We start from the raw sequence: 223,951 nt of genomic DNA, 5'->3' as shown, positions 1-223,951 counted from the left end.
AGCTGCGCCCGGCACTGGTGCACCTGCGCGGCACCATCGACGTGCGCGCCGAGGCGCTGGACGGTGTGGTCAAGACCGGCCGCACCCACCTGATGGATGCCATGCCGCTGCGCCTGAGCCAGGAGCTCGGCGGCTGGTCGAGCCAGGTCGGCCAGGCCATCGAGCGCTTCGACGACGCCATGGGGCGGCTGTGCCGGCTGGCCCAGGGTGGCACCGCGGTAGGCACCGGCATCAACGCCCATCCCGAGTTCGCCAGCCGGATGGCCCAGGAGCTCGGCCGGCAGACCGGGCTGTCGCTTGCGCCCAACGACAGCTTCTTCGCCAGCCTCGGCAGCCAGGACGCCGCGGTGGAGCTCTCCGGCCAGCTCAAGGCGCTGGCCTGCACGATCATGAAGATCGCCAACGATCTGCGCTGGATGAACTCCGGGCCGCTGGCGGGACTCGGCGAGATCGAGCTCGAGGCGCTGCAGCCGGGCAGCTCGATCATGCCGGGCAAGGTCAATCCGGTGATTCCCGAGGCCGCCGCCCAGGCCGCCGCCCAGGTGATCGGTCACGACGCGGCGGTGACGGTGGCGGGGCAGAGCGGCAACTTCCAGCTCAACGTCATGCTGCCGCTGGTGGCGGACAACCTGCTGGGTTCGATCACCCTGATGCGCAATGCCGCCTGGCTGCTGGCCGACCGCGCCATCGCCACCTTCAAGGTGCGCGAGGATCACCTCAGTGAGCCGCTGTCGCGCAATCCGATCCTGGTGACCGCGCTGAACTCGGTGATCGGCTATGACGCCGCGGCGGCCATCGCCAAGAAGGCCTACCAGGCAGGGCGGCCGATCATCGACGTGGCGGACGAGGAGACCGATCTCGGTCGCGAGGAGCTCGAGCGGCTGCTGGATCCGGCGGCGCTGACCCGGGGCGGTATCCCCGAGTAGGGGGATCGGCAGGTCCGGGGCGGGTCAGTCGTTCTGTTCTCGCTCCCGGGCCTCCTCGACGGTCTCCACCGCGTCACGATGCTCTTCCCTGGTCGCCGTCGGGTTGTCGTGTTCGTCGGTGCGGGTGGGGCGATAGCACAGCGTGGTCAGGATCGGGAAGTGGTCCGAGCCGAAGCGCGGCAGGCGCTGCATGCGCCCGAGGGTGAAATGCTCGCTGGCGAAGACGTGATCCAGCGGCCAGCGCAGCAGTGCGTGCTGGGCATGGAAGGTGCTGAACATGCCGCGGCCGCGGCGCGGGTCGAGCATGCCGCTGACCCGGCAGAACAGCCGGGTGCTGCGCGACCAGGCCACGTCGTTGAGATCGCCCGCCACCACGGTGGGCACCGTGTCCTGGTGGATGCCCTTGGCCACCAGCATCAGCTCGCCGTCCCGCCACAGCGATTCCTCGCTCTCGCTGGGCGCCGGCGGACGAGGATGCAGGGCGTGGAAGCGGATACGATCGCCGCTCTCGAGCTCGATGCCGCAGTGGATCGAGGGGATGTCGTCCTGGATCAGCCACTTGACCTTCGGATCGACCAGCGGCCGGCGGGAATAGAGATGCATGCCGTAGAGGTTGTCCAGCGGCACGCGCACCGCATGCGGCCAGTCGTCGCCGAGCCCCTCGTCGAGGCGCTCACCCCACCAGGCGTCGGACTCGAGGGTCAGGATCAGGTCGGGGGCCTGCTCGCGGATGATCGCCAGCAGGGCGTCGCTGTCGCGGTTGGGGGTCAGCACGTTGGCCACCAGCAGCGTCAGGCAGCGGTCCGGCCGGTCGTGACGGGCGCGCTTGACCTGCACCGGCCACAGCGGCGTCCAGGGCAGGATGTGGCGCAGCTGAAGGGCGAGCACGAGGAGGCCGGTGGCGGCGATCCAGGGCGCCATGGCCGTATCGGCCAGCGGCGAGGCCAGCGCGCAGGCGCCGCCGGCGAGGCCGATCTGCAGGCGAGGAAACTCGCAGGCCCGCAGCCACCACCAGTGCCCGGGCACCCGGGCAATCAGGCTGGCCAGCAGCATCAGGGCGGCGATCCCGCCGAGCAGCCATCCGAGTATCTCGCCGAGCATCTGCCCCTCCCTCGCGTCGATCCATGAAGAGCGTCGTCCGTCACCCCGTCGTTCGAGGGTAAGCGCTAAGACGGTCGATCGCGAGAGTGGCAAGACCTTTGTGCAGGCTGCGCGAAGTCGACTTGTCAGGCGCTGGCGCGAGAGGCGCTGTCATGTGTCGCATCCACCGTCGTGTCGGCGGATGCGGGCGCGGCCTCGTCGTCCGTCGCGCCGGCGAAGTAGTCCGCCAGCCGCTCCTCGGCCCGGTCGCCGAACAGGATCTCGCAGGCCTCGCGCAGGCCCGGCGAGGCGCGCAGCGGCGCCTCGCCCACCACCAGCGAGATCTTGGAGCGCCGGCGCAGGAAGTCCTCGAGACGGGTGACCATCTCGCGCTGTCGCGCCTGCTCCAGCTCGCCGCGCAGATACTCGGTGCCTTCGATCAAGAGCTCGCCCTGGCGCGGGTCCTGCCGGATGCGCTCCAGCAGTTCGAAGGCGTGCCGGCCGTAACGGCGCCACAGCCGGGTCGTCAGCGGCTCGCTGGAGCTGACCGGCGTCAAGTCATCGAGCCCCATCCGCTCGGCCTGGCGCAGGAAGTCGCGCTTGACGTCGTCGCCCGGCTCGCCGTACCAGCGGGCGTCAGGATGGCTCGGCGCGATGCCGAGCCGTTCGACCTCGGTGACGATCTCCTCGCCGACGTTGAGGCAGTCGGTCAGCTTGCCGCCGAAGATGCTGATGTGGCGATGCTTCTCGTCGGTGTCGATGGCGTGCTTGCGCGACAGCTGCAGGAAGTCGCGCCCCTCGCCGCCGCTGGCCTTGACCGCCAGCGGGCGCACGCCGCAGCGGGTCGAGATGACATCGTCGCGGGTCAGCGGCGTCGCCAGGCTCAGGCGCTTGTTGATGTTGTCGAGCACGAAGGCCACGTCGTCGTCGGTGACCGAGACCTCGGGCGAGTCGACCGGCGTGTCGGTGGTGCCGATGCAGGTGCGCGGCCCCATGGGAATGGCGAAGAACAGCCGGCCGTCGTCGGCGAAGAACGCCAGCACGCGGTGGTGATCGGTGAGCCGCGGCACGATCAGGTGGATGCCCTTGGAATAGGCGTGGCGATGCTCGGTGGCCTGGCCGGTAAGGGCGTTGTGGGCGTCGACCCAAGGGCCGGCGGCGTTGATCAGCACCTGGGAACGAACCTCGAAGCTCTCGCCGCCGATCTCGTCGCGCACCCGGGTCAGCCAGCCGTCGCCGCTGCGCCGGGCGCCTTCCGAGGCCACGTAGTTGGCCGCGCAGCCGCCGTGGTCGAGGGCGCTGCGCACGAAGTTGAAGACGAAGCGGGCGTCGTTGTCGTGCAGGTAGGCGTCGGAGTATTCGAGCCCGCCCACGGCCTCGCTGACGTCGACGATGGGCTCGCGGCGGCGGATGCTGGACGGGCGCAGGTAGTGGGGAATGCGCGTCGCGCCGTTGCCCATCAGCCAGTACAGCCAGGCACCCGCCCACAGGGTGTGTGGGCGGTGACGGAAGCCGCGGCCCACGGTGGTCAGGAAGCGAATCTCCTGCACCGTGGAGGGGAAGCTCTCGATCAGGTGGTTGCGGCTCTTGCACAGCTTGCGTACCAGGCCGAAGTCGTGGCTTTCCAGATACTTGATGCCGCCCCAGGCCAGGTTCGAGGAGTGCTGGCTGGTGGCGCCGGCGAAGTCGCCGCGGTCGATCAGCGCCACCCTGACGCCCTTGCCGGCCAGCGCTGCCGCCGCGGAGGCGCCGTTGATGCCGCCGCCGATGATCAGGACATCGAAGGTCTCATCGGCCAGGCGCCGGATGTTGCTGTCTCGCAGTTGCATGAGAGAGGCTCCGTCGGGAAAGGACTTGCGGGCGCTCGCGGCGAGCGCCCGGTCGGATTCATTCGGCGTCTTCGCGTTCCCAGTCCATGGTGCGACGCACGGCCTTCTTCCAGCCCTTGTAGCGCCGCTCGCGGTCCTCGGTGGTCATCTGGGGGGTGAAGATGCGATCGAGCTCGCCCTTGTCGGCGACCTCGGGCTGGGTCCACAGGCCGACGGCGATGCCGGCCAGATAGGCGGCGCCCAGGGCGGTGGTCTCGGTGACGCAGGGGCGGGCGACGTCGACGCCGAGCATGTCCGACTGGAACTGCATCATCACGTTGTTGGCCACGGCGCCGCCGTCGACCCGCAGCGACTTCAGGGTGATGCCGGAGTCGGTCTGCATGGCGTCGATGATGTCGCGGGTCTGGTAGGCCAGGGCGTCCAGGGTGGCGCGGGTGATGTGCTCCTTGCTGGAGCCGCGGGTCAGCCCGAAGATCGCGCCGCGGGCGTACATGTCCCAGTAGGGCGCACCGAGGCCGGCGAAGGCCGGGACCACATAGACGCCGCCCGAGTCCGACACCTTGCCGGCGTAGTACTCGGAATCCTCGGCGGAGTCGATCAGCTTGAGCTCGTCGCGCAGCCACTGCACCGCGGCGCCGGCGATGAAGATCGAGCCCTCCAGGGCGTAGGTGACCTTGCCGTCGAGGCCCCAGGCGATGGTGGTGAGCAGGCCCGAGCGCGAAGGCACCGGGGTCTCGCCGGTATTCATCAGCAGGAAGCAGCCGGTGCCGTAGGTGTTCTTGACCATGCCGGTCTCGAAGCAGGCCTGGCCGAACAGCGCCGCCTGCTGGTCGCCGGCGATCCCGGCGATGGGAATGCGGGCGCCGCCGAACATCTCGCCGTCGGTGGTGCCGTAGACTTCGCTGGAGGAGCAGACCTCGGGCAGCATGGCGCGAGGAATGTTCAGCGCATCCAGCAGCCGGTCGTCCCAGTCGAGGGCATGGATGTCGAACAGCATGGTGCGCGAGGCGTTGGTGACGTCGGTGATGTGGCGCTCGCCGCGGGTCAGGTTCCACACCAGCCAGCTGTCCATGGTGCCGAACAGCAGTTCGCCGCGTTCGGCGCGCGCCTGGGCGCCCTCGACCTGATCGAGGATCCAGCGGATCTTGGTGCCCGAGAAGTAGGCGTCGACCACCAGGCCGGTGGCCTCGCGGATATGGCTTTCCAGCCCGCGCGCCTTGAGCTCGTCGCACAGCGGCGCGGTGCGTCGGTCCTGCCACACGATGGCCGGATGGATCGGCTTGCCGGTCTGGCGATCCCAGATCACGGTGGTCTCGCGCTGGTTGGTGATGCCGATCGCCGCGACCTCGGCGGGCTTGATGCCGTAGGTCTCGAGCGCCTCGCGGGCGACGCCCATCTGGCTGCCCCAGATCTCCATGGCGTCGTGCTCGACCCGGCCGGGTTCGGGGAAGGACTGGGTGAATTCCTTCTGGGTGCTGCCGACGATGCGGGCTTCCTCGTCGAAGAGAATGGCGCGGCAGCTGGTGGTGCCCTGGTCGAAGGACATGATGTAGCGAGCGGTCATGAGCGAGATTCCTTGGCGTCGATGGTCTTATTGTCGGTCGGTATCGAGAGGCGTGCCGATGCCGTGTGGGGATCAGCCGTGGTGGCGCGAGGCGGCGCGGCGGCCGGCGAGGGCGCCGGCGACCAGGTACAGCAGCACGGCCGCAAGCGCCACGGCCAGCACCGTCAGGCTGCCTTCGACCACCACGTGCTGATAGAAGAGCCCGCCGCCGACGCCGCCGATGATCGGGCCGAGCACCGGAATCCAGGCATAGCGCCAGTTGGCGCCGGTCTTGCCGGGAATCGGCAGCAGGGCGTAGGCCAGCCGGGGACCGAAGTCGCGGGCGGGGTTGATGGCATAGCCGGTGGTGCCGCCCAGCGACAGGCCGATGGCCAGCACCAGCAGGCCGACGATCAGCGGATTCAGGCCTTCGGTGAAGTCGTTGGCGCCGATGGCCAGCACGCCGAGGGACAGCACGAAGGTGCCGATGATCTCGCTGAGCAGGTTGGCCGGGGCGTTGGCGATGGCGGGGTCGGTACAGAACACTGCGCGCTTGGCGTCGGCATCCTCGGTGGCGCGCCAGTGCGGGGCATAGTGCAGCCATACCACCACCGCGCCCAGGAAGGCGCCGATGAACTGGCCAAGCAGGTAGATCGGTACCTGGCGCCAAGGGAATTCACCGATCGTCGCCAGGGCGAGGGTGATGGCCGGGTTGATGTGGGCGCCGCTGAATCGGCCCACGGCATAGATGGCCATGGCCACGCCGAGCCCCCAGCCGAAGGTGATCACGAGCCAGCCGCTGGCCTCTGCCTTGGAGCCCTTGAGGACGACGCCGGCGACGACGCCGCCGCCGAAGATGATCAATAGCATGGTGCCGAGCAGTTCACCGAGAAAGGGGGTCATGAGCGGGTCTCCATTGGCGGCTTGTCGTTGTGATCGGCTCATCGAGTGAAATGTTCGAATTCGCCATTTGGCGTTCTTATAAGTTCGATAGCGAAAATTATGCTAGAGGAGGCGGCAGGCGTCGGCAAGACGATACGGGGACTTGATAGATACGACTTTGGTGGGGTGTGATGTTCAGGGGGTGCGCAGAAGGCGCCGCTGGATGGGGCTGGAATGACGCGCCGCGGGTGCGATGTCGAGGCGCGTGTGAGGCGGTCAGGCGATGGTCGTCGCTGTCAGGAAGTGGTGAGACAGCGGGAAGTCATGAGTGAAATCGAACATTTCGGTGCCGGGCGGATCATCGATACTCGGCGCGTCTCAGGCGATATGCAGTGCGACCTCGTGCTCGCGCAGCAGCGCGCCGATGGTCGCCGGCGGCTCGCGGTCGGTGAACAGGGCGTCGAGCTGGGCGATGTTGCCCTGACGGACCACCGGGTTGCGATGGAACTTGGAGTGGTCGGCGGCCAGGAAGACCTGGCGCGAGTTCTGGATGATGGCCTGGGCCACGCGCACTTCCTGATAGTCGAACTCCAGCAGCGAGCCGTCCTCGTCGATGCCGCTGATGCCGATCAGCCCGATGTCGACCTTGAACTGATGGATGAAGTCGATGGTGGCCTCGCCGATGATGCCGCCGTCCCGGGCGCGCACCTGGCCGCCGGCGACGATGACGTTGAAGTCCTCCTTGTGGTGCAGGGTGGCGGCCACGTTCAGGTTGTTGGTGATCACCTCGAGCCCCTGATGCTCAAGCAGCGCCTCGGCCACCAGTTCGTTGCTGGTGCCGATGTTGATGAACAGCGAGGCATGGTGGGGCACCTGGCGTGCCACGGCCTGGGCGATGCGGCGCTTGGCGTCGAGGTTGAGCGTCTTGCGCGTGTCGTAGGAGGCGTTGACCGTGCTCGATTCGATGCCGGCGCCGCCGTGGACCCGGCGCACCCGGCCCTCGCTGGCCAGGGCGTTGAGGTCGCGGCGGATCGTCTGGGGCGTGACCGCGAAGTGTTCGGTCAGCTGCTCGATGCTCACGTAGCCCTGGCGGCGGATCAGTTCGACGATGGCGTCTTGTCGTTGTGGTTGCTGCATGGCGTGGTTTCCCTGGCTCCGAACGCGTCGTCGGTTCGCCATGATCGTAAAGGAACATCCGGGCGCTTGGCGAGATCCGCTGCGGTGTCGAGCGTGGCGTCAGGCGGGTGCGGAACAGGGCGGATACGGATGGCGGAAATCGGCGCCGAATCGGCGAATCATTCGGCGAACTCAAGGGCTTGCATTTTTCCGCGGGGTCCGTAGAATACGCATCCGTTGTCACGGCACAGAACGTCGCAGACGGTGATAGTAGGACCATAGCTCAGTTGGTTAGAGCGCCACGTTGACATCGTGGAGGTCGGCGGTTCAAATCCGCCTGGTCCTACCAGCGCACACGACATCGACAGCAGGACCATAGCTCAGTTGGTTAGAGCGCCACGTTGACATCGTGGAGGTCGGCGGTTCAAATCCGCCTGGTCCTACCATCGCGCCGCGACATCGACAGCAGGACCATAGCTCAGTTGGTTAGAGCGCCACGTTGACATCGTGGAGGTCGGCGGTTCAAATCCGCCTGGTCCTACCAGATTCCAGAAAAACGCCCCGAGGCTCACGCTGCGGGGCGTTTTTCGTTGCGCCTGTGTCTGGGCGGCGCGGGACGATGCGCTCCGCCCGGCGGCTTTCGTGGCTGCCAGGCGCCAGGCGGAGCGAGGCCTCAGGCGAGGTCGCTGCGCTCGATGAAGACCTTTACCAGGGCCTCGAGGCCGGCCTGATCGTCGGCGCTGAAGCGGCCGCGCGACGGGCTGTCCAGGTCGAGCACGCCCCACAGGCGGTCGTTCACCACGATCGGGATCACCAGCTCGGCCTGGGAGGCGGCGTCGCAGGCGATATGGTCGGGAATGGCGTGGACGTCGTCGACGCGCTGGGTCTCGCGCGTGCGTGCCGCGGCGCCGCACACGCCCTTGCTGAACGGGATCGGGTGGCAGGCGGGCTGGCCCTGGAAGGGCCCGAGCGACAGCACCTCGGGCTGGCGCTGCAGATAGAAGCCTGCCCAGTTCAGCTCGGGTACCTGCTGCATGATGAAGGCGCAGGCTTGGGCGCTGTTGGTCAGCCAGTCGCGGGTGTCGAGCAGGGCGTCGAGCTGGCGGGCGAGCAGGGCGTAGTCGGTCATGGTGTCTCCTTCAACGCGCGGGGCCGGCTCAGTGGCCGGCCCCTTCGATAGCGCGATTCGCGATCGTTCGACGCGGATTACTCGGCGTTCTCGGACTCGGCGTCGTCGGTGGTCCAGCCGGGGACGGCGGCCCCTTTGAACAGCTCCTCGGCCTTGGCGACGACCTCGTCGCTCTGGTAGGCGTCGACCAGCTGCTGGATCTCCTCGCGGTCCTCGTCGCCGGCGCGCACGGCGATCAGGTTGACGTAGGGAGAGTCCGGGCCTTCCTTGATCAGGGCGTCGTCCAGGCCCAGGCCGGCCGGCTGGGCGAAGGTGTTGTTGATGAAGGCCATGTCGACGTCGGGCAGCACGCGGGGCAGCTGGGCGGCCTCGATCTCGCGGAAGTCGAAGTCGTGCGGGTTCTCGACCACGTTCAGCGGGGTGGCCTCGAGGTTCTCCGGATCGTCCAGGGTGATCAGGCCCTGCTTGTGCATCAGGATCAGCGAGCGACCCTCGTTGGTCGGGTCGTTGGGCAGGGCGATGGTGGCTCCGTCCGGCAGCGCGTCGATGCTGTCGTACTTCTCGGAGTAGGCGCCGATCGGGTAGACGAAGGTGCGGCCGGCGATGGCGAAGTCGTAGCCGCGGTCGTTGATCATCGACTGCATGTACGGTTCGTGCTGATAGGCGTTGGCGTCCAGGCTGCCGTCGGCCAGTGCGGCGTTGGGCGTGACGTAGTCGGTGAACTCGACGATTTCGACGTCCAGGCCGTAGCGCTTCTCGGCGAGGTCGGCCGCCACCTGCATGACGTCGGTCTCGGGGCCGGCCACGGTGCCGACCTTGATGCTGTGCTCGTCGGCGTTGGCCTGGCCGATCGCCAGGGCCAGGGCGGAGGCGGCGAGGCCGCGGGTCAGGATGCTGCGCATGTCGATGTCTCCCTGTCGAAGCTGACGTGAGGTTTGCCCACGACTATAAAGGTATAAAAACGAGATGTGTAATGTGATTTGGTTATCAGCCTGATGTGAACTCAACGGGGTGGCGCTGATTGACGTTACGAGCGAAGGCAGGCTGGCCGCCGCCGGAGCGCAGCTCCCGGAGTGTAGCCCGCTACATGAGGAGCGACCGGGCCGGCGCACCGGTACCGCCGGCGGCCAGGATGTCGAGCGCAGTAGTCAAGCGGCGTCAGTCATCACTTGTGGTCGCTCTTGCGCACCAGGTAGTCCCCCAGGCTCTGGAAGCCCTGCACCAGCACCACCAGGATCACGACGGTGATCAGCATGATGGTGGGGTTGAAGCGATTGTAGCCGTAGCGAATGCCCAGATCGCCCAGGCCGCCGCCACCCACTGCGCCGGCCATGGCGGAGTAGCTGACCAGGGTGACGATGGTCACGGTCAGGGCAGTGAAGATACCGCCGCGGGCCTCGGGCAGCAGCACCTTGGTGATGATCTGCCACGGCGTGGCGCCCATGGACTGGGCGGCTTCCACTAGCCCCGGCGGGATCTCGTTCAGCGCGCCTTCCACCAGCCGCGCCACGAACGGGATGGCGGCGATGGTCAGCGGTACCACGGCGGCATTGGTGCCGATGGAGGAGCCGACCAGGGCACGGGTGAAGGGGATGATCGCGACCATCAGGATGATGAAGGGCACCGAGCGGCCCACGTTGGTGATCATGCCGAGCACGCCGTTGAGCGCCGGCTGGGCGAGAATCTGCCGCGGGCGGGTGACGTTGAGCAGCACGCCCAGCGGAATGCCCACCAGCGCCGAGATCAGCCCGGAAATCGCCACCATATAGAGCGTGTCGAGGGTGGCCTCGAGGATCAGTTCAATCATCGCGCTGGACATGGCCGAGCACCTCCACCTTCAGGTCATGGGTTTCCAGGTAGTCGATGGCGCGGCGCGTGTCGTTCGCGTCGCCCATCAGTTCGGCGATCATCAGCCCCAGGGTGCGATCCTGGATCGACTCCACCTTGGCCTCGAGGATGCTGACGTCGACGCCGCACTCCCGGGCCAGTCGCGAGATCAGCGGCGTGGAGACGGCATCGCCGGAGAAGGCCAGGCGTACCACCGGGTGCGTCTTGTCGCCGGGCGTGTCTTCCAGGCGCTCGATCAGGCTGCGCGGCGGCTCGAGCTCGAGGAAGTCGTTGAGGAAGTCTCGGCCCAGCTGGGTGCCGGGGGCGGTGAAGAAGTCGCCGACCTCGGCCTCCTCGACCAGCTCGCCGCCGGAGATCAGGCTGACGCGATGGCAGATCGTCTTGACCACCTCCATCTCGTGGGTGATCAGCAGGATGGTCAGGCCGAGCTTGTGGTTGATGTCCTGCAGCAGCTCCAGGATGGCGCCGGTGGTATGGGGGTCGAGTGCCGAGGTGGCCTCGTCGCACAGCAGCACCCGCGGGCGGCTGGCCAGCGCCCGGGCGATGGCCACGCGCTGTTTCTGGCCGCCGGAGAGCTGCGCCGGGTAGTGGCTGGCCTTGTCGGACAGGCCGACCAGTTCCAGCAGCGGGGTGACGCGATCAAGGATCTCGGCCTTCCTGACGCCCATCAGCTCCAGCGGTAAGGCGACGTTGTCGAACACGCTGCGCGAGGTCAGCAGGTTGAAGTGCTGGAAGATCATGCCGATGCGATGGCGCGCCTGGTTGAGCGCGTCGCGGGACAGGCCGGTGAGCTCCTGGCCGTCCACGGTGACGGTGCCCGTGGTCGGGCGCTCGAGCAGGTTCACGCAGCGGATCAGGGTCGACTTGCCGGCGCCGGACAGGCCGATCACGCCGTGGATCTGGCCCTGGGGCACATGCAGGTCGACGGGCTTGAGCGCTTCAACGCCGCCGCGCTTGCCCTTGGTGAAGTAGGTCTTGGATACGTTCTGGAGTCGAATCATCTGGGCCACCGGGGTGGCGCCGGGGAGAGGGGCGGGCGAACAGCGCAAGGGCGGCCAAAAAAAAGGCCACCCTGACGGGTGGCCATCAACGCTGGACACACCCTTTTAGCTGCACTTCACACCGCACGGCTCGAGAGCCATGCGGCGTCGGCGCCCGCAATCCGGGTCCAAATCGGCGCCGTCAAAATGTGCGCGCATCTTAGGTATCGAACGGGCGTATGTCAAACCATTTGGTCCAAGCGAGCGTTCGTTTGCCCAAGGAATGGTGAAAATCACCAGCAAAGCGCTTGAGACAGGCGGAAAATCTGGCAGGAAAGGGCCTGGAGAGCCTTGGTCGGCAGGGGAGAAGGGCGCCGGACCGCCATGGACGGGCGCCTCCCCCTTTCCCTACACTGAGCCCCTTTCGCCCGTTCGGGCGGCACGACACGAGAGGAAGATCAGCACATGTTCACAGGCATCGTGCAGGGCATGGCCGAGGTGGTGGCCATCGAGGAAGCGGAGGCCTTCCGCACCCATGTAGTGCGCCTGCCGGGGGCGCTGGGCGAGGGGCTCGAGATCGGCGCCTCGGTGGCGCACAACGGGGTCTGCCTGACCGTCACCGGGATCGACGGCGAGCGCGTCAGCTTCGATCTGATGCGCGAGACCCTGCGCGTGACCAACCTGGGCGAGCTGGCCGTGGGCGACCGGGTCAACGTCGAGCGCGCGGCGCGCTTTGGCGACGAGATCGGCGGCCATGCCATGTCCGGCCACGTGATCGCCACCGCCGAGCTGGTGTCCCTCGACGATGCGCCCAACAACCGGCGGCTGTGGTTCGAGCTGCCCGAGCGCCTGGGCCGCTTCGTGTTCGACAAGGGTTATATCGGGGTCGACGGTGCCAGTCTGACCATCGGCGAGGCGCGGCCGGCGACGGCCGAGCACGGTCCGCGCTTCTGCGTCGACCTGATTCCCGAGACCCTGGCCCGTACCGTACTCGCCGACCGGGTGCCGGGCGATCGCGTCAACATCGAGATCGACCCCCAGACCCAGGCCATCGTCGAGACGGTGGAGAGGGTGATGGCGTCCCGCGACGCCTGAGGCGTTCAGTGTGCGTTGGCCAGTCCGCTGGCCAGCGCACCGGCCATCCCTTATATATCAGGAGGTCATGCCGCAGCGTCGGTAGCGGATGGCGCCTCGATTCCCGGGACGCCATCCGCTACCATGTGCGGCTTTTCTCGCACCCAGCAGGACGCCAAAGCGCCGCACAGGACGACTTCTCCATGCAGAAAAGCCTGATCGAACGTCACTTCAAGCTCGCCGAACACGGCACGAACGTGAAGACCGAGATCATCGCCGGGATCACCACCTTCCTGACGATGGCCTACATCATCTTCGTCAACCCTAGCATCCTCTCCGAGTCCGGCATGGACTACGGCGCGGTGTTCGTCGCCACCTGCGTGGCCTCCGCGGTGGGCTGTCTCATCATGGGCCTTTGGGCCAACTATCCCATCGCCATGGCACCCGGCATGGGCCTGAACGCCTTCTTCACCTACGGCGTGGTGATGGGCATGGGCTATGCCTGGGAGACGGCGCTGGGGGCGGTGTTCCTGTCCGGCTTCACCTTCTTCCTGCTCAGCGTGTTCCGCATTCGCGAGTGGATCATCAACTCGATTCCCATGTCGCTGCGCCTCGGCATCGCCGCCGGCATCGGCCTGTTCCTGGCCATGATCGCGCTGAAGAACGCCGGCATCGTGGTCGCCAACCCGGCCACCTACGTGGCGCTGGGCGATCTGTCCGAGCCGTCGGCGCTCTATGCGCTGCTCGGCTTCTTCGTGATCACCGCGCTGTCGCATCTGCGCGTCACCGGCGCTGTGATGATCGGCATCCTCGGCATCACCGTGCTGTCGATGCTGCTGGGCCACAACGAGTTTGGCGGGGTCGTCTCCATGCCGCCCTCCATCGCACCGACGCTGATGAAGCTCGACGTGGTCGGTGCCTTCGACGTGGCCATGATCAGCGTGGTGTTCGCCTTCCTGTTCGTCGACCTGTTCGACACTTCCGGCACCCTGATCGGCGTCGCCCACCGTGGCGGGCTGCTCGACGAGGACGGCAAGCTGCCGCGCATCGGCCGCGCCATGATGGCCGACAGCGGCGCCTCCATGGCCGGGGCGGCGCTCGGCACCTCGACCACCACCAGCTACATCGAGTCCACCGCCGGCATCATCTCCGGCGGGCGTACCGGCCTCACCGCCGTGGTGGTCGGCGTGCTGTTCCTGGTCAGCCTGTTCTTCTCGCCGCTGGCTGGCTCCATCCCGGCCTACGCCACCGCCGGCGCGCTGCTCTACGTGGCGGTGCTGATGGCCGGCAGCCTGGCGCATGCCAACTGGGATGACGCCACCGAGGCGGCGCCGGTGCTGATCGCGGCGCTGGCCATGCCGTTGACCTTTTCCATCGCCGAGGGCATTGCCCTGGGCTTCGTCAGCTATGCCGCCATCAAGGCCCTGTCCGGTCGCTTCCGAGACCTGAACCCGGCCGTGGTGGTGCTGGCGCTGGTCTTCAGCGCCAAGCTGCTGTTCCTCGATTGACACCGAACGACGAGAATCGCGATGAGCATCTACGGCGACTACATCAAGTCCGTCATCCGCACCGTCCCCGACTGGCCTCAGCCCGGGGTCAACTTTCGTGACATCACGCCGCTGCTGCAGAACAGCTCGGCCTTCCGCAAGCTGATCGACAGCTTCGTGCACCGCTACCAGGACCTGGAGCTCGACGCGATTGCCGCCATCGACGCCCGTGGCTTCATCGTCGGCGCGCCGCTGGCCTACGAGCTGGGCTGCAGCTTCGTGCCGGTGCGCAAGAAGGGCAAGCTGCCGTTCAAGACCATCAGCGAGACCTACACGCTGGAATACGGCGAGGCCGAGGTCGAGCTGCACAGCGACGCCTTCCGCGAGGGCGACCGCATCCTGGTGGTCGACGACCTGATCGCCACCGGCGGCACCATGCTGGCCGCGGCCAAGCTGATCACCCGTAGCGGCGGCCACGTGGTCGAGACCGCCACCATCGTCGACCTGCCGGATCTGGGCGGCGCCGATCGTATCCGCGAGGCCGGCTTCAACGTCTTCGCGGTCTGCTCCTTCACCGAGGACGAGTGACGCCATCATGAGTCATCGCTATCACCAGCACTTCACCGTGTCCTGGGACCAGCTCCACCGTGACGTGCGCGAGCTCTGCCAGCGTCTGGTCGAGCGCGACTTCCGGGGCATCGTCGCCATCACCCGCGGCGGGCTGATTCCGGCGGCGCTGATCGCCCGCGAGCTCAACGTGCGGCTGATCGACACCGTCTGCATCAAGAGCTACGAGGGCCAGGATCAGGGCCAGCTCGAGGTGATGAAGGGCGTCGACCACGACGGCGACGGCTGGCTGCTGGTGGATGACCTGGTCGATACCGGCAAGACCGCGCGCAAGGTGCGCGAGCTGCTGCCCCGTGCGCACTTCGTCACCGTCTATGCCAAGCCGGAAGGGCGCCCGCTGGTCGACCAGTACCTCACCGAGGTGGCCCAGGACTGCTGGATCCAGTTCCCCTGGGACATGGGCGTGACCTACGTCGAACCCCTGGCCGACCGGATCAAGCGCTGACCATGAACTGCCCGCTACCCGACAGCTGGCAGCGCTGGCTCGGCGACGAGTTCGCCGCGCCCTACATGCAGGTGCTGCGCGACTTCCTGGCGGCCGAGAAGGCCGCCCGCAAGGTCATCTACCCGCACTCTTCGGACTGGTTCCGGGCCTTCGAACTGACCCCGCTGGACCGGGTCAAGGTGGTGATCCTCGGCCAGGACCCGTACCACGGGCCGGGTCAGGCCCACGGCCTGTGCTTCTCGGTGCGCCCCGGCGTGCGCATTCCGCCGTCGCTGGTCAACGTCTACAAGGAACTGGCCGCCGACGTCGGCTTCATGCCCGTCGATCACGGCAATCTGGAACACTGGGCACGCCAGGGGGTGCTGCTGCTCAACACCTCGCTGACGGTGGAGCAGGGCAACGCCGGCTCCCACCGCGGCAAGGGCTGGGAGACCTTCACCGACCGCGCCATCGCCACGGTCAGCGAACACGCCGGGCCCACGGTCTTCCTGCTGTGGGGCAGCCACGCACGTCAGAAGAAGGCGCTGATCGACACCACGCGCCATCTGGTGCTGGAGTCGCCGCATCCGTCGCCGCTGTCGGCGCACCGCGGCTTCTTCGGCAACCATCACTTCTCGCGGGCCAACGCCTTCCTGGCCGAGCACGGCCGCGAGCCGATCGACTGGCAGCTGCCGGCCACGCCGGCGTGAGCCGGGCCGTTTCCGGGCGCAGCATCGTCCGGAAGCGGCCTTGGCCGGCGATGTCATCGCCCTGCATCCTGCCTTTCGCCCGACGATCCTGTCCGCCAGGGCTCGTTTCAACGGTCGCCTTAACCTCGAGGCGGCTTGCGGGTAGAATGGCGCGCGATTTTGCGCACGCCCGGCGTGCGACTAAGCTTTATTTGCCGACGAATCCCCTGCCCCGAGAGGTCCGCCCATGAGTGTCCACGCCATCCAGCATCCCCTGGTCCAGCACAAGCTGGGACTGATGCGCGAGGCCGGTATCAGCACCAAGAGTTTTCGTGAACTGGCCGGCGAGGTGGCCAAGCTGCTGACCTACGAGGCGACTCAGGATCTCGAACTGGAGACCCAGGAGATCGATGGCTGGAGCGGCAACAAGATTCCGGTCCAGCAGCTCAAGGGCAAGAAGACCACCATCGTGCCGATCCTGCGCGCCGGCCTCGGCATGCTCGACGGCGTCACCGACCTGATTCCCAGCGCGCGGATCAGCGTGGTCGGCCTCTACCGCGACGAGGAGACCCTCGAGCCGGTGCCGTACTTCTCCAAGTTCGCCGGCGAGCTGGACGAGCGCATGGCCATCGTCATCGACCCGATGCTGGCCACCGGCGGCACCATGGTCGCGACGCTGGACATGCTGCGCGAGCGCGGCTGCCAGCACATGAAGGTGATCGTGCTGGTCGCCTCGCCCGAGGGCATCAAGCGCGTTCAGGATTCCTATCCGGACATCGAGATCTACACCGCCGCCGTGGACGAGCGCCTCGACGAGCACGGCTATATCGTCCCGGGGCTCGGGGATGCCGGCGACAAGATCTTCGGCACCCGCTGATTGTTGGCCGGCACCTGGCTGCGCTCGACCATACGGCGTTAAGAAGCGACTCAAGATGCTCATTTACTTCAGTAAACTCCGCTCTTTCCTCGCTTCTTGCCTTGTCTGGTCGTCGCTCGCCGTGGTGCCCGCTCAACAATAGACTCTTTGCTTCAACGCCCCTGATCAGGGGCGTTTTTCTGCCTGGCTCTTACGGAGAGACTTCGGATGACGGAAAGACCCGCCTCCTCGACTGCCCCGACGGTCGGATCACCCCTGCGCACGCTGATCGTCGGCGCCCAGATGCTGTTCGTGGCCTTCGGCTCGCTGGTGCTGGTGCCGCTGCTGACCGGCCTCGACCCCAACGTGGCGCTGTTCACCGCCGGCCTCGGCACCCTGGTGTTCCACGCCGTGACCCGCAACAGCGTACCGGTGTTCCTGGCCTCGTCGTTCGCCTTCATCGCGCCGATCCAGGGGTCGGTGGCGAGCTTCGGCGTGTCCGCGACCCTCGGCGGACTGCTGGCCGCGGGCCTGGTTTATGTAGTGATCTCCCAGATCGTGCGCCTCAAGGGCACCGTCTGGCTGCACTACCTGCTGCCGCCGGTGGTGGTGGGGCCGGTGATCATGGTGATCGGCCTGGCCCTGGCGCCGGTGGCGGTGGACATGGCCACCGGCGGCACCAGCGACGCCATCGGCTACGGCCGGGCCATGGTGCTGTCCATGGCCAGCCTGCTGGTGACCCTGGTGCTGGCGGTGTTCGGCCGTGGCCTGATCCGGCTGATCCCGATTCTCGGCGGCATCGCCACCGGCTATGCGCTGGCCGCGCTGATGGGCGTGGTCGACTACACCCCGGTGAAGGAGGCGGCCTGGCTGGCGCTGCCCGAGTTCGTGACGCCGAGCTTCCACTGGGCGGCGGTGCTGTTCATGATTCCGGTGGCCATCGCCCCGGCGGTCGAGCACATCGGCGACATGATCGCCATCGGCTCGGTGACGCGCCGCAACTACCTGGAAAAGCCCGGCCTGCACCGCACCCTGCTGGGCGACGGCCTGGCCACCAGCGTGGCGGCGCTGTTCGGCGGGCCGCCCAATACCACCTATTCCGAGGTCACCGGCGCCGTGACCCTGACCCGTGCCTTCAACCCGCGGATCATGGTGGTCACCGCGGTGATCGCCGTGCTGCTGTCGTTTCTCGGCAAGCTCGGCGCCGTGCTGCAGACCATCCCGGGCCCGGTGATGGGCGGCATCATGACGCTGCTGTTCGGTTCCATCGCGGTGGTCGGCATGAACACCCTGGTGCGCGCCGGCAAGCCGCTGACCGCACCGCGCAACCTGGTGGTGGTGTCGCTGATCCTGGTGTTCGGCATCGGCGGCATGCAGCTGGGCGGCGGCCAGTTCACCCTGCAGGGCGTGGGCCTCGCCGCGCTGGTGGGCATCCTGCTCAACGCCATCCTGCCGCGGGCCGAAGAAGACGAGTAACGGCCTGGCTGCCGGCGCTGTCGCGGCGCCGGTGGCCAGACTGTCTCCCCTTATCCTCCCTTCGTCTGGCTTGGCAGGGGCACTCCTAAGGTCTACATTTTTAAAAAATGTAGACATTCATCGGAGCGCCCCATGAGCCAGATCACTCCCATGACCTGGGATGACCCCTTCCGCCTCATCGATCAGCTGGACGGCGACGAGCGTCTGGTCCAGCAGACCGCCCACGACTACTGCCAGGAGCAGCTGCTGCCCCGGGTGCGCGAGGCCAACCGCCTGGAGCGCTTCGATCGCGAGATCATGACCGAGATGGGCGAGCTCGGCCTGCTCGGGGCGACCATCGACGGCTACGGCTGCGCCGGGATGAACTATGTCAGCTACGGGCTGATCGCCCGAGAGGTCGAGCGGGTCGATTCCGGCTATCGCAGCGCCATGAGCGTGCAGTCGAGCCTGGTCATGTACCCGATTCACGCCTTCGGCAGCGAGGCCCAGAAGGATCGCTACCTGCCGAAGCTCGCCAGCGGCGAGTGGGTCGGCGCCTTCGGCCTCACCGAGCCGGATCACGGCTCCGATCCCGGCGCCATGTCGACCCGTGCCCGGCGCACCGACGGCGGCTGGCGGCTCAACGGCACCAAGACCTGGATCACCAACGCGCCGATCGCCGACGTCTTCGTGGTCTGGGCCCGGGACGAGGAGGGCACGATCCGCGGCTTCGTGCTGGAGAAGGACATGGCGGGACTCTCGGCGCCGAAGATCGAGGGCAAGTTCAGCCTGCGTGCTTCGACCACCGGCCAGATCGTGATGCAGGACGTGGAGGTCTCCGACGACGCCCGGCTGCCCGGCGTCACCGGCCTCAAGGGGCCCTTCTCGTGCTTCAACCGTGCCCGCTTCGGCATCGCCTGGGGCAGCATGGGGGCCGCGGAGGCCTGCTGGCATGCGGCCCGTCAGTACACCCTCGACCGCCAGCAGTTCGGCCGCCCGCTGGCCGCCAATCAGCTGATCCAGAAGAAGCTCGCCGACATGCAGACCGAGATCGCACTGGGCCTGCAGGCGGCGCTCAGAGTGGGGCGGATGATCGACGACGGCCAGCTGGTGCCCGAGACCATCTCGCTGATCAAGCGCAACAACTGCGGCAAGGCGCTGGACATCGCCCGCCAGGCCCGTGACATGCACGGCGGTAACGGCATCAGCGACGAATACCCCGTGATCCGCCACGTCATGAACCTCGAGGCGGTCAACACCTACGAGGGCACCCACGATATCCATGCGCTGATACTGGGTCGAGCGCAGACCGGCATTCAGGCCTTCACCGGCTAGCACAGGCCCCCTCGATGGCTTGACGCCGGAACAGCTCCAAGATGAGGGAGATCTCAATGAGCGGACCGCTGGACGGCGTGGTGGTGCTGGATCTGTCCCGGGTGCTGGCCGGGCCCTGGGCGGGGCAGCTGCTGGCCGACCTGGGCGCCCGAGTGATCAAGATCGAGCATCCCGTGCGCGGCGACGACACGCGCGGCTGGGGGCCGCCCTGGCTGGAGGACGAGGCGAGCGGCGAAGGGGACAGTGGAGAAGGTAGCGAAGAAGGTGGCAAAGAGGGCGTCGAGCGTCTGGCCGCCTATTACCTCTGCGCCAATCGCGGCAAGCAGTCGGTGGCCGTGGATATCGCCACCGAGGCGGGCCAGGCCCTGGTGCGTCGGCTCGCCGCCGGGGCCGACGTGCTGCTGGAGAACTTCAAGGTCGGCGGCCTGGCTCGCTACGGGCTCGATCACCAGAGCCTCAAGGCGGTGAATCCGCAGCTGGTCGGCTGCTCGATCACCGGCTTCGGCCAGGATGGCCCCTACGCTCATCGCGCCGGCTACGACTTCATGATCCAGGCCCTGGGCGGGCTGATGAGTCTGACCGGCGAGCCCGACGGCATGCCGATGAAGACCGGGGTGGCGATTACCGATGTGATGACCGGGCTCTACGCCGCCGTCGGCGTGCTGGCGGCGCTCTATGAGCGGCAGCAGGGCAGCGGGCCATCATCCGCCAAGGGGCGTCATATCGACGTGGCGCTGCTCGACGTCCAGCTGGCGACGCTGGCCAACCAGGCGCTCAATGCCCGGGTGACCGGCCAGAATCCCGCGCGCCACGGCAATGCCCATCCGAACATCGTGCCCTATCAGGCCTTCGCCTGCGCCGACGGCTACCTGGTGCTGACGGTGGGCAACGATGCTCAGTTCGCGCGCCTGGCCGAGCTGCTCGGGCATCCGGACTGGGCCGACGATCCCGCCTTTGCCACCAATGCCGCTCGGGTTGCACACCGCGAGTCGCTGGTGCCGCGGATCGCCGAGGCGTTCCTGACCCGGGGGCGCGACGCCTGGCTGGCCGATCTGGAAGGCCTCGGCATTCCCGCCGGGCCGATCAATACCCTGACCGAGGCCTTCGACGATCCCCAGGTGCGCCACCGCGGCCTGTGCCGTACCCTGACGCGCTCCGATGGATCGCCGGTGCCACAGATGGCCAATCCGCTGCGCTTCGACGGCGAGAGCGCCACCGCCGACGGCGCGCCGCCGGGCCTGGGCCAGGACAGCGATGCCGTGCTGGGCGAGCTGGGGCTGTCGGCGGACGATATCTCCCGGCTGCGGCGGCTGAATATCGTGCGCTGAGGCCCTGTGGTTCCTGAGGCTCAGTGTGCGCTGAGGCCCAGTGTTCTCCGAGATCAGGTCAGCGCGGCGAGAAGCGCCGGTTGATGCCGGTCTCGGCGATCATCCGGGTCGAGATCTCCTCCACCGAGAAGCGCGTGGTGTCGATATAGGGGATATGCATGCGGCGGTACAGCGCCTCGGCCTCGGCCACCTCCTGCACGCACTGGTCCATGGAGCTGTAGCGGCTGTTGGGGCGGCGCTCGTGACGGATCGCCGCCAGCCGGCGCGGGTCGATGGTCAGCCCGAACAGCTTGTGGCGGTGCTTGGCCAGCACCCCCGGCAGCTTGAGGCTGCCGTTGTCGTCCTGGTCGTCCTCTGTCAGTGGATAGTTGGCGGCGCGGATGCCGAACTGCAGCGCCAGGTACAGCGAGGTCGGCGTCTTGCCGCAGCGCGATACCCCGACCAGGATGATGTCGGCCTTGTCGTATTGGTGGGTGCGGGCGCCGTCGTCGTTGTCCAGGGCGAAGTGCACCGAGTGAATACGGTCCATGTAGACGTCGTCGCTGCCGATGGCATGGGTACGGCCGACGCTGTAGGAGGAGTGGGTGGCCAGCTCCTGCTCCAGCGGCTCGAGGAAGGTCGAGAAGATATCGACCTGGAAGCCCGGCGCGTTGCGGATCACGGCGCGAACGTCCTCGTCGACGATGGTGTCGATGATGATCGGCGTGTTGCCGTCCTTGACCGCGGTGGCCTCGATGATCTCGACCAGGCGTCTGGCCTTGTCGACGCTGTCGATATAGGGCTTGGTCAGCATGCGCATCTCGACGTTCTCGAACTGGGCCAGCAGGCTGCGACCCAGGCTCTCGGCGGTGATACCGGTGCCGTCGGAAATGAAGAAGGCGGTGCGTGTCATGGGGTTCGCTCGGACGGGAAAGGATGGCGTCATTGTCGAGTCTCGCGCGAGGCCAGACAAGCGCGACTACAGGAAACGCCAGGATCGGCGAATTGTTGTAAAAAACCTTCAGTGACTTAGCTGTTAGACCAATGGCGAATATGGCGGGCCGTTGATAGAGTCGTTCGCATCCACTCATGACGGTGCGTCATGCACTTTCCGGTGTCGGTTTCCAATCCTATAGGGGGTTTCGTGGACGATTACATTCAGTGGTTCGAGAAGCTGGGAATGAACGACGTCGAGCGCGTCGGCGGCAAGAACGCCTCGCTCGGCGAGATGATCTCCAACCTGGCCGAGGCCGGTGTCACCGTGCCCGGCGGCTTCGCCACCACCGCCCACGCCTACCGCGAGTTCCTGTCCCACGAGGGCCTCAACGAGCGCATCAACCAGGCGCTGTCCACCCTCGACGTGGATGACGTCGCCGAACTGGCCCGCGTCGGCGCCGAGATTCGCCAGTGGGTGATCGACACCCCGCTGCCGCCGGCCTTCGAAGCCGCCCTGCGCGAGAGCTACGAGCAGCTGGCCGCCAAGCACCCGAACCTCAAGGTCGCGGTACGCAGCTCTGCCACCGCCGAGGACCTGCCGGACGCCTCCTTCGCCGGCCAGCAGGAGACCTTCCTCAACATCGAAGGCTTCGACAACATCAAGCGCGCCGTGCACGAGGTGTTCGCCTCGCTGTTCAACGACCGCGCCATCTCCTACCGCGTGCATCGCGGCTACGCCCACGAGAACGTGGCGCTGTCCGCCGGCATCCAGAAGATGGTGCGCTCCGAGACCGGCGCCTCCGGCGTGATGTTCACCCTCGACACCGAGTCCGGCTACCGCGATGCGGTCTTCGTCACCGCCTCCTGGGGCCTGGGTGAGACCGTGGTGCAGGGCGCGGTGAACCCCGACGAGTTCTACGTCCACAAGCCGACCCTGGCCGCCGATCGTCCGGCCGTGCTGCGTCGCAACCTGGGCTCCAAGCTGATCAAGATGGTCTACACCGAGGACGCCAGCGCCGGCAAGTCGGTCGAGACCGTGGACGTGCCGCTGGCCGACCGTGCGCGCTTCTGCGTCGACGACGAGCAGGTCATGGCCCTGGCCCGTCAGGCAGTGATCATCGAGCAGCACTACGGCCGCCCGATGGACATCGAGTGGGCGATGGACGGCGACGACGGCAAGCTCTACATCGTCCAGGCGCGTCCCGAGACCGTGGTCTCCCAGCAGGAGGGCGGCAAGCTGGAGCGCTTCCAGCTCAAGGAAAAGGGCCGCACCCTGGTGACCGGCCGGGCCATCGGCCAGCGCATCGGCAGCGGCGCGGTCAAGGTCGTCGAGACCCCCGAGGACATGGACAAGATCCATGCCGGCGACGTGCTGGTCACCGACATGACCGATCCCGACTGGGAGCCGGTGATGAAGCGGGCCTCGGCCATCGTCACCAACCGCGGTGGCCGCACCTGCCACGCGGCGATCATCGCCCGTGAGCTGGGCATCCCGGCCGTGGTCGGCTGCGGTGACGCCACCGAGGCGCTGGAAGACGGCCGCGAGGTCACCGTGTCCTGCGCCGAGGGCGACACCGGCCACGTCTACGACGGCAAGCTGGCCTACGACTGCAACGTCACCAGTGTCGACGCCATGCCCGAGCTGCCGTTCAAGATCATGATGAACGTCGGCAACCCGGACCGCGCCTTCAGCTTCGCCAGCCTGCCCAACGCCGGCGTCGGCCTGGCGCGCCTGGAGTTCATCATCAACCGCATGATCGGCGTGCATCCCAAGGCGCTGCTCGACTACGCGACCCTGTCGCCGGACCTGCAGCAGACCATCGACGTGCGCACCGCCGGTTACGACGACCCGGTCAGCTTCTACGTCGACAAGCTGGTCGAAGGCGTCTCCACCCTGGCGGCGTCCTTCTACCCGCAGCGGGTCATCGTGCGCCTGTCGGACTTCAAGTCCAACGAGTACGAGAACCTGATCGGCGGCAAGCTCTACGAGCCGGGCGAAGAGAACCCGATGCTGGGCTTCCGCGGCGCCTCGCGCTACCTCTCCGAGGACTTCCAGGCTTGCTTCGAGCTGGAGTGCCGGGCGATCAAGCGCGTGCGCGAGGAAATGGGCCTCGACAACGTCGAGATCATGGTGCCCTTCGTGCGCACCACCGAGGAAGCGAGTGGCGTCATCGATCTGCTGGCCGCCAACGGCCTCAAGCGTGGCGACAACGGGCTCAAGGTCATCATGATGTGCGAGCTGCCGGCCAACGCCCTGCTGGCCGACGAGTTCCTCGAGTACTTCGACGGCTTCTCCATCGGCTCCAACGACCTGACCCAGCTGACCCTGGGCCTCGACCGCGACTCCGGCATCGTCGCCGGGCTGTTCGAGGAGCGTAACCCGGCGGTCAAGAAGCTGCTGTCCATGGCCATTCAGGCCTGCAAGGCCCAGGGCAAGTACGTCGGCATCTGCGGCCAGGGCCCGTCCGACCATCCGGATCTGGCCAAGTGGCTGATGGAGCAGGGCATCGACTCCGTGTCCCTGAACCCGGACGCGGTACTGGAGACCTGGTTCATGCTGGCCGGCGAAACGCTGGGCTGATCGCCCCGCGATCGCGACCCCGAACGACACGACACCCGGGCCTCGGCTCGGGTGTCGTCGTTTCTGCACGCCCTTTGCACGCTTGGCGGCGCGAGAGTGGCTAGACTGTGGACATCACTCAGGCAAAAGGAGGATGCCCGTCATGCCCTCACAGAGACGTCGATTCCATCGCCTGGCGCCGGCTGGCGCCCTGATCCTCGGCCTCGTGGCGCTGCCGGCGCTGGCCAATCCCGGAAATGGCGGTGGGCCGCCGGAGCATGCCAAGGGCGGGCAGGGGCAGTCCGAACGGCTGCGCCAGGACGCCAACGGCCATGATGGCCGCGAGCGCACGGAGCGCCATGAAGATCGTTACGAGAATCGTCATGAAGAGCGCCGCTACGATGACCGGGACCGCGACTATCGCCACCATGACGATCTGGATCTCGAGGAGGCGCTGATCCGCGACATCTTCGGTCGTCACCGCGACGTCTATGCCCACGAGGACCACGAGGCGATTCCGCCCGGCGTGCGCCAGAACCTGGCCCGAGGAAAGCCCATGCCTCCTGGCATCGGCAAGCGCCTGGACGACGGCATCCGTCGTGATCTGCCGCACTACGACGGCTACGAGTGGCGTCGCGTCGGTGCCGATGCGGTGCTGGTCGATATCACCAACGACATCATCTACGACGTGATTCACGACGTGCTCTACTGATGTGCATCAGGTGGTCGCCGCGGGGATCCGCCATACTGAGTCCGACGATGAGGGAGGCGGACCATGGTGGAGCCCCTGACGGTGGAGGCGGTGTTTCGGCGCTGCCCGAGTGAACACTTCGATTTCACCCTGACCAGCGAACTGGCCCCGTTGGACATGATCGAGGGCCAGGCGCGGGCGCGCGATGCCCTGGCGCTGGGCACGGCGATTCGCCACGATGGCTTCAACCTGTACGTGCTCGGATCGCCCGGCCGCGGCCAGAGAGACTCGGTCAGCCGCTTCCTCGAACGGCGGGCGGCCTCGGCTCCGACGCCGCCTGACCTCTGTTACCGCTACAACTTCGACGACCCCAGCGTGCCGCTGCTGCTGAGCCTGCCACCCGGGCTGGGGCGGCAGCTCCGCGGTGATATCGAGCGGCTGATAGAGGAACTCGCCGGCGCCATTCCGGCGATGTTCGAGAGCGACGAGTACCAGAATCGGCTCCATGAGCTCAAGCAGGCCATGGGCGAGCGTCAGCGCGATGCCGTGGAAGCGGTTCGCCGCGAGGCCCGCGACAACGATATCCTGCTGCTATCGACGCCCAGCGGCTTTACCTTCGCGCCGGCCGACGCCGACGGCGAGATGCTTTCGCCCGATGCCTATCAGCAGCTCGATCAGGCCGAGCGCGAGCGCATCGAGCGCAGCGTGGAAATTCTCCAGGACAAGCTGGCCCAGACGATCCGTCGGATGCCCCGGCTGGCCAATACCCTGCGCGAGCAGATCGCCGCGCTCAACGAGGAGCTGCTGCAGGCCGCCATCGAGGCGCCGTTGGAGGAGCTCGACACCCGCTACGCCGAGCATGAGGCCGTGCTGGCGCATCTGACGGCGATCCGCGAGGCGCTGCTGTTCCACGTCGAGAGCTTCCGTGAGGACGAACCCGAGATTCCCCCCGAGGCCGTGTTCAGCCGCTTCCGGCTCAACCTGCTGGTGGACAACGCCGACGCCAGCGGCGCGCCGGTGGTGCACCTCGACATGCCCAGCCACCAGCACCTGGTTGGCCGGATCGAGCATCAGGTCCAGAACGGCACCCTGCTGACCGATTTCACGCTGATTCGTCCCGGTGCCCTGCATCATGCCAACGGCGGTTATCTGGTGCTCGACGTGCGCGGCCTGCTGACGCAGCCCGGGGCCTGGGAAACCCTCAAGCGGGTGCTGTCGACCGGGCGCATCCGCACCGAATCCCTGGAGCAGGCCTACGGGCTGATCAGCACCCTGACCCTGGAGCCCGAGGCGGTGCCGCTGGACGTCAAGGTGGTGCTGCTCGGCGATCGATCGCTCTACTACCTGCTGTGCGAGCACGATCCCGATTTCCTGGAGCTGTTCAAGGTCCAGGCCGACATGGACGACGAGGTCGTCCGCGAGTCGGAAGGCCTGGTCGACTATGCCCGCATGCTGGTGATGCTGGCGACCGAGGCCGGCCTGAGGCCGCTGACCGCCGAGGGGGTGGCGGCGGTGATCGAGCGGGCCACCCGGCTGGCCGGCGACCAGCGTCGGCTTACCGTGCGCCATCGTGACCTGCACGATCTGCTAGTGGAGGCCGACCACTGGGCCGGTAGCGACGGCCAGGCGGCGATCGGCCGGGAGGCCGTGGAGCGCAGTGTGGCCGAGCAGCGCCGTCGCGCCGACCGCATTCGCGAACTCAGCCTCGAACAGATTCTGCGCGGCACCCTGATGATCGCCACCGACGGCCGACGGATCGGCCAGATCAACGGGCTGACGGTGATGCGCCTGACCGATCACGGCTTCGGCCAGCCGATCCGCATCACGGCCACCGCGCGGCCGGGCCACGGTCAGGTGATCGACATCGAGCGCGAGGCCAGGATGGGCGGGCCGATTCACGCCAAGGCGGTGATGATCCTGTCGCGCTGGCTGGCCAATCGCTATGCCGCCGATGCGCCGCTGTCGCTGTCGGCCAGCCTGGCCTTCGAGCAGTCCTACGGCGGCGTCGAGGGCGACAGTGCCTCGGTGGCCGAGGCCTGTGCGCTGGTGTCCGCCATCGCCCGCGTGCCCCTGGACCAGCGCTTCGCCGTGACCGGCTCGATCAACCAGCATGGCGAGGTGCAGGCGGTGGGCGGCGTCAACGAGAAGATCGAGGGCTTCTTCGCCGTGTGCCGGGCGCGGGGCGAGATCGAGGGGAGGGCGGTGATCCTGCCCGCCGCCAACGTCGAGCACCTGATGCTCGACGCCGAGGTGCGCGAGGCGATCGCCGCCGTTCATTTTCGACTCTACGCCATTCGCCGACTGGAGGAGGCGCTGACGCTGTTGACCGCCGGCGAGGCCGGGCTCGACCTGGAGGCTCGGGTCGCCGAGCGGCTGGCGGACTTCCGTCGGGCGGTACGTCATCGTGATGGCGATGGCGATGAAGCTGCCGGGGCCGATCGCAACGGTGGGGAAACTGGCGATGAGTGAGCCCGACGCGGCCGGCCGGGCCCGGGAGCCGGGGACCCTGGCGAGGGTGCTGGCGCTGCATGAGGCCTCTGGCCAGGGCCAGGCGCTGATTGCCGCTGCGGCGCACCTCGCCGAACGGCAGGGGCGCGAGCTGGTGGTGCTGGTCGTCGAGAATCAGGACCTGCTGCACAGCGCGGCCTTTCCCTTTGCCTGCGAGGTCGGGGGCTACTCCGGCCGGGTGCGCCGGCTCAGCCTCGCCGGGCTAGAGGCCGGACTGGCCCGTCAGGGCGAGCGGGTCCGCCGGGCCCTGGCCAGCGCGATGGCCGGGCGGCAGCTGCCTCATTCGCTGGAGGTGCGGCGCGGCCGGATGCTCGAGGAGGCGCTGGCGCTGGCCGTGCCCGGCGATCTGCTGGTGCTGGATCGGGCCGGCGCAGGGGGGGAGTCGAGCGCACGATTCGGCGCCGCCGGTCTCGCGCTGATGCTGTCGGCGCCCTGCCCGGTGCTGATCTGGCGCGAGGCGGCCGCGGGGCCGCTGCTGGTGGTGTCCGGAGGTGGAGAGATGCCGTCTGTGCCTGCGACGCTGCTGTCGCTGTTCGGCGAGGCGCGGCCGCTGGTGGCCGAGAGTGCGGCCTCGCTGTCGCGGCGCCTGGCGGCCTGTCGCGGTGGTGCGCTGATGATGCGCCGAGAGATGCTGCGGTCGCTGCTGGCAGAGGACGCGGAGTGGCTATCGAGGCCGGCGATTCCGGTGATCGTGGTGCCTTGATGTTCCTTGAATGCCCACAGAGGGCGCGGCTTTTGGCATCATGGGCGGTTGATTGTCTCGAGGAGCCGCCCGATGGCGTATTTTCTGGTAATGGGCGGGCTGGCCCTGGCCGTGTGTTTCACCTTCGGATGGGCCGTCTGGCGGATGCTGCGCTGGGTCTTCGCGCGTCTGGGGCGCCGCGCGCCGTCGACTGGAAAGAAGACGGCCTCCCGGGCCTCGAAGGGCCGGAAGACGTCCCCGAGGGCGCCGGCCAAGGGCGCGGCCCGAGCGGCATCCAAGGAAAAGGCGCCGTCGCCTCGCGCCAACGCAGCCGCCGAGAAAGGCGCGGCGCGGCGCGACAAGGCGGAGCCGTCGCCACCCTGGCGGCTGACCGTGGCGCTGGCATCGCTGCGTGGCGCCTGGCCGCTGGCCGTGCTGCTCGGCGCGTTGTACGGCGGCGGCCGACTGGTCGCTCACGGCATGGTGGCCCGGCCCCAGCACGCCCCCGACGCCTTCCGCCAGCTGGTCGAGGCCGTGGGCTGGGGCGCGGCGGGATTGCTGGGCGTAGCCGTACTGGGATGGCTGGCGACCTGGCGCTGCCGGCGCCAGTGAGCCATGCCAGTGAACCCCGCCGAGAGGCGCCATGCTGTGCAGAAAAAAGCCCGGGACCGTGTCCCGGGCTTTTTTCGCATCGAGGCGCCTTGAGGCAGGTCGCGCTTCAGGCGATCAATCCAGGGCCAGCTTCTCGTCGGCGATGAGGATGCCGTTGTTGTCGGCGTAGAGCCACTGGCCCGGTTCGATGGTCGCGCCGCCGACGCTGACCGGCACGTCGCGCTGGCCCTCGCCGTGCTTCTCGCTCCTGCGCGGATGGGCGGCCAGGGCCTGGATGCCGAGCTCGGTCTCGGCCAGCTCGTCGACGTCGCGCACGCAGCCGTACATCAGGATGCCGGCCCAGCCGTTGCCGGCGGCCTGCTCGGCGAGCCGGTCGCCGAGCATGGCGCAGCGGGTCGAGCCGCCGGCGTCGACCACCAGCACGGCGCCGTCGCCGGGCTCGTTGACGGCCTGGCGCACGAGCGAGTTGTCCTCGAAGCACTTGACGGTGCGCACCGGCCCGAAGAAGGCCTCATGGCCGCCGAAGTTGACGAACATGGGCTCCAGCACGGCCACTTCGGGATAGGCGTCGCAGAGATCGGGGGTGACGATGGCAGGCATGACGGGGTGTCTCCTCGGTCGATGAACCTCGATGATGCCACAGCCAGTCGATGAGGAAAGTCCCCCTGGGGGGAGGGGCAGAACGGACGGGGCAACAAAAAAAGCGCCCCGCACGGGGCGGGGCGCTTCGGTCGTCGACGGCCCGCCGGACGGCGGGCCTGCGATGTTGCGAGCATCGGTGACGATGGCGGTGATCAGGCTTCCTGGCTCACCGGGATCACGTTCGAGGCGGCCTTCTGGAACTCCTCGATCTCGTGGAAGTTCATGTAACGATAGATCTCGCCGGCCATGGCGTCGAACTCGCTCATGTAGCGGCGATATTCGCTGACGCTCGGCAGGCGACCCTCCACCGCGGCCACGGCGGCCAGCTCGGCGGACGCCAGGAAGACGTCGGCGCCGTCGCCCAGGCGGTTGGGGAAGTTGCGCGTGGAGGTAGAGACCACGGTGCTCTTGGCGGCGACGCGGGCCTGGTTACCCATGCACAGCGAGCAGCCCGGCATTTCCATGCGTGCGCCGGCACGGCCGTAGATCCCGTAGTAGCCTTCCTCGGTCAGCTGGTGCTGGTCCATCTTGGTCGGCGGTGCCAGCCACAGCTTGGTCTTCAGGCTGCCCGCGGGCTGCTTCTCGAGCAGCTTGCCGGCGGCGCGGAAGTGGCCGATGTTGGTCATGCACGAGCCGATGAACACCTCGTCGATGGACTGGCCGGCCACGTCGGAGAGCAGGCGGGCGTCGTCCGGGTCGTTCGGGGCGCACAGCACCGGCTGGTCGAGCTGGTCGAGGTCGATCTCGATCACCTCGGCGTACTCGGCGTCCTTGTCGGCGCGCATCAGGCTCGGGTTCTCGAGCCACTCTTCCATGCCCTTGATGCGGCGCTCGAGGGTACGGGCATCGCCGTAGCCGTTGGCGATCATCCACTTGAGCAGGGTGATGTTGGACTTCAGGTACTCGCTGACGCTGTCCTCGGAGAGGGTGATGGTGCAGCCGGCGGCGGAGCGCTCGGCGGAGGCGTCGGAGAGTTCGAAGGCCTGCTCGACGGTGAGGTCCTCGAGGCCCTCGATTTCCAGCACGCGGCCGGAGAAGGCGTTCTTCTTGCCTGACTTCTCGACGGTCAGCAGCCCCTGCTGGATGGCGTAGTAGGGGATGGCGTGAACCAGGTCACGCAGGGTGACGCCGGGCTGACGCTTGCCCTTGAAGCGCACCAGCACGGATTCCGGCATGTCCAGCGGCATCACGCCGGTGGCGGCGGCGAAGGCCACCAGGCCGGAGCCCGCCGGGAAAGAGATGCCCATCGGGAAGCGGGTATGAGAGTCGCCGCCGGTGCCCACGGTGTCGGGCAGCAGCATGCGGTTCAGCCAGCTGTGGATGATGCCGTCGCCCGGACGCAGTGAGACGCCGCCGCGGTTCATGATGAAGTCGGGCAGGGTGTGGTGGGTTTCCACGTCGACCGGCTTCGGATAGGCGCTGGTGTGGCAGAAGGACTGCATCACCAGGTCGGCCTGGAAGCCCAGGCAGGCCAGGTCCTTGAGCTCGTCGCGGGTCATCGGACCGGTGGTGTCCTGGGAGCCCACGGTGGTCATCTTCGGCTCGCAGTACATGCCCGGGCGCACGCCCTCCATGCCGCAGGCCTTGCCGACCATCTTCTGGGCCAGGGTGAAGCCCTTGCCGGTGTCGGCCGGCTGCTCGGACAGGCGGAAGACGTCGGACGGGGCCAGGCCCAGGGACTCACGCGCCTTGGCGGTCAGGCCGCGGCCGATGATCAACGGGATGCGGCCGCCGGCGCGGGCCTCGTCGAGCAGCAGCTGGGTCTTGAGCTCGAAGGTGGTCAGCACCTCGTCGGTGCCGTGCTTGCAGACCTTGCCTTCATACGGGTAGACGTCGATGACGTCGCCCATCTCGAGCTTCTCGACGTCCATCTCGATCGGCAGGGCGCCGGAATCTTCCATGGTGTTGAAGAAGATCGGGGCGATCTTGCCGCCGAAGCAGAAGCCGCCGGCGCGCTTGTTCGGCACGTTGGGGATGTCGTCGCCGAAGAACCACAGCACGGAGTTGGTGGCGGACTTGCGCGAGGAGCCGGTGCCGACCACGTCGCCGACGTATACGACCTGGTGACCCTTGGCCTTCACTTCCTCGATCTGCTTGAGCGGACCGGTGACGCCCGGCTCTTCCGGCGCGATGCCGTCGCGCGGGTTCTTGAGCATGGCGTTGGCATGCAGCGGGATGTCCGGGCGCGACCAGGCATCCGGGGCCGGGGAGAGGTCGTCGGTGTTGGTCTCGCCGGGCACCTTGAACACGGTCAGGGTGATCTTGTCGGCCAGTGCCGGCTTGGACAGGAACCACTCGGCCTCGGCCCACGACTGGATCACGTCCTTGGCCACGGCGTTGCCGGCCTTGGCGCGCTCTTCCACGTCGTGGAAGGCGTCGAACATCAGCAGGGTGTGCTTGAGCTGCTCGCCCACTTCCTTGGCCAGCGCGTCGTCGTCCAGCAGCTCGACCAGCGAGGCGATGTTGTAGCCGCCCTGCATGGTGCCCAGCAGCTTGACGGCATGAACGCGGTCGATCAGCGGCGACTCGGCTTCACCCTTAGCGATGGCGGTCAGGAAGCCGGCCTTGACGTAGGCGGCCTCGTCGACGCCCGGCGGCACGCGATTGGTCAGCAGGTCGAGGACGGCCTCTTCCTCGCCGGCGGGCGGATTCTTCAGCAGCTCGACCAGGGCAGCCGTCTGCTCGGCGTTCAGCGGCTTCGGCGGAACGCCCGCCTGGGCGCGCTCCTCGACATGTTGGCGATAGGCTTCAAGCACGTGGTGGCCCTCATTGGTTAGTAGTGGCCGAGCGTCCTGCGGTGGCGATGACGCCACGGCCAGTCGCTCGGCACGTCGGAATCAGCACGGTCAACGGTGGCGGTATTCTAGGAGAAACTGTCGACAATGTTAAGAATGCCGGCCATGACGGGGGTCGAACTTTGGTCTCTGGCCGCGTGCGAGCGCCTCCGGGGTGCCTGTCTGCGGGCATCGCGTTACCATGGTGCGACTTTCATCAACGGAGAGGAGCGGCCGATGGCGGGGCGAATCGCCTCCCCCTGTGTGGGCCTGTGTTCGACGACGGTGGGCGATCGCGTCTGCCGCGGCTGTCAACGCATCGACGACGAGATCCGCGACTGGCCGGCGCTGTCCGGCGAGGCGCGGGAAGGGCGGATGGCCGAGCTGGATGCGCTGCGCGTCGAGGTCGCCGGCCGCCACCTGAGCGTGGTGGATGCCGCGGCCCTCGAGGCCCAGCTGGTGCGCCATCGGATTCGCTTTCGCCACGACCAGCCGCCGCTGTCCCGGGCGGTGGAGCTGTTGCGCGTCGGCCGCGACCGCATCCGCGACCTGTCGCGCTACGGCCTGGCGCCGGTCGAGCCGCTCGACGCCGCGACCCTGCACGCTCGCCTCGCCGCCGACCTGCTGGCCGCCGCCGAAGCGCGCCGCCAGGTCCGGGCCTCGCTCTCCTGAAGAGTCTCTGATTTCCCGGACGCTGATGTCACAGCCCCCGATTTCCCTGCTCATGAACCGCCGGACCCATCGATGACCGCCATTGCCGACGCCCCCGCGCCCGTTGACCTGCTGCCCGAAGGGCTGCTTGCGTTTCTCCACTGTCCGACGCCCGGTGCCTGGGTCGACTGGGCGCTCGACAACCCCGAGCTGCTGCTGATCGACCACGCCCAGTGCGAGAAGAAGGCCGCCTCCACGGCGATGAGCCTGCTCTACCGCTACGTGGACCGGCCGCTGCTGCTGACCAAGATGTGCCAGCTGGCCCGCGAGGAGCTGCTGCACTTCGAGCAGGTGGTCACACTGATGGAGCAGCGCGGCATCGTCTATCGCCACCTGTCGGCCTCGCGCTACGCCGAGGGGCTGCGTCGCCATGTGCGGGCTGAAGAACCGCAGCGGCTGGTCGATATCCTGATCGTGGGCGCCCTGATCGAGGCGCGCAGCTGCGAGCGCTTCGCCCGTTTGATCCCGCATCTTGACGATGAGCTTGCAAAGTTCTATCGCAGTCTGGTTAAGTCGGAAGGGCGTCACTATGAGGATTACCTGATGCTGGCACGCCGGGCCGCCCCGGATGCCATTGAAGATCGCATCGCCTTCCTCGCCGCGCGAGAAGCCGAGCTGATCACCATGCCGGACACGGCATTTCGTTTTCACAGCGGCGTTCCCGCCTGAGTTCGGGGCGCCGCCCAGCAGGGCCTAACAATCATGCGGGATGCTTCCGACGCCGTGACCCGTGAAGAACAAGATCGCCTGGCGTTATTCGGTCATTTTTCGCTGACCCTGGGCGACGATGCGCTGACCCATTTCAGCTACGACAAGGTCAAGGCGCTGCTGGTCTACCTGCTGCTCCACGAACAGCCGGTCAACCGCGCGACCCTCGCCGAACTGCTGTGGCCCGATCAGGGCCTCTCCTCCGGACGCACCAACCTGCGCCACGCCCTGCACTGTCTGCGCCAGTCGCTGGGCGCCCAGGCCGAGGAGGTGCTGTCGGTGTCCCGTCAGACCATCGCCTTCGAGCTGCCCGAGGCGTGGCAGTTCGATCTTCACGAGCTGCAGTCGATGCTCGAGGCGCCCGCCGAGGTGGCGACCCTGGAAGACATCCTGGAGTGCTACCAGGGCGATCTGGTCGAGGAGCTGCAGCTCGCCGCCTGCGCCGAGTTCCAGCGCTGGCTGGTGCAGGTGCGCAACGAGTGGCGCCAGCGCGTAATCCGCTACGCCGAATCGGTGCTCGAGCAGTCGGAGCCACTGCCCGACGCGCTGCTGGAGACCCTGGTCAGCCGCTTTTCCGGCTATGGGCCCTTCCACGAGCGGCTGGTGCGTCAGCTCGCCGAGCAGGGCCAGCTGGCCGCCGCCCATGAGCAGTACAATGCCTATCTGCAGCTGTTGGCGCTGACCGGCCAGCAGCCGGACCCGGCCTTCCTGCAGCTGGCGCGCTACTGGTCGGATGGCGCCGGTGACGATGCCGGCGGCCACGGCGGCGGCTTCTCGCGCAGCCTGGCCGCCGACAGCGCGCCGCTGCGCGACGACGAGATCGAGTTGCGTCAGCTGTCGGTGATGGCGATTCGCCTCAACCTGAATGCCGACCTCTCTTCCCGCGGCGAGACCCGGGCCTGCCTGTCCCTGCAGAGCGAGCTGATGCGCTGGCTCGAGCAGCAGTGTCATCACCTGGGCGGCTTCTGGCTGCCCGGCGCCGCCGGGGGCATCGGTCTGGCCTGCTTCGGCACCCATGGCCCGGCGCACCAGCTCGCCGAGCTGGTGGCGCTCTACGAGCACTGTCAGCGGGCGCTGCCCGACGAGCGCGCCCGCCACTGGAGCGGCGAGGGCGAGGCCCCTGGCATCTCGCTGGCCGCCGGGCTCAACAGCGGCCAGGTGGTGTATCTGCCGGAACGCCACCTGGTCGACCCGCTGGGCGAAGTCACCCAGGGGGCGCTGGAGCTGATGGGCGCCGCCCAGGGCAGCGAACTGGTGATCTCCCAGGAGGCCAGCCAGCACATGCCGCCGGCGCTGGACCTGCAGCCACGGCTCTCGTCGCGGCTGGTGGCCAGCGACGGCCGCGTGTGGCTGCGGGCGCTTGTCCTTGGCGCGAATGAAGGCGGCCGAGGAGCGCTGCCGCCGAGCCTGATCGGTCGCGAAGGAGCGCTGCGCACGCTGCGCGACGCCCTGGCCCGGGCCGGCATCGGCCTGCGCCAGAGCGTGCTGGTGCGTGGCCCCTCCGGGCTCGGCAAGTCGGCGCTGCTGGTCGGCTTCCGCCAGCTCGAACAGACCCGCGAGGCGTCGGTCTGCTGGCAGCCCACCACGCGGCTGTCGATCCAGGAGCCCTACGGGGTGGCCCGCCAGCTGCTGCACTGGCACATCGGCGATGATGTCGATGCCGAACAGCTGGCCTCGCTGACGCCGGAGAATCTCGACGACGAGCAGCGGCTACTGCTCGAAGAGGCGCTGGGCGTCTGTGAGCCCCGCGAAGTCGCCATGCTGACCCAGAACGGCGACGTGGTGGAGCTGGTGGTCGGCGTGCTGCAGCGGCTGATCGAGCGGCTCACCGACACCCGCACCCTGGTGCTGATGATCGACGACCTGCAGTGGCTCGACGAGCCTTCCTTCAAGGTGCTGGCCGGCCTGCAGGCGCGTCTGCCGATCAACTGCCCCTTCCTGATGGTGGCCAGCCACCACGGTCGCGAGGCGCTGCCGACACGGCTCGACTGGGATCAGCAGATCACCCTCGGGCGGCTCGACCCCATGCAGTCGTCGCGGCTGCTCACCCAGCTGGCGCGGCGCTATCGGCTGCAGCTCAGTCCGCGCCTGCGCAGCCAGATCGTCGAGCGCTGCGACGGCGTGCCGCTGTATCTTCAGGAGATCTGCCGCCGCGTCGACATGGATCGGCGCGAAGGGCGCCGCATCGACCTCGACGAGCTGCCGCAGGGCCTGCTCGGGCTGCTGGCCAGCCGCATCGACCAGCTCGACGGCGACCGCGACGTCGCCCACGTGGCGGCGGTGCTGGGACGGCGCTTCCGACTCGATTTCCTCGCCGAGTGCAGCGACCGCGAGATGCCGCGGCTGACCTCGGCGCTGGAGCACATGGTACGGTTGGAGATCGTCGAGCCGGTCGACGAGGCCGAGGAGGGGCGCGAGTACCAGTTCACTCACCAGCTGCTGCAGGAGGCGGCCTATCTGTCCTGCCCGCGGGACGTGCGCGTGGCCCTGCACCGTCAGGTCGTGGCACTGATCGAAGAGCGCTTTCCGGTGTGGATCAGCCGCCATCCCGGCGACTTCGCCACCCACCTGCGACGCAGCGGCCACTATGCTCGCGGTGCCCGCTACTTCGAGCTGGCGGCCCGCGAGGCGCTCAAGGTCAGTGCCAACCGCACCGCGCTGCGCATGGCCGACTTCGGCCTGGCCAGCCTGCGCCACGTGGAAGGGCAGCAGGAGCGCGAGGTCAGCCTGCACACCGTGCGCGGCCAGGCGGCATTCGCCCTTGAGGGACATGGCTCGCCCACCGCCCACGAGAGCTTCGTCCGGGCCCGCGAGCTGCTGACCTGCAGCGACGAGGCGCCGGAGGACAGCGAAGACCTGGAGCAGGCGTTCCTGGTCAAGTGGGGCCTGTGGGTCGGCTGCAGCCAGCGCAACGCCCACGCCGACGCTTTCCTGCTGGCCTCGCGGCTGGCGGATCTGGCCTCGCGGCTCGATGACCCGCGCTACCAGCGCCTGGCCGACTTCGCCCGCGCCAGCTGCGAGTACTGGGCGGGCCGCATCCAGCAGGCCCACGAGCATCTCGAGGAGATCGACCCGCTCAACTCGCCGATGATGATCGAGTGGCTGCCGTTCTCCGATCATCCCCAGGTGGCGGCGACCTGCTTCCAGAGCTGGGCGCTGTGCCTGCGCGGCGACTACCATCGCGCCCAGCAGCAGGTCGAATCGGCGATCCGCCTCGCCGAGCGCATCAATCATCCGGGCAGCCTGGCCATGGCGCTGATGTATGCCGCTGCCCTCTATCGCCAGATCGGCCACGAGCATCTAGCGGCCCAGCGCGCCGAGCGCGCCTACGAGATCACCGGCACGCCGGACCTGCAGCTGTGGCAGGTCTCGGCGCGCGAGGTGCTCGGCTGGCAGCGGGCGCTGTCCGGCGACCGCGAAGGGCTCAAGCGCATCGAGGCGGCGCAGGAGGAGTTCGTCGAGGTCACCGGGCGTGACCCCTACCAGCGGCCCTCGCTGTGGTGGGTGGACGCCTGCACCTCGCTGGGCGAGCTGGCCCGGGCCGAGGACTACCTCGACCAGTGCCTGCTGATCGCCCGCGAGCGCGCCACGCTGTTCGTCGCCGAGCTGGCCGTGCATCTGGCCAAGGTGCGTCACCGCCTGGGGCATCCCGCCGAGGAGGTGCGCGCGCTGATCGAGCAGGCGCTGGAGCAGGCCCGCGGTGACGGCAACCTGCACCAGCAGCTCAGCGCCCTGGAAGCCTGGCTGACGCTGGTCGACCCGGCGGACGAGGACGCGCGCATGGCGTTCCGTGACCTGCTGGGCGAGGTCAGTCACAGCGATGCCCCGGTGCTGGTGCGCTGGCGGACCCTGCTCGACAAACGGCTGCCGCATACCGCCGACCTGGAAGACTGACGACGCGGCCACTCTCGGCGCCATGGAAACGGGAAAACGCCCGGCGAGGCTCGTCTCACGAGCCTCGCCGGGCGTTTCTGTCTCCAAGGTCTTCTAGGCGCGTCCCTCGAGACCATGTTCGAAGGCGCATCCCGACAGGCTCAGGTCGCGACTTCCAGCGCGGCGATCCGCGCCAGCGCCTGATCGCGGTGCTCGCCGCACAGCTCGCGGTCGAAGTCGAAGCGCGCGCAGACCGCCGGCCGTTCGGGCCGACCGAACAGTCGGCACAGGTTGTCGTCGTCGAGCTGGGCGCAGCGCACTCCGGCGGGTTTGCCGTCCGGCATGCCGGGAATCGGCGAGCTGATCGAGGGCGCGATGCAGCAGGCGCCGCAGCCGGGGCGGCAATCGTCGCCGTCCTGGTCTGCGCTCATGGTCGGGTTCGAGCTCACGCCTCGGCCTCCGCCAGCGCCCCCTTGTCGATGCCCTCGAAGGCCTGGACGCGGGTGGCGCGGCCGGTCTCGCGGGCGATCTCTCCGGCCAGCCAGGCGGCGATCTGCTCCACCGTGGTCGGGGTCGGCATCGGGATGCAGCGCTCCCGCGGCAGGGTCAGGGCGAAGCGGCCCTGTTCGGCCGTGTAGCGGGTGGTCAGCCGGCCGTTGAAGGTGGTGTCGAGGCCCTCGACCACGTCGGCCTCGTCCACCAGGTAGCGATCGGCGAGGCGCTCGGCCCACTCGGCCTCCAGCGCCGGGCGGCGCTCGCCGTCCTGCCACACGTGCAGCCGCGAGCGATGGCCGTGGGCGATGCGCTGGCAGTTGCCGGCGTGGCGCTTGAGGCCATGGCTGTAGGTGTAGGCGGCGCCGTCGATGGCCTCGTCGGTCAACGTCAGGCGGATCGCCTCGACCCGGGCCGGCGGCTGACGGCTGAGCGAGGCGGACAGGTGCTCGGCCAGGCGCTCGGCGGTGATGGCCGGCCAGGGCAGCAGGGCGAAGGCCTGGCGCGGGCCGCGCACCTCGAACGGGTAGGGCGACTCGGCGCGCACGCACAGGCCCTCGGCGCAGTCGTGGACGTTGACGCCCGGCGCCTCGGTGGGCACCAGCAGGGTGTGATCGGGGCCCTGGTCGATGTGCGACTTGATCCACGGCTTGACCTCGCCGAAGTCGAACAGCATGCCGTCCTCGCCGAGCTCGCCGTCGAGCTCGGCGTCGACCCGCCAGCTGGCGCCGATCAGCCCGCGCTCCGGGCACCACAGCGAGGCGTCGAGATGGGTGAGGCGGTTGACGAACAGCGTCATCAGTCGATCCCCGTGATCTTGTGGGTCTGCAGCGACAGCCGCCACTGGGGATGGCTCAGGCAGTAGGCCACGGTGTCGGCGGTGACGTCTCCGCCGCCGACCGCCGCGGTATCCATCGGCTGCAGGAAGAAGTGATGGAAGTCCAGAGCGGTGAAGCGCTCGGGCGGCGCGTCGCTCTGCGGATAGACCAGCTTGAGCTCGTCGCCGGAGGTTTGGGTCAGCACGGTCTCGCCCTTGGGACTGACGCACAGCCAGTCGATGCCCGGCGGCGCCGGCAGGGTGCCGTTGGTCTCCACGGCGACGTCGAAGCCGCGCTCGTGCATGGCCTCGATCAGCGCCTCGTCGAGCTGCAGCAGCGGCTCGCCGCCGGTGAAGATCACCTGGGGCGTTGCGGTGCCCGGGGCGTCCGGCCATAGCGCGATCAGGTGATCGGCCAGGGCCTCGGCCTCATTGAAGCGGCCGCCGTGCTGGCCGTCGGTGCCGCGGATGTCGGTGTCGCAGAAGCGGCAGGCCGCGGCGGCGCGATCGGCCTCGCGCCCCGACCACAGATTGCAGCCGCTGAAGCGGCAGAACACGCTGGCGCGACCGGCCTGGCCGCCTTCGCCCTGCAGCGAGTAGAAGGCTTCCTTGACGCTATACATCATCGGTTCCTTCGGCGTCGACATCGGGCCGCCGTGAAGAGGCGTCGGCCTCGTCGCCTGTGGTGTCATAGGCGATGGGATCGACGGCGCCGTTGGCGGCGAAGGCGGCGAGTCGCTCGCGGCAGCTGCCACAGCGGCCGCAGGCCAGGGCCTCGCCGCGGTAGCAGGTCCAGGTCTTGCCGTAGTCGAGCCCCATGGCCAGGCCCTCGGCGAGGATCTCGTCCTTGCCGGCGCGCAGGTAGGGCGCATGCAGGGTCACCGGCTCGAAGTTGGCGATGCCGGCCACGGCGTTCATGGCCTCGACGAACTCGGGGCGGCAGTCCGGATAGAGCACGTGATCGCCGCCGTGGGCGCCGTAGTCGACCCGGTCGGCGCCGATGTTGACCGCCTTGGCGATGGCCAGCGACAGCAGCACCATGTTGCGGTTGGGCACCACGGTGGCCTTGAGATTGGCCTCGGCGTAGTCGGCGTCGGGCAGTGCCTGGCTTGAGTCGGTGAGCGCCGAGGCGTCGATCAGGCCATGGATGGTGGTGATGTCGACCACTTGGTGGGGTACGCCGAGCTCGCGGCAGACCTCGCGGGCGACCTCGAGCTCGCGGGCATGGCGCTGGCCGTAGTCGAAGGACAGGGCGTGGACCTCGCGGCCCTCGCGCAGGGCGCGATGCAGCACGGTATAGGAGTCCATGCCACCGGAGTAGATCACCACGGTGGCCGGATGTGAGGAATCGGACATGGGAAAACCTTTGGTCGGAGAATTTTCTTTACCGGGGTCCGGTCCGGCGGACGGGGAGTGTACTTGACCAAGGAGACAGGTGCCAGGCCGTCGCCTCTTCCAGGATCGCGTACTGGACATCCCCCTGGGGCGTCGGTGAAGCTGGCAGGCCACTCCCGAGGCCCTCAGCACAAGGAAACGGCATGGCCACCATCGAACACCGCGCCATTCTCGAGGCGCCGCCCGAGCGCGTCTTCGCCCTGCTCGAGCGGGTCGAGGACTTCGTCGACTATTCGGACCTGATCGAGCGCATCGAGCCGCTGGGCGAGGGGCGCTACCGCTGGCACGTTCACGCGGTGCGCATGGACTGGACCTTCGAGGTGGAGATCACCGAGCGTCGCGCCCCGGAGGCGCTGGCCTGGGAGTCGCGCAGCGGCGTCAGGAACCGCGGTCGCTATCGGCTGACGCCGGTGCCCGAGGGCACCGAGGTGGCGCTGACGCTGGAATACGAGATCCAGAGCCGGCTGGTGGAGAAGGCCGTCAAGCGTGCGGTGACGCCGCTGGTCAATCGGGTCAGCCAGCAGATCCTGGATCGCGTCGCGGCCAGGCTATAGCGTGACCCGGCAACGAGAACGCCGCCCGAATGGGCGGCGTTCTCGTTGGGTGGCGTTGCTTTGTTCCAGGTGCTGCCTGGTCAGTCCTTGCGCAGCGAGGCATTCAGATGGTCGACGACTTCGGCCCAGTCGGCGTCGGCCTCGATGGCCTCGCGCAGGAACTCCGCCTGGCCCTCGTTCCAGCAGGGCGCATCGGGCAGTTCCACATTCTCCGGAATCGGCGAGTTACGCTCGATGAAGCGCTGGATGGCGGCCGGCTCCGAGGCCAGTCCGAGCTGTTCGAAGAGTTCGCTGAAGGGATGATCCGGATGTTCCATGTCGGGCTACCTGTGAGGCGGACGTGTGTCTCCACTCTAGCCGCTCGCGCCTCGCCCTGACCATGGGGCGGTCGCGGCGTCTTCAACGCTGGGCCGTCCGATCCCGGCGCGCGTCCTTCAGGGGGCGGCGCGCTCGCCGACCAGCGGCGTCAGGAAGCGCCGACGGCGCTCCTCCTCCGGCAGCGGCTGAGCGAGCAGATGCACCAGCTTGGCCACGGCGGCCTCCGGCGTCATGTCGTCGCCGGACAGCACGCCGGCTTCGGACAATGCCTGCCCGGCGGCGTAGTGGCCGATGGCCACCGCGCCGTGGGGGCACTGGCTGATGGCGGCGATCAGCTTGCCCTCGCCGACGGCCTGGGCCAGCACGCCCGCCAGGCGCGGATCGTCCGGGATGTTGCCGCCGCCCCAGACCTCCAGCAGCGCGCCCTTGACCCGATCGTCCAGCAGCCAGGCCTCCAGCTGCCAGGCGGCGAGCCCCGGCCACAGCACGATACGCGGCACCGCGCCGGCGGCCAGCGGGGCATAGTCGGGCAGCTCGAAGCGCGGGGCGCCGCGCTGGGTGCGCTCCAGGCCGCGGCCCGGGTAGAGCACCGCATCGTCGTCGACCCATTCGCCGAGCGGCGGATGATTGGGCGACACGAAGGCATCGGCGTCCTGGGTCTGCCACTTGCGGCTGCATACGCCGCGCAGCAGGCGGCCGGCGAAGCAGATCGCCACTTCCTGCAGCCGTGGCTCGGCGGCGAAGCGCAGCGCCGCCTCGATGTTGGCCAGCGCATCGCTGTCGGAGGCCTCCAGCGGCTGCATGGCGCCGGTAACCACCACCGGGCGATCCAGGCCTTGCAGCTGGTAGGCCAGGCTGGAGGCGGTCCAGGCCAGGGTGTCGGTGCCGTGGATCACCACGATGCCGGCGTGGTCGGCGTAGTGATCGGCGATCAGGCCGGCCAGGCGCTGCCAGTCGCCGGGAGTGGCGGCGCTGGAGTCGATGGGTGTCGGCGTGGCGATGAGCCGGAACTCGGCCAGCCCGGCCTGGCGGCTCGGCGGCAGGGTGGCCAGGGCGGCGCGCAGGCGGGCCTCGATGTCGTGGCCGGGGACCAGCCCATCGGGGCTTTCCACCATGCCGAAGGTACCGCCGGTGTAGATGACCAGCAGGGAAGAAGCGGATGACGTCATGGAAGCTCCAGGCTGAGGTTGGGGCTCATGATAGAGCGCCTGCGTCGCCAGGCAAGAGGCGTATGGCGTCGGCGCCGGATTCAGCGGACTCTGGATCAGTGCACTGATTCAGCGAACGACGAGCCGGCCCGCGTCATCGCTGGCCAGGCGGCGATTGCGCCCGGCCAGCAGGGCGAAGCCGGCGGCGGCGGCGGCCACGGCCATCAGCGCCGCGGTGATGCCGGCGAGGCCCAGGTCGAGCTCCAGCATCACGCCGACGCCCAGCGGACCCAGCGACGCCAGGGCATAGCCTACGCCCTGGACCATGCCCGAGAGCTTGCCGGCCAGGCGGGCATCGGCGGTGCGCAGCACGATCAGCGACAGCGCCAGGCTGAAGCCGCCGCCCTGACCGAAGCCGAGCATGGTGACCCCGGCCCAGCGCCACTCGGCGGGGCCCTGGAGCAGCACCCAGAAGCCGGCGGCGATCAGGCTCAGTACCAGCACCAGGGCAGGACGCTGATCGCGACCCAGGCGCGCCACCCAGGGGGCGGACAGCGCCGCGCCGAGCTGCAGCATCACCGAGGCGCCGGTCATCCAGCCGGCCTCGGCCTCGTCGTAGCCGCGTTCCACCAGCAGGGTTGGCAGCCAGCCGAAGACGATATAGGCCAGCGAGGACTGGCAGCCCATGTAGAGGGTCACCTGCCAGGCCAGCGGCTGGCGCAGCAGTGCGCCGGAATCGCCGCGGGCGGGCGCGGTCGTCGGCGGGGGCCTATGGGACGGCATCAGCGTCTGCCAGGCGATCAGGCTGACGACCGCCAGCGCGGCCCAGCTGATCAGCGAATAGGTCCAGCCGCCCAGCGCTTCCGTCAGCGGGATGCTGAGACCGGCGCCCAGCGCGCCGCCCAGGCACAGTGCCATGGTGTAGACGCCGGTCATCAGGTCGGCGCTGTCGGGCAGCTCGCGCTTGACCAGGGCGGGCAGCAGGGTGCCGGCAATGCCGATGCCGGCACCTACCAGCAGCGTGCCGGCGAACAGCCATGCCGGCTGAGCCAGCCCGCGCAGCCCGAGGCCCACGGCCAGCACCAGCAGCGCCAGCGACAGGGTGCGCTCGGTGCCCAGCCGGCGCGACAGCCAGGGCGCCGAGGGCGCGAACAGGCCCAGGCACAGCACGGGCAGGGTGGTCAGGGCACCGATGGCCAGCATCGGCAGGCCGGTGTCGGCCTCGATGCGCGGCAGCAGCGGGGCCAGCGACGACAGCGCCGGGCGCAGATTGAGGCCGACCAGTACCATCAGGGCGATGAACGCCCAGGGCGCCGGTGAGGCCCGGTGGTGTGCACGGTGATCAGTCGTCGTCATGCTGGTCTTCCGTCTGTCGGCGGCGTCGCCAGCGCTCGGCGAATTCGGCTTCGCCCTCGAGCTCGTCGGCGGCGCCGAACTGCAGCGAGTTCGACGCGGCCAGGCCTTCGCTGGCGGCGCGCCGGCGAATGCCGCTGACGTCCTCGCTGCTGACCAGGTCGAAGTCGCCATGGGCCATGGCGCGGGCCACCAGGAGGCCTTCGTAGGTCCAGCAGCGCTGGGGGACCTTGGCGACGCGCCAGGTCTGGTCCTGCCAGTGGGCGAGACCATCGGCGTCGAGATGGAAGGCGTCATCCGGCAGCAGGGCGGCGAACAGCCGGGCATTGAGCACCAGGCCGTTATCGATCATTTCCACCGCACCGCGGTATTCGCCGCGCCTCAGCGCGGTGATTACCTCGTCTCGCGCCCGCTTGCCGTCGGGCGAGATCCTGCCCTCGCCGCACAGGTGGAGTAGGTCGGCGTCGACCTGCTTGATCACCCAGACGCGGATCGGGGGCTTGCCAAACAGTCTCTTCCACATGGCTCAGCTCATATGTTGACGCAGATCGCCTCGCACGCTGTCGATCAGGGTGATGAAGTGGCTGTCGCCGCGGGCATCGATGCGGTCGACGCGCGCCACGCTGGCCAGGCCGCGGTCGACCAGCAGCTGATCGAAGATCTCCAGCGTCATGGCTTCGGCGGTCGCCTCGGACGGCGACAGGGCGCCGTCGGTCAGGGTGAAGCTCGGCAGCAGGGAGGCGCGCACCCGGGTGGCCCCGCCCTCGGCGAGCACCCGGCGCACGAACAGCCAGCCCTCGCAGGCCAGCCGCTCGCCGGAGGCGAGCTCGCGCTGGAACAAGGTGCGGTAGCAGGCACCCTGGGTGGCGGCCTTGTCGGCCATGCTGCGATAGGCCTCGGTGGTGCGCTGGGCGGAGACGCCGGCGGATTCCAGCTGCTGCCAGGCCGCGCGGTGCTCGCGGTCGAGTTGGGCCTGGCGCTGGAAGCGCTGCCAGCGGCGGTAGTCGTGGATCAGCTCTTGCGGGTCCATGGGCATCCTTGCAGGCGTCGTGTCAGCCGATGAAGCGAATACATTCGCATTGTCGGATATTAATTGCCAGTGCGCTGGCGGTTCTGGCCGCCGCTGCGACGACGGCGGCGACGTCCCGGCGCCTGGCCGTCACCGGTGTTGCCGCCCTGGCTGCGGTTGCCACCATTGCCGTTGCCGCCGCGACCGCCTGCGTTGCCGCGGCCGTTCCCACCGCGCCCGCGGTTGCGACCGTTCTCGATCGGCTCGGGCTTGGCGTTGGGGTCGGGCTCGAAGCCGGGCTCGATGTGCTTGGTCAGATCGCGCTTCATCAGCTTTTCGATGTTGCCGAGCAGACCATGCTCGTCGACGCACACCAGCGACACCGCCTGACCGTCGTGGCCGGCGCGGCCGGTGCGGCCGATGCGGTGCACGTAGTCCTCGGCGACGTTGGGCAGCTCGAAGTTGACCACGTGGGGCAGCTCGTCGATGTCCAGGCCGCGGGCGGCGATGTCGGTGGCCACCAGTACCTGCAGGTCGCCGGACTTGAAGGCGGTCAGGGCGCGGGTACGGGCCGACTGGCTCTTGTTGCCGTGGATCGCCATGGCCGAGATGTCGCGCTTGTCGAGATGCTCGGCCAGGCGGTTGGCGCCGTGCTTGGTGCGGGTGAAGACCAGTACCTGGAACCACTGACGGCTGCTGATCAGATGGGTCAGCAGCTCGCGCTTGCGCTCGCGGTCGACCCGGTAGACGGCCTGGTCGACGGTCTCGGCGGGGGTGTTGCGGCGCGCCACTTCGATCAGCGTCGGCTCGTCGAGCAGCTTGTTGGCCAGCGCCTGGATCTCCTGGGAGAAGGTCGCCGAGAACAGCAGGTTCTGGCGGCCCTCGGGCAGCAGCTTCAGCACCTTCTTGATGTCGTGGATGAAGCCCATGTCGAGCATGCGATCGGCTTCGTCCAGCACCAGGATCTCGACGCCGGACAGGTCGACGTGGCCCTGCTGCTGCAGGTCGAGCAGGCGGCCGGGGGTGGCCACCAGGATGTCGAGGCCGGGTCGGATGGCGTCCACCTGGGGCTGCTGGCCGACGCCGCCGAAGATCACGTGGGAGGTCAGCGGCAAATGCTTGCCATAGTCGCGCACGCTGTCGCCGACCTGGGCGGCCAGCTCGCGGGTCGGGGTCAGGACCAGGGCGCGCACGCCGCGCCTGGCCGGGCGGCGGCCGTCCTTGAGGCGTTGCAGCATGGGCAGGGTGAAGCCGGCGGTCTTGCCGGTGCCGGTCTGGGCGCTGCCCAGCAGGTCGCCGCCGCCGAGGACGGCGGGGATGGCCTGGCTCTGGATGGGGGTCGGGGTGGTATAGCCCTGGGCGTCGATAGCGCGCAGCAGCTCGGGGCACAGGCCAAGATCGGAAAAGGTCATGCAGTCTCCGCGGCAACGTCACGCCGGCCTGCCGCAACGGCGGCCGGGCCAGGCGAGACGTGGGAATGAGGTGAGTCGCGGCGGCGGATGCGGCCGCGAGAGGCGCGTATTATGCCATAGCGCCGGAAAAGGCGCAGCCGAGGCGTGGCTGCGTCACGGTGTCACGCGACGCTGCTGGCGTGCGACCGCCGCCGCGATTCGCTCGGCCACGCCGTCCCAGCTGCGGCCGAGCGCCCGCACCAGGGCCGGGTAGCCGTCTTCGGCCAGGGGCGTGGCGACGCGAAAGCCGGCGGCATCGAGCAGGACCTGGTCGGCGTCCAGCAGCTGCCAGCGCCCGGCGGCCACCGCCCGGCCGTCGGGCTGGCCCTGGAAGCGCTCCACATTGACGCGCAGCTGCAGCGGTTCGTCTGCCCCGCCGGCTTCACCGTCGAGCAGCACCCGGGTGTCAGGCAGCGCGGCGGCCAGCCGCTCGCGCAGGCCGCGCTCGAGCTGTCGGCCCAGCGGCTCGGCCCAGCGATGGCCGCTGGCCTCGCGCAGGGTGATGTCGTCGAGCTGCACGACGATGCCCTGGGTGTCCAGCAGCGGCGCGAGGCGCAGCGGGCGCAGCACCAGGGAGTGCTCGGCGGCCGCCTCGCTGCCGGCCGACGCGTCGACGTCGGGCAGGGCATAGCGGGTCGCCGGTGCGCCGTCCAGGGCGCAGCCGGTCAGCCACAGCAGGGCCGCCAGGGGCAGCAGGGCGCGCGATACGATCATGGCGAACTCCTGTCGGTCGGGGCGCGGGGCGTGGGATCGTCGGTGCCGAGGCTGTCGAACAGCAGCGCGCCGGGGTTGTCGCCGAGGCGGCGTGCGGTCGGCTGAAGGTCGCGCAGCAGGCGCTCGAGCTGATCCAGGGTCTCGGTGAGGTTGCGGTAGGCCGGCGCACTGGGCGACACGCCGTCCAGGGTCTCGCGCAGCGCCGTCAGGGTACTGTTGAGCTCGCCCGGCAGGGCACGGGTCTCGGGATCGTCGAGCAGTTCCTGGACGCCGGCGGTGAGCTGGCGCACCTGGTTCAGGGTGGCCTCCGAGGTGGCCAGATTGGTCTGTAGACCGTCGAGGATCGGTTCGAGCTCCAGGTCGTTGAGCTTGTCGAGCAGCGCGGTGATCTGGCCCTGGATCTGCGCCAGACCGCCGGAGGCGGTGGGGAAGACGGGGCGTTCGGCGAAGGTCTCGGGCCGATAGTCGTCGCTGCGCTCCGGGTCCAGGCTGAGGTCGACGAACAGCGCGCCGGTCAGCAGGTTGCCGCTCTTCAGCGAGGCGCGCAGGCCGCGCTGGAACAGCCGCTGGAAGCGCTGGTGCCACTCGTCCAGGTCCAGGGTGTCGCTGTCGATGCCGAGCCGCTGGGGCTCGATGCGGATCAGCACCGGGATCGCCAGCCGCGCGTCGCGCTCGGGCTGGGGCGAGGTGAAGTTCCACGGCACGCTGGCCACGGTGCCGACCCGCACGCCGCGGAACTCCACCGGGGCGCCGCGGGACAGGCCGCGCACGGTGTCCTCGATCAGCAGCACGTACTCGAGGTAGCGGTCGAAGGTGCCTTCGCGGGCGCTATCCTCGTCGGCGTAGAGGGTGAAGGTACTGTCGGGCTCGGCCTTCAGGCCGCGGGGCAGATCCTCGGGCACGCCGAAGGTGACGCCGCCGCTGACCATGGCTTCCAGCGAGTCGAGCTTGACGCGCACGCCCTCGGAGTCGAGCCGCAGGTCGACGCCGCTGGAGGACCAGAAGCGGGTGTTGTCGGTCACCAGGCGGTGATAGGGGCTCTCGATGAAGATGCGGTGGTGCATGCGGCGGGTCTCGACGTCGAAGTCGGCTTCCTCGACACGGCCCACGGTGAAGCCGTGGTAGGTGACCGGGTCGCCCACGCTCAGGCGGTTGCCGACCTCGCTGAGCAGGTTGATGCGCAGGCCCTCGGCGCCGGGCGGGGCCACCGGCGGCTGTTCGGTGACCGTGAAGCGGCTGGCCTCCTCGTCGCTCTCCCCGGGCTCGAGCTGCAGGTAGGCGCCGGACAGCACCGTGTTGAGCCCGCTGATGCCCTCGCGGCCGATACGCGGCTTGACCACCCAGAAGGTGCTGTCCTCGACCAGCATCGGTTCGGCCTCGGGCTTCATGCGCGCGGTCAGCACGACCTTCGAGAGATCCTCGGACAGGTCCACCGATTCCACCTGGCCGATCTCGACGTTGCGGGTCTTGATCAGGGTGCTGCCGGCCTCGATGCCGTCGGCGCTCTCCATGGTCAGGGTGATCGTCGGCCCGCGGCTCAGATAGCTGTCATAGACCAGCCAGGCGCCGATCAGCAGTGCCACGATGGGCACGATCCAGATCGGCGACAGCGGTGCCTGGCGAGTGGCCCGGGCGCGGTGCTCGTCGTCGGGCGTGGCGTCAGGGGGCGTGTCGTTCATGCGGGGCTTCCTCGTCCGCGGTGAAAGATGGACCGTCCCAGATCAGGCGGGGGTCGAAGGTCATGGCGGCCAGCATGGTGAGCACCACCACGCTGCCGAAGGCCACGGCCGCGGGGCCGGGCTCGACCGCCATCAGATTGCCGGCGCGGATCAGCGCCACCAGGATGGCGACCACGAAGATGTCGACCATCGACCAGCGGCCGATGAACTCGGTGATGCGGTACAACCGGGTACGCACCGGGGCCCTGAGGGCGTGGGCCCTGGGCGCCACCAGGCACAGCCAGGTCATGGCCAGCAGCTTGCCGATCGGCACGATCACGCTGGCCACCAGGATCACCAGCGCCACCGGCCAGGAGCCCATCTCGATCAGCTCGACGATGCCGCCGACGATGGTGTTGGGGCTGGCCCGGCCCAGGCTGACGGTGGTCATGATCGGATAGACGTTGGCCGGCACGTAGAGCACCGCCGCCGCGGCGAGCAGCGCCCAGGTGCGCTGCAGGCTGTGCGGGCGGCGGGCGAGGAGCGGTTCGCCGCAGCGCTGGCAGCGGCCATGGCCGTGCTCGTCGAGGCGTCCCACCAGGCCGCAGGTGTGGCAGCCGGTGAGCCCCTGGGGGGCGGCGGGGCGGCCGGTCTGGCTGCCCTCGGGGGCCGGCGGCTCGCCTTCCAGGGCGAACCACAGCCAGTCCCGATCCACCGACTGCGTGGTGGCCAGCAGCAGTACGGCGAAGGCGCCGAAGGCCCAGAAGGCCGGGCCGAGCTCGATCTGAGCCAGGCCGGCGATCTTGATCAGGCTGACCAGGGTGCCGATCAGGAAAACGTCGGCCATCATCCAGGGCTGAAGATGGGCCAGAGCGCGGGCCGCGCTGCGGCTGGCCGGCAGCGGCCGTCCGCCGAGCAGGCCAAGCTGCAGCCACACCACGGCCAGCAGATAGAGGGCCGGCAGCACCAGAATGGTCAGTAGCACGACGATGGCCACCAGTGGCGCGTGGTGGCCGATCAGGTCGGTGGCGGTCTGGGTCAGATCGATGCGGTTGCCGACGCCGCGCACGCTGAAGGCCAGGAAGGGGAAGGCCGTGGCGATCGCGAGGCTCGCCAGCGCCGAGATCGCCAGCGCCAGGCTGCGCTGGGCCGGATAGCGATGGCGGCTCACCTCGGCGTGGCCGCAGCGCGGACACACGGCCTGTTCGCCGGAATGCAGCGGCGGCAGGGCCATCAGCCAGTCGCACTCGTGACAGGCGCGCAGGCGCCTACGATTGGCGCGAGCCTCCGGCGGGGTGCGGTCGACGTAGGGTGCCGGCGGGGGCTGGGGGAGATGGCGAAGGGCCGGCCTTGGCACGGCGATGACGTCCTCCTGACGATCCATGGCTCTGTCGGCAGTGTGTCACGTTGACGCGGGGGGCACCATAGTCAACCATGCGCGTCTCATTCGTTCCGATGGAGACACCATGATGCTTCCCGCCCTGGCGGTGGTGGCAGGCCTGATCCTGCTGGTCTGGAGCGCCGAGCGCTTCGTTGACGGCGCGGCGGCGACGTCCGCGCGACTCGGTCTATCGCCGCTGTTGATCGGCATGCTGGTGATCGGTTTCGGCACCTCGGCGCCGGAAATGGTGGTTTCGGCCATCGCCGCCGGCCAGGGCAACCCCGGGCTGGCGCTGGGCAACGCCTACGGCTCGAACATTGCCAATATCGGTCTGATCCTGGGGTTGGTGGCCCTGATCTCGCCGCTGGGCGTGCACTCCGGGGTGATCCGCCGAGAGCTGCCGGTGCTCGGCGGGGCGACGCTGCTGTCGGCGGTGCTGCTGCTGGGCGGCGTGGTGCGCCTGGAGGGCGTGCTGCTGTTGCTGGTGCTGGCGGGTTTCATGGCCTATAGCGTCATCCAGGGGCTGCGTGACGGCGCCGATCCACTGTCGTCCGATACCGAGACCGACCTGGCGGCGCATCCGATGACCATGAAGGCCGCCCTGACCTGGACCGTGGTCGGCCTGGTGCTGCTCGTGGCCAGCTCCCGGCTGCTGGTATGGGGCGCGGTGGATATCGCCCAGAGCCTCGGGGTCAGCGATCTGGTGATCGGCCTCACCGTGGTGGCGGTGGGCACCTCGCTGCCCGAGCTGGCCTCCTCGATCAGCGCCCTGCGGCGCGGCGAGCACGACCTGGTGCTGGGCAACGTGGTGGGTTCCAACCTGTTCAACACCCTGGGCGTGGTGGGCCTGGCCGCGGTGATCGCGCCGATCGACGCGGGCCGCGAGGTGCTGCTGCGCGACTGGAGCCTGATGGCCGCCATGACGGTGCTGATGGTGGTCTTCGCGCTGGGCTGGCGAGGGCGTCAGGGCCGCATCAATCGCCTCGAGGGCGGCGTGCTGCTGGCCATGTACGCGGCCTATATCGGCTTCATGGTGCACCTGGTGGCGGAGAGCCGCATGGCATGATGCACTGCGACATCGCGACACATATGAGTGACATCTCGGCGGGTTAAGATGGCTTCGTTGCCTGTTCCCGTGGTCAGGATTTCGACTAGTCTGGGGCAGGCAAGGGGGATGAATGCGGCAGGGCGCTCGCGCCCGACGAACAAGAGCACGCAGAGTGCCCTCGCATCACGTTCATCGATCCGCAGGAACGAGGTATCACCCATGGAACTGGATCCTCTGCTGCTCTCGCGGCTGCAGTTTGCCTTCGTGGTTTCCTTCCATGCCATCTTTCCGGTCTTCACGATCGGGCTGGCATCCTATCTCGCCGTGCTCAACGGCCTCTTCTACCGCACCGCCAACCCCGCCTGGGAGCGCCTGGCGATCTTCTGGACCCGCGTCTTCGCCGTGGTATTCGGCATGGGCGTGGTCTCGGGCATCGTCATGTCGTTCCAGTTCGGCACCAACTGGAGCAACTTCTCGCTGGCGGCCTCCAATATCCTCGGGCCGCTGCTGAGCTACGAGGTGGTCACCGCCTTCTTCCTCGAGGCCGGCTTCCTCGGCGTGCTGCTGTTCGGGCGCGGCAAGGTGCCCCAGGGCGTGCATCTTTTCGCCTCGATCATGGTGGCGCTGGGCACCTTCATCTCGGCCTTCTGGATTCTGGTCGCCAACAGCTGGATGCAGACGCCGGCCGGGTTCGAGCTGGTCGACGGGCGCTTCCATATCACCGACTGGAGCGAGGCGATCTTCACCGCCTCCTTCCCGTATCGCTTCCTGCATTTCGTGTTGGCCTCCTTCCTGACCGGAGGTTTCGTGGTAGCCGGCGTCAGCGCCTGGTACCTGCTGCAGGGGCGTGATCCACAGGCCAACCGCAAGGCGTTCTCCATGTGCCTGTGGTTGCTGCTGGTGCTGGCGCCGGCCCAGGCGCTGGTGGGCGACGAGCATGGCCTCAACACCCTGGAGCATCAGCCGACCAAGGTGGCGGCCATGGAAGGCAACTGGGAAAGCCAGTCGCGCACGCCGCTGCTGCTGTTCGCCTGGCCCGACCAGCAGGCCCAGGAGAATGTCGTCGAACTCGGCCTGCCCGGCGTGGCCAGCCTGATCCTGACCCATGACATCGACGGCGTGGTGCCGGGCATCAGCGAGGTGCCGCCCGAAGAGCAGCCGCCGGTGTGGCTGGTGTTCTGGTCGTTCCGCGTCATGGTGGCCATGGGCCTGGCGATGATCGCGGCGGTGCTGATCGGCGCCTGGCTGCGCGCGCGCGGCCGGCTCTATGAGCATCGCGGCTATCTGCAGTTCATGCGCGTCATGACCATCACCCCGTTCCTGGCGGTGCTGGCCGGCTGGTTCGTCACCGAGATCGGCCGCGCGCCCTGGCTGGTGTACGGCATCATGACCCAGGCCGAGGCGGTGACCCCGTCGCTGACCGGGGGCATGGCGCTGTTCACCCTGATCGGCTATGCGCTGGTCTATGCCGTGGTCTTCTATGCCGGCACCCTGTACCTGACCCGGGTCGTGCGCCAGGGCATGCTGCCCGAGCCGCCCCATGACGACACCGTGGAGCGCCCCAAGCGGCCGCTGTCCGCCGCCCATGTGTCGTTCGAAGACGCCGCCAACCAGCCGGGAAGGAGCTGAACCATGGAAATGTTCGATCTGACGCTGATCTGGGCCGGCATCATCGGCTTCGGCGTGATCATGTACGTGCTGATGGATGGCTTCGATCTGGGCGTGGGCATCCTCTTTCCCTTCGCCCCCGACGAGGACAGCCGTGATGTGATGATGAACTCGGTGGCGCCGATCTGGGACGGTAACGAGACCTGGCTGGTGCTCGGCGGGGCAGGGCTGCTGGCGGCCTTCCCGGTGGTCTATTCGGTGTTCCTGCCGGCGCTCTACATCGGCGTCTTCCTGATGCTGGCGGGGCTGATCTTCCGCGGCATCGCCTTCGAGTTCCGTTTCAAGTCGCATCGCAACCGCCGCTGGTGGAACCGCGCCTTCTTCGGCGGCTCCACCGTGGCGGCCTTCGCCCAGGGTGCGGTGGTCGGCGCCTATATCCAGGGCTTCCCGGTCGAGAACTTCGTCTACGTCGGCGGCGCCTTCGACTGGCTGACGCCCTTCAGCGTGCTCACCGGCCTCGGCCTGGTGGCCGGCTATGCGCTGCTCGGCGCCACCTGGCTGATCATGAAGAGCGAGGGCCACATCCAGGAATGGGCCTATCGGCTGGCGCCGCGTCTGCTGATCGCGGTGCTGGCGGTGTTCGCCATCATCAGCCTGTGGACGCCCTTCGTCGATCAGGCGGTGCGCGAGCGCTGGTTCGGGCATCTGCACCTGCTGTGGGTGTTCCCGGCGCTGGCGCTGCTGTGCGCCTACTGGATGTGGCGCTCGGTGAAGGAACGCCGTGAGGGCCAGCCGTTCGTCGCCACCCTGGGGGTGTTCGTCTTCACCTACCTGGGGCTGGTGGTCAGCAAGTGGCCGGTGATCGTGCCGCCGAACTACACCCTGTGGGACGTGGCCTCGGCGCCGGAATCGCAGCTGTTCCTGCTGCTCGGCATGCTGTTCGTGATTCCGATCGTGCTGACCTACACCGCCTGGAGCTACTGGGTGTTCCGTGGCAAGGTCCGCGTGGGCGAGGGGTATCACTGAGACGATGACGCAGGCATCGACATCGCGCGCCTGGCTCGCCGGCCTGGCGCGCGCCGAACGAGGGCGGCTGGGCCTGGCCGTGGGCTGCGGCCTGGTCGCCGGCATCGCCACCGTGGCGCAGCTGGTGCTGCTGGCCTGGCTGGTGGCATCGCTTCTGGTGGAGGGCCGTGAGCCCTCCACGCTGTTTCCGGCCTTCGTCGCCCTGGCGGGGCTGATGGGGCTGCGGGCCCTGGCCCAGTGGGGCCAGGAGACGCTGGGGCTGGCTGCCAGCCTGCGGCTGCGCCGCCGGGCCCGGAGCGAGCTGCTCGATCATCTGGAACGGCTCGGGCCGGTGGGCCTCACCGGCCATCACAGCGCCAGTCTGGCCCAGCGGGCAGTGGACCAGGTGGAAGCGCTGGACGGCTACGTGGCCCGCTTCCTGCCCCAGCGCTATCTCGCCGTGCTGCTGCCGCTGGTGATCCTGTCGGTGGTGGCCTGGCTCGACTGGCTGGCGGCCCTCTTCCTGCTGCTGGCGGCGCCGCTGATCCCGCTGTTCATGGCGCTGGTGGGCATGGGCGCCGAGCGGCTCAACGAGGAGCAGTTCGATGCGGTGGCGCGGCTGTCGCGCCACTTCATCGACCGGGTCCGCGGCATCACCACCCTGCAGCTGTTCGGCCGCACCGCCGCGGCCACCGAGGAGGTGCGCGCCGCCGCCGACGACTACCGGCGCCGAACCCTGCGCCCGCTGCGCCTGGCCTTTCTGTCCTCGGCGGTGCTGGAGTTCTTCGCCGCCGTGTCGATCGCCGTGGTGGCGATCTACGTCGGCTTCGGCCTGCTCGGCTACATCAGCTACGGGCCGGCCGACCAGCTGACGCTGTTCTCGGGGCTGCTGGCGCTGCTGCTGGCGCCGGAGTTCTTCCAGCCGCTGAGAAGCCTGGCCCAGCACTACCATGATCGAGCCTCGGCGCTGGGAGCGGCCGAAGGCATGGTGGCGTTGCTCGACGAGGCGCCGCGCCGCAGCGGCCTGACGCCGGCCGCGCCCCATGCCTCCCGCGCGCTGGTCGAGCTGGAGGCGGTCACGGTGTCGCATCCCGAGCGCGGCCGGGTGCTGGGCCCGCTGGACCTGACGCTGGCGCCGGGCGAGGTGCTGGCGATCAGCGGGCCCTCCGGGGCCGGCAAGTCGACCCTGCTGCAGCTGCTGGCCGGCTTCCTCGATCCCGACGGCGGCCATCGTCGTCAGCGCGCGCAGCTCGAGGTGGCCTGGATGGACCAGCGCCCGTTGCTGATCCACGGCAGCCTGGCCGACAACCTTCGCCTCGCGGCGCCCGTCGCCGATGACGCCGCGCTGCACCGGGCGCTCGTCGCCGCGGGCCTGGGCGAACTGGTGGCCGGGCTGCCCGACGGGCTCGACACCCGACTCGGCGAGCGCGGGGTCGGGCTCTCCGGCGGCCAGGCCCAGCGCCTGGCGCTGGCCCGAGTGTTTCTCTCCGAGGCGCGGCTGGTGCTGCTCGACGAGCCTTCCGACAGCCTCGACGCCGAGAGCGAAGCGGTGGTGATCGAGGCGCTGATGGCGCTGGCCGCCGAGGGCCGCAGCCTGGTCATCGCCAGCCACCGGGCCGCCCCGCTGGCCTGCGCCGACCGCCACTTGACGCTGCGCGACGGCCGCCCCGAGGAGGTGCCCCATGACTGAGCGACGCGGCACGATCGCGACCCTCGCGCCCTGGCTGCGGCTGCTCGGGCGTCGCCGCGGCCGGCTGCTGGCCGGCGGCGCGCTGATGGCGCTGGCGCTGGCCTCGGCGATCGGGCTGCTGGCGCTGTCCGGTTGGTTCATCACCGCCACCGGGCTGGCCGGCATCGCCCTGGCCGCCGGAGGCGCCATGACGCTGGACGTCTACGTGCCGGGCGGCGGCATCCGCGGCTTCGCCGTGACCCGCACCGCGGCGCGCTACGTCGAGCGGCTCTACAACCACGACACGGTGCTGCGCCTGCTGGCCGATCTGCGCGGGCGGATGTTTGCGGTGCTGGCCGGGCTCGACGGCGAGACGCTGTCGCGGCGCCGGGCCAGCGACTGGCTGAACAGGCTGACCGCCGACATCGACACCCTGGACAGCTTGTTCCTGCGCCTGCTGGCGCCGGCGGCGGTGGCGCTGCTGGCGATCCTCGCCCTGGCCGGCTTCCTGGCGATCTGGTCGCCGGCGGCGGGTCTTGCCGTCGCGGGGCTGCTCGGCGCCGCCTGGGGCTGGCTGACGCTGGGGCAGGCGCGGTTGGGGCTGGCCGCCAGTCGGCGTCGGGTCGACGAGCTGGAACGCTTGCGCGGGCGTGTGATCGAGCAGCTCCAGGGGCTCGCCGAACTCGAGACCTACGGCACCCTGGCCGGCCAGCGGCGGCGCCTCGAGGCCATCGAGGATCGGCTCTACGCCGATCAGCGCCGTCTGGGACGGTTCTCGGCCCTGGGCACGGCGGTGGCGGGACTGGCCGTCGGGCTCGGCTGGCTATCGGCGCTGTGGCTGGCGGCGCTGGCCTGGCAGGCCGGGGCGCTGTCCGGCCCGCTGATGGTGATGATGCCGCTGGCGGTGATGGCGATGAGCGAGGCGCTGACCGCGCTGCCCATGGCCTTCACCCCGTTCGGCGCGACCCTGGCCGCCGCCGAGCGGCTCAATGCGCTGAAGGACGCCCGCCGGGACGACGTCGCGCGCGCCGAGGCGTCGCTGCGCCCCGGTGCGCTGGCACTCGCCCTGGAGGACGTCGCGCTGCGCTATCCCGGCGCCCTGACGCCGGTGTTCGACGGCTTCTCGCTGACGCTTTCTCCTGGCGAGCGGTTGGCCGTGCACGGGGTCTCGGGCAGCGGCAAGTCGAGCCTGGCGGCGCTGGTCACCGCCCAGCGGGCGCCCGACGCGGGCCGCGTGCGGCTGAACGGCGCGCCGGTCGGCGAGATCGCCCCCGAGGCCCTGGCCGAGCGGGTCGCCTGCCTGACCCAGCACACCGAGCTGTTCGACGACAGCCTGGCGGCGAATCTTCTGCTGGCGGCGCCCGAGACCGATGACGCGCGGCTGTGGGCCGTGCTCGAGGCGGTAGAACTGGCCGACTGGGCGGAATCCCTGCCGCGCGGGCTCGACACGCGGGTGGGCGAGAGTGGTCGGCGGCTCTCCGGCGGACAGGCAAGGCGCGTGGCACTGGCGAGGCTGCTGCTGCGCGACCCCGGCCTGGTGATCCTCGACGAGCCCTTCGCCGGCCTCGATCCGGCGCTGGCCGCGCGCATTGCCGCGCGCCTCGATGGCTGGCTCGCCGGGCGCAGCGTGCTCTATCTGGTGCACGAGCGGGCCGAGCAGACGGCGCTGCCCGGCGTCGACCGCTGGCAGGCCTTGGCCCTGGTCGGCGACAAGGGCTTTGCGCCGTCGCGCGGAATCTTTCACCATAGTGCAAAGCATTGATATGAGGTGATTCATGCGGGATTTCCTGAAGGCCCTGCCCAAGGCCGAGCTGCATCTGCACATCGAGGGCACCCTGGAACCCGAACTGATGATGGCGCTCGCCGAGCGCAACGGCGTGACGCTGCCCTACGCCTCGGTGGAGGAGGTGCGTGCCGCCTACGATTTCGCCGACCTGCAGTCCTTCCTGGACCTCTACTTCCAGGGCATGAGCGTGCTGCTCACCGCCCGGGACTTCGAGGACCTGGCCATGGACTACTTCCGGCGCGCCGCCGCCGAGGGCGTGGTGCACGTGGAGATGCACGTCGACCCCCAGGCGCATCTGTCGCGGGGCGTCACGCTGGACGCGGTGATGGAAGGGCTCGAGCGCGCCCGCCGTCGCGCCGAGGACGAGCTGGACCTGTCCACGGCGATGATCCTGGCCTTCCTGCGCGACCGGCCCGCCGAGGAGGCCGAGGCGTTGCTGGAGCAGGCCGCGCCCTATCTCGACCGGGTCGACGCCGTGGGCCTCGACAGTGCCGAGGTCGGCCATCCGCCGAGCAAGTTCACTCAGGCGTTCCACCGCGCCGTCGAGCTCGGCCTGGCGCGGGTCGCCCACGCCGGCGAGGAGGGGCCACCGGCCTATATTCATGAGGCGCTGGACCTGCTCGACGTCTGCCGCATCGATCACGGCGTGCGCTGCCTGGAAGACGAGGCGCTGGTCGCGCGGCTACGCGACGAGGCCATGGTGCTGACCGTGTGCCCGCTGTCCAACCTGCGGCTCAAGGTGGTCGAGCGCATGGAGGCGCATCCGTTGCCGGCGATGCTCGAGGCCGGGCTCAACCTGACGCTGAACTCCGACGATCCGGCCTACTTCGGCGGCGGCATGCTGGAGAACTTCCTCGCCTGCCAGCGCGCCTTCGGCTGGTCCCGCGCGACCTTCAGCCGGCTCGCCGGCAACGCCATCGAGGCGGCCTTCATGAGCGAGGAGCGCCGCTCGGAACTTCGCGCCAGGCTCGCGGCCTGCGGCTGATCGCGGCGGCATTCCATGAGACAAGGGCGGCTCCTCGGAGCCGCCCTTTTTTCGTACCTGCCTGGTACCTGATACGTGCCTGGAGGCGCGATCAGGCGTCTCGCTGATGCACCCGCCGGCCGTTGGCCCAGGTGGCGTACACGGTGCGGTCGTCGCCGAGCATCATCAGCGCGAACAGCGTCTCGGCGAGCGTGCGGCAGCGTGCGGTGCGACGGGCCAGCAGCGGCGTGGCCTGGGGGTCGAGCACCACGAGGTCGGCTTCACCGCCCTCGCGCAGGCGGCCGATGCGCTCGTCCAGGTGCAAGGCCCGGGCGTTGCCCAGCGTCAGCCGGTAGAAGCCCTGCCAGGCGGTGAGCGGCTGGCCGCGCAGCTGGCCGACCTGATAGGCGGCCTTGAGGGTGGCGAGCCCCGAGAGATCGGTGCCGGCGCCCACGTCGCTGGCGAGCGTGGTGGCGAGCCCCGCCTCGCGGCAGGCCAGGCGATCGAACAGCCCGCTGCCGAGGAACAGGTTGGAGGTCGGGCAGAAGGCGACGTTGGCGCCGGCCTCGGCCAGCCGGCGGCGCATCGGCTGGTCGAGATGGATGCCGTGGGCGAAGGTGCTGCGCGGACCCACCAGCCCGTAGCGCTCGTAGACGCCCAGGTAGTCCCGGCATTCGGGAAACAGTTCGGCGACCCAGGCGATCTCGCCCTCGTTCTCCGACAGATGGGTCTGCAGGTGCAGGTCCGGGGCGTTGCGCAGCACCGCCCCGGTGGCCTCGAGCTGCTCGCGGCTCGAGGTGGGGGCGAAGCGCGGGGTCAGGCTGTAGCCGAGGCGGTCCCGACCGTGCCAGTCGCCGATCAGCCGCTCGCTGTCGGCCAGCCCGCCGAGGGGATCGTCGACCAGCGCCTCGGGGGCGTGTCGATCCATCAGCACCTTGCCGGCCAGCATGCGCAGGCCGCGGGCCTGGGCGGCGGTGAAGAAGGCGTCCACCGAGCCGGGATGCGAGGTGCAGAACACCTGGGCGGTGGTGGTGCCGGCGCGCAGGGTCTCGTCGAGGAAGGCCTCGGCCACCGCTTCGGCGTGGGCGCGCTCGGCGAAGCGACATTCCTCGGGGAAGGTGTAGTCGTTGAGCCAGTCGAGCAGCTGGCGGCCGTAGGAGGCCATGATATCGAGCTGGGCGTAGTGCACGTGGCTGTCGATGAAGCCCGGCATCATCAGCTTGTCGCCGTAGTCCACGGTCTCGATGTCCGCCGGCAGATGCTGGGCCAGCTCGGCGTGGTCGGCCACGGCGTGGATGTGGCCGTCGACCAGCCAGACGGCGCCGTCTTCCAGATGGCGCACGCTGCCCGCGGCCGGGGCGTCGTCTTCGCCCGGATCGGCGTCGAAGCTCAGCAGCGGGCCGCGCAGCAGGCGCATGTGGGGTTGGGGGTCGGTCATCAATCTCTCCGCTGAACGCCGCTTGGCCGGCGCTTGGAAAAGTCGGATTCTGTTGGGTTCTGGCGAATGTTCTGGCGCTTATCGGTGGATCTTAGCGATCCGAGGGAAACGCCTGGCGCAGCGTCTCCGGGGCGACGCCGCGTCGGTCGTCGCGTGCGGTGTCGGGCTTGAGCGTCAGCAGCTCGGCCGCCACCGCCAGGGCGATCTCGCAGGGCCGCTTGCCGTGGGCGCCGGGCACGCCGATCGGGCAGCGCACCGTCGCCAGCGCGGCCTCGTCGTGGCCGGCATCGCGCAGCCGGGTCTTGAAGCTCGCCCACTTGCTGTCGGAGCCGATCATGCCGATCGAGGCGCAGTCGCCGCGTCGGAGCAGGGCATCGACCAGGGCGCGATCCTCGGCGTGGTCATGGGTCATCACCAGCGCGTGGCAGCCGGCGGGCAGCGCGGCCACCGCGCCTTCTACGTCCACTCCCTCAACGTTCGCGCCCTCGTCGCGGCTCGCCAGGCGAATATGGAGCAGGCGGTCGCGGTCGGCAACGTCATCCGGGAAGGCATGCTCGCGGCTGTCAAACCACCATACGCGCCAGGGCAGCGGGGCCAGCGCCTGGACCAGCGCCCGGCCGACGTGGCCGGCGCCGAACAAAGCGATTTCCATCTCGGCGCCGGCGAACGGCTCGATCAGCACGTGCACGTAGCCGCCGCAGCACTGGCCGGAGCGCCCGCCCAGCGGGAAGGCCTCCAGCCGGGTATCGGTGCGGCCGCTGGCCAGCGCCTCGCGGGCGGCCTCGATCACCTGCTGCTCGAAGTGGCCGCCGCCCAGGGTATCGTGAACGTCGTCGGCGGTGATCACCATCTTGGCGCCGGGCTCCCGCGGGGTGGAGCCGGCCACGCCCACCACGCTGGCCAGGGCGTGGGGGCGCGCCTCGCGCTGCAGGCGGGCGAGCGCCGCGTACCAGGGCTCAGGCGGGTGCATGGTCGGGCCTCTCGTCACGATCGGCATCCAGGTCGGCATCGGCGGTGGTGCGGGCCTTTCGCAGGGCCTCGGCGGCCATCAGCACCCGCTCCGGGGTGGCGGGCGTGTCCAGCGCCGGGCTGACGCGGTAGTCGGCGAGGCTCGCCAGGGCGTCGCGCAGCGCCGACCACACCGAGATGCCGAGCATGAAGGGCGGCTCGCCCACGGCCTTGGAGCGGTAGATGCTGGCCTGGGAGTTGGGATGACCCTGCATCAGCTCGACGTTGAACGTCTCGGGCAGGTCGCCGAAGGCCGGGATCTTGTAGGTGGCCGGGCCGTCTGAGACCAGTCGGCCGGTCTCGTTCCAGACCAGCTCCTCGCTGGTCAGCCAGCCCATGCCCTGGATGAAGCCGCCCTCGATCTGGCCGATGTCGATGGCCGGGTTCAGCGAGTCGCCCACGTCGTGGAGGATATCGGCGCGGCTGAGGCGGTACTCGCCGGAGAGCGTGTCGACCTCGACCTCGGCCACGGCGGCCCCAAAGGCGTAGTAGTAGAAGGGCCGGCCGCGGCCGGTGGCGCGGTCGTAGTGGATCAGCGGCGTGGCGTAGAAGCCCTTCTCGGACAGCGAGACGCGGCCGATATAGGCGGCCTGGACCAGCTCGCCCCAGGGGATGCGCGTCTCGGCCTCGCCGAGCCCGGCCACCAGCTGGCCGTCCTCCAGGCGCATGGTCTCGCGGTCGAGCCCGCCGGCGTCCTGCTCGAAGTGGCCGGCGGCGAAGTCGAACAGCCGCTCGCGCAGCTTGCTTGCCGCGTCGCGGGCCGCCTGGCCGTTCAGGTCGGCGCCGCTGGAGGCGGCGGTGGGCGAGGTATTGGGCACCTTGTCGGTACGGGTGGCGCTGATGCGCACGCGTTCCAGGTCGAGCCCCAGCTCCCGGGCCACCACCTGGCACACCTTGGTGTGCAGGCCCTGGCCCATCTCGGTGCCGCCGTGGTTGATCAGCACGCTGCCGTCGGTGTAGACGTGCAGCAGCGCGCCGGCCTGGTTGAGATGCTGGGCGGTGAAGGAGATGCCGAACTTCACCGGCGTCAGCGCCAGGCCGCGCTTGATGATCGGGCTTGCCGCGTTGAAGTCGGTGATCTCCCGGCGCCGGGCCCAGTAGTCGCTGCTCTGTTCGAGCTGGTCGATCAGGTCGTGGAGCAGGGTGAGCTGCTCGACGCGCTGGCCGTAGTGGGTGATATCGCGGGTGACGTCCAGCGGTGTGCCGTCCTCGCCCTTGGCCCGATACAGGTTGCGCTTGCGCACGGTCAGCGGGTCCTCGCCGAGATGGCGGGCGATGTCGTCCATGGCGCGCTCGATGATCATCATGCCCTGGGGGCCGCCGAAGCCGCGGAAGGCGGTGTTGGACGCCTTGTGGGTGCGGGCGCGCTGGCCGGTCACCCGGGCCTCGCCCAGCGAGTAGGCGTTGTCGGCGTGGAACATGGCGCGGTCGACGATGGCCTCGGACAGATCCGGCGAGTAGCCGCAGTCGCCGATCACGGTGATGTCGCCGCCAGCGAGCACGCCGCGCTCGTCGAAGCCGAGGCGATAGCGGTTGTGGAAGGGGTGGCGCTTGCCGGTGGCGCGCAGGTCCTCGGCGCGGGGCAGGCGCAGCTTGGCCGGGCGGTTGGTGCGTCGGGCGATCAGCGCGGCGATGCAGGCCCAGGGCGAGGCCTGGGTCTCCTTGCCGCCGAAGCCGCCGCCCATGCGGCGCATCTCCATGGTCACCGCGTGGAAGGGCACGCCGAGCACCTCGGCGACCAGCTTCTGGCTCTCGCTGGGATGCTGGTTGGAGGTGTAGACCATCACGCCCTCGTCCTCGGAGGGCACCACCAGGCAGGCCTGGCCCTCGAGGTAGAAGTGCTCCTGGCCGCCGACGAACTGCTTGCCTTCCAGCACGTGGGGCGCCCGCTCGAGGGCCGTCTGCCAGTCGCCGCGCTCGTGCACGTGGGTGGGGCGCACGAACTCCTCGCGCTCGGCGGCGGCCACCGGGTCCAGCGACGCCGGCTGCTCGTCGATCTCGACGATCGCCTCCCGGACCGCCAGTCGGGCCTCGCGGTGGCTCTCCGCCGCCACCGCGAACAGGCTCTGGCCGAGGTAGCTGATCTCGTCATCGGCGAAGATCGGGTCGCCCGGGAACACCGGGCCGATGTCGGTATGGCCGGGCACGTCGGCCAGGGTGATCACGTCCACCACGCCCGGCGCTTGGCGTACCTTTTCCAGGTCGAGCCGAGTCAGCCGGCCGTGGGCGACCGGCGAGAAGCCCACCGCCACGTGAAGGGTGTTGGCCGGCGTGGCGATATCGTCGATATAGGGCGCGCGGCCGGTCACGTGCTTGACGGCGCTCTCGTGGGCGCGGGCATGGCCGGACGCCTCCCGGGAGGCGCTGGCCGGGGACGTCTCTGAAGCACGAGCGTCTTCGGGCGAGGTAGTGCGAGTGGCTTCGGGCGAGGTTGAGAGCCTAGTGAGCGTACGCATCGAGAGTCACCTTGGTCGCGGAATCATTGTTGTCGTTGGCGGCCTGCTCGGCGGCGATCATCAGCCGCAGCCGCTCGAGCAGGTTGCCGGCGGCCAGGCGCCGGTACTCGGCGCTGCCGCGCACGTCGGACATCGGCGCGAGCTCCTCGCCGAGCGCGACGCGGGCGGCGGCGAAGGCGTCGGCCTCCGGGGCGCGGCCCTCCAGCGCCGCCTCGGCGGCGGGAGCGCGGCGGGGGACGGCCGCCATGCCGCCGAAGGCCAGGCGCACGTCGCGCATCACGCCGTCTTCCAGGCGCCAGGCGAAGGCGGCGAGCACCGCGGAAATGTCGTCCTCACGTCGTTTCGACAGCTTCCAGACCTTGAGATTCTGCGCCGCGCTCGGATGCGGCAGGAAGACGGCGGCGATGAACTCGTCCTCGGCCAGCGCCGTCTTGCGGTAGTCGAGGAAGAAGTCGGACAGCGGCAGCTCCCGCGGGCCGCGGGGGCCGTCGAGACGCAGCCGGGCATCCAGGGCCAGCAGCACCGGGGGGGTGTCGCCGATCGGCGAGGCGTTGGCGATGTTGCCGCCGAGCGTGGCGCGGTTGCGGATCTGCGAGGAGGCGAAGCGGTGCATCAGGTGTGCGAAGGCCGGGTAGGGCGCATCCAGCAGCGGCGTCAACCGGGCCAGGGTGACCGAGGCGCCGATCCACCAGCCGCTATCCACTTCCTCGATGGCATTCAATTCGGCGACCTGGCGCACGTCGATCAGATCATCCAGCGCCTTGAGCTGCTGGGTAGCCTCGAGCCACAGGTCGGTGCCGCCGGCCACCAGGCGGGCGTCGGGGCGCTCGGCCTTGAGGGAGCGCAGGGCGGCTAAGTCCTGGGGCCTGACGTAGTGGCTGACGTCGTGGCCCTCGGCGGCGGGCTCGCCGTCGCGGGGCTGGCGCAGCCAGGCGACGTTGCCGGCAAGCCCGGCGTCCACGGCCCAGGCCGGATTGGCCGCGGGATAGTCGCCCATGGTCAGGGCGGCATCGCGGATCGGCCGGTAGCCGGTGCAGCGGCACAGGTTGCCGCCCAGGGCCTCTTCCAGACGCGCCTGGGTGAGCGGGGCGGGGCGCCGTTGCTGCTCCTCGTAGAGGGTGAACAGCGACATCACGATGCCCGGGGTGCAGAAGCCGCACTGGCTGCCATGGCAGTCGACCATCGCCGCCTGGGCGGGGTGCAGCCGCTCGTCGGCGGCCAGCCCCTCGACGGTGACCAGGTGGCAGCCGTCGAGCTGGTGGGCCGGGGTTAGGCAGGCGTTGGCGTTGTGGTAGACCAGTTCGCCGTCGCCGCCGGGCTCGCCGATCGCCACGGTGCAGGCGCCGCAGTCGCCGGAGGCGCAGCCTTCCTTGGTGCCGGTCTGGCCGAGCCGGTCGCGCAGCAGCTCGAGGGTGCTGGTGTCCGCGCTCACGTCGCGACAGCGTTGGCGCCTGCCGTTGAGGTAGAAGTCGATCATGGGTGTCGGCTCCGATTGTGGTTGTAGTGGCCGGGAAGCATGGGATGACTTGATTCTTGACCATATGGTCAGCTTTGGCAAGTGGTCCGGCGCTTCTCTGTATCTTTTTATACGCCGATCACGCATTGGCGGTGATGCCGAATTGCCTTGGTGCCGGGCTCTGAGGCACTCTTTGGCCCCAGGATCGGTACCGACAGCGAGGGCCCATGGCCAAGGCAGATAACGGCAGTGAACCGGAAGGCGGCGCCATTCGCCGGCGCAACGAGCAGGCGATCCTGGAAGCGGCGGAGCGGGTCTTCGCTCGACACGGCTATCGCGGGGCCAGCGTGCAGGAGATCGCCGAGCAGGCGGGGCTGCCCAAGTCCAACGTCCTCTATTACATGGGCAGCAAGCGCAAGCTCTACGTGCGCCTGCTGGAGCGGGTGATGGAGCGCTGGAATGCCATGCTCGACGACATCTCGGCGGATGACGATCCGGCCGAGGTGCTGTCGGCCTTCATTCGCTCGAAGATGTGGATGTCGCGCCGGCACCCCGAAGGCTCGCGGCTGTTCGCCAGCGAGATCATCGGCGGTGCGCCCTTCCTGCAGGAGTACCTGAGCGGCGAGCTACGCAACTGGGTGCACAGCCGCGCGACGGTGTTTCGCCAGTGGGCCGAGCGGGGCCTGATGGACCCGGTCGACCCGGTGTGGCTGATCTTCCTGATCTGGTCCTCGACTCAGCACTACGCCGATTTCGAGGCTCAGGTGCGGGGCATCACCGGCCGCAAGGCGCTCTCCGACGAGGATATCGAGCGCATCACCGAGTTTCTCACTCGCGTGGTGATCAAGGGCTGCGGGGTGAAGCACCCCGCCGACCTCGCGGCCGGCGAGGCGTCGCTCACTGAGCGGTGACCAGCAGCACCACCGACAGCGACGCGGAGATCCACATCGCCGGCTTGATCTCTTCCAGTCGCCCGGTGGCGACCTTGATCAGCACGAAGCTCATGAAGCCGAAGGCGATGCCGAGGGTGATCGAGTAGGTCAGCGGCATCAGGATGATCGCCAGGAAGGCGGGGAAGGCCTGGTCGAGGCGCTGCCAGTCGATCTTTGCCACCGGAACCATCATGAACAGGCCGACCAGCACCAGCGCCGGGGCGGTGGCGATGCCGGGCACCAGCGACAGCAGCGGCGAGAGAAACAGGAAGGGCAGGAACAGCAGCGCGATCACCACCGCCACCAGGCCGGTGCGGCCGCCCTGGGCGACGCCGGCGCCGGACTCGATGAAGGTCTGGGCGGCGCTGGTGCCGAGCGGGGCGGCGATCATCGAGGCGAAGGCGTCCACCGTCATCGAGCGCTTGAGATTGCGCGGGTTGCCGTCCTTGTCCTTGAGGTCGGCGGATTCCGACAGCGCCATGAAGCACGACAGCGAGTCGAAGAAGTTGGTGAACAGCATCACGAAGATGAACGGCAGGTAGGCCACCTTGAGCGCGCCGAGGATGTCGACCTGCATCACGGCGCTGAAGTCCGGCCAGGCGGCCAGGCCGTTCCAGGCCACCATCACCTCGTCGCCCCACAGCCGGCCCATGGGCGCGGCCATCAGCGTGGTCAGGGCGATGCCCATGATCAGCGCGCCGTTGAAGCGCAGGATCACGAACACCGCCGTGGCCACCAGGCCGAGGAAGAAAGTGGCGAGATGGGCGTCCATGGTGCCGAGCGACACCAGGGTGGCATCGCTGCCGACGATGAAGCCGGCGTTCTGCAGCCCGATGAAGGTGATGAACAGTCCGATGCCGCAGGTGATGGCGTAGCGCAGCGAGGCGGGGATGGCCTCGATGATGGCGCGGCGCACGTTGAACACCGCCAGCAGGGCGAACAGCACCCCGGACCAGAACACGCAGCCCAGTGCCACCTGCCAGCTGAGGCCGGCGCCCAGCACCAGGGTGTAGGTGAACAGCGCGTTCATGCCCATGCCCGGGGCGACCAGGATCGGGTTGCGGGCGTAGAGGCCCATCGCCAGGCTGCTCATGAAGCTGATCAGCACCGTGGCCGAGAGGGCGGCGGAGAAGGGGATGCCGGCGTCGGAGAGCACGGCGGGATTGACCACGATGATGTACATCCCGGCCAGAAAGGTGGCGATGCCGGCCAGGATCTCGGTCCTGAGCGTCGAGCCGCGGCGGGTGACGCCGAACCACTGGTCGAGGAGAGGCAGGCTGGCCTGCCGCGAGGGTGCGTCCGCGCGGAGCGCCCCGTCGGTGCGGGGGGAAGTCTGTTGCATGCCGATACCCTGTTGTTGTTGTGGGTGGTGTGATGCAAATTTTCTGACCTTTTGGTCAAGATCAGCGAGAACCAAGGCTAGCCGCTGGCCCGGCGTCGTGCAAGCGTCGGGCCGGCGGCACCGGGTCAACGCGTCATATGCCCGGGGCATCGTGAACCGCGCGACCCGAGGCGGAAGGCAAGAGTGACGACACACGAGACGACAAGAGACAAGCATGACCACAGGCGTGAATGACGCTTCCCCGACCGGCCTGCCCATCGAGGCGAGGCTTGACGACATCCAGGCCGCGCTGGCCGGGCACGCCCGCGCCCTGCTGGTGGCCGAGCCCGGCGCCGGCAAGACCACCCGCGTGCCGCTGGCGCTGCTCGAGGCCGACTGGTGCCGCGGGCAGCGCCTGCTGCTGCTCGAGCCGCGCCGCGTGGCCGCCCGGCTGGCGGCGGGCCACATGGCCGACGCCCTGGGCGAGCGCGTGGGGCAGACCGTGGGCTACCGGATGCGCGGCGAGTCCCGCGTCGGGCCCGAGACGCGCCTCGAGGTGGTCACCCAGGGCGTGCTGACGCGCATGCTCCAGGAGGACCCGCTGCTCGAGGGCGTGGCCGGGGTGATCTTCGACGAATTCCATGAGCGCAGCCTCGAGGCCGACCTCGGGCTGGCGCTGACCCTCGACGCCCGGTCGGTGCGCGACGACCTGCGCCTGCTGGTGATGTCGGCGACCCTGGACGTGGCCTCGCTGACTGCCGTGCTCGGCGAGGCCACGCCGGTCATCGAGTGCAAGGGGCGCCAGTACCCGGTGATGACGCATTATCGTCCGCCGAAGGCTCGCGATGACGCCGCGCGCCATCAGGCGGCGGTGATCGCCGAGGCGCTGGCCGCGGACGACGGCGACGCCCTTGCGATCCTGCCGGGCGTCGGCGAGATCCGTCGGCTGGCGCGGGCGCTGTCCGATCGGCTGCCCGAGGTCGCGATCCACGAGCTTCACGGCCGGCTGCCGCTGGACGCCCAGCGTCGGGCGCTCGCGCCCGATCCCGAGGGTCGCCGCCGGGTGGTGCTGGCCACCGCCATCGCCGAGTCGAGCGTCACGGTGCCCGGCGTGCGGCTGGTGATCGACGCCGGCCAGGAGCGGCTGCCGGTGTTCCAGCCGCGCACCGGCCTCACGCGCCTCGAGACTCGGCGGCTCAACCGGGCCAGCGCCGATCAGCGCCGCGGCCGCGCCGGTCGCCAGGGCCCCGGCGTCTGCTACCGGCTGTGGGCCGAGGAGCAGCCGCTTTCGCCGGATCGCGAGCCTGAGATGCGTCAGGCCGACCTGGCGCCGCTGGCCTTCGAACTGGCGCGCTGGGGCATCACCGAGCCGCAGGCGCTGAGCTGGATCACGCCGCCGTCGGCGGGGGCGCTGGCCGCCGGGCGCCAGTTGCTGCGCGGCCTCGGCGTGCTGGACGACGCCCATCGGCTGACCGCGTCGGGGCGCGCCTGCGCGCGCTGGCCGACTCACCCGCGGCTGGCCGTGATGCTGGAGCGTGCGTCCGAGCTCGACGCGGCGGCCCTGGCCTGCGGCCTGGCGGCGCTGCTCGAGGGGCGCGGCGCCGATGACGAGCGCGACCTGGCCGCGGCACTGGAGAAACGCTTCGCCAGCCCCGACGAGGATCGCGCCTGGCAGCGCGACGCCAGACGCCTGGCGAGCCTGATGGGCTGCCGTCTGACGGCACCGCGGATGGAGGCACTCGGCGAGCTGCTGGCCCTGGCCTGGCCCGAGCGCATCGCCCAGCGGCTCTCGCCGGGACGCTTCCGGCTAGCCGGCGGCGGGCAGGGCACGCTGCCCGAATCGCACCCGCTGGCCCACGCCGAGCTGCTGGTGGCGGTATCGCTGGACGGCGAGGGCGGCGGCGGGCGAATCTTCCGCGCCGCGGCCCTGGACGAGGCGCGGCTCACGGCGCTGCATCCCGAGGCCGGCCAGTGGCGCGATCATCTCGAATGGTCCGACGAGCGCGGGCGGCTGGTCGGCGAACGCCGCCGCGGGCTCGGCGCCGTGGTGCTCGAGCGCCGGTCGCTGACGACGCTGCCGCCGGAGGCCGCCCAGCAGGCGCTGCTCGAGGCGGTACGTCGTCGCGGGTTGCCGTTCAACGAAGCCACCGAGCAGCTGCGCGCCCGGGTCGCGCTGTTGCGGCGCACCCTGGGCGACGACTGGCCGGACTGGTCCGACGCGGCGCTGCTCGACAGCCTGGAGGAGTGGCTCGGCCCCTACCTGGCCGGGCTCTCGCGCCTCGACGAGGTCGAGGCGCTGCCGTTCGCGCGTATCCTGACCGACGGGCTGGACGGCGCGCTGCGCGGCCGGCTCGATGCGCTGGTGCCGACTCACCTGACGGTGCCCAGCGGCTCGCGGGTGGCGCTGGACTATCGCGGCGAGTCGCCGGTGCTGGCGGTCAAGCTGCAGGAGGTGTTCGGCTGGGCGGCCGCGCCGCGGCTGGTCGACGGCCGGGTGGCGCCGCTGCTGCACCTGCTGTCGCCGGCGCGCCGCCCGCTGCAGGTCACCGCGGACCTGGCGAGCTTCTGGGCCAATGGCTATCCCGAGGTGCGCAAGGACATGCGCGGGCGCTATCCCAAACATCCGTGGCCGGAGGATCCGTGGAAGGCGGAAGCCACGGCGCGCACCAAGCGGCGTAATGCCTGAGCCTTTTGTTTCTCTTCACGATGGACATGACGCACTCATGACGACACCGAACGACTGCCCCTGCGGCAGCGGCCTGCCGACCGCTGCCTGCTGCGGCCGCTATCACCACGGCGAGCCGGCGCCGACGCCGGAGGCGCTGATGCGCTCGCGCTACAGCGCCTTCGCCCTGGGCCTGACCGACTACCTGCTGGAGAGCTGGGCGCCCGAGACCCGGCCGGCGTCGCTACCGGACGACGATCCGACCCAGTGGGTGCGCCTGGAGATCCTCGACCACGCCGAGGACGGTGACGCGGGCACCGTGCACTTCCGTGCCACCTTCCGCGAGGGCCGGCGCTGGGGCGCACTGGAGGAGCGCTCGCGCTTTCGCCGCGAGGCGGGGCGCTGGCTCTACGTCGACGGCGAGCCCTCGGTGACGCGGCTCAAGCCGGGGCGCAACGATCCCTGCCCGTGCGGCAGCGGCAGGAAGGGCAAGGCCTGCTGCCTGCGCGGCTAGAGCCCTTGTTGGCCGGAACGCCGGCATGCAACAACACAGCCCCGCCGGCTATGCCGGCGGGGCTGTGTTTTCTTCCCGCTTCAAGCTTTCGGCTTGAAGTTCCCGGGCAACGCCCGGGGTCAGAGGGTCATGGCGGCGATCCAGCCGAACACGATCAGCGGCACGTTGTAGTGCAGGAAGGTGGGCACCACGCTGTCCCAGATGTGGTCGTGCTGGCCGTCGGCGTTGAGGCCGGCGGTCGGGCCGAGGGTCGAGTCCGAGGCCGGGGAGCCGGCGTCGCCCAGGGCCGCGGCGGTGCCGACCAGGGCGATGGTGGCCATCGGCGAGAAGCCGAAGCTCACGGCCAGCGGCACGTAGATCGAGGCGATGATCGGAATGGTCGAGAACGACGAGCCGATGCCCATGGTGATGAACAGGCCCACCAGCAGCATGACCAGTGCGGCCAAGCCCTTGTGGTCACCGATCAGTGCGGTGGAGCTGGTCACCAGCGTCTCGACCTGGCCGCTGGCCTGCATGACGCTGGCGAAGCCGGCCGCCGCGATCATGATGAAGCCGACCAGTGCCATCATGCGCATGCCTTCGGTGAAGATGTCGTCCTGTTCGTGCCAGTGGAACACGCCGCTGACGGACAGCACGGCGAAGCCGAACAGGCCGCCGAGCACCATGGAGCCGCTGACCAGCTGCACCACCACGGTGCCGACCAGCGACAGGGCGAGCACGGCGATCTGCCAGGGCTTTAGGTGGCCGGCGGCCTCGGTCGGGGTCTCGTCGCCGTGGGCCAGGTCGCGGTCCTCGTAGCTGCGCTTGCCGCGATAGCTGAACAGGATGGCCACGACCAGGCCGAACGCCATGCCGCCGATCGGCACGATCATGGCCGTGGGGACCATGGCGGCGGTGACGTCGAGGCCGTTGTCGTTGAGGTTGGTCAGCAGGATGTCGTGCAGGAAGATCGAGCCGAAGCCCACCGGCAGCAGCATGTAGGGCGCGGTGATGCCGAAGGTGATCACGCAGGCCACGGCGCGGCGGTCGAGCTTCAGATGATTCATCAGCTTGAGCAGCGGCGGCACCAGCACCGGGATGAAGGCGATATGCACCGGGATCAGGTTCTGCGAGCTGATCGAGAACGCCAGCAGCACGCCGAGCAGGGCGAAGACGATGGCGCGGCGGTGGGGAATGCCCTGGTCCAGCTTGAGCCCGCCGATGGCCCGCTGCGACAGCAGCTGGGTGATGCCGGAGCGCGACAGCGCCACGGCGAAGGCGCCGAGCACGGCGTAGGAGATGGCCACGGTGGCACCGTTGCCGAGGCCGTCGTTGAAGGCGTCCATGATCTCGCCGATCGGCATGCCGGCATAGAGGCCGCCGACCAGGCTGGCGGCGATCAGCGCGAAGACCACGGACACCCGCATCAGGCTCAGGGTGACCATGACCAGGATGGCAAGCACGATGGCGTTCATGAGGTTTCCTTGCGGGAGTGTCGAGGGTATGGGCGGAAAACGAAGCGCCCATTGTAGTCATCTGATCCCCCGACGCCAGGAAACCGGGGCCGCCGGCCCGTTGCGAGTCGGCGGCGGAGCTTACAGCGTCATGGCGGCGAGCCAGCCGAAGGCGATCAGCGGGATGTTGTAGTGCAGGAAGGTGGGCACCACGCTGTCCCAGATGTGGTCGTGCTGGCCGTCGGCGTTGAGACCGGCGGTGGGGCCGAGGGTCGAGTCCGAGGCCGGGGAGCCGGCGTCGCCCAGGGCGGCGGCGGTGCCGACCAGCGCGACGGTGGCCATCGGCGAGAAGCCGAAGTTGATGGCCAGCGGCACGTAGAGCGAGGCGATGATCGGGATGGTAGAGAACGACGAGCCGATGCCCATGGTGATGAACAGCCCGACCAGCAGCATGATCAGCGCCGCCAGGCCCCTGTTGTCGCCGATCAGCGCCGTGGAGGTGGTGACCAGGCTTTCCACCTCGCCGCTGGCCTGCATGACGCTGGCGAAGCCCGACGCCGAGATCATGATGAAGCCGACCAGCGCCATCATGCGCATGCCCTCGGTGAAGATGCCGTCCTGCTCGTGCCAGCGAAACACGCCACTGACCGAGAGCACGGCGAAGCCGAAGATGCCGCCCAGCACCATGGAACCGGTGACCAGCTGGGTCGCCACGGTGCCGCCCAGGGCGATGGCCAGCACGCCGAGCTGCCAGGGCTTGAGATGGCCGGCGGCCTGGGCCTGGCTCTCGTCGCCGTGGGCCAGGTCGAGGTCCCGATACTCGCGCTTGCCGCGGTAGCTGAACAGCACCGCCGTGGCCAGGCCCAGCGCCATGCCGCCGATCGGCACGATCATCGCCGTGGGCACCATGCCCGGCGTCACCGACAGGCCCAGCGAAGCGCCGGCCTCATTGAGGTTGGCCAGCAGGATGTCGTGGAGGAAGATTGAGCCGAAGCCCACCGGCAGCAGCATGTAGGGCGCGGTGATGCCGAAGGTGATCACGCAGGCCACGGCGCGGCGGTCGAGCTTCAAGTGGTTCATCAGCTTGAGCAGCGGTGGTACCAGCACCGGGATGAAGGCGATGTGCACCGGGATCAGATTCTGGGAGCTGATCGAGAAGGCCAGCAGCGCACCGAGCAGGGTGAGGGTGATCGTCTTGCGGTGAGGGATGCCCTCGTCGAGCTTGAGCCGGCCGATGGCTCTGGCGGAGAGCAGCTCGGTGACGCCGGAGCGTGACAGGGCCACGGCGAAGGCGCCGAGCACGGCGTAGGAGATGGCCACGGTGGCGCCGTTGCCCAGGCCGTCGTTGAAGGCGCTCATGATCTCGCCGATCGGCATGCCGGCGTAGAGGCCACCGACCAGGGAAGCGGCAATCAGGGCGAAGACCACGGAAACGCGGGCGAGACTGAGCACGACCATCACCAGGATGGCCAGGACGACTGCATTCATGGAAGGTCCTTGTGGAGCAGGATTGTTGTTGGAAGAGCGAGCCGCCCGCCCTCCCGCCGTGGCCGGGAGGGCGAGCGGTCGAACGCCAGCCTAGTGGCTGGGCAGCAGTTCGGCGGGCACCAGGTGGCTCAGGGTGCGGGCCTTCAACAGCTCCCCGGCGGCCTCGATATCGGGGCCGAAGAAGCGGTCGCGGTCGTAGTAGGCAACGCGCTCGCGCAGGGCGTGACGGGCTTCCTCCAGCGGCTCGGTGGTCGCCAGGCCCTTGCGGAAGTCGAGCCCCTGGCAGGCGGCCAGCCATTCGATGGCGAGGATGCCGCGCACGTTGTCGGCCATCTCCCACAGGCGCTTGCCGGCGGCCGGGGCCATGGAGACGTGGTCCTCCTGGTTGGCCGAAGTGGGCAGGCTGTCGACGCTATGCGGATGAGCCAGGGCCTTGTTCTCGCTGGCCAGGGCCGCGGCGGTGACCTGGGCGATCATGAAGCCCGAGTTGACCCCGCCGTTTTCCACCAGGAAAGGCGGCAGCTGGGACATGTGCTTGTCCATCATCAGCGACACGCGGCGCTCGGTGAGCGAGCCGATCTCGGCGATGGCCAGCGCCAGGTTGTCGGCCGCCATGGCCACCGGCTCGGCGTGGAAGTTGCCGCCGGAGATGATGTCGCCCTGTTCGGCGAACACCAGCGGATTGTCGGAGACCGCATTGACCTCGATGGCCAGCACCTCGGCTGCCTGGCGGATCTGGGTCAGGGCGGCGCCCATCACCTGGGGTTGGCAGCGCAGCGAGTAGGGGTCCTGGACCTTGCCGCAGTCCGCATGGGAGTCGCTGAGCTCGCTGCGGCTGCCCAGCAGATGACGGTAGCCTGCGGCGGCATCGATCTGGCCGCGCTGGCCGCGAACCTCGTGGATGCGGGCATCGAACGGCGAGCGCGAGCTCAGGGTCGCCTCCACGGTGAGCGAGCCGCAAACCGTGGCCGCGGCGAACAGGTCCTCGGCCTCGAACAGGCCCTTGAGGGCGTAGGCGGTGGACACCTGGGTGCCGTTGAGCAGGGCGAGGCCTTCCTTGGGCGCCAGGGCCAGCGGTTCGAGGCCGGCCTTGGCCAGGGCCTCCCGGGCCGGCAGCCAGTCGCCGTCATGGCGAGCCGTGCCCTCGCCGAGCAGCACCACGCTCATATGCGCCAAGGGGGCCAGGTCGCCGGAGGCCCCCACCGAGCCCTTGAGCGGGATATGCGGGTAGACCCCGGCGTTGATCAGCGCCACCAGGGCGTCCAGCACCTCGCGGCGGATGCCGGAGAAGCCGCGGGCCAGGCTGTTGACCTTGAGTACCATGATCAGCCGCACCAGGTCGTCGCTCATGGCTTCGCCGACGCCGGTGGCGTGCGACAGCACCAGCGAGCGCTGCAGGTCTTCGAGCTGGTCCTTTTCGATGCGGGTCTGGGCCAGCAGGCCGAAGCCGGTATTGATGCCGTAGACGGTGCGGTCCTCGGCGATCACGCGATTGACGCAGTCGACGGCACGGCCGATCTCGGCGTCGGCGCTGGCGGGCAGCTCGACGGTCACGGGGGCCTGGAAGACCTGGCGCGCCTGGGCCAGGGTCATCTTGCCGGGTTGGATCTCGAGATGGTTCATCTGACAGTTCCTTACGTTGCCCGGCCGGGATCCGGCCGGAAGCAGGCACTCGACGAGGACGCATGCGCCCTGTGCGTCGGCCTGCTCCGGTCTATCGGGTTCCGGTGGGCGAGTAGTGGTAGACGCGCTTACTTATCGACCATCGGCAGGTCCAGGTCGTTTTCCGCGGCACAGCGCTTGGCGATGTCGTAGCCGGCATCGGCGTGGCGCATCACGCCGGTGCCCGGGTCGTTGCGCAGCACTCGGCCGAGGCGGGCGTGGGCGTCATCGCTGCCGTCGGCGACGATCACCACGCCGGCATGCTGCGAGTAGCCCATGCCCACGCCGCCGCCGTGGTGCAGCGACACCCAGGTGGCGCCGCCGGCGGTGTTGAGCAGCGCGTTGAGCAGCGGCCAGTCGGAGACGGCGTCGGAGCCGTCCTGCATGGCCTCGGTCTCGCGGTTGGGGCTGGCCACCGAGCCGGAGTCCAGGTGGTCGCGGCCGATCACCACCGGCGCCTTGAGCTCGCCGTTGGCGACCATCTCGTTGAAGGCCTGGCCGAGCCGCGCGCGGTCCTTGAGCCCGACCCAGCAGATGCGCGCCGGCAGGCCCTGGAAGCTGATGCGCTCGCGGGCCATGTCGAGCCAGTTGTGCAGGTGCGGGTCGTCCGGGATCAGTTCCTTGACCTTCTGGTCGGTCTTGTAGATGTCCTCGGGGTCGCCGGACAGCGCCGCCCAGCGGAACGGGCCAATGCCCTGGCAGAACAGCGGGCGAATATAGGCTGGCACGAAGCCGGGGAAGTCGAAGGCGTTGTCGACCCCTTCCTCCTGGGCCATCTGGCGGATGTTGTTGCCGTAGTCGAAGGTCGGCACGCCCATGGCCTGGAAGTCGAGCATGGCCTGCACGTGCACCGCCATGGAGCGCTTGGCGGCCTTGACGGTGGCCTCGGGCTCGGCCTTGCCGCGTTCGACGTACTCGTCCCAGGTCCAGCCGGCCGGCAGGTAGCCGTGAAGCGGGTCGTGGGCGCTGGTCTGGTCGGTGACCATGTCCGGTTTCACCCCGCGCTTGACCAGTTCGGGCAGCACGTCGGCGGCGTTGGCGCAAAGGCCGATGGAGATCGCCTTGCCCTCGGCGGTGTAGCGCTCGAGGCGGGCCAGGGCGTCGTCCAGGTCGTCGGCCTGTTCGTCCAGGTAGCGGGTGCGCAAGCGGAAGTCGAGGCTCGACTGCTGGCATTCGATGTTCAGTGAGCAGGCGCCGGCGAGCGTCGCGGCCAGCGGCTGGGCCCCGCCCATGCCGCCAAGGCCGGCGGTGAGGATCCAGCGGCCGGCGAGCTCGCCGTCGTAGTGCTGGCGCCCGGCCTCGACGAAGGTCTCGTAGGTGCCCTGAACGATGCCCTGGGAGCCGATGTAGATCCACGAGCCGGCGGTCATCTGGCCGTACATCATCAGGCCCTTGCGATCCAGCTCGTTGAAGTGCTCCCAGTTGGCCCAGGCCGGCACCAGGTTGGAGTTGGCGATCAGCACGCGGGGCGCGTCCTTGTGGGTCTCGAACACGCCCACCGGCTTGCCGGACTGGATCAGCAGCGACTGGGTGTCCTCGAGACGCTGGAGGGTCTCGACGATCTTGTCGTAGCACGCCCAGTCGCGCGCGGCGCGGCCGATGCCGCCGTAGACCACCAGGTCCTCGGGGCGTTCTGCGACGTCCGGATGCAGGTTGTTCATCAGCATGCGCAGCGGCGCTTCGGTGAGCCAGCTCTTGCAGGACAGCTCGGTCCCGGTGGGGGCGGCAATCTGGCGGCTCGGGTCGTGACGCTTGTCGGTATGGGACATGCTCGGATTCCTCTGGGTCTCGCGGTAAGGAGGCTGACGGCCGGGGTGGCGGCTCAGCCGTTCAGGGTCAGTAGATGGACGAGCCGGGCCGCCGCCTTGGCGGTGCGGGCGTCCAGATCGAAATCGGGGTTCAGCTCGGCCAGATCGGCCAGGCGCAGCTTGCCGCTGTCGCGGATCGCCTCGAGCAATGGCTCGAGCAGGGCCAGCGACACGCCGCGAGCGGCGGGGGCGCTGACGCCGGGGGCCTCGGCGGCGGGCAGCACGTCCAAGTCGATGGTCAGGTAGACGTGATCGCAGCGGGCGATGAAGCGCGTCAGGTCGCGCTGGAGGGCGTCTAGCCGGCGGGCATCGAACTCGCGATCCTCGCGGACCAGCACGTCGAGCGACTCGGCGCGGGCGAACAGCGCACGAGTGTTGGCGGCGCGGCTGACGCCCAGGCAGGCGTAGCGGAAGGGCCAGCCACGTTGCTGGCATTGCTCGGCGATCTGGGCGAAAGGCGTGCCGGAAGAGCGCACATGGGCCGGGTCGCGCAGGTCGAAGTGAGCATCGAAGTTGATGATGCCGATCCGTGGCCTGGCCTCTCGCGCCTCGAGGTGGCGGGCCAGGCCCGACCAGCTGGCGTAGGCCACCTCGTGGCCGCCGCCGAGCACGATGGGCAGATGGCCGGCCTCGAGCAGCGGGGCCAGGCGTGCGGCCAGGGCATCCTGAGCGGCCTCGAGAGCGTCGCCCTCGCAGGTCACGTCGCCGGCGTCATGGGCCGGTCCTCGGCGGTGCCAGGCCAGCGGCGCCAGGGCGCGGCGAATGGCGGTGGGCCCGGCGGCGGCGCCAATGCGCCCCTGATTGCGGGCCACCCCGGCGTCGCTGGCGAAGCCGACCAGCACGGCGCCGGGCATGGCATCGGCGTCGAGTGGACGCACGCGCTGGTGCCAGCGCTCGCTGTCGGGCTCCGGGTCGTTGCGGCCCTGCCAGATGCGCATGTCGATGTCGGCGCCGTGGGGCCTCTCGGTTCGAGGTTTCATGATCGCATCACTCCTGGCACTGGCCAGCGAAGACCCGCTGGCGCAGCCGACCCGGCTGGACGGCATAGGCGAGTTCGGCGGGCGAATCGATGTCCCACACGCAGAGATCGGCGGGAGCGCCCGCGTACAGCCGTCCCAGGTCGCGACGGCCCAGGGCGGCGGCGCCGTGGGCGGTCATGCCGGCCAGGGCCTCGCGCGGCGTGAGCCGGAACAGGGTGCAGGCCAGGTTGAGCATCAGCGTCGGCATGAACAGCGGCGAGCTGCCCGGGTTGGCGTCGGTAGCCACGGCCATGGGAACGCCCGCCGCGCGCAGTGCCGCGATGGGCGGCAGTTGCGTCTCGCGCAGGGTATGGAAGGCACCGGGCAGGATCACCGCCACGCTGCCTGCCTCGCGCAGGGCGTCGATGCCGGCCTGGTCGAGGTACTCGATGTGGTCGGCGGACAGCGCGCCGTGGCGCGCCGCCATGGCGCTGCCGCCGAGGTTGGAAAGCTGCTCGGCGTGGGCCTTGATGGGCAGGCCATGGGCCTCGGCCGCCTCAAAGACCCGTTCGCACTGGGCCACCGAGAAGGCGATCGTCTCGCAGAACACGTCCACCGCGTCGGCCAGCCCCTCGGCGGCCGCGGCCGGGATCATCTCGCTGCAGACCAGGTCGATGTAGGCATCGCTGTCGTGGCGATATTCCGGCGGCAGGGCATGGGCGCCGAGCAGGGTGGTGACGATACGCACCGGCAGGGCCTCGCCGAGGCGGCGCGCCACGCGCAGCATCTTCAGCTCGCCTTCGACGCTGAGGCCATAGCCCGACTTGATCTCCACCGTGGTGGCACCGTCGGCGATCATCGCCGTCAGTCGGGGCAGGGCGGCGGCGAACAGGGTGTCCTCGTCGGCGTCCCGGGTGGCGTTGACGGTGCTCAGGATGCCGCCGCCGCGCCGGGCGATCTCCTCGTAGCTCGCACCCTCGAGGCGCGCCTCGAACTCGTCGGCGCGGCCGCCGCCGAAGACGAGATGGGTATGGCAGTCCACCAGCCCCGGGGTCATCACCCCGCCTCGGCCCATCTCGCGACAGCCGGCAGCCCGGTCGGCGTCGAGCGCGTGCATTGGCGTCAATGCGGTGATGCGCTCTCCCTCGACGATGACCGCCATCGGCTCGGGGAGCGTGGCCAGCCCGTCGAAGACGGTGACGTCGCGCCACAGCAGGCGGGTCGGCGTGCCTTGGATCATGGGAGGACCTCCGTTTGAATTTGTATATACAAATGCTAGCCGATCCTCGTGGATCCGTCACCCCTCCGGCTCATCCGCGTATCGATCGGTGATTCTGTGGAGATGTAAAGAAATAAAAATTAAAAATCAGATAGTTAAATAATATATTGCGTCAAGCGGAGAAGCGGGGGTTCTGGGCTTATACCAAAGTATAAGCGAAAGAAGGGGCGACGGATTGGTCTCCTGATGTCGGCGTAATGTATATACATTACATGGCGGCGACGCGTCGTCATCACAACGACAACCCAGGAGTGCAACATGGCTACCCCTCCCTCCGCTTCGACACCGACGCGGCACCATTCGCCGGCCGTCGCGCTGAAACTCTTCGTTCCCAGCCTGCTGGGCGTGCTGATCTTCTTCGTGCCGCTGAGCCTGGGTGGCAAGACCACCATCCCGCTGGACCACATGGTCACCGGCGCGAGGGCGCTGCTCGGCGAGGCCAGCGGCTTCTATGCACTGGCGCTGATCGTGGCGGGCGCCATTTATCCGCTGTGGAAGGGCACCTGGCGGCGTAGTGCGACCGACCTGGTGTTCACCGTGCTGAAGATCGCCGGGATCGTCACGGCGATGCTGGCGCTGACCGGCTGGGGACCGGCCTTCCTGCACACGCCGGACATGCTGCCGTTCCTGTTCGACAAGCTGGTGATTCCGGTGGGGCTGATCGTGCCGATCGGTGCCATCTTCCTGGCGCTGCTGATCGGCTTCGGCCTGCTCGAGCTGATCGGCGTGCTGGTCCAGCCGGTGATGCGGCCGATCTGGCGCACCCCGGGCCGCAGCGCCATCGATGCGGTGGCGTCCTTCGTCGGCAGCTATTCGATCGGCCTGCTGATTACCAACCGGGTCTATCGGGCCGGCGAGTACTCGGCCCGTGAGGCGGCGATCATCGCCACCGGCTTCTCCATCGTCTCGGCGACCTTCATGATCATCGTCGCCAAGACCCTGGACCTGATGAACGTATGGAACGCCTATTTCTGGCTTTCGCTTTGCATCACCTTCCTAGTCACCGCCATCACCGTGCGGCTGCCGCCGCTGTCCGGCATGGACGACACCAAGAGCGATCCCGAGCCCGAGGCGGAGTCCGGCAAGCGCTTCGCCACCGCCTGGCAGACCGGCCTCGACGTGGCCGCCAAGGCGCCGAGCCTGCCGGCCAGCGTGGCGCTGAACTTCCGCGAGGGGATGGTGATGGCCATCAGCATCCTGCCGTCGATCATGTCGGTCGGGCTGGCGGGGCTGCTGCTCGCCAAGTACACCCCAGTGTTCGAGTGGTTGGGCTGGGTGTTCTACCCGTTCGTTGCCGTGTGGGGCGTGCAGGAGGCGGCCGAGCTGGCGCAGGCCGCGGCGGCGGGGCTCGCCGAGATGTTCCTGCCGGCGCTGCTGATGGGCGAGGCCGACTTCGTGGCACGCTTCGCCACCGGGGTGGTCTCGGTGTCGGCGGTGCTGTTCTTCTCCGCCTCGATTCCCTGCATCCTGTCCACCAGTATCCCGCTGTCGTTGGGACGCATCGTGGCAGTGTGGTTCCTGCGCGTGGCGCTGAGCCTGCTGCTGGCGGTCCCGGCCGGCTACCTGGTGCAGGGCCTGGGCGGATAGGTCGCTCGGCCGCATGGCCCGGACAGGGAAGTCGTTGACGGCCGGAGGCGTGCGAGCGCCTCCGGCCGTTTGTTCGTCGGTACTCTCCACGATTGCCCCCCCAGCGCAGCTCAGCTGCCGCTGCACCGCCTGCTCAAGCCCCAGCAAGAGGGTGGCCCATGTCCCGTGACGATGGGCCCGGCGTCAGGCGGTATGCAGCGAGGAGCGCAGCTTGTAGCGGTCGCCGGGATGCAGCAGGCGGGCATAGCTGACTAGGTGATCGCCGGACCAAGTGCGCCGGATCATGCGCAGGCAGGGCTGGTCGGGGGCAATCTCGAGCCGTTTGGCGGTAGCCTCATCGACCAGCACCGCTTCGACGACGTGCTCGACGTCGCTGATCGGGCAGGCCGCCTCTAGGACCTCGTTGGGGGTGTGGCGGGCGAAGTCTGTGTCCAGGTAGTGGGGCACCCGGCGGGGATTGACGTAGCGGTCCTCAAGCTGGATCGGTACGCCGTTCTCGCGGTGGATGATCAGAGTGTGGAAGACCCGGGTGCCGAGCCGCACGCCGAGCCGCATTGAGACCTCGTCGCCGGCGTCGAGGGCCTCGGCGGTGAGTACCTGGCTGCTGTAGTCGTGCCCTCGGCTGGCCACTTCGGTGGCGATGTTATGGACCTCCACCAGCGAGGACTCCGACTTATGGTCGGTGACGAATGTGCCGACGCCGGGCTGACGGGTCAGGTAGCCCTGCTGGACCAGGTCGCGAATGGCCTTGTTGGCGGTCATACGGCTGACGCCGAAGTCTCTGGCCAGCTGCTCCTCGGGGGGGATCTGGTGATGCGGTGCCCAGTCACCACCGCGAATTTTGTCGAGCAGGTGCTGCTGGATCCTGAGGTAGAGCGGGAGAGTACTGCCCATGGTCGGCTGTGAGTCCTTCACTGGTGGGTCGGGGGGTACCAGGTGCCCGTTGGCTGCTGGGTCGCGTCCTTGGGGGTGGCTGGGTGTCAGTCTACCCGGGACCAGGACACGAGGCACCCCGGTGGCCGGCGCGAGAGTGGAGCGCTATCATCGGCGCCCGTTGCCACGATTCTTACCATGCCACGAGGCCCGTCATGACCGATGCCCGACTGTACAGCCCCGCCGCGGCCCGCAACCGCCAGCCGATTCTGGAGGTGCTGGTCGAGGCGCTGCCCGGCCCGGCCCGGGTGCTCGAGCTGGCCTCCGGCAGCGGCGAGCATGCCTGTCACTTCGCCGCGGCGCGGCCCGACTGGGACTGGCAGCCGAGCGATCCGACCCCGGAGGCGCGAGCCTCCATCGCCGCCTGGCGCGAGGCGATGGCGCTGCCCAATCTGCGGGCGCCGCTGGCGCTGGACGCCACCGGCGACTGGCCCGAGGACGAGTTCGAGGCGATCGTCGCCATCAACCTGATTCATATCTCGCCCTGGGCGGTGACCGAGGCGCTGATGGCGCAAACGCGGGAGCGGCTGGAGGCCGACGGAATGCTGCTGCTTTATGGCCCCTATCTGCGGGCGGATCAGCCGACCGCGGCCAGCAACCTGGCGTTCGACGCCGACCTGCGGTCGCGGGACCCGCGCTGGGGCATTCGCGATCTGGCGGACGTGACCGTCGAGGCCGAACGCAACGGCCTCGGATTGGAGCGGCTGGTGGAGATGCCGGCCAACAACCTGTGCCTGGTCTTCCGCAAGGACGGAGCCTGATAGAAAGCCCGGGCCGAGGCGACCGAGCCCGGCGCGTTACTCGGGCAGCTCGCCCGGCTCGCGATACTGCACGCCCTCGGCGCGTTTCTGCTGGTCGGTCTTGGTCTCGTCCTGGGCGGGCACGCCCCAGACCGTCTCGCGGTGGCCGTCGGGCCAGGTGTAGGTGGTGCAGCCGCCGAGGGTGGCCATTAGGGCGAGGAAAAGCAGGGCGGTCGGGGCGAGTCGTGGCATGTCAGGCTCCTTCTGAGGAGCGCCCAGCCTATCAGACATGCTCGGGATCGTGGGTCCATACCGAGACGCCGCTTTCCTCGCCGGGCACGCGGACGGAGAACTCGCCGGGGCCCAGGCATTCCACCTCGTGACCGTCGCGGGTCCGGAAGGTCGGCAGGCCGCGGCCGATGGCGCCGCCGTGCTGCAGGTCATCGAGGCTGGGGCGGTCGTGATATTCGTCGATGACGTATTCGTTGCCGTGTTCGTCGAAGCCGATGTGGGTCTGTTCGTAGTGGCGCACGTCGTGTCCTCACTGGCTGGCCTCATCCGCAGTATTGCCATCGGGTAGCCAAAAGGCGAATGGTGCCGTACAGATGCCGTGGGTAACCTTCCGCATCGAGTCATACGTTTGAAACAGGAGTCTGTCATGCCTACTTCCCTGATCCCCGAAGTGCTCGATCACTGGACCGCCGTGGCGGCCGCCAAGAACGAAGCCGAAAAGGCCATCGCCCACTACATGGGCTGAGGCGGCATCGGCCGAGGTCAGATAGACCGTGCCGACACTCGCCAACGAGCACGCGAACCGGGAGCCCCGCAGGGCTCCCGGTTCTCGTTTGGGCATCCCGTCACGCTGTCTTTCCTGCTTGCCTCTTTCGGTTGCCCCTCTCGGTTGCCTTTTCTTGATGGCCTTTCTGGATTGCCCGGCCGGGCTCGAGTCATGGAGGGGGCGGTGTGCTCGGTACAAAATTTGTACAAAGATATTAATTAGTATAAGTTGTTGTACAACATTCGCCCTGACCGGAGATCGTTCTCCATGCTGTCCTCCTTCGTTTCGCTGCTTATGTCGCCGTCACTCGAGTCGCGCAGGCCCCAGTCCCCCCTGGCGTCGGCCCTGCATCGGCATACGGCCACGGTGACGTTCACCCCCGAAGGCGTGATCCGTCAGGCGAGCCAGGGATTCCTGTCCATACTGGGCTATCAGGCGTCGGAGGTGCTGGGCCGGCATCACCGCATGTTCTGCGATGCCCGGACGGTGGAGGGGGCGGAATACCGCGCCTTCTGGATGGCCCTGGCGAGGGGCGAGCACCGCGACGGCACCTTCCGGCGCCTCGACAAGCGCGGGCGCGAGGTCTGGATCGAGGCCACCTATCTGCCGGTCATGAACCGCAGCGGGAGTCGGGTCGACCACGTGATCAAGATCGCCAGCGACGTGACCGAAAAGCATCGGGAATCGCTGTCCCGGATGGCCATGGTCGAGGCGCTCGGCCGTTCGATGGCCGTGATCGAGTTCACGCCGGAGGGCGAGATCCTCGACGCGAACGCCAATTTCCTCGCCGCGACCGGCTATGAAAGGGAGCAGATCGTAGGGCAGCACCATCGCCTGTTCTGTCGCGAGGACTTCTACGAGCAGAATCCCTACTTCTGGCAGCGGCTGGCCCAGGGCGAGTTCCGCCAGGGCAAGTTCGAGCGGGTCACGGCGTCAGGCGAGCCGCTATGGCTGGAGGCTACCTACAACCCGGTCATCGATGCCGACGGCCGGGTGGTTCGCGTGGTGAAGTTCGCCACCGACGTCACTCGTGACGTGCAGGCCGCCGAAGCCACCCGTGCCGCGGTCGTCTCGGCCCGGGAAACCTCGGCCGAGACGGAGCAGATCACCGCCAGCGGCATGGCGCAGCTGGAAGACATCGTGCGGGAGTGCATGGCGTCCGTCGACGAGATGGAACGGGCCCGCGAGGCGGTGCAGGCACTTGTGGCCCAGGCCGAGAACATCAACGGCATCACCTCGGAGATCGCGCGGATCGCCGAACAGACCAACCTGCTGTCGTTGAACGCGACCATCGAGGCGGCCCATGCGGGCGAGCATGGCAGGGGGTTCGCCGTGGTGGCGGGCGAGGTGCGACAGCTGGCGCACCGCGCGGGCGAGTCGGTGAGGCGGATCGACGCCGTGCTTGCCGACAACGACACCATGGTGACGCAGGCGAGCGAACAGATGCAGTCCGCCGTGGCCAAGAGTCAGCAGATTCATGCGCATGTGAAGGACGTCGAGCGGCGGGTCTGCGACATCCGGCGCGGGGCGACCAGTGTTACCAACTCGGTCGATCGTCTGATCGCCGAGCAGGTCCGCGACGCCTGATCCGGTGTGGGCTGGCTTCCTGGCCCGTTTTACCGGTTCATTTGGCGTGCACGAAAAAACGGCCACCGCTCTGATGAGCTAGGTGGCCGTTTCTAATATTCGGTGGTCGGAGCGACAGGATTCGAACCTGCGACCTTTGCAACCCCATTGCAACGCGCTACCAAGCTGCGCCACGCTCCGATGTTCGCTTTTGGGCTCTGCACCATCCGGCGCATCCCCCGAGAACGAGGCATATACTACCTCGCTCCTCGGGAAATGAAAAGTCCTTTTTACGCTTTTTTTCAAAAGGTTGGCCGTCACCTTCCCGTACTGCCCATGTCTCCCGTGCTTTGCGACAATGGTCGCATACTGGACAAGGAGAATGGGGATGCCGCTGATCTTGGGCATGAGCATGCTGCTGGCATGCCAGATGTTGGGAGAATTGCTGGCGCGGGGGCTGGCCGTGCCGATTCCGGGGCCGGTGATCGGCATGGTGATTCTGCTGGTGGTTCTGATGGTGTGGGGCAAGGTCCCGAATAGTCTGAGGGCATCCGGTGAGGGCCTGCTGCGCTATCTGACGCTGTTGTTCGTGCCGGCCGGCGTCGGCGTGATGGTGCACGGGGCGCTGATCGGACGGGATATCCTGCCGATCCTGGCGACGCTGTTCGTCTCCACGGCGCTGACCCTGGGCGTCACGGCCTGGGTGCTGTCGCGTCTTCAGGGGCGCCTGGGCAAGGGAGGCCGCCAATGAATGTCGCGCGTCTGGACCAGCTGTGGGTTTACCTCTCGGGCAATCCGCTACTGTCGCTGTTGCTGACCCTCGTGGCCTTCGCCCTGGCGGTGCGCATCAACAAGGCGCTGGGCGGGACGCCGTTGCTGCATCCCGTGATGCTGGCGATTGCCCTGCTGATCGGCAGTCTGCTGCTGCTGGACATGGATTACGCCACCTATTTTGAGGGGGCCCAGTTCATCCACTTCCTGCTGGGGCCGGCCACGGTGGCGCTGGCCATTCCGCTCTACGATCATCGCGAACGCGTGCGGCGTCTGCTGGTGCCGCTGCTGCTGGCCTGCGTGACTGGCATCGTGACTGCCGTGTCCAGCACGCTGGGGCTGGCGCTGCTGTTGGGGGCGCGTCACGAGACCCTGATGTCGCTGGCGCCGCGATCGGTGACGTCACCGATCGCCATGGGTATCGCCGAGCAGATCGGCGGTATTCCGTCGCTGGCGGCGGGGCTGGTGCTGCTGACCGGGGCCATCGGCTGCGCACTGGGGCCGGCTATCTTTCGGCTGCTGCGCATTCGGGATCCCGCGGTGCAGGGCTTCGCCATGGGGCTGGCGGCCCACGGTTTCGGCACGGCTCAGTCGTTTGCGCGGCTGGGAGCGGTGGCCGGCGCCTTTTCGGGGCTGGCGATGGGCATCACGGGTCTGATGACGGCCTTCCTGCTGCCGCCGCTGGTGAATCTGCTGGGGCTGGGCTAATGGGTGAAGCAGGATGTCGGACGATGTCCTGCTTCATGGGCCGATCATATCTCCTCCCAGAGCCGCTTGCGGAAGTCCTCGGACAGCTCGGCGACCTTCTCTAGCCGCTGCCAGTGCGTCTGGGCGACGTCCTGCATGAGCCGCTGATAGCACCGGTGCAGCTCATGCGGGTGGGCTTCGCCGTTATAGCAGCCGGCCATGCGCTCGCCGCTCTCGGCCAGTGCGCGAAGGCACTGCGCTTCGAACTGCATGGCTTCGGCCACGCTTTCCAGCCAGGCGAACTGCAGCCGGGCCAGGGGCGTTGTGCCCTGCGTCAGCTGCTGGTTCCACCATTGAAGCATGGCGTCGGTGGCGGGTGGGAGAGCGCTGGCGGTCTCTTCCCTTGGTCGAGTCATCTTGGGCCTCCTGGTGCGCGCGGTGACAAAAAGGCCGTGCCATCCAGGGCGGCGGCGGTTGCTCTCGAAGTATAGGCGCTCTTTCCCGCTGGGCCGTCGGCCAACGGGCCTGCTCTGCGAGAGGCTGATGCAGGTCAGGGAGTGCGCATATCGGCGATCCCTGGTCTACGGTCTAGGAGTGAGTCGGTCAGCGGGAGCATGTCCATGTGGCGGGTGATCGCGTCGGTGCTGGCGGCCTTCTTCGGGGTTCAGAAGGAGTCGCGGCGCCAGGAGGATTTCTCCCGAGGCGGTGCGGGGCCTTTCATCGTGGCAGGCGTGCTGCTGGCGATCGTGCTGGTCGCGCTGATCGCCCTGGTGGCGACGCTGGCGGCCGGCTGAGGCATTCGGGCTGCGTTGAAGCGCTCGTTGGGGCCGGGGGATGGCGCCCACGGGTCATGCGACGACGGAGTTCTATACTCGACCCAGGCGTGGTGGATGCGCATTGACGTTCAGGAGGGGGCGATGCGGATACGCAAGCGGCTCGTATGGACGGCGAGCGGGGCGGCCCTGGCCGTGCCGGTATCTGGGGCTCTGGCCAGCGGCTGGAACATGCCGGTCGGGGTCACCGACCTCAGCCGGGACATCCACGGCTTGCACATGGCCATCTTCTGGATCTGCGTGGTCATCGGCATAGTCGTCTTCGGCGCCTTCTTTTACTCTCTCTTCCGCTATCGACGCTCCCGCGGCGCCCGGCCTTCGCACTTTCGCGAGCACACCACGGTCGAGGTGATCTGGACGATCGTGCCACTGCTGATCCTGGTCGCGATCGCGATACCCGCCACGGCGACGCTCAAGGCCATGTACGACACCTCCGAGGCCGATATGGAGGTGCTGATCACCGGTCAGCAGTGGCGCTGGCGCTACGAATATCGCGGCGAGGACGTCGCCTTCCTGTCCAATCTCGCGACACCCCGCGAGCAGATCGCGGGTCAGGGCAAAAAGGGCGAACACTACCTGCGTGAGGTCGATGAGCCGCTCGTGCTGCCGGTCGGCCGCAAGGTGCGCCTGCTGCTGACGTCCGACGATGTGATCCATTCCTGGTGGGTGCCGGAGCTCGGCGTCAAGCAGGACGCCATGCCTGGATTCGTCAACGAGAACTGGGTGCGCATCAACGAACCGGGCACCTATCGCGGCCAGTGCGCCGAGCTGTGCGGGCGGGACCACGGCTTCATGCCGGTCGTGGTCGAGGCGGTGGCGCCCGAGCGCTTCGACGGCTGGCTGGCCGAGCGTCGGGCGGCGGCGGCCGAGGCCGCCATGGGGCTCGATCGCGACTGGGCCATGGACGAGCTGATGGAGCGGGGCGAGCAGGTCTACGGCACCATCTGCGTGTCCTGTCATCAGCCCGATGGCCGCGGCAATCCGCCGGTGTTCCCGGCCCTGGCCGGCAATCAGACGCTGATGGACGATCGGGCGCGGCACATCGAGACCGTGATCAACGGCGTGGCCGGCAGCGCCATGCCGGCCTTCCGCAACACGCTCAATCCGGTGGAGATCGCTGCGGTGATCACCTATGAGCGCAACGCCTGGGGCAACGAGACCGGCGATCGCGTCCAGCCCTCGGCGATTGCCGAGCGGATAGCCGAGTAGTCGGCGACCGGCCCGAGTACGAGACGCTAACCAGGGAGTATGACCATGGCTTCCCACCTGCCTCCCAAGTCCAGCACCCAGCACAGCCAGCCCGCCTCCGCTGGTGTGGCGAGCCAGGCGCATGAGGCGCCGAAGGGGCTCAAGCGCTGGCTGCTGACCACCAATCACAAGGAGATCGGTACCCTCTACCTGGTGCTGTCACTGACGATGTTCTTCGTCGGCGGGCTGTTCGCCATGGTCATCCGCGCCGAGCTCTTCCAGCCGGGGCTGCAGCTGGTCGAGCCCGAATTCTTCAATCAGATGACCACCATGCACGGGCTGATCATGATCTTCGGCGCGGTGATGCCGGCCTTCGTGGGGCTCGCCAACTGGATGGTGCCGCTGCAGATCGGGGCGCCGGACATGGCGCTGCCGCGGCTCAACAACTTCAGCTTCTGGCTGCTGCCGGTGGCCTTCACGCTGCTGCTGTCGACCTTCTTCATGCCCGGCGGGGCGCCCAACTTCGGATGGACCTCCTACGCACCGCTGTCCACCACCTATTCGCCGCCATCCACCACCTTCTTCATCCTCTCGCTGCACATGGCGGGCATCAGCTCGATTCTCGGCGCGATCAACATCATCGCCACCATTCTCAATCTGCGGACGCCGGGCATGCGGCTGATGGACATGCCGCTGTTCGTGTGGACCTGGCTGATCACCGCCTTCCTGCTGATCGCCGTGATGCCGGTGCTGGCCGGGGTGATCACCATGATGCTGCTGGACATCAACTTCGGTACCAGCTTCTTCAGCGCCGCCGGCGGCGGCGACCCGGTGTTGTTCCAGCATCTGTTCTGGTTCTTCGGCCATCCTGAGGTCTACATCATGATCCTCCCGGCCTTCGGCATCGTCTCGGTGATCATTCCCACCTTCGCCCGCAAGCCGCTGTTCGGCTACGCCTCGATGGTCTATGCCACGGCCTCCATTGCCATCCTGTCGTTCCTGGTCTGGTCGCACCACATGTTCACGGTGGGCCTGCCGCTGGTGGCCGAGCTGTTCTTCATGTACAGCACCATGCTGATCGCGGTGCCGACCGGGGTGAAGGTGTTCAACTGGGTGACCACGCTGTTCCGCGGCTCGATCACCTTCGAGCCGCCGATGCTGTTCGCCCTGGCCTTCGTGGTGCTGTTCACTATCGGCGGCTTCTCGGGGCTGATGCTGGCCATCTCGCCGGCGGACTTCCAGTACCACGACACCTATTTCGTGGTCGCCCATTTCCACTACGTGCTGGTGCCCGGCGCGGTGTTCGCGATCATGGCCGGCGTCTACTACTGGCTGCCCAAGTGGACCGGCCACTATCCGAACCTGCGGCTGTCGCAGTGGCATTTCTGGCTGTCGGTGATCGGCGTCAACCTGACCTTCTTTCCCATGCATTTCGCCGGACTCGCCGGCATGCCGCGGCGTATTCCCGACTACGCGCTGCAGTTTGCCGACTTCAACATGGTGACGAGCTTAGGCGCCTTCCTGTTCGGACTGTCCCAGCTGCTGTTCGTGCTGGTGGTGGTACTGTGCGTGCGCGGCGGCGAGAAGGCGCCGGCCAAGGCCTGGGAGGGCGGCGAGGATCTGGAATGGACGGTGCCAAGCCCGGCACCGTTGCATACCTTCGAGACGCCGCCGGACTTCCAGCCGCGGCGCCACTGAGTCGAACGCGTCGCGGCGGGCGAGCCGCAGAGGAGAGCGAACATGAGCGGTGGCAGCTACTACGTTCCCGCCTCGAGTAAGTGGCCGGTACTGGCCTCGCTGGCGCTGGGTACGATGATGGTGGGTACCGGCACCCTGCTGGTCTTCGGCATGGGCGGGCTGCCGGTGATGGTGATCGGCCTGCTGGCGGTGCTGGGCGTGATGACGCTGTGGTTTCGCGACGTCATCCACGAGTCACGCAGCGGGCTCTATGACGCCCAGATGGATCGCTCCTTCCGCTGGGGTATGGGCTGGTTCATCTTCTCCGAGGTCATGTTCTTCGCCGCCTTCTTCGGCACCCTGTTCTACGTGCGCACCTTCGCGCTGCCGTGGCTGGATGGAGAGGGCGCCAAGGGGGTGGCAGCCCTGCTGTGGCCCGATTTCACCGCCTCCTGGCCGTTATTGGAGCCGCCGGGGGAGGCGGTGAAGGGTCCCCACGAGACCTTCTCGCCGTGGCAGCTTCCGCTGGTCAACACCCTGATTCTGGTCAGCTCGAGCATCACCCTGACGGTGGCGCACGAAGCGCTCAAGGAAGGCTATCGTGACACGGCGCGTCACTGGCTGGGCGGCACCGTGCTGCTTGGCCTGTGCTTCATCACCATTCAGGGCTTCGAATACCACGAGGCCTATACCCACTATGGCATCACCCTGCAGGCGGGCATCTACGGCGCGACCTTTTTCCTGATGACCGGCTTCCACGGCCTGCACGTGATCATCGGCACCCTCATTTTGATCGCCATCCTGGGGCGGGTGCTGCGTGGCCACTTCACCCGTGATGATCACTTCGCCTTCGAGGCGGCGGCCTGGTACTGGCACTTCGTCGACGTGGTGTGGATCGGGCTGTTCACCTTCGTCTATGTGTTCTGAGAGCGAGTGTCCTGAGGGCGGTCAGTGTCCGAGGGGACCGAGATAGAAGCCGTAGAAGAGCAGGGCCAGCAGCAGCGTCGCCAGGACGACGCGCAGCTTGAGCGAGACGAGGACGCGCCGCGAGCGGCCGCCGTCCTTGATCAGAAAACCGGCGCCGGCGGCGAGGCTTGCCACCATGGCCAGGAAGACGAGGGCGATCAGGGTCTTGAGTAGCATCTCTCACTCCGTGAAAAGCGCCGCCGCACGCCACGGTTGCGGCCGACGCCTGGGGCTCTGGATCCTGTGCTGGAGCCTGGTGGTGGCGCTCGGGCTGGCACTGGGACTATGGCAGTGGCAGCGTGCCGCCGACAAGCGCGAGCTGCTGGCACGCTATGAGACGGCACCACGGCTGGAGGATCCCGTGGTGGCGCCGCCGGACGGGGCCCGGCTGACCCTGCACGGCGAGTATCTGGCCGCCGAGACGCTGTTTCTCGACAACCGCACTCACGACAACCGCCTGGGCGTGGCGGCCCTGACGCCGTTGCGCGGCGACGATGGCAGGCTGTGGCTGGTGGAGCGCGGCTTCCTGGCCACCGGTCCTCGCCGGGACACGCCCACGGTGACCACCCCAGAGGGCGCGGTGACGCTCAGCGGGCGCTGGCAGGTGGCCGGCGACAGCGCCCCCCTGTTCGGGCCCAATCGCGAGGGTCGGCGCCTGCAGCGCATCGCGCTATCCGCCTGGCCGGCGCTCGGCGGCTTCGCCCATGCCGGCTGGCTGCATCTGGAGAGCGGGCCCGGCCATCTCGCCTCCTGGTGGACGCCCTCGGTGTTGCCGCCGGAACGCCATCTGGCCTATGCCATGCAGTGGTGGGGGCTGGCTATCGCTGCGCTGATGGTGATGACCCTGGGAGGCCGTCGTCTGGTGCGTGATCGTACCTCTTCTTCTGTCTCCAAGCCCCGCCCGGAGGAGTAAGCCGATGCCCGTCGACGCTCGCGTGTCTCCCGTCTCGTCGCGCCTCAAGCTGCTGGCGCTGTTCGCGGTGTTCCTGCTGCCCATGGCGGTGGCCTGGGGCATGGTCGAGTGGCGGCTGGGCATCCCCGAGGGCCGTACCGCCCATGGCCAACTGACGCCGGATGTGCCGGCGCTTCCGGCGTGGCCGCTCGACGGCGTGGCCAAGCAGGGCGCTGACGACTGGGTGCTGGCTTTCGACTGTCCGGCCGCGTGCGACGCCCAGGCCGACCGCTGGTGGCGGTTGCATCGGGCGCTGGGGCGAGATGCCCATCGCATCAGCCGGCTGCGCCTCGGCGGCAGCGGCGAGACGCTGCCCGGGGCCTCGGCGGTCGTCTGGACGGACGTGGCCCCCTGGCGTTCGCCGGGTCGGCTGTGGGTGTTCGACCCCGACGGCCGAGCGGTGCTGGCCTATGCGCCGGACGTCGAGACGGCGCAGGTGCTGGAGGACATCGAGCTGCTGCTTGAGCGCAATCCCGAATCGCCCATGGCGCGACTTCATCCGCAGCAGTGACAGGACGGCGGTATCGGTGGTGTGGCGGGGCAGGAGAGATGGCGGTTAGCGAGGATGGTGGGCAGCAAAAGGAGGATGGCGATGCGACTCTCCCAGGCGTCTCCGACATGGCGCGGCGTGCTGTGGCTCAGTCTGGCCGGTACCGTGCTCTGTGCCCTGGTGGTGCTGGCCGGCGCGGCGACCCGGCTAATGGATGCGGGGCTCGGCTGCCCCGACTGGCCGGGCTGCTACGGAGCGCCGCTGGTGCCCGATGCCGAGCGGGCCCTGGCGCATAGCCCCCACCTGCCGCTTGAGGCCACCAAGGCTTGGATGGAGATGCTGCACCGCTATCTGGCGGCGGGACTGATCGCCGTGGCGCTGCTGCTGGCGGCGCGCGGGCGGCGGCTGTGCCGCGGCCGCGACGGCTACCCCTGGCGGCTGACGCTGGGACTGCTGGTGGCACTGGCGGTGCAGGGCGCCTTCGGGGCCTTCACCGTGACCTTCAAGCTGTGGCCGCAGGTGGTGACCCTGCATCTGCTCGGTGGACTGTCGGTGATGGCGATGTTCCTGTGGCTGCATCTGTGCCTGCGCCGGCTGGCGTTCGATGCCCCCGCGGTGATGCGGCCACGGCGCCTGACGCTGCTGTGGCGGGCGACGCTGCTGGCGCTGGTGCTGCAGCTGGCGCTGGGCGGCTGGACCTCGAGCAACTATGCCGGCATCGCCTGTCAGGGCTTTCCTGCCTGCAACGGGCGATGGGTCGAGGCACTGGACTGGGGGGAGGGCTTTCATCTGACCCAAGCGGTGGGGCCGAGCTATCTCAATGGTCAGCTCCACGCCGAGGCGCGCAGTGCCATCCAGGTGGCCCATCGCCTGGGCGCCGCGGCGCTGCTGGCCTGCCTGCTGGCGCTGGGCTGGCGCCATGGCCGTGACCGGGCGATGCGGCCCTGGCTGGCGCTGGCGGTCGGCGCCGGGCTGGCTCAGGCGGCGCTGGGCGTGGCCAACGTGCTGCTGTGGCTGCCGCTATGGCTGGCACTGCTGCATACGGCAGGGGCCGCCTGCCTGGTGGCCGGCCTGGTGCTGGCGGCGTGGCGCTGGCGCTGGCCGGTCGCGGCGACGTCTCGGATCGTCGCCGCGGGCCGGATTCACCAGAACAGCGTCACCAGCGGATAGGCCAGCAGCGTCACCAGCAGGGTGCCGATCAGGTTGAGGGCGAAGCCTGCGCGGATCATCGACTGGATGCGCATATGGCCGGTGGCGAACACGATGGCGTTGGGCGGCGTGGCCACCGGCATCATGAAGGCGCAGCTGGCGGCAATGGCGGCGGGCACCGTGACCAGCAGCGGCGAGATGTCCAGCGACACGGCGAGGGCGCCGAGCAGCGGCAGGAAGGCGGCCGCGGTGGCGGTGTTGGAGGTCACCTCGGTGAGGAAGATGATCACCAGCACCACCACACCGATCAGGGCCAGCAGCGGGAAGGCGCCGAAGACCTCGAGGCGCTGGGCGATCCACTCGGCCAGCCCAGAACGGCTGATGGCGCCGGCCAGGGTCAGGCCGCCGCCGAACAGCAGCAGGATGCCCCAGGGCAGCGACTGGGCCGCGTCCCAGGTCATCAGACGTTCGCCGCTGCTGTCCCTCGAGGGCACCAGGAACAGCGCGATGCCGGCGGCGATGGCGATGCCGGTGTCCGACAGCCAGTCGAGCCCGGCCTGGTTGAGCAGCGGGCGACACACCCAGGCGAGGGCGGCCAGCAGGAAGATCAGGCCGACGCGACGTTCGGCGGCGCTGGTGCGGCCGAGCTTGGCCAGTTCGCGGCGAACCATGTCGGCGCTGTCGTCGCCGCCCGCCAAATGAAAGCGGCGCCGCGTCAGCCACCACCAGGCGCAGGCCATCATCGTCACGCTGACCGGCAGGCCGACCAGCATCCACTGGGCGAAGCCGAGATCGATGCCGCGGCTGTCGGCCAGATACCCGGCCAGCAGCGCGTTGGGCGGGGTGCCGATCAGGGTGGCGATGCCGCCGATGCTGGCGGAATAGGCGATGGCCAGCAGCAGGGCGGTGGCATACCGAGCGAGTTCGTCGGGGTCGCTGTCGTCCAGCAGGCTGATCACCGACATGCCGATGGGCAGCATCATGATCGCCGTGGCGGTGTTGGAGACCCACATGCTCAGAAAGCCGGTGGCCAGCATGAAGCCGCCGATCTGGCGGCGCGGCTCGTGGCCGACCACGCGCAGCACGTGCAGGGCGATGCGCCGGTGCAGGTTCCAGCGCTGCATGGCGATGCCGAGCAGGAAACCGCCCAGGAACAGGTAGATGATCGGGTTGGCGTAGCTCGCGGCGGCCTGCTGGATGTCGCCGAGGCCCAGTGCCGGGATCAGCACCAGCGGCACCAGCGAGGTGGCGGGAATCGGGATCGCCTCGGTCGACCACCAGGTCGCCATGAGCAGGGCCAGCCCGGCGCAGGCCCAGGCGCTCTCGCTCATGCCGCCCGGCGGCGGCAACACCAGCGTCATCAACAGCCACAGCGGGCCGAGTATCAGCCCGACGCGGGCCACGGTGGTGGGGTGACTTGCCGAATCGCTCATGCCTGGCTCCTTGCCGTGTCGGCCCGGGGGGATTGGGACCGTGCGAGGCAGAGTATAAAATGCGTGGCCTTACCCTTCGATGCTTCGGGAGCCTGCATGTCCCATACTACCGCGCTGATCCTGCTGGGGATTGCTGTGGCCATCGTGGCCGGCCTGGCGGCCTATGCCGTGACGCTGTGGCGCGAGGTGCGCCGCCGCAAGGTCTTTCGCGAGGATGAACTGCGTCGTGCCCACGAGAACTGCCTGGAAAACCTGGAGCTGGTGGCCTCGGCCCTTCAGCAGCAGCAGGTCGATGTCACCGAGGGTTCCTGGCGCTGCAAGACGCTGCTCGACATCCTCGATCCTTCGCTGGTCGAGCGCCCCGAATTCCAGGCCTTCGGCGAGGTTCACGGCCGTACCCGTCATCTGCACACGCACTCCGCGCGGCAGGCGCTGACGCCCAAGGAGCGCTTCCAGGAGGATCGCGAGCGCCTGGCGGTCGAGGACGAGATGCGTGCGGCGGTGATCGAGGCCGCGGGCGCGGTGCTGCGGTTCCGCCGCGACTGGCCGGCGTCCCTGCACTGAGGTCGGGCCTCGGCGCGCGGAGACATGGGCGATCGCTGACGCAGACAGCGATTGCATCCCGCGATCACCTTGGGCAAGCTTGTACAGGCACCGTAGATGGCTCATATGCGGAAGGATGCCAGTGCCATCTCACGGTCTCTGCTGGCTGAAATCATATTTTCGTGCTTTCTTAACGATGTAGGCGAACGCTGTTCGTCGCCGTTGGCTATGAACCACCGGACCTCCTGGATGGCGTCTCCGCGATGGCCATGCAGATTTGTGTGAAGAAGGAGTCTTACATGAAAAAATCTACGACTGGCTTGCTGCTCGGTTCCGCTCTCGTCGTTGGCCTGTCCGGCTGCGCGAGTTCGGCTTCTCAATCCTCCAGCATGGGCGATAGCGCCTCTTCCGATCGTGCTTGGTACCAGCATCCGGCGGTTTGCGGTCTGGCCGGCGGCCTGATCGGCGGCGGGATCGGCTATGCCACTTCCAGCGATTCCGACGAAGACACCGGTGCGGCCGTGGGCGGCACCGCCGGCGCCACCATCGGTGCCCTGCTGTGTGCCGAGCCCAACAAGAAGGCCGAGCCTGCGCCGCAGGACACCGATGGCGATGGCGTGATCGACGCCAACGACCAGTGCCCGGGTACCCCGGCTGGCGTGGCCGTGGATGCCGTGGGCTGCCCGCTGGATTCCGACGCCGACGGCGTGCCGGACTACCAGGACCAGTGCCCGGGTACCCCGGCCGGCGCCGAGGTCAATGCCCTGGGCTGCGTCGAGGACCTGGTGCTGCGTGACGTCAATTTCGAGTTCGACTCCGCGACCCTGACCATGGGTGCCGAAGGCATCCTCGACGGCGTCGCCGAGAAGCTGATGGCCAATGAGAACGTCCGCGTTCGCATCGAAGGTCACACCGATTCCGTGGGTAGCGCCAGCTACAACAAGGATCTGTCCCAGCGTCGCGCCGATTCCGTGGCCGACTACCTGGCCGCTCAGGGCGTCGACCGCAACCGCATGCGCACCATCGGTTACGGCGAGTCCCAGCCGGTCGCCACCAACGAGACCGACGCCGGCCGTGCCGAGAACCGTCGCGTCGAGCTGGGCGAGTGGGAGTGATCTCCGACTGAGCCCTCGCCCCGGTTCGCCGGGGCATCTCGAGAGTGAAAGAGGCGCCTTCGGGCGCCTCTTTTCGTTGCCGCGGTATGTTTCGTGGCGCCGGCATGGCCTCGCACGGGGGCCGTCTGCTAGGCTAGGCGACGCTTTCGTAAGCGCTTTCGACGACCATTCTTTCTGGCGACATGTGATCCTTGGTGTGGATCACCACTGCGCAAAAGGAAATTCTTTACATGCCCATCGTGACCCTGCCGGACGGCAGTCAGAGAACCTACGACGAACCGCTCACCGTAATGCAGGTGGCCGAGAGCATCGGCGCCGGCCTGGCCAAGGCCTGCGTGGCCGGGCGCATCGACGGCGAGCTGGTGGACGCCGCGGACGTCATCGACCGTGACGCCGAGGTGGCCATCATCACCGCGCGCGACGAGGCCGGCCTGGAGATCATCCGCCACTCCTGCGCCCACCTGATCGGCCACGCGGTGAAGCAGCTCTATCCCGATGCCAAGATGGCGATCGGCCCGGTGATCGACGACGGCTTCTACTATGACGTCGACTTCGGCCGCTCGGCGACCCCCGAGGACCTCGAGGCCATCGAGCAGCGCATGAAGGCGCTGATCGACACCGGCTACGACGTGGTGCGCGAGTACGTCGACCGCGACAAGGCCATGCTGACCTTCCTGCATCGCGACGAGCCCTACAAGCAGGAGATCGTGCGCGAGATTCCCGATGGCGAGACCATTCGTCTCTACCATCATCAGGAATACACCGACATGTGCCGCGGTCCGCACGTGCCGAACACCCGCCACCTCAAGGCCTTCAAGCTCACCAAGCTGGCCGGCGCCTACTGGCGCGGCGACGCCGAGCGCCCGATGCTGACGCGTATCTACGGCACCGCATGGGGCGACAAGAAGCAGCTCAAGGCCTATCTCAAGCGCCTCGAGGAGGCCGAGAAGCGCGATCACCGCAAGCTGGCCAAGAAGATGGACCTCTTCCACCTGCAGGAAGAGGCGCCGGGCATGGTCTTCTGGCACCCCAACGGCTGGACCATGTACCAGGCGCTGGAGCAGTACATGCGCCGGGTGCAGATCGAGCACGGCTATCGCGAGATCAAGACGCCCCAGGTGGTCGATCTCTCGCTGTGGAAGGCCTCCGGTCACTGGGGGCACTACAGTGAGCTGATGTTCACCACCGAGTCGGAGAAGCGCGAATACGCGGTCAAGCCGATGAACTGCCCCTGCCATGTGCAGGTGTTCAACCAGGGCCTGAAGAGCTATCGCGATCTGCCGCTGCGCCTGGCCGAGTTCGGCAGCTGCCATCGCAACGAGCCCTCCGGCTCGCTGCACGGTCTGATGCGCGTGCGCGGCTTCACCCAGGACGATGCCCACATCTTCTGCACCGAGGGCCAGATCCAGTCCGAGGCCGAGGATTTCATCGCGCTGACGCTTCAGGTCTACAAGGAGCTGGGCTTCGAGGGCGTCGAACTCAAGCTGTCCACCCGCCCGGACGACTTCATGGGCGAGGCCGAGCTGTGGGATCGCGCCGAGGCCGGCCTAGAGGCCGCGCTCAACAGCACCGGTCTGGACTGGGAGCTGCAGCCGGGCGAGGGCGCCTTCTATGGGCCCAAGATCGAGTTCTCGCTACGCGACTGCCTGAATCGCGTCTGGCAGTGCGGCACCCTGCAGCTCGACTTCAACCTGCCCGGCCGCCTGGGCGCGCAGTTCGTCGACGAGCACGGCGAGCGCAGGACGCCGGTCATGCTGCATCGTGCTATCCTGGGCTCCTTCGAGCGCTTCCTCGGCATCCTCATCGAGCACTACGCCGGTGCCATGCCGCTGTGGCTCGCCCCGGAGCAGGCCGTGATCCTCAACATCACCGATTCGCAGCGCGATTTCGTCGAAAATCTCGAGCGTCGCTTGCAGAAAGTCGGCATGCGCGTCAAGGCGGACTTGAGGAACGAGAAGATCGGCTTTAAAATTCGCGAGCATACGTTGCAGAAGGTCCCCTATCTCCTGGTGGTGGGAGATAAGGAAGTCGACGCCGATTCGGTCGCCGTGCGCACGCGCACCGGGGAAGACCTCGGCACCATGACGGTGGAGACCTTCATCGACAAGGTGCTGGCCGAACGGCTATAACGACATCTTCCAAGACTGAAGTGGAGACGGAACCATCAAGCGAAGCAACCCCAGAGGGCGCCCGCAGGACAAGCGCCCACCGATGAACGAGCGTATTACCGTAGACCAGGTTCGTCTGATCGACAGTGACGGCGAGCAGCTGGGTATTCTGCCGACCAGCGATGCCCTGGAGCGTGCGGAAGCCGCCGGTATGGACCTCGTCCAGATTTCCAATGCCGATCCGATCGTCTGCAAGATCATGGATTACGGCAAGTTCGTCTTCGAGCAGAAGAAGCAGAAGGCGGCTCAGAAGAAGAAGCAGAAGCAGATCCAGGTCAAGGAAGTCAAATTCCGGCCTGGCACCGACGAGGGCGACTATCAGGTCAAGATGAAGAACCTGACACGTTTCCTCGAAGGTGGCGACAAGGGCAAGGTCACGCTGCGCTTCCGCGGACGCGAAATGGCCCATCAGGACCTCGGTCGCAAGCTGATGGAGCGGATCGCCGCCGATCTCGAGGAGATCGGTACCGTGGAGTCCTTCCCGAAGATGGAAGGGCGGCAGATGATCATGATCATTGCCCCCAAGAAGAAGTGATCCGACGGCCCGTCAAACGAATGGCCGGCGCCTAGCCGGCCATTGGCCCCGGATTTTCTCAAAAACCTCGAGCGGAGTTCATCTCATGCCGAAAATCAAGAGCAACAGCGGCGCTGCCAAGCGCTTCAAGAAGACGGCCAACGGCTTCAAGCACAAGCAGTCGTTCCGTAGCCACATCCTGACCAAGAAGTCCACCAAGCGTAAGCGTCAGCTGCGTGGTATGAAGCAGATCCACGACGCCGACAAGCAGCTCGTGCAGCGCATGCTGCCGAACCTGTAATCCTTGGTAGACCATATTTAAACGTCAGGAGTAAGCCATGACTCGCGTCAAGCGTGGTGTCGTCGCACGTCGTCGTCACAAGAAGATTCTCAGCCAGGCCAAGGGTTACTACGGTGCCCGTTCACGCGTCTTCCGCGTTGCCAAGCAGGCCGTCATCAAGGCCGGTCAGTACGCCTACCGTGACCGTCGCCAGCGCAAGCGTCAGTTCCGCGCCCTGTGGATCCAGCGTATCAACGCCGGTGCCCGTCAGCACGGTCTGTCCTACAGCCGCTTCGTCGGTGGCCTGAAGAAGGCCGGCATCGAGATCGACCGCAAGGTCCTGGCCGATCTGGCCGTCAACGAAAAGGCTGCCTTTGCCGCTATCGTCGAGAAGGCCAAGGCTGCCCAGTAAGTGATCTCGTGCTGGCAGGGCGCGCTCCCCGTGAGCGTTCCCTGCCACGGATCGTCGCAGGGGAAGAGCAGCCGCTCTTCCCCTGTTTTTTTGGCATGTGACCCCCTGATCAAGACATCGGAGCACAACGGATGGACCACCTTCCCACTCTGGTCGCCGAGGCCCGCGACGCCGTTCAGGCCGCCGAGAGCATGGCCGCCCTGGACGAGCTGCGCGTGCGCTACCTCGGCAAGAAGGGCGAGATCACCGCGCTGCTCAAGGGCCTCGGCAAGCTGCCCCCCGAGGAGCGCCCGGCCGCCGGCGAGCGCATCAACGAGGCCAAGCAGGCGCTGTCCCAGGAGATCGACGCTCGCCGCCAGGCCCTGGAGAAGGCCGCACTGGAAGCGCGCCTGGCTGCCGAGCGCCTCGACGTGACCCTGCCCGGCCGTGGCCAGCCCAGCGGTGGCCTGCACCCGGTGACCCGCACCCTGGAGCGCATCGAGGGGCTGTTCACCCGCGTCGGCTTCGACGTGGCGGTCGGCCCGGAGATCGAGGACGACTACCACAACTTCGAGGCGCTCAACATTCCCGCCCATCACCCGGCGCGGGGCATGGCTGACACCTTCTACTTCGACGCCACCCGGCTGCTGCGTACCCACACCTCGCCGGTCCAGGTACGCACCATGAAGGACCAGGAGCCGCCGATCCGCATCGTCTGCCCGGGCCGCGTCTATCGCAGCGACTCGGATCTGACCCACACCCCGATGTTTCATCAGGTGGAAGGGCTGCTGGTCGATGAGGACGTGCGCTTCTCCGACCTCAAGGGCACCGTCGAGGACTTCCTGCACGCCTTCTTCGAGCGTGACGATCTCTCGGTCCGTTTCCGCCCGTCTTACTTTCCGTTCACCGAGCCCTCCGCCGAGGTCGACATCGAGTGCGTGATGTGCAGCGGCGACGGCTGCCGCGTCTGCTCGCACACCGGCTGGCTCGAGGTGATGGGCTGCGGCATGGTGCACCCCGAGGTGTTCCGCCACGCCGGCATCGACAGCGAGCGCTACAAGGGCTTCGCCTTCGGCATGGGCGCCGAGCGTCTGGCCATGCTGCGCTACGGCGTCAACGACCTGCGGCTGTTCTTCGACAACGACCTGCGCTTCCTCAAGCAGTTCGCCTGATCGACCACCGACTACGCGGAAACAGGAACCGACATGAAATTTTCCGAACAGTGGCTGCGTGAATGGGTCTCCCCGGCGCTGGCGACCCAGGCACTGGCCGACCAGGTCACCATGGCCGGCCTCGAGGTCGATGCCATCGAGCCGGTGGCGGCCGAGTTCAGCGATGTGGTGGTGGCCGAGGTCGTCGCCCGCGAACAGCATCCCGACGCCGACAAGCTCAATGTCTGCCAGGTCGAGGACGGCAGCGGCGAGCGCGTTCAGGTCGTGTGCGGCGCGCCCAATGTCGACGTGGGCCAGAAGGTGCCCTTCGCCCGAGTCGGGGCGGTGCTGCCGGGTGACTTCAAGATCAAGAAGGCCAAGCTGCGCGGCGTCGAGTCCCGCGGCATGATCTGCTCCGCCTCCGAGCTGGGCATGGAAGAGGACGCCTCGGCGGGCATCCTGGTGCTGCCGGCCGCGGCGCCGGTGGGCGAGGGCGTGCGCGGCTACCTCGGCCTCGACGACCATACCATCGAGGTCGACCTGACCCCCAACCGCGGCGACTGCCTGAGCGTCAAGGGCATGGCCCGCGAGGTCGGCGTGCTCAACCGCCTGCCGGTCGAAGGCCCGGCCATCGCGCCGGTGGCAGCGAGCCACGACGAGACCTTCCCGGTGCGCGTCGAGGATGCTGACGGCTGCCCGCGCTATCTGGGCCGTGTGATCAAGGGCGTCGACGTGACCGCCGAGACGCCGCTGTGGATGGTCGAGCGCCTGCGTCGCAGCGGCATTCGCGCCATCGACCCGGTGGTCGACGTCACCAACTACGTGATGCTCGAGCTCGGCCAGCCGCTGCACGCCTTCGACCGCGCCAACCTCAGCGAGGCCGTGGTGGTGCGTCGCGCCCGCGAGGGTGAACGGCTGGTGCTGCTCGATGGCCAGGAGATCACCCTGGTCGACAGCACCCTAGTGATCGCCGACGAGCGCGGCCCGCTGGCCATCGCCGGCGTGATGGGCGGCGAGCACTCCGGCGTCAATGCCGAGACCCGCGACATCTTCCTCGAGGCGGCGCACTTCTCGCCGCTGGCGGTGGCCGGTCAGGCTCGCTCCTATGGCCTGCACACCGACGCCTCTCACCGCTTCGAGCGCGGCGTGGACCCGGCGCTGGCCCGCGAGGCCGCCGAGCGTGCCACCGCGCTGCTGCTGGAGATCGTCGGCGGCGAGCCCGGCCCGCTGGTCGAGGTGGTCGACGCCGAACGCCTGCCCGGCGATCGCGAGGTGCTGCTGCGCCGCGAGCGCCTGGACCAGGCGCTGGACAAGGTGCTCGACGGCGAGGAAGTCGGCGAGATCCTCGAGCGCCTCGGCCTCGCGGTCGAGAGCGTCGAGGCCGGCTGGCAGGCGCGCATTCCGAGCTGGCGCTTCGATCTGGCCATCGAGGAAGACCTGATCGAGGAAGTGGCACGCATCCACGGCTACAACCGCCTGCCGGTGCGTCGTCCCCAGGCGCGCCTGGGCCTCGAGCCCGATCACGAGGCGCGCACGCCGCTGTCCCGCCTGCGCAACCAGATGGTCGCGCGCGGCTACTTCGAGGCGGTGACCTACAGCTTCGTCGCGCCCGAGCTGCAGTCCACGCTGCTGCCCGAGTCGGTCTCCCCGGCGCTGGCCAACCCGATCTCCAGCGATCTCTCGGTAATGCGGGCGAGCCTGTTCCCGGGCCTGGTGCGTGCGCTGCAGCACAATCTCAATCGCCAGCAGACCCGGGTACGGCTGTTCGAGACCGGCCTGGTGTTCCGCGGCGAGCTCGATGGCCTGCATCAGGTGCCGATGCTCGGTGCCCTGGTCTGCGGCGCCCGCGAGCCGGAAGGCTGGAGCGGCGGCAAGGACAAGGTCGACTTCTTCGATCTGAAAGGCGACCTGGAGACGCTGCTGGCCATGGGCGGCGAGCCCGAGGCCTGGCGCTTCGAGCCGGCCGAACATCCGGCCCTGCATCCCGGCCAGAGCGCACGGGTGCTGTACCGCGGCGAGGAGGCCGGCTGGATCGGCACTCTGCACCCGGCGGTGCGCGCCGAGCTGGGCCTCAAGGTCGATGCGGTGCTGTTCGAGGTTCGCCTCGAGGCGCTGACACAGGGGCAGGTGCCGGCCTTCGCGCCGCTGTCGCGCTATCCCGAGGTGCGTCGCGACCTGGCCTTTCTGGTCGACGCCGAGTGCCCGGTCCAGGCGCTGCTCGACACCGTCCACGCCCAGGCCGGCGAATGGCTGGTGGAGGCGCGCCTGTTCGACGTCTATCAGGGCAAGGGTGTGGCCGAGGGTCGCAAGAGCGTCGCCCTGGGCTTGACCTGGCAGCATCCTTCGCGCACGCTAAATGACGAGGAAATCAACCACTTGGTCGATGCCATCGTCGAGGAGTCGCGGCTGCATCTGGGCGCCGAGCTTCGCGCATGAGGGATTCCGGGCTCGACCAGCAGCGAGAGGGAAGCGACATGGGGGCGTTGACCAAGGCCGAACTGGCCGAACATCTGCACGCCGACCTCGGTCTCTCCAAGCGTGAGGCCAAGTCCATGGTGGAAGCCTTCTTCGAGGAGATCCGCGCCTGCCTGCGCGAGAACGAGCAGGTCAAGCTGTCGGGCTTCGGGAACTTCGACCTCAGGGACAAGAGCGAGCGGCCGGGCCGTAACCCCAAGACGGGAGAGGAGATTCCGATCTCCGCCCGGCGGGTGGTGACCTTCCGGCCGGGGCAGAAGCTCAAGACGCAGGTCGAGGAGTACCATCCCGAGGAGGGCTGACCAGGCCTCCTTCATGCGACATGCCGACGCCATCCCCCGGGGTGGCGTCGGCTTTTTTATGCCTGTCGGTACGGCCGCTAGAATGCGCCCCTTTCCAGCCACCAGGTGATGACCACCTTGAGCACGTAGCCCAGCATGCCGGCACCGAGCACCACGAACAACATCAGGGTGCCGAAACGACCGGCCTTCGACTGCCTGGCCAGATCCCAGATGATGAAGCACATGAACAGCATCAGGCCGCCGATCATCAGGGGGGTGATCCAGGCTTCGAAGGTCTGGGTCATGGCGGGCTCCTTTTATATGGAAAGTCATTCCATCTTATTGATACTCACCAGGCTAGGGGAGGGGCGAAGATGCGACCGTGGCCGGGGCCGTGTTAAAATCCGAGCGAATTTCTCAGGCAAATCCAAGACATGTCCATGCCCAAGCTCAAGATTTTCGTCGGCACCATGTACGGCGGTGCCCTGGATGTGGCCGAGCAGGTCCAACCGCTGTTCGAGGGCGCCGGCTACGAGGTCGAGATCTTCGACCAGCCGACCCTGGCCGATCTGATCGATACGCCCACCGATCTGGCGCTGTTCTGCGTGTCCACCACCGGCAGCGGCGACGTGCCCGGCAACCTGGTGCCCTTCGTGCGCGAACTTGAGGCCCAGAGCCCCGGGCTCACCGAGCTGCGCTATGGCATGATCGCGCTGGGCGATGGCTCCTACGTCGACTCCTTCTGCGGCGCCGGTCGCGCCCTGGACGAACGGCTGCAGGGGCAGGGCGCCACGCGCCTGGGCGAGCGCCTCGAGATCGACGCCATGGAGACCTTCATGGCCGACGACGCGGCCGTGCCATGGGTCGAGGAGTGGATCGCCACCCAGCAGCTGAAGGTGACCTGATGGGCGCGACCTCGAGCCCGGAGCGGCTCAGTCTGCTGGTCGGGCTGGCGGCGATGATGGCGGCGACCCTGCCGCGCTACCTGGTCGGCGGCCACCACACCCGCCTGACCCTGCTGGCGCTCGCCATCGTGGCGGTGCTCGGCGTGGCGCTGGCCCAGTGGCGGCTGCTGGCCGCCGAAGCCCGCGCCAGGCTGCCGGCGCTGCTGCGCCGGCTGCTGATCTGCTTGATCGTCGGCCTGGTGGCGATGGCGGCCTGGCAGGGGCTCGTCGCCGGCTGGAGCGGCTTGGCGCTGCTGGCCTCCCATGGCACGACCCTGGGGCTGCTGCTGCATGCGCTGGGCATCTGGATCAGGCCGGTGGTCAGCAAGTAAGGGGTAAGGCGCAAGGGGTGAGGCGAGAGGGGCGGCAGGGCTCGTCGTTCAACGCCTCGCCCCACTGCTCGATAACTCCTCACCCCTCACCCCTCACTCAGCCCAGCGTATAGCAGGGCTTGTACTCGCCGGCCAGCTTCATCCGTCCCTGGGCGACGAAGGAGTTCAGCAGTTCGTCGAGCCTCGCCATCAGCTCCGGTTCGGCGTTGAGGCGGAAGGGGCCGTGGGCCTCGATCAGCCGGATGCCGCGCTCCTTGACGTTGCCGGCGACGATGCCGGAGAAGGCCCGGCGCAGGTTGGCGGCCAGCTCGTGCACCGGCTGCTCGCGATGCAGGGCCAGGCCGGCCATGGCCTCGTGGGTCGGGTCGAAGGGTGCCTGGAAGTCGCGGGCCACGGTCAGGCGCCAGTTGTAATAGAAGGCGTCCTGACGGCTGCGGCGGTATTCGGTGACGCTATCGATCCCCTTGCGCATGGTGCGCGCCACCTCGACCGGATCGTCGATGATGATGTCGTAGAGCCGGCGCACGGATTCCCCGAGGGTATAGACCAGGAACTCGTCGATGCGCTTGAAGTAGTCGGCGGCGTCGGCGGGGCCGGTGAGGATCACCGGCAGCTCCATGTCGGCGTTGTCCGGGTGCAGCAGGATGCCGAGCAGATAGAGGATCTCCTCGGCGGTGCCGACCCCGCCGGGGAACACGATGATGCCGTGGCCCAGGCGCACGAAGGCTTCGAGGCGCTTTTCGATGTCCGGCATCACCACCAGTTCGTTGACGATCGGATTGGGCGCCTCGGCGGCGATGATGCCGGGCTCGGAGACGCCCAGGTAGCGGCCCTCGGCGCGGCGCTGCTTGGCGTGGGCCACGTTGGCACCCTTCATCGGTCCCTTCATGGCGCCAGGGCCGCAGCCGGTGCAGATGTCCAGCTCGCGCAGTCCCAGGTGGTAGCCGACGTGCTTGGTGTAGTCGTATTCCTCGCGGGAGATCGAGTGGCCGCCCCAGCACACCACCATGCTCGGGTCGCGGCTGGGGTGCAGGGTGCCGGCCTTGCGCAGGATATGGAAGACGGCGTTGGTGGTGCCTTCGCCGGTGGTCAGGTCGAAACGATCGCCTGACTGGATCTCGTTGTAGACGTAGACGATGTCGCGCAGCACCGAGGACAGGTGCTCGCGGATGCCGCGGATCATCTTGCCGTCGACGAAGGCCTCCGCCGGGGCATTGGTCAGCTTGAGGCGCACGCCGCGGTCCTGCTGGATGATCTCGATGTCGAAATCGGGGTAGGTCTCCATCAGCGCCAGGCCGTCGTCGGTCGGATTGCCGGAATTCAGCACGGCCAGGGCGCAGCTGCGCAGGAGCCCGTGGAGCCCGCTGCGGGAGGTGTCGTGCAGCCGGTTGACCTCGTGCTGGGAGAGGATCTCGAGGCTGCCTTCCGGGGAGATGATGCTGGAAATGGTATTGGCCATGCAGCGCGTCCGTGTCACTGGAAAGGGAGCGGCGGTGTCCGAGCGTGCCTGGCCTTCGCTTGCCGGCGCGTCGGATCGCGCCTGAATGACGGCTCGATGCCGCCTGCTTCGATGCTACCACGCCCCCGCCGGAGGCGCAGCGCTGCGCGCTTCGGGGTGAGCTGGTAGAATGTTGACGCTCGGCTCCCCTGGTCAAGATGCCCCTCGCCATGTTCAACGCCCTGTATTTCCGCACCTTCATCACGCTCGTCGAGACCGGCAGCTTCACTCGGACCGCCCAGCGTCTGGAGATGACCCAGCCCGGGGTCAGCCAGCATATCCGCAAGCTGGAGCGCTACCTCGACAAGTCGCTGCTCGACCGCCAGGGCCGTCGCTTCGTGCTGACCGAGGCCGGTCGCCGCGCCTACGATTACGCCCTCAAGCTGTTTGCCGAGCACGAACAGTTTCGCCACTCGCTGGACGACGAGAGCCTCGACAGCGGTGAGTGCCGCATCGCCTCGCCGGGCAGCGTGGGGCTGATGTTCTATCCCTTCATCCTCGGCCAGCAGCAGATGCATCCGGGGCTGACGGTGAGCTACAGCTTCGCCTTCAATCACGAGATCGTCACCGACGTGCAGGCCGGCCGCCATGACCTGGGCATCGTCACCGAGGCGGTGCGTCACCCCGAGCTCGAGTGCGAGGCCTGGCATCAGGAGCCGCTGTGCCTGGTGGTGCCGGCGGACTTCACCGGCACCGGCCTGGCCGATCTGATGGCGCTGGGCTTCATCGGCTACGCGGACGGCGTCAATCGCGCCGGTGGACTCCTGCGCCAGAACTTCCCCGGCGAGTTCCGCTCCATGAGTCACTTTCCGCGCCAGGGCTTCACCAACGAGGTCAGCATGGTGCTCGACGCCGTGGCCCGCGGCCTGGGCTTTACCGTGGTCTCGCGGCTGGTGCTCGAGACCTCGCCCTGGCAGCGCCAGGTGCGGGAGCTGTCGCTGCCGCACCCGGTGCAGGAAACGCTCTACCTGGTGACCCGTCGCGGCATGCGCATGCCGCGGCGCTACACCCGCCTGCTGGAGGCCTTCCGCGAGCATCGGCATCACGAGCGCTATGGCCACGGCGACGCCGGTTCGGCCGACCTGGGCGAGGTGCCGGCGGGTCGCTCGGCTGACGTCTAGCGCCGCTGACCGCGGGCCCCGCAGGTCCCATCCTCTTATGTGATATCCCCGCAAACGACAGCGCCCCGCCGAATGGCGGGGCGCTTTGCGTGCGGTCATCCGTACGAGATCACTCGCGATAGGCGTCGATGCTCGGGCAGGAGCAGATCAGCTGACGGTCGCCGAGCACGTTGTCGACCCGGTTGACGGTCGGCCAGTACTTGGCCGCCTTGACCGCCTCGGAGGGGAAGGCGCCCAGCTCGCGGGAGTAGGGGCGCTCCCAGCCGGCGTCCATCAGGTCGGCCATGGTGTGTGGCGCGTTGACCAGCGGGTTGTTGTCGGCGGGCCACTCGTCGGCCTCGACCTTGGCCACTTCCTCGCGGATCGCGATCATGGCGTCGCAGAAGCGGTCGAGCTCGTAAAGCGACTCGGATTCCGTCGGCTCGATCATCAGCGTGCCGGGCACCGGGAAGGACATGGTCGGGGCGTGGAAGCCATAGTCCATCAGGCGCTTGGCGATGTCCTCCTCGCTGATGCCGGAGTCGGCCTTGAGCGGGCGGATGTCGATGATGCATTCGTGGGCCACGGTGCCTTTGGCGCCCTTGTAGAGCACCGGATAGTGCTCGCCGAGGCGGGCGGCGATGTAGTTGGCGCCGAGGATGGCCAGCTCGGTGGCCTCGCGCAGGCCGCGGGCGCCCATCATCTTGATGTAGGCCCAGGAGATCGGCAGGATCGAGGCGCTGCCGAAGGGCGCCGCCGCCACCGCGCCGCTGCCGGCCTCGACGCCGTCCAGCGGGCGCACCACGTGGTTGGACACGTAGGGCGCCAGGTGTGCTTTGACGCCGATCGGGCCCATGCCCGGGCCGCCGCCACCATGGGGAATGCAGAAGGTCTTGTGCAGGTTCAGGTGGCTGACGTCGCCGCCGAAGTCGCCGGGACGGGCCAGGCCGACCTGGGCGTTCATGTTGGCGCCGTCGATGTACACCTGGCCGCCGTGGCCGTGGACGATGTCGCAGGCCTCGCGCACGCCTTCCTCGAACACGCCGTGGGTGGACGGGTAGGTGAGCATGATCGCCGACAGCGAATCGGCGTGCTGCTCGGCCTTGTCGCGCAGGTCGGCGAGATCGATGTTGCCGTCGTCGTCGCACTCCACCACCACGACCTTCATGTGGGCCATGGCGGCGGACGCCGGGTTGGTGCCGTGGGCGGAGCTCGGGATCAGGCAGACGTCGCGATGGCCCTGGCCCTCGGCCTGCTGATAGCGGCGGATCGCCACCAGGCCGGCGTACTCGCCCTGGGCGCCGGAGTTCGGCTGCATGGAGATGTGGTCGTAGCCGGTGATTTCCACCAGGAAGTCGGCCAGCTCGTCGATGATCTGCTGGTAGCCGGCCACCTGGTCCTTGGGCGCGAAGGGGTGGATGCGCGCCAGCTCCGGCCAGGTGATGGGGATCATCTCGCTGGTGGCGTTGAGCTTCATGGTGCACGAGCCCAGCGGGATCATGGCGTGGGCCAGCGACAGGTCCTTGTTCTCCAGGCGCTTGAGGTAGCGCAGCATCTCCGTCTCGCTGTGGTAGCGACGGAAGGTCGGATGGGTCAGGAAGTCGGACTCGCGCTCGCTGCCCGCCGGGATGCCGCTCTTGCCGGCCTCGACGATCTCGGCGTCGAGCGAGGCCACGGACTGGCCGTGCTCGGCGTCGAGCAGCACGTCGAACAGCAGGTCCAGATCGTGGGCGGTGGTGGTCTCGTCGAGGCTGACGCCGACGTCGCCGTTGTCGAAGTAGCGCAGGTTGACGTCGTGGGCCATGGCGCGGCCGTGGATCTTGCGCGCGTCGACGCCGGTCAGGCGCAGGGTGTCGAACCAGCTGTCGTGGGCCAGGCTCACGCCGCCGCGGGTCAGGGCCTCGGCCAGGATGGTGGTCAGACGATGTACGCGGCCGGCGATGGTGCGCAGGCCCTCGGCGCCGTGATAGACGGCGTAGAAGCCGGCGATGTTGGCCAGCAGCGCCTGGGCGGTGCAGATGTTGGAAGTGGCCTTCTCGCGACGGATGTGCTGCTCGCGGGTCTGCATGGCCATGCGCAGCGCGGTCTCGCCGCGGCTGTCCTTCGAGACGCCGATGATGCGGCCCGGGATCGAGCGCTTGAGCTTGTCGGTGGTGGCGAAGAAGGCGGCGTGCGGCCCGCCGAAGCCCATCGGCACGCCGAAGCGCTGGGCGGAGCCGACCACCATGTCGGCGCCCATGGCACCCGGTTCCTTGAGCAGCACCAGCGACAGGATGTCGGCGGCCACGCAGGTCATGATGCCCTTGGTCTTGGCGGCCTCCATCAGCGGCGCCAGATCGTGGACGCGGCCGCCGTCGCCCGGGTACTGCAGCAGGGCGCCGAAGACGTCGTGTTCGGCCACTTCCGCGGCCGGGGCGACGATCAGCTCGAAGTCGAAGTAGTGAGCGCGGGTGCGTACCACGTCCAGGGTCTGCGGGAAGACGTCGTCGGCGACGAAGAAGGCGTTGGTCTTGGCCTTCTTGTTGGCGCGCCGGCACAGCGCCATGGCTTCGGCGGCGGCGGTGGCCTCATCCAGCAGCGAGGCGTTGGCCAGGCTCATGCCGGTGAGGTCCATGACCATCTGCTGGAAGTTCAGCAGGCCTTCCAGGCGACCCTGGGAGATCTCCGGCTGATACGGGGTATAGGCGGTGTACCAGCCCGGGTTCTCCAGCACGTTGCGCTGGATGACCGCCGGCAGGTGGGTGTCGTAGTAACCCTGCCCGATGTAGCTCCTGGCCACGCGGTTCTGGCGGGCCAGGCGATGAAGGTAGTCCAGGGCTTCGGCTTCGCTGCGCGGCGGGTCCAGTTCCAGCTCGCGCCCCAGGCGGATGCCGGCGGGGAGGGTACGTTCGAGCAGGCTGGCCAGGCTGTCCATGCCCAGAGTGTCCAGCATGGTGGCCACGTCGGAGGCCTCCGGGCCGTTGTGGCGACGGAGGAAGGCGTCATGGTTGGCCAGTTCGGCCAGTCGGCGTTGTTCGAAAGCCATGGAATACCCTATTGCGGTCGCGCCCGATGCGGGCAGGGAAAAGGGAAAGGGGGCGCGGGGCATGGCGCGAGGGGTGGCCTTGGCGCGATGCCCCGCCGCCGGGACCGACGGGGTCGGATCAGTCCTCGGCGTCGGCCAGCGCCTGGTAGGCGTCGGCGTCCAGCAGCTCGTCGAGAGCACCGGCTTCTTCGAGGCGCAGCTTCAGGATCCAGCCGTCCTCGTAGGGGGATTCGTTCAGGGTTTCGGGGGCGTCCTCGAGCTCCTCGTTGACCGCGATCACCTCGCCGGACAGCGGGGCGTAGAGGTCGGAGGCGGCCTTGACCGACTCGACCACGCCGAACTCGTCGCCCTTGGCCAGGGCGGCGCCCACCTCGGGCAGCTCGACGAAGACCACGTCGCCGAGGGACTGCTGGGCATGGTCGGTGATGCCGATGGTCACCGTGCCGTCGCCGTTGTCCAGGATCCACTCGTGGCTTTCGGCGTAGCGCAGGTTGGCGGGGATAGCACTCATGACGTTTTCCTATACGAAAAAGGTTTCAGACGCAGGGGCATCCTAACGCCCCCGACGACATTTGGCGAGCCCCGGAAAGCCTGGGGTCGTACGGGGCTCTGCGCGGCGCGGTGCGTGGCGCCTCTCACAGCGTAGGCGGACGGGAGACTTCCTGCCCGTTTGCGGCCGCTCGAGCTGACATGCCACCGCCTGGCGGGCGTTCGTAGCGTGGTGCCTAGGGGCTTGCGAGGGGGATGACGGGCGGCTAGAGTGGCCGGCGTTTCCGATAAGAAAAAAATTTCTTTCTTTGCGGCTCCCGGGACGGCAGGGGGCTGTCGCCGCGCCTCGCCCGAAGCGATGTCGGCTAAGCTTCATGCTGTCGCTCGACGCAATCGCCATATTTTCCTATAGGAGACTGGAGCCCCAACGGAATGATCCGCTATGGTACGCGAGTTCGTATCATCCTTGGTATCACCCGCCCGCAAGACCATGCACGTTGGTGCATAACAACAATCTCTAGGGAGACAAGACGTGGAAACCTTGACCAATTTTCTGTCGGCCATCGAGGGGGTCGTATGGGGCCCTCTGATGCTGGTGCTGCTGCTCGGGGTCGGCCTCTATCTGCAGGCCGGTCTGAAGGTGATGCCCATCCGCAAGCTGGGCATGGGCTTCAAGCTGCTGTGGCAGGGGCGAAGCACCGAGAAGGGTGAGGAAGGCGAAGGCGAGGTGTCGCCGTTCAACGCGCTGATGACCTCACTGTCCGCGACCATCGGCACCGGTAACATCGCCGGCGTGGCCACCGCCATCTTCCTTGGCGGCCCGGGCGCGGTGTTCTGGATGTGGATCACCGCCCTGGTGGGCATGGCCACCAAGTTCTCCGAGGCGGTGCTGGCCGTGCGCTATCGCCAGGTCGACGAGGCCGGCGATCACGTCGGCGGCCCGATGTACTACATCCGCAACGGCCTGGGCCAGAAGTGGGCCTGGATGGGCGGCGCCTTCGCGCTGTTCGGCGCCGTGGCGGCCTTCGGCATCGGCAACACCGTGCAGTCCAACTCGGTGGCCGACGGCCTGGGGCAATCCCTCGGCCTGCCGCACTGGATCACCGGCCTGGTGATCATGGTGCTGGCCGGCGCGGTCATCCTCGGCGGCATCAAGCGCATCGCCAAGGTGGCGGGCAAGCTGGTGCCGATCATGGCCGTGGCCTACATCGTCTGCGGCCTGTTGGTGCTGATCATCAATGCCGACCAGATTGGCCACGCCTTGGGCCTGATCTTCGGCCACGCCTTCACGCCGATCTCCGCGGCGGGCGGCTTCGCCGGCGCGGCCGTGGCCAAGGCGATCCAGTTCGGTGTCGCCCGCGGCGTGTTCTCCAACGAGGCCGGCCTCGGCAGCGCGCCGATCGCCCACGCGGCGGCGCAGACCAAGAACCCGGTCCGCCAGGGCCTGATCGCCATGCTCGGCACCTTCATCGACACCATCGTGGTGTGCTCGATCACCGCGCTGGCGATCCTCACCACCGGCTGGACCTCCGGCGAGACCGGCGCGGCCCTGACCACGCTGTCGTTCAACGAGGCACTGCCGGGTATCGGCCAGTACGTGGTGTCCTTCGCCCTGGCGGTGTTCGCCTTCACCACCATCCTCGGCTGGGCCTTCTACGGCGAGAAGTGCTTCGAGTACCTGTTCGGCGTGGGCGCGATCAAGTTCTACCGGGTGATCTACATCCTGGCGATCTTCGTTGGCTCGGTGCTGCCGCTCGGCTTCGTGTGGCTGCTGGCCAGCGTGTTCAACGCCATGATGGCGATCCCGAACCTGATCGCTCTGGCGCTGCTGTCGCCGGTGGTGTTCAAGCTGACCCGCGACTACTTCGACGGCAAGGACGTGCTGCCGGGCGAAGACCTCAACAAGTAAACCAGCCTCCGCGTGGGGCGGCCCGGCCGCTCCGCGCTCGACTCTGAGAGTGATACCACTGCGATGAACGAACAACACCAGACACCGCTTCACGATCTCCATCTCGAACTGGGCGCCAAGATGGTGCCCTTTGCCGGCTACAGCATGCCGGTGCAGTACGGGCTGGGGGTGAAAAAGGAACATGAGCACACTCGCCAGGCCTGCGGTCTGTTCGATGTCTCGCACATGGGCCAGGTGCTGGTGCGCGGCCCCGAGCCGGCCGTGGCGCTGGAGACCCTGGTGCCCGCCGATCTGGTCGGACTGGCCGAAGGGCAGCAGCGCTACGGGCTGTTCACCTCCGAGGAAGGCGGCATCCTCGACGATCTGATGATCGTCAACGGTGGCGATCACCTTTATCTGGTCGTCAACGCGGCCTGCAAGGAGCAGGACATCGCGCATCTGCGTCGCGGCCTGAGCGGCCACGAGGTCGAGGTGCTCGACCGCGGCCTGCTGGCGTTGCAGGGGCCGAAGGCGGCCGACGTCATGCGCCGGCTGTGCCCCGAGGCCTGCAAGATGGTGTTCATGCAGCATGGCCGGTTCACCCTCGACGGTATCGAGACCTGGGTCAGCCGCAGCGGCTACACCGGCGAGGATGGCTTCGAGATCTCGGTGGCCGCCGAGGACGCCGAGGCCCTGGCGCGTCGCCTGCTGGCCGAGGAAGAGGTCGAGCCCATCGGTCTGGGGGCGCGAGATTCGCTGCGTCTCGAGGCCGGGCTGTGCCTCTACGGCCACGACATCGACACCGCCACCACGCCGGTGGAGGGCGGGCTGATCTGGGCCATCGGCAAGCCGCGCCGCCGCGGCGGCGAACGGGCCGGCGGCTTCCCCGGCGCCGATCTGATCCTGCATCAGGTGGCCGAGAAAGATCATCGCCGCAAGCGCGTGGGCCTGCTCGGCGAGGGGCGCGCCCCGGTGCGCGAGGGCGCCGAGCTGTTCGACGATGAAGGCAACGCCATCGGCTTGGTGACGTCCGGCGGCTTCGGCCCCAGCGTTGGCAAGCCGGTGGCGATGGGCTATGTGACCATTGAGCGGGCCGAGGTCGGCACCACGGTCTTCGCCGAGGTTCGCGGCAAGCGTCTGCCGATGGTGGTCAGCAAGATGCCCTTCGTGGCGCCAGGCTACTATCGCGGCTGATCTTATACCGTTATCTCCGGTCTTCGGCCGAGCCCGCCGCAACATCGACGGCCATCCCGGAAGGGGTGGCCGTTTTTGTATGTCGGTGAGGGAGAATCGCGAGGTGCGAGGTGCGAGGTGCGAGGTGCGAGGTGCGAGGTGCGAGGTGCGAGGTGGTGGAGCCGTCAGTCGTCCAGCACCCAGCGAAACGTGAGGCTGATGCGCAGCCCGTGGCCGCGCCTGGGCAGCAGGGCATGTTCGAGGTCGGCCTGCACGCCTGGGCCCATCAGCAGCAGGCCGTCGTGGGGTTGGCCGACGTTGAAGGCCGGGGCGCGGCGGTCCTTCCAGCGGAAGCGCAGCGGGCGGTCGGCGCCGAGGCTGACGGCGGCGATCAATGGCGCCGCGCCCAGCTCCGGCTCGTTGTCACAGTGCCAGCCCATGCGCTCGTCGCCATCGGCGTAGCGGTTGAGCAATACGCTGTTGAAGCGAGTGTCGTAGCCCGCGGTGGCCAGTCGTGCGACGGCGGCGTCACGGATGATCAAGACCGTGGGATGCCAGGGATCCGGCGCGAAGTCACGGCCCGAGTACCGGTAGGCGGCGTCGCCCATCCACACCTGGCGGCGGGGAATCGGGTGGTCGCGTCCATAGAGTCGCAGCGTCGGGCGCTGCCAGTCGAGCTCGCGGTCGAGCCTGGCGAGTGCCGCGTCGGCGGCATCGGTGCCCAGCAGACGGGCGAAGCGATGCAGCGGCGGCTGGTCGAGCAGGCACTCGTCGTCATTGGCGGCGGGAGAAAACAGGTCCATGTCTCAGGGTGACAGCCCTGGTGTCAGGAAGCCAGCGCCAGGCTCGTCAGCGCCATGGCATAGCCAATGGCCGCACCGGCGATGACGTCGCTGATGTAGTGCAGGCCGAGGCCGACCCGCGAGACCGCGATCAGCGCTGCCACCGGGATCAGCGCCGGCAGCAGCCAGGGCGAGTGGGCGGCGGACAGGGTGCAGAACAGCACCGCGTGCATGGTGTGGCCGCTGGGGAAGCTGTAGCGATCCCGCGCCGGCTCCTGGCAGGCGATGGTGGCGAAGGTGATGAAGGGACGCTCGCGGCACAGCCGCGTCTTCACCAGCCGGTAGAAGGCGAGTGCCACCAGCGCGGTCAGCGTGTAGTGCAGTGCCAGACGCGAGCCCTCGTCGCGGTCGTGCAGCCAGGGCTGGGCGGCGATCAGCACCACCCAGATCGGCCAGTCGCCGGCCTTGCTGGCCAGGCGCAGCGACCACAGCCAGGGGCGGTGGATGCTGAATCCGGCCAGGCGCTGGCAGAGGTGCCATTCGAGCGTATCCAGGCGGTCAAACACGGCAGGGGCGCGAGGTTTCATCGGACATCTCCCGGGCGTGGGTCAGGGCGGCGAGAAAGTCATCGGTGATGGCGGGCCAGCGATAGCCGAGGGCACGCTGGCGAGCGGCGCGGCCGAGGCGGCCGTAGCGAGCCGGCTGCTGGCACAGCGCCACCGCAGCGTCGCGGAAGCCAGCTTCGTCGCCGACCGCCAGCTGCACGCCGTTGACGTCGTCCTCGATCAGCTCCGCGCCGGCGGCGTGGCGGAAGGCGACGGTGGCCAGGCCGCTGGCCATGGCCTCGAGCAGCACGTTGCCCCAGGTCTCGGAGATCGACGGGAAGACGAACAGGTCGGCGCTGGCGTAGTAGCGGATCAGGTCATCCGGCGACACGAAACCGGCGAAGTGGGCCTGGGGCAGGGCACGCTCCAGGTTGGTGCGGCCGGGGCCGTCGCCGACCACCACCAGCGTGAGGCCGGGGTGGGCGTCGAGCATGGCGGCGAAGGTATCTCGCAGCAGGTCGAGGTTCTTCTCCGGTGCCAGGCGGCCGACGTACAGCGCTACCGGACGATGCTCGTCGGCGCCCCACTGCTCGCGCAGGGTCGGGTCGCGATGGGCCGGCGAGAAACGCTCGCCGTCGATGCCGCGCGCCATGACCTTGACCCGCTCGAAGCCGCGCTGGCCGAGGTCGCGAGCCTGGGCATGGGTCGGCACCAGGGTGGCGCCGCAGCGGTTGTGGAAGCGGCGCAGGCGCTGGGTGACCAGCGGGCGCAGCCAGTCGACGCCGTAGTCGCGGCAGTAGTGATCGAAGTTGGTGTGCCAGCCGCTGACCACCGGGATGCCCAGCTTCTCGGCGGCGGCCAGCGCCGACCAGCCGAGCGGGCCCTCGGTGGCCACGTAGACGACGTCGGGGCGCTCGGCCTGCCACAGTCGACGGATGCGGCCGCCGGCGGGAAAGCCAAGGCGCACCTCGCGGTAGCCCGGCACGGAGGCGCCGCGCACCTGGAGTTCGCTGTCCATGCCCTCGGCGCGATGCTCGCCGTCGGCGGGGCGCGGGCGCACCAGCTGCAGCGAGACGCCGCGTTTCCGCAGCTGGCCGCTGAGCTGGGCCAGGGTGTGGGCCACGCCGTTGATGTCCGGCGTCCAGGTTTCGCTGACCAGGCAGATGCGCATGTCCATCCTCGTGACGTCGGCGGCCGGAGTGGCCCCGTTGACGATTCAGGATGGCCTGGAGGGGTGACAGCACCGCGACATCGTCATGACGCCGCGATGACAGTGTCGGAGCGGATCGGCTCAGCGCAGCACGGTGCGCGGATCGATGGGCTTGCCGCCGTGTCGCATGTCGAACAGCAGGTCATAGCGCCCGGTGGAGGCGTGCCGGCTCACGGTGCACAGCGGCGTGCCCTGGTTGACCCGGGTGCCGCTGTCCACCAGCAGGGTGTCGCACAGGGCGTAAACGCTCTGCAGGTTGTCCGCATGGTGCACGATCACCACCCGGCCGAGCTGGCGCATGCTGTCGGCGAAGCGTACCTCGCCGTCGGCCACGGCCTTGGCGCGGGCCCCCTGGTCGGTGGCCAGCAGCATGGGCTGCAGGGTGCCGCGACTGTCCTTGCCGAAGGCACGGGCGACCCGATACTTGTCCAGCGGCCAGGGCCAGCCACGGGCACTGCTCGGCATCGGGCCCGGGTCGGGCACCGATACGGAGCGCGAAGACGACGAGGTCGTGCGGCGATGGCTCGAGGACGCGCTCGCGCCGCCGTGCAGCGGCACCGAGACCAGCTGGCCGATCTTCAGGTCGGTGGGGCTGACGCCCGAGTTGGCTGCGGCGATGCTGACCGGTGACGTGCCGAAGCGCCGGGCGATGGCGCTGTAGGTGTCACCGGGGCGGATCTGGTAGCGATAGGGGCCGCCGGAGGGCGCGCGCTCCTGGCGGCTGGGCACCAGGATGCGCTGGCCCACGGCCAGCCCGCGCGGATCCACGCCGGGGTTGAAGCGACGAAGGCGCACCAGTGGCACGTCGGCCCGCCGGGCGATCTCGCCCAGGGTGTCGCCGCGCTGGATGGTGACCCAATGGCCGGCTGGTGAACTGCGCATCCCGCCGGGGCCGGCGCAGCCGGTCAGCAGGAGGAGCAGCAGCGCGATAAGGGTCAGGGCGTATCGAGGGCGGCGTCCTTGGCCTGCCACTGGGCGTTGAGCCATGTGTGGAAGCGTTCCTTGTAGGCGGGGTCCTGGTGATAGTCGCCCTGGGTCATCCACTCGGGCACCGTCAGCCGACGGGCGCTCAGATGGATGCTGCCCTCGCGGCCGCAGAGGAAGTCCCAGAAGCGGGGCTCGGGGCGCGAGTAGCGCAGGGTCACGTCGAGAATGCCGCCCAGCCGGTCGCCGAGCAGGCCCAGCACTTGGGCGATGCCGCCGGCGCGGGGCGGCAGCAGATGCCGATAGGGGCTGTGGCGGGCGGCGTGCTTGGCCGGAGTGAAACGGGTGCCTTCGACGAAGTTGTAGATGGCGATCGGCCGCTCGCGGGCGTGCTCGCACATGCGCTCGGTGGCCTCCCGATCGCGGCGGGCCAGGTGCGGATGGCGTTCGCGCTGTTCGCGGGTCAGGCGGCGTAGCATCGGGAACTCCAGCGCCCAGAAGGCCAGCCCGACCACCGGGATCCAGATCAGCTGGCGCTTGACGAAGAAGTGCGGCATCGGCAGCCGGCGGTGCAGGGCCAGGAACAGCGCGAAGATATCGGTCCAGCTGCGATGGTTGGACAGCACCAGCCACCATTCGTCGCGGCTGAGCCCGTCCGGCAGCTCGGTACGCAGGTCGGGGCGAATCCAGTGGCGAATCCACCACAGGTTGACGTCGACCCAGCCCAGGGCCACGCCGTTGAGCCAGCGCAGCACCCGGCGCCGCAGCGGGCGGCCCGGGGTGATCAGCTTGAGCAGGGTGAGCGCGATCAGCGGCACCGCCCAGAACAGGGTGTTGAGGGTCAGCAGCAGCAGGCTGACGACGCCCCTGAGGGTCGACATGCCGTTGGTCTCCTTGAACAAAGCGTGTAGGCGTCAATGCTAATGGATCGTGGCATGGGTGCCCAGCGCTGTGGGCCATCCGGCCGTCTGGATCGGTCGGCATCTAGAGCGTGGGCGTGGTAATGGTCTCCTGAATGACGTCCTTCAGCGCCTGTGCCGCTACCGAGAGCGCCTCGGCGTTGGTCGATAGCACACCCACGGCGCGCGAGATCGTCGGTGCCTCCAGGGTCAGGCAGCGCGCGCCGAGCTCGTGCATCTGCTCGATGCACAGCGACGGTACGGCGCTGACGCCCAGCCCGGCGGCGACCATGCGCCCCACCGTAGAGAGCTGGTAGCTCTCGAAGGCCACCGGCAGGTCGATGCCCCGGGCGCGCAGCTGCTGCTCGAGCATCAGCCGCACCATGGACGGCCGCTGCAGGGTGATGAAGTCCTCGGACAGCAGCGTCCGCCAGTCCACCTGCCGGCGCTCGGCCAGCGGCGAATCGGCCGGTACCACCGCCACGAAGCGATCCTCGTACAGCGGCGTGAAATGCAGCGTCTCGGTGGCCTCGGGGGCGAAGGCGATGCCCAGCTCGACCCGCCCCTGGCGCACCATCTCGATGACCTGCTCGTTGATCACGTCGTGCACGGTGACGTTGATCTGCGGGTAGCGGGCGCGAAAGGCCCCGAGCACGGTGGGTAGCTGGTTGCCGGCGAAGGAGGGCATGGCCGCCACGGCGACTCGCCCCAGGCGCAGGGTGAAGCGCTGGCGCAGCAGCTCCTCGGTGTTGTCCCAGTCGGCCAGCAGACGCTTGGCCAGCGGCACCAGCGACTCGCCCTCGGGCGTCAGCCGCACGCTGCGGGTGCTGCGGGTCAGCAGGCGGCCGCCGAGCGATTCCTCCAGGCTCTTGATGGTCAAGCTGAGCGCCGGCTGCGACAGGTGCAGCCGCTCGCAGGCCTGGGTGAAGCTGAGCGTCTGCGCCACGGCGAGGAAGGCGCGAAGCTGCTTGACGGTCATGGGCGCTCCGCTAGTCTATTTATTAACTAAAATAATCCATAAAAAAATCAAACTTAACAAATATATGCTACCCGTCGACACTGCAGGAGTCTTCAATGTGGCTCCGCAACAACAACCACTTTCCAACCAGGCGAGGCAGATATGGCCGGATTCGACAAGCGAGTGGGTTCCTATGAAGAGGCGATGGCCGGCATCGAGAGCGGTATGACGGTGATTGCCGGTGGCTTCGGGCTGTGCGGCATCCCCGAGAACCTGATCGGCGAGATCAAGCGCCGCGGCGTCAAGGACCTGACCGTCTACTCCAATAACTGCGGCGTGGACGGCTTCGGCCTTGGCCTGCTGCTCGAGGACCGTCAGATCGGCACCATTTATGCGTCCTATGTCGGCGAGAACGCGCTGTTCGAGCAGCAGATGCTGGATGGCGACATCGAGGTCGTGCTGACGCCTCAGGGCACCCTGGCCGAGAAGATGCGCGCCGGCGGCGCCGGCATCCCGGCCTTCTACACCGCCACGGGCTACGGCACGCCGATCGGCGAGGGCAAGGAAGTGCGCGAGTTCAACGGTCGCCACTACATCCTCGAGGAATCCGTGGTCGGTGACTTCGCCATCGTCAAGGGCTGGAAGGCCGACCGCTACGGCAACGTCGTCTATCGCGACACCGCCCAGAACTTCAATCCCATGGCCGCCACCGCGGGCAAGATCACCGTGGTCGAGGTCGAGGAGATCGTCGAGCCCGGCGAGCTCAAGCCGGACCAGATCCATACCCCGGGCATCTACGTCGATCGCATCATCCAGGGCACCTTCGAGAAGCGCATCGAGAAGCGCACCGTGCACCAGGGCTAAGCGCGTCATTACACGATCAACGATGAGGCGAGCCTGTCCGGGAAAGCCTGCGCGAGGTGCTGTGACCCCATCCTTGGGCGCTACTTTTGCCATCCATGGCAAAGACCCTCGCTCCGCCTTTCCCCGACGGTCGTCAATCATGACAGACAAGAGGCAATCACGATGGCACTGACTCGCGAACAGATGGCAATGCGCGTGGCGCGCGAACTCGAGGACGGTTTCTACGTCAACCTGGGCATCGGCATTCCCACTCTGGTGGCCAACTACGTGCCGGACGATATCGACGTCATGCTGCAGTCCGAAAACGGCCTGCTGGGCATGGGCCGCTTCCCCACCGAAGAGGAAGTGGACCCGGACATGATCAACGCCGGCAAGCAGACCGTCACCGCCCGCCCCGGCGCGGCGATCTTCTCCTCTGCGGAATCCTTCGCCATGATCCGCGGCGGCCACGTGGACCTGACCGTGCTCGGCGCCTTCGAGGTCGACCAGAACGGCAACATCGCCTCCTGGATGATCCCTGGCAAGCTGATCAAGGGCATGGGCGGCGCCATGGACCTGGTGGCCGGCGCCGAGAACATCATCTGCACCATGACCCACGCCTCCAAGCACGGCGAGTCCAAGCTGCTGGAATCCTGCAATCTGCCGCTGACCGGCGCCGGCTGCATCAACCGCGTGCTGACCGACCTGGCCTACCTCGAGATCGAGAACGGCGCCTTCGTGCTCAAGGAGCGCGCGCCTGGCGTCTCGGTCGAGGAGATCAAGGAAAAGACCGCCGGCAAGCTGATCGTGCCGGATCATGTGCCGGAGATGGTCTTCGCCGACTGAACTCGTTGACGTCGTCAAGCATTTTTTCCTTTCATGGCCCGGGTTTGCCCGGGCCATCTCGTTGCTGGCGAGTGCCGAAAAACTGATCATTCCGAGCGTCATGGCGCTGTCATGGGGCTCGTCGCCGCTTGGGCCGAGCTGATGCACAGCGTTATCCACAGAATCTGTGGATGGACCCTCGGGCGGCGTTCGAGTCGATGCGGCTCGAGGTCGAAGCGTCAAGGCGTGGACACGCAAAAAGGCCCGCTCGAGCGGGCGTGTCTGGCCGGGTGGGCGGGGCCTCGGGAGTATCGCGTCAGCTGAGCTCGCAGCGGGTATGGTGGGGCAGCAGCAGCTCGGCGGCGCGCTCCTGGTTGGCGCTGACCTGTTTCTGCACCAGTGCCAGGCCGCCGCTGGGGATGCGATGCTCGTCGCCTTCGGCGAAGACCTGACGTCGGGCCGGCCCCGGATAGAAGCGATAGTCGAGCAGTGGCGAGACCGGCAGCATGCCGTGATGGCGGTCGGCGTTGCCGTCGAAACCCGATTGGGCGATGGCGCCGTCGAGCTGGTCGAGGCGCTGGCCGAGGCGAGCGCAGTCGAAGCCCGGATGGTGCAGGCGTGGGCCCATCACCGCGAGCCAGCCGGCCAGGGGATGGGCCGCCACCAGCGTCTGATAGGTGCTCCAGTCCGGCATCGGCCAGGGGCGGCCGCGACACAGCAGATTCTGTCCCCTGGTATCGGCGTCATGGGCCTGGCCTACCAGCTGCCGCAGGGCGTCGCGCGGGGGACGTGACAGGGTGCCGAGCTGCAGTTCGACGAGCACGATCCAGGCGCCCTCGTCCGGGGCCTTGAGCAGGGTGGCGAGCAGGCCGCGGTCGGCCATGGCGTAGCGCTGGAGGGGGCGATAGCCGAAGCGCACCAGGGTCGGCAGCAGGGCCTCCATGGCCCAGGGACCATGGTTGAGCGTCAGCAGCGTCAGGTATTCCGGCGCGGCCTCTACCGGCCATAGCCGCAGCCCGCTCAGGTCCGGGTGCTGGTGAACGTAATCCAGCCACAGCTGCTGGATGAATTCTTCCCGCTGCATCCTGCCTCGTCCTCTATCCGCGTTTTTTATCCTTTCAGGCAGTGTAAGCCGCGCGGGTGTGGGCGGATTCAACGAGGCAGTGCGCGGCCCCTGAACGCACGAAGGCCGCCCGTAGGCGGCCTTCTCAGCGGGGCGGCGGGACGCTTACTGGGCGGCCTCGGCCGGCAGCAGCGCCTGTTCGCGGACGTACTGGTCGAACTCGGTGAAGCCGCCGATGTGGGTCTGGTCGGCGAAGATCTGCGGCACGGTCTCGACCGGCTTGCCGATGGTCTTCTCCATGTCGGCCTTGGTGATGCCTTCCTCGTGGATGTCGACATAGCGATGTCCCTGGATGGCGCCGGCGCTCTCGAGCTTCTCGGCGAGGTCCTTGGCGCGGACGCAGAACGGGCAGCCGGGACGACCGAAGATGACGACGAACATGACATGACTCCTTGCATCAACGATGCATCGAAAGGGAAGAAGGGAAAATCGAGCGCCATTTTGCCCCAGCGACGTGCGTCTGGCCAATAGGCGTCGGCTGGGGCGGCGATTGCATCGCGCTATAGGGGGCTGACGCCGGGGCATGTGCCCCGGCGGCATGGATTAGAGGGCGTCCTGGTCGCTGGCGTCGGCGTGGCGAAGCAGGTCGCCAAGCGGCTCGTGCAGGTCGGGGCTTGCGACCAGCAGGTTCTCGCCGTAGAGATCCTCCGGGATGCCGCCGGGAACGGGATAGAGATGGCCGGTGCGGGCGCCGGCTTCCCGAGCGATCAGCAGGCCGGCGGCCAGGTCCCAGGGCGAGACGCTCTCGTAGTAGGCGTCGAGTCGGCCGCTGGCCACCGCACACAGGTCGAGGGCCGCGGAGCCGGCACGGCGCACGTCCTGGCAGTGGGTAAGCACCGCCAGCAGCCGGCGCATCAGCGGCGGGCGGCTGTCGCGGCGATAGGGGAAGCCGGTGCCGACCAGGCTGGTGGCCAGCTCCCTGTTGCCGCTGGTGCGGATCGGCTCGCCGTTGCACCAGGCGCCGCGCCCGGCCAGCGCGGTGTAGGTCTCGCCGAGGAAGGGCGCGTGGACCACGCCGAGGCGGACCTTGCCGCCGCTGGCCCAGCCGACCGAGACCGCGACGTGGTGCAGGCCGTGGGCGAAGTTGACGGTGCCGTCGATCGGGTCCACCACCCACAGCGCATCGGGGCGCTCCAGGACCTCGCGGTCCGGGGCGAGCTCCTCGCTGAGCCGCGCTTCCTCGGGGAAGCTCGCCTGCAGCCGCTCGCCGATGTAGGTGTCCACCTGCAGGTCGATGTCGGTGACCAGTTCCTGGCCGTGCTTGTAGCGGTGGTCGAAATCGCCCTGTTCGCGGGCCTCGACGATCATCCGTCCGGCATGGGTGGCGATGTCGACGGCGATCTCCAGGCGCTGTTCGGGTGTCATGGCGGCTCCTCGGGGTGTCGTAGGCCTACCATGCTAGCAGCATCTTCCCTGGCGATGGCCAGATCGACTGCCGGCGGTCGCGTTGGCATAAGGTCGCTCTGGTGCAGTGCGGCAAAGGTTCATATGCTGGGATCGCAGCGTCGTATCTTCACCTTTCCCATGGAACTGGAACGAGGAGACTCCATGACCGCTCAAACTCCCACGCCGCGCGTGGCGCTCGTCACCGGCACCAGCAGCGGCATCGGCGAGGCCGTGGTGCGCCACTTCCGCGAGCAGGGCCATCAGGTGCTGGCGGTGGACTTCAATCCCGAGGGCCAGGCGATCGCCGAGCGAGCCGGCGCCGCCTTCTTCCAGGCCGATCTGACCGACGGCGAGGCCTGCAAGGCGGCGGTGGCCGATGCCCTGAGCCGATTCGGCCGGCTCGATATCCTGGTCAACAACGCCGGCATCCAGCACGTGTCGTCGATCGAGGAATTCCCCGAGACGCAGTGGCGGCGGATCATCGATCTGATGCTGACCGCGCCCTTCCTGCTGACCCAGGCCGCCTGGCCGTCGATGCGGGAAAACGGCTGGGGGCGCATCGTCAACGTTGCCTCTATCCACGCCCAGGTCGCCTCGCCGGGCAAGGCCGCCTATATCAGCGCCAAGCACGGCCTGATCGGGCTGACCAAGACCGCGGCCCTGGAAGGCGGCTCCCAGGGCATCACCGCCAACGCCCTGTGCCCGGCCTACGTGAAGACCCCGCTGGTGGAGAACCAGATCGCCGACCAGGCGAAGCTCAACCAGATGGACGAGCAGGAAGTGGTCGAGCAGATCATGCTCAAGAACGCCGCCGTCAAGCGACTGATCGATCCTGGCGAGGTGGCATCGCTGGTGGGCTATCTGGCCTCCGACGCCGCGGGAGCGGTGACCGGGGCCAGCTGGAATATCGATCTGGGGTGGACGGCGCAGTAGGCGCCGAGCTACAAGCGCCGAGCTACAAGAAACCCCGAAGGCCCTGGTCTTCGGGGTTTCTTGTAGCTCGGGCGGTTTCATGCTGCTGACTTGCAGCTTGCAGCTTGCAGCTTGCAGCTTGCAGCTTGCAGCTTGCAGCTTGCAGCCTCAGCGCCTGACCGGCCGCTTCTGCAGCTTGCGCTGCAGGGTGCGGCGATGCATGCCCAGGGCCCGCGCGGTGGCGGAGATATTGCCGTCGTGCTCCTGCAACACCTTCTGGATGTGCTCCCAGGTCAGGCGGTTGATCGACGGCGGGTGCTCGGCGACCTCGGCCTCTGGGTCCGCCTCTTCCTGCGACAGGGCGGCGAGGATCTCCTCGGCGTCGGCGGGCTTGCACAGGTAGTTGACCGCGCCGAGCTTGATCGCCTGTACCGCGGTGGCGATGCTCGAGTAGCCGGTCAGCACCACCACGCGGCAGTCCGGCACCACCTCGAGCATCTCGGGCAGCAGCTTGAGGCCCGATTCCTGCTCCAGCTTGAGGTCCAGGGTGGCCATGGTGGGCTCATGCTGGCGCGCCAGGGCCAGGGCGTGCTCCGCATCGTGGGCCACCAGTACCTCGAAGCCGCGCCGGCTCATGGCGCGATGCAGCACGTGGCAGAACATCTCGTCGTCGTCGACGATCAGCAGGCGTTCGTCGTTCACTTGCATGGCATCCTCGCTGGAATCGGGGCCGCTCAGGCCGCGGGGGCGCTGCGGGGCAGGGTCACCTCGGTCAGGGTGCCACCCTCGGGGTGATTGTACAGTCTCACGCCGCCGCCGAAGCGGTTGATGGTGGCATGGGTCAGGAACAGGCCGATGCCGAGCCCCTTGCTCTTGGTGGAGACGAAGGTCTCGCCGAGCTGGTCGGCGATGTCCAGCGCGACGCCGGGCCCGTGATCGCGAATGTCGATCACCACTTCGTCGGCGTTCCAGTCGAGCTGGATGACAATGTTGTCCGGGTTGGCATCGGCGGCGTTGTTGAGCAGGTTGGTCAGCGCCTGGGCGAGCGTGGTGTCCACGCTCAGGCGCGGCGTGCCGCGACGGCCGGTCACCTCGAGGCGGTGGGCAACGTCGGGGCGCAGCACCAGCCAGCGCTGCACCACTTCCTCGAGCCACTCGGTCGCCTCGCGGATCTCGGGACTGGCCATGCGGCGCCGGTCGGCGTTGTCCACCAGATGGCGCAGCCGCGACTTGCAGGTGTCGACCTGCTCGCGCAGCAGGTCGATGTCCTTCTCCAGCAGCTCGTTGCCGCTGGCGTCCTCGCGCATCTCGTTGAGCAGCACCGCCATGGTCGACAGCGGTGTGCCAAGCTCGTGGGCGGTACCGGCGGCTTGGGTGGCCACGGCCAGCACCTGCTCGTTGCGCAGCACCGCCTCGCGGGTGCGCGACAGGGCCTGCTCGCGGCCGCGCAGGGCGCGGGCCATCTTGTAGATGAAGAAGGTGACGAGTCCCGCGGACAGCGCGAAGTTCATCCATACGCCGAGGATATGCAGGCTGATGCCGTCCTGCAGATGCGGCATGCCGAGCTGGGGCACCGGATGGTAGAAGACCATCAGGAAGCTGGTGCCGGCCAGGCCCGCAGCGGCCACGCCCCAGGCATAGCGCCAGGGCAGCGTGGCGGCGGCGATGGTCACCGGCACCAGGTAGTAGTTGATAAAAGGATTGGTGGCGCCGCCGGTGAAGTAGAACAGCAGCGTCAGGCCAGCCATGTCGGCCAGCAGATGCGCCAGGTATTCGCGATGACTGACGTCACGCGGGCGACCCAGCCGCCACCAGGTACCGATGTTGATCAGCGCCATCACCACGATCACCGCGCCGACGGCGGGCAGGTCGAGCTCGAAGCCGAGGCCCGATACGCCGATCACGATGCCGAACAGGAAACCGGTCCAGGTGATGCCTCGGACGATAGTCAGGCGCACCATGTTGCGGTTGGGAGTGGACAGCGGCAGGGGGAGGGCGGCTGGCATGAGGGCTCCGCGGCAGAATCGTGGCCGCGATGATACCCGATCGCGCCGCGCCGCGTCCCGCGGCGGGGTGCGGTCAGGCGTCGCTCCCCGATCGGTTGTGGCCGCCGCCCCGTGACCAGCGCATGGCGCGCCCGGTCAGCAGGTCCACGCTCATCACCCCGGAGGTCACCGCCGGCCGGCGTGACGATGATGGCGTGATGGTGTCGTGCACGTTCTGTGGCCGGCTGCCCGGGGGCTGGGCGCCCAGGCCCAGGATATTGCGTCCCTGTTGCATTGATCGTCTCCTGATAAAAGCGGGGCACGACGATAGGGGGCAGGGATGACGGAACGATGACGGCGCGCAAGCCGAGGCCGGATCACGGGTTTCTCCCCGCGGTTCAGGCGGTATATTGGGCCTTTCGAATCCTGGCCGATGGTTGTCCGATGCGACGATTGCTGATTCCCTTGCTGTTCCTGGTGCTCGGCGCCGGTGCCTTTCTTGGCCTGCGGGCGACGCGTCCCGAGCCCGCCGAGGTGGCGCCTCAGGAGCGCAGCTGGCGGGTCGAGACGCTGACCGTGGCGCTTGCGAGCCATGCGCCGCTGCTGCCGCTCTACGGCGAGATCGTCGCCCCGGAGTCGGTGACCTTCACTGCGCCACTGCCCGCGCGCATCGCCGAACGGCCGGTGCGCGACGGCCAGCGGGTGGGCGAAGGCGAGCTGATGGTGGCCCTGGACGAGGCGGACGTGGCCCCGGTGGTGGCGCGGGCCGAGGCCCGGGTCGCGGACCTGGAGGCGCAGATCGAAGCCGAGCGGGTGCGTCAGCAAAGCGATCGCACCGCGCTGGCCCGGGAGCGCGAGCTGCTCGACAACGCCCGCCGCCGGCTCGAGCGTGCCCGCTCGCTGTCCGAGCGCAATCTGGCCTCGGCCTCGTCGCTGGACGACGCTCGTGACGCCCTGTCCCAGGCGCGGGTGACCGTCGACGCCCGGGAAGGCGCCCTGGCCGGCCATCCCGCCCGGCTGGCCCAGCTCGAGGCCGGGCTGTCCGAGGCCCGAGCGGGGCTCGCCGAGGCGCGTCGCGACGCCGAACGGGCCAGGGTCTTGGCGCCCTTCGAGGGCATCGTCAGCGGCGTGACGGTGGCGCCCGGGGAGCGGGTCGGCGAGGGCGCCGAGCTGCTGTCGATCTACCCGCGCGATGGCCTGGAGCTGCGGGCCCAGGTGCCCAGCGCCTATCTCGACGAGCTGCAGGCGGCGCTGGACAACGGCGAGCATCCCGTCGCCACGGGCGAGGGGGCGCGGTTTCGCCTCGATGGCTTCGTCGGCGAGAGTGCCCCCGGCGGCACCGAGGCGATCCTGCGCCTGGCGGACGAGCCCCGGGGGCTGCGGCCGGGCAGCCTGGTCGACGTGACGCTGCGCCGCCCGGCGGTGGCGGATAGCCTGGCGGTGCCGGCCACCGCGCTCTACGGCGACGAGGTGCTCTACCTGCGCGACGAGAATGACCGAATGCGCCGGCTGCGCGTCGAGCGCCATGGTCCGGTGGACGACGCCACGGTGCCCGGCGACGGCAATGGCGACGGCTGGGTGCTGGTCAGTGGCGCGGGCCTGGCCGACGGTCAGCAGGTGATCGTCACCCATCTGCCCAACGCCGCGGAGGGCCTCAGGGTCGAGGTCGCCGGGGAAGAAGACGACAGCAATGGGGAACGCCCATGAGCCGGCGTCGCGGCCCGCTGAGCTTCTTCGTCCACCACCGCGTCGCCGCCCATCTGGTGATGCTGGTCATGCTGCTGGGCGGCGCGCTCGGCCTCGCGCGCATGAACGTCCAGTTCTTCCCCGACTTTGCCCTCGACGTGGTCAGCGTGAGCACGGTGTGGAGCGGGGCCGCCGCCGAGGACGTGGAGCAGGGCATCACCCGGCCGCTGGAGCAGCGCCTGCGCAGCATCGAGGGGCTGAAGCGCATGACCTCGACCTCGGCCCAGGGCGTGTCCAGCATCAGTCTGGAGTTCCGCGAGGGCACCGATCCGGTGCTGGCGCTGGACGACGTGCGCCAGCGGGTCGCCGAGTTCACCCATCTGCCGGTCGATGCGGAAGAGCCACGCATCAGCCGGGTGGCTCACTTCGAGCCGGTGGCGCGGCTGCTGATTCACGGTGAGTTGTCCGACGACGAGCTGCGCCATCTGGCCAATCGACTCGAGGATTCGCTGCTGCAGGCGGGGCTCGATCGGGTGGAGATCGAGGGGCTGCCCGAGCAGCAGATCAGCATCGAGGTGCCGGCCCAGCGCCTGGAAGGGCTGCAGCTGTCGCTGGACGAGATCGCCGAGCGCGTCGAGGCCATGTCCCGGGACCTGCCGGCGGGGCTGGTCGGCCAGCGCGACAGCGCCCGCGAGCTGCGCGCCGTCGAGCAGCGCCGCTCGCCGGCCGGCTTCGCCGAGCTGCCGATTCTCGGCAGCGATCGCGTGCAGCTGCGCCTGGGCGACATTGCCATCATCCGCCAGGAGCCCCAGCAGGGCGAGGTGACGCTGAGCCGTGACGGCCAGGGGGCGGTGGAGCTGCTGCTCCAGCGCAGCGAGGACGGCAACTCCCTGGCGGCTGCCGAGACGCTGCGGGAATGGCTCGACGAGACGCGCCCGCTGCTGCCGCCCACGGTGACGCTCGAGGTCCACGACCAGACCTGGCAGCTGATCGCCGAGCGCATCGGGCTGTTGATCAGCAACGGTCTGGGCGGCCTGCTGCTGGTGCTGGGGCTTTTGTATTTCTTCCTGCCGGCGCGGGTGGCTTTCTGGGTGGCGGTCGGCATTCCCACCGCCTTCCTCGGCGCCATGGCCACGTTCTGGATCATCGGCGGCTCGATCAACATGATCTCGCTGTTCGCCCTGATCATGGCGCTGGGGGTGATCGTCGATGATGCCATCGTGGTCGGCGAGGACGCCGACGCCCACTTCCGCCAGGGCGAGCCGTCGCAGCGCGCCTCGGAGGGCGCGGCGCGGCGCATGCTGTGGCCGGTGATGGCCTCTTCGCTGACCACGGTGGCGGCCTTCATGCCGCTGCTGATGGTGGGCGGGGTGATCGGCAGCATCCTCGGCGACATCCCGGTGGTGATGATCTGCGTGCTGGTCGCCTCGCTGCTGGAGTGCTTCGTGGTGCTGCCCGCCCACCTGCGCAACGCCTTCGTGCCCGCCGCCCCTTCGAAAGATGGCAGGGCACCGAGGCCTTCGCCGCTGGCGCGTCCCCGCGCCCGTTTCGATGCCGCCTTCGATGCCTTCCGCGAGGGGCCCTTCCGACGCTTCTCGGCGCTGACGCTGCGCTACCGGGCCGCGACCCTGGCGGGCGCAGTGGCCGTGGTGCTGGCCACGGTGGGGCTGCTGGCCGGCGGGCGGCTGGCCTTCAACTTCTTTCCCACGCCCGAGCCCAACGTGCTCTATGCCAACGCCAGCTTCGTCGCTGGCACCGATCGCGCTCGGGTCGATGATTTCCTCAGCGACATGGAGGCCGCCCTCGAGGCCACCGACGAGGCGCTGGGCGGCGGCCTGGTGGCCCAGGCGGTGACGCGCCACGGCGCGGTGATCGCCGAGGGGCAGGCCGGGCGCAGCGGCGACAACCTGGGCTCGATCATGGTCGAGCTGATTCCCTCCGACGATCGCACGGCGCGCAACGCCGAGATCATCCGCGGCTGGCGCGCGCGCCTCGACCCGCCCGCGGGCATCGAGAACCTGACCATCAGCGAGCGCAGTGCCGGCCCGCCGGGCAAGGACGTCAACGTGCGCCTCACCGGAGAGTCCGCCGAGGCCCTGAAGGCGGCGGCCGAGTCGCTGTCGCGTTCGCTTTCCCAGCTGCCCGGGGTGCTGGCCACCGAGGACGACATGCCCTGGGGGCGCGAGCAGCTGATCTACCGCGTCAGCCCGCGCGGCGAGGCACTGGGGCTGACCACCCGTGAGCTGGGACGCCAGCTGCGTGCGGCCTACGACGGCCGGCTGGTGCAGGTCTATCAGGACGGCCCGGACGAGGTCGAGGTGCGGGTGCTGCTGCCGCGCGAGCAGCGCGAACGACTGAGCTCGCTGTCGCGGCTGTCGATTCGCACCCCGGACGGCGACTTCGTGCCCCTCGATCAGGTGGCTCGCTTCGACTATCGCCAGGGCTTCGAGACGCTGCGCCATGCCGACGGGCGGCTGGCGGTGGAGGTCACCGCCGAGGTGGACGCCGCGGTCAACACGCCCGACCGCATCCTGGCCGATCTCGACGCCACGGTGTTGCCGGCGCTGATACGCGAACACGGCGTGCGCTACAGCTTCGAGGGCCGCGCCGCCGACCAGCGCGAGACCTTCGCCGACATGCGCGTCGGGCTGCTGGTGGGGCTGGCGCTGATGTACGTGGTGCTGGTCTGGGTGTTCGCGTCATGGAGCCTGCCGCTGATCGTGATGGCGACGATTCCGCTGGCGCTGGTGGGCGCGCTGCTGGGCCACTGGCTGATGGGGCTCGACCTGACCATGCTGTCGCTGTTCGGCCTGTTCGGGCTCTCCGGCATCGTGGTCAACAACGCCATCATCCTGGTGGCCTTCTACCGCCAGCAGCGCCATCGGGGACTGGCCATCGACGCTGCGCTGAACGAGGCGGTGGTGCAGCGGGTCCGCGCGGTGCTGCTGACCTCGCTGACAACCATCGGCGGGCTGATGCCGCTGCTGTTCGAGACCTCGCTGCAGGCCCAGTTCCTGATCCCGATGGCGGTGTCCATCGCCTTCGGGCTGGGGCTCTCGACGCTGCTGGTGCTGGCGGTGATTCCGGCGCTGCTCAGCTATCTCGAGCATCTGCGCGAGCGCTTCGGTCGCGTGGCGGAATCGAGGTAACCGGTGTCTCGGCTGCCATGAGTCGGATGAGCGTGCGAACATGGATCCGAACACCGCCACCCCATCAGGGAGACACAAGCATGACAACCACCGTGCTGATCACCGGCGCCAATCGTGGCGTCGGGCTGGCGCTGGCACGCCACTACCACGAGGCGGGTTGGGCCGTGATCGGCGTTTGCCGCGAGGCCTCGTTCGAGCTGGCCGAGGTGGCGGCTCGCGTCATCGAAGGCATCGACGTGACGCAGGAGGCCGATGTCGCTGGTTTGGCCGAGGCGCTCGAAGGTCAGCCGCTCGATCTGCTGATCAACAACGCCGGGATGCTCCACGACGAGGTGCTGGGCGCGCTCGACTTCGACGCGATCCGCGCCCAGATGGAGATCAACGTCTATGCCCCGCTGCGTGTGGTCGAGGCGCTGCTGCCGCGCCTGGGCGAGGGGGCGAAGATCGCCAACATCACCAGCCGTATGGGCTCGATCGCCGATAACGACTCGGGTGGCCGCTACGGCTACCGCGCCTCCAAGGCGGCGCTGAACGCCTTCGGCAAGTCACTGGCGGTGGACCTGGCGCCGCGCGGCATCGCCGTGGCCCAGCTGCATCCGGGCTACGTGCAGACGCGGATGGTCGGCTTCGGCGGCCTGATTTCGCCGGAAGAGGCCGCCGCCGGGCTGGCCACGCGCATCGAGGCGCTGACGCTGGAGACCAGCGGCGCCTTCTGGCACAGCAACGGCGAGCGCCTGCCATGGTGATCGCCGAGTCGGGGCAAGCAGGACGCGCCTTCGTCACACCCGCGCTGCGCGAGCGGCTGCTGGCGGGCGTCGAGACGACGGGCGAGGCGGTGATGGCGATCTATCGGCGACCCTTCGATGTCGAGACCAAGGCCGACGACAGCCCGGTCACCGAGGCCGATCTCTGCGCCCACCATGCGCTTCTCGAGCTGCTCGACGAGGTGACGCCGGCGGTGCCGGTGCTCTCCGAGGAGTCGGAGGCCGTGCCCTACGCCATTCGCCGCGCCTGGCGGCGCTACTGGCTGGTCGATCCGCTGGACGGCACCAAGGAGTTCATCCGGCGCAGCGGCGACTTCACGCTCAACGTGGCGCTGATCGAGGACGGCGTGCCGACCTTCGGCATCGTGCATGCGCCGACGCTCGGCGTGAGCTGGTTCGGTCAGCTCGGGGAGGGCGCCTGGCGTCGCGAGGGCGTTGAGACGCACACGATCGGCGTTCGCGCGCTGCCGGATCCGGACCGCGAGCCCTGGTGTGTCATGGGGAGCCGCTCCCATGGCCTGTCGGCGCTGGCGGCATTCATGGAACGCCTGCCGCGCCACGCGCTGGTCTCACGAGGCAGCTCGCTCAAGCTGTGCCTGGTGGCCGAGGGCGTGGCCGATCTCTATCCGCGCTTCGGGCCGACCAGCGAGTGGGACACGGCGGCGGGGCAGGCGGTGGTGACGGCGGCCGGGGGCGAGGTGCTGGATGCGCGGACCCTGATGCCGCTGCGCTGCAATTATCAGGCCTCGTTGCTCAACCCGGCCTTCATCGCCTGCGGCGAGCGCGATTCACGCTGGGAGCAGGCGCTGGCCGCAAGCCTTGAGGAGGTGGACTGACCCCAAGCCGGACATCGACCGCTGTTCGACAACGTCGCGGACGCAAAACTTTCATCCGCATGGCGCCCTTCGTCGTCTCCCCTTTGGACTATGGTATAGGACCCATCTGGTCAGCCGGAGGCGGTCACATGTGTCATGTCGAGGTCGAGCGGCGTCCCCTTCACCGATTGCACGAGCGCGGCGGCGACGCGCCCGAGGTGGTCTTCGTCGTCCCGCGTCGAGAGCCGCTACGCGGCGTCGGCTGGGATCCGCGTCAGGGGCTCTTCCTGATGTTGCAGTCCGGGGCGCGCTGTTACCCGCTCTACGACGTCAGCCGCGGCAGCGACATCCTGGCCATGCGCCTGCTGGCGGTGGAAGTGGCCGAGCCCGACGATCCGCAGGTCAAGGCCTTCATCATCGAGGCGCTGGGCGAGGCGCTGGGCGAGGTGGTGTAGGGGAGCAGGCTAGCGGTCGTCTTCCGCGGCCGGCGTCGGCTGATGATAGAGGCTCCGCTGGTGGCACTGGCTGCAGACCAGCTGGTAGGTGCGATCTTCAACGGCGGTGACGGCGAATTCGTGCCAGGTGTCCATCGCCGAGGGGCGAATTTCACTGGTTCCGCAAGAACACATCATGAGCCAGCCCCCGCGCGGCTCCGGCATCAGCGTGATATCGTTCATTCGATATTTCTCTATTAGGTGATGTCAGCGCTGATGGTAGTCTGTCGGCGCGCGCGAGCCCTGTAGGCAATGGCTGACATCGAATGTACGTCATCAGCCTGCGGCACGGGTTCCGACCCGACCCCACGCCGTCGAGACAGCGGGCGGGCCGAGCGGTACAATCCGCACCATTCTCACAGCCACCATCACCCGAGCACTTTGAAAAATGAGTACAAGGGTGAGTACAAATCAGCAACGAGCCTCAATGTCGACCGACCCTATCGCCCAAGAAGCCGCGCTGCGCCGCACCTTCGCGATCATCTCGCACCCCGACGCCGGTAAGACCACCATCACCGAGAAGATGCTGCTGTTCGGAAACGCCATCCAGATGGCGGGTTCGGTGAAGAGCAAGCGCGACGATCGTCATGCCACCTCCGACTGGATGAAGATGGAGCAGGAGCGCGGCATCTCGGTGACTACCTCCGTGATGCAGTTCCCCTACGGCGGGCGTATCGTCAACCTGCTCGACACCCCGGGCCACGAGGACTTCTCCGAGGACACCTACCGCACGCTGACCGCGGTAGACTCGGCGCTGATGGTGATCGACGGCGCCAAGGGCGTCGAGGACCGCACCATCAAGCTGATGGAGGTCTGCCGGCTGCGCACCACGCCGATCCTGACCTTCATCAACAAGATGGACCGCGACATCCGTGATCCGATCGAGGTGATGGACGAGGTCGAGAAGGTGCTCAACATCCAGTGCGCGCCCATGACCTGGCCAATCGGCATGGGCCGCCACTTCAAGGGCGTCTATCACCTCTACAACGACGTGATCCACCTCTATACCCAGGGCCAGGGCAACCGCATCCCCGAGGACAAGCGCATCGAGGGCCTCGACAGCCCCGAGGTCGACGAGATCCTGGGCGAGGATGCCGCCGAGGAACTGCGCATGGAAGTGGAGCTGGTGCGCGGCGCCTCCCATGAGTTCGATCTCGAGGCCTATCGTCGCGGCGAGCTGACCCCGGTGTACTTCGGTACCGCCATGGGCAACTTCGGCGTGCGCGAGATGCTGGACGGCTTCGTCGAGTACGCGCCGCCGCCCCAGTCGCGGGAGACCAACCTGCGCACGGTGGAGGCCGAGGATGGCACGTTCACCGGCTTCGTGTTCAAGATCCAGGCCAACATGGACCCGAACCACCGCGACCGGATCGCCTTCCTGCGGGTCTGCTCGGGCAAGTACGAGAAGAACATGAAGATGCGCCACACGCGCATCGGCAAGGACGTCAAGATCGCCGATGCCCTGACCTTCATGGCCTCGGATCGCGCCCACGTCGAGGAGGCCTGGCCGGGCGACATCATCGGCCTGCATAACCACGGCACCATCCAGATCGGCGACACCTTCACCCAGGGCGAGGACATGCGCTTCACCGGCATTCCGCACTTCGCGCCGGAGCTGTTCAAGCGCGTACGCCTCAAGGACCCGCTGAAGATGAAGGCGCTGCAGAAGGGCCTGCAGCAGCTGTCCGAGGAGGGCGCCACCCAGGTGTTCATGCCGATGGACAACAACGACCTGATCCTCGGCGCCGTGGGCACCCTGCAGTTCGACGTCGTCGCCCATCGCCTCAAGGAAGAGTACAAGGTCGACTGCATCTACGAGGGCATCAACGTCCAGACCGCCCGTTGGATCTACTGCGACGACGCCAAGATGCTCGAGGAGTTCAAGCGCAAGGCCAGCCAGAACCTCGCTATCGACGGCGGCGGTTACCTGACCTATATCGCGCCGACCCGGGTCAACCTGCAGATGACCCAGGAGCGCTGGCCGGACGTGCGCTTCAGCCCGACCCGGGAGCACTGAACCGGGCTGCGTCCGGAGTTACAAGCGCCGAGCTACAAGCGCCGAGCTACAAGCGACGAGCTACAAGCGCCGAGCTACAAGCGCCGAGCTACAAGAAAACCCGAAGGCCTTGGCCTTCGGGTTTTCTTTTGCTGCGGGCGGTTTCATGCTCCTGACTTGCAGCTTGCAGCTTGCAGCTTGCAGCTTGCAGCTTGCAGCTTGTAGCTTGAGCCCATGCTCATCGACGCCCACTGCCATCTGGACTTCCCCGACTTCGACGCCGACCGCGAGGCGGTGCTGGCGCGTGCCCATGCGGCGGGCGTCGGGCACTTCGTGGTGCCGGGCACGCGGCGGTGTGACTGGCCGCGGGTGCTGGCGCTGGGGGCGCGAGACGACGTCAGCGTCTGCCTGGGGCTGCATCCGTACTTCATGGACGATCACCGCGAGGGCGATATCGATGCCCTGGCGGCGGCGCTGGACCGTCATCCCGAGGTGGTGGCGCTGGGCGAGTGCGGCATCGATGCGCGCTTCACCGACACCCTGGACGCCCAGTGGGCGCTGTTCGACGCCCAGGTCCGCCTCGCCAGGGCGCGGAACCTGCCGCTGGTGATCCACTGCGTGCGGGCCAACGACCGGCTGGCCAAGCGGCTGCGTCAGCTGGCGCCCGAGGCCGGCGGGCTGATCCACGCCTTCGCCGGCTCGCCGCAGCAGGCGAAGGCGTTTCTCGAACTCGGCTTCGCGGTGGGGCTCGGCGGGGCGCTGACCCATGAGAGAGCCAGGCGCCTGCAGCGCAGCGTGGCGGAACTGCCGGACGATGGCTACGTGCTGGAGACCGATAGTCCGGACATGCCGCCGGCCGGCCATCAGGGCGAGCGCAACGAGCCGGTCCGGGTCAGCGAGGTGTGTCGTCGTGTGGCCGAGCTGCGGGGGCAGTCCGCCGAGCGGGTGGCGGCGGACAGCACCGCCACCGCTCGGTGGCTGTTCGGCCTGCCGGCGTCTGAGTGACGCGGACGATCAGGCCCTGGCGGCCAGGCTCTCCGGATCCAGACGCTCGAGCGGGTAGGGCAGCTGCAGGCGCTTGAACTGCTGACCGTCGACGCTGAGCGGTTCGGGGGCTTCCTTGGTGCTCATCACCGCCAGCACTTCCGGCTGGCCGTAGGCGTCGAGCTCGGCGCACAGCACCTCGCCCAGGCGCTTGCCGTTGGCATCCTCCACGGCGCTGCCCTCGGCGGGCAGTCGCTCGCCTTCGAGCTGGCCGCGTACCAGGCGCTTCTTCACCTGGCCCCGGAAGTGCGCGCGGGCCACGACTTCCTGGCCGGTATAGCAGCCCTTCTTGAAGCTGATGCCGCCGAGCGCCTCCCAGTTGAGCATCTGCGGCAGATGGGCGTCGGCCTGGTCGGCGGTGAGCCAGGCCAGCCCGGCCTGGATGTCGTGCAGGCGCCAGACGGCGTTATCGACCGGAGTGGCCTGATCGGCCAGCGATTGCCAGACGGTCTCGGCGCGCTCGGCGGGCAGGCAGGCCAGCAGGCGGGGGCGCGGCCCGGGATGGGCAAGCAGCTGCAGGTCATCGCCGTTGGCCTGATGCCAGGCCGTGGGCGGCCGCACGTCCAGGCGCGCCTCGGCCACCGCCGGCGCCTCGCGGCCGATCAGCCCGATCAGCGCCAGGTCGTCGCGGATCGTCAGCTCGGCCTTGTAGAAGGGCGCGAACTTCTTGAGCTGGTCGTGCAGGCCCTGCACCAGGCTGCGATGCATCAGCAGCCGGTAGTGGCCCTCGGCCACCCGCCACAGCTGGGCGTTGGCCAGCATCCGCCCCTTGGGCGTGCAGAAGACGGTCAGCGGCGCGAAGGCGCCGTCGGCCAGTGACACCTGGGCGCTGGTCTGGCCCTGCAGGAAGCGTTCGGCGTCGGCGCCGCTGACATCGAGGATGCCCAGGTGGACCAGCGGCGTCATCACGGTGGCGTCCATGGCGAGATGGGCCTGGTCCGGCGTGTCGAAGACGAGGCGCGTGTCGTCTTCCCGGCGGCCGCCGAGGCGGTCGAGCCAATCATTCATGTGAGATCTTCCTCGTCTCTTTCCTTAGGCCTGTGGTCCCCTGAGATGAGGGCGTCGGAGCGGCATTGCAACCGCTGCCGGGCCCCGAAGCGGCATGCTAGACTCGTGCCATTCCCATCCAGCCGACCGGAGAGCCAGCCCATGGCCCAGCAGAGCCTTACCTTCAAGGGCGTCGAGAACGCCGATCAGGTCAATCGCATCACCACCGCCCTGATGATGCTCGACGGCGTCGAAAGTGTCGAGGTCGGCCGCCACGGCGCCGAGGTCGACGGCCGGGCGCGCCGCGAGGCGCTGATCCAGGCCGTCAAGAAGCTGGGGCTCGGCATCGAGGTGTCGTGATGAAGCCGCCGATTCGCGTCACCAGCCAGCGCGGTCGCGTGTTCCGCCAGCGGGTCGAGCTCGAGGGCGTCGAGGACCTGTTCGTCGATGTGCCCGAGGCCTTCGGCGGCGAGGGCAGCGCGCCGGATCCCCACGACTACTTCGACCTGTCGCTGGGCGCCTGCAAGGCGATCACCGCTCAGATGTACGCGCAGCGCAAGGAATGGCCGCTGGAGGGCGTCGAGGTGACGGTCAATCGCGATGAACGCGAGGAGCGTCGCGGCGTCTATCGTCTGGAGGTTGTCATGGCCTTCCTCGGCGATCTCGACGACGACCAGCGGGCGCGGCTCGAGGAAATCAGCGACAAGTGCCCGATCCACCGCCTGATGACCGCCGCCACGGTGGAGATCACCACCCGGCAGCGCGACTGAGCCCTCACAAGACCAGGAGATCCGATGAGCAAGGCATTCCGACTCGCGTCCAAGTACCGGCCCGCCGGCGACCAGCCCTCGGCCATCCAGGGCCTGGTCAACGGGCTCGATGCGGGGCTGGCCCACCAGACGCTGCTCGGCGTGACCGGCTCGGGCAAGACCTACACTATGGCCAACGTGGTCGAGCGCCTGCAGCGTCCGACCATCGTCATGGCGCCCAACAAGACGCTGGCGGCCCAGCTCTACGGCGAGTTCAAGTCGTTCTTCCCCGACAACGCCGTGGAATACTTCGTCTCCTACTACGACTACTACCAGCCCGAGGCCTACGTGCCGTCCTCGGACACCTTCATCGAGAAGGACGCCTCGATCAACGACCACATCGAGCAGATGCGGCTGTCGGCGACCAAGGCGCTGCTCGAGCGTCGCGATGCCCTGATCGTGGTCTCGGTGTCGGCGATCTACGGCCTCGGCGATCCCGATCAGTACCTGAAGATGCGCCTGCACTTCAATCGCGGCGAGCTGATCGACCAGCGGGCCTTCCTGCGCCGTCTGGCGGAGCTGCAGTACACCCGCAACGACCTGGACTTCAAGCGCGGCACCTACCGGGTGCGCGGCGACGTGATCGACATCTTCCCGGCCGACGCCGAGGACGAGGCGGTGCGGGTGGAGCTGTTCGACGACGAGATCGACGGCATCAGCCTGTTCGACCCGCTGACCGGCGAGGTGCGCGGCAAGGTCCCGCGCATGACCATCTACCCGAAGTCGCACTACGTCACGCCCCGCGAGACCATCATGGGCGCCATCGACCGCATCAAGGAGGAGCTTGCGGAGCGGCTGGCCTTCATGCGCCAGCACGACAAGCTGGTGGAGGCCCAGCGCCTCGAGCAGCGCACGCTCTACGACATCGAGATGATGCTCGAGCTCGGCTACTGCAACGGCATCGAGAACTACTCGCGCTATCTCTCCGGCCGCGAGCCGGGCCAGGCGCCGCCGACCTTCTTCGACTACCTGCCCAGCGACGCGCTGCTGTTCATCGACGAGTCCCACGTCAGCGTTCCCCAGGTGGGCGGCATGTACAAGGGCGACCGCTCGCGCAAGGAGACCCTGGTCGAGTACGGCTTCCGCCTGCCCTCGGCGCTGGACAACCGGCCGATGAAGTTCGAGGAGTGGGAGCGCATCAGCCCGCAGACGGTCTTCGTCTCGGCCACGCCCGGCCCCTACGAGGCCGAGCACGCCGGTCAGGTGGTCGAGCAGGTGGTGCGCCCCACGGGGCTGCTCGACCCCGAGCTCGAGGTGCGGCCGGCCTCCACCCAGGTCGACGACCTGCTGTCCGAGATCCGCGAGCGCACCGCGGTCGAGGAGCGCGTGCTGGTCACCACCCTGACCAAGCGCATGGCCGAGGATCTCACCGAATATCTCGACGAGCACGACGTGCGGGTGCGCTACCTGCACTCCGACATCGACACCGTGGAGCGGGTCGAGATCATCCGCGACCTGCGCCTCGGCAAGTTCGACGTGCTGGTCGGCATCAACCTGCTGCGCGAGGGCCTCGACATTCCCGAGGTGTCGCTGGTGGCGATCCTCGACGCCGACAAGGAAGGCTTCCTGCGCAACGAACGCTCGCTGATCCAGACCATCGGCCGGGCGGCGCGCAACGCCCACGGCAAGGCGGTGCTCTACGCCGACCGCATCACCGACTCCATGCGCCGCGCCATGGACGAGACCGAGCGTCGCCGCGCCAAGCAGATCGCCCACAACGAGGAGCACGGCATCGTGCCGGAGACGGTGCATCGCTCGGTGGCCGACATCCTCGAGGCCGCCGAGGCCCCGGGGCGTAAGGGCAAGGGCCGCAAGAGCGAGCGCAAGGTGGCCGAGGGCTCGGCGGTCTACGATCCGAACGACCTGGGGCCGGCCGAGCTGGCGAAGGAGATTACCCGACTGGAGGACGCCATGTCCGAGGCGGCCCAGAACCTCGAGTTCGAGGAGGCCGCGCGGCTGCGTGACCGACTGCTGGAGTTGAAGGAGCGCCAGCTCGCAGTGGGCTAGATGCGCCTGAAGACGGCTGCACTCGTCGCCTTTCAGGCATCGCCTGGTCGATATGAAATGTGTTGGTAAGGAGAAAGCATGCCGGAAGGACCCGAGATTCGTCGTGCGGCCGATGCGCTGCACGACCATATCGCCGGGCGTCGCCTCGACGACGCCTGGTTCGCGTTTCCCGAGCTGGCGGAGCAGGCCGGCTCGCTGATCGGCCGCGAGGTGAGGGCGGTCGACAGCTGGGGCAAGGCACTGCTGACCCGCTTCGACGACGGTCGGGTGCTGTATTCGCACAACCAGCTATATGGCGTGTGGAAGCTCCACGACGCCGAGCGCGAGCCGGACACCCAACGCTCGCTGCGCGTGCGCCTGACCGCCGGGGATCGCATGGCGAGCCTCTACAGCGCCTCCGACGTGTCGCTGTGGGAAGAAGGGCGCCTGCACGAGCATCCCTTCCTGTCGCGGCTCGGCCCCGACCTGCTGACCCACGAGGTGACGGTCGACACCATCCTCGAGCGGCTGATGGACCCGCGCTGGCGCGGACGTCGCCTGGGCGGCCTGCTGCTGGACCAGTCCCTGGTGGCGGGGCTCGGCAACTACCTGCGCTCGGAGATCCTGTTCTTCGCCGCGCTCTCGCACCGGGCCCGGCCGATCGACCTGACCGACAATCAGCGTAGGCAGCTGGCCGAGCAGATGCTGGCGCTGACGCGGCGTTCCTACGAGACCGGCGGGGTGACCAATCGCGACGACTGGGCCGCCGCCGATCGAAGCGAGGGGCGCTGGCGCTTCGCCGCCTTCGAGCGTGAAGGCCTCCCGTGTCATCGCTGCGAACGGCTGATCGAGAAGCTCAGCGTGGCCTCGCGGCGACTCTATCGCTGCCCGTCCTGCCAGCCGGACTGAACGTTGCGACGCGTCGTCGAAATTTTATACCGTTATCTCGCATTGTCCTTACCTCGCTAACCTCGGTAGCACTGCCGGCGGAAGGCAAGTGCGATATAATGTCGCCCCGTTCGAGCCCGCCACCGGCTTCCGGCCGCAGGCATCTGTCGGAGCAGCGTTGAGTCCGGCATCTGCCTTGAGAAGCGGGCGTGTCGACCCACCAATGGAGCGTCTTGCCCATGACCGTGATCCGCCAGGATGACCTCATCCAGAGCGTCGCCGATGCCCTGCAGTACATCTCCTACTACCACCCCAAGGACTTCATCGACGCCATGGCGGCGGCCTACGAGCGCGAGGAGAATCCCGCGGCCAAGGACGCCATCGCCCAGATCCTGATCAACTCGCGGATGTGCGCCACCGGCCATCGCCCGATCTGCCAGGACACCGGCATCGTCACCGTCTTCGTCCACGTCGGCATGAACGTGCGCTTCGAGACCGACATGAGCCTCGACGACATGGTCAACGAGGGCGTGCGCCGGGCCTACAAGCTGCCCGACAACATCCTGCGCGCCTCGGTGCTGGCCGACCCGGACGGCAAGCGTCAGAACACCAAGGACAACACCCCGGCGATCATCCACCACAAGCTGGTGCCCGGTGACACCGTGGAAGTGCACGTGGCGGCCAAGGGCGGCGGCAGCGAGGCCAAGTCCAAGTTCGCCATGCTCAACCCCTCCGACAGCGTGGTCGACTGGGTGCTCGAGCAGCTGCCCAAGATGGGCGCCGGCTGGTGCCCGCCCGGCATGCTCGGCATCGGCATCGGCGGTACCGCCGAGAAGGCCATGGAGCTGGCCAAGGAGTCGCTGCTCGATCCGATCGACATCCAGGACCTGCAGGCCCGGGGGGCGTCCGATCGCGCCGAGGAGCTGCGCCTCGAGCTCTACGACAAGGTCAACCAGACCGGCATCGGCGCCCAGGGCCTCGGTGGCCTGACCACGGTGCTCGACATCAAGGTCAAGGACTACCCGACCCATGCGGCCAACAAGCCGGTGGCGATCATCCCCAACTGCGCGGCCACCCGTCACGCCCACTTCACGCTGGACGGCACCGGCCCGGCGGCGCTGCCGGCGCCCAAGCTCGAGGACTGGCCTGAGATCACCCGGGAGGCGGGCGACAACGTCAAGCGCGTCAACCTCGACGATATTACCCCGGAAGAGGTGCAGAGCTGGCAGCCCGGCGACACCCTGCTGCTCAACGGCAAGCTGCTGACCGGCCGTGACGCCGCCCACAAGCGCATGGTCGACATGCTGGCCAAGGGCGAGAGCCTTCCGGTGGACCTCAAGGGCCGCTTCATCTACTACGTCGGCCCGGTCGATCCGGTCGGCGACGAGGTGGTCGGCCCGGCCGGCCCCACCACCGCGACCCGCATGGACAAGTTCACCCGTACCATGCTCGAGCAGACCGGCCTGCAGGGCATGGTCGGCAAGGCCGAGCGGGGCGAGGCGGCCATCGAGGCGATCCGCGACAACAAGGCGGTCTACCTGATGGCCGTGGGCGGCTCCGCCTATCTGGTGGCGCAGGCCATCAAGCAGGCGCGCGTGGTCGGCTTCGAGGACCTGGGCATGGAAGCCATCTACGAGTTCGAGGTGGAGGACATGCCGGTGACCGTGGCCGTGGACAGCGCGGGTACCTCGGTCCACCAGACCGGTCCGGCCAAGTGGAAGGAGATCATCGCCGAGCGCGTCTGATCCCGAAAGCAAGCCTGACGATCGACGGCCCCGCCATCTGGCGGGGCCGTTGTCGTTTTGCGTATGCTGGAGGCTTCGCGAACGTCCCACGGAAAGGGAGTCTGCTCATGACGTCTTGGCTGTTCGGCCTGGTGATCCTCGCCTTCCATCTGCTCGGCATGCTGTCGGCGGTGCAGGCGCTGATGTCGGCACGTACCTCCCAGGGGGCGATCGCCTGGATCCTGTCGCTGGTCACCGTGCCCTATCTGGCGGTGCCGGCCTACTGGGTGTTCGGGCGTCCGCGCTTCTACGGCTACGTCTCCGCGCGCGGCGAGCGCGACACCGTGCTGCGTCGCGTGCTGGAGGGCTATCGCGAGCGGGTCGCGCCCTATCTGGCCGGTGCCCGGGAAGCCGACGTGCGAGCGGTGGAGAAGCTGGCGATGATGCCGATGACCAGCGGCAACGACGCCGAGCTGCTGATCGACGGCGAGGCCACCTTCGAGAGCCTGTTCGCCGGGATCGACGCCGCCGAGGACTATATCCTGATCCAGTTCTTCATCGTGCGCGACGACGAGCTGGGCCGTCGGCTCAGTGAGCATCTGCGCGCGGCGGCGGAACGGGGGGTGTGGGTACGCTTCCTGTACGACGAGATCGGCAGTCACTCGCTGCCGGAGAGTTACCTCAAGGCGCTGCGCGAGGCCGGCATCGAGGTCAGCGCCTTCCACTCGTCCCGCGGACTGCGTCATCGTTTCCAGCTCAACTTCCGCAACCATCGCAAGATCGTGGTGGTCGACGGCCACATGGGCTGGGTGGGGGGGCATAACGTCGGCGTCGAGTATCTCGGCTACAATGCCCGACACGGCCACTGGCGTGACACCCATCTGAAACTGGTCGGGCCGAGCGTGCTGGGGCTTCAGGAGGCCTTCTGGGAGGACTGGCACTGGGCCACCGGCGAGGTGATCCGCCTGGACTGGGTGCCGCACGAGAGCGATCAGGCGTGTCGCAACGTGGTCATCGTGCCCTCGGGGCCGGCGGACCCCCAGGAAACCGCCAGCCTGCTGGTGCAGCACGCCATCCACCGGGCCCACGAACGGCTATGGATCACCAGTCCCTACTTCGTGCCCGATCACAGCGTGCAGGATGCCCTGCGTCTGGCGGCCATGCGCGGGGTGGACGTGCGCATCATGATGCCCGAGCGGCCCGATCACCTGCTGGTGTTCCTGTCGGCCTTCTCCTTCCTGCCCGACATGCTGCGCGCCGGGGTCAGGGTCTATCGCTACCAGCCGGGCTTCCTCCACCAGAAGGTGATCCTGATCGACCAGGCCGCGGCCTGCGTCGGCACCGTCAACCTCGACAATCGCTCCTTCCGGCTCAACTTCGAGGTCACCGCCTTCGTGCCGGACCAGGGCTTCGCCACCGAGGTGGAGGCCATGCTGGAGCGGGACTTCGCCAACTGCCGCGAGGTCTCGCTGGAGGAGATCCGCTCGCGCCCGCTGTGGAAAAAGCTGGTCTCCCGGGGGGCCTACCTGTTCGCGCCGGTGCAGTGAGGCTTTCTCGCTTGGGTCGCATCGGCGCCTGGGGTACATTAGCGACCGGGCTGGCCCCAGGGCCGCTAATGCATCCGTGATCGGGAGTCCCGGTGAACCTCGAGACCAAGTGGCTGGAAGACTTCGTCGCCCTGGCCAATACCCGCAGCTTTTCCGCCTCGGCCCGCCAGCGTCACGTCACGCAGCCGGCCTTCAGTCGCCGCATCCGCTCCCTGGAGCAGGCCGTGGGCGTGACCCTGGTCGACCGCTCCACCACGCCGGTCGATCTCACCCCCCAGGGCCAGCTGTTCCTGGTCACCGCCCGCAACATGGTCGAGCAGCTCAACGAGAGCCTCGGCCACCTGCGCGGGCTGTCCATGGCCAACGAGGCGCTCGACATCGTCGCCGCCCACTCCCTGGCGCTGAGCTTCTTCCCGCCCTGGATCTCGCGGCTGCAGAAGGGCGTGGGCGAGCTGCCGACGCGGCTGGTGGCCATGAACGTGGGCGATGCCATCCACGTGCTGCGGGAAGGCAACTGCGACCTGATGCTGGCCTACTACGATCCTTACGCCACCATGCAGCTCGACGCCGAGGTCTTCCCGTCGTTCTCCATCGGCCAGGTCCAGATGGTGCCGGTGAGCCTGCCGGACGAGGCGGGCGCGCCACGCTTCTCGCTGGAGGGGCGTCAGGAGGTGCCATATCTTGCCTACACCCAGGGCGCCTTCCTCGGCCGTAGCGTGCGCATGCTGCTCAAGAACGATCCGCTGCGCATGCGGCTGCGGGTGGTCTACGAGACGGCCATGGCCGAGGGCCTCAAGGGGATGGTGCTGCAGGGCGTGGGCATGGCCTGGATTCCCGACTTCTGTATCCGCGAGGAACTCAAGAGCGGTCGCCTGGTGCGCGCCGGCGCCGAGCATTACGACGTGCCGCTGGAGATCCGCCTCTATCGCTGTTCGCTGGTGCACAAGCCGGGAGTGGAGAAGCTGTGGCGGCAGATGATGAAGTTGCCGCGGGATTTCCTGCAGGCCTGAAAAAGGCGGGATTTCCTACTGCGCTCGATAGCTCGGCCACCGGCGCTGCTCGCTATCCTCATGTAGCAGGCTACACTCCGGTAGCTGCGCTGCGGCGGTGACCGACCTAATCTTCGCTCGTTACGGAAATCTCGACTTTTTTAGCGTTCAAGCATCACTGCTGGGGTTGGAGGGACTCGCCGTCCCCTGTCACGGCCCACCGAAGTCGGCGGGCAGGCCCAGGAAGTTCTGGATGATGAAGAAGTGGTCCTCGAACAGCGCGTCGGGTTCGAGGTCGGCCAGCGGCACCCAGCGGGCGTGGTCGCCGCCCTTGACCGGCTTGAGCTGCGGCAGCTGCTGCTCCGGACGCAGGGCGAAGTAGAAGGCCTCGGCCAGGGTGCGTCCCCGCCAGCTGCGATGCGGCTCGTCGAACAGCCGCTGCCCGCGCAGCGATCCCTTCAGCACCGGCTCCGGCACCTTCAGCCGCACCCGTTCGCGCAGCTCGCGCAGGCAGGCATCCAGCAGCCGCTCCTGGGGGCTGATGAAGCCGCCGGGCAGAGCATAGAGCCCCTTGCCGGGGGCCGCGGTGCGCTTGACCAGCAGCACGTGCCCCGACTGCACCACCACCGCGCAGGCGGTGACGAACACCGGCGGGTAGGGCGCCTGGGCCCAGGCCTGGCGGTACTGCTCCAGCAGCCCCTGTTCCTCCACCAGCTGCTCGAAGGCCTCGGTCTCGAGAAAGCCCTTGAGGCTGTCCACCACGCCCGGCGGCAGGTCATGAGAGGCGCCTGCGCTGGCGTAGTCCGCGGCGGCGATCGACGAGCGGAACAGGCGCTCGCGGATCTGGCTGGCGGAGATGCCCTCGACCATCGGCACGCTGACCGACTCCCACTGCGGGAACAGCGAAAGATAGTAGCTCGACTGGCCGCGGCTGGCGCCGATCAGGCCGATGCGCGGCAGGCGGGCATGGCTGGGCGAGGCGATGTCGCGCACCTTGCGCTGCACGTCGCGCACCCAGACGTCGTTGTTGTAGAGCGCATCGAGCAGCGGCACGATCTCGAGCCGGGCGTTGTCGTCGGCGTCGAAGGCGCTCCTCAGCATCCGGCGCCGTTCGTCGAAACGCCAGGGGTTGCGCAGCGAACGCGCCTGCCAGGCGGAGCCGACCAGCACGATCACCTGCCGGGCCCGCTTGAGCGCCTCGTGGATCACCGCCAGATGCCCCAGATGCGGGGGCTGGAAGCGGCCGATGAAGACCAGGCAATCGAAGTCGGGGGATGACGGCTCGGCGTCCGGCGGCGGACACATGGCGGGGCTCCGGCGGGAAAAGGGCCCATTATGGTGAGCCGCCACAGGCCGCGCAATGCTCGTGACGTCGGAAGCGCTCGGGTATGCTGGGCCGGCAAGGGACTGTGAAGGAGACATCGTGATGTGGAGCCGTATCAAGCAGGTCGTCCTCTTCTGGTGGGGCGTGACCCGCGACGCCGTCAAGCTGTGGGTCGAGCGCAACGCCTTCAGCTATGCCGGCTCGCTGGCGTTCTACACGCTGTTCTCGCTGGCGCCGACGATCATCATCGCGGTCACCGTGATCGGCCTGGTGCTGGGCGAGGAGGCCGCCCAGGGACAGATCGTCGCCCAGCTCGAGGGCACCATGGGCACCGGCGCGGCCCAGGCGATCCAGGATGCCGTGGCTCAGTCGCGCATCGAGGCCTCCGGCCTGTGGCCGACGCTGATGGGGCTCGGCGCCATGCTGGTCGGCGCGACCACCGTGTTCGGCCAGATGCAGTACTCGCTGAATACGCTGTGGGGCGTCACCGCCCACCCCAAGGCCAACAGCGTGCTGCTGCTGCTCAAGAAGCGCACCCTGTCGATGACGGTGGTGCTGGCTATCGGCTTCATCCTGCTGGTGTCGCTGGTGCTGGGCGTGGCGGTCAAGTCGCTGCTCCACGCGGCCAATGACCTGATGCCGTTTGTCGGCGCCCTGACCACCGGGATCGAGTTCCTGGTCTCGCTGGCGCTGGTCAGCGCCCTGTTCGCGACCATCTTCCGGGTGCTGCCGGACGTGGTGCTGAGCTGGCGCGACGTGCTGGTGGGCGCCGTGGTCACCGCGCTGCTGTTCGCCGTGGGGCGCAGCGCCATCGCCACCTATCTGGCCTATACCGCTACCGCCTCCACCTACGGCGCGGCGGGCTCGGTGGTGGTCGTGCTGCTGTGGGTCTATTACTCGTCTCTCATTCTCCTGTTTGGCGCCGCCTTCACCAAGAGCCTGCTGTTGGCCCGCGGCGGCAAGGTGATCCCGCGCAATACCGCCGTATTGGTGCATCACGAGCTGATCGAGGAGGCGTCGCGCGACACGGCCTCGAACGGCCGTCGCTGGTGGCCCGGCCGCCACCGGGACGACACGTCGCCCCACGAGGCATCGGCTGACACGGCCGCCGACGAGCGCGTCTCTTCCTCCTCTGATGAGTCGACCGCAGAGGCACAAGACCCGGAAGCGTCGCCTTCCGACTCGCCTTCCTCTTCTCGAGAGGCGCGCCAGTAACGCTGAGCCTCAGCCGGCGGTCTCGAAGCGCTCCCGGGCCAGGTCGTCGGCGACCAGCGCCGGGCTGCGGCCCTCCTGGGCGGCCCTGGCGAAGATCTCGTCGAGGGTCGTGCCGATCCTGGCGATATGCGCCGTCACCGCCTCGCGGCGCTGCCAGGCGATCTCTATCACGCCGCCGGCGTTGGCCACGTAGTCGGGCGTGTAGAGGATACCGCGATCGCGCAGCCGATCCGCCACCTCGGGGCTGGCCAGCTGATTGTTGGCTGCGCCGCATACCACCCGCGCCTTCAGGCGCCTGACCACCTCCGGCGTCAGCGCCGCGCCCATGGCACAGGGGGCGAAGACGTCGACCTCGGCATCGACGATGGCCTCGGGCGCCACGATCCTGGCGTCGAGCTCCCCGGCCAGCCGGGCCGCGGCGTCGCGGTCGACGTCTGCCAGCACCAGCCCGGCGCCGGCATCGTGGAGACGCCGGGCCAGGGAGGCGCCGACGTGACCGACACCCTGAATGGCGATGCGCAGGCCGGCGAACTGATCCTCGGATTCCGCCCGGCCGAGGCCGTGGTAGACGGCGCTCTGCATGGCATGAAAGACGCCGAGGGCGGTCCAGGGAGAGGGATCGCCGGAGGCGCCATCGCGGCCGAGCCCGCTGACGTGTTCGGTGACCTCGGCGATGACACGCATGTCCGCCTCGTCGGAGCCCGAATCCTCGGCGGTGATATAGCGGCCCACCAGTGAATCGATCAGACGGCCCATGGCATGCAGCAGCTCGGGCGTCTTGTCGCGGTGCGGGTCGGCGATGATCACCGCCTTGCCCCCGCCCAGTGGCAGATCGGCCAGCGCCGACTTGTAGGTCATGCCGCGGGAGAGCCGCAGTACGTCGGTGAGAGCGTCGGCCTCGCTGGCGTAGGGATAGATGCGCAGCCCGCCGAGCGCGGGGCCTCGCGTGGTGTCGTGGATGGCGATGATGGCACGCAGGCCGCTGGCGGCGTCGCAGCCGTGAATGACCTGCTGATGGTGGTCGAAGTCGGGATGATCGAAGACCGGCATGAGGCGTCTCCCTTGTGAGGAAACCGGGACGGCGAGGCGGCGCCGCGAGGCTTGTGGCCGCGGCAGCGCCGGTGTCACCCTGTAGATTAGGACATCGACACCGCCAACCGCTCACGAAAGGAGACGTCGTATGGAAGCTCATGCCATCAAGGCGCGCGTCAGCGGCCGCGTCCAGGGCGTCTGGTATCGCCGCTCCACCCAGGAACGCGCGAGGCAGGCCGGGGTGACCGGCTACGCCATCAATCTCGTCGACGGGCGCGTGGAGGTGCTGCTGTGCGGGGCGCGGGAAGACGTCGAGGCCGTGGCGGCCTGGCTGTGGCAGGGGCCGCCGAACGCCGAGGTCACGAGCGTCGAGACCGAGCAGATCACGCTGGCGGAAGGCGAGGCGCCCGACGACTTCATCACCGGCTGACGCTGGCACGAGCGCGACACGGCACGCCAACGAAAACCGCCGGCCCAGTGGGCCGGCGGTGTCGTTCTGCTTCGCGATGCTCGCTGCATCAGGCGAGGGTCTCGGTGATCCACTCGACCACGGCCTCGCCGTCGACGCCCAGGCAGACGTCGGCCAGCGGCGTCTGCGACCAGCGCGGGGCGATGAACTCGCGCCCCTCGGGCGCGAACAGGGTCTGGCCCTCCGCCGGGCCTTCGGTGGCCACGTTGAGATGGCCGCTGGCGACGGTGAACAGCTCCGGGCGCACCAGCCAGGCCAGGGCCAGGCTGTCGTGCGGGCAGCAGCCGTCGATGCCCAGCGCGCCCTGGTAGAACTCGCGGTAGAAGGCGTAGCTGCCGGCGAGCACCTCGCCCAGCGCACCCTGGCCGGCGGCGATGCGTTCCATGTGCTGCGGGGCCAGCACGCAGCGGTGGGTGACGTCCAGACCGACCAGGGTCAGCGGCCAGCCGGCGGTCAGCACCCGCTGGGCGGCGTGGGGGTCGTTGAAGATGTTGGCCTCGGCCACCGGGGTGACGTTGCCGCCTTCCTTGATCGAGCCGCCCATCACTACCACGCGCTTGACCCGCTCGGTGATGCTCGGGTCGATCTGCAGCGCCGCGGCCAGGTTGCCGAGCGGCCCCACGGCCACCAGCGACACCTCGCCGGGGCGGGCGTTGACGGTATCGACGATGAACTGCGCGGCATTGCGGGCGTCGGCCTGGCCGGTCACCGCGGGCAGGTCGATGTCGCCGAGGCCGTTGGCGCCGTGGATGTGCGCCGGCGCCGGATGACGCGGCTTGACCATCGACACCGCCGCGCCCTGGGCCACCGGGATGCGCTGGCCGGCCAGCTCGGACAGCAGCAGCGCGTTGTGGGTGGCGGTCTCCACGTCGACGTTGCCGAAGGTGGTGGTCATGCCCAGCAGCTCGATGTCGGGATGGCGCAGGGCGATGGCGATGGCCTGGGCGTCGTCGACGCCCGGATCGGTATCGAAGATGATCGGTTCAGACATGGCGTCCTCGGCGGTCGGTTCAGGGAGTGTTCGGGGTCTGGGTCTGGCGCTGCCACCGGGCCACCTCGGCGGCCTCGGGGATGCTTTCGGCCGCACCGGAGCGCTGCACGCCGAGGGCGGCGGCCGCGGCGGCCCGTTCCAGGCATGCCTCGGGGCCTTGGCCGTCCTGCAGCGCCGCCAGATAGTAGCCGATGAAGGTGTCGCCGGCGGCGGTGGTGTCGACCGGCGTGACCGGCATCGGCGGCTGGAAGTGGCGCGTCTCGCCGACCTGATACCAGGCGCCGTCGCCGCCCAGGGTCAGCACGGTCTCGGTGGTGGGCAGACGCTCGGCCAGTGCGTCGAGCAGGGCGGAGGCCGCGCTGCCGGCAGGCAGGCCGGTGAGCATTTCCGCCTCGCTGCGATTGACGAACAGCAGCCGGCAGGCCTCCAGCGGCAGCTCGGCGGCATCGGCGGTCATCGGTGCCGGATTGAAGGCGATATGCAGCCCGCGCTCGCGCGCCGCCTCGAACAGGTAGGGCAGGGCGATGCATTCGTTCTGGGCCAGCAGCCAGTCGCCGGGCGCGGCCTCGGCCAGCCGGGTGTCCAGCGCCGCCTCGGTGAAACCGTGATTGGCGCCGGGGAACAGCAGGATGGCGTTCTCACCGGCATCGTCGACCTGGATGATGGCGTGCCCGCTGGGTTCGTCGACCAGCTCGACGCTGCCGACGTCGACGCCGGACGCCTCGAGCAGGTTGCGGGCCCAGGCGTCCTGGCGGCCGAGTCGGCCCCAGTGGCGTACCTGGCCGCCGGCGCGAGCCATGGCCAGCGACTGGTTGGCGCCCTTGCCGCCGAGCCCGACGCGATAGCCATGGCTGGTGAGGGTTTCGCCGGGCGTGACCAGGTGGGGAACGCGATAGATATGGTCGAGATTGATCGACCCGAAATTGTGCAGCATGCCGTCGTCCGGATGAGAGGCTTGGGTGAAAGCGATACCGGCGAGAGTATCGGGGGCCAAGACGACCTTCGCAAGCCGGGTAGCGACCCGATATCGACTTTATACCGTTATCTATTTCCTCAGCCGCCAAGCTCAAGCCTGACGGAATAACGGTTTTCAGTCGCGGATGGGGCGACTCAGGTTGTCGGCGGTGAGCTGGACGATGCGCTGGCGAGCCTCGGGGCTGATCCAGGCGCTGTGGGGCGTCACGATCAGGTTGAGCGGCTCGCTCAGGGCGTCGATCAGCGGATGGCCGTCGCGCGGCGGCTCCTCGGGCAGCACGTCGACGGCCAGGCCGCCGATCCGGCCCTCGCGCAGGGCCTCGAGCGCGGCGATCTCGTCAATCATGCCGCCGCGGGCGCAGTTGACCACCAGCGCCGAGGGCTTGAGCGTCGCCAGCAGGTCGGTGTCGATCAGGTGGCGGCTGGCCTCGGTGAGCGGACAGTGCAGGCTGATGGCATCGGCGGTGGGGGCGAGCTCGGCCAGCGTCGGGCGCGCATCCTGCTCGGCGCCGGGGCGGGCGGCGAAGACGACGTCCATGCCAAAGGCGCCGGCGAGTTCGCCGACCCGGGTGCCGAGCTCGCCCTGGCCGACGATGACCAGCCGCTTGCCCTCGAGCTGCAGGGTGGTGTGATCCATCAGGCAGAAGAAGGGGCTTTCGCCCCAGCGGCCCTCGGCCACGTCGCGCTGATAGCGCCGCAGCCGCCCGGCCAGGGCCAGCAGCTGCATCATCGTGTGCTGCGCCACGCTGGCGGTGCCGTAGGCGGCGACGTTGCGCACCACGATGCCGCGGCGCTCGGCCTCGTCCATGGCGATGTTGTTGGTCCCGGTGGCCAGCACGCAGATCAGCCTGAGGTCGGGCAGGGCGGCCAGGGCCTCGGCATCGAGCACCACCTTGTTGACGATGGCGACCTCGGCGCCCGCGAGCCGGGCGACGGCCTCGTCGCGCTCGGTGAAGTCGTGGACATCGAGGCGAGAGACCTGCTCGCGGATCGGCGTCAGATCGATATCGTCGCCGAGGCTGGCGGCGTCGAGAATCACGGCATGCATGGCGGTCTTCCTTGTGGTTGGAGACGTCGCTGCGGGGCTGGGCCTGGGGCCCGGCGGCAGGCTATAATAGCGGGCTTTCAGGGCAGGCCTGGTTGGAATTTTCGCCGCCCGACCCTATATCGCAGAACGTGTCGCGGGCATGGTTGGCCCGCATCGCCCTCTGGGACGTCGTTACCGGGAGATATCGAACCATGCCCATCTACGAATACGAGTGCAAGGCCTGTGGCCATCGCCTGGAGAAGCTGCAGAAGATCGGTGCCGCGCCGCTGACCGACTGCCCGGCCTGCGACCAGGCCGAGCTCGACCGTCTGGTCTCCGCGGCGGGCTTCCGCCTGGCGGGCAGCGGCTGGTACGAGACCGACTTCAAGTCGGGCAGCAAGAAGAACCTGGCCGGCGGCGGCGAGACATCCGGGTCGGCGGCCTGACCGCGGTCGTCGCCTCCTTACCCCATTTCACGCAACAGAACAGGATACGACATGCGCAGCCATTATTGCGGCCAGCTGAACGAGACCATGGTGGATCAGACGGTCACCCTGTGCGGCTGGGTCCATCGCCGCCGTGACCATGGCGGGGTCATCTTCCTCGACATGCGCGACCGGGACGGCATCGCCCAGGTCGTGGTCGACCCCGACACCGCCGAGGCCTTCGCCAATGCCGACCGCGCCCGCAGCGAATACGTGCTGCGCATCAGCGGCCGCGTGCGTCTGCGCCCGGAGGGCACCCAGAACCCGAACATGCCGACCGGCCTGATCGAGGTGCTGGCCAAGGACGTGGAGGTCCTCAACACCGCCGCCACCCCGCCGTTCCAGCTCGACGAGCACGGCAAGGTCGGCGAGGAAGTGCGCCTCAAGCATCGCTACATCGACCTGCGCCGCCCGGAGATGATCGAGAAGCTGCGCCTTCGCTCGCGCATCTCCCACAGCGTGCGTGCCTACCTCGAGGGGCAGGGCTTCCTCGACATCGAGACGCCGATCCTGACCCGCGCCACCCCGGAAGGCGCCCGTGACTATCTGGTGCCGAGCCGCACCCATGCGGGCAGCTTCTTCGCGCTGCCGCAGTCACCGCAGCTGTTCAAGCAGCTGCTGATGGTGTCCGGCTTCGATCGCTACTACCAGATCGCCAAGTGCTTCCGCGACGAGGACCTGCGCGCCGACCGCCAGCCCGAATTCACCCAGATCGACCTCGAGGCCTCCTTCGTCGAGGAAGAGGACATCATGTCGATCACCGAGAACATGGTGCGCAACCTGTTCAAGGACGTGCTGGACGTCGAGCTGCCGGCATTCCCGCGCATGCCCTATGCCGAGGCCATGCAGCGCTTCGGCTCCGACAAGCCGGACCTGCGCATCCCGCTCGAGCTGACCGACGTCGACGACCTGATGAAGGACGTGGACTTCAAGGTGTTCTCCGGCCCGGCCAATGCCGATGACGGCCGCGTGGCCGCGCTCAAGGTCAAGGGCGGTGCGAGCCTGAGCCGCAAGGAGATCGACGAGTACACCAAGTTCGTCGGCATCTATGGCGCCCGTGGCCTGGCCTGGATCAAGGTCAACGAGCGTGCCAAGGGTCTCGAGGGCCTGCAGTCGCCGATCGTCAAGTTCATGGAAGGCGTGGTCGAGCAGCTGCTGGATCGCGTCGGCGCCGAGGACGGCGACATCATCTTCTTCGGCGCGGACAAGGCCACCATCGTCAACGAGGCGCTGGGCGCGCTGCGCGTCAAGCTGGGCGAGGACCTCGACCTCTACACCGCCGAGTGGTCGCCGCTGTGGGTGGTCGACTTCCCGATGTTCGAGGACGACGGCAGCGCCCGCCTGCAGGCCCTGCACCACCCGTTCACCGCGCCTTCCTGCGACGTGGAAACGCTCAAGGCCAACCCGGCCGAGGCGCTGTCCCGCGCCTACGACATGGTGCTCAACGGCACCGAGCTGGGCGGCGGCTCGATCCGTATCCACGACCAGGCCATGCAGCAGAGCGTGCTCGAGCTGCTCGGCATCGGCCAGGAAGAGGCCCGCGAGAAATTCGGCTTCCTGCTCGACGCCCTGCAGTACGGCGCGCCGCCCCACGGTGGCCTGGCCTTCGGCCTCGACCGTCTGGTGATGCTGATGAGCGGTGCCCGCACCATCCGTGAGGTGATCGCCTTTCCGAAGACCCAGAGCGCGGCCTGCCTGATGACCGATGCCCCGGGCGAGGTCAGCGGCGAGCAGCTCAAGGAGCTCAACATTCGCCTGCGCCAGAAGGCCAAGGCGGAAAAGGCAGAAGAGGGCACCGCCGAATAAGCGGCGAGTCTTCCGTCAACGCACCGGCGCCCCTTGTGGCGCCGGTGTCGTTTCTGGGGGTGATATGGCTCCAACACTCGACCTGAGCACCGAGGACCAGCCGAAGCGAGGTTCTTTTGACATGGATGTCAAAAGAAGCGCCCAGGGAAGGGTTTACCGCGTCCTCGTGAAGGCTGGTCGTCGGGAGAGCTCATCTGGCCGATGATTCAATCCGGTTTCCTGACTCACCGACGAGACACGAAGGAGGGAATATGGCCGGCCATAGCAAATGGTCCAATATCAAGCATCGCAAGGCGGCTCAGGACGCCAGGCGCGGCAAGATCTTCAACAAGCTGATCCGCGAGCTGACCGTGGCCGCGCGGCAGGGCGGCGGCGACCCCGAGGACAACCCGCGCCTGCGCGCCGCCATGGACAAGGCGCTCGGCAACAACATGCCCAAGGACACCGTGCAGCGGGCGGTGGACCGCGGCGCCGGCAACACCGACGGCGACGCCATGGAAGAGGTCGTCTACGAGGGCTACGGCCCCGAAGGCGTGGCGGTGATGGTCGAGGCCATGACCGATAACCGCAATCGAACTGTCTCCGAGGTGCGACACGCCTTCGGCAAACACGGCGGCAATCTCGGCACCTCCGGCTCCGTGGCCTTCATGTTCCACAAGCAGGGGCGGCTGACGCTGCCGCAAGGCGTCGACGAGGAGACGGCCATGGAGGCGACCCTGGCCGCCGAGCCCGAGAACATCGAGGCCCTCGAGGATGGCCGCCTGGAGGTCGTCACCACGCCGGATACCTTCGGTACGGTCAAGGATGCGCTGATAGCGGCGGGCATCGACCCCGAGGCCAGCGACGTCGGGCGCTATCCGGACAATTACAGCCGCATCGACGACGCCGAGCTCGGCCGGCGTATCGTCAAGCTGGTCGACCGGCTGGAGGACCTGGACGATGTGCAGAATGTTTACACCAATGCCGACTTCTCGGATGACATTCTGGAAGAGCTGCATGATTGAAGCCGAACACCAACGCGCTCTCGATCCGGCAATGATGACATTCTCGATAAGCGGCACGATGACGAATCCTTTCACGACGAGCGAACGCACATGCTGATCCTGGGCATCGATCCGGGCTCGCGGATCACCGGCTACGGGGTGCTGGACGTGACCGAGCCCAGGCCGAAGTACGTGACCAGCGGCTGCATCCGCACCCGCGGCGACGATCTGGCCCAGCGTCTGGCCCAGGTCTATGCCGGGGTCAGCGAGGTGATCGGCCTGCACGGTCCCGGCGAGTTCGCCATCGAGCAGGTGTTCATGTCGAAGAACGCCGACTCGGCACTCAAGCTCGGTCAGGCGCGGGGCACCGCCATCGTCTGTGCGGCCAATCACGGCCTGCCGGTCAGCGAGTACGGTCCGCGCCAGATCAAGCAGGCGGTCACCGGCGGCGGGGCGGCCGACAAGGCCCAGGTTCAGCACATGGTGACCGCCATCCTGGGCCTCTCCGGCACGCCCCAGGCCGATGCCGCCGACGCCCTGGCCATCGCCCTGACCCATGCCTACGCCCGGCTCGGGCTGATCCGTCAGGGCAGCTACGGCGGCGGCGGGCGAGGGCGCGGCAAGGGGGCGTCGTGGCGCGACTTTCGCCCCGAGTGATGTCGCCTGATGGCGACGCCCAGGCGGTTGTCGAACAGCGTTCCACGGGCTGGCATGGCCCGGGGGGGACCAGTATAGTGAGCGCGACGCGCTGCGGATTCATCATCAAGGACAGTGACATATCATGATCGGACGCTTGCGAGGCACCCTGATCGACAAGCAGCCGCCCTGGCTGCTGTTGGACGTGGCCGGCGTCGGCTACGAGCTGGAAGCGTCCATGACCACCCTGGTGGCATTGCCCGGGGTCGGCGAGGACGTGGTGCTGCATACCCATCTCACCGTGCGCGATGACGCCCATCTGCTCTACGGCTTCGCCCGCGAGCAGGAGCGGGCGCTGTTCCGCGCCCTGATCAAGGTCAACGGCGTCGGCCCCAAGCTGGCCCTGGCCATCCTCTCCGGCATGGACGAGGACGCCTTCATCCGCTGCGTGATGGACGACGACGTCAAGTCGCTGACTCGCCTGCCCGGCGTCGGCAAGAAGACCGCCGAGCGGCTGATCGTCGAGATGCGCGACCGCTTCCCGCACTGGGAGGCCGAAACGCCCGCCGCCGGCGTGGCACCGTCGACCGGCAGCGCCCCCGAGCCGCGCCAGGAGCCGCTGGCCGAGGCCGAGGCGGCGCTGGTCAGCCTCGGCTACAAGCCCGCCGAGGCCGCGCGCATGCTCGCTGGCCTCGAGGAAGAGGGCAGCACCGAGGCGATCATCAAGGCGGCGCTCGCGCGTCGCATGGCGGGCTGATGGCCATGCGCGATCCGCAGCCTTTCATCCCGATGCCGGCGGAGGGAGCCGATGCTGGAAACTGATCGCCTGATCGCCGCCGAGAACCGCGAGGGCGAAGGCCATCTGGACCACGCCATTCGCCCCAAGCAGCTCGGCGACTACATCGGCCAGCCGCGGGTCCGCGAGCAGCTGGAGATCTTCATCCACGCCGCCCGCGGCCGCGACGAGAGCCTCGACCACACCCTGGTGTTCGGCCCGCCCGGGCTCGGCAAGACCACGCTCGCCAATATCATCGCCACCGAGATGGGTGTCGGCCTGAAGTCGACCTCCGGTCCGGTGCTCGAGCGGGCCGGCGATCTCGCCGCCATGCTCACCAACCTGCAGCCCGGCGACGTGCTGTTCATCGACGAGATCCATCGCCTGTCGGCGGTGGTGGAAGAGATCCTCTATCCCGCCATGGAGGACTTCCAGCTCGACATCGTGATCGGCGAGGGGCCGGCGGCGCGCTCGATCAAGCTCGACCTGCCGCCCTTCACCCTGGTCGGCGCCACCACCCGGGCGGGCCTGCTGACCTCGCCGCTGCGCGATCGCTTCGGCATCGTCCAGCGCCTGGAGTTCTACTCCATCGACGAGCTCAGCGAGATCGTCGCCCGCTCGGCGCGGCTGCTGGGCGTGACCGCCGACGCCGCCGGCGCCCGGGAAGTGGCACGCCGCTCCCGCGGCACCCCGCGCATCGCCAACCGCCTGCTGCGCCGCGTGCGCGACTACGCCGAGGTGCGCGGCGGCGGACGCATCGACGCCGAGATCGCCGACCAGGCGCTCAACATGCTCCACGTCGATCATCACGGCCTGGATCACATGGACCGCCGGCTGTTGCTGGCGATGATCGAGAAGTTCGACGGCGGGCCGGTGGGCGTCGACTCGCTGGCCGCGGCCATCGGCGAGGAGCGCGACACCATCGAGGACGTCATCGAGCCCTACCTGATCCAGCAGGGGCTGATGATGCGCACCGCCCGCGGCCGGGTGGTGACCCGCCAGGCCTGGCAGCACTTCGGCCTGGCCCCGGACGACCGCGCCCCGGCGCCGACGCCTTCCCAAGACTGACTCCGACGAGACGAGGATTCCCGTGAACGACGCCATGTCCATTCCCCACCTGATCATGAACGCCAGCGGCGTGGTCCAGGCGGTGATGCTGCTGCTGCTGCTGGGTTCGCTGCTGTCCTGGGTGGTGATCTTCCAGCGCACCTTCGTGATGCGCCGCGCGCGCAAGGCCCACCGCGAGTTCGAGGACCGCTTCTGGTCCGGGGTCGACCTCAACGAGCTGTACCGCGAGACGCCCGCCGAGCAGGAGACCCTGGGCGCCGAGCACATCTTTCGTGCCGGCTTCCGCGAGTTCAATCGCCTGATGCCGAAGACCCAGAGCCCCCAGGCGATCCTCGACGGCGTGCAGCGCAGCATGCGCGTGGCCTGGTCCCGCGAGGAGGACCGCCTCAACCTGCACCTGGTGTTCCTGGCCACCGTGGCCTCGTCCAGCCCCTATATCGGGCTGTTCGGCACCGTTTGGGGCATCATGGGCTCCTTCCAGTCGCTGTCGCTGGCCCAGCAGGCCACGCTCGGCACCGTGGCGCCGTGGATCGCCGAGGCGCTGATCGCCACCGCCATGGGCCTGTTCGCGGCCATCCCCGCGGTGATCTTCTACAACCGCCTGTCGGCGGAATCCAGCCGCCTGCTGGGCAAGTACGAGGACTTCGCCGAGGAGTTCCATTCCATCCTGCACCGCAACCTGCAGGGTCGCGGCGAATCCGCCGCCGGCTGAGGAGGGCCACGCCATGCACGGACCCTTCAATCGCATGGGCCGGCGCAAGCCGATGAACGAGATCAACGTCGTGCCCTTCATCGACGTGATGCTGGTGCTGCTGGTGATCTTCATGATCACCGCGCCGATGCTGACCCAGGGCGTCAAGGTGGACCTGCCCCAGGTCAGCTCGGAGCCGATCGAGGACACGGAGAGCGACGAACGCATCATCGTGTCGGTCGACAAGGACGGGCAGTACTTCATCACCCTGTCGGACGACACCACGGCGGTCGCCCTCGACGAGCTGGGCCAGCGGGTCAAGGTACTGCTTGAGCGTCATCCGGGAGCACCGGTGCTGGTGCGCGGCGATCGCAACGTCGCCTACGGCCAGATCGTGACCCTGATGAGCACCCTGCAGACGTCGGGCGTGGCCAACGTCGGGCTGATCTCCGAGCCCCCGCCCGGGGACGCCTGAGGAGGATGCATGGCTAGACAACGCCGCCATGTCGGCTACGGGCTGCCGCTGATCCTCGCCGTCGGTCTGCACCTGGGGCTGTTGGTCATCAGCGTGATCCGCTTCCCCAGCGCCGAGCAGGAGCCGCCCAACCAGGCCATCGTCCAGGCGACCCTGGTGCGCGCCGAGACCGCCACCGACCAGGCCCAGCAGGCGCAGGCACAGGCTCGTGCCGCGGCCAAGGCGAAACAGCAGCGCCAGGAAGCCGAAGCCGCCGCCCAGGCGGAAGCGGAGCGTCAGGCCGCCGCTGAAGCGGAGGCCCAGCGCCAGGAAGAGGAAGCGGCCCGCGCCGCCGAGCGCGAACAGGCTCGCCAGGCCGCCGAACAGGCGGCGGCAGAGGCCGAACGCCGAGCCGAACAGGCCGCTCGGCAGGAGGCCGAGCGACAGCGTCAGGAAGAGGCTCGCCAGCAGCGCGAGGCCGAAGCCGAACGCCAGCGCCAGGCCGAGGAAGAGGCCCGTAAACAGCGCGAAGCCGACGCCGAGCGCCAGCGCCAGGCCGAGGAAGAGGCTCGCAAACAGCGCGAAGCCGACGCCGAGCGTCAGCGCCAGGCCGAGGAAGAAGCCCGCAAACAGCGCGAAGCCGAAGCCGAACGCCAGCGCCAGGCCGAGGAAGAGGCCCGCAAGCAGCGCGAAGCCGAGCGTCAGCGCCAGGCCGAGGAAGAGGCCCGCAAGCAGCGCGAGGCCGCCGCCAGGCGCGCCGCCGAGGCGGCCCAGAACAGCCTCGATCAGGCCATTGCCGGCGAGTCCGAGGCCGTGGCCAACGCCAAGCAGGCGGAGCAGGCGGCCAACGGCTTCATCAACCTGGTGCGCCAGGCGGTGGAGCAGGCCTGGGCGATTCCGCCCAACGTGCCCGACGGTGCCACGACCGAGATATCGGTTCGCCTGGGGCCGTCCGGGGAGCTATTCGCCGCCAGCGTCGGTCGTAGCAGTGGCAACAGTGCCTTCGACCGCTCGGCGCTGAGCGCGGTGGAAACCGCCGCACCCTTCGCCGAGCTGCGCGACCTGCCCGCATCGGTGCAGCGCCAGTACCGTGAATTCAACCTCAGATTCCGACCGGGGGACATACGCTGATGAGAGCCTTGATCACTACCTGGCTGGTGGCCGCGCTGCTGATATGCGCGCCGCTGGCCCAGGCCGACCTGACCATCGACATCACCCAGGGCAACGAGCAGGCCACGCCGATTGCCGTGGTCCCGTTCGCCCAAGGCGAGAACCTGCCCCAGGACGTGGCCCGGATCATCTCCGACGACCTGGAGCGCAGCGGCTACTTCGCGCCCCTGGCGCGCGAGGCGATGTTCGCCAAGCCGACCCGCGGTGACGACGTCAGCTTCGGCGACTGGCAGGCCCTGGATACGCGCTATCTGGTGGTCGGCCGCGTCAGCCGCACCGGCGGGGGCGTCGAGATCCAGTACGAGCTGATGAACGTCAGCGGCGAGTCGCGCATGCTCGGTGAGGTGATCACCGCCGGCCAGGATCAGATGCGCGCCGCGGCCCACCGCATCAGCGACAAGATCTTCGAGGAGATCACCGGCATTCGCGGCGCCTTCTCCACCCGCATCGCCTACGTCACCTCCCAGGGCGTCGGCGACAATACCGCCTATCAGCTGTTCGTGGCCGACGCCGATGGCCGCAACAGCCAGCAGGTGCTGAGCTCCGACGAGCCGATCATGTCACCGGCCTGGTCGCCGGACGGCAGCAAGCTGGCCTACGTGTCCTTCGAGTCCGGCCGGCCGGGCATCTACGTTCAGCAGGTGGCCAGCGGCCGCCGCGTGCGCCTGACCTCGTTCGAGGGCCTCAACAGCGCGCCGGCCTGGTCGCCGGACGGCCGCAAGCTGGCGATGGCGCTGTCGCGTGACGGCCAGCCGGAGATCTATGTCATGGACATCGCCTCGCAGAACCTGCAGCGCATCACCAACAGCCCGAGCATCGAGACCGAGCCGGCCTGGTCGCCGGACGGCAACGGCCTGATCTACACCTCGGACCGCAGCGGCGGCCCGCAGATCTATCGTCAGGCGCTCGGCGGCTCGCCCGAGCGCATCACCTTCACCGGCAACTACAATGCCCGGGCACGCTTCGCCCCGGACGGCGAATCCCTGTTCCTGATCCACCGCGGCAGCAACGGCTACCGGATCGCCAAGCAGGACCTGGAGAGCGGTCGTCTGGTCGAACTCGGCGACGCTCGTCAGGCCGAATCGCCCAGTGTCGCGCCCAACGGCACCATGGTAATCTTCGCCACCCAGCAGGGCGGCAGGGGGGTGCTGGGGGGCGTCTCCGCGGACGGCCGCGCCTCGTTCCGCCTTCCCGCGGCCCAGGGCGACGTGCGCGAGCCCGCCTGGTCCCCGTTTCTCGACTGAATGAATGTGTCCCACAAGGAAAGGAGTCGAACGATGCAATTCACGCCTTATGCCCGTACGTTGATCGCCGCCATGTCTCTGGCCGTTCTGGCCGGCTGCTCCAGCACCGGCGGCACCCAGGAAGGGTCCATGGCCGGTACCGCCGGCAGCGGCGGCGGCGCGGGAACCGGCACCGCCGGTGCCGGCCAGGTCAGCGGCAGCGGCCTCGGCGAGGGCGCCGGCCAGATGGCCGGCTCACGGATTCCCGAGGTCCGTACCATCTACTTCGCCTACGACAGCGACACCATCCGCCCCGAGTTCCAGTCGGTGCTCGAATCCCACGCTCGCTTCCTGCAGAACAACCCCAGCGCCAGCGTGGTGCTGCAGGGCCACACCGACGAACGCGGCACCCGTGAGTACAACCTGGCCCTCGGCGAGCGTCGCGCCGATGCCGTCAAGCGCTTCCTGAGCGTGCAGGGCGTCTCGCCGTCCCAGGTCGAGGTCGTCAGCTACGGCGAGGAGCGTCCGGCGGCCCGCGGCAGCAACGAGGAAGCCTACGCCCAGAACCGTCGCGTGGTCTTCGCCTACTGAGACCGCCGCATCCGGCACCACGATAGCCAAGGGAGAATGCGATGAGCCCCCGTCTCAGAACCTGGACCGCCGCCGGCATGCTGGGCCTGCTGGCCGCTCCGGCGCTGGCCCAGCAGCCGGTGGTGGAGGATCTCACCGCCGCCTCGGGCTCCAGCAGCTTCTATGACCAGACCGCCGCCCGCGAGCCCGCCGGGGGCAACCTGGAGCTGTTCAACGAGATGCAGCGCAACCAGCAGCAGCTGCGCCAGCTGCGCGGCCAGGTCGAGGAGCTGCGCTACCAGCTCGAACAGCTGAAGCGCCAGACCCGCCAGCAGTACATGGACCTGGACGAGCGCCTCTCGGCAGGCGCCGCCAGCGCGGCGGGCGGGAGCGGAGCCGCCGCGGCCGAGCAGGTGGCCGGCGGCGACAATGCCGGCGAGGCTTCGGCGTCCACCTCCGGGCAGGCCGCCGGCGGCGCCGGCTCGCCGGGCAACGACGCCGGCGCCCGCGCCGACTACCAGGCCGCCTTCGCCAAGGTGCAGGCCCGCGAGTTCGATGCCGCGACCCAGGCCTTCGAGGCCTTCGTGCAGGCGCATCCGGACAGCTCGCTGACCGCCAACGCCCACTACTGGCTCGGCGAGCTGCATTCGGCCCAGGGCGAGCTCGACGCCGCCGACGCGGCCTTCCAGCATGTGCTGGACGACTTCCCTGACAGCAACAAGGTGCCGGACACCCTCTACAAGCAGGGCCTGCTCAAGGCCCGCCAGGGGGACCCGGAGGCCAGCAAGGCGCTGCTCGACCGCGTGCAGCAGGAGTATCCCGACAGCAGCGCCGCCAGCCTGGCCGCCGACTTCCAGCGTCAATCGGGCAACTAGCTCCAGGAGGTAGGGCATGACGATCTGCAAGATCGACTATGAGGCGCCGCGAGGGCTGCTCGACGGTCGGGTGATCCTGGTCACCGGCGCGGGCGACGGCATCGGCCGCGCCGCGGCCCTGAGCTACGCCCGCCACGGCGCCACGGTGGTGCTGCTGGGCCGGACCATCGCCAAGCTGGAGGCGGTCTACGATGCCATCGAGTCGGAAGGGCTGCCGCAGCCGGCGATCTTCCCGCTCAACTTCGAGGGTGCGACGCTCAAGGACTTCCATGACATGGCCGAGGCCCTGGGCAAGGAGTTCGGGCGCCTGGACGGCATCCTGCACAACGCCGGGCTGCTGGGCCGCATCACGCCCTTCGCCCAGTACGACCCGGCGCTGTGGGAGCAGGTGATGCAGGTCAATATCAACGGTCCGATCTGGATGACCCAGGCGTTGCTGCCGCTGCTCGAGGCCTCGCCGGACGCCTCGGTGATCTTCACCTCGTCCTCGGTGGGACGCCGCGGGCGCGCCTACTGGGGCGCCTATTCGGTGTCGAAGTTTGCCACCGAGGGCTTCATGGAAGTGCTGGCCGACGAGGTGGAGCACCTCGGCACGCTGCGCATCAACACCCTGAATCCCGGCGCCACGCGCACCGCCATGCGCCAGTCCGCCTATCCGGCGGAGGATCCGGGCACGCTGCGCACGCCGGAGGAGATCATGCCCACCTATCTGTGGCTGATGGGGCCGGACAGCCGCGGCCACAGCGGCGAGCGGTTCGACGCCCAGCCGCCCCGGCGATAAGCGTCGGACAACGATCGTCGGCGTCCGATGGCACGGCAGGAACGACCAAGGGCCTCCCCAGCGGAAGGCCCTTTGTCGTATGGATGGAGTGTCATGTAGAGCACCGTGTCGGGGCGTGATCGCGGAACGCGGTTGGGCGCGTGTCTCGGGAGCGTCGCCGCCACGGGACATCAACGCTTGGGATCGAGCGGCAGCAGGGCCTCGGTCAGCGCCTCGGCGGTCTCGAACCAGCAATCCGCCGGCCACAGGCGATAATCGTCGTCCTCGGTGATGTAGCCATAGCCCACCGCCACCGCCGGCATGCCCGCGGCCCGGGCGGCCTGCATGTCGCGGTGATGATCACCCAGGTACCAGCACTCGCCGGGCGTCACGCCCAGGCGCCGCGCGGCCTCGAGCAGCGGCGCCGGATCGGGCTTCTTCACCGGCAGGTCATCGGCGCACAGCAGTGCCCCCGGCTCGAGGCCCAGGGCCTCGACCAGCGGCGCGGCGTAGGCCCGCGGCTTGTTGGTGACGATGCCCCACGGGCGGCCGGCACCACGCCACTCGTCCAGCAGCCGGTCCAGCGGCGGAAAGACGCGGCTCTCCACCGCCACCGCCTCGCCGTAGGCGTCCAGCAGGAAGGCGCGGGCGGCATCGTGTTCGACGTGTTCGCGCTCGAGGCCCAGCGCCAGGGTCACCAGGGCGCTGCCGCCGTTGGAGACCTGGGCGCGGATGGTCGGGTAGGGCAGGGGCGTCAGGCCGTGGTGCGCGCGCAGGGCGTTGGTGGCCCGCGCCAGATCCGGGGCGGTGTCCACCAGGGTGCCGTCGAGATCGAACAGCAGCGCCTCGGGTGTCGGCCATTCGCGACTCACGACACCTCCCGACGGCAGTGCATCAGGTAGTTCACCGACACGTCGGTGGCCGACAGACGATAGCGGCGGGTCAGCGGCTGGTAGGTCAGGCCGCTCTGCTCGCAGACCGTGAGGCCCGCCTCGCGGCACCAGCCGGCGAGCTCCGAGGGACGGATGAACTTGGCATAGTCATGAGTGCCCCGCGGCAGCATCCGCAGCAGGTACTCGGCGCCGACCACGGCCAGGGCGTAGGCCTTGGGATTGCGGTTGATGGTCGAGAAGAACACCTGGCCGCCGGGCTTGACCAGCCGCGCGCAGGCGCGGATCACCGAGGCGGGGTCGGGCACGTGCTCGAGCATTTCCAGGCAGGTGACCACGTCGAACTCGCCGGCATGGGCCTCGGCCATGGCCTCGACGCTGATCTGGCGGTAATCGACGCTCGCGCCGGTCTCCTCGGCGTGCAGACGGGCCACCGCCAGCGGCGCCTCGCCCAGGTCGATGCCGGTGACCTCGGCGCCGCGATGGGCCATGGCCTCGGCGAGGATGCCGCCGCCGCAGCCGACGTCGATCACCCGATGGCCGGCCAGCCCGGCGCGGGCGTCGATGAAGTCGAGGCGCAGGGGATTGATCTCGTGCAGCGGCTTGAACTCGCCGTCGGTATCCCACCAGCGATGGGCCAGGGCCTCGAACTTGGCGATCTCCGCCGCGTCGACGTTCTCCGCTTGCGACTGGCTTGCCGTCATCTGTCCTCTCCGTAGGTGTCGCCGACCTGCCACTGTGGCGGGCTCGGCGTGATTCGGTATGATGCCATTCTACTCGTTCCCGACGCCCCGGCCCATGCCCGGCGGCGCCGGGCTCCATGCGACACGAGACAAGGACCGCATCATGATTCGCAAGGCCGTTCTGCCCGTTGCCGGTTTCGGCACCCGCTGCCTGCCCGCCTCCAAGGCCATCCCCAAGGAGATGATCACCATCGTCGACCGCCCGGTGATCCAGTACGTGGTCCAGGAGGCCGTCGAGGCCGGCATCCGCGACATCGTACTGGTGACCCACGGCAGCAAGATCGCCATCGAGAACCACTTTGACAAGCATTTCGAGCTCGAGGCCAGCCTCGAGGCCAAGGGTAAGCACGAGCTGCTCGAGGAGCTGCGCTCGATCGTGCCGGAAGACGTCAACATCATCAGCGTGCGCCAGTCCGAGCCGCTGGGCCTCGGCCACGCCGTGCTCTGCGCCCGCCCGGTGATCGGCGACGACGAGCCCTTCGCGGTGCTGCTGCCCGACGTGCTGGTCGACGGCCACGGCCTCGAGCGCAATGACCTGGCCGGCATGATCGAGGCCTTCGATGCCACCGGTCGCAGCCAGTTGATGGTCGAGGAAGTGCCTCACGAGCTGGTCTACAAGTACGGTATCGTCGCCCCCGAGGGCGAGCCGCCTGCGGCCGGTGAGGCCGGCGCCCTGGCCGGACTGGTCGAGAAACCCAAGGTCGAGGAGGCGCCCTCCGACCTGGCGGTGATCGGCCGCTATGCGCTGCCCGGCGCCATCTTCCCGCTGCTGGCCGAGACGCCGCCCGGCGCCGGCAACGAGATCCAGCTCACCGACGCCATCGAGACCCTGCGTCAGCAGAGCGGCGTCGACGCCTGGCGCATGCGCGGCCGCACCTACGACTGCGGCCACCAGCTGGGCTACCTCGAGGCGATTCTCGCCTACGGTCGCCGCCATGCCCGCTACGGCGAAGGTTTCCGCGAGCTGCTGGCCCGCTACAGCGGCGAGGAGTGATCCATGCGCGTTCTGGTTCACGGCAGTGAGCTGGCCGCCGCCACCGCGGCGGCGGCGCTGGCCTCGGTCGGCCATCGGGTGACCTGGTGGCCCCACGCCAGCGCCGGCTGGTCGACGCTGTCCAAAAGCAGCTGGCTGGCCAGCGAGCCCCAGCTGATGGCACGCCTGGAAGAGGGGATGGCTCACGGCCACCTGAGCGTGCTGGACGAGGGCAAGGCGCTCGAGAGCGACGATTTCGAGGTGCTGTGGCTGGCCCTGTCGCCGGAGCAGCGCGAGCAAGGGCGCACCACCGTTACCGAGCTGTCGTCGCGGCTGACCGCGGACGCCGTGCTGGTCAACAACTCGACCTTCCCGGTCGGCGAGACCGACCGCCTGGCCGCCTGTCTCGGCAACGGCCGGCGCGCGGTGGCACTGGCCGACCTGCTCGAGGAAGGCCGGGCGTGGGAAACCTTCACTCGTCCATCACGTTGGCTGCTGGGCTGCGACGATCGCCACGCCGAGCGCCAGGTACGCGAGCTGCTGCGCGCCTTCAATCGCCGCCGCGAGGTCTTCCAGCGCATGCCGCGCCGCGCCGCCGAGCTGACCAAGCTGGCGATCAACGGCATGCTGGCCACCCGCATCAGCTACATGAACGAGATCGCCGGGCTGGCCGACACCCTGGGGGTGGACGTGGAGGACGTGCGCGAGGGCATGGGCGCCGACAGCCGCATCGGCTACGAGTATCTCTATCCGGGCTGTGGCTTCGGCGGCCCGAGCTTCTCCCGCGACCTGATGCGCCTGGCCGACGTGCAGTCGGCCAGCGGCCGCCACTCGGCGCTGCTCGACCAGGTGCTCGACATCAACGAGCAGAAGAAGGAGACGCTGTTCCGCAAGCTGTGGGCCCACTACCACGGCCGACTGGAAGGCCTGACCGTGGCCATCTGGGGCGCGGCCTTCAAGCCCGGCACGGCACGCATCGACCATGCGCCGGTGCTGACCCTGCTGCGCTCGCTGTGGGCCCAGGGCGTGCGGGTGCGGCTGCACGATCCCGCCGCCACCGAGGCGCTGCGCGAACGGCTGGGCGAGCATCCGCTGCTGGAATTGTTCGACGGCGATCCGGACGAGGCGCTCGAGGGTGCCGACGCCCTGATGCTGGTCACCGAGTGGAAGACCTACTGGAACCCGGACTGGCCGCAGCTGGCGTCGCGGCTGAAGGGCAGGCTGCTGCTGGACGGGCGCAATATCTACGATCCCGCCCACGTGGCCGACATGGGGCTTCACTATCGGGGCATCGGGCGCCGCGCCGATCCTTGAGTCGGCTCGATTTGCTGCTGCGTCTGGCGGCTAGAAAGGCGCGTCGGGGACAGGTCGTAGCGGGGGTTTTGGCCAGGGGTGAGGCTATCCTGGCCGAACGGGTTGGCCACGGATGGCCAACACCGGTCCTGCAAACGGAGCAGGATGCGAGAGTGCCGCTGGGCCAAAGAAGCGCCCAGGGAGGGGGTCATAGCGCCTCGCGAAGACCTGTCGCCGAAACAGCCCCGGTCAGGATTCAGCGCGCTCAAAAACTAAACGGCCCCGCCAGATGGCGGGGCCGTTGTCGTTCGCGAGTCCGCTGTGGATCAGGCGAAGTTCTGGGCGACGAAGTCCCAGTTCAGCACGTTCCAGACGTTCTCGAGGTACTTCGGACGCGCGTTGCGGTAGTCGATGTAGTAGGCGTGCTCCCACACATCGATGGTCAGCAGCGGGGTCTGGCCGTGGGCGACCGGGGTGTCGGCGTCGTCGGTGTTGACGATGTCGACGCCGCCGTCGGCGGTCTTGATCAGCCAGGTCCAGCCGGAACCGAAGTTGCCGACGGCCTTGGCGTTGAAGGCGCTCTTGAAGTCCTCGAAGGAACCGAACTTGGCGTTGATGGCCTCGGCCAGGGCGCCGGTCGGCTCACCGCCGCCGTTCGGGGACAGGCAGTGCCAGTAGAAGGTGTGGTTCCAGACCTGAGCCGCCTGGTTGAACAGGCCGCCGGAGGAGGACTTGATGATCTCTTCCAGGGACTTGTTGGCGTTCTCGGTGCCGTCGGTCAGCTCGTTGAGCTTGGTGACGTAGGCCTGGTGGTGCTTGCCGTAGTGGTACTCCAGAGTCTCGGCGGAGATGTGCGGCTCCAGGGCGTTTTTCTCGTACGGCAGTGCGGGCAGTTCGAATGCCATTATCGTTTCTCCTCGTTGCTAGTCATGGATCGGCGACCCATGGTGTGCCAGTGCGCTGGGGGAGTGCAAGGTCATTGACGGCTCGAATCGGCCGCGCCCCGTTCGCTCCCTCGATAAAAAACCGTACACTATCAGTGTGCTGTACCAAGACGGTCACGGCATCATATCACCCGGCCTGGGGTCCGCCAATTCCGATCATGGCACTCGGGCATGGGTCGCGTGCCGGCGATATCGCCGGCGGGACGCCGATACGCAACGGACACGCAATGAGTAAGGAGACCAGCATGGCAGAGCGCCCGGAAGACCGCCGGCAACCGCGACCGATCGTGCCGGATCCGGAGGCCAGCCTGGCCGGGCATCATCGTTCGCCGGCCCCACGCCGGGCCGCCGTCTGGCCGCTGTGGCTGTTGATTCTGCTGCTGATCGCCGCGCTGGTCGGGCTGGCCTACGCCGGCTGGATGGAGCGTCAGCGCCTGGAACAGCGCCTGACCCGGCTCGGCGGCGAGATCTCCAACGTCCATGCCCGTTTCGACGCCTCCGATGGCCGCGGCGACCGGCTGTCGCAGATCCAGTCGCGCCTCGACGAGCTCGATGGCCTGGAAGAGGACCTGAACGCCAGCATCGAACAGCGCCTGGCGGGCTGGCAGGAAGCACGTCTGGCGCCGCTGGCCGATGCCCAGGACGAGCTCGAAGGGCGGGTCGCCACCCTGGCCGAGGACGGCGAGGTGCGCGGCGATACGCTGGCCTCGGTGCGCGCCTCGATGGATGCGCTGGAAAAGGCGGGGCAGCAGGGGCGGGCCGCGCTCACCGAGCGCGTGGCCGGACTGGAAAGCGCTCGCCAGCGTGACGTTGAGCGGCTCTCGGCCCTGGGCGATCGCCAGCAGGCCCTGACCAGCCGTCTGGACGATGTCCGCGACACTCTGGCGAGCCTCACCGACGACGTTGAAGGCCTGACGGCATCGCGCGATGATGGGCGCGAACGCGCTGCCGATCTCGAAGCGCGCCTCGAGGACGCCCAGGCCGAGCTGCGGGAGCTGCGGCAGTACCAGCTGGCCCTGAACGCCCAGCTCGAGGCCCTGCGGCAATGACAGGACGTCGGGGAAACGTCGACACCATGGACAAGCGACTCGCCGGCCGCCTCGCGGCCTTCCTGCTGCTCGCCGGCCTGGTGCCCGCCGGGCCAGCCCTGGCCATGAAGGCCAGCGTCGAGGGCATCGAGGGCGAACCGGCCGACAACGTCGAAACCTATCTCCAGAGCCTCGAGGCCGATCAGTACGCCCCTCAGCGCCTGGAAGCCGAGGTGCGTCGCCTGGTCGGCGACGCGCTGAAGGTCTACGGCTACTACGAGCCGACGCTGCGCATCACATTCGACGACCCCGACACGCCGGAGGAAGTCACGATCCATGTCGATCCCGGCGAGCCGGTGCGGATCGAGCGCCTCGACTTCGGGCTGGCCGGCGAGGCCGCCGACGATGCTCCCTTTAAGGACGCCATCGACGCCTATCCCCAGCAGGAAGGCGAGGTGCTGCATCACGCGCCCTTCGATGCCCTGCGCAGCAAGCTCTCCGGCCTGGCCCTGGAACGCGGCTACTTCGACTGGCGCTTCACCCAGCGCCGCATGGAGATCCGCCCCTGGGCGCACAGCGCCCGGCTGTCGCTGGCCCTCGACAGCGGCCCGCGCTATCGCTTCGGCCCGGTGCGTTTCCACGGCCAGCACATCGAGACCGACCGGCTCGAGGCCCTGGAACCGTTTCACGAGGGCAAGCCCTATCTGGCCAGGGATGTCGCCACCTTCAACCAGCGCCTCGGCCAGACCGAATGGTTCGGCTCGGTCAGCGTGCGCCCGCTGCTGAACGCCGGCGTCGGTGACCTGGCGTTGCCGCCGGCCAGGCTCGGCTTCTACCACCAGCTGGATGTGACGGGCCTGCCGCCGAGCCCGCCGCCCGCACCGCGGCTCAGCGCCAAGGCGCTCGAGGCCGCTCAGGCACTGCAGGCGCCGGCGGTGCCCGAAGTGCCGATCGAGGTCAACGTGACGCCGGCCGACCGCCATCGCTTCGAGATCGGCCTCGGCGTCGCCACCGACGTCGGCCCCCGCATGCGGCTGTCCTGGGATCAGCCCTGGGTCAACCGCTACGGCCACAGCCTCGATCAGGACCTGTATCTCTCCGGCGCCGAGCAGGAGTTCAGCGGCGTCTACGACATGCCGCTGGAGAATCCGCTGCGCGACAGCTATCGCCTGCAGTACGGCCTGCGCAACGAGGATAACGAAGATACCAAGAGCCTCGAGGCAAGCGTCGAGTTCGGCCGTCGCTGGCAGTTCGACAACGCCTGGGAGCAGATCATCTATCTGCGCACCACCTACGAGGACTTCACCCAGGCCGACCTGGACAACCAGGTGCTGCTGCTCTATCCCGGCGTGCGCTGGACCCGCACCCGTTCGCGCAATCCGACCTTCCCGCGCTGGGGCGACCGCCAGCAGATCGGCGTGCAGTACTCCAGCGAGGCCTGGGGCTCGGACGCCGAGTTCCTGCGCCTGAACGCCGACTCGCAGTGGATTCGCAGCCTCGGCGACGACTATCGCTTCGTCGGCCGCGTCGGCGCCGGCAGCATCGTCACCGACGACTTCGAGGACATTCCGCCGTCGCTGCGCTTCTTCACCGGTGGCGATACCAGCGTGCGCGGTTACGGCTACGAGACCCTGTCGCCGGAAAACAGCGACGGCAAGCTGGTGGGCGGCAAGCAGCGCCTGGTCGGCAGCGTGGAGGCCCAGCGTCGGATCACCGGCGCCTGGTGGCTGGCCAGCTTCGTCGACGCCGGCGACGCCTTCACCGACTGGTGGCCCCGGCAGCTGAACACCAGCGCCGGCCTCGGTGTGCGCTGGATATCGCCGGTGGGACCGATCCGCTTCGATGTCGCCCATCCGTTCGACAGCGACGATGCCTACCGCATCCACTTCGCCATCGGTCCCGAATTCTGAGTCGAGAAAGACAAGCGTTGAGCGAGACGCCGTTCATCGTCACCGTTCACCCCCGTCGGCCAGGGCACGCCGTGCCCCGGCCGACGCTGCTGCGAGAGTCGTCACCGTGAGAATGCGTCGCCTGAGCTGGGCCCTGGCCCGGCTGTTGATCCTGCTGCCGCTGTGGCTGATCGGCCTGGTCATGCTGCTGCTGGGCCTGGCCCTGTCGCCCTGGGGCACCGGCGTCCTGTTCGCCCAGGCCGAGCGGCTGGGACTGCTCGAGGTGGAGAGCGTAGAGGGTTCGCCGCTGGACACGCTGAAGATCGAGGGGCTGCGCCTGACCGCCGGGCCGGCCAGCGTCGCGGTATCGAATTTCGAGCTCGCCTGGGCCGATGATTGCCTGCTGCACGGCCGGCTGTGCGTGGACAAGCTGGCCGTGGACGGGGCGCGCATACGCCTCGGCGCGAGCGAGGCCGCCGATGAGCCCGCGCCCGAGGAGAGCGCTGGTGGACCGCCGGGGCCGATCCAGCTGCCGCTGCCGCTGGCCCTGCGCGAGCTGGCTCTGAACGACGTCGAGGTGCGCCTCGCCGACGGCACCCGGCTGCGCTGGCAGCACTTCGAGAGCGGCGCCGAGGCCCAGGGCAGCGCCCTGACCCTGTCGCCGACCCGCCTGGTCGGACTGCGACTGACGCCCTCGGTCTCGCCGGGCAACCAGCTCGCCCTGAGCGAGGCCGAACGCAGCACCCCGGTACTCACCGCGCAGGCGATCGACGCCGCCGTGGCGGCGCGCTCGCCGCTGCCGGCCAGCGTCGCCCCGACCGCCGCCGGCGTGCGCGACAGCCAGAGCCTCCCGCTGGACCAGCGCGAACCGCTGACGCTGCCGGATGTCACCCTGCCGCTGGCGGTGAACGTGCCCAGCCTGACCCTGGAAGATGCCGCCTTCGAAGGCCCCCAAGCCTACGTGATCGACCGGCTCGACCTCAGCGTCACCGCCCGCGACCAGACGGTGACCATCCATCCGCTGGCGGTGGCCTCCCGCGAGGCCGACGCCACCCTCGAGGCCGAGGTCACGCTGAGTGGCGATTATCCGCTCGAGGCCCATCTGGGCGCGGACTTCTATCTGCCGGAACGACTGCCGGCGCTGGCCGGCCAGCGGCTCGAGCTGGCCCTGACCGGTGACCTGCGCGACCTCAGCGTCTCGCTCACCGCCAGCGGCCCCATGGCAGCCAGCCTCCAGGCGCACCTCGACGCCCTCGATCCAACGCTGCCGTTCTCCGCCCGTCTGCAAAGCGAGGCGCTGCAGTGGCCGCTGCCCGGGGCCGCGGCGCCGGCGGAGGACGCAACGAACGCCGACGCGAGCGCCGGCGAGACGGCCGACCCCGCCGAGCCGTGGAAGGTCGAGAACCTCGACCTCGACGCCGAGGGGTCGCTGACCGACTATCGGCTCAGCCTCGGGCTGAGCGCCCAGGGGCCGTCGCTGCCGCGCACCGACATCGCGATGGACGGCCAGGGTAACCTGCAGCGATTCGACTGGGCGCCGCTGATGCTGACGCCGCCCGAGGGCACGCTGACCAGCGAAGGGCGCGTCGACTGGTCGCGCGCGCTGTCGGTATCGGCGCGGCTCGACGTCGACGGCTTCGACCCGGAACCCTTCGTCGAAGGCCTGGCCGGGCGCCTCGACGGCAAACTGCAGCTGGCCTTCTCCCAGACCGCCGACGGCTGGCGACTCGGCGTGCCGACCCTGGCCGTGGACGGCACGCTGGCCGATCAGCCATTCTCGCTGTCGGGGCAGCTGTCCGGCGACCACGACATGAACTGGGACATCGCCTCGCTGAGCCTGCGCCAGGGCGACAATCGCCTGGACGCCTCGGGCCAGGTCGCGCCGAGCCAGCTGAACCTGGATGCCCAGCTCGACATGCCGCACCTGGACACCCTCTATCCCGGCCTCGCCGGGGCGCTGTCCGGCGACATCGACGCCAGCGGCAGCTTCGAGCAGCCGCAGCTGTCGCTGGCCCTGAACGGCAATCGGCTGGCCTTCGGCGGCAACCGCCTCGCCCGGCTGCGCCTGACGGGCAAGGTCGAAGGTCTCGACGATCCCAGCCTCGACGTGAGCCTGGACGCCGACGACGTCGCGGCCGGCGGCCAGGCCTTCGATGCCATTGCGCTGGCCCTCGACGGCCGGCTCTCCGAACATCGCCTGACCCTCGACGTGCAGGGCGATCCCGATGGGCCGCTGTCGTCGCTGAGCCTGGCCCTGGAGGGCGCCCTCGATCAGGCTCGTGAACACTATCGCGGGCGGTTGACGCCGCTGGAGGCCGACACCGCCTACGGCCGCCTCGGTCTGGACGAGGCGCTGGCCTTCGATGCCGACCTGACGGCCGGCGCCGTGGAGGTCGAGCCGTTCTGCCTGACCCGCGCCGAGGGCGGCGGGCTGTGCCTCACGGCGCCGCTGTCGGCGTCGCCGGACCGCGGCCGCGCCGAACTCGCCATTCGCGAGCTGCCGATGGATCTGATCAACGACGCCCTGCCGCCGGGATGGCGCATCGATGGTGCCACCGAGGGCGACCTGGTCGCCGCATGGTCGCAAGGCGGCGGCGCCTGGCAGGCACGTGCCAATCTCGACAGCCGGGTCAAGATCAATGGCGAGGATGCCTACGGCCAGCCGTGGTCGGTGCCCGGCACCGAACTCTCTGTCACCCTCGACGCCGATCAGGCCCGCGCCGACCTCGGCCTGAGACTGCGCTTCGGCGACCAGGGCGCGCTGCGCCTCGACCTGGGCATCGGGGATCCCATGGGCGCGGGCCGTCTGGATGGGCGCTTCAGGGTCGACGACGTGCAGCTGGCCCCTTACCGGCCGCTGGTGGCCGATCTGGATACGCTGGACGGCGCGCTCGCCGGTGCCATCGATATCGGCGGCGACCGCGACCGGCCGCGCCTGGATGGACGCCTGGAACTCGCCGGCCTGCGCGCCGAGGGGCTCGGCCTGCCGCTATCGGTGACCGACGGCCAGCTGGCGGTCGACCTTGCTGGCGACAGCGCCGACATCAATGGCTATGTCACCAGCGAAGAGGGCCGCATGAACATCACCGGCGATGCCAGCTGGCCCTCGTCGCGGGCGTGGCGGGCCGCGCTGAACCTGGAAGGCCGCGAGGCGCCGCTGCTGGTGGCGATGCCGGGCTTCGGCCGGCTGCACATCGCCCCTGACCTGAGGATCCGCGCCAATCCGGAGCGACTGCAGGTGCGCGGCGAGGTCGCCGTGCCCTGGGCGCGGCTCGAGGTCGGCAAGGTGCCGCCCTCGGCGGTGTCGCCGAGCCCGGACGAGGTGATCGTCACCCGCGAGGAGGCCGAGGCCGCCGATCGCAGCGCTGCCGCCGGCGAACCCGGGACAGGCACCGCCGAGGCCATGCAGAAGGCCGGCATGGCGCTGGACGTCCAGGTGGACCTGGTGCTGGGCCCGGACATGCGCCTCGAGGCCTACGGCCTGGAGACCAAGCTGGCCGGCGACCTGCAAGTCGCCCAGTCCGACGGCCCGGTGCAGCTGTTCGGCAACGTCAACCTGGAAGACGGCCGCTTCCGGGCCTTCGGTCAGGACCTGATCATCCGCCAGGGCATCCTCTACTTCAGCGGCCCGCCCGGCCAGCCGCTGCTCGACTTCGAGGCGATCCGCAATCCGGACAACACCGAGGACGACGTGATCGCCGGCCTTCGGGTCAGCGGCCCGGCGGCCAATCCCAGCCTGGAGATCTTCTCCGAGCCGTCCATGGACGAGGCCCGGGCGCTTTCCTATGCGCTGCGCGGCCGCGCCCCGGACGACAGCAGCGGCGCCGACGGCGCCCTGACCTCGGCGCTGATCGGCGTCACCCTTGGCCAGGCCGGCGGCGCCGTGGGCAGCATCGGCGAGGCCTTCGGCATCGACGATCTGAGCCTGGATACCGCCGGCAGCGGCGACGAGAGCCAGGTGGTGGTGACCGGGAACCTCACCGACCGCCTGAGCGTCGGTTACGGTGTCGGCGTCTTCTCGCCGATCGCCGAGCTGACGCTGCGCTACAAGCTATGGCGCGACCTCTACCTGGAGGCGGTGTCCGGCGCCTCCCAGGCGGTCGACCTGATCTACACCTTCAGCCTGCCGGGCGATCCCCCGGCGGTGACGCAATGAGCCAGACACGCAACAGGAGCATCGAGATGACCACTTCACCGCTGTATGCCCCGGAGGGCCGCGACACGCCGCTGACGATCAGCGGCCGCCACACCGTGAGCGGGCACGACATGACGCCGCCGTGGCCGGCGGGCATGCAGGAGATCGTGCTCGGACTGGGCTGCTTCTGGGGCGCCGAGCGGCTGTTCTGGCAGCTGCCCGGCGTATACGTGACCGCGGTGGGCTACGCCGGCGGCGTGACGCCGAATCCCACCTACGAGGAGACCTGCACCGGCCGCACCGGCCACGCCGAGGTGGTGCGGGTCGTCTTCGATCCCGCGGTGACGAGCCTGGAGACCCTGCTGCGCCACTTCTGGGAGGCCCATGATCCGACCCAGGGCAATCGTCAGGGCAACGACATCGGGCCCCAGTATCGCTCGATCATCCTGGTCACCGACGAGATGCAGCGCGAGATCGCCGAGCACAGCCGTGCGGCCTACGACGAGGCCCTGGCGCAGACCGGACGCGGCCCGATGATCACCACCATCGAGCCGCTCGAGACCTTCTATTACGCCGAGGAATATCACCAGCAGTACCTCGACAAGAAGCCCGACGGCTACTGCGGTCTCAAGGGCACCGGCGTCAGCTGCCCGATCGGCTGAACGCGTCGCGCTCCGACGGTAACGTGTCGGCCCAGCGTTCGAGCTGGTCGCCGACGCGGCGCGCCAGCCAGCTCGCAAGCCGCCCGTCACGGCGCTCGATGAAGCCCACATGGCCGCCGTGGCGGGCCGCTTCCAGGCGGATGCCGACACCGAGTTCGAGATCGTCGAAAAGGCCTGGCGGCATAAAGGGGTCGTCCTCGGCGTGGAGGATCAGCGTCGGGCGATGAATGCCGCTCAGCAGCGGCCCGGCCGAGGCGCGGCGATAGTAGTCGGCGGCGCCGTCGAAGCCGTGCAGCGGCGCGGTCACCGCATCGTCGTAGGCACGCAGGGTGCGCAGGCCGGCGAGCTCTCGGGACGACAGCGCCAGCGGCAGTTCGCCGGCCGCGAGCCTCGGCGCCACCTTCGCCTTCAGCGCCCCGAGCAGATGGCGCTGATAGACCCGCGCGAAGCCGCGTTCCAGGGCGTCGGCGCTGGCCGCGAGGTCCACCGGCGGGGCGATGGCGATCGCCGCCTTCAGCGTGTGATCGCCGCGAGCTTCGTCCTCGGCCACCAGCTTGAGCAGCATGTTGGCCCCCAGCGAGACCCCGCAGGCGAGGCGCGCCGCCTGCGGGTAGCGCCGGGCGAGTTCGCCCAGCAGCCAGTGGGCATCGGCGGTGTCGCCACTGTGATAGGCGCGGGGGCGACGGTTGGGAGAGCGCCCACAGCCGCGAAAATGCATCAGCAGGGCGCGATGACCGCGCTCGGCGGCGGCCGTCAGCAGCTGCCGAGCATAGGGCGAGTCCACCGAGCCCTCCAGCCCGTGGAACAGCACGAACAGCGGGGCCTTCGCGTCAGGCGGCCCCGGCGTCACCCAGCTGAGCTCGACGATATCGCCGTCGGGCAGCGCCAGCGTCTCCCAGGTCAGCGCCGGGGAGGGCGCCGGCAGCATCCGCGGGAGCAGGGTCTGCACGTGGCGATTGGCCAGCCCCGCCGGAGGCCGGAAGAGCGCCGCATGGCGTCCCGGCGTCATGTGACGTCGGCCCGGGAGTCTTCGATCCGCTGCCACAGCGCGTCCACCGCCGGATGCGGATTGTCGCGATGGCGATAGAGACGAATCTCCAGCGGCACCTGCCAGCGCGTGCCGCCGGCCGGCACCAGGCCGCCGGAGGCCAGCGCGCTCTGGATCGAGCGTGCCGGCAGCCAGCCGAGCCCATAGCCCAGACCGACCAGCTCGCGGATATTGCCGCTCTGGATGCTCTCGTGCAGCACGCTGAAGGTCGGCATCTCGCCGAGCCCCTGCAGATGCGCGCGAATGCACTGATCGATCACCCCGCGCGGATGATAGGCGATCAGCGGCAGCGGGCGGCGACCATGGTCCTCGAGCGAGAAGCGCGGACGGCCCTCGGCGTCGGGCAGCGATACCGGCACCAGCCGCTCGCGGCCGAGCACCACCGCCTCGAGCCCCTCGGACTCGAGCGGCAGCGTATGGGGCGGAGCGGGCCAGTAGCATAGCGTCAGATCGCACTCGTGGCGCGCCAGGGCCCGGAAATAGTCGTCGGCCAGCCAGCCGGTGGCGCGCAGGTAGGGCGTTACCGGCGGCGTCGGATCGAAGCCGGCCAGCCATTCCGGCAGGAAGTTGGCCAGCAGGCTCTGGGGCGCGGCCAGGCGCAGCCGGCTGGCGTCGGCCTCGGCCAGCTGGCCGAGGCGCTCCCGGGTGGTGGCGACCCGCCGGGTGACGTCCTGGCACAGGGCCAGGAACTCCTCGCCGGCGGGCGTCAGCGACAGCGGCAGGGTCTGACGATTGATCAGGGTGGTGCCCATCTCCTCCTCGAGCAGCTTGATGCGGCGCGAGAAGGTCGGCTGGGTCACGTTCTGGGTCTCCGCCGCCCGCGAGAAATGGCGCGTGCGCGCCAGGGCGATGAAGTCTTCCAGCCAGCGTAATTCCATAGTGTTCCTTGTGCCGGAGCGCCAGGGCCGGGGAGTCTACTCAGGTTAGCGTTATTCGACCAGATGGTCAGGTGTGGCCGGAACAAGCGGGCTGGGCTGGAGCAGCCGGAAGCCCGCCCCGAAGTGTCGGACCACCACGAGGGCACTGTGAACCCTTCCCTGGGCGCTACCGACGCCCTGCGGCTCTTTCGCATCCTGCGCCGCTGGCAGAGCCAGTGCTGGCCATCCATGGCCAGCCCGTTCGGAGCAGTGCTCCTCACCCCTGGCGCAGGACCCTCGCTACGCCTGGCTCCCGGCATCATCCCCGTTCAGCCACTTAAAGCCGGCCTTCTTCGACCCCATGACAGGCCACCTGCCCGCCTTGGTCGGTGGCGATCAGCGCCGGCACTTCCTCGCGGCAGCGCGCGTTGGCGTGCGGGCAGCGGCCGTGGAAGACGCAGCCCGACGGCAGGTTCACCGGCGTGGGCACCTCGCCCTGCAGGCGAATGTGCTGGGGGCGGTCGTCCTCGAGCCGGGGAATCGCCGACATCAGCGCCTGGGTGTAGGGATGCCGCGGCGTGGCGAACAGCGTCGCCGTGGGCGCCACCTCGCACACCCGCCCCAGGTACATCACCGCCACCCGGGTGCCGAAGTGCTCGACCACGGCCAGGTCGTGGGTGATGAACAGGTAGGTCAGGTTGCGCTGCTGCTGGGCCTCCATCAGCAGGTTGAGCACCTGAGCCTGGATCGAGACGTCGAGCGCCGAGATCGGCTCGTCGGCGACGATGAACTCCGGGTCCACGGCCAGCGCCCGGGCGATGGCGATGCGCTGACGCTGACCGCCGGAGAACTCGTGGCCGTAGCGCGCGCCCCAGTCCGGCGCGATGCCCACCGCGTTCATCACCTCGGCGACCTTGTCCTTGACCTTGGCCGGCGACCAGTCCGGATGGTGCAGGCGGATCGGCTCCTCCAGGGTCTGCTGGATGGTCATGCGCGGGTTCAGCGACGCATAGGGGTTCTGGAAGATCATCTGCATGCGCCGGCGGAAGGGCAGCAGTTCCTTGGTCGAGCGGTCGTCGATGCGCTCGCCGTCGTAGCGGATCTCACCGGCGCTGGGGGTGATCAGGCCCATCACGGTACGCGCCACGGTGGACTTGCCGCAGCCGGACTCGCCGACCACGCACAGCGCCTCGCCGCGCTGGATATCCAGGTCGACGCCGTTGATGGCGTGCACGTGCTTCTGCTCGCGCACCAGCTTGCCGCCCTTGAACTTGAGCTGTTCGAGAAAGTCACCGGAGAGCGAGAAGCGCTTCTCCAGCCCGCGGATCGACAGCAGTGGCTCGGCCGTTTGCGGCGCAGTGGCGCCGACGTCCCTCGAAGCAGTAGACGCGGCCGTGGAGGCGCCTGGGGTGGAAAGAGAGGCGGTGGTCATGAGTCTTGCTCCTCGGCCGGAATGCGTTCGCGTTCGATCATCTCGGCGACCATGTGGCAGGCCGCCTGGCAGTTGCCCGAGGCGACGAAGGCGGGCACCTCGTCGACGCAGGCCTGGCGACGCGAGCCGTCGGGCCGGGTGACGAAGCCGCAGCGCGGATGGAAGGCACAGCCGCTCGGCAGGTGGCTGAGCGACGGCATGCTGCCGGGGATCTGGTTGAGCCGCTCGCCGGGGGTGGCCATCTGCGGCAGGGCATTGAGCAGGCCCTGGGTGTAGGGGTGCTGCGGATCGTTGATGATCTCGCGGGTCGGGCCCTGCTCGATCACGCGGCCGGCGTACATCACCAGCATGCGCTGAGTGACCTGGCTGACCACGCCCAGGTCGTGGGTGATCAGCACCAGCCCGACGTTGTGCTCCTCGCACAGTTCCAGCAGCAGCGCCATGATCTCGGCCTGGATGGTCACGTCCAGCGCCGTGGTGGGCTCGTCGGCGATGATGATGTCCGGGTCGAGCAGCAGGGCGATGGCGATGATCACCCGCTGACGCATGCCGCCGGACAGCTCGTGGGGATACTGGTCCAGGCGCGCCTCGGGCGAGGGGATCTGCACCTGCTCGAGCTTGCGCAGCGAGATCGCCCGGGCGTCGCGGGTCGAGATGCGCCGGTGGGCCTTCAGGCACTCGACCATCTGCTCGCCGATGGTGAGCACCGGATTGAGCGTCATCATCGGGTCCTGGAAGATCATCGAGATGCGATGCCCGCGGATGCGGCGCAGGGCGCGATCGGAGAGGCCGATCAGCTCCTGGCCGTCGAACGCGATGCTGCCGCCGGCGATGTAGCCGGGCTTGGCGATCAGGTTGAGCAGGCTGAAGGCGGCCACGGACTTGCCGGCGCCGGACTCGCCGACGATCCCTAAGCGCTCGCCGCGATCCAGGCTGAAGCAGACGTCGCGCAGGGCCTGGACATCGCCGCGGCGCAGCGCGAAGCGCACGTCGAGGTGGTTGACTTCGAGAAGTGACATGGGAACTCCTTGGCCTCAGCCCTTGTAGAGACGTGGGTTGAGGACGTCGCGCAGCCAGTCGCCGAGCAGGTTGATGACCAGCACCAGCACCACCAGCACCAGGCCCGGGATCAGCGTGATCCACCAGGAACCGGACTGGATGTAGTCGAACCCGGACTTGATCAGCGAGCCCAGCGAGGGCTGGGTCTCGGGCATGCCGAGACCGAGGAACGACAGCGCCGCCTCCGAGATGATGGCGTTGGCCACCTGTACGGTGGAGATGACGAAGATCGGCGACAGGGTGTTGGGCAGGATGTGGCGGAACATGATGCGCCGGCTCGACAGGCCCATCACCCGGGCGGCGTCGACGTATTCCTTGCCTTTCTCGGCCAGCACCGAGGCACGCACGGTACGCGCGTACTGCGGCCACTCGGCCAGGCCGATGATCAGCACCAGCAGCGGCACCGCATAGGTGCTGAAGGTGGCGCCGCCGAAGATCGCCTTGAACAGCGCGCCGACCACGATCGCCACCATCAGGGTGGAGAACGACAGCTGGATATCGGCCATGCGCATCAGGAAGGCATCGACGCGCCCGCCCAGATAGCCGGCAAGCAGACCGAAGCACACGCCGAGCGTGGCCTGCATCGCCACCGCGCCGAAGCCGATGATCAACGAGACCCGCAGGCCGTAGAGAATGGTCGATAGCAGGTCGCGGCCCTGGGCGTCGGTGCCCATCAGGTAGGCCGGATCGCTGCCGTCGACCCAGAACGGCGGCAGCTCCGAGGCCAGGATGTCGATCTGAGCCAGATCATAGGGGTTCATCGGCGCCAGCCAGGGTGCCAGCAGGGCCATCGCCACCAGCAGGATGAACACCGCCAGGCTGACCTGGGCGATCGGATCGCGCTTGAAGCTGTAGAGCAGATAGGAATCGCGGAAGCGTTCCCAGCGGCTCGCCGTGGACGAGCTCGCAGCGGTTGGGGTCGAGGTGGTCATGCGGGCTTTCCTGTCAGCTTGACGGTGGGGTTGACCAGGCCGTAGATCAGGTCGACCAGGGTGTTGGTGATCACGAAGATCAGCCCCACGATCATCAGGTAGGTGACGATCAGCGGAATGTCGGAGCGTTCGATGGCATCGAGGAACATCAGGCCCATGCCGGGCCACTGGAACACCGTCTCGGTGAGGATGGTGTAGGCGACCAGGGTGCCGATCTGCACCCCGCCCACGGTGATCACCGGCAGCATGGTGTTCTTCAGCGCGTGCAGGAAGTAGATGCGGCGCAGCGAGATGCCCTTGGCGCGGGCGAACTTCACGTACTCCGACTGCATCACCTCGAGCATCTCGGCGCGGATCAGGCGAATGAACAGCGGCAGCATGATCGAGGCCAGCGAGATGGCGGGCAGCACCAGGTAGGTCAGCCCCTCGAGCGAGGCGAAGTTGGTCTCCCAGGTGCCGAACACCGGCACCGGATCGCCGCGCCCATAGGCCGGCATGCCGCCGTCGGTGCTGATCAGATCATTGAGCCAGGCGCCCCAGCCGGTATCGGCGGGGAAGGGCGACCAGGACACGCCGATGGCGAACAGCTGGATCAGCACGATGGCGGTCAGGAACACCGGGATGGAGATGCCGATGATCGACACCCCCATGAAGAACCGCGACAGCCAGGCGCGCGGCCGGATGGCGCTGTAGACCCCGATGGGGATCGACAGGGCGATGATCAGGAAGGTGGACGCGGCCACCAGCTCCAGGGTCGCGGGCAGGTGGCGCAGGATGACGTCGGTGGTCGGCTCATTGAAGACGTAGGAGTAGCCGAAGTCGAACTGCACCGCGTTGGCGGCGAAGCGCAGGTACTGGACCGCGAAGGGGTCGTTGAGACCGAGCTCCTCGCGCAGCGCCGCGCGCTCGCTCTCCGGCACCGACTGGCCGACCATCTGCTGGATGGGGTCGCCCAGATTGTCCTGTATGGCGAAGGCGATCACGCTGATGACGAACATCACCAGCAGCGCATGAAAGAGGCGCTTGATCAGAAAGGCGATCATGAGTGGCGTCCCGTAGGCAATACGGAGTGGCGCGCTCGTCCCGAGCGCGTCACCTGTTCTGGATGGGAAAGCCTCGCCGGCGGTCCGCCGGCGAGGGAGGCATCACTCCTCCTCGACGACCAGGTCACCGAGGTAGGGGAAGTTCATCACGTTGAGCACCGGCTCGATGTCGACGTTGGCCGCGGAGGCCCAGGCCAGGTCCTGCCAGTGCAGCGGGATGAAGGCCGCATCGTCGTAGAGGGTCTGCTCGACCTCCTGCAGCATCGCCGCGCGCTTGTCGCGGTCGACCTCCAGATTGGCCTGGGCCACCAGCTCGTCGAGCTCCGGGTTGCAGTAGTTGCCGGCGTTGTACTGGCCGGCCCCGGTATCGGGATCCGGGCAGGCGGTAAGGTACTCGTGCAGGTTGGCCGAGTCCTCGGTGTCGGCGTGCCAGCCGATCATCATCATGTCGGCGGCGCGATCGTCGTACTCGCCCCAGTACTGGGCCTTGGGCAGGGTCTTGAGATCGACCTTGACGTTGATCCGCGCCAGCATGGCGGCCACCGCCTGAGCGATCTTGGCATCGTTCACGTAGCGGTTGTTGGGCGCCATCATGGTGATCTCGAAGCCGTCTTCATAGCCGGCCTCGGCCATGAGTTCCTTGGCGCGCTCGACGTCGTAGCGCGGCTCCAGGCCGTCGACATGACCGGCATAGCCCGCCGGCGACATCTGGGCCGCCGGGGTGGCGAAGCCCTTCATCAGGCGGTCGGCGATGCCTTCCTGGTTGATGGCGTAGGCGAAAGCCTGACGCACGCGACGGTCCTTGAACGCCTCGACGCGATCCTCGTTCATGTGGAACAGGATGATACGGGTGCCGGACATGGTGACCAGCTGGGTGTCGTCGTCGTTGCGGATGCGCTCGAGGTCGTTGGGCGGCACCGGGGCGATGAAGTCGACGTCGCCGGAGAGCAGGGCGGCCACGCGGGTGGCGTTCTCGCTGATCGGCGTCATCACGATCTCGTCGACGTTGCCCGGGGAGTCTTCGTCCCAGTAGTCCTCATTGCGATCGAAGACCACGCGCACGCCCTGCTGGCGTTCGGTGACCTCATAGGGACCGGTGCCGGACAGATGCCGCGAGGCGTAGGAGTTGCCGTTCTTGACGATCTCGTCCTTCGGGTCGCCGTCGGCGTCCTCGCCGCTGTAGAACTGGCTGTCCATCGGGAAGATGTAGGTGGCCAGGTTGAGCAGCAGCGGGTAGGGCTTCTCGGTGGTGAACTCGACGGTGTAGTCGTCGACCGCGGTGACGCTCGCGATCGGCGCGAAGATCGCCTTGAAGTCCGGGCTGCGCTTGAGGCGCTCCACGGTCCACACCACGTCCTTGGCGGAGAAGGGATTGCCGCTGTGGAATTCGACGCCCTCGCGCAGGGTCATGCGCAGGGTGGTGTCGTCGACCTGCTCCCAGGACGTCGCCAGGCGCGGCTCGAACTCCAGGTCCTGGGTCCAGCGCACCAGCGGATCGAAGGTCATGTGGGAGAGCTGCAGGATGCCGCCGGAGAGCTGCTCATGGATATCGAGCGATACCGGGTCGGCGTCGTAGGCCATGCTGAGGGTCGTCTCGGCCTGGGCGGCCGGTACGATGGCAGCCGCAGTCATGGCGGCGCCGACGGCGCTTGCCAGTAGGGTCTTCTTGATTGTCATTTGTCGTTCCATGCCGGATGGATTGTTATAAGTGTCGCCTGGTGAGGCGAACGACCGTTTGTTCCGGTCCGGCTCTCAACATAGAGAGTCTTGTGGCAGGAAGACAATCGAAATAACGAGAAGGGGTCATGCGCCCGGCGAATGAGGCTCGCCGGGCGGCGGGATCAGTCGTCGCTGCTCGGTGTCACGCGATCGATCCGATACAGGGTGGAGACCTGGTCGAGGCCGGTCACGCTGCAGTCAAGATCATGGGCACGGCCATCGCTCAGGCCGTAGACCCAGCCATGCACGGCCAGCGGCTGGCCGCGCTGCCAGGCGCGCTGGAGGATCTTGGTGCGGCAAAGGTTGTTGACCTGGGCCTGGACGTTGAGTTCGCACATGCGGTCGACCTGCTCGTCCAGCGACAGGTGCTCGAGGTCCGGACGGTTCATGCTGTAGAGCTCGCGCACCGAGTGCAGCCAGTAGTCGACGATGCCGCACTCGCCGCCGGTGACGGCCGCCTTCACGCCGCCGCAGCCGTAGTGGCCGACGATCATGATGTGCTTGACCTTGAGCACGTCCACGGCGTACTGCACCACCGACAGGGCGTTCATGTCGTTGTGATGGAGCAGGTTGGCGACGTTGCGGTGAACGAATACCTCGCCAGGGGGCAGGTCGATGATCTGGTTGGCCGGCACGCGGGAGTCGGAGCAGCCGATCCACAGGTAATCGGGATTCTGCTGCTGGGAGAGGCGGGCGAAGAACTCGGGATCGTCCTGGCTGACGCTGTCCGCCCAGGCGCGGTTGCGCTCGAGCAGCTGCTTCATTTCGGTTTTCATGGGGAGGGGTCTCTTATGATCAGGATCGCTGACACAGCACATTTTTTATTACCGGCATAGCGGCGGTCAATGGCCGCGACCCTCCCGGGGGCCTGCGGCGGCTGGTATGATCCCCGCCCATTACCTGTTCCCTTTGTCTCATTCACTCTCAGGAGATGCCTGTGTCCGAGTACGATTACGATCTGTTCGTCATCGGGGCGGGGTCCGGCGGCGTGCGTGCCGCACGCACCGCCGCCGCTACCGGGGCCCGCGTCGCCGTGGCCGAGGACCGCTACCTGGGCGGCACCTGCGTCAACGTCGGCTGCGTGCCCAAGAAACTGTACTCCTACGCCGCGCACTTCCACGACAGCTTCGAGGACGCCGGCGGCTTCGGCTGGAACCTGCCCGAGGCCCCGACCTTCGACTGGGCGACCCTGCGCGACAACAAGATCGGTGAGATCCAGCGTCTCAACGGCATCTACGGCCGGCTGCTCGATAACGCCGGCGTGCGCCTGATCAACGGCCGCGCCAGCGTGGTCGACGCCCATCACGTCAGCGTCGCCGGCGAGACCATCAGCGCCGAGAAGATTCTGGTCGCGGTGGGCGGCTGGCCCTGGGTCCCGGACTTCCCGGGCAAGGAGCTGACGCTCGACTCCAACCGCGTCTTCGACCTCGACCGCTTCCCGGAACGCTTCCTGGTCCTCGGTGGCGGCTACATCGCCGTGGAGTTCGCCAGCATCTTCAACGGCCTGGGCAGCGACACCCACCTGATCTACCGCGGCGACCTGTTCCTGCGCGGCTTCGACCAGGAGGTACGCGAGTTCACCCGCGACGAGATGGACAAGAAGGGCGTCAACCTGCACTTCAACACCAACATTGAGGTCATCGAACGGGTCGAGGGTGGGCTCAAGGTCACCCTGACCAGCGGCGAGACGCTGGAAGTGGACGCGGTGCTGGCCGCCACCGGCCGCCGCCCACATCTCGAGGGGCTGGGACTGGACAGGCTCGACGTCGCCACCAGCGACGACGGCAAGCTCAAGGTCAACGAGCGTTTCGAGACCTCCGTGCCGTCCATCCTGGCGCTGGGCGACGTCACCGACGGTCCCGAGCTCACCCCGGTGGCGCTGGAAGAGGCCATGAAGCTGGTCGAGCACCACTTCGGCGACACCACGCCCGAGCCGCTGGACTACGAGCGCGTCGCCACCGCGGTGTTCTGCCATCCCAACATCGGCACCGTGGGCCTCTCCGAGGAGGCCGCCCGCGAGCGTTTCGACGCCATCCGCGTCTACAGCGCCGATTTCCGCCCCATGAAGCACACCCTGTCGGGTAGCAGCGAGCGCTGCCTGATGAAGCTGATCGTCGATGACGAAAGCGACGTGGTGGTCGGGGCACACATGGTGGGCGACGAGGCCGGCGAGATCATCCAGGGCATCGCCATCGCGGTGCGGGCCGGGCTGACCAAGGCCCAGTTCGACCAGACCGTGGGCATCCATCCCACCGGGGCCGAGGAATTCGTGACCATGCGCGCGCCGACGCGGCGCTGAGGCCGCGGGCGGCGACATCTCGCCGTCACATTGCTGCCACACGAGCGGGCCACCCTGAACGGGTGGCCCGCTTGCGTTGGAAGGGGTGACAGGCCGGACGGACGAGACGGGACTATGCTGTGAGAAGCCCGCCATGGCGGCGTTCCCGCGAAACCCATAATGTAGATTTATGGCTTTTTGCCAGCTGGATAACAAGGCTTTTGAAAAGGTAATAAGTGGCTGTTATGATAATTCCCGAATTCGCTAAGCGAACATGATAATGAACGTCACCACAGAGCCCTTCATTCCCTCCGCCGAGCTTGCCCGGCCCAGCATCGCCGACACCGTCGTCGGTCATCAGACCACTCCGCTGTTCATCCGCAAGCCGAACCCGGATGACGGCTGGGGCATCTATGAACTGGTCAAGTCCTGCCCCCCGCTGGACGTCAATTCCGCCTACGCCTATCTGCTGCTGGCGACCCAGTTCCGCGACAGCTGCGCCGTGGCCACCAACGAGGAGGGCGAGATCGTCGGCTTCGTTTCCGGCTACGTGAAGAGCAACTGCCCGGACACCTATTTCCTGTGGCAGGTCGCCGTGGGCGAGAAGGCCCGCGGCACCGGCCTGGCCCGCCGCCTGGTGGAAGCCGTGATGTCGCGGCCGGAGCTGGCCGAGGTGCACCACCTCGAGACCACCATCACCCCGGATAACCAGGCGTCCTGGGGGCTGTTCCGCCGCCTGGCCGACCGCTGGCAGGCGCCGCTCAACAGCCGCGAATACTTCTCCACCGATCAGCTCGGCGGCGAGCACGACCCCGAGAACCTCGTGCGTATCGGCCCCTTCCAGACCGACGACATCTGATCGCCGCAGACACGGTGCCGGCATGCCGGCCGGCACCGTCACGCCCGAATTTCCTTCATTCCGCTCTTTATCCGACAGGAGGTCGCAATGCAGACCCAGACCCTCGAACGCATGGAATCCGATGTCCGGACCTATTCCCGCTCCTTTCCGGTCGTCTTCACCAAGGCCCAGAACGCGCGCCTGACCGACGAGACCGGTCGTGAATACATCGACTTCCTGGCCGGCGCTGGCACCCTGAACTACGGCCACAACAACCCGCACATGAAGCAGGCCCTGGTCGACTATCTGGCCGACGACGGCATCGTCCACGGCCTGGACTTCTGGACCGCCGCCAAGCGCGACTACCTGGAGACCCTCGAGGAGGTGATCTTCAAGCCGCGCGGCCTGAACTACAAGGTGCACTTCCCGGGGCCGACCGGCACCAACGCCGTCGAGGCGGCGATTCGCCTGGCTCGCGTGGCCAAGGGGCGTCATAACATCGTGACCTTCACCAACGGCTTCCACGGCGTGACCATGGGGGCGCTTGCCACCACCGGTAACCGCAAGTTCCGCGAGGCCACCGGCGGCGTCCCGACCCAGGGCGCGTCCTTCCTGCCTTTCGACGGCTACCTGGGTGAGGCCACCGACACCCTCGACTACTTCGAGAAGCTGCTGGGCGACAAGTCCGGCGGTCTGGACGTGCCGGCCGGCGTGATCGTCGAGACGGTGCAGGGTGAGGGCGGCATCAACGTCGCCGGCCTGGACTGGCTCAAGCGCCTGGAAGGCATCTGCCGCGCCCACGACATCCTGCTGATCGTCGACGACATCCAGGCCGGCTGCGGCCGTACCGGCAAGTTCTTCAGCTTCGAGCACGCCGACGTGGTGCCGGATATCGTCACCAACTCCAAGTCGCTGTCCGGCTTCGGCCTGCCGTTCGCCCACGTGCTGATGCGTCCGGAGCTCGACAAGTGGAAGCCGGGGCAGTACAACGGGACCTTCCGCGGTTTCAATCTGGCCTTCGCCACCGCCGCCGCCGCGCTGCGCAGGTACTGGAGCGACGACACCTTCGAACGCGACGTCCAGCGCAAGGCGCGCATCGTCGAGGAGCGGTTCCAGAAGATCGCCGCCTGGCTGACCGAGGAGAAGGGCATCGAGGCCAGCGAGCGCGGCCGCGGCCTGATGCGCGGCATCGACGTGGGCAGCGGTGACATCGCCGACAAGATCACCGGCCAGGCCTTCGAGAACGGTCTGATCATCGAGACCAGCGGACAGGACGGCGAAGTGGTCAAGTGCCTGTGCCCGCTGACCATTCCGGACGAGGACCTGATCCAAGGCCTCGACATTCTGGAGGCCAGCGCCAAGCAGGCCCTCTGATCGCACCGAATCCGGCCTTCCGTGTCCGTGAGGAGACGGAAGGCCATGGCTGCCGGCCCCGCCCGGCGCACGAGACATCACATGGAGAGCAGCTATGATCGTTCGTAATCTCGAGGAAGCGCGCAAGACCGACCGCCTGGTCACCGCCGAAAACGGCAACTGGGACAGCACCCGCCTGTCGCTGGCCGAGGACGGCGGCAACTGCTCCTTCCATATCACCCGGATCTTCGAGGGCACCGAGACCCATATCCACTACAAGCATCACTTCGAGGCGGTGTACTGCATCGAGGGCGAAGGCGAGGTCGAGACCCTGGCCGACGGCAAGATCTGGCCGATCAAGCCGGGCGACATCTATATCCTCGACCAGCATGACGACCACCTGCTGCGGGCCACCAAGACCATGCACCTGGCCTGCGTGTTCACCCCGGGCCTGACCGGCAAGGAAGTGCACCGCGAGGACGGCTCCTACGCCCCCGCGGGCGAGTGATGGCGCTCGGCCGCAGGGCATGACGACACGGCCCCGGTTTCTTCAGGAACCGGGGCCGTGTCGTTTCTGTGCATGAGCAGGAGAAGAAAGGACAGGGAAGTGACCTAGCGTGGGGCGTCGCGATCGAAGGCGATGGTGATCTCCGCCAGCGTCAGGCCGAACTTCTTCATGGACGTACGATTGATCAGCCGGCCGTCGGGCTGCAGGTACATCCAGTCGTCCATGTGGAAGGTGAGATCGCGTCCGTCCACCGTGACCTCGAGCGGATAGCTCATGTGGAAGACGTGCCCTGACTGTCGAGCCTGCACCACGCCCTCGACGTCACTGGCACGACCTTCCCAGCGGCCGCCGTCGCGGCGCTCGAAGGTCCAGACGCGTCGGTCGGTCTCGCCATCGGCATAGGTGAAGCGCTCGTCCAGGGTCAGGGTATTGCCCTCGACGCTGCCGTCGATATCGACGGTGAAGCGCCGCTGCACCTCGCCGCTGTAGTCCTGCACCATGCCCCAGGCCCGCGACTGCCCCTCGAAATAGTCGGCGATATCGAGTTTCGGCGTGGTGCCTGCATAGTGCTCCACGTCCACGCCGGCACAGCCGGCAAGCGACAGCGTCATCGCCAGCCATACCAGGGGACGCGTACCGCGACTCGGCATTTTTCTATACATGACAAATTCCTTGAATCGGATTTGTACAATAATATAGAAGAGCACGGGCGTGAACGCCATGCCAGCAGGCCGGTCAGGCGAGGCGGTCGGGCATCAGGACGTCGGCATGTCGGTCGATTCGGATAGCTGCGCGCGAATCTCGGCGAAGCACTGCTCGGCCAGGGCGGAACGTGGTCCGGTGCCGCGCATCAGCAGCCCCATCGGCGCCTGGGTGCGCGCCTCGGCGATGGGCGTCATGCGCAGATGGCCGCCGAGCGCCTCGATGCCGCTGTCCAAGGGCATGATCGCGCAGCAGAGTCCGGCGCCGACGGCCTGGACCAGCTGGAAGGTCGAGTCGCTCTCGAGCACCGGGGCCGGATCCAGACCGTGGCGCTGCAGGGCGACGCCGATCGAGTGGCGATAGTGCATGCCCTTGGTCAGCAGTCCCAGGGGCAGGCCCTCGAGCCGGGGCCAGTCGAGCGTCGCCGCGTCATCGAAGGTGAAATAGCGGGTATCGTGCAGCAGCCCCATGTCGGTGGCGCCGAGGCGAATGACCTCGAAATCGGTGGCGTCCAGCGGCTCGAGATAGCACAGGCCGATATCCAGCTGGTTGCGGCTGAGGCCATCGATGATGCGCTCCGAGCTCAGCGACTGCAGCGCGAAGCGCAGCTCCGGGAAGGCACGATGGAGCGGCTGGATGAGGCGCATGGGATCGAGTGCCGCCAGCGGTACCATGCCCAGGCGCAGCGTGCCCACCAGCTGGCCCCGACAGTTGGCCGCCTCCGACTGCAAGCCGTCATGAGCCGCCAGCAGGGTACGTGCCCAGGCCAGGATACGCTCGCCGGCCTCGGTGATCCCCTCGAAGCGGTGGCCGCGGTTGACCAGCACCAGATCCAGCTCTTCCTCCAGGGCCCGCAGCCGCATGGACAGCGTCGGCTGTGTCACGTGACAGCGCTCGGCCGCCTTGCCGAAGTGGCGCGTCTCGGCGAGGGCGATGAGGAACTTGAGCTGCTTGATGTCCATGGCATGTCCGGCGGTAAACGGCGAACCGCCACCATACGCTTCAGGACAGCACCACGCCATCGGGCCGCCACGCCGCCGGCAGCTCGGCCTCGCCGGCGGCGTCCAGCATGTCCCGCTCGATCTGGCGAACCATGGCATCGATCGCCAGATCGTTGTCGTCGTCGCCGAACGGGTCCTCCAGCTCGTCGCCGATGGCATCCAGCCCGAAGAAGGTGTAACTGACGACGGTGGTGAACAGCGGCGCCAGCCATCCCAGCGGCTCGGCCAGCACCAGCGGCAGCAGCAGGCAGAACACGAAGGTCGTGCGGTGCAGCAGCAGCGTGTAGGGGAAGGGCAGCGGGGTGTTGTGAAGTCGCTCGCAGGTCGCCTGGGCCTCCGACAGCGCCACCAGCCGCTGCTCCAGGGTGACGTAGCGCCACTCGCTGATCACTTCGGCGACGGCGAGAGCCGAACACTGTCGTCCCACATGCCGCAGCACGCCATCGGCGACGTTGTGGCCGTAGCCATGCCGTTCAGCGGGCAGCCAGCAAGCCGCGGCCGAGAACTCGTCCTCGTCGCGCAGCCGGGCCTTGAGGGCGTGCGCATGCCCACACAGCTCTCGGAGCAGCGAGCCCCTGAGCCCCGCGTTCGGGATCACCTGACTTTGCCGGGCAAAGGAACGAACCTCGCTTAAGACCTGCCCCCAGGCCTGGCGCGCCTCCCACCAGCGGGCATAGCAGGCATTGTTACGAAAGCTCATGAAGATCGAGAGCGACAGCCCCAGCAAGGTAAACGGCGTGGCGCTGATCGACGGGAAGGCGTCCGAATAGCGGCGCTCGATCAGCACGATCGCCGCGGCCAGTAGCGTGACCATCAGGCAGCGCTGAGCGATGCGCGGCACGATGGATCCCTTGAGGGTGATCAACAGGGCGAACCAGCCGGGTCGGGGCGAGGGGGGAACGATCATGGTGTCGAGCGAGAAACCTGATGGGGGCGTGCCGCCATCGTCTCGCGGCGAGACATGATCGATCCAATCGATTCAATCGAACAATCCATCATGGATGCCTATGAAATATCGATGCCTTAGGCAGTCTCGATAGAGCATCGTGATCGTTCGTTCATGGCTTTCGATTGGACTCGGCGCGCGATGAGCAATATGTTAGGAAGCTCATTATCCCGAGGAAACAAGATGAGCCAAGATGAGCATATCAGGACGTATTCGGGCGCCGCGGCGGGTTGGGGAGCACTCAAGAGCGTGACCAAGAGCTGGCTCGGCAGCGACAACGCGGTCAAGAACATCCGTGCCATGCTCAAGACCAACCAGGACCACGGCTTCGACTGCCCGGGCTGTGCCTGGGGCGAGTCGCCGGAGAACGGCCTGGTGAAGTTCTGCGAGAACGGCGCCAAGGCGGTGAACTGGGAATCCACCGGCCGTTCCGTCGACCCGGCGTTCTTCGCCGAACACAGCGTCTCGGATCTGCTCCGGCAGAGCGACTACTGGCTGGAATATCAGGGCCGGCTGTCACAGCCCATGCGCTACGACGCCGCCAGCGACCATTACGTCGAGATCCGCTGGGAAGACGCCTTCGCGCTGATCGCCGATCATCTGAATCGCCTCGAGTCGCCGCATCAGGCGGAGTTCTACACCTCCGGGCGAGCCAGCAACGAGGCCGCCTTCCTCTATCAGCTGTTCGTGCGTGCCTTCGGGACCAACAACTTCCCCGACTGCTCGAACATGTGCCACGAGGCCAGCGGCATCGGCATGACCGACAGCCTCGGCGTGGGCAAGGGCACCGTGGTGTTCGACGACCTGGAGCACGCCGACGCCATCTTCGTCATCGGCCAGAATCCGGGCACCAACCATCCACGCATGCTCGAGCCGCTGCGCGAGGCCGTCCAGCGCGGCGCTCAGGTCGTCTGCATCAATCCGCTGAAGGAGCGTGGCCTCGAGCGCTTCCAGCATCCCCAGAAGCCGCTGGAAATGCTGGGCAACGGCTCAGAACCCACCAACACCGCCTATTTCCGGCCGGCCCTCGGCGGCGACATGGCGCTGATGCGCGGCATCGCGAAATGCCTGCTGGGCTGGGAGCGCGAGGCGCTGGCAGCCGGGGAACCGCCGGTGTTCGATCACGCCTTCCTCGAGGCCCACACCGACGGCCTGAACGACTATCTTGCCGCCGTCGATGCCACGCCCTGGGCCCACATCATCGCTCAGTCGGGGCTGTCGGCCGAGGACATCGAGCTGGCGGCCTCGATGTATCGACGCGCCGAGCGGGTGGTGATGTGCTGGGCGATGGGCATCACCCAGCATCGTCACTCGGTGGCCACGGTGCAGGAGATCGTCAATCTCCAGCTGCTGCGCGGCAACGTCGGCAAGCCCGGCGCCGGCCTGTCCCCGGTACGCGGCCACAGCAACGTGCAGGGCGATCGCACCATGGGCATCGACGAGAAGCCGCCGGCGGGGCTGCTCGACGCCCTGGAGCGGCGCTTCCGCTTCGAGGTGCCGCGCGACCATGGTCACAACACGGTGCAGGCGATCCAGGCGATGGAAGAAGGGCGGTCGAAGGTCTTTCTCGGCCTGGGCGGCAATTTCGCCCAGGCCACGCCGGATACCGAGCGTACCCATGCCGCGCTGCGCCGCTGCGACCTGACCGTGCATATCGCCACCAAGCTGAACCGCTCGCACCTGGTGACCGGGCAGGACGCCCTGATCCTGCCGTGCCTGGGCCGCACCGAGATCGACAGGCAGGCCGAGGGCCCTCAGGGCGTGACCGTGGAGGACACCTTCAGCATGGCGCACATCTCCCATGGCCAGCTGACACCGCGGTCTTCACATTTGCGCTCCGAGCCCGCGATCATCGCCGGCATCGCCCAGGCGACGCTGGGCGATCATCCCGTGGACTGGATGTCGCTGATCGCCGACTACGGCCGCATCCGCGAGCTGATCGCGGACACCATTCCCGGTTTCGAGGACTACAACGCACGGCTGAATCGGCCCGGCGGCTTCCACCTGGGCAACGCCGCCGCCAAGCGGGTCTGGCACACGGTCAGCGGCAAAGCGCATTTCCGGTCGCATTCGCTGCCCGAGTCGCTGGTCAATGCCGGCGTGCTGGCGCGCGGCGAGACGCCGGACCTGATCCTGCAGACACTGCGCTCCCACGATCAGTACAACACCACGCTCTACGGCCTCGATGACCGCTACCGCGGCGTCTTCGGCCTGCGCCAGGTGGTGTTCGTCAACGAGGACGAGATTCGCCGGCTGGGCTTCGAACCCGGAGACCGGGTGGACCTGGTGTCGCTGTGGGACGACGGCCGCGAACGTCGGGTCAGCGATTTCCAGCTGGTGGCCTATGACATGCCGGACGGCCAGGCCGCGGGGTACTATCCGGAAACCAACCCGCTGGTGCCGCTCGACAGCTACGGCGAGCAGACCTTCACGCCGACCTCGAAGTTCATCGCCATCCGGCTCGAGAGAGCCGCACCCAGCCAGCGCCTGGACGTCGAGACGGCCTGACATCATCGATCGCAGGGCCGCGCGCCCGGAACCTCGAGCGGCGTTCCGGGCACCGGCGTATCGGCCGTGACATTCGCCGTGACCGTGAGGCGCGTTCCCATGGCGGAAGCGTGAAGGCTGGACGACACTTGGCATCATGGCAGGCTGTCGGGGCCGTCACCGAACGTGGCGGACGGAGACGGCTGTCTGGGTGTCGCGACGATGACACAGGGGCATCGAGCCGCCATGACCAGCATTTCGCATAATATATATTATGTTAAATTGGTGCCATGTCAGATCCGTGCATATTGCCGCACCATTCCCGGCCGCATCGCCTCCGCGCCCGGCACGACATGGACAGCTCGTTCCCCGCTCCTTATCATCCCGTCAGTTCGCGAGGCCTTCGCCTCACCACTCGCCTGAAGCCAAGGATGTCGTCGACATGCCGATTCGCCCCCTGCTGATCGCACCCCTCGCCGCCCTGCTGTCCCTCGGTGGCTGCGGTCTGGTGCCCCAGCACGAAGCGCCGCCCGAACCCGTGTCACAGCAGGCCTTCGCGGATCGCATCGACCGGCTGGAAGCCGACCTGGCCGCTCGCTGCGATGTGCGTCAGCAGGCGCTCGGCGAACAGCGCCAGGAACAGCTGGGGCTGCGCGCCGACGTGCGCGAGGTCGGGTATCTGCTGCGCGGCGTGCGCAGCGACCTCCAGGCCCTGAGCGGCGACGCTCAACAGGAATCGACCACCAGCAGCTGTCCCACCGTCGACGAGCGGCTCGAGAACAAGACCCTGGTCGGCAGCAGCGAATGGGTCGGCCTGCCCGAGGTCGGCACCTATCTGGAAGCCCGAATCGATTCCGGTGCGACCACATCATCCCTGTCGGCCACCGACATCACGCCGTTCGAGCGCGACGGCGAGGACTGGGTGCGCTTCAAGCTGGGACTCAACGATCAGGATGATGTCGTCGCATCGGTGCGCGACAAGTGGATCGAAGTCCCGGTCGAACGTCGCGTCAAGATCATCCAGGCCAACGGCGAGGAATCGCGTCCCGTGATCAGCCTGCTGATGACCCTGGGGCCGCTGCATGAAAATGTGGAGTTCACCCTCAGCGATCGCACCAACCTCGACTACCCGATGCTGCTCGGGCGTCGTTTCCTGATGGACATCGCCATCATCGACGTGGCGCGCCGCCATATCTACGATCGCCCCGATTTTCCCACGCCGTCGGCAGCGGAAGCCGACGACGCGCCCGAGACACAAGACGAGACGACGGCGCCCTGATCCGTCAGCGAGCCCTCGTCACGCGCCCAAGGAAGCCGATATGTCCCGACTGCCCTTCTACCTGATCGTTGCGCTGCTGCTGGTCACCGGCATCGCCATGAGCGTCCATCGCCACATCGAATTCGAGGTGCCATGGACGCCGGGCGAACAGCGCCAGATCTGGGAAATCGAAGCCCAGGTCAACTTCCGCGCCGACGGTGGTCCGGCCAAGGTGGACCTGGCGCTGCCGTCCACCCAGCAGGGGTTCCGGGTGCTGACCGAGCATACGGCGTCTCCCGGCTACGGCCTGAACTACCTGGAAGACGGCGGCGCTCGGCGCGCCGAGTGGGCCGTGCGCGACGCCGAGGGCAGCCAGCGCCTGTATTACAGCGCCCAGATCCTGGTCGCCCCTGACGCCAAGGCCGCGCCGATACCGCCTCCCCAGCCGGCGCAGAACGTCGTCTGGGAACCTCCTTATGACACCGCGGCCCAGGCGGTCATCGACGATGCCTGGTCGCGCAGCGCCGACGCCTTCACCTTCGCCCATCAGCTGATACAGGACTTCAACGACACCAGCCGCGGCGAGAACGCGCGCCTGCTGCTGACCCAGTTCGACCGCGTGCCGCTGTTGATGCGGCTGTTCGACCAGGCCGGCGTACCGGCTCGCCAGGTCAGCGGCCTGATGCTGGAGAACGGCCGGCGTCGCCAGACGCTGACCTCCTGGATCCAGGTCTACGACGGCAACGACAGCGCACTGTTCGACCCGACCACCGGCGAGCGCGGTCGTCCGGACAACCTGCTGATGTGGGAGAACGCCGGCCATCCGGTGCTCGAGGTCCAGGGCGGCACCAATTCGGGCGTCAGCTTCTCGATGATCTCCCGCAGCCAGCCCGCCGCCGCCGCGGTGCGCAGTCAACTGGCCAAGGACAGCGACACCCTGCTCAACTTCTCGATTCACAGCCTGCCGCTGGAAGAACAGGCGCTGTTCCAGACCATCCTGCTGATTCCCATCGGCGCGCTGGTCGTGGTGCTGCTGCGGGTGCTGATCGGCATCAAGACCTCGGGCACCTTCATGCCGGTGCTGGTGGCGCTGGCCTTCATCCAGACCACGCTGGTGACCGGCCTGGTCGGTTTCCTGCTGGTGGTCGCCGTCGGGCTGGTGATCCGCAACTACCTGTCTTACTTGAACTTGCTATTGGTGGCCAGGGTCACGGCGGTGATCATCACGGTCATCGCCATTATCTCCCTGTTCTCGGTGCTGTCGTTCAAGCTCGGCCTCAACGCCGGCCTGCAGATCACCTTCTTCCCGATGATCATCCTGTCGTGGACCATCGAGCGCATGTCGATCCTGTGGGAAGAGGAAGGTCCCAAGGAGGTGCTGATTCAGGGCGGTGGCAGCATGCTGACCGCGGTGCTGGCCTACCTGGCGATGAACAACCCCTGGATCCGCCACATCACCTTCAACTTCCTCGGGGTGCAGCTGATCCTGATGGCACTGATCCTGATGCTCGGCAACTACACCGGCTACCGGCTGCTGGAGCTGCGTCGCTTCAAGCCGGTGACGGAGGACTGATCGCATGTGGACCTCCCCGGGCAAGCTGCGCGCCAAGGGCATCATCGGCATGAACCAGCGCAATATCCGCTATATCGGCCGCTACAACGACCGGCGGCTGTATCCGCTGGTCGATGACAAGCTCAAGACCAAGCTGCTCGCCCAGCAGTACGCCATCACCACGCCGGCGCTGATCGGCACCGTGTCGACCCAGTTCGGCGTCAAGCACATCCACGAGATGCTGGCCGCCCACGGCGGCTTCGTGATCAAGCCGGCCAAGGGCAGCGGCGGCAAGGGCATCCTGGTCATCGAGAAGCGCGAGGGCGCCCACTTCGTCAAGCCCAGCGGCGCGCACCTCACGCTGGAGGACGTCGAACGCCACGTCTCGAACATCCTGTCGGGGCTCTATTCGCTGGGCGGCTCGCCGGACGTGGCGTTGATCGAGGCGCTGATCGACTTCGACGAGTCCTTCGCCGAGTACAGCTACGAGGGCGTGCCGGACATTCGCGTCATCGTCTTCCAGGGCTATCCGGTGATGGCCATGATGCGCCTGTCGACCGCCGCCTCGGACGGCAAGGCCAACCTGCACCAGGGCGCGGTCGGCGTGGGCATCGACATCGCCAGCGGCACGGCGATCCGCGGCGTGCAGTTCGATCGCGCCCGCCACGACCATCCGGACACCGGCCACGAGCTGGCCAGCCTGCACATCCCCGGCTGGAAGACGCTGCTCGAACTGGCGGCCAGCTGCTACGAAATGACCGCGCTGGGCTATCTCGGCACCGACATGGTGATCGACCGCCAGCACGGACCGATGCTGCTGGAGCTCAACGCCCGCCCCGGCCTGGCGATCCAGATGGCCAACGGCGAGGGGCTGCAGCCGAGGCTCGACCTGATCGAACGCCAGCCGGCGGGCGTCTCGCCCGAGGAGCGCGTGGCCTTCGCCCAGCACCACTTCGCCCGCCGCAGCGAGCTGGAGCGCGTGGCCGAGGAGACGGCCGAGGCCTGAGGCCGCCCCTCCTCGGCCTTTCCCTCATCCCCATCGACGCCGTAAGCCCGGCTGGCTCGGAGCAGGCCGGGCGCGTAGAATGTGGCCCTCCATCCACGACCGCATGGCCCGCATGACCGATTCCAGCGCCCTGATGCAACAGGCCGAGCGCCAGTGCCGCCAGCGCGGCGTACGCTTCACCCCGATTCGCCAGCGGGTGCTGCAGCTGATCGCCGAGACCCGAGGCGGCCTCAAGGCCTACGAGCTGCTCGACCGGCTGGCCGCCGAGCACGCCTCGGCCCGACCGCCCACGGTCTATCGCGCCCTGGAATTCCTCATCGACCAGGGGCTGGTGCACCGCATCGAATCGCTCAACGCCTACGTGGCCTGCCCCTGCCCTGAGCACGCCCACGGCTTCCAGCTGCTGATCTGCCGCGACTGCGGCCGGGTCGAGGAGCTTCACCTCGACGACATCAACGCCCAGCTCGGCCGCCATGCCCGCGAGCTCGGTTTCGTGGTGCAGCGCCAGACCATCGAGCTGCTCGGCCAGTGCGACGCCTGCCGGTCGGCCACCGCCACCTCCTGAGCCGGAGCCTCCATGACCGATACCTTCAAGCGCCTGGAAGGCGCGGCGCTCGACAGCCGTCGCCCGATCGGCGAGATCCTCGACGCCATCCGCTTCAACGACGACGGCCTGATGCCCGCCATCGCCCAGCAGCACGACAGCGGCGAGGTGCTGATGATGGCGTGGATGAACCGCGAGGCGCTGGAAGAAACCCTGGGCACCGGCCGCGTCTGCTACTGGTCGCGCTCACGCGGCAAGCTGTGGCGCAAGGGCGAGTCCTCCGGTCAGCAGCAGCTGCTGCACGGCGCCGCCCTCGACTGCGACGGCGACACTCTGCTGCTGCAGGTCGACCAGACCGGCCCGGCCTGTCACTCCGGCCGCCGCAGCTGCTTCTACGTGTCCCTCGAGGGCGACGACGCGCGCATCATCTCGGCGCCGCTGATCGACCCCGAGGCCCTCTACGGCAAGCGCTGAGGCCATGACCGCCCTGCTCCACCGCGGCCGGCGCCTCGCCGAACGTCTGGTGACCTGGCCGCTGCTGGCCCTGGTCAGGGCCTACCAGCTGATCCTGAGCCCGCTGCTCGGCCCGCGCTGCCGCTACTGGCCGAGCTGCTCCCACTACACGGCCGAGGCGCTGAAGGTGCACGGCCCGCTCAAGGGCGGCTGGCTGGGCCTGCGCCGCATCCTGCGCTGCCATCCCGGCGCCGAGGGCGGCATCGACCCGGTGCCCGGCGGCCCCAGCGAACGGCTGTGCCGGGAAGACCCCGATCTCGACGAGCGTTTCCGCCCTCGCGATGCCGATGATGCATCGCCGCACGACAAGGTAACGCGATAGGCGCAGTACGCGGCCGTGTCGGTATCCAAATCCAAACCCAAACCGCCCGCAGATGATCCGCATCGATAATCGATGGATCGCCTGCGGGCGGTTTGCTTGATGCCGGCCAGAGCCTATGCGGCTTCCTGCTCGGCGACGCGATAGATGCGCTCGAGCATGGCATTCAGGCCGTTGCTGCGCGTCGGCGAGAGGTGTTTGTCGAGACCCAGGTCCTCGAGGAAGTGCGGACTGGTGTCGCGAATGTCCTCCGGGCGGCGGTCGTCGTAGATGCGCAGCAGCACGGCGATCAGCCCGGAGACGATGGCGGCGTCGGAGATCGCCTGAAACTTGAGGCGCTCGCCGTCGCGCTCGTGGTGCATCCAGACGTTGGACTGGCAGCCCTGGATCTTGAGCTCGTCGCGCTTCCACTCCTCGGGGAAGGCCGGCAGCTGCTTGCCCATGTCGATGATGTACTGGTAGCGGTCCATCCAGTTGTCGAACATCTCGAACTCGTCGACGAGTTCCTGCTGGGCCTGTTCGGCGGTTGTGGTGGTCATGCAACACTCCTTGAAACGGTTACTGGCATTATAACGGTTGGCCGCCGTCGTCGTCCGCCCCCGACGACAGCCCGTGACGCGACTGCTGGCGATGCCACTCGGTGTCCTCCGCGTGCAGGTAGCGGGCGGTGGTGTCGAGCCGCGAATGCCGAGCCGTCTCGGCGAGATAGCGCAGCTCGACGCCGGCCTGGGCCTGGTGGGTGAGCGCGGTATGACGCAGCCAGTGCGGCGTGGCCCGGCGCAGCAGCGCGACCTCGCGGGCGCTGTTCCGACCCTGGCGCGCCTCCAGATCGTCCGCGGCCCGAGCGAAGGCCTCACGCATCAGCCGATAGAGCCGGTTCTCGCCCAGGCCGCGTTGGCCGTCGAGCCCGCGCAGCAGCGGCGTGGCTTCGTCCGGTCCGGGCTCCGGGGCAAGGCCGAGCGTCGCTCGCCACTGGCCAAGCAGGTGCATCATGTCCGGCGGCACTGGGATGCTCGCCGCCTTGCCTCCCTTCCCCACCGTATGCCACCACCAGCGATCCTCGCGGCGATGGAAGTCGTGCATGCGGGCCGTCGCCATCTCGCCGATCCGCGGCGCGAGCAGGTAGGCGAAGCCGAACGCGAAGCGGCGGCGCTGGTGCTCGAAGCGTGCCCGCGGCGCGGCATCGTCGCCCGGCGCCTCGTTCAGCCACTGCCATAGCCAGTCCCACAGCGGCTTCTCCAGGTAGCGCTCCACCCTGCCCTGGCGATTGTCCAGCCGGCGGCGCTTGTCGCGCATCAGCCGGAACGGGTTGTGCCGGACCCAGCCCGCCTCCACCAGCCAGGCGAACAGTCCCTGCAGGATCACCAGGCACTGGCGGCGGCTGGCCGGCGACAGCGGGCCGCGGAACGGCCGCCAGCGAGGATCGTGCCGCGGCCGGGTCGGCCCGGTCCAGCGCTCGCGGGGCTGCGGATCGGTCAGAAAGGCCTCGAAGGCGTCCAGATGATCGCGGCGCACCTCGCCGAGCGCTAGCCCCTGCTCGGCCAGCCACAGCAGCAGCCGCTCCGCCTCGCGCCGATAGGCCCGCTGGGTGTTGGGGCTGGCGCGATACTCGCCGAGCCACTGGGCCACCGCCTCGGCATCGCTGGTCGCGGCGATATGGGCGTGTCCGGCAGCTGGAGCCACCGTCGATGTCGTCGACAGCTCGCCCATCGCCTCATTCAACGCCGCCGCCCGGGTCATCCACGCGCCCTGCTTCTCGCTATCCCTTTCCAAGGCCGCTTACACCTCCCTCGTGGCTGTTGCGTCGCAGCTGGCGACCGAGCCGGGCGCCGGCCCACCCTTCCCGCCAGTTTTCATCCGCATTTCGCCCTTTGAATTCAATCATCTGCTCCATCTGGCCGCAGTATCGGCGTTACGCACCGGATAATCAAGATAAGCCGCGTAATCTTGATTATTTGCTTCTTTTGATAATGTAAATTACGTATTACGTTTAATGTAATTATCTTTATCCGCACGCCCGGGCCAGGTATAGTGCGATCTGAAAGCCCCGACGGGCGGACTCATGAAACGAGGAGAACGGCATGGCACGCAGCGGCGTACGCTATGAAGACGTGCAACGGGCGATCGACGAGCTGATGGCCGCCGGACAGGCGCCCAGCGTGCAGCGGATCCGCGAGACGCTCGGCACCGGCAGCTTCACCACCATCAGCGAACACCTGCGCGAGTGGCGCAAGCGCCGCGAGGAGAACCGCGACGTGCCGCCGCCACGCGGCATGCCGGCGCCGCTGCAGGAGCTCGCCGAGTCGCTGTGGCAGCAGGCCCAGGAGGCCGCCAACGAGGCGCTGGCCCACTACCGCCGCGAGGCCGACGACAGAGTCGCCGAGGCCCAGCAGGCCGTGGCCGCCGCCGAGCGTCGCGCCGAGGACGCCGAGCAGCGTGAGAGCGCTCTGTCGTCACACCTGACCCGCAGTGAGGAGCGCCTCAACGAGCGGACCGCCGAGCTCAGCCGACTGCAGGCCGATCACGACACCCAGCAGGCCGAGACCACGCGTCAGCGCGAGGCCCGCGGCCGGCTGGAGGCACGCCTGGACGAGCTTCAGGGCGAGCTGGAACGCCAGGCCCAGGCCCATCGCCAGGCGCAGGAAGAAAGCGAGACCGCACATCAGGCGCGACTCACCCAGGAGGAGCAGCGCCACGAGGCCGCCGAAGCGAGACTGATGGGGCTGCTCGACGAGGCCCGCCAGGAGCGCCAGGCCGCCGAGAAGGCCCATGCCACGCGGCAAGAGCGGTTGGAAAAGCGTCTCGAGGCCGCCAAGGCGGAGCAGCAGGCGCTGCAGGAGGCACTGAAGGAAGAAGAGAAGAAGCGGCGCACCGAGGAGCAGGCGCGGCGCGATGCCGAGACCGCCCGGACCGGCCTCGACGAGGAACGCACCCGCCTCGGCGCCCGGCTGGAGGATGCCCAGGCGGCCCTGGCCAGCCGTCAGGCCCGAGTGGAGGCCCTGGAACAGCAGCTCGAGGCGCGACTGTGGTCATCGCTGGAGAAGATGCAGGAGAGCCAGGCCCGACTCGAGGCCGCGGCCGAAAACGCCTCGGGCCCCGACGATGCGGGGCCCGAGAAACAGGATAGCCAGAACTAGCTCAAGGCTTGATCGGCGCGTCGTCGGCGCCGACACCCTTATTGATAGTAGGCGTTGGTGGTGTCGGTGTGGTCGGTCACGTCACGGATACCGGCGAGCTCGGGGATGCGCTCGAGCAGGGTCTTCTCGACGCCTTCCTTGAGGGTCAGGTCGACCGCGGCGCAGCCCTGGCAGCCGCCGCCGAAGGCCAGCACGGCCACCTGTTCGTCGGTCAGCTCGACCAGCTTGATCTCGCCGCCGTGGGCCGCGAGGCCCGGGTTGATCTCGCTGTAGAGCACGTAGTTGACGCGATCCGCCAGCGGGCTGTCCTCGTTGACCTTGGGCATCTTGGCGTTGGGCGCCTTGATGGTCAGCTGGCCGCCCATGCGATCGGCGTTGAAGTCGACCACCGCTTCCTCAAGGAAGGGAAGGCTGTTCTTGTCGAGATAGACGGCGATCTTGTCGAGCTCGAGGCGCTCGTCGCTCGGCTCCTCTTCGCCGGGCCGGCAGTACGCCAGGCAGGTCTCGGCGTAGGGCGTGCCCGGCTGGGTGATGAAGATGCGCACGGCGATCCCTTCGACGTTCTGCTTGGCCAGCAGCTCGGCAAGGTAGTCCTGGGCGCTGTCGGTGATCTGTATGCTCTCGCTCATTGCTCTCTCGCTGGTCGAGCCCGGCACGGTCAGTCCGGGATGAGGGTCTGGCCCTATGGTAAGCGACCACCCCCACCCTGACAATCCCGACTGCCGCACTGGGTTTTATCCTGACCGGCTGCATGAACGCCGGTCACGCACGTCATGAAAGACGCTCGCGTCGCGCCCCTGCCGCGGCGCGGCGGCTTTTGCTAAGATGCGGCGTTTGTCCGGCCTCGCGACGGACGCCATACGACATAATATCGCGCCGTTGTCGCGCCCCGATGCCCTTATCGCTGGAGATTGACTCGACCCATGGCCGCCGTTCCGACTCCCCTCACCGCTTCGCTTTCCGACAGCCTTCGCCGCCGTATCCTGATGCTCGACGGCGGCATGGGCACCATGCTGCAGAATGCCGCACTGTCGGAGGAAGAGTTCCGTGGGGAGCGTTTCGCCGACTGGCCCACCGATCTCAAGGGCAACAACGACCTGCTGGCGCTGACCTGCCCCGACCTGGTGACGCGCATCCATCGCGACTACCTGGAAGCCGGCGCCGACATCGTCGAGACCAATACCTTCAACAGCACTCGCCTGTCCCAGGCCGACTACGGCATGGAGACGCTGGTGGCCGAGCTCAACCGTGAGTCGGCGCGGCTGGCCCGCGCGGTGTGCGACGCCGTCGCCGAGGAAACCGGCGTGCCGCGCTATGTGGCCGGCGTGCTGGGGCCCACCTCGCGCACCGCCTCGCTGTCGCCGGATGTCAACGACCCAGCCAAGCGCAACGTCACCTTCGACGAGCTGCGCGACAACTACCGCGAGGCCGCCGAGGCGCTGATCGAGGGCGGCAGCGACCTGATCCTGATCGAGACCATCTTCGACACCCTGAACGCCAAGGCCGCCATCTACGCCCTGGAGGAGCTGTTCGAGGATCGCGGCGAGCGCCTGCCGGTGATGATCTCGGGCACCATCACCGACGCCTCCGGCCGCACCCTGTCCGGCCAGACCACCGAGGCGTTCTGGAACTCGGTGCGCCACGCCAAGCCGATCTCCGTCGGCCTGAACTGCGCGCTGGGCGCCGAAGAGCTGCGCCCCTACCTCCAGGAGCTCTCCGACAAGGCCGACACCTTCGTCTCGGCGCACCCCAACGCCGGCCTGCCCAACGAGTTCGGCGAGTACGACCAGACGCCGGAGGAGATGGCGGCCATCGTCGCCGACTTCGCCGAGAGCGGCCTGGTCAACATCATCGGCGGCTGCTGCGGCTCCACCCCCGAGCACATCGCCGCCATTCACCGAGCGATCGAGGGCACCGCGCCCCGCGAGGTGCCCGAGCGGGCGCTGGCCTGCCGGCTGTCCGGCCTCGAGCCGTTCAACATCGCCCACGACTCGCTGTTCGTGAACGTCGGCGAGCGCACCAACGTCACCGGCTCGGCGCGCTTCAAGCGCCTGATCAAGGAAGAGGACTACACCACCGCCCTGGAGGTGGCCCTGGAGCAGGTCGAGAACGGCGCCCAGGTCATCGACGTCAACATGGACGAGGGCATGCTGGAGTCCGAGGAGGCCATGGTGCGCTTCCTCAACCTGATCGCCGGCGAGCCTGACATCGCTCGGGTGCCGATCATGGTCGACTCCTCCAAATGGGAGATCGTCGAGGCCGGCCTCAAGTGCATCCAGGGCAAGGCGGTGGTCAACTCGATCTCGATGAAGGAAGGCGAGGACGCCTTTCGCGAGCAGGCCACCAAGTGCATGCGCTACGGCGCCGCCGTGGTGGTGATGGCCTTCGACGAGCAGGGCCAGGCCGACACCTTCGCGCGCAAGACCGAGATCTGCCAGCGCGCCTATCGCCTGCTGGTCGACGAGATCGGTTTCCCCGCCGAAGACATCATCTTCGACCCCAACATCTTCGCCATCGCCACCGGCATCGAGGAGCACGACAACTACGCCGTCGACTTCATCGAGGCCACCCGCTGGATCCGCGAGCACCTGCCCCACGCCATGGTCTCCGGCGGGGTGTCGAACGTGTCGTTCTCGTTCCGCGGCAACAACCCGGTGCGCGAGGCGATCCACTCGGTGTTCCTCTACCACGCCATCCGCGCCGGGCTGACCATGGGCATCGTCAACGCCGGCCAGCTGGCGGTCTACGACGACCTCCCCGAGGCGTTGCGCGAAGCGGTCGAGGACGTGGTGCTCAATCGCCGCAGCGACAGCACCGAGCGGCTGCTGGAGATAGCCGACGAGTACAAGGGCGACGGCTCCGGCGGCGCCAAGAAGGAAGACCTCGAGTGGCGCAGCTGGGAGGTCGAGAAGCGCATCGAACATGCGCTGGTCAAGGGCATCACCGCCTACATCGAGGAAGACACCGAACTCGCCCGCCAGCGGGCCGCTCGTCCGATCGAGGTGATCGAGGGGCCGCTGATGGACGGCATGAACGTGGTCGGCGACCTGTTCGGCGCCGGCAAGATGTTCCTGCCCCAGGTGGTCAAGTCGGCCCGCGTCATGAAGCAGGCGGTGGCCTACCTGATTCCCTACATCGAGGCCGAGAAGAGCGCCGACACCCAGGCCAAGGGCAAGATCGTCATGGCCACGGTCAAGGGCGACGTCCACGACATCGGCAAGAACATCGTCGGCGTGGTCCTGCAGTGCAACAACTACGAGGTCATCGACCTCGGCGTGATGGTGCCGGCGGAGAAGATCCTGCAGACGGCCAGGGAAGAGAACGCCGACATCATCGGCCTCTCCGGGCTGATCACCCCGTCGCTGGACGAGATGGTCCACGTCGCCAAGGAGATGCAGCGTCAGGGCTTCGAGCTCCCGCTGCTGATCGGCGGCGCCACCACCTCCAAGGCCCACACCGCGGTCAAGATCGAGCCGGGCTACGAGCATCCGGTGATCTACGTCACCGACGCCTCACGAGCCGTGGGCGTGGCCGGCAAGCTGCTGTCGCCGGCGCTCAAGCCCGAGTACGTGGCCGAGATCCGCGCCGAGTACGAGGTCGTGCGCGAGCGCAACGCCAAGCGTCGGCCCAAGGCGGCGGATCTGTCCTACGCCGAGGCCCGCGCCCGCAAGCCGGTCCTCGACTGGGACGGCTACACGCCGCCGGCGCCGGGCTTCACCGGCCTCAAGGTGTTCGAGGACTACGACCTCAACGAGCTGGTCGAGCGCATCGACTGGACGCCGTTCTTCATGAGCTGGGAGCTGGCCGGCAAGTACCCGAAGATCCTCGACGACGAGGTGGTCGGCGAGGCGGCGCGCAGCCTGTTCGCCGACGCCCAGGCGATGCTACGAAAGCTGATCGACGAGGGGCTGGTCCAGGCCCGCGGCGTGATCGGCCAGTGGCCGGCCAACGTCGTCGATGACGACGTCATCGAGGTCTACGCCGACGAGTCTCGCCGCGAGGTCATCGAGCGGCTGCACCACATCCGCCAGCAGACCACCAAGAACCGCGAGGGCGTCTGCTACAGCCTGGCCGACTTCATCGCGCCCAAGGATTCCGGCAAGCCGGACTGGATCGGCGGCTTCGCCGTCACCACCGGCCACGGCGTCGAGGAGCTCGCCAATCGCTACAAGGCCGCGGGCGACGACTACAACGCCATCATGGTCCAGGCGCTGGCCGACCGCCTCGCCGAGGCCTTCGCCGAGCGCATGCACGAGCGGGTGCGCAAGGAGTTCTGGGGCTACGCCGCCGACGAGACCCTCGACAACGAGGCGCTGATCGCCGAGAAGTACCAGGGCATCCGCCCGGCGCCGGGCTACCCGGCCTGCCCCGACCACACCGAGAAGGCCACCCTGTTCCGGCTGCTCCAGGCCGAGGCCAACGCCGGCCTCGAGCTCACCGACAGCTTCGCCATGTGGCCCGCCGCCGCGGTCTCCGGCTGGTACTTCTCGCATCCGCAGTCGAAGTATTTCTCCACCGGCAAGATCACCCACGATCAGGTCGAGGCGCTGGCCGAACGCAAGGGCATGACGCTGGCCGAGATGGAGCGCTGGCTGTCGCCGGTGCTCTCCTACGACCCGAGCTGATGGTCGTCTCGCTCGCCCCGGGCTCGCACGTCGGGCCCGGTGTCGTCATTGCTGGAAGTCCGAATGCTGCCTGAGACCTCCCGACGCCAGACCATCCTGCGTCTTGCCCTGCCGATCATCGGCGGCATGCTCACCCAGAGCCTGCTCAACCTCGTCGACGCCGCCCTGGTGGGCTCGCTCGGCGAGGTGCCGCTGGCCGCGGTGGGCATCGGCGGCTACGCGATGTTCCTGATCACCGCGGTGGTCTTCGGACTGTCGTCGGCGGTTCAGGCCCAGGCGGCGCGTCGCCACGGCGAGCAGGACTGGCGTCGCTGCGCCGTCTCGCTCAATGCCGGCCTCGTGATCGCCCTGGCCGTGGCCGGCCCGATGACCCTGCTGTGCCTGTGGCAGGCGCCCGCCCTGCTGGCGCTGATCAACCAGGACCCAGCGGTGAATGCCGAGGCCACGAGCTACTTCCAGTGGCGCGTCGTGTCGCTGGCGCCGGTGGCGATGATCTTCTGCTTCCGCGGCTACTGGAACGGCATCCAGCAGACCGGCCTCTACCTGCGCATCATCCTGGCCATGCACCTGATCAACGTGGTGGCGAGCGTGGGGCTGATCTTCGGCCTGGCCGGGCTTCCCGCCATGGGAAGCGCCGGCGCCGGCGCCGGCACCACCCTGTCGCTGTTCGCCGGGCTCGGCATGTGGGCGTGGCACAGCCTGCGCCATGCCCGGCGCAGCGGCTTCCTGACGATCCGCCCCGACGCCGCCACCTTCGCCACCACCCTGCGCCTGACCGTGCCGCACTCCTTCCAGCAGATCTGGTTCGCCGCCGGCTACGCGGTGCTGTTCTGGATCCTGGGCCGGATCGACACCGCCAGCGTGGCGGTCGGTCACGTGCTGGTGAACCTGTCGCTGCTGCTGATCCTGCCCGGCGTGGGGCTGGGCATGGCGGCGATGAGCCTGGTCGGCGAGTCGCTGGGGCGTCATGACCATCGCGACGCCCACCGCTGGGGCTGGGACGTGGTGCGCCTGGCCTTTCCCTGCCTGGCGCTGATCGCCCTGCCGATGGTGGCGTTGCCCGACGTCGTGCTGGGGCTGTTCCTGCACGACGAAGCGCTGATCGCGCTGGGCCGCTTGCCGCTGCAGCTCACGGCGGCCATGATCGTGCTCGACGCCGCGGCCCTGGTGTTCGCCCAGGCGCTGCTCGGCGCCGGCGCCCAGCGCACGGTGATGACCCTCACCCTGACGCTACAATGGCTGATATTGCTGCCGCTGGCCTGGTGGGTCGGCGTGCATCAGGAGGCCGGGCTGCTCGGCATCTGGTGGGTGCAGCTCGGCTATCGCTGCCTCAATTCCCTCGGTTTCATGCTGATCTGGCAGCGCCGTGGCTGGCAGCGGCTTGCGGTATGAGGCAAAAGTGCCGACGAACGAGCTCTGTGCTCATTCCGTTTCGAATATAAACTATGAAGATTTATTCTTTTATAGAATAATTGCGACCCGTTAAGGTAGTCGCCAAGCTTCGCCACTTCCCCGTTTCAGGTAAGCGCTGAATGTATCGCTACGACACCCATGATCAGACCCTGGTCGACGAACGCGTCGCCCAGTTCCGCGACCAGATGCGTCGCTACCTCGAGGGCAAGATCAGCGACGAGGAATTCCTGCCGCTGCGCGTGCAGAACGGTCTCTATATCCAGCGCTATGCGCCGATGCTGCGCATCGCCATCCCCTACGGCATGCTGGCGTCCTACCAGCTGCGCAAGCTGGGCGAGATCGCCGCGCGCTACGACCGCGGTTACGGCCACTTCACCACGCGCACCAACCTGCAGCTGAACTGGCCCAAGATGGAGGACGTGCCGGACATCCTCGCCGACCTGGCCAGCGTGGAAATGCACGCCATCCAGACCAGCGGCAATGATATCCGCAACACCTCCACCGACCAGTTCTCCGGCATCGCCGCCGACGAGGACGTCGATCCGCGCCCGTGGTGCGAGCTGATCCGTCAGTGGTCGACCTTCCACCCCGAGTTCGCCTACCTGCCGCGCAAGTTCAAGATCGCGGTGACCGGCGCCGAGGAGGATCGCGCGGCGATCCAGGTCCATGACGTGGGCCTGCGCTTCTGGCGCAACGAGGACGGCGAGGTGCGGGTCAAGGTGCTGGCCGGTGGCGGCCTGGGCCGTACGCCGATGATCGGCAACACGGTCTGCGAGGATCTGCCCTGGCAGCACCTGCTGACCTACCTCGAGGCGATCCTGCGGGTCTACAACCAGTTCGGCCGCCGCGACAACAAGTTCAAGGCGCGCATCAAGATCCTGGTCAAGGCCCTGGGCGTCGACGAGTTCCGTCGCCGCGTCGAGGAAGAGTGGGCGCACCTCAAGGACGGTCCCCAGACCCTCACCGACGAGGCCGTGGCGTCCGTGGCCGAACATTTCGTCGACCCCGAGCGTCGCGAGATCGACGCCGAGGCGATCGCCGCCTACGAGGCCCTGCGCGCCGACAACCGCGCCTTCGGCCGCTTCGTGACCAACAACGTCACCGACCACAAGGTCCCGGGCTACAAGGCCGTGACCCTGTCGCTGAAGCGCCGCGAGCACTCGCCGGGTGACGTCACCTCCGATCAGATGGCCGCCATCGCCGACCTGGCCGACGAGTTCAGCTACGGCGAGCTGCGCGTGACCCACGAGCAGAACCTGGTGCTCACCGACGTGGCCGTCGACCGCATCGAGGAACTCTGGCAGCGCCTCGACGAGCTCGGCCTGGCCAACCCCACCGTGGGCACCCTGGCCGACCTTATCTGCTGCCCCGGCGGCGACTACTGCGGCCTGGCCAACGCCAAGTCGATCCCGGTCGCCCATGCCATCCAGGAGCGCTTCGAGGACCTCGACTTCCTCTACGACCTGGGCCCGCTGGAGCTCAACATCTCCGGCTGCATGAACGCCTGCGGTCACCACCACGTCGGCCACATCGGCATCCTCGGCGTCGACAAGAAGGGCGAGGAGTACTATCAGGTCTCGCTCGGCGGCAGCCAGGGCAACGAGTCCTCGCTGGGCAAGATCCTCGGTCCCTCCTTCTACCGCGAGGACGTGCCGAGCGTGATCGACAAGCTGCTGCAGGTCTACGTCGGCGAGCGCACGCCCGACGAGACCTTCCTCGACACCTATCGCCGTATCGGCATCAAGCCCTTCAAGGAGCGCGTCTATGCCTGAGCAGACCTCCCGCACCCTGATCGCCGACCGGCGCGTCGCGACCGACGAGTGGGTCCTCTGCGAGGACGCCGCCCAGCGCCCGGAAGGTCAGCCGGCGCTGCTGCCGCTGGCCGACTGGCAGGCCTCCGACAAGGGCGACGACGTCGCCCCCTGGCTGGCCAGCGACACCGAGATGACCGATGCGCTGGCGCGTGAGCTCGAGGCCGCCCCGCTGGTGGCCATCGACTTCCCGAAGTTCACCGACGGCCGCGGCTACAGCATCGCTCGCCTGCTGCGCGAGCGGCACGGTTATAAAGGCCAGATCCGCGCCATCGGCGACGTGCTGATCGACCAGCTGTTCTACATGTCGCGCTGTGGCTTCGACGCCTTCTCGCTGCGCGAGGACCAGGTCGTCGAGGACGCCCTGAACGCCCTGAGCACCTTCAGTCGCAGCTACCAGCCCGGCACCGACGATCCGGAACCGCTGTTCCGCCGTCGCCTGCGCGAGGCCCACAAGGGCGAAGTCGCCTGACGGATCGCCTCGCCAGAACGCACGAAGCCGGCCCAAGGGCCGGCTTCGTCGTTTCTGGCGACCAAGATCGAGAGCGCAGTCTGCGAGGCAGAGAAGTCGACGAGCGAAGGCGAGACAAGGCAAAAATCAGCGAGCGTGCGGAGTTTACGAGGGTGTAAATGAGCATTGCGAGCTGATTTTTAACGCCGTATAGCCGAACGCCGTCACTTCCGGCATCAACCCCGGCGCTTCTGCTGGCGCTCCCGATTGGCCGCCCTCGCCCGCTCGCTCTTGCGCAGCATCACCCAGGTGGCGCCCAGGCCGCCGTCGGCCTGTGTCGCCGAGGCGAAGGCCTGGACCTCGTCGAAGGCCGGCAGCCACTTGGCCAGATAGGAGCGCAGCACGTTGGCGGGGCTGTCGATCTCGCGGCCGCGACCGTGGACGATCATCACCGAGCGCAGGTCGTGCTCGACGGCCTCGCGCAGGAAGGCCGGCAGCGCCCGTCGGGCCTCCTCCACCGGACGGCGCAGCAGGTGCAGGCTGGCCTGCATCGGGTAGCCGCCCTGGCGCAGGCGCTCCGCCACCCCGCGCTGGATGCCGTCGCGGCGAAAGTCCAGCGGATCGAAGGGCGGCACCAGGTCGACGAAGTCGTCGGAGAGGATATCGCGATCCGCCTCACCGCCGGCCGCGCTCTCGCGCTTGGCGATCTGCGCCTCGGTGGGACCGCGGCGGGTCTGGCCGGTATGCGCTCGGCCCTGGCCGCGCGACAGGGGGGTCACGTCGCCCATCAGGGCCTGGAAATCGGCATCGTCGTGAAGGTCCGTCATGGCACACCTCCTGGCCAGCTTGAGTAGAACGCTCATCCTAGCAAATGGCTCAGTGCCACCGCATGTCGAGATGACGCCACAATATCCGCTATAGAGGATATTGTGCTAATATCCTCTATAGCGGATAAACACATTTTTATCCTCTATAGGGGATATCATGAAGATCACCTCACCCGAGATGCTCGCGCACTCGCTGAAGAACGCACGCAAGCGTCGCCAGCTGACGCAGCAGGCCACCGCCGAGCAGATCGGCATCAAGCAGGCGACCGTCTCCGGCTTCGAGCACCACCCGGAGCGCAGCCGCCTCGAGACGCTGTTCAAGCTGCTGTCGGCCCTCGAGCTGGAGCTTCACGTCACCGAGCGCGACCGTACCGACGACACCACAGGCCCCGAGGCGGGCTGGGACCAGGAGTGGTAGGCCATGGCAAATCTCACCGTCGCGATGAACGGCATCGAGATCGGCACCCTGAGCCTGGCACGCTCCGGCGCCATGGCCTTCCAGTACCGCCGTGAATGGGCCGAACGCCCCGGCGCCCGGGCCGTCTCGCTGTCGCTGCCCCTCGCGACGGCGGCGTATCGCGGCGAAGTGGTCTACAACTTCTTCGACAACCTGCTGCCCGATTCGGAGGCGATCCGCGCCCGCATGCAGGCCCGCTTCCGGGTGCCGACGCGCCATCCGTTCGATCTGCTGGCGAGCATCGGCCGCGACTGCGTCGGCGCCATCCAGCTGTCCCCCGAAGATGTCCCGAGCGGCGATGTGCATACCGTCACCGCCGAGCCGCTCGACGATCGCGCCATCGAGTCGCTGCTGGTCGGCTACCAGGAGGCTCCGCTGGGCATGGCCGAGGGGCAGGATTTCCGCATCTCGCTGGCCGGTGCCCAGGAAAAGACGGCGCTGCTCTGGCACCAGGGCCGCTGGCAGCGTCCCACCGGCAGCACGCCCACCAGCCATATCTTCAAGCTGCCGATCGGCTTTCTCGAACACAGCAACATCGACCTGCGCCAGAGCAACGCCAACGAATGGCTGTGCCTGCACCTGCTGGAGGCCTTCGGCTTGCCGGTGGCGCAGACCGAGCTGGCCCGCTTCGGCGACCAGGAAGTGCTGGTGGTCGAGCGCTTCGACCGGCGCTGGTCGCGGGACGGCTCCTGGCTCATGCGCCTGCCTCAGGAAGACTTCTGCCAGGCGCTGGGCATTGCGCCGGCGCTCAAGTACGAAAGCGACGGCGGCCCGGGTATCACCCAGGCCATGCGACTGCTGCGGGGCTCGCAGCAGGCCGGCGAGGACAGGGGGCGCTTCTTCAAGGCCCAGATCCTGTTCTGGCTGCTGGCCGCCATCGACGGGCATGCCAAGAACTTCAGCCTGTTCCTCGAGCCGGGAAGCGCCTATCGCATGACGCCGATGTATGACGTCATCTCGGCCTACCCGCTCATGCGCCAGGGCAGCATGGCCGCCGAGCGCGCCAAGATGGCCATGGCCCTGAAGGGCAAGAATCGCCACTACCGCTGGGCGAGGATGGCGCCCCGTCATTTCCTCGCCACCGCCGAGCAGGTCGACTATTCACCCGAGCGCGTCACCGCACTGATGGAAGAGATCGCCGGCTCCGCCGAGCGGATCGTCGGCAATCTCGCGGCCGACCTGCCCGCCGATTTTCCGGCGGCGACCGGCGATCCCATCCTCGAGGGCGTCCTCCGGCAGGCATCGAGACTGGCGGACTTCCTGGCCTGAGGCTCGACGCGCGGCCGCGCTGTTGCGTCGGGAGCGGCTATGGCAGCATGGGCCCGTTTCATTCTCCCGGAGCCCTTTCCATGCCCTCCCCGCGCCTGCTGATCGGCCTGCCGCTGCTGGCCACCCCGCTGGCGGTCGCCGCCTGGCTGTGGCTGACGATGCTCAGCCCCTGGACCTACGAGCGCCCCGCGCATCTGGCGCCCATCGCTGAGGGCTCGCATGCGCTGTTCGTCTACGGGACCCTGACCCATGCGCCGATCCGCTGGGTGGCCTATGGCCGCACGGGCGATCCCGAACCGGCGACGCTCGATGGCTACCGCCGGACCGGGCTCGATCTGGCGCCCTGCAGCGGCTGCGCGGTGAAAGGGCTGCGGCTGACCGTCAGCGCCGAGGAACTCGCTCGCCTCGACCGCTACGAGCATCTCGGCATTCGCTACCGCCGCGATCGCGTCGAACTCGCCGACGGCCGCTCGGCCTGGGTCTATCGTCGCCTGGATGACGAAGATTGATATCTGACCCAGATGCTTTTTGAGCATCTAAGATAACGGTATAAATTTCTCTGGTTTTCCCTTGCACCCGATCGCAGGCACTATCGAGGGGGAAACACCCGCGACCGAGGACGCCGCCATGGACACCGAGATCACCCTGCTCGACATGTTCGCTCGCCTGGGCGTGGCTGCCGGCCTGGCCCTGGTCCTGGGGCTCGAGCGCGAGTTGCGCGGCAAGCCCGCCGGACTGCGCTCGCACATGCTGGTGGCGCTGGGCGCCGCAGCCTTCCTGATCGTCGGCCTCGAGATCCTCTACGCCACCGCCGAGGGCGACCCCTCCGCCCGCGTCGACCCGACCCGCATCGTTGAGGGCGTGATCGGCGGCATCGGCTTCCTGGGCGCCGGCAGCATCATCCGCAGCGGCACCAGCGTCCACGGCATCACCACCGGCGCATCCATCTGGCTGGCCGGGGCCATCGGCATCGCGGCCGGCGTCCACAACTTCCCGCTGGCCGCCATGGTTACCTTCATGGCGCTGGTCATCATGGTGGTGTTGGGCGGCATCGAGCGCACCCTGCCTCGCCATCGCCGCCCCAAGGGCGACTGACGGGGCGGCAGTTGTGACCGCATTCGGCCGCGGCCTACAATGAGCCGCGTTTGTGACCCGCGACACGATTTTTTCGGACGACATCAAGGACCCTCGCCATGATCACCCTGCTGCACAACCCGCGCTGCTCGAAGTCGCGCCAGGCCCTGGCACTGCTGGAGGAGCGCGGCGTCGATGTTCAGGTACGCCGCTACCTGCATGAGCCGCTCGACGGCGCCGAACTGCGTGCCCTGATGGCGCGCCTGAGCACCGAGCCGCGGGATCTCGTACGCACCAGCGAGGCCGAATGGAAGGCCCTTGGCGCCGACCGCGACGACCCGGAGCAGGTGATCGACGCCATCGTCGCCCATCCGAAGATCCTGCAGCGCCCCATCGCCGACGATGGCAGCCGGGCGATCATCGGCCGCCCGCCGGAAGACATCCTCGCCCTGCTCGACTGACGCTCTCTCCTCTTCGGAATCAGGAAGTTCCATGTCCTCCTTGCCCTATGTGCTGATCCTCTACTATTCCCGTTCCGGCGCCACCCGCGCCATGGCCGAACGCCTCGCCGCGGGCGTCGAATCCTGCCGCGGCATCGAGGCGCGGCTGCGCACCGTGCCTCCGGTGTCGCCGACCTGCGAGGCGGTCGACCCCGAGATTCCCGCCGAGGGCGCGATCTACGCCGAGCTCGACGACCTGCGCCACTGTGCCGGCCTGGCGCTGGGCAGCCCCACCCGCTTCGGCAACATGGCTGCGCCGCTTAAGCACTTCGTCGACACCACCAGCGAGCTGTGGCTGGGCGGCACCCTGGTGGACAAGCCGGCCACCGCCTTCACCTCCACCTCGAGCCTGCACGGCGGCCAGGAGACCACCCTGATCTCGATGCTGCTGCCGCTGCTGCACCACGGCATGGTCTACGCCGGCCTCCCCTACAGCGAGACCGAGCTGACCGAGACCCACAGCGGCGGCACGCCCTACGGCGCCAGCCATCTGGCCGGCAAGCGCAGCGACCGTCCGCTCGACGAGACCGAGCGCCAGTTGGCCTACGCCCAGGGCAGGCGCCTGGCCCGGCTGGCCCTGGCGCTCGACGGCGCAGGAGATCATTCATGAGGCGCTGGCTGGAAGACCTGGAAGCCCGCCACGGGCTCGATGCCCTGACCGCCCGGTCACGGCGCCTGGTCATCGGCAGCTACGTGGTGCTGCTGGCCCTGATGTTGTATCGCGGCATGGCGATCCAGAGCGACGGCAGCTCCGTCGGTCCCATGGTGGCCTTCGTGCTGCCACTGGTGCTGTTCCTGCCGTCGATCCTCGCAAAGCGAGCCCGTGGCCACGCCTGGCTGGCCTTCGTCAGCCTGCTGTTCTTCGCCCAGGGGGTGATGGTCGCCTCGCTGCCCGGCGAATGGCTGCGCGGCGGAATCGAGGCGCTGGTTTCGCTGGCGCTGTTTACCGGGTGCATGGGCTACGCCCGCTTTCGCAGCCGCCAGATCAAGGCCGGTCAGTGACGAGCCCCACGCCGCACGCTATCCCGCGAGACCGCTGATCCAGCGCAATGGAATGCCATCGGCATCGCGTATGATGGTCCTGTCGAGGTTGAGCTCGCGCCGACGAGCGGCGACCATGAGGGCACATTCGAGGAGAACACCATGACACGTGATATCGCCGATATCCGGCGCGACTACGAGGGCGGCCGCCTGGACGAGGCCCAGCTGCCCGAGCAACCCATGCCGCTGTTCGACGAGTGGCTGGCCCTGGCGCTGGACGCCGAGGGTGAGGACGCCAACGCCATGACCCTGGCCACCGTGGACAGCCAGGGCCTGCCCCACGCTCGGGTGGTGCTGCTCAAGGGCGCCGAGGAACGAGGACTGACCTTCTTCAGCAACTACCACAGCCACAAGGGCAGCGAGCTGGCCAACGTGCCCCAGGCCGCGCTGGTCTTCTGGTGGCCGTCGCTGGCGCGCCAGATCCGCGTGGAGGGCGCCGTCGAACAGGTCAGCGAGGAAGAGTCCGACGCCTATTTCGCCCGCCGCCCCCGTGCCAGCCAGCTGGGCGCCTGGGTGGCCACCCAGAGCGTGGTGATTCCCGGTCGTCAGTGGCTCGAGGAGCGCGAGAGCCGGTTCGAGCAGGCCTACGAGGGCCAGGACATTCCGCGCCCCGTTCACTGGGGTGGCTACCGCCTGGTGCCGGACATGATCGAGTTCTGGCAAGGCCAGCCCAGCCGCCTGCACGACCGCATCCGCTTCGAGCGCCGCGACGACCACTGGCAGAGCTTCCGCCTGGCCCCCTGATCGCGCCGACTGGCATGCCGATAGACCTGTCCGACCCCGCCAGCGTGCGGGGTCGGGTCATTGGTCACCTCGGCATTTGCCTTCAACCTTCCACCGGGCTCTCCAGACGCAGCCGCTGCCAGTCGCTCTCGGGCTCGTTGAGCCTGAGCACGGCGTCCATCACCTCTTCTTCCATGTTGTAGCTGAGCCGGAAGCCCAGCTGCTGCATCAGCGCACGCATCGGCCGGTTGTCGACCATGATCTTGCCGATCATCTCCAGCGTCCCCAGCCGCTTGCTGTAGCGGATCATCTTGTCCATCAGCAGGCTGCCGATCCCCAGCCCCTGGAGGTCGTCGCGCACGATGATCGAGAACTCGGTGCGGATGTTGTCGGCATCGTTCCACACCCGCACCACGCCGAGCATCTCCTTGCCACCCTCGGGCAGCGGGTGCTCGGCGATGAAGGCCATCTGGCGGTCGTAGTTGATGTGCGAGAGCAGCGAGAGATCGCGCTGGGTGAGGTCGGCCTTGTGATGGAAGTAGCGAAAGCGAATGCTCTCCTCGGAGAGCCGCTGGTGAAAGCCGGTGATCAGCGGTGCGTCCTCGGCGCGGATCGGCCGCACCTCGACCTCCCAGCCGTTGTTCAGGGTCACCCATTCGCGCAGCTCTTCCGGATAGGGCATGATCGCGAAGCGTGCCGGCGACCCCAGGTCCATGGCGAAGTCGACCGCCAGCATGCCCTCGCGATTGAGCACCAGCGGATTGAGTTCCAGCCCGCGCAGCTCGGTGAGGTCGCTGGCCATCTGCGACAGCGTCACCAGCAGCTCGCCGATCCGGGTCAGATCGCGCTCGGGGTCGCTGGAGTGCTCGCGAATCAGTCGCGCGGCATGGGTACGCCCCACCAGGTCGGCGGCCAGGCTCATGTTCAGCGGCGGCAGCGCCACCTGTCGGTCGGCGAGGATATTCACCTTGTAGCCGCCGATGCCGAACACGATCAGCGGGCCGAACACCGGGTCGCGGGTGATGCCGGCACACAGCTGCATCGAGTGCTTGCCGCGCTGCATGGGCTGCAGGCAGTACTCGCGCACCGTGAAGGCGGGAAACTTCTCGGCCACCTTGTCGCCCAGCCGGGCCACGCCCTCGGCGACCCGCTCCGGGCCATCCAGGTCCTGCAGCAGGCCGGCGGACAGCTTGTGGGGATGCTGGCGATAGCGGAACGGCCGGCAGTTGCCATCGTGGACCACCTTCAGCGCCAGCGGCCCCGCGAGCGTTCGCGCCGCCTGGGCGGCCTGCTGGGGCGTGTTCGCATAGCGGCTCTCGGCCACGGGAATGCCGTAAGCCGCAAGCACACGCGATGCCTCCGAGTGGGTCAGGCACTCGCGGCCCTCGTCCCTGACGCGCTCGATCAAGGCCCGGCTCGCTGCCCGACTCTCGCGGGTGGTGGCGAACGGCAGGCTCGGCGGGGTTTCCTGCAGCAGCTTCTGCACCCGCTGATAGTTGACCATGTGCATGAAGGCCTTGACCGCCTTCTCCGGCGATTGATAGGTCGGAATGCCGGCCTCGTGACAGGCCTGTCGCGCGGATAGCGCCTCACCGAGGCCCATCCAGCTGGTCAGCAGGTTGCGCCGGAACCGCTGGCGGGCGGCGATCAGCGCCTCGGCGGTGTCGAGCGACGGCGCCATGCGGGTCGGCGCATGCACCACCAGCACGGCGTCGACGCCGGGGTCGGCCGCCACCAGCGCCACGGTCTCGACAAAGCGCTCCGGCGTGGCGTTGCCGCCGATGTCCACCGGATTCTCGCCCGGCTTGCTGATGTCCATGTCGTCGCGACACAGCGCCTCGCGGGTCGCATCGCCGAACGTCGCCAGGCGCCCACCGGCGCTGACCAGCTTGTCGATGGCCAGCATCGCCGGCCCCAGGCCATTGGACACCACCGCCAGCCGGTCGCGCTTGAGCGGGCGCATGCGCGACAGCGTCTCCAGAGCGTCGAACAGCTCGTCGGAGTCGTCGACCCGCACCACCCCGGCCCGGGCGAAGGCCGCGTCGAAGACCTGGTCGCGGTTGGCGATGCCCGGGGTGGGCGGCAGGTTGCCGATGTCCGACGCCGCGGTGCGCCCGCTCTTGATCGCCAGCACCAGCCGGTGACGCGAGGCCTCGCGCACCGCGGTCATGAAATGCTGGGCATCGTGGATGCGTTCCAGATGCAGCAGCAGCGCCTGGGTCGGGGCGAACTGGTTGAGGTAGTCGATCATGTCCGGCAGCAACACGTCGACGCTGTCGCCCACGGTCAGCAGATGGGAGAAGCCGATACCCCGCCCGGCGGCCCAGTCGATCATGGCATTGCCGAGCATGCCCGACTGCCCCAGGTAGGCGACGCGCCCCTTCTTCACCGGCTGGCTGGCGTAGGAGGCGTTGAGCCGACGCCCGGGCACGATCAGTCCCATGCAGCCCGGCCCCAGCACCCGGATGCCGGACGCCCTCGCCGCGGTCAGCATGCGGCCGCGGATCGAGCCTTCGCCGTCGCGCGCCTCGTCCAGGTTCGCCCCGCCGGGCAGCACCAGGGCGGCCCGCACGCCGAAGCGGCCGAGCTCGTCGATCACCGTCGGCACCCGGTCGATGGGCGTGCAGACCACGGCCAGATCCGGCACCGCCGTCAGATCGGTCACGCGAGACACACAGCTCACCCCGTGCACGCTGTCGTAGGCCTTGGGGTTGATCGCCCACAGCGGGCCCGAAAAGCGCCCCTCGAGCAGGTTGCGAATCACGATGCCGCCCATGGAGTGCGGCTTTTCCGAGGCCCCGACCACGGCGATGCTGCGCGGCGAGAAGAAGTGGTGCAGGAAGCGTGTGCTCATCCGGGGCTCCGTGGGAAATCGGCTCAGCCTCCTGTGTACGACTTATGGACACTGTCACGCAAGGCCCCGTCACGCTTAGGGTATGGCTGACGCGCCTGGAGCCCCTGCATGATCACGGCCTACCTGACCCACCCCGAGTGCCATCGGCACCACATGGGGCCCGAACATCCCGAGAGCCCCAAGCGGCTGGACGCCATTCACGCGCGCCTGATGCGCGCCGGCCTGCTGCAGCAGGCCATGCAGGGCGACGCGCCCGCCGCCACCGACAAGCAGATCACCCGGGTGCATCCGAGAAGCCATCTGAAGAGCCTCGAGGCCTGCGTGCCCGAGCACGGCCTGATCCTGCTCGAGGACGACACCCTGATGAACCCGCACAGCCTGCTGGCCGCGCGTCATGCCGCCGGCGCCGTGGTGCGCGGCGTCGACCGGGTCTATCGCCATCAGGCCGATAACGTCTTCTGCGCGGTGCGTCCCCCGGGCCATCACGCCGAGCGCGACCAGGCGATGGGCTTCTGCTTCTTCAACAACGTGGCGGTCGGCGCCGCCCATGCCCGGGCCAGACACGGGGCGACGCGGGTGGCGATCCTCGACTTCGACGTCCACCAGTGCAACGGCACCATCGACATCTTTCGCGACGATCCCGGGGTGCTGATCTGCACCAGCTTCCAGTCGCCCTTCTACCCCTGGCGCCACCTCGAGACGGACGCCGTCAACGTCGTCAACACTCCGCTGCCGGCCGGCACCGACGGCGCGGCCTTCCGCCGCGCCATCGAACGGGACTGGCTGCCCGCCCTCGACGACTTCGCCCCGGAAATCGTGCTGATCTCGGCCGGCTTCGACGGCCACCGCGACGATCCGCTGGCCGAATTCTGCCTGGACGACGAGGACTACTACTGGATCACCCGTCAGGCCATGGACATCGCCGAGCGGCACGCCGAGCGCCGCCTGGTCTCGGTGCTCGAAGGCGGCTACGATCTCGCCGCCCTGGGCCGCGGCGTCGAGGCGCACCTCAAGGCGCTGATGGGGCTGCCGCTGGACTGACCCCGCGATCCGCCCCTCCGCGTTTCCGGAACGTCGGAAACGCGACGCGTCGCGACGAGGTCATGGCGCTGGCATGTCGCCTCCCATCACTGCGGGGTCGCACCGGAGTCCGCAGGCGATCGGCGATATGGTAGTCTGGAGGAAACCTCGTTTCCGATAGTGAATCCGCATGCCCGCCACCAACGATCAGGATGCCGCCCTGCGCATCGCCTCCGGGCGCAAGGCCTTCGTCGAGCCACTGCGGCTCGGCGAGCGCCTCAAGGAGATCCGCCTGGCCAACCAGTGGACCCTCGGTGACGTCAGCGAGCGTACCGGCCTGGCCCGCTCCACCTTGTCCAAGATCGAGAACGACCAGATCTCCCCGACCTTCACCGCCGTGCAGAAGCTGATCAGCGGCCTGGACATCGACCTGCCGCAACTGCTGTCCCAGCCGCGCCCCCAGGCCCGCACCATGGGCCGCCGCGACCTGACCCGCCGCGGCGACGGCCAGCAGCACCCGACGCCTACCTACGAGCACGAGCTGCTGAGCTGCGAGATGGCCCAGAAGCGCATGATCCCGTTCAAGACCATCGTGCGGGCGCGCAGCTTCGACGAGTTCTGCCAGTGGGTGCGCCACGACGGCGAGGAGTTCCTGATGGTGCTCGAGGGCGAGATCCAGCTCTACTCCGAGTTCTACGAGCCCCTGCACCTGGTCAAGGGCGACAGCATCTACTTCGACAGCGACATGGGCCACGCCCTGGTCTCGGTGAGCGAGGAAGACGCCACCGTGCTCTCCGTGTGCACGCCCCGCGAACACCAGTAGCCCGCCTTTCGCCTCTCCCAAGCCCCGTCTCGCCGCGCCGACCCGCCGTCGCGGCGTGCTTGTCCTGCGCCGCAGGTTGACGCGCCCCAGCGCGAACGAGTTTTGATAAGCTGAACGTCTACCCCATGGGCCAGAGCACATGGTCCAGAACGACAGTGGAGCCAGCCTCATGCAACACCTGGATGACAGCACCCGCACCGAGCTCGAAGCCGCCGCCTTTCGCCGTCTGCTGAGCCACCTGGACGCGCACAAGGAAGTGCAGAACATCGAGCTGATGATCCTCGCCGACTTCTGCCGCAACTGCCTCTCCAAGTGGCTGGTAGCCGCCGCCGAGGAACGCGGCGAGACCCTCGACTACGAAGCCGCCCGCGAATACGTCTACGGCATGCCCTACAGCGAGTGGAAGAACCTCTACCAGGCCAAGGCCACGCCGGAACAGCTGGACGCCTTCGAGGCGCGCCAGGAAGCGAAGAACGCGGCCAAGCAGGATGCCCGGTCATGAGCGACGCCACGAACGAGGCGATGATTCCGCTGTCGGTGGCGGTGCTGACGGTCTCCGATACCCGCACCGAGGACACCGATCGCAGCGGTCAGGCGCTGGTCGAGCGGCTCAGCGCCGCCGGCCACCGGCTGGCCGACAAGCGCATCGTGCCCGACGACGTCTATCGCATCCGCGCCGTGGTGGCGGACTGGATCGCCGACCCCGAGGTGCAGGTGGTACTGACCACCGGCGGTACCGGCTTCACCGGCCGCGACTCCACCCCGGAAGCGGTCTCGGTGTTGCTCGACAAGCGTATCGAGGGCTTCGGCGAGCTGTTCCGCCAGCTGTCCTGGCAAGAGATCGGTAGCTCCACGGTGCAGAGCCGCTGCCTCGGCGGCCTGGCCAACGCCACCGTGGTGTTCTGCCTGCCCGGCTCCACCGGCGCCTGCCGTACCGGCTGGGACGGCATCCTCGCCGAGCAGCTCGACAGTCGGCACAAGCCGTGCAATTTCGCCAATCTGGTCATCCCTGAGCGAGGCCAGCATGGATAAAATCACACGCCAGCGGCACAAACCCTGCAGCTCTCTACAAGGTCCGGCCAATCTGGTCATCCCCGAGCGAGGCCAGCATGGCTGAGCTCAAGCCCGTCGAGGCGGCGCTGGAGGCGCTGCTGGCCGACGTGACGCCGGTCGAGGGCGAGCGCCTGGTGGTCACCGATGCCGCGGGGCGCGTGCTGGCCGAGGCGGTTACCGCGCGACTCGACGTGCCGCCCTTCGACAACAGCGCCATGGACGGCTATGCCCTGCATCACGCCGACGCCGGCCGCTGGCTGCCGGTGAGTCAGCGCATCGCCGCCGGAGCGCCGGCCGCGCCGCTCGAGCGGGGCCAGTGCGCGCGCATCTTCACCGGCGGCGAGATCCCGCCCGGGGCCGACTGCGTGGTGATGCAGGAGAAGGTCGAGGTGGACGGCGACCGGGCCCGGATGCCCGAGCACGTGCCGGCAGGCGACAACCTGCGCCGTCGCGGCCGCGACGTGGCGGCCGGAAGCCCGCTGCTGGCCGCCGGCACCCGGCTCGACGCCGCCGCACTCGGCCATCTCGCCGGCCAGGGCATCACCGAGGTCACGCTTCGGCGGCGGCCGCGGGTCGCGCTGCTCTCCACCGGCGACGAGATCGTCGATCCGGGCCGGCCGCTGGCGCCGGGCCAGATCTACAACACCAACCGCCCGATGCTTGCGACGCTGCTCGAACGCTTCGGCGCCGAGGTGGTGATGACCGCCGCGGTGCCGGACGACGCCTCGAGCACGCGACGCCTGCTCGGCGAGGCCGTCGAGGTCGCCGACGTGGTGATTACCACCGGCGGCGTCAGCGTGGGGGAAGAGGATCACGTGCGCGGTGCGGTCGAGGCCCTGGGGCGGCTCGATCTGTGGCGGCTGGCGCTGCGCCCCGGCAAGCCGCTGGCGCTGGGCCGGCTGTCCGGCTCCGATGCCGGCGGCGGGGCGCGCTTCGTCGGCCTGCCGGGCAACCCGGTCTCGAGCTATGTGGGCGCCTGGCTGTTCCTGCGCCCGCTGCTGGGCGCGCTGCTGGGCTGTCCCGCCATGGGATCGCTGCCGGCGCTGAACGCCCGCGCCGCCTTCTCCACTCGCACCGGGCCTCGCCAGCACTACATGCGCGTGACGCTGAACTTCGGCGCCGATGACATCGAGGCCCATGCGTTCGAGGATCAGAACTCCGGGGTGCTCTCGTCTTGCGTCGGCGCCGACGCCCTGGCGGTGATCCCGCCCGAGGCGTCAGTGGCGCCGGGCGATGCGGTCCGCTGCCTGTGGCTGCGCGTCGACTGAGCCCGGGGCGTCCGCCTCGAGCGGCACGTCGAGACGCGCCTCGATGTCCGGCCACAGCCGGGTGAAGGCCTCGTCCAGCGCCAGATAGTCGCGCTCTAGCCAGGGCAGCAGTGCGGCGAGGCGGTTGGGGCCCGAGAGCCGGCGTCCCAGCCCCGCCACCGCGCGGCAGGTGAAGCGGAAATCGGCATAGCCACGCAGCCAGTCCTGGCGCACCAGCGCCGGCATCATCGTGGCCAGCCGAGCCGGCGCCGGGCGATCATCCAGCAGCCGATAGCAGCGCGCGACCAGCCAGTCGCGCTCGGCGACGGTCAGCCGGCGCGCGAGGCAGTGATCCCACATCAGATCCAGGGCGATGCCGGCCACGCGGCGTCCGTCGCGCGGCGCCCGGGCCTTGACCTCGAGCAGCACCGGATGGCGATCGATGAAGGCGTCGACCCGACGATGGTGGCGAATGCCCGCCGCCACGTCAGGCTCCCAGGCGTCGAGATCGATGCCCTTGACCCCATCGGCGATCAGGCTGCCGTAGAGGAAGTCGTCGCTGCCGCCGCGAGCGAGCCAGCCGTGGGCCAGGAAGTTCATGGGAAGCGCCTCACAGGCAGTTGGTCGGCTTGGGCAGTCCGGCCAGCCGCGCCGCGCGCTTGGCGGGGCTGCCGGGGAACAGCCG

General features: G+C 68.4%; 206 protein-coding genes, 4 tRNA genes and 1 pseudogene (2 of these 211 cut by a window edge). 124 read left to right on the top strand and 87 right to left on the bottom strand.

Annotation, left to right across the window (positions count from 1 at the left end):
* Positions 1-926, top strand: the 3' portion of a protein-coding gene (locus MYL53_RS04870) for a class II fumarate hydratase (RefSeq protein ID WP_247852331.1). 454 nt of this gene lie to the left of the window's left edge; only the last 926 of its 1,380 coding nucleotides appear in the window; the start codon falls outside the window, past its left edge; its stop codon occupies positions 924-926.
* A gap of 24 nt (positions 927-950) precedes the next feature.
* On the opposite strand, the gene MYL53_RS04865 is transcribed toward MYL53_RS04870, so the two are convergent.
* From MYL53_RS04865 to MYL53_RS04845, 5 genes are all read right to left on the bottom strand, one after another.
* On the bottom strand, positions 951-2,015 hold the full coding sequence (locus MYL53_RS04865) for an endonuclease/exonuclease/phosphatase family protein (RefSeq protein WP_247852395.1): 1,065 nt from the start codon (positions 2,013-2,015) through the stop codon (positions 951-953).
* Positions 2,016-2,152: 137 nt separating this feature from the next.
* Positions 2,153-3,835 (bottom strand): glycerol-3-phosphate dehydrogenase/oxidase, encoded by a 1,683-nt coding sequence (locus MYL53_RS04860; protein WP_247852329.1) that lies wholly within the window; start codon positions 3,833-3,835, stop codon positions 2,153-2,155.
* A 58-nt stretch (positions 3,836-3,893) separates the two neighbouring features.
* Entirely contained in the window at positions 3,894-5,399 is a 1,506-nt protein-coding gene (gene glpK, locus MYL53_RS04855) for a glycerol kinase GlpK (RefSeq protein ID WP_247852328.1), read from the bottom strand.
* Positions 5,400-5,471: 72 nt separating this feature from the next.
* Positions 5,472-6,281: an MIP/aquaporin family protein gene (locus MYL53_RS04850; RefSeq protein ID WP_247852327.1), complete on the bottom strand. Its 810-nt coding sequence runs from the start codon at positions 6,279-6,281 to the stop codon at positions 5,472-5,474.
* A gap of 357 nt (positions 6,282-6,638) precedes the next feature.
* Positions 6,639-7,397 carry a DeoR/GlpR family transcriptional regulator gene (locus tag MYL53_RS04845; RefSeq protein WP_247852326.1) on the bottom strand — a complete coding sequence of 253 codons (759 nt, stop codon included), beginning with the start codon at positions 7,395-7,397 and terminating at the stop codon, positions 6,639-6,641.
* A gap of 251 nt (positions 7,398-7,648) precedes the next feature.
* Here MYL53_RS04845 and MYL53_RS04840 point away from each other — a divergent pair.
* The 3 genes from MYL53_RS04840 to MYL53_RS04830 all read left to right on the top strand — a co-directional run bounded on the left by MYL53_RS04840 (position 7,649) and on the right by MYL53_RS04830 (position 7,920).
* A tRNA-Val gene (locus MYL53_RS04840) sits at positions 7,649-7,725 on the top strand.
* A 20-nt stretch (positions 7,726-7,745) separates the two neighbouring features.
* Positions 7,746-7,822, top strand: a tRNA-Val gene (locus tag MYL53_RS04835).
* A 21-nt stretch (positions 7,823-7,843) separates the two neighbouring features.
* Positions 7,844-7,920, top strand: a tRNA-Val gene (locus MYL53_RS04830).
* 129 nt (positions 7,921-8,049) lie between these two features.
* On the opposite strand, the gene MYL53_RS04825 is transcribed toward MYL53_RS04830, so the two are convergent.
* The 4 genes from MYL53_RS04825 to MYL53_RS04810 form a co-directional block, all read right to left on the bottom strand.
* Entirely contained in the window at positions 8,050-8,505 is a 456-nt protein-coding gene (locus MYL53_RS04825) for a GAF domain-containing protein (RefSeq protein WP_247852325.1), read from the bottom strand.
* A 77-nt stretch (positions 8,506-8,582) separates the two neighbouring features.
* Positions 8,583-9,407, bottom strand: a complete 825-nt coding sequence (locus MYL53_RS04820) for a MetQ/NlpA family ABC transporter substrate-binding protein (protein ID WP_247852324.1) — start codon at positions 9,405-9,407, stop codon at positions 8,583-8,585.
* 263 nt (positions 9,408-9,670) lie between these two features.
* Complete coding sequence (locus MYL53_RS04815; protein WP_247852322.1) at positions 9,671-10,324, bottom strand: methionine ABC transporter permease; 654 nt, start codon at positions 10,322-10,324, stop codon at positions 9,671-9,673.
* Positions 10,305-11,354 (bottom strand): methionine ABC transporter ATP-binding protein, encoded by a 1,050-nt coding sequence (locus MYL53_RS04810; protein ID WP_247852321.1) that lies wholly within the window; start codon positions 11,352-11,354, stop codon positions 10,305-10,307. Before MYL53_RS04810 ends, MYL53_RS04815 begins: the two co-directional genes overlap by 20 nt.
* A 444-nt stretch (positions 11,355-11,798) precedes the next feature.
* Between MYL53_RS04810 and MYL53_RS04805 the strand changes: the two genes are divergently transcribed.
* The 9 genes from MYL53_RS04805 (at position 11,799) to MYL53_RS04765 (ending at position 20,608) form a co-directional block, all read left to right on the top strand.
* Complete coding sequence (locus MYL53_RS04805) at positions 11,799-12,428, top strand: riboflavin synthase subunit alpha (RefSeq protein WP_247852319.1); 630 nt, start codon at positions 11,799-11,801, stop codon at positions 12,426-12,428.
* Positions 12,429-12,610: 182 nt separating this feature from the next.
* Entirely contained in the window at positions 12,611-13,915 is a 1,305-nt protein-coding gene (locus tag MYL53_RS04800) for an NCS2 family permease (RefSeq protein ID WP_247852317.1), read from the top strand.
* A gap of 21 nt (positions 13,916-13,936) precedes the next feature.
* Complete coding sequence (locus tag MYL53_RS04795) at positions 13,937-14,482, top strand: adenine phosphoribosyltransferase (protein ID WP_247852315.1); 546 nt, start codon at positions 13,937-13,939, stop codon at positions 14,480-14,482.
* A 4-nt stretch (positions 14,483-14,486) separates the two neighbouring features.
* Positions 14,487-14,966: a xanthine phosphoribosyltransferase gene (gene gpt / locus MYL53_RS04790; RefSeq protein ID WP_247852394.1), complete on the top strand. Its 480-nt coding sequence runs from the start codon at positions 14,487-14,489 to the stop codon at positions 14,964-14,966.
* Positions 14,967-14,968: 2 nt separating this feature from the next.
* Positions 14,969-15,655, top strand: a complete 687-nt coding sequence (gene ung, locus MYL53_RS04785) for a uracil-DNA glycosylase (RefSeq protein WP_247852313.1) — start codon at positions 14,969-14,971, stop codon at positions 15,653-15,655.
* Between the two features lie 226 nt (positions 15,656-15,881).
* On the top strand, positions 15,882-16,511 hold the full coding sequence (upp, locus tag MYL53_RS04780; protein WP_247852311.1) for a uracil phosphoribosyltransferase: 630 nt from the start codon (positions 15,882-15,884) through the stop codon (positions 16,509-16,511).
* A gap of 207 nt (positions 16,512-16,718) precedes the next feature.
* On the top strand, positions 16,719-17,966 hold the full coding sequence (locus MYL53_RS04775; protein WP_247852309.1) for a uracil-xanthine permease family protein: 1,248 nt from the start codon (positions 16,719-16,721) through the stop codon (positions 17,964-17,966).
* 132 nt (positions 17,967-18,098) lie between these two features.
* Positions 18,099-19,280 carry an acyl-CoA dehydrogenase gene (locus tag MYL53_RS04770; protein ID WP_247852307.1) on the top strand — a complete coding sequence of 394 codons (1,182 nt, stop codon included), beginning with the start codon at positions 18,099-18,101 and terminating at the stop codon, positions 19,278-19,280.
* A 56-nt stretch (positions 19,281-19,336) separates the two neighbouring features.
* On the top strand, positions 19,337-20,608 hold the full coding sequence (locus tag MYL53_RS04765) for a CaiB/BaiF CoA transferase family protein (protein WP_247852305.1): 1,272 nt from the start codon (positions 19,337-19,339) through the stop codon (positions 20,606-20,608).
* A 58-nt stretch (positions 20,609-20,666) separates the two neighbouring features.
* Here MYL53_RS04765 and ppsR read toward each other — a convergent pair whose 3' ends face one another.
* On the bottom strand, positions 20,667-21,500 hold the full coding sequence (gene ppsR / locus MYL53_RS04760) for a posphoenolpyruvate synthetase regulatory kinase/phosphorylase PpsR (RefSeq protein ID WP_247852303.1): 834 nt from the start codon (positions 21,498-21,500) through the stop codon (positions 20,667-20,669).
* 231 nt (positions 21,501-21,731) lie between these two features.
* Here ppsR and ppsA point away from each other — a divergent pair, with 231 nt between their 5' ends.
* The 5 genes from ppsA to MYL53_RS04735 all read left to right on the top strand — a co-directional run bounded on the left by ppsA (position 21,732) and on the right by MYL53_RS04735 (position 28,576).
* Positions 21,732-24,104: a phosphoenolpyruvate synthase gene (gene ppsA / locus MYL53_RS04755; protein ID WP_247852301.1), complete on the top strand. Its 2,373-nt coding sequence runs from the start codon at positions 21,732-21,734 to the stop codon at positions 24,102-24,104.
* 142 nt (positions 24,105-24,246) lie between these two features.
* Positions 24,247-24,795, top strand: coding sequence for an anti-virulence regulator CigR family protein (locus tag MYL53_RS04750; RefSeq protein ID WP_247852299.1), 549 nt, complete (start codon positions 24,247-24,249; stop codon positions 24,793-24,795).
* Between the two features lie 63 nt (positions 24,796-24,858).
* The gene (locus MYL53_RS04745; protein WP_247852297.1) at positions 24,859-27,243 is read left to right on the top strand and encodes a Lon protease family protein; all 2,385 of its coding nucleotides are present in this window, start codon (positions 24,859-24,861) and stop codon (positions 27,241-27,243) included.
* Positions 27,236-27,985, top strand: a complete 750-nt coding sequence (locus MYL53_RS04740) for a hypothetical protein (protein ID WP_247852295.1) — start codon at positions 27,236-27,238, stop codon at positions 27,983-27,985. Before MYL53_RS04745 ends, MYL53_RS04740 begins: the two co-directional genes overlap by 8 nt.
* Before the next feature lie 72 nt (positions 27,986-28,057).
* The gene (locus MYL53_RS04735; protein ID WP_247852292.1) at positions 28,058-28,576 is read left to right on the top strand and encodes a hypothetical protein; all 519 of its coding nucleotides are present in this window, start codon (positions 28,058-28,060) and stop codon (positions 28,574-28,576) included.
* Between the two features lie 114 nt (positions 28,577-28,690).
* On the opposite strand, the gene rraA is transcribed toward MYL53_RS04735, so the two are convergent.
* Both rraA and acnB read right to left on the bottom strand, forming a co-directional pair.
* A complete protein-coding gene (rraA, locus tag MYL53_RS04730; RefSeq protein WP_247852291.1) occupies positions 28,691-29,176 on the bottom strand; it encodes a ribonuclease E activity regulator RraA in 486 nt (161 codons plus the stop codon).
* Positions 29,177-29,370: 194 nt separating this feature from the next.
* Positions 29,371-31,974, bottom strand: coding sequence for a bifunctional aconitate hydratase 2/2-methylisocitrate dehydratase (acnB, locus tag MYL53_RS04725; protein WP_247852289.1), 2,604 nt, complete (start codon positions 31,972-31,974; stop codon positions 29,371-29,373).
* Positions 31,975-32,229: 255 nt separating this feature from the next.
* Here acnB and MYL53_RS04720 point away from each other — a divergent pair, with 255 nt between their 5' ends.
* From MYL53_RS04720 to MYL53_RS04710, 3 genes are all read left to right on the top strand, one after another.
* Positions 32,230-32,664 (top strand): DUF1289 domain-containing protein, encoded by a 435-nt coding sequence (locus MYL53_RS04720; RefSeq protein ID WP_247852287.1) that lies wholly within the window; start codon positions 32,230-32,232, stop codon positions 32,662-32,664.
* Between the two features lie 72 nt (positions 32,665-32,736).
* On the top strand, positions 32,737-33,372 hold the full coding sequence (locus tag MYL53_RS04715; RefSeq protein ID WP_247852286.1) for a MiaE family protein: 636 nt from the start codon (positions 32,737-32,739) through the stop codon (positions 33,370-33,372).
* Between the two features lie 33 nt (positions 33,373-33,405).
* Positions 33,406-37,305 (top strand): ATP-binding protein, encoded by a 3,900-nt coding sequence (locus MYL53_RS04710; RefSeq protein ID WP_247852285.1) that lies wholly within the window; start codon positions 33,406-33,408, stop codon positions 37,303-37,305.
* Between the two features lie 140 nt (positions 37,306-37,445).
* Here the strand turns inward: MYL53_RS04710 and MYL53_RS04705 are convergent, their stop codons facing one another.
* The 4 genes from MYL53_RS04705 to queC are packed head-to-tail and all read right to left on the bottom strand — an operon-like array spanning position 37,446 to position 39,949.
* Complete coding sequence (locus tag MYL53_RS04705) at positions 37,446-37,715, bottom strand: YkgJ family cysteine cluster protein (RefSeq protein ID WP_247852284.1); 270 nt, start codon at positions 37,713-37,715, stop codon at positions 37,446-37,448.
* A gap of 14 nt (positions 37,716-37,729) precedes the next feature.
* Positions 37,730-38,575 carry a 6-pyruvoyl trahydropterin synthase family protein gene (locus MYL53_RS04700; protein WP_247852282.1) on the bottom strand — a complete coding sequence of 282 codons (846 nt, stop codon included), beginning with the start codon at positions 38,573-38,575 and terminating at the stop codon, positions 37,730-37,732.
* Positions 38,575-39,216: a 7-carboxy-7-deazaguanine synthase gene (gene queE, locus MYL53_RS04695; protein WP_247852280.1), complete on the bottom strand. Its 642-nt coding sequence runs from the start codon at positions 39,214-39,216 to the stop codon at positions 38,575-38,577. The genes MYL53_RS04700 and queE overlap by 1 nt, the downstream gene beginning before the upstream one ends.
* Positions 39,209-39,949 carry a 7-cyano-7-deazaguanine synthase QueC gene (gene queC, locus MYL53_RS04690; protein ID WP_247852279.1) on the bottom strand — a complete coding sequence of 247 codons (741 nt, stop codon included), beginning with the start codon at positions 39,947-39,949 and terminating at the stop codon, positions 39,209-39,211. Before queC ends, queE begins: the two co-directional genes overlap by 8 nt.
* 182 nt (positions 39,950-40,131) lie before the next feature.
* Between queC and MYL53_RS04685 the strand changes: the two genes are divergently transcribed.
* Complete coding sequence (locus tag MYL53_RS04685) at positions 40,132-40,542, top strand: SRPBCC family protein (RefSeq protein WP_247852278.1); 411 nt, start codon at positions 40,132-40,134, stop codon at positions 40,540-40,542.
* Between the two features lie 80 nt (positions 40,543-40,622).
* Here the strand turns inward: MYL53_RS04685 and MYL53_RS04680 are convergent, their stop codons facing one another.
* From MYL53_RS04680 to MYL53_RS04640, 9 genes are all read right to left on the bottom strand, one after another.
* Positions 40,623-40,859: a DUF2789 domain-containing protein gene (locus tag MYL53_RS04680; RefSeq protein ID WP_247852276.1), complete on the bottom strand. Its 237-nt coding sequence runs from the start codon at positions 40,857-40,859 to the stop codon at positions 40,623-40,625.
* Between the two features lie 117 nt (positions 40,860-40,976).
* Positions 40,977-42,029 carry an asparaginase gene (locus MYL53_RS04675; RefSeq protein ID WP_247852274.1) on the bottom strand — a complete coding sequence of 351 codons (1,053 nt, stop codon included), beginning with the start codon at positions 42,027-42,029 and terminating at the stop codon, positions 40,977-40,979.
* 108 nt (positions 42,030-42,137) lie between these two features.
* Complete coding sequence (locus MYL53_RS04670) at positions 42,138-43,364, bottom strand: CynX/NimT family MFS transporter (protein WP_247852272.1); 1,227 nt, start codon at positions 43,362-43,364, stop codon at positions 42,138-42,140.
* On the bottom strand, positions 43,351-43,884 hold the full coding sequence (locus tag MYL53_RS04665; RefSeq protein ID WP_247852271.1) for a hypothetical protein: 534 nt from the start codon (positions 43,882-43,884) through the stop codon (positions 43,351-43,353). The genes MYL53_RS04670 and MYL53_RS04665 overlap by 14 nt, the downstream gene beginning before the upstream one ends.
* 3 nt (positions 43,885-43,887) lie before the next feature.
* The gene (locus tag MYL53_RS04660; protein WP_247852269.1) at positions 43,888-44,391 is read right to left on the bottom strand and encodes a hypothetical protein; all 504 of its coding nucleotides are present in this window, start codon (positions 44,389-44,391) and stop codon (positions 43,888-43,890) included.
* 59 nt (positions 44,392-44,450) lie between these two features.
* A complete protein-coding gene (locus tag MYL53_RS04655; protein WP_247852267.1) occupies positions 44,451-45,782 on the bottom strand; it encodes a DEAD/DEAH box helicase in 1,332 nt (443 codons plus the stop codon).
* 153 nt (positions 45,783-45,935) lie between these two features.
* On the bottom strand, positions 45,936-46,535 hold the full coding sequence (locus MYL53_RS04650) for a PqiC family protein (protein WP_247852265.1): 600 nt from the start codon (positions 46,533-46,535) through the stop codon (positions 45,936-45,938).
* Entirely contained in the window at positions 46,532-48,214 is a 1,683-nt protein-coding gene (pqiB, locus tag MYL53_RS04645) for an intermembrane transport protein PqiB (protein WP_247852263.1), read from the bottom strand. The genes MYL53_RS04650 and pqiB overlap by 4 nt, the downstream gene beginning before the upstream one ends.
* Positions 48,195-49,577, bottom strand: coding sequence for a paraquat-inducible protein A (locus MYL53_RS04640; protein ID WP_247852261.1), 1,383 nt, complete (start codon positions 49,575-49,577; stop codon positions 48,195-48,197). Before MYL53_RS04640 ends, pqiB begins: the two co-directional genes overlap by 20 nt.
* Positions 49,578-49,659: 82 nt before the next feature.
* On the opposite strand from MYL53_RS04640, the gene MYL53_RS04635 reads away from it, so the two are divergent.
* From MYL53_RS04635 to MYL53_RS04610, 6 genes are all read left to right on the top strand, one after another.
* A complete protein-coding gene (locus MYL53_RS04635; RefSeq protein ID WP_247852259.1) occupies positions 49,660-50,640 on the top strand; it encodes a calcium/sodium antiporter in 981 nt (326 codons plus the stop codon).
* Between the two features lie 201 nt (positions 50,641-50,841).
* The gene (locus MYL53_RS04630) at positions 50,842-52,251 is read left to right on the top strand and encodes a cytochrome ubiquinol oxidase subunit I (RefSeq protein ID WP_247852257.1); all 1,410 of its coding nucleotides are present in this window, start codon (positions 50,842-50,844) and stop codon (positions 52,249-52,251) included.
* A 3-nt stretch (positions 52,252-52,254) separates the two neighbouring features.
* On the top strand, positions 52,255-53,256 hold the full coding sequence (gene cydB, locus MYL53_RS04625; protein WP_247852254.1) for a cytochrome d ubiquinol oxidase subunit II: 1,002 nt from the start codon (positions 52,255-52,257) through the stop codon (positions 53,254-53,256).
* Positions 53,257-53,260: 4 nt separating this feature from the next.
* On the top strand, positions 53,261-54,925 hold the full coding sequence (gene cydD / locus MYL53_RS04620; RefSeq protein ID WP_247852252.1) for a thiol reductant ABC exporter subunit CydD: 1,665 nt from the start codon (positions 53,261-53,263) through the stop codon (positions 54,923-54,925).
* On the top strand, positions 54,918-56,666 hold the full coding sequence (cydC, locus tag MYL53_RS04615; protein ID WP_247852250.1) for a thiol reductant ABC exporter subunit CydC: 1,749 nt from the start codon (positions 54,918-54,920) through the stop codon (positions 56,664-56,666). Before cydD ends, cydC begins: the two co-directional genes overlap by 8 nt.
* A gap of 13 nt (positions 56,667-56,679) precedes the next feature.
* On the top strand, positions 56,680-57,675 hold the full coding sequence (locus tag MYL53_RS04610; RefSeq protein ID WP_247852248.1) for an adenosine deaminase: 996 nt from the start codon (positions 56,680-56,682) through the stop codon (positions 57,673-57,675).
* A 91-nt stretch (positions 57,676-57,766) separates the two neighbouring features.
* On the opposite strand, the gene guaD is transcribed toward MYL53_RS04610, so the two are convergent.
* The 4 genes from guaD to xdhA form a co-directional block, all read right to left on the bottom strand.
* The gene (guaD, locus tag MYL53_RS04605; RefSeq protein WP_247852246.1) at positions 57,767-59,092 is read right to left on the bottom strand and encodes a guanine deaminase; all 1,326 of its coding nucleotides are present in this window, start codon (positions 59,090-59,092) and stop codon (positions 57,767-57,769) included.
* Between the two features lie 91 nt (positions 59,093-59,183).
* Positions 59,184-60,062: a xanthine dehydrogenase accessory protein XdhC gene (gene xdhC / locus MYL53_RS04600; protein ID WP_247852244.1), complete on the bottom strand. Its 879-nt coding sequence runs from the start codon at positions 60,060-60,062 to the stop codon at positions 59,184-59,186.
* Entirely contained in the window at positions 60,049-62,556 is a 2,508-nt protein-coding gene (gene xdhB / locus MYL53_RS04595; RefSeq protein WP_247852242.1) for a xanthine dehydrogenase molybdopterin binding subunit, read from the bottom strand. The genes xdhC and xdhB overlap by 14 nt, the downstream gene beginning before the upstream one ends.
* Entirely contained in the window at positions 62,540-64,033 is a 1,494-nt protein-coding gene (xdhA, locus tag MYL53_RS04590) for a xanthine dehydrogenase small subunit (RefSeq protein WP_247852240.1), read from the bottom strand. The genes xdhB and xdhA overlap by 17 nt, the downstream gene beginning before the upstream one ends.
* A 206-nt stretch (positions 64,034-64,239) precedes the next feature.
* Between xdhA and MYL53_RS04585 the strand changes: the two genes are divergently transcribed.
* Positions 64,240-64,923 (top strand): TetR/AcrR family transcriptional regulator, encoded by a 684-nt coding sequence (locus tag MYL53_RS04585; RefSeq protein WP_247852238.1) that lies wholly within the window; start codon positions 64,240-64,242, stop codon positions 64,921-64,923.
* Here MYL53_RS04585 and MYL53_RS04580 read toward each other — a convergent pair.
* A complete protein-coding gene (locus MYL53_RS04580) occupies positions 64,910-66,286 on the bottom strand; it encodes an NCS2 family permease (RefSeq protein ID WP_247852236.1) in 1,377 nt (458 codons plus the stop codon). The genes MYL53_RS04585 and MYL53_RS04580 overlap by 14 nt on opposite strands.
* 214 nt (positions 66,287-66,500) lie before the next feature.
* On the opposite strand from MYL53_RS04580, the gene hrpB reads away from it, so the two are divergent.
* A complete protein-coding gene (gene hrpB, locus MYL53_RS04575) occupies positions 66,501-68,951 on the top strand; it encodes an ATP-dependent helicase HrpB (RefSeq protein WP_247852234.1) in 2,451 nt (816 codons plus the stop codon).
* 37 nt (positions 68,952-68,988) lie between these two features.
* The gene (locus MYL53_RS04570; RefSeq protein ID WP_247852232.1) at positions 68,989-69,444 is read left to right on the top strand and encodes a YchJ family protein; all 456 of its coding nucleotides are present in this window, start codon (positions 68,989-68,991) and stop codon (positions 69,442-69,444) included.
* A 119-nt stretch (positions 69,445-69,563) separates the two neighbouring features.
* Here the strand turns inward: MYL53_RS04570 and MYL53_RS04565 are convergent, their stop codons facing one another.
* The 6 genes from MYL53_RS04565 to hutI all read right to left on the bottom strand — a co-directional run bounded on the left by MYL53_RS04565 (position 69,564) and on the right by hutI (position 78,034).
* The gene (locus tag MYL53_RS04565) at positions 69,564-70,898 is read right to left on the bottom strand and encodes a Na+/H+ antiporter family protein (protein ID WP_247852230.1); all 1,335 of its coding nucleotides are present in this window, start codon (positions 70,896-70,898) and stop codon (positions 69,564-69,566) included.
* Positions 70,899-71,018: 120 nt separating this feature from the next.
* Positions 71,019-72,365, bottom strand: a complete 1,347-nt coding sequence (locus MYL53_RS04560) for a Na+/H+ antiporter family protein (RefSeq protein WP_247852228.1) — start codon at positions 72,363-72,365, stop codon at positions 71,019-71,021.
* A gap of 90 nt (positions 72,366-72,455) precedes the next feature.
* Positions 72,456-73,988, bottom strand: coding sequence for a histidine ammonia-lyase (gene hutH, locus MYL53_RS04555; RefSeq protein ID WP_247852226.1), 1,533 nt, complete (start codon positions 73,986-73,988; stop codon positions 72,456-72,458).
* Positions 73,989-74,116: 128 nt separating this feature from the next.
* Positions 74,117-75,796, bottom strand: a complete 1,680-nt coding sequence (hutU, locus tag MYL53_RS04550; RefSeq protein WP_247852225.1) for a urocanate hydratase — start codon at positions 75,794-75,796, stop codon at positions 74,117-74,119.
* Positions 75,797-75,849: 53 nt separating this feature from the next.
* Complete coding sequence (hutG, locus tag MYL53_RS04545) at positions 75,850-76,815, bottom strand: formimidoylglutamase (protein ID WP_247852224.1); 966 nt, start codon at positions 76,813-76,815, stop codon at positions 75,850-75,852.
* 7 nt (positions 76,816-76,822) lie between these two features.
* Positions 76,823-78,034, bottom strand: a complete 1,212-nt coding sequence (gene hutI / locus MYL53_RS04540; protein ID WP_247852223.1) for an imidazolonepropionase — start codon at positions 78,032-78,034, stop codon at positions 76,823-76,825.
* 297 nt (positions 78,035-78,331) lie between these two features.
* Here hutI and MYL53_RS04535 point away from each other — a divergent pair, with 297 nt between their 5' ends.
* Positions 78,332-79,660, top strand: a complete 1,329-nt coding sequence (locus tag MYL53_RS04535; protein WP_247852221.1) for a YjiH family protein — start codon at positions 78,332-78,334, stop codon at positions 79,658-79,660.
* Positions 79,661-79,843: 183 nt separating this feature from the next.
* Here MYL53_RS04535 and hutC read toward each other — a convergent pair whose 3' ends face one another.
* Positions 79,844-80,554 carry a histidine utilization transcriptional repressor HutC gene (gene hutC, locus MYL53_RS04530; RefSeq protein ID WP_247852220.1) on the bottom strand — a complete coding sequence of 237 codons (711 nt, stop codon included), beginning with the start codon at positions 80,552-80,554 and terminating at the stop codon, positions 79,844-79,846.
* A 194-nt stretch (positions 80,555-80,748) separates the two neighbouring features.
* On the opposite strand from hutC, the gene MYL53_RS04525 reads away from it, so the two are divergent.
* Positions 80,749-81,354, top strand: coding sequence for a DUF938 domain-containing protein (locus MYL53_RS04525; protein WP_247852218.1), 606 nt, complete (start codon positions 80,749-80,751; stop codon positions 81,352-81,354).
* Positions 81,355-81,390: 36 nt separating this feature from the next.
* Here MYL53_RS04525 and MYL53_RS04520 read toward each other — a convergent pair whose 3' ends face one another.
* Together MYL53_RS04520 and MYL53_RS04515 are read right to left on the bottom strand one after the other, a co-directional pair.
* Positions 81,391-81,585, bottom strand: coding sequence for a hypothetical protein (locus MYL53_RS04520; protein ID WP_247852217.1), 195 nt, complete (start codon positions 81,583-81,585; stop codon positions 81,391-81,393).
* 31 nt (positions 81,586-81,616) lie between these two features.
* Positions 81,617-81,865, bottom strand: coding sequence for a hypothetical protein (locus tag MYL53_RS04515; RefSeq protein WP_247852216.1), 249 nt, complete (start codon positions 81,863-81,865; stop codon positions 81,617-81,619).
* Between the two features lie 513 nt (positions 81,866-82,378).
* Here MYL53_RS04515 and MYL53_RS17245 point away from each other — a divergent pair.
* Complete coding sequence (locus MYL53_RS17245) at positions 82,379-83,698, top strand: methyl-accepting chemotaxis protein (protein ID WP_282103367.1); 1,320 nt, start codon at positions 82,379-82,381, stop codon at positions 83,696-83,698.
* Between the two features lie 103 nt (positions 83,699-83,801).
* Here MYL53_RS17245 and MYL53_RS04500 read toward each other — a convergent pair.
* Positions 83,802-83,878 (bottom strand) — tRNA-Pro (locus MYL53_RS04500).
* Positions 83,879-84,065: 187 nt separating this feature from the next.
* Here MYL53_RS04500 and MYL53_RS04495 point away from each other — a divergent pair.
* Together MYL53_RS04495 and MYL53_RS04490 are read left to right on the top strand one after the other, a co-directional pair.
* Positions 84,066-84,428 (top strand): CidA/LrgA family protein, encoded by a 363-nt coding sequence (locus tag MYL53_RS04495; protein WP_247852215.1) that lies wholly within the window; start codon positions 84,066-84,068, stop codon positions 84,426-84,428.
* On the top strand, positions 84,425-85,156 hold the full coding sequence (locus tag MYL53_RS04490) for an LrgB family protein (protein WP_247852214.1): 732 nt from the start codon (positions 84,425-84,427) through the stop codon (positions 85,154-85,156). Before MYL53_RS04495 ends, MYL53_RS04490 begins: the two co-directional genes overlap by 4 nt.
* A 44-nt stretch (positions 85,157-85,200) precedes the next feature.
* Here MYL53_RS04490 and MYL53_RS04485 read toward each other — a convergent pair whose 3' ends face one another.
* Positions 85,201-85,551 carry a hypothetical protein gene (locus MYL53_RS04485; protein WP_247852212.1) on the bottom strand — a complete coding sequence of 117 codons (351 nt, stop codon included), beginning with the start codon at positions 85,549-85,551 and terminating at the stop codon, positions 85,201-85,203.
* A gap of 204 nt (positions 85,552-85,755) precedes the next feature.
* Here MYL53_RS04485 and MYL53_RS04480 point away from each other — a divergent pair, with 204 nt between their 5' ends.
* The 4 genes from MYL53_RS04480 (at position 85,756) to MYL53_RS04465 (ending at position 89,760) form a co-directional block, all read left to right on the top strand.
* A complete protein-coding gene (locus MYL53_RS04480; RefSeq protein WP_247852211.1) occupies positions 85,756-85,929 on the top strand; it encodes a DUF2970 domain-containing protein in 174 nt (57 codons plus the stop codon).
* 123 nt (positions 85,930-86,052) lie between these two features.
* Complete coding sequence (gene coxB / locus MYL53_RS04475; RefSeq protein WP_247852209.1) at positions 86,053-87,177, top strand: cytochrome c oxidase subunit II; 1,125 nt, start codon at positions 86,053-86,055, stop codon at positions 87,175-87,177.
* A 45-nt stretch (positions 87,178-87,222) separates the two neighbouring features.
* A complete protein-coding gene (ctaD, locus tag MYL53_RS04470; protein WP_247852208.1) occupies positions 87,223-88,854 on the top strand; it encodes a cytochrome c oxidase subunit I in 1,632 nt (543 codons plus the stop codon).
* A gap of 42 nt (positions 88,855-88,896) precedes the next feature.
* Entirely contained in the window at positions 88,897-89,760 is an 864-nt protein-coding gene (locus tag MYL53_RS04465; protein WP_247852207.1) for a cytochrome c oxidase subunit 3, read from the top strand.
* 21 nt (positions 89,761-89,781) lie between these two features.
* Here the strand turns inward: MYL53_RS04465 and MYL53_RS04460 are convergent, their stop codons facing one another.
* On the bottom strand, positions 89,782-89,976 hold the full coding sequence (locus MYL53_RS04460) for a DUF2909 family protein (protein WP_247852206.1): 195 nt from the start codon (positions 89,974-89,976) through the stop codon (positions 89,782-89,784).
* Between the two features lie 10 nt (positions 89,977-89,986).
* On the opposite strand from MYL53_RS04460, the gene MYL53_RS04455 reads away from it, so the two are divergent.
* The 3 genes from MYL53_RS04455 (at position 89,987) to MYL53_RS04445 (ending at position 92,411) form a co-directional block, all read left to right on the top strand.
* A complete protein-coding gene (locus MYL53_RS04455; protein WP_247852205.1) occupies positions 89,987-90,712 on the top strand; it encodes an SURF1 family protein in 726 nt (241 codons plus the stop codon).
* A 4-nt stretch (positions 90,713-90,716) separates the two neighbouring features.
* Positions 90,717-91,262: a hypothetical protein gene (locus tag MYL53_RS04450; protein ID WP_247852204.1), complete on the top strand. Its 546-nt coding sequence runs from the start codon at positions 90,717-90,719 to the stop codon at positions 91,260-91,262.
* Between the two features lie 81 nt (positions 91,263-91,343).
* Positions 91,344-92,411, top strand: coding sequence for a COX15/CtaA family protein (locus tag MYL53_RS04445; RefSeq protein ID WP_247852203.1), 1,068 nt, complete (start codon positions 91,344-91,346; stop codon positions 92,409-92,411).
* On the opposite strand, the gene MYL53_RS04440 is transcribed toward MYL53_RS04445, so the two are convergent.
* On the bottom strand, positions 92,384-93,823 hold the full coding sequence (locus MYL53_RS04440) for an SLC13 family permease (protein ID WP_247852202.1): 1,440 nt from the start codon (positions 93,821-93,823) through the stop codon (positions 92,384-92,386). The genes MYL53_RS04445 and MYL53_RS04440 overlap by 28 nt on opposite strands.
* A gap of 96 nt (positions 93,824-93,919) precedes the next feature.
* Between MYL53_RS04440 and MYL53_RS04435 the strand changes: the two genes are divergently transcribed.
* From MYL53_RS04435 to MYL53_RS04395, 9 genes are all read left to right on the top strand, one after another.
* A complete protein-coding gene (locus MYL53_RS04435; protein WP_247852201.1) occupies positions 93,920-94,387 on the top strand; it encodes a DUF2489 domain-containing protein in 468 nt (155 codons plus the stop codon).
* Between the two features lie 278 nt (positions 94,388-94,665).
* Entirely contained in the window at positions 94,666-95,481 is an 816-nt protein-coding gene (locus MYL53_RS04430; RefSeq protein WP_247852200.1) for an OmpA family protein, read from the top strand.
* 230 nt (positions 95,482-95,711) lie between these two features.
* Entirely contained in the window at positions 95,712-97,610 is a 1,899-nt protein-coding gene (thrS, locus tag MYL53_RS04425; RefSeq protein WP_247852199.1) for a threonine--tRNA ligase, read from the top strand.
* Between the two features lie 34 nt (positions 97,611-97,644).
* Complete coding sequence (gene infC / locus MYL53_RS04420; RefSeq protein ID WP_345740354.1) at positions 97,645-98,184, top strand: translation initiation factor IF-3; 540 nt, start codon at positions 97,645-97,647, stop codon at positions 98,182-98,184.
* A gap of 85 nt (positions 98,185-98,269) precedes the next feature.
* Entirely contained in the window at positions 98,270-98,464 is a 195-nt protein-coding gene (gene rpmI, locus MYL53_RS04415) for a 50S ribosomal protein L35 (protein ID WP_016854829.1), read from the top strand.
* A gap of 37 nt (positions 98,465-98,501) precedes the next feature.
* Positions 98,502-98,855 (top strand): 50S ribosomal protein L20, encoded by a 354-nt coding sequence (rplT, locus tag MYL53_RS04410; protein ID WP_016854830.1) that lies wholly within the window; start codon positions 98,502-98,504, stop codon positions 98,853-98,855.
* Positions 98,856-98,986: 131 nt separating this feature from the next.
* A complete protein-coding gene (gene pheS, locus MYL53_RS04405) occupies positions 98,987-100,006 on the top strand; it encodes a phenylalanine--tRNA ligase subunit alpha (RefSeq protein WP_035595842.1) in 1,020 nt (339 codons plus the stop codon).
* Positions 100,007-100,039: 33 nt separating this feature from the next.
* Complete coding sequence (pheT, locus tag MYL53_RS04400; protein ID WP_247852197.1) at positions 100,040-102,421, top strand: phenylalanine--tRNA ligase subunit beta; 2,382 nt, start codon at positions 100,040-100,042, stop codon at positions 102,419-102,421.
* A gap of 38 nt (positions 102,422-102,459) precedes the next feature.
* The gene (locus MYL53_RS04395; RefSeq protein WP_016854833.1) at positions 102,460-102,762 is read left to right on the top strand and encodes an integration host factor subunit alpha; all 303 of its coding nucleotides are present in this window, start codon (positions 102,460-102,462) and stop codon (positions 102,760-102,762) included.
* Positions 102,763-102,839: 77 nt separating this feature from the next.
* Here MYL53_RS04395 and MYL53_RS04390 read toward each other — a convergent pair whose 3' ends face one another.
* Positions 102,840-103,046, bottom strand: coding sequence for a DUF2788 domain-containing protein (locus tag MYL53_RS04390; RefSeq protein ID WP_247852196.1), 207 nt, complete (start codon positions 103,044-103,046; stop codon positions 102,840-102,842).
* A gap of 135 nt (positions 103,047-103,181) precedes the next feature.
* Here MYL53_RS04390 and MYL53_RS04385 point away from each other — a divergent pair, with 135 nt between their 5' ends.
* Complete coding sequence (locus MYL53_RS04385; RefSeq protein WP_247852195.1) at positions 103,182-103,646, top strand: flavodoxin domain-containing protein; 465 nt, start codon at positions 103,182-103,184, stop codon at positions 103,644-103,646.
* Positions 103,646-104,017, top strand: a complete 372-nt coding sequence (locus MYL53_RS04380) for a hypothetical protein (protein WP_247852194.1) — start codon at positions 103,646-103,648, stop codon at positions 104,015-104,017. The genes MYL53_RS04385 and MYL53_RS04380 overlap by 1 nt, the downstream gene beginning before the upstream one ends.
* A gap of 97 nt (positions 104,018-104,114) precedes the next feature.
* Here MYL53_RS04380 and ppnN read toward each other — a convergent pair whose 3' ends face one another.
* Positions 104,115-105,476 carry a nucleotide 5'-monophosphate nucleosidase PpnN gene (ppnN, locus tag MYL53_RS04375; RefSeq protein ID WP_282103365.1) on the bottom strand — a complete coding sequence of 454 codons (1,362 nt, stop codon included), beginning with the start codon at positions 105,474-105,476 and terminating at the stop codon, positions 104,115-104,117.
* 209 nt (positions 105,477-105,685) lie between these two features.
* Here ppnN and MYL53_RS04370 point away from each other — a divergent pair, with 209 nt between their 5' ends.
* Complete coding sequence (locus tag MYL53_RS04370; RefSeq protein WP_247852193.1) at positions 105,686-106,636, top strand: LysR family transcriptional regulator; 951 nt, start codon at positions 105,686-105,688, stop codon at positions 106,634-106,636.
* A 109-nt stretch (positions 106,637-106,745) separates the two neighbouring features.
* Here MYL53_RS04370 and gcvP read toward each other — a convergent pair whose 3' ends face one another.
* The gene (gcvP, locus tag MYL53_RS04365) at positions 106,746-109,640 is read right to left on the bottom strand and encodes an aminomethyl-transferring glycine dehydrogenase (RefSeq protein WP_247852192.1); all 2,895 of its coding nucleotides are present in this window, start codon (positions 109,638-109,640) and stop codon (positions 106,746-106,748) included.
* A gap of 118 nt (positions 109,641-109,758) precedes the next feature.
* Positions 109,759-110,151 (bottom strand): glycine cleavage system protein GcvH, encoded by a 393-nt coding sequence (gene gcvH / locus MYL53_RS04360; protein WP_247852191.1) that lies wholly within the window; start codon positions 110,149-110,151, stop codon positions 109,759-109,761.
* 510 nt (positions 110,152-110,661) lie between these two features.
* On the opposite strand from gcvH, the gene MYL53_RS04355 reads away from it, so the two are divergent.
* On the top strand, positions 110,662-112,038 hold the full coding sequence (locus tag MYL53_RS04355; protein WP_247852190.1) for an alanine/glycine:cation symporter family protein: 1,377 nt from the start codon (positions 110,662-110,664) through the stop codon (positions 112,036-112,038).
* A 63-nt stretch (positions 112,039-112,101) separates the two neighbouring features.
* On the top strand, positions 112,102-113,211 hold the full coding sequence (gene gcvT, locus MYL53_RS04350; protein WP_247852189.1) for a glycine cleavage system aminomethyltransferase GcvT: 1,110 nt from the start codon (positions 112,102-112,104) through the stop codon (positions 113,209-113,211).
* Between the two features lie 164 nt (positions 113,212-113,375).
* Here the strand turns inward: gcvT and MYL53_RS04345 are convergent, their stop codons facing one another.
* The 6 genes from MYL53_RS04345 to MYL53_RS04320 form a co-directional block, all read right to left on the bottom strand.
* On the bottom strand, positions 113,376-113,993 hold the full coding sequence (locus MYL53_RS04345; RefSeq protein WP_247852188.1) for an alpha-ketoglutarate-dependent dioxygenase AlkB family protein: 618 nt from the start codon (positions 113,991-113,993) through the stop codon (positions 113,376-113,378).
* A gap of 23 nt (positions 113,994-114,016) precedes the next feature.
* On the bottom strand, positions 114,017-114,559 hold the full coding sequence (locus tag MYL53_RS04340; protein ID WP_247852187.1) for a phosphatase PAP2 family protein: 543 nt from the start codon (positions 114,557-114,559) through the stop codon (positions 114,017-114,019).
* Positions 114,531-115,688, bottom strand: a complete 1,158-nt coding sequence (locus MYL53_RS04335; RefSeq protein ID WP_247852186.1) for a glycosyltransferase family 4 protein — start codon at positions 115,686-115,688, stop codon at positions 114,531-114,533. The genes MYL53_RS04340 and MYL53_RS04335 overlap by 29 nt, the downstream gene beginning before the upstream one ends.
* A gap of 120 nt (positions 115,689-115,808) precedes the next feature.
* A complete protein-coding gene (locus tag MYL53_RS04330) occupies positions 115,809-116,714 on the bottom strand; it encodes a LysM peptidoglycan-binding domain-containing protein (RefSeq protein ID WP_247852185.1) in 906 nt (301 codons plus the stop codon).
* Positions 116,663-117,532: a 1-acylglycerol-3-phosphate O-acyltransferase, YihG family gene (locus MYL53_RS04325; RefSeq protein WP_247852184.1), complete on the bottom strand. Its 870-nt coding sequence runs from the start codon at positions 117,530-117,532 to the stop codon at positions 116,663-116,665. Before MYL53_RS04325 ends, MYL53_RS04330 begins: the two co-directional genes overlap by 52 nt.
* A 103-nt stretch (positions 117,533-117,635) precedes the next feature.
* Positions 117,636-118,529: a LysR substrate-binding domain-containing protein gene (locus tag MYL53_RS04320; RefSeq protein ID WP_247852183.1), complete on the bottom strand. Its 894-nt coding sequence runs from the start codon at positions 118,527-118,529 to the stop codon at positions 117,636-117,638.
* A gap of 141 nt (positions 118,530-118,670) precedes the next feature.
* Between MYL53_RS04320 and MYL53_RS04315 the strand changes: the two genes are divergently transcribed.
* Both MYL53_RS04315 and MYL53_RS04310 read left to right on the top strand, forming a co-directional pair.
* The gene (locus MYL53_RS04315; protein ID WP_247852182.1) at positions 118,671-119,372 is read left to right on the top strand and encodes a CoA transferase subunit A; all 702 of its coding nucleotides are present in this window, start codon (positions 118,671-118,673) and stop codon (positions 119,370-119,372) included.
* A gap of 162 nt (positions 119,373-119,534) precedes the next feature.
* Positions 119,535-120,197: a CoA transferase subunit B gene (locus MYL53_RS04310; protein ID WP_035595879.1), complete on the top strand. Its 663-nt coding sequence runs from the start codon at positions 119,535-119,537 to the stop codon at positions 120,195-120,197.
* 295 nt (positions 120,198-120,492) lie between these two features.
* Here the strand turns inward: MYL53_RS04310 and MYL53_RS04305 are convergent, their stop codons facing one another.
* The 3 genes from MYL53_RS04305 to MYL53_RS04295 form a co-directional block, all read right to left on the bottom strand.
* Positions 120,493-121,260 (bottom strand): VOC family protein, encoded by a 768-nt coding sequence (locus MYL53_RS04305; RefSeq protein ID WP_247852181.1) that lies wholly within the window; start codon positions 121,258-121,260, stop codon positions 120,493-120,495.
* Positions 121,261-121,404: 144 nt separating this feature from the next.
* Positions 121,405-121,680, bottom strand: coding sequence for a GrxA family glutaredoxin (locus MYL53_RS04300; protein WP_247852180.1), 276 nt, complete (start codon positions 121,678-121,680; stop codon positions 121,405-121,407).
* Positions 121,681-121,842: 162 nt separating this feature from the next.
* On the bottom strand, positions 121,843-122,664 hold the full coding sequence (locus MYL53_RS04295; protein WP_247852179.1) for an inositol monophosphatase family protein: 822 nt from the start codon (positions 122,662-122,664) through the stop codon (positions 121,843-121,845).
* A gap of 183 nt (positions 122,665-122,847) precedes the next feature.
* Between MYL53_RS04295 and MYL53_RS04290 the strand changes: the two genes are divergently transcribed.
* On the top strand, positions 122,848-123,618 hold the full coding sequence (locus tag MYL53_RS04290; RefSeq protein ID WP_247852178.1) for a 3-hydroxybutyrate dehydrogenase: 771 nt from the start codon (positions 122,848-122,850) through the stop codon (positions 123,616-123,618).
* Between the two features lie 147 nt (positions 123,619-123,765).
* Here the strand turns inward: MYL53_RS04290 and MYL53_RS04285 are convergent, their stop codons facing one another.
* The 3 genes from MYL53_RS04285 to MYL53_RS04275 all read right to left on the bottom strand — a co-directional run bounded on the left by MYL53_RS04285 (position 123,766) and on the right by MYL53_RS04275 (position 125,877).
* Complete coding sequence (locus MYL53_RS04285) at positions 123,766-124,305, bottom strand: response regulator transcription factor (protein ID WP_247852177.1); 540 nt, start codon at positions 124,303-124,305, stop codon at positions 123,766-123,768.
* A 26-nt stretch (positions 124,306-124,331) separates the two neighbouring features.
* Complete coding sequence (locus MYL53_RS04280) at positions 124,332-125,603, bottom strand: ATP-binding protein (protein ID WP_247852176.1); 1,272 nt, start codon at positions 125,601-125,603, stop codon at positions 124,332-124,334.
* Between the two features lie 73 nt (positions 125,604-125,676).
* Positions 125,677-125,877, bottom strand: coding sequence for a hypothetical protein (locus MYL53_RS04275; RefSeq protein WP_247852175.1), 201 nt, complete (start codon positions 125,875-125,877; stop codon positions 125,677-125,679).
* A gap of 149 nt (positions 125,878-126,026) precedes the next feature.
* Here MYL53_RS04275 and MYL53_RS04270 point away from each other — a divergent pair, with 149 nt between their 5' ends.
* The 5 genes from MYL53_RS04270 (at position 126,027) to MYL53_RS04250 (ending at position 132,451) form a co-directional block, all read left to right on the top strand.
* A complete protein-coding gene (locus MYL53_RS04270) occupies positions 126,027-127,289 on the top strand; it encodes an efflux RND transporter periplasmic adaptor subunit (protein WP_247852174.1) in 1,263 nt (420 codons plus the stop codon).
* Entirely contained in the window at positions 127,286-130,417 is a 3,132-nt protein-coding gene (locus MYL53_RS04265) for an efflux RND transporter permease subunit (RefSeq protein WP_247852173.1), read from the top strand. Before MYL53_RS04270 ends, MYL53_RS04265 begins: the two co-directional genes overlap by 4 nt.
* A gap of 80 nt (positions 130,418-130,497) precedes the next feature.
* Positions 130,498-131,163 carry an SDR family oxidoreductase gene (locus tag MYL53_RS04260; RefSeq protein ID WP_247852172.1) on the top strand — a complete coding sequence of 222 codons (666 nt, stop codon included), beginning with the start codon at positions 130,498-130,500 and terminating at the stop codon, positions 131,161-131,163.
* The gene (gene cysQ, locus MYL53_RS04255; RefSeq protein WP_247852171.1) at positions 131,157-132,017 is read left to right on the top strand and encodes a 3'(2'),5'-bisphosphate nucleotidase CysQ; all 861 of its coding nucleotides are present in this window, start codon (positions 131,157-131,159) and stop codon (positions 132,015-132,017) included. The genes MYL53_RS04260 and cysQ overlap by 7 nt, the downstream gene beginning before the upstream one ends.
* A 128-nt stretch (positions 132,018-132,145) precedes the next feature.
* Positions 132,146-132,451, top strand: a complete 306-nt coding sequence (locus MYL53_RS04250) for a hypothetical protein (protein WP_247852170.1) — start codon at positions 132,146-132,148, stop codon at positions 132,449-132,451.
* Positions 132,452-132,460: 9 nt separating this feature from the next.
* On the opposite strand, the gene MYL53_RS04245 is transcribed toward MYL53_RS04250, so the two are convergent.
* A complete protein-coding gene (locus MYL53_RS04245) occupies positions 132,461-132,673 on the bottom strand; it encodes a hypothetical protein (RefSeq protein ID WP_247852169.1) in 213 nt (70 codons plus the stop codon).
* 244 nt (positions 132,674-132,917) lie between these two features.
* On the opposite strand from MYL53_RS04245, the gene MYL53_RS04240 reads away from it, so the two are divergent.
* Together MYL53_RS04240 and MYL53_RS04235 are read left to right on the top strand one after the other, a co-directional pair.
* Positions 132,918-134,507 carry a peptide chain release factor 3 gene (locus MYL53_RS04240; RefSeq protein WP_247852168.1) on the top strand — a complete coding sequence of 530 codons (1,590 nt, stop codon included), beginning with the start codon at positions 132,918-132,920 and terminating at the stop codon, positions 134,505-134,507.
* Between the two features lie 213 nt (positions 134,508-134,720).
* Positions 134,721-135,491 carry a TatD family hydrolase gene (locus MYL53_RS04235; protein WP_247852167.1) on the top strand — a complete coding sequence of 257 codons (771 nt, stop codon included), beginning with the start codon at positions 134,721-134,723 and terminating at the stop codon, positions 135,489-135,491.
* Between the two features lie 9 nt (positions 135,492-135,500).
* Here MYL53_RS04235 and ygfZ read toward each other — a convergent pair whose 3' ends face one another.
* Positions 135,501-136,538 carry a CAF17-like 4Fe-4S cluster assembly/insertion protein YgfZ gene (ygfZ, locus tag MYL53_RS04230; RefSeq protein ID WP_247852166.1) on the bottom strand — a complete coding sequence of 346 codons (1,038 nt, stop codon included), beginning with the start codon at positions 136,536-136,538 and terminating at the stop codon, positions 135,501-135,503.
* A 141-nt stretch (positions 136,539-136,679) separates the two neighbouring features.
* Here ygfZ and MYL53_RS04225 point away from each other — a divergent pair, with 141 nt between their 5' ends.
* The 7 genes from MYL53_RS04225 (at position 136,680) to MYL53_RS04195 (ending at position 144,481) form a co-directional block, all read left to right on the top strand.
* Positions 136,680-136,877, top strand: a complete 198-nt coding sequence (locus tag MYL53_RS04225; RefSeq protein WP_016854870.1) for a hypothetical protein — start codon at positions 136,680-136,682, stop codon at positions 136,875-136,877.
* A complete protein-coding gene (locus MYL53_RS04220) occupies positions 136,877-137,287 on the top strand; it encodes an OsmC family protein (protein WP_247852165.1) in 411 nt (136 codons plus the stop codon). The genes MYL53_RS04225 and MYL53_RS04220 overlap by 1 nt, the downstream gene beginning before the upstream one ends.
* A 24-nt stretch (positions 137,288-137,311) precedes the next feature.
* Complete coding sequence (uvrB, locus tag MYL53_RS04215; RefSeq protein ID WP_247852164.1) at positions 137,312-139,333, top strand: excinuclease ABC subunit UvrB; 2,022 nt, start codon at positions 137,312-137,314, stop codon at positions 139,331-139,333.
* Between the two features lie 78 nt (positions 139,334-139,411).
* Positions 139,412-140,221: an endonuclease VIII gene (gene nei / locus MYL53_RS04210; protein WP_247852163.1), complete on the top strand. Its 810-nt coding sequence runs from the start codon at positions 139,412-139,414 to the stop codon at positions 140,219-140,221.
* 218 nt (positions 140,222-140,439) lie between these two features.
* Positions 140,440-141,945, top strand: a complete 1,506-nt coding sequence (locus tag MYL53_RS04205; RefSeq protein WP_247852162.1) for a fumarate hydratase — start codon at positions 140,440-140,442, stop codon at positions 141,943-141,945.
* Positions 141,946-142,052: 107 nt separating this feature from the next.
* Complete coding sequence (gene cls, locus MYL53_RS04200; protein ID WP_247852161.1) at positions 142,053-143,471, top strand: cardiolipin synthase; 1,419 nt, start codon at positions 142,053-142,055, stop codon at positions 143,469-143,471.
* A 92-nt stretch (positions 143,472-143,563) separates the two neighbouring features.
* Positions 143,564-144,481, top strand: coding sequence for a LysR substrate-binding domain-containing protein (locus MYL53_RS04195; RefSeq protein WP_247852160.1), 918 nt, complete (start codon positions 143,564-143,566; stop codon positions 144,479-144,481).
* A gap of 189 nt (positions 144,482-144,670) precedes the next feature.
* Here the strand turns inward: MYL53_RS04195 and MYL53_RS04190 are convergent, their stop codons facing one another.
* Positions 144,671-145,765 carry a bifunctional nicotinamide-nucleotide adenylyltransferase/Nudix hydroxylase gene (locus MYL53_RS04190; RefSeq protein WP_247852159.1) on the bottom strand — a complete coding sequence of 365 codons (1,095 nt, stop codon included), beginning with the start codon at positions 145,763-145,765 and terminating at the stop codon, positions 144,671-144,673.
* A 121-nt stretch (positions 145,766-145,886) separates the two neighbouring features.
* Here MYL53_RS04190 and MYL53_RS04185 point away from each other — a divergent pair.
* Positions 145,887-146,792: pseudogene (locus tag MYL53_RS04185) on the top strand (YihY/virulence factor BrkB family protein); the annotation flags it as partial.
* Between the two features lie 216 nt (positions 146,793-147,008).
* On the opposite strand, the gene MYL53_RS04180 reads toward MYL53_RS04185, so the two are convergent.
* The gene (locus MYL53_RS04180) at positions 147,009-148,049 is read right to left on the bottom strand and encodes a Glu/Leu/Phe/Val family dehydrogenase (protein ID WP_247852158.1); all 1,041 of its coding nucleotides are present in this window, start codon (positions 148,047-148,049) and stop codon (positions 147,009-147,011) included.
* 130 nt (positions 148,050-148,179) lie between these two features.
* Between MYL53_RS04180 and MYL53_RS04175 the strand changes: the two genes are divergently transcribed.
* Positions 148,180-148,461 carry an acylphosphatase gene (locus tag MYL53_RS04175; RefSeq protein WP_247852157.1) on the top strand — a complete coding sequence of 94 codons (282 nt, stop codon included), beginning with the start codon at positions 148,180-148,182 and terminating at the stop codon, positions 148,459-148,461.
* 88 nt (positions 148,462-148,549) lie between these two features.
* Here MYL53_RS04175 and MYL53_RS04170 read toward each other — a convergent pair whose 3' ends face one another.
* From MYL53_RS04170 to MYL53_RS04160, 3 genes are all read right to left on the bottom strand, one after another.
* On the bottom strand, positions 148,550-149,491 hold the full coding sequence (locus MYL53_RS04170; RefSeq protein WP_247852156.1) for a nucleoside hydrolase: 942 nt from the start codon (positions 149,489-149,491) through the stop codon (positions 148,550-148,552).
* 19 nt (positions 149,492-149,510) lie between these two features.
* Entirely contained in the window at positions 149,511-150,425 is a 915-nt protein-coding gene (locus MYL53_RS04165) for a ribokinase (RefSeq protein WP_247852155.1), read from the bottom strand.
* A gap of 156 nt (positions 150,426-150,581) precedes the next feature.
* The gene (locus MYL53_RS04160) at positions 150,582-151,514 is read right to left on the bottom strand and encodes a D-2-hydroxyacid dehydrogenase (protein WP_247852154.1); all 933 of its coding nucleotides are present in this window, start codon (positions 151,512-151,514) and stop codon (positions 150,582-150,584) included.
* A 191-nt stretch (positions 151,515-151,705) separates the two neighbouring features.
* On the opposite strand from MYL53_RS04160, the gene MYL53_RS04155 reads away from it, so the two are divergent.
* The 13 genes from MYL53_RS04155 (at position 151,706) to MYL53_RS04095 (ending at position 163,010) form a co-directional block, all read left to right on the top strand.
* On the top strand, positions 151,706-151,939 hold the full coding sequence (locus tag MYL53_RS04155) for an FmdB family zinc ribbon protein (protein WP_247852153.1): 234 nt from the start codon (positions 151,706-151,708) through the stop codon (positions 151,937-151,939).
* A gap of 51 nt (positions 151,940-151,990) precedes the next feature.
* On the top strand, positions 151,991-153,784 hold the full coding sequence (gene aspS / locus MYL53_RS04150; protein ID WP_247852152.1) for an aspartate--tRNA ligase: 1,794 nt from the start codon (positions 151,991-151,993) through the stop codon (positions 153,782-153,784).
* A gap of 251 nt (positions 153,785-154,035) precedes the next feature.
* On the top strand, positions 154,036-154,788 hold the full coding sequence (locus tag MYL53_RS04145; RefSeq protein ID WP_247852151.1) for a YebC/PmpR family DNA-binding transcriptional regulator: 753 nt from the start codon (positions 154,036-154,038) through the stop codon (positions 154,786-154,788).
* Positions 154,789-154,878: 90 nt separating this feature from the next.
* Positions 154,879-155,424, top strand: a complete 546-nt coding sequence (gene ruvC, locus MYL53_RS04140; protein WP_247852150.1) for a crossover junction endodeoxyribonuclease RuvC — start codon at positions 154,879-154,881, stop codon at positions 155,422-155,424.
* Positions 155,425-155,548: 124 nt separating this feature from the next.
* A complete protein-coding gene (gene ruvA, locus MYL53_RS04135; protein WP_247852149.1) occupies positions 155,549-156,160 on the top strand; it encodes a Holliday junction branch migration protein RuvA in 612 nt (203 codons plus the stop codon).
* A gap of 51 nt (positions 156,161-156,211) precedes the next feature.
* Positions 156,212-157,246, top strand: coding sequence for a Holliday junction branch migration DNA helicase RuvB (gene ruvB, locus MYL53_RS04130; RefSeq protein ID WP_247852148.1), 1,035 nt, complete (start codon positions 156,212-156,214; stop codon positions 157,244-157,246).
* A 34-nt stretch (positions 157,247-157,280) separates the two neighbouring features.
* Positions 157,281-157,958 carry a protein TolQ gene (gene tolQ, locus MYL53_RS04125; RefSeq protein ID WP_282103413.1) on the top strand — a complete coding sequence of 226 codons (678 nt, stop codon included), beginning with the start codon at positions 157,281-157,283 and terminating at the stop codon, positions 157,956-157,958.
* Between the two features lie 13 nt (positions 157,959-157,971).
* Positions 157,972-158,412, top strand: a complete 441-nt coding sequence (tolR, locus tag MYL53_RS04120; protein WP_247852146.1) for a protein TolR — start codon at positions 157,972-157,974, stop codon at positions 158,410-158,412.
* A 9-nt stretch (positions 158,413-158,421) separates the two neighbouring features.
* Complete coding sequence (gene tolA, locus MYL53_RS04115; RefSeq protein WP_247852145.1) at positions 158,422-159,522, top strand: cell envelope integrity protein TolA; 1,101 nt, start codon at positions 158,422-158,424, stop codon at positions 159,520-159,522.
* Positions 159,522-160,805 carry a Tol-Pal system beta propeller repeat protein TolB gene (tolB, locus tag MYL53_RS04110; RefSeq protein ID WP_247852144.1) on the top strand — a complete coding sequence of 428 codons (1,284 nt, stop codon included), beginning with the start codon at positions 159,522-159,524 and terminating at the stop codon, positions 160,803-160,805. Before tolA ends, tolB begins: the two co-directional genes overlap by 1 nt.
* A 33-nt stretch (positions 160,806-160,838) precedes the next feature.
* A complete protein-coding gene (pal, locus tag MYL53_RS04105) occupies positions 160,839-161,375 on the top strand; it encodes a peptidoglycan-associated lipoprotein Pal (protein ID WP_247852143.1) in 537 nt (178 codons plus the stop codon).
* A 41-nt stretch (positions 161,376-161,416) separates the two neighbouring features.
* On the top strand, positions 161,417-162,229 hold the full coding sequence (gene ybgF, locus MYL53_RS04100) for a tol-pal system protein YbgF (protein WP_247852142.1): 813 nt from the start codon (positions 161,417-161,419) through the stop codon (positions 162,227-162,229).
* 16 nt (positions 162,230-162,245) lie between these two features.
* Positions 162,246-163,010 carry a YciK family oxidoreductase gene (locus tag MYL53_RS04095; RefSeq protein WP_247852141.1) on the top strand — a complete coding sequence of 255 codons (765 nt, stop codon included), beginning with the start codon at positions 162,246-162,248 and terminating at the stop codon, positions 163,008-163,010.
* 170 nt (positions 163,011-163,180) lie between these two features.
* Here the strand turns inward: MYL53_RS04095 and MYL53_RS04090 are convergent, their stop codons facing one another.
* Both MYL53_RS04090 and ubiG read right to left on the bottom strand, forming a co-directional pair.
* Positions 163,181-163,861 (bottom strand): HAD-IA family hydrolase, encoded by a 681-nt coding sequence (locus tag MYL53_RS04090; RefSeq protein WP_247852140.1) that lies wholly within the window; start codon positions 163,859-163,861, stop codon positions 163,181-163,183.
* On the bottom strand, positions 163,858-164,583 hold the full coding sequence (ubiG, locus tag MYL53_RS04085; protein ID WP_247852139.1) for a bifunctional 2-polyprenyl-6-hydroxyphenol methylase/3-demethylubiquinol 3-O-methyltransferase UbiG: 726 nt from the start codon (positions 164,581-164,583) through the stop codon (positions 163,858-163,860). Before ubiG ends, MYL53_RS04090 begins: the two co-directional genes overlap by 4 nt.
* Before the next feature lie 142 nt (positions 164,584-164,725).
* On the opposite strand from ubiG, the gene galU reads away from it, so the two are divergent.
* Together galU and MYL53_RS04075 are read left to right on the top strand one after the other, a co-directional pair.
* Positions 164,726-165,616, top strand: coding sequence for a UTP--glucose-1-phosphate uridylyltransferase GalU (galU, locus tag MYL53_RS04080; RefSeq protein ID WP_247852138.1), 891 nt, complete (start codon positions 164,726-164,728; stop codon positions 165,614-165,616).
* 3 nt (positions 165,617-165,619) lie between these two features.
* Positions 165,620-166,909, top strand: coding sequence for a nucleotide sugar dehydrogenase (locus MYL53_RS04075; protein ID WP_247852137.1), 1,290 nt, complete (start codon positions 165,620-165,622; stop codon positions 166,907-166,909).
* A 305-nt stretch (positions 166,910-167,214) separates the two neighbouring features.
* On the opposite strand, the gene MYL53_RS04070 is transcribed toward MYL53_RS04075, so the two are convergent.
* Entirely contained in the window at positions 167,215-167,793 is a 579-nt protein-coding gene (locus MYL53_RS04070) for a superoxide dismutase (protein WP_247852136.1), read from the bottom strand.
* Between the two features lie 284 nt (positions 167,794-168,077).
* On the opposite strand from MYL53_RS04070, the gene MYL53_RS04065 reads away from it, so the two are divergent.
* The 4 genes from MYL53_RS04065 to msrA all read left to right on the top strand — a co-directional run bounded on the left by MYL53_RS04065 (position 168,078) and on the right by msrA (position 175,546).
* The gene (locus tag MYL53_RS04065; protein WP_247852135.1) at positions 168,078-168,881 is read left to right on the top strand and encodes a hypothetical protein; all 804 of its coding nucleotides are present in this window, start codon (positions 168,078-168,080) and stop codon (positions 168,879-168,881) included.
* Between the two features lie 26 nt (positions 168,882-168,907).
* Positions 168,908-170,770: an autotransporter assembly complex protein TamA gene (gene tamA, locus MYL53_RS04060; protein WP_247852134.1), complete on the top strand. Its 1,863-nt coding sequence runs from the start codon at positions 168,908-168,910 to the stop codon at positions 170,768-170,770.
* A 112-nt stretch (positions 170,771-170,882) separates the two neighbouring features.
* Positions 170,883-174,905 carry an autotransporter assembly complex protein TamB gene (gene tamB, locus MYL53_RS04055; protein WP_247852389.1) on the top strand — a complete coding sequence of 1,341 codons (4,023 nt, stop codon included), beginning with the start codon at positions 170,883-170,885 and terminating at the stop codon, positions 174,903-174,905.
* A 26-nt stretch (positions 174,906-174,931) separates the two neighbouring features.
* A complete protein-coding gene (gene msrA / locus MYL53_RS04050; RefSeq protein WP_247852133.1) occupies positions 174,932-175,546 on the top strand; it encodes a peptide-methionine (S)-S-oxide reductase MsrA in 615 nt (204 codons plus the stop codon).
* Here the strand turns inward: msrA and MYL53_RS04045 are convergent.
* The 8 genes from MYL53_RS04045 to can all read right to left on the bottom strand — a co-directional run bounded on the left by MYL53_RS04045 (position 175,527) and on the right by can (position 184,412).
* Positions 175,527-176,555 carry a hydrolase gene (locus tag MYL53_RS04045; RefSeq protein WP_247852132.1) on the bottom strand — a complete coding sequence of 343 codons (1,029 nt, stop codon included), beginning with the start codon at positions 176,553-176,555 and terminating at the stop codon, positions 175,527-175,529. The two genes, msrA and MYL53_RS04045, sit on opposite strands and share 20 nt — an antisense overlap.
* On the bottom strand, positions 176,552-177,472 hold the full coding sequence (locus MYL53_RS04040) for a LysR family transcriptional regulator (RefSeq protein ID WP_247852131.1): 921 nt from the start codon (positions 177,470-177,472) through the stop codon (positions 176,552-176,554). The genes MYL53_RS04045 and MYL53_RS04040 overlap by 4 nt, the downstream gene beginning before the upstream one ends.
* 316 nt (positions 177,473-177,788) lie before the next feature.
* Positions 177,789-178,883 (bottom strand): ABC transporter ATP-binding protein, encoded by a 1,095-nt coding sequence (locus tag MYL53_RS04035; RefSeq protein WP_247852130.1) that lies wholly within the window; start codon positions 178,881-178,883, stop codon positions 177,789-177,791.
* Positions 178,880-179,902 carry an ABC transporter ATP-binding protein gene (locus MYL53_RS04030; RefSeq protein WP_247852129.1) on the bottom strand — a complete coding sequence of 341 codons (1,023 nt, stop codon included), beginning with the start codon at positions 179,900-179,902 and terminating at the stop codon, positions 178,880-178,882. Before MYL53_RS04030 ends, MYL53_RS04035 begins: the two co-directional genes overlap by 4 nt.
* 15 nt (positions 179,903-179,917) lie before the next feature.
* Positions 179,918-180,874 (bottom strand): ABC transporter permease, encoded by a 957-nt coding sequence (locus tag MYL53_RS04025; protein WP_247852128.1) that lies wholly within the window; start codon positions 180,872-180,874, stop codon positions 179,918-179,920.
* A complete protein-coding gene (locus MYL53_RS04020) occupies positions 180,871-181,917 on the bottom strand; it encodes an ABC transporter permease (RefSeq protein ID WP_016854911.1) in 1,047 nt (348 codons plus the stop codon). Before MYL53_RS04020 ends, MYL53_RS04025 begins: the two co-directional genes overlap by 4 nt.
* 102 nt (positions 181,918-182,019) lie before the next feature.
* Complete coding sequence (locus MYL53_RS04015; protein WP_247852127.1) at positions 182,020-183,594, bottom strand: ABC transporter substrate-binding protein; 1,575 nt, start codon at positions 183,592-183,594, stop codon at positions 182,020-182,022.
* Between the two features lie 164 nt (positions 183,595-183,758).
* Positions 183,759-184,412, bottom strand: a complete 654-nt coding sequence (gene can / locus MYL53_RS04010; protein ID WP_247852126.1) for a carbonate dehydratase — start codon at positions 184,410-184,412, stop codon at positions 183,759-183,761.
* A gap of 155 nt (positions 184,413-184,567) precedes the next feature.
* Between can and gorA the strand changes: the two genes are divergently transcribed.
* From gorA to MYL53_RS03990, 4 genes are all read left to right on the top strand, one after another.
* Positions 184,568-185,935, top strand: coding sequence for a glutathione-disulfide reductase (gene gorA, locus MYL53_RS04005; protein WP_247852125.1), 1,368 nt, complete (start codon positions 184,568-184,570; stop codon positions 185,933-185,935).
* 259 nt (positions 185,936-186,194) lie between these two features.
* Entirely contained in the window at positions 186,195-186,773 is a 579-nt protein-coding gene (gene ectA / locus MYL53_RS04000) for a diaminobutyrate acetyltransferase (protein WP_247852124.1), read from the top strand.
* A gap of 87 nt (positions 186,774-186,860) precedes the next feature.
* The gene (gene ectB / locus MYL53_RS03995) at positions 186,861-188,126 is read left to right on the top strand and encodes a diaminobutyrate--2-oxoglutarate transaminase (protein ID WP_247852123.1); all 1,266 of its coding nucleotides are present in this window, start codon (positions 186,861-186,863) and stop codon (positions 188,124-188,126) included.
* Positions 188,127-188,220: 94 nt separating this feature from the next.
* Positions 188,221-188,613: an ectoine synthase gene (locus MYL53_RS03990; protein ID WP_247852122.1), complete on the top strand. Its 393-nt coding sequence runs from the start codon at positions 188,221-188,223 to the stop codon at positions 188,611-188,613.
* 104 nt (positions 188,614-188,717) lie between these two features.
* On the opposite strand, the gene MYL53_RS03985 is transcribed toward MYL53_RS03990, so the two are convergent.
* From MYL53_RS03985 to MYL53_RS03975, 3 genes are all read right to left on the bottom strand, one after another.
* Positions 188,718-189,275 carry a DUF3833 domain-containing protein gene (locus MYL53_RS03985; RefSeq protein WP_247852121.1) on the bottom strand — a complete coding sequence of 186 codons (558 nt, stop codon included), beginning with the start codon at positions 189,273-189,275 and terminating at the stop codon, positions 188,718-188,720.
* A gap of 93 nt (positions 189,276-189,368) precedes the next feature.
* Positions 189,369-190,277, bottom strand: a complete 909-nt coding sequence (locus MYL53_RS03980; RefSeq protein ID WP_247852120.1) for a LysR family transcriptional regulator — start codon at positions 190,275-190,277, stop codon at positions 189,369-189,371.
* Positions 190,278-190,317: 40 nt separating this feature from the next.
* Complete coding sequence (locus MYL53_RS03975) at positions 190,318-191,223, bottom strand: bestrophin family protein (RefSeq protein ID WP_247852119.1); 906 nt, start codon at positions 191,221-191,223, stop codon at positions 190,318-190,320.
* A gap of 222 nt (positions 191,224-191,445) precedes the next feature.
* Here MYL53_RS03975 and MYL53_RS03970 point away from each other — a divergent pair, with 222 nt between their 5' ends.
* From MYL53_RS03970 to yidD, 7 genes are all read left to right on the top strand, one after another.
* On the top strand, positions 191,446-193,770 hold the full coding sequence (locus MYL53_RS03970) for an FdhF/YdeP family oxidoreductase (protein ID WP_247852118.1): 2,325 nt from the start codon (positions 191,446-191,448) through the stop codon (positions 193,768-193,770).
* Positions 193,771-194,191: 421 nt separating this feature from the next.
* Positions 194,192-195,028, top strand: a complete 837-nt coding sequence (locus tag MYL53_RS03965) for an ATP-dependent zinc protease family protein (RefSeq protein ID WP_247852117.1) — start codon at positions 194,192-194,194, stop codon at positions 195,026-195,028.
* A 40-nt stretch (positions 195,029-195,068) separates the two neighbouring features.
* A complete protein-coding gene (locus MYL53_RS03960; protein WP_247852116.1) occupies positions 195,069-196,580 on the top strand; it encodes an inactive transglutaminase family protein in 1,512 nt (503 codons plus the stop codon).
* 4 nt (positions 196,581-196,584) lie between these two features.
* Positions 196,585-197,565, top strand: a complete 981-nt coding sequence (locus MYL53_RS03955) for an alpha-L-glutamate ligase-like protein (RefSeq protein ID WP_247852115.1) — start codon at positions 196,585-196,587, stop codon at positions 197,563-197,565.
* A 112-nt stretch (positions 197,566-197,677) separates the two neighbouring features.
* A complete protein-coding gene (locus MYL53_RS03950; protein ID WP_247852388.1) occupies positions 197,678-198,130 on the top strand; it encodes a Fur family transcriptional regulator in 453 nt (150 codons plus the stop codon).
* Between the two features lie 12 nt (positions 198,131-198,142).
* Positions 198,143-198,583 carry a phosphoribosyl-AMP cyclohydrolase gene (gene hisI, locus MYL53_RS03945; RefSeq protein WP_247852114.1) on the top strand — a complete coding sequence of 147 codons (441 nt, stop codon included), beginning with the start codon at positions 198,143-198,145 and terminating at the stop codon, positions 198,581-198,583.
* 4 nt (positions 198,584-198,587) lie between these two features.
* A complete protein-coding gene (gene yidD, locus MYL53_RS03940) occupies positions 198,588-198,944 on the top strand; it encodes a membrane protein insertion efficiency factor YidD (protein WP_247852113.1) in 357 nt (118 codons plus the stop codon).
* A 113-nt stretch (positions 198,945-199,057) separates the two neighbouring features.
* Here the strand turns inward: yidD and MYL53_RS03935 are convergent, their stop codons facing one another.
* Together MYL53_RS03935 and MYL53_RS03930 are read right to left on the bottom strand one after the other, a co-directional pair.
* Positions 199,058-199,480, bottom strand: a complete 423-nt coding sequence (locus MYL53_RS03935) for a SufE family protein (RefSeq protein ID WP_247852112.1) — start codon at positions 199,478-199,480, stop codon at positions 199,058-199,060.
* A 28-nt stretch (positions 199,481-199,508) separates the two neighbouring features.
* Positions 199,509-200,651, bottom strand: a complete 1,143-nt coding sequence (locus MYL53_RS03930) for a tyrosine-type recombinase/integrase (protein ID WP_247852387.1) — start codon at positions 200,649-200,651, stop codon at positions 199,509-199,511.
* 371 nt (positions 200,652-201,022) lie between these two features.
* On the opposite strand from MYL53_RS03930, the gene MYL53_RS03925 reads away from it, so the two are divergent.
* Positions 201,023-202,078: a DNA-binding protein gene (locus MYL53_RS03925; RefSeq protein ID WP_247852111.1), complete on the top strand. Its 1,056-nt coding sequence runs from the start codon at positions 201,023-201,025 to the stop codon at positions 202,076-202,078.
* 38 nt (positions 202,079-202,116) lie between these two features.
* Here MYL53_RS03925 and nfuA read toward each other — a convergent pair whose 3' ends face one another.
* Positions 202,117-202,707: a Fe-S biogenesis protein NfuA gene (gene nfuA, locus MYL53_RS03920; protein WP_247852110.1), complete on the bottom strand. Its 591-nt coding sequence runs from the start codon at positions 202,705-202,707 to the stop codon at positions 202,117-202,119.
* A 294-nt stretch (positions 202,708-203,001) separates the two neighbouring features.
* On the opposite strand from nfuA, the gene metH reads away from it, so the two are divergent.
* The 4 genes from metH to MYL53_RS03900 all read left to right on the top strand — a co-directional run bounded on the left by metH (position 203,002) and on the right by MYL53_RS03900 (position 210,399).
* The gene (gene metH / locus MYL53_RS03915) at positions 203,002-206,703 is read left to right on the top strand and encodes a methionine synthase (RefSeq protein ID WP_247852109.1); all 3,702 of its coding nucleotides are present in this window, start codon (positions 203,002-203,004) and stop codon (positions 206,701-206,703) included.
* Positions 206,704-206,766: 63 nt separating this feature from the next.
* The gene (locus MYL53_RS03910; protein ID WP_247852108.1) at positions 206,767-208,095 is read left to right on the top strand and encodes an MATE family efflux transporter; all 1,329 of its coding nucleotides are present in this window, start codon (positions 206,767-206,769) and stop codon (positions 208,093-208,095) included.
* Between the two features lie 140 nt (positions 208,096-208,235).
* The gene (locus tag MYL53_RS03905) at positions 208,236-209,888 is read left to right on the top strand and encodes a nitrite/sulfite reductase (protein WP_247852107.1); all 1,653 of its coding nucleotides are present in this window, start codon (positions 208,236-208,238) and stop codon (positions 209,886-209,888) included.
* Positions 209,881-210,399 (top strand): DUF934 domain-containing protein, encoded by a 519-nt coding sequence (locus MYL53_RS03900; RefSeq protein ID WP_247852106.1) that lies wholly within the window; start codon positions 209,881-209,883, stop codon positions 210,397-210,399. Before MYL53_RS03905 ends, MYL53_RS03900 begins: the two co-directional genes overlap by 8 nt.
* Positions 210,400-210,614: 215 nt before the next feature.
* Here the strand turns inward: MYL53_RS03900 and smrA are convergent, their stop codons facing one another.
* A complete protein-coding gene (gene smrA, locus MYL53_RS03895) occupies positions 210,615-211,205 on the bottom strand; it encodes a DNA endonuclease SmrA (protein WP_247852105.1) in 591 nt (196 codons plus the stop codon).
* A 157-nt stretch (positions 211,206-211,362) separates the two neighbouring features.
* Here smrA and MYL53_RS03890 point away from each other — a divergent pair, with 157 nt between their 5' ends.
* From MYL53_RS03890 to pdxH, 8 genes are all read left to right on the top strand, one after another.
* Positions 211,363-211,623 (top strand): helix-turn-helix domain-containing protein, encoded by a 261-nt coding sequence (locus MYL53_RS03890; RefSeq protein ID WP_247852104.1) that lies wholly within the window; start codon positions 211,363-211,365, stop codon positions 211,621-211,623.
* Positions 211,624-211,626: 3 nt separating this feature from the next.
* Complete coding sequence (locus tag MYL53_RS03885) at positions 211,627-212,931, top strand: type II toxin-antitoxin system HipA family toxin (RefSeq protein ID WP_247852103.1); 1,305 nt, start codon at positions 211,627-211,629, stop codon at positions 212,929-212,931.
* 80 nt (positions 212,932-213,011) lie between these two features.
* Entirely contained in the window at positions 213,012-213,440 is a 429-nt protein-coding gene (locus MYL53_RS03880) for a gamma-glutamylcyclotransferase family protein (protein WP_247852102.1), read from the top strand.
* Positions 213,441-213,558: 118 nt separating this feature from the next.
* The gene (locus MYL53_RS03875) at positions 213,559-214,026 is read left to right on the top strand and encodes an MgtC/SapB family protein (RefSeq protein WP_247852101.1); all 468 of its coding nucleotides are present in this window, start codon (positions 213,559-213,561) and stop codon (positions 214,024-214,026) included.
* Positions 214,027-214,124: 98 nt separating this feature from the next.
* Complete coding sequence (gene arsC, locus MYL53_RS03870) at positions 214,125-214,466, top strand: arsenate reductase (glutaredoxin) (RefSeq protein WP_247852100.1); 342 nt, start codon at positions 214,125-214,127, stop codon at positions 214,464-214,466.
* Between the two features lie 31 nt (positions 214,467-214,497).
* Positions 214,498-215,115 (top strand): NAD(P)H:quinone oxidoreductase, encoded by a 618-nt coding sequence (gene wrbA, locus MYL53_RS03865; protein WP_247852099.1) that lies wholly within the window; start codon positions 214,498-214,500, stop codon positions 215,113-215,115.
* Positions 215,112-215,507, top strand: coding sequence for a DUF2069 domain-containing protein (locus tag MYL53_RS03860; RefSeq protein ID WP_247852098.1), 396 nt, complete (start codon positions 215,112-215,114; stop codon positions 215,505-215,507). The genes wrbA and MYL53_RS03860 overlap by 4 nt, the downstream gene beginning before the upstream one ends.
* Before the next feature lie 141 nt (positions 215,508-215,648).
* Complete coding sequence (gene pdxH / locus MYL53_RS03855) at positions 215,649-216,290, top strand: pyridoxamine 5'-phosphate oxidase (RefSeq protein WP_247852097.1); 642 nt, start codon at positions 215,649-215,651, stop codon at positions 216,288-216,290.
* 82 nt (positions 216,291-216,372) lie between these two features.
* Here pdxH and MYL53_RS03850 read toward each other — a convergent pair whose 3' ends face one another.
* Complete coding sequence (locus MYL53_RS03850; RefSeq protein ID WP_247852096.1) at positions 216,373-219,123, bottom strand: bifunctional acetate--CoA ligase family protein/GNAT family N-acetyltransferase; 2,751 nt, start codon at positions 219,121-219,123, stop codon at positions 216,373-216,375.
* 108 nt (positions 219,124-219,231) lie between these two features.
* On the opposite strand from MYL53_RS03850, the gene MYL53_RS03845 reads away from it, so the two are divergent.
* The 5 genes from MYL53_RS03845 (at position 219,232) to MYL53_RS03825 (ending at position 223,287) form a co-directional block, all read left to right on the top strand.
* A complete protein-coding gene (locus MYL53_RS03845; RefSeq protein WP_247852095.1) occupies positions 219,232-220,164 on the top strand; it encodes a histone deacetylase family protein in 933 nt (310 codons plus the stop codon).
* A 169-nt stretch (positions 220,165-220,333) separates the two neighbouring features.
* Complete coding sequence (locus MYL53_RS03840; protein ID WP_247852094.1) at positions 220,334-220,966, top strand: helix-turn-helix domain-containing protein; 633 nt, start codon at positions 220,334-220,336, stop codon at positions 220,964-220,966.
* 169 nt (positions 220,967-221,135) lie between these two features.
* On the top strand, positions 221,136-221,468 hold the full coding sequence (locus tag MYL53_RS03835; protein WP_247852093.1) for a DUF1244 domain-containing protein: 333 nt from the start codon (positions 221,136-221,138) through the stop codon (positions 221,466-221,468).
* Positions 221,465-221,998 carry a molybdenum cofactor biosynthesis protein B gene (gene moaB / locus MYL53_RS03830; RefSeq protein WP_247852092.1) on the top strand — a complete coding sequence of 178 codons (534 nt, stop codon included), beginning with the start codon at positions 221,465-221,467 and terminating at the stop codon, positions 221,996-221,998. The genes MYL53_RS03835 and moaB overlap by 4 nt, the downstream gene beginning before the upstream one ends.
* Before the next feature lie 77 nt (positions 221,999-222,075).
* On the top strand, positions 222,076-223,287 hold the full coding sequence (locus tag MYL53_RS03825) for a molybdopterin molybdotransferase MoeA (RefSeq protein ID WP_247852091.1): 1,212 nt from the start codon (positions 222,076-222,078) through the stop codon (positions 223,285-223,287).
* On the opposite strand, the gene MYL53_RS03820 is transcribed toward MYL53_RS03825, so the two are convergent.
* Both MYL53_RS03820 and MYL53_RS03815 read right to left on the bottom strand, forming a co-directional pair.
* Positions 223,237-223,866, bottom strand: a complete 630-nt coding sequence (locus MYL53_RS03820; RefSeq protein ID WP_247852090.1) for an acyl carrier protein phosphodiesterase — start codon at positions 223,864-223,866, stop codon at positions 223,237-223,239. The genes MYL53_RS03825 and MYL53_RS03820 overlap by 51 nt on opposite strands.
* 10 nt (positions 223,867-223,876) lie before the next feature.
* On the bottom strand, positions 223,877-223,951 hold the end of the coding sequence (locus MYL53_RS03815; protein ID WP_247852089.1) for a TusE/DsrC/DsvC family sulfur relay protein. Its footprint extends 279 nt past the window's final position; only the last 75 of its 354 coding nucleotides appear in the window; its start codon lies off the right edge, out of view; it ends in the stop codon at positions 223,877-223,879.

The organism is Halomonas getboli (assembly GCF_023094245.1).
In the GTDB taxonomy this organism is placed as follows: Bacteria; Pseudomonadota; Gammaproteobacteria; order Pseudomonadales; family Halomonadaceae; genus Halomonas; species Halomonas getboli.
This window is presented reverse-complemented; position numbering and strand designations above follow the sequence as displayed.

What these genes read in the sequence shown, in the direction of transcription:
- MYL53_RS04860 (WP_247852329.1), bottom strand. Translation starts at nt 3,835, where the DNA reads ATGCAACTGCGAGACAGCAACATCCGGCGCCTGGCCGATGAGACCTTC.
- glpK (WP_247852328.1), bottom strand. Translation starts at nt 5,399, where the DNA reads ATGACCGCTCGCTACATCATGTCCTTCGACCAGGGCACCACCAGCTGC.
- MYL53_RS04850 (WP_247852327.1), bottom strand. Translation starts at nt 6,281, where the DNA reads ATGACCCCCTTTCTCGGTGAACTGCTCGGCACCATGCTATTGATCATC.
- MYL53_RS04845 (WP_247852326.1), bottom strand. Translation starts at nt 7,397, where the DNA reads ATGCAGCAACCACAACGACAAGACGCCATCGTCGAACTGATCCGCCGC.
- MYL53_RS04825 (WP_247852325.1), bottom strand. Translation starts at nt 8,505, where the DNA reads ATGACCGACTACGCCCTGCTCGCCCGCCAGCTCGACGCCCTGCTCGAC.
- MYL53_RS04820 (WP_247852324.1), bottom strand. Translation starts at nt 9,407, where the DNA reads ATGCGCAGCATCCTGACCCGCGGCCTCGCCGCCTCCGCCCTGGCCCTG.
- MYL53_RS04815 (WP_247852322.1), bottom strand. Translation starts at nt 10,324, where the DNA reads ATGTCCAGCGCGATGATTGAACTGATCCTCGAGGCCACCCTCGACACG.
- MYL53_RS04810 (WP_247852321.1), bottom strand. Translation starts at nt 11,354, where the DNA reads ATGATTCGACTCCAGAACGTATCCAAGACCTACTTCACCAAGGGCAAG.
- MYL53_RS04805 (WP_247852319.1), top strand. Translation starts at nt 11,799, where the DNA reads ATGTTCACAGGCATCGTGCAGGGCATGGCCGAGGTGGTGGCCATCGAG.
- MYL53_RS04800 (WP_247852317.1), top strand. Translation starts at nt 12,611, where the DNA reads ATGCAGAAAAGCCTGATCGAACGTCACTTCAAGCTCGCCGAACACGGC.
- MYL53_RS04795 (WP_247852315.1), top strand. Translation starts at nt 13,937, where the DNA reads ATGAGCATCTACGGCGACTACATCAAGTCCGTCATCCGCACCGTCCCC.
- ung (WP_247852313.1), top strand. Translation starts at nt 14,969, where the DNA reads ATGAACTGCCCGCTACCCGACAGCTGGCAGCGCTGGCTCGGCGACGAG.
- upp (WP_247852311.1), top strand. Translation starts at nt 15,882, where the DNA reads ATGAGTGTCCACGCCATCCAGCATCCCCTGGTCCAGCACAAGCTGGGA.
- MYL53_RS04775 (WP_247852309.1), top strand. Translation starts at nt 16,719, where the DNA reads ATGACGGAAAGACCCGCCTCCTCGACTGCCCCGACGGTCGGATCACCC.
- MYL53_RS04770 (WP_247852307.1), top strand. Translation starts at nt 18,099, where the DNA reads ATGAGCCAGATCACTCCCATGACCTGGGATGACCCCTTCCGCCTCATC.
- MYL53_RS04765 (WP_247852305.1), top strand. Translation starts at nt 19,337, where the DNA reads ATGAGCGGACCGCTGGACGGCGTGGTGGTGCTGGATCTGTCCCGGGTG.
- ppsR (WP_247852303.1), bottom strand. Translation starts at nt 21,500, where the DNA reads ATGACACGCACCGCCTTCTTCATTTCCGACGGCACCGGTATCACCGCC.
- MYL53_RS04750 (WP_247852299.1), top strand. Translation starts at nt 24,247, where the DNA reads ATGCCCTCACAGAGACGTCGATTCCATCGCCTGGCGCCGGCTGGCGCC.
- MYL53_RS04745 (WP_247852297.1), top strand. Translation starts at nt 24,859, where the DNA reads ATGGTGGAGCCCCTGACGGTGGAGGCGGTGTTTCGGCGCTGCCCGAGT.
- MYL53_RS04740 (WP_247852295.1), top strand. Translation starts at nt 27,236, where the DNA reads ATGAGTGAGCCCGACGCGGCCGGCCGGGCCCGGGAGCCGGGGACCCTG.
- MYL53_RS04735 (WP_247852292.1), top strand. Translation starts at nt 28,058, where the DNA reads ATGGCGTATTTTCTGGTAATGGGCGGGCTGGCCCTGGCCGTGTGTTTC.
- rraA (WP_247852291.1), bottom strand. Translation starts at nt 29,176, where the DNA reads ATGCCTGCCATCGTCACCCCCGATCTCTGCGACGCCTATCCCGAAGTG.
- MYL53_RS04720 (WP_247852287.1), top strand. Translation starts at nt 32,230, where the DNA reads ATGGCGGGGCGAATCGCCTCCCCCTGTGTGGGCCTGTGTTCGACGACG.
- MYL53_RS04715 (WP_247852286.1), top strand. Translation starts at nt 32,737, where the DNA reads ATGACCGCCATTGCCGACGCCCCCGCGCCCGTTGACCTGCTGCCCGAA.
- MYL53_RS04710 (WP_247852285.1), top strand. Translation starts at nt 33,406, where the DNA reads ATGCGGGATGCTTCCGACGCCGTGACCCGTGAAGAACAAGATCGCCTG.
- MYL53_RS04705 (WP_247852284.1), bottom strand. Translation starts at nt 37,715, where the DNA reads ATGAGCGCAGACCAGGACGGCGACGATTGCCGCCCCGGCTGCGGCGCC.
- MYL53_RS04700 (WP_247852282.1), bottom strand. Translation starts at nt 38,575, where the DNA reads ATGACGCTGTTCGTCAACCGCCTCACCCATCTCGACGCCTCGCTGTGG.
- queE (WP_247852280.1), bottom strand. Translation starts at nt 39,216, where the DNA reads ATGTATAGCGTCAAGGAAGCCTTCTACTCGCTGCAGGGCGAAGGCGGC.
- queC (WP_247852279.1), bottom strand. Translation starts at nt 39,949, where the DNA reads ATGTCCGATTCCTCACATCCGGCCACCGTGGTGATCTACTCCGGTGGC.
- MYL53_RS04685 (WP_247852278.1), top strand. Translation starts at nt 40,132, where the DNA reads ATGGCCACCATCGAACACCGCGCCATTCTCGAGGCGCCGCCCGAGCGC.
- MYL53_RS04680 (WP_247852276.1), bottom strand. Translation starts at nt 40,859, where the DNA reads ATGGAACATCCGGATCATCCCTTCAGCGAACTCTTCGAACAGCTCGGA.
- MYL53_RS04675 (WP_247852274.1), bottom strand. Translation starts at nt 42,029, where the DNA reads ATGACGTCATCCGCTTCTTCCCTGCTGGTCATCTACACCGGCGGTACC.
- MYL53_RS04670 (WP_247852272.1), bottom strand. Translation starts at nt 43,364, where the DNA reads ATGACGACGACTGATCACCGTGCACACCACCGGGCCTCACCGGCGCCC.
- MYL53_RS04665 (WP_247852271.1), bottom strand. Translation starts at nt 43,884, where the DNA reads ATGTGGAAGAGACTGTTTGGCAAGCCCCCGATCCGCGTCTGGGTGATC.
- MYL53_RS04660 (WP_247852269.1), bottom strand. Translation starts at nt 44,391, where the DNA reads ATGGACCCGCAAGAGCTGATCCACGACTACCGCCGCTGGCAGCGCTTC.
- MYL53_RS04655 (WP_247852267.1), bottom strand. Translation starts at nt 45,782, where the DNA reads ATGACCTTTTCCGATCTTGGCCTGTGCCCCGAGCTGCTGCGCGCTATC.
- MYL53_RS04650 (WP_247852265.1), bottom strand. Translation starts at nt 46,535, where the DNA reads ATGATCGTATCGCGCGCCCTGCTGCCCCTGGCGGCCCTGCTGTGGCTG.
- pqiB (WP_247852263.1), bottom strand. Translation starts at nt 48,214, where the DNA reads ATGAACGACACGCCCCCTGACGCCACGCCCGACGACGAGCACCGCGCC.
- MYL53_RS04640 (WP_247852261.1), bottom strand. Translation starts at nt 49,577, where the DNA reads ATGGATCGTCAGGAGGACGTCATCGCCGTGCCAAGGCCGGCCCTTCGC.
- MYL53_RS04635 (WP_247852259.1), top strand. Translation starts at nt 49,660, where the DNA reads ATGATGCTTCCCGCCCTGGCGGTGGTGGCAGGCCTGATCCTGCTGGTC.
- MYL53_RS04630 (WP_247852257.1), top strand. Translation starts at nt 50,842, where the DNA reads ATGGAACTGGATCCTCTGCTGCTCTCGCGGCTGCAGTTTGCCTTCGTG.
- cydB (WP_247852254.1), top strand. Translation starts at nt 52,255, where the DNA reads ATGGAAATGTTCGATCTGACGCTGATCTGGGCCGGCATCATCGGCTTC.
- cydD (WP_247852252.1), top strand. Translation starts at nt 53,261, where the DNA reads ATGACGCAGGCATCGACATCGCGCGCCTGGCTCGCCGGCCTGGCGCGC.
- cydC (WP_247852250.1), top strand. Translation starts at nt 54,918, where the DNA reads ATGACTGAGCGACGCGGCACGATCGCGACCCTCGCGCCCTGGCTGCGG.
- MYL53_RS04610 (WP_247852248.1), top strand. Translation starts at nt 56,680, where the DNA reads ATGCGGGATTTCCTGAAGGCCCTGCCCAAGGCCGAGCTGCATCTGCAC.
- guaD (WP_247852246.1), bottom strand. Translation starts at nt 59,092, where the DNA reads ATGACCGACCCCCAACCCCACATGCGCCTGCTGCGCGGCCCGCTGCTG.
- xdhC (WP_247852244.1), bottom strand. Translation starts at nt 60,062, where the DNA reads ATGCACCCGCCTGAGCCCTGGTACGCGGCGCTCGCCCGCCTGCAGCGC.
- xdhB (WP_247852242.1), bottom strand. Translation starts at nt 62,556, where the DNA reads ATGCGTACGCTCACTAGGCTCTCAACCTCGCCCGAAGCCACTCGCACT.
- xdhA (WP_247852240.1), bottom strand. Translation starts at nt 64,033, where the DNA reads ATGATCGACTTCTACCTCAACGGCAGGCGCCAACGCTGTCGCGACGTG.
- MYL53_RS04585 (WP_247852238.1), top strand. Translation starts at nt 64,240, where the DNA reads ATGGCCAAGGCAGATAACGGCAGTGAACCGGAAGGCGGCGCCATTCGC.
- MYL53_RS04580 (WP_247852236.1), bottom strand. Translation starts at nt 66,286, where the DNA reads ATGCAACAGACTTCCCCCCGCACCGACGGGGCGCTCCGCGCGGACGCA.
- hrpB (WP_247852234.1), top strand. Translation starts at nt 66,501, where the DNA reads ATGACCACAGGCGTGAATGACGCTTCCCCGACCGGCCTGCCCATCGAG.
- MYL53_RS04570 (WP_247852232.1), top strand. Translation starts at nt 68,989, where the DNA reads ATGACGACACCGAACGACTGCCCCTGCGGCAGCGGCCTGCCGACCGCT.
- MYL53_RS04565 (WP_247852230.1), bottom strand. Translation starts at nt 70,898, where the DNA reads ATGAACGCCATCGTGCTTGCCATCCTGGTCATGGTCACCCTGAGCCTG.
- MYL53_RS04560 (WP_247852228.1), bottom strand. Translation starts at nt 72,365, where the DNA reads ATGAATGCAGTCGTCCTGGCCATCCTGGTGATGGTCGTGCTCAGTCTC.
- hutH (WP_247852226.1), bottom strand. Translation starts at nt 73,988, where the DNA reads ATGAACCATCTCGAGATCCAACCCGGCAAGATGACCCTGGCCCAGGCG.
- hutU (WP_247852225.1), bottom strand. Translation starts at nt 75,796, where the DNA reads ATGTCCCATACCGACAAGCGTCACGACCCGAGCCGCCAGATTGCCGCC.
- hutG (WP_247852224.1), bottom strand. Translation starts at nt 76,815, where the DNA reads ATGAAACCTCGAACCGAGAGGCCCCACGGCGCCGACATCGACATGCGC.
- hutI (WP_247852223.1), bottom strand. Translation starts at nt 78,034, where the DNA reads ATGATCCAAGGCACGCCGACCCGCCTGCTGTGGCGCGACGTCACCGTC.
- MYL53_RS04535 (WP_247852221.1), top strand. Translation starts at nt 78,332, where the DNA reads ATGGCTACCCCTCCCTCCGCTTCGACACCGACGCGGCACCATTCGCCG.
- hutC (WP_247852220.1), bottom strand. Translation starts at nt 80,554, where the DNA reads ATGGGCAGTACTCTCCCGCTCTACCTCAGGATCCAGCAGCACCTGCTC.
- MYL53_RS04525 (WP_247852218.1), top strand. Translation starts at nt 80,749, where the DNA reads ATGACCGATGCCCGACTGTACAGCCCCGCCGCGGCCCGCAACCGCCAG.
- MYL53_RS04520 (WP_247852217.1), bottom strand. Translation starts at nt 81,585, where the DNA reads ATGCCACGACTCGCCCCGACCGCCCTGCTTTTCCTCGCCCTAATGGCC.
- MYL53_RS17245 (WP_282103367.1), top strand. Translation starts at nt 82,379, where the DNA reads ATGCTGTCCTCCTTCGTTTCGCTGCTTATGTCGCCGTCACTCGAGTCG.
- MYL53_RS04495 (WP_247852215.1), top strand. Translation starts at nt 84,066, where the DNA reads ATGCCGCTGATCTTGGGCATGAGCATGCTGCTGGCATGCCAGATGTTG.
- MYL53_RS04490 (WP_247852214.1), top strand. Translation starts at nt 84,425, where the DNA reads ATGAATGTCGCGCGTCTGGACCAGCTGTGGGTTTACCTCTCGGGCAAT.
- MYL53_RS04485 (WP_247852212.1), bottom strand. Translation starts at nt 85,551, where the DNA reads ATGACTCGACCAAGGGAAGAGACCGCCAGCGCTCTCCCACCCGCCACC.
- MYL53_RS04480 (WP_247852211.1), top strand. Translation starts at nt 85,756, where the DNA reads ATGTGGCGGGTGATCGCGTCGGTGCTGGCGGCCTTCTTCGGGGTTCAG.
- coxB (WP_247852209.1), top strand. Translation starts at nt 86,053, where the DNA reads ATGCGGATACGCAAGCGGCTCGTATGGACGGCGAGCGGGGCGGCCCTG.
- ctaD (WP_247852208.1), top strand. Translation starts at nt 87,223, where the DNA reads ATGGCTTCCCACCTGCCTCCCAAGTCCAGCACCCAGCACAGCCAGCCC.
- MYL53_RS04465 (WP_247852207.1), top strand. Translation starts at nt 88,897, where the DNA reads ATGAGCGGTGGCAGCTACTACGTTCCCGCCTCGAGTAAGTGGCCGGTA.
- MYL53_RS04460 (WP_247852206.1), bottom strand. Translation starts at nt 89,976, where the DNA reads ATGCTACTCAAGACCCTGATCGCCCTCGTCTTCCTGGCCATGGTGGCA.
- MYL53_RS04450 (WP_247852204.1), top strand. Translation starts at nt 90,717, where the DNA reads ATGCCCGTCGACGCTCGCGTGTCTCCCGTCTCGTCGCGCCTCAAGCTG.
- MYL53_RS04445 (WP_247852203.1), top strand. Translation starts at nt 91,344, where the DNA reads ATGCGACTCTCCCAGGCGTCTCCGACATGGCGCGGCGTGCTGTGGCTC.
- MYL53_RS04440 (WP_247852202.1), bottom strand. Translation starts at nt 93,823, where the DNA reads ATGAGCGATTCGGCAAGTCACCCCACCACCGTGGCCCGCGTCGGGCTG.
- MYL53_RS04435 (WP_247852201.1), top strand. Translation starts at nt 93,920, where the DNA reads ATGTCCCATACTACCGCGCTGATCCTGCTGGGGATTGCTGTGGCCATC.
- MYL53_RS04430 (WP_247852200.1), top strand. Translation starts at nt 94,666, where the DNA reads ATGAAAAAATCTACGACTGGCTTGCTGCTCGGTTCCGCTCTCGTCGTT.
- thrS (WP_247852199.1), top strand. Translation starts at nt 95,712, where the DNA reads ATGCCCATCGTGACCCTGCCGGACGGCAGTCAGAGAACCTACGACGAA.
- rpmI (WP_016854829.1), top strand. Translation starts at nt 98,270, where the DNA reads ATGCCGAAAATCAAGAGCAACAGCGGCGCTGCCAAGCGCTTCAAGAAG.
- rplT (WP_016854830.1), top strand. Translation starts at nt 98,502, where the DNA reads ATGACTCGCGTCAAGCGTGGTGTCGTCGCACGTCGTCGTCACAAGAAG.
- pheS (WP_035595842.1), top strand. Translation starts at nt 98,987, where the DNA reads ATGGACCACCTTCCCACTCTGGTCGCCGAGGCCCGCGACGCCGTTCAG.
- pheT (WP_247852197.1), top strand. Translation starts at nt 100,040, where the DNA reads ATGAAATTTTCCGAACAGTGGCTGCGTGAATGGGTCTCCCCGGCGCTG.
- MYL53_RS04395 (WP_016854833.1), top strand. Translation starts at nt 102,460, where the DNA reads ATGGGGGCGTTGACCAAGGCCGAACTGGCCGAACATCTGCACGCCGAC.
- MYL53_RS04390 (WP_247852196.1), bottom strand. Translation starts at nt 103,046, where the DNA reads ATGACCCAGACCTTCGAAGCCTGGATCACCCCCCTGATGATCGGCGGC.
- MYL53_RS04385 (WP_247852195.1), top strand. Translation starts at nt 103,182, where the DNA reads ATGCCCAAGCTCAAGATTTTCGTCGGCACCATGTACGGCGGTGCCCTG.
- MYL53_RS04380 (WP_247852194.1), top strand. Translation starts at nt 103,646, where the DNA reads ATGGGCGCGACCTCGAGCCCGGAGCGGCTCAGTCTGCTGGTCGGGCTG.
- ppnN (WP_282103365.1), bottom strand. Translation starts at nt 105,476, where the DNA reads ATGGCCAATACCATTTCCAGCATCATCTCCCCGGAAGGCAGCCTCGAG.
- MYL53_RS04370 (WP_247852193.1), top strand. Translation starts at nt 105,686, where the DNA reads ATGTTCAACGCCCTGTATTTCCGCACCTTCATCACGCTCGTCGAGACC.
- gcvP (WP_247852192.1), bottom strand. Translation starts at nt 109,640, where the DNA reads ATGGCTTTCGAACAACGCCGACTGGCCGAACTGGCCAACCATGACGCC.
- gcvH (WP_247852191.1), bottom strand. Translation starts at nt 110,151, where the DNA reads ATGAGTGCTATCCCCGCCAACCTGCGCTACGCCGAAAGCCACGAGTGG.
- gcvT (WP_247852189.1), top strand. Translation starts at nt 112,102, where the DNA reads ATGAACGAACAACACCAGACACCGCTTCACGATCTCCATCTCGAACTG.
- MYL53_RS04345 (WP_247852188.1), bottom strand. Translation starts at nt 113,993, where the DNA reads ATGGACCTGTTTTCTCCCGCCGCCAATGACGACGAGTGCCTGCTCGAC.
- MYL53_RS04340 (WP_247852187.1), bottom strand. Translation starts at nt 114,559, where the DNA reads ATGAAACCTCGCGCCCCTGCCGTGTTTGACCGCCTGGATACGCTCGAA.
- MYL53_RS04335 (WP_247852186.1), bottom strand. Translation starts at nt 115,688, where the DNA reads ATGCGCATCTGCCTGGTCAGCGAAACCTGGACGCCGGACATCAACGGC.
- MYL53_RS04330 (WP_247852185.1), bottom strand. Translation starts at nt 116,714, where the DNA reads ATGGCTCAACGCCCAGTGGCAGGCCAAGGACGCCGCCCTCGATACGCC.
- MYL53_RS04325 (WP_247852184.1), bottom strand. Translation starts at nt 117,532, where the DNA reads ATGTCGACCCTCAGGGGCGTCGTCAGCCTGCTGCTGCTGACCCTCAAC.
- MYL53_RS04320 (WP_247852183.1), bottom strand. Translation starts at nt 118,529, where the DNA reads ATGACCGTCAAGCAGCTTCGCGCCTTCCTCGCCGTGGCGCAGACGCTC.
- MYL53_RS04315 (WP_247852182.1), top strand. Translation starts at nt 118,671, where the DNA reads ATGGCCGGATTCGACAAGCGAGTGGGTTCCTATGAAGAGGCGATGGCC.
- MYL53_RS04310 (WP_035595879.1), top strand. Translation starts at nt 119,535, where the DNA reads ATGGCACTGACTCGCGAACAGATGGCAATGCGCGTGGCGCGCGAACTC.
- MYL53_RS04305 (WP_247852181.1), bottom strand. Translation starts at nt 121,260, where the DNA reads ATGCAGCGGGAAGAATTCATCCAGCAGCTGTGGCTGGATTACGTTCAC.
- MYL53_RS04300 (WP_247852180.1), bottom strand. Translation starts at nt 121,680, where the DNA reads ATGTTCGTCGTCATCTTCGGTCGTCCCGGCTGCCCGTTCTGCGTCCGC.
- MYL53_RS04295 (WP_247852179.1), bottom strand. Translation starts at nt 122,664, where the DNA reads ATGACACCCGAACAGCGCCTGGAGATCGCCGTCGACATCGCCACCCAT.
- MYL53_RS04290 (WP_247852178.1), top strand. Translation starts at nt 122,848, where the DNA reads ATGACCGCTCAAACTCCCACGCCGCGCGTGGCGCTCGTCACCGGCACC.
- MYL53_RS04285 (WP_247852177.1), bottom strand. Translation starts at nt 124,305, where the DNA reads ATGCAAGTGAACGACGAACGCCTGCTGATCGTCGACGACGACGAGATG.
- MYL53_RS04280 (WP_247852176.1), bottom strand. Translation starts at nt 125,603, where the DNA reads ATGCCAGCCGCCCTCCCCCTGCCGCTGTCCACTCCCAACCGCAACATG.
- MYL53_RS04275 (WP_247852175.1), bottom strand. Translation starts at nt 125,877, where the DNA reads ATGCAACAGGGACGCAATATCCTGGGCCTGGGCGCCCAGCCCCCGGGC.
- MYL53_RS04270 (WP_247852174.1), top strand. Translation starts at nt 126,027, where the DNA reads ATGCGACGATTGCTGATTCCCTTGCTGTTCCTGGTGCTCGGCGCCGGT.
- MYL53_RS04265 (WP_247852173.1), top strand. Translation starts at nt 127,286, where the DNA reads ATGAGCCGGCGTCGCGGCCCGCTGAGCTTCTTCGTCCACCACCGCGTC.
- MYL53_RS04260 (WP_247852172.1), top strand. Translation starts at nt 130,498, where the DNA reads ATGACAACCACCGTGCTGATCACCGGCGCCAATCGTGGCGTCGGGCTG.
- cysQ (WP_247852171.1), top strand. Translation starts at nt 131,157, where the DNA reads ATGGTGATCGCCGAGTCGGGGCAAGCAGGACGCGCCTTCGTCACACCC.
- MYL53_RS04250 (WP_247852170.1), top strand. Translation starts at nt 132,146, where the DNA reads ATGTGTCATGTCGAGGTCGAGCGGCGTCCCCTTCACCGATTGCACGAG.
- MYL53_RS04245 (WP_247852169.1), bottom strand. Translation starts at nt 132,673, where the DNA reads ATGAACGATATCACGCTGATGCCGGAGCCGCGCGGGGGCTGGCTCATG.
- MYL53_RS04240 (WP_247852168.1), top strand. Translation starts at nt 132,918, where the DNA reads ATGTCGACCGACCCTATCGCCCAAGAAGCCGCGCTGCGCCGCACCTTC.
- MYL53_RS04235 (WP_247852167.1), top strand. Translation starts at nt 134,721, where the DNA reads ATGCTCATCGACGCCCACTGCCATCTGGACTTCCCCGACTTCGACGCC.
- ygfZ (WP_247852166.1), bottom strand. Translation starts at nt 136,538, where the DNA reads ATGAATGATTGGCTCGACCGCCTCGGCGGCCGCCGGGAAGACGACACG.
- MYL53_RS04225 (WP_016854870.1), top strand. Translation starts at nt 136,680, where the DNA reads ATGGCCCAGCAGAGCCTTACCTTCAAGGGCGTCGAGAACGCCGATCAG.
- MYL53_RS04220 (WP_247852165.1), top strand. Translation starts at nt 136,877, where the DNA reads ATGAAGCCGCCGATTCGCGTCACCAGCCAGCGCGGTCGCGTGTTCCGC.
- uvrB (WP_247852164.1), top strand. Translation starts at nt 137,312, where the DNA reads ATGAGCAAGGCATTCCGACTCGCGTCCAAGTACCGGCCCGCCGGCGAC.
- nei (WP_247852163.1), top strand. Translation starts at nt 139,412, where the DNA reads ATGCCGGAAGGACCCGAGATTCGTCGTGCGGCCGATGCGCTGCACGAC.
- MYL53_RS04205 (WP_247852162.1), top strand. Translation starts at nt 140,440, where the DNA reads ATGACCGTGATCCGCCAGGATGACCTCATCCAGAGCGTCGCCGATGCC.
- cls (WP_247852161.1), top strand. Translation starts at nt 142,053, where the DNA reads ATGACGTCTTGGCTGTTCGGCCTGGTGATCCTCGCCTTCCATCTGCTC.
- MYL53_RS04190 (WP_247852159.1), bottom strand. Translation starts at nt 145,765, where the DNA reads ATGTGTCCGCCGCCGGACGCCGAGCCGTCATCCCCCGACTTCGATTGC.
- MYL53_RS04180 (WP_247852158.1), bottom strand. Translation starts at nt 148,049, where the DNA reads ATGCCGGTCTTCGATCATCCCGACTTCGACCACCATCAGCAGGTCATT.
- MYL53_RS04175 (WP_247852157.1), top strand. Translation starts at nt 148,180, where the DNA reads ATGGAAGCTCATGCCATCAAGGCGCGCGTCAGCGGCCGCGTCCAGGGC.
- MYL53_RS04170 (WP_247852156.1), bottom strand. Translation starts at nt 149,491, where the DNA reads ATGTCTGAACCGATCATCTTCGATACCGATCCGGGCGTCGACGACGCC.
- MYL53_RS04165 (WP_247852155.1), bottom strand. Translation starts at nt 150,425, where the DNA reads ATGCTGCACAATTTCGGGTCGATCAATCTCGACCATATCTATCGCGTT.
- MYL53_RS04160 (WP_247852154.1), bottom strand. Translation starts at nt 151,514, where the DNA reads ATGCATGCCGTGATTCTCGACGCCGCCAGCCTCGGCGACGATATCGAT.
- MYL53_RS04155 (WP_247852153.1), top strand. Translation starts at nt 151,706, where the DNA reads ATGCCCATCTACGAATACGAGTGCAAGGCCTGTGGCCATCGCCTGGAG.
- aspS (WP_247852152.1), top strand. Translation starts at nt 151,991, where the DNA reads ATGCGCAGCCATTATTGCGGCCAGCTGAACGAGACCATGGTGGATCAG.
- MYL53_RS04145 (WP_247852151.1), top strand. Translation starts at nt 154,036, where the DNA reads ATGGCCGGCCATAGCAAATGGTCCAATATCAAGCATCGCAAGGCGGCT.
- ruvC (WP_247852150.1), top strand. Translation starts at nt 154,879, where the DNA reads ATGCTGATCCTGGGCATCGATCCGGGCTCGCGGATCACCGGCTACGGG.
- ruvA (WP_247852149.1), top strand. Translation starts at nt 155,549, where the DNA reads ATGATCGGACGCTTGCGAGGCACCCTGATCGACAAGCAGCCGCCCTGG.
- ruvB (WP_247852148.1), top strand. Translation starts at nt 156,212, where the DNA reads ATGCTGGAAACTGATCGCCTGATCGCCGCCGAGAACCGCGAGGGCGAA.
- tolQ (WP_282103413.1), top strand. Translation starts at nt 157,281, where the DNA reads ATGTCCATTCCCCACCTGATCATGAACGCCAGCGGCGTGGTCCAGGCG.
- tolR (WP_247852146.1), top strand. Translation starts at nt 157,972, where the DNA reads ATGCACGGACCCTTCAATCGCATGGGCCGGCGCAAGCCGATGAACGAG.
- tolA (WP_247852145.1), top strand. Translation starts at nt 158,422, where the DNA reads ATGGCTAGACAACGCCGCCATGTCGGCTACGGGCTGCCGCTGATCCTC.
- tolB (WP_247852144.1), top strand. Translation starts at nt 159,522, where the DNA reads ATGAGAGCCTTGATCACTACCTGGCTGGTGGCCGCGCTGCTGATATGC.
- pal (WP_247852143.1), top strand. Translation starts at nt 160,839, where the DNA reads ATGCAATTCACGCCTTATGCCCGTACGTTGATCGCCGCCATGTCTCTG.
- ybgF (WP_247852142.1), top strand. Translation starts at nt 161,417, where the DNA reads ATGAGCCCCCGTCTCAGAACCTGGACCGCCGCCGGCATGCTGGGCCTG.
- MYL53_RS04095 (WP_247852141.1), top strand. Translation starts at nt 162,246, where the DNA reads ATGACGATCTGCAAGATCGACTATGAGGCGCCGCGAGGGCTGCTCGAC.
- ubiG (WP_247852139.1), bottom strand. Translation starts at nt 164,583, where the DNA reads ATGACGGCAAGCCAGTCGCAAGCGGAGAACGTCGACGCGGCGGAGATC.
- galU (WP_247852138.1), top strand. Translation starts at nt 164,726, where the DNA reads ATGATTCGCAAGGCCGTTCTGCCCGTTGCCGGTTTCGGCACCCGCTGC.
- MYL53_RS04075 (WP_247852137.1), top strand. Translation starts at nt 165,620, where the DNA reads ATGCGCGTTCTGGTTCACGGCAGTGAGCTGGCCGCCGCCACCGCGGCG.
- MYL53_RS04070 (WP_247852136.1), bottom strand. Translation starts at nt 167,793, where the DNA reads ATGGCATTCGAACTGCCCGCACTGCCGTACGAGAAAAACGCCCTGGAG.
- MYL53_RS04065 (WP_247852135.1), top strand. Translation starts at nt 168,078, where the DNA reads ATGGCAGAGCGCCCGGAAGACCGCCGGCAACCGCGACCGATCGTGCCG.
- tamA (WP_247852134.1), top strand. Translation starts at nt 168,908, where the DNA reads ATGGACAAGCGACTCGCCGGCCGCCTCGCGGCCTTCCTGCTGCTCGCC.
- tamB (WP_247852389.1), top strand. Translation starts at nt 170,883, where the DNA reads ATGCGTCGCCTGAGCTGGGCCCTGGCCCGGCTGTTGATCCTGCTGCCG.
- msrA (WP_247852133.1), top strand. Translation starts at nt 174,932, where the DNA reads ATGACCACTTCACCGCTGTATGCCCCGGAGGGCCGCGACACGCCGCTG.
- MYL53_RS04045 (WP_247852132.1), bottom strand. Translation starts at nt 176,555, where the DNA reads ATGACGCCGGGACGCCATGCGGCGCTCTTCCGGCCTCCGGCGGGGCTG.
- MYL53_RS04040 (WP_247852131.1), bottom strand. Translation starts at nt 177,472, where the DNA reads ATGGAATTACGCTGGCTGGAAGACTTCATCGCCCTGGCGCGCACGCGC.
- MYL53_RS04035 (WP_247852130.1), bottom strand. Translation starts at nt 178,883, where the DNA reads ATGACCACCGCCTCTCTTTCCACCCCAGGCGCCTCCACGGCCGCGTCT.
- MYL53_RS04030 (WP_247852129.1), bottom strand. Translation starts at nt 179,902, where the DNA reads ATGTCACTTCTCGAAGTCAACCACCTCGACGTGCGCTTCGCGCTGCGC.
- MYL53_RS04025 (WP_247852128.1), bottom strand. Translation starts at nt 180,874, where the DNA reads ATGACCACCTCGACCCCAACCGCTGCGAGCTCGTCCACGGCGAGCCGC.
- MYL53_RS04020 (WP_016854911.1), bottom strand. Translation starts at nt 181,917, where the DNA reads ATGATCGCCTTTCTGATCAAGCGCCTCTTTCATGCGCTGCTGGTGATG.
- MYL53_RS04015 (WP_247852127.1), bottom strand. Translation starts at nt 183,594, where the DNA reads ATGACAATCAAGAAGACCCTACTGGCAAGCGCCGTCGGCGCCGCCATG.
- can (WP_247852126.1), bottom strand. Translation starts at nt 184,412, where the DNA reads ATGAAAACCGAAATGAAGCAGCTGCTCGAGCGCAACCGCGCCTGGGCG.
- gorA (WP_247852125.1), top strand. Translation starts at nt 184,568, where the DNA reads ATGCCTGTGTCCGAGTACGATTACGATCTGTTCGTCATCGGGGCGGGG.
- ectA (WP_247852124.1), top strand. Translation starts at nt 186,195, where the DNA reads ATGAACGTCACCACAGAGCCCTTCATTCCCTCCGCCGAGCTTGCCCGG.
- ectB (WP_247852123.1), top strand. Translation starts at nt 186,861, where the DNA reads ATGCAGACCCAGACCCTCGAACGCATGGAATCCGATGTCCGGACCTAT.
- MYL53_RS03990 (WP_247852122.1), top strand. Translation starts at nt 188,221, where the DNA reads ATGATCGTTCGTAATCTCGAGGAAGCGCGCAAGACCGACCGCCTGGTC.
- MYL53_RS03985 (WP_247852121.1), bottom strand. Translation starts at nt 189,275, where the DNA reads ATGTATAGAAAAATGCCGAGTCGCGGTACGCGTCCCCTGGTATGGCTG.
- MYL53_RS03980 (WP_247852120.1), bottom strand. Translation starts at nt 190,277, where the DNA reads ATGGACATCAAGCAGCTCAAGTTCCTCATCGCCCTCGCCGAGACGCGC.
- MYL53_RS03975 (WP_247852119.1), bottom strand. Translation starts at nt 191,223, where the DNA reads ATGATCGTTCCCCCCTCGCCCCGACCCGGCTGGTTCGCCCTGTTGATC.
- MYL53_RS03970 (WP_247852118.1), top strand. Translation starts at nt 191,446, where the DNA reads ATGAGCCAAGATGAGCATATCAGGACGTATTCGGGCGCCGCGGCGGGT.
- MYL53_RS03965 (WP_247852117.1), top strand. Translation starts at nt 194,192, where the DNA reads ATGCCGATTCGCCCCCTGCTGATCGCACCCCTCGCCGCCCTGCTGTCC.
- MYL53_RS03960 (WP_247852116.1), top strand. Translation starts at nt 195,069, where the DNA reads ATGTCCCGACTGCCCTTCTACCTGATCGTTGCGCTGCTGCTGGTCACC.
- MYL53_RS03955 (WP_247852115.1), top strand. Translation starts at nt 196,585, where the DNA reads ATGTGGACCTCCCCGGGCAAGCTGCGCGCCAAGGGCATCATCGGCATG.
- MYL53_RS03950 (WP_247852388.1), top strand. Translation starts at nt 197,678, where the DNA reads ATGACCGATTCCAGCGCCCTGATGCAACAGGCCGAGCGCCAGTGCCGC.
- hisI (WP_247852114.1), top strand. Translation starts at nt 198,143, where the DNA reads ATGACCGATACCTTCAAGCGCCTGGAAGGCGCGGCGCTCGACAGCCGT.
- yidD (WP_247852113.1), top strand. Translation starts at nt 198,588, where the DNA reads ATGACCGCCCTGCTCCACCGCGGCCGGCGCCTCGCCGAACGTCTGGTG.
- MYL53_RS03935 (WP_247852112.1), bottom strand. Translation starts at nt 199,480, where the DNA reads ATGACCACCACAACCGCCGAACAGGCCCAGCAGGAACTCGTCGACGAG.
- MYL53_RS03930 (WP_247852387.1), bottom strand. Translation starts at nt 200,651, where the DNA reads ATGGGCGAGCTGTCGACGACATCGACGGTGGCTCCAGCTGCCGGACAC.
- MYL53_RS03925 (WP_247852111.1), top strand. Translation starts at nt 201,023, where the DNA reads ATGGCACGCAGCGGCGTACGCTATGAAGACGTGCAACGGGCGATCGAC.
- nfuA (WP_247852110.1), bottom strand. Translation starts at nt 202,707, where the DNA reads ATGAGCGAGAGCATACAGATCACCGACAGCGCCCAGGACTACCTTGCC.
- metH (WP_247852109.1), top strand. Translation starts at nt 203,002, where the DNA reads ATGGCCGCCGTTCCGACTCCCCTCACCGCTTCGCTTTCCGACAGCCTT.
- MYL53_RS03910 (WP_247852108.1), top strand. Translation starts at nt 206,767, where the DNA reads ATGCTGCCTGAGACCTCCCGACGCCAGACCATCCTGCGTCTTGCCCTG.
- MYL53_RS03905 (WP_247852107.1), top strand. Translation starts at nt 208,236, where the DNA reads ATGTATCGCTACGACACCCATGATCAGACCCTGGTCGACGAACGCGTC.
- MYL53_RS03900 (WP_247852106.1), top strand. Translation starts at nt 209,881, where the DNA reads ATGCCTGAGCAGACCTCCCGCACCCTGATCGCCGACCGGCGCGTCGCG.
- smrA (WP_247852105.1), bottom strand. Translation starts at nt 211,205, where the DNA reads ATGACGGACCTTCACGACGATGCCGATTTCCAGGCCCTGATGGGCGAC.
- MYL53_RS03890 (WP_247852104.1), top strand. Translation starts at nt 211,363, where the DNA reads ATGAAGATCACCTCACCCGAGATGCTCGCGCACTCGCTGAAGAACGCA.
- MYL53_RS03885 (WP_247852103.1), top strand. Translation starts at nt 211,627, where the DNA reads ATGGCAAATCTCACCGTCGCGATGAACGGCATCGAGATCGGCACCCTG.
- MYL53_RS03880 (WP_247852102.1), top strand. Translation starts at nt 213,012, where the DNA reads ATGCCCTCCCCGCGCCTGCTGATCGGCCTGCCGCTGCTGGCCACCCCG.
- MYL53_RS03875 (WP_247852101.1), top strand. Translation starts at nt 213,559, where the DNA reads ATGGACACCGAGATCACCCTGCTCGACATGTTCGCTCGCCTGGGCGTG.
- arsC (WP_247852100.1), top strand. Translation starts at nt 214,125, where the DNA reads ATGATCACCCTGCTGCACAACCCGCGCTGCTCGAAGTCGCGCCAGGCC.
- wrbA (WP_247852099.1), top strand. Translation starts at nt 214,498, where the DNA reads ATGTCCTCCTTGCCCTATGTGCTGATCCTCTACTATTCCCGTTCCGGC.
- MYL53_RS03860 (WP_247852098.1), top strand. Translation starts at nt 215,112, where the DNA reads ATGAGGCGCTGGCTGGAAGACCTGGAAGCCCGCCACGGGCTCGATGCC.
- pdxH (WP_247852097.1), top strand. Translation starts at nt 215,649, where the DNA reads ATGACACGTGATATCGCCGATATCCGGCGCGACTACGAGGGCGGCCGC.
- MYL53_RS03850 (WP_247852096.1), bottom strand. Translation starts at nt 219,123, where the DNA reads ATGAGCACACGCTTCCTGCACCACTTCTTCTCGCCGCGCAGCATCGCC.
- MYL53_RS03845 (WP_247852095.1), top strand. Translation starts at nt 219,232, where the DNA reads ATGATCACGGCCTACCTGACCCACCCCGAGTGCCATCGGCACCACATG.
- MYL53_RS03840 (WP_247852094.1), top strand. Translation starts at nt 220,334, where the DNA reads ATGCCCGCCACCAACGATCAGGATGCCGCCCTGCGCATCGCCTCCGGG.
- MYL53_RS03835 (WP_247852093.1), top strand. Translation starts at nt 221,136, where the DNA reads ATGCAACACCTGGATGACAGCACCCGCACCGAGCTCGAAGCCGCCGCC.
- moaB (WP_247852092.1), top strand. Translation starts at nt 221,465, where the DNA reads ATGAGCGACGCCACGAACGAGGCGATGATTCCGCTGTCGGTGGCGGTG.
- MYL53_RS03825 (WP_247852091.1), top strand. Translation starts at nt 222,076, where the DNA reads ATGGCTGAGCTCAAGCCCGTCGAGGCGGCGCTGGAGGCGCTGCTGGCC.
- MYL53_RS03820 (WP_247852090.1), bottom strand. Translation starts at nt 223,866, where the DNA reads ATGAACTTCCTGGCCCACGGCTGGCTCGCTCGCGGCGGCAGCGACGAC.